Origin of the sequence: Pseudarthrobacter sp. NIBRBAC000502771 (assembly GCF_006517215.1) — a bacterium.
Lineage (GTDB): Bacteria > Actinomycetota > Actinomycetes > Actinomycetales > Micrococcaceae > Arthrobacter > Arthrobacter niigatensis.
This window is the reverse complement of the sequence record NZ_CP041187.1, coordinates 173,015-402,709: the sequence shown is the minus strand read 5'-3', so window position 1 is coordinate 402,709 and position 229,695 is coordinate 173,015. Positions and strand designations below refer to the sequence as shown.

Sequence of the window (229,695 nt, the reverse complement as noted above, 5' to 3'; positions counted from 1 at the left end):
ATCCACCCGGAGTACGCGGCGTCGCTGCTGGACCAGGTGGCCGCCGAGGACGCCATCTTCACCGCGGACACCGGCATGTGCAACGTCTGGACCGCGCGGTACATCAACCCGCTGGGCACCCGCCGGCTCATCGGGTCCTTCCTGCACGGCTCCATGGCCAACGCCCTGCCGCACGCCATCGGCGCCCAGTTGGCCTACCCTGGCCGCCAGGTCATCTCCGTCTCCGGCGACGGCGGGCTGTCCATGCTGCTGGGTGAGCTCATCACCGCCGCCGCCTACAAGCTGCCGGTCAATGTGGTGGTGTTCAACAACTCCACCCTGGGCATGGTCAAGCTGGAGATGCTGGTGGACGGGCTGCCCGACTTCGGCGTGGACGTCCCGGACGCCAACTATGCGGCCGTGGCAGAGGCACTGGGCTTCCATGCCGTCCGGGTGACCGATCCTGCGCAGATCGAGGCGGCGTACCGGGAGGCGTTCGCGCACCCCGGCCCGTCACTGGTGGAGCTCATCACCGATCCCAAGGCGCTGTCCATCCCGCCGAAGATCTCCGGCTCGCAGGTGCTGGGATTCGCCACGGCCATGTCCAAGGTGGTGCTGAACCGGGGAGCGGGCGAGGCCGTGAGCATGGCGCGCAGCAACCTGCGCAACATCCCGCGGCGCTAGCTGTACTGCCGAGTTCGCCGGAAACTGCCGGGTTCGCCGCAAAATCCCGGCGGTCTCGAGGGTTTCCGGCGAACCCGCGGGGAGATCGGTTCTACCGGGCGCCGCCCTGCCAGAGGGCGTCGAACGGGGCACCGGAGGCAACGCGGTTGCGGATGCCGGCGGTAACAAAATCCTTGGCGGTCCGGGCAGCATCCAACGGCGTGGCACCCTTTGCGAGCTCGGCGGTTACTGCGGCGGCCAACGAGCAGCCCGCACCGGAAACTGCCACCTCGCCCACCTTGGGAGCACTCAGGACTTCGAGCGTCTCACCGTCGTAGAAGACGTCGACGGCGTCCGGGCCTTCCAGGCGAACCCCGCCCTTGGCCAGGACTGCTGCGCCGCTGAGCTCGTGGATCCGGACCGCAGCGGCCTTCAGTGACTCCACGTCCGTGATGTCCAGGCCGGACAACGACTCCGCCTCGAAGTGGTTGGGCGTGACAAACGTGGCCAGCGGCAGGATCTGGGCTTTCAGGGCCTGGTCCGTGTCCAGCGCGTGGCCGGGCTCCTGGCCCTTGCAGATCAGCACCGGATCCAGCACCACGTTGGCGAAGCTGTTCTCCTGCAGGGCGCCGGCCACCGTGCTGATGGTGGCGGGGCTGCCCAGCATGCCGATCTTCACCGTATCCAAAGCCGAAGGTGCGCCAGACGCCGGACCATACGCCGCCGTCGTCGCCTCCAACTGGTCCGCGATCACCTGCTGGTCCACCGGCACGAACCGGTGGTTCCAGCTGTCCTTCGGGTCGAAGGACACGATGCACGTGAGGTTGGCGATGCCGAAGACACCGAGTTCCTGGAAGGTCTTCAGGTCGGCCTGCGCGCCGGCGCCACCGGTGGCTTCGGAGCCGGCGATAGTGAGGACGACGGCGGGACTTGCGGTGGGCAGCGTTGCGTCAGGGGTAGCGGAAGTCATGCATCCATCCTGCCACCCGGCGTCGGGCGCTTTCCATGTGTCACCGGACAGGGGGCCGGGACGCGGTATGGTCAGGGTTCCAGCGGTGGGCCGGGCTTCTGCGCAACCACGGGTTCCCGCGCGGGCGCGTCATGGACTGTGACGAGGCCGGACACGGCTGCCCGCCCCAGCGCCGCACAGAACCCCGTCCACAGGATCGTGCCCCACATTGCGGACCAGTGGCTGCCGGTGATGACCATGAGCGTGAGCACCCCCGTAACCAGCCCTGCCACGCCGACGGCCACGGCGTGGAGCAGCTGGTTGCGGACGGGCCGCATGCAGATCCCGGCAACCAGCGCCAGGGGCATTCCCAGGATTAGCGCGGAGAGCGTTCCGTAGAGGTAGCCGGGGAAACCCAGGGGGAACCCGAAGACCAGGACCGTGAGGCCCGCGCCGGGAAGGAACGCGCCTGGGCCGAAGGTGACGCGGAGCGGGCGGCTCATTCCCGGCCCTTGGCGATCTGCAGCAGTGCCCGGCCCAGCTCCGGCTGGCTGTAGACGAAGCCCGCGTCGAGGAGTTTCTGCGGCTGGACCCACCTGCTTTTGAGCACCAGCTCGGTTTCGGTGCGGATCAGGACGGCCCCTGCACGGAGGAGCCACGCAGGGGTGGGGAGCCCGAAGCGGGCGCCGTAGGCCCGCCGCACCAGGCGCATCATCTCCCGGTTGCTCACCACGTCCGGCGACGCCACATTAACGGGTCCGGTGACGTCGGTCCGCGCATGCAGGAAGCGGATGCTGCGGTACAGGTCCTCCACGTGGATCCAGCTGAACTTCTGCCCGCCGTCGCCCATGTGGCCGCCCAGGCCCAGCCGCGCCAGGTTGGCGAACGGCGCCAGCGCGCCGCCGCCGCGGCCCAGCACGATGGCGATCCGCAGCGGGATCTTCCGGGTGGCCGGCGTGGTGGCCGACGCGAGGGCGGCCTCCCACGCTTTGGCCACGTCCACGGAGAACCCGGAGCCAAGCTCGCCGTCGGTTTCAGGCTGGGGGTGGTCCCTGGCATCCCGGTAGATGGTGCCGGTGCTGGCATTGAGCCAGGTCGACGGCGGCTCCGGGCATTTTGCGATGGCCCGCCCCAGGGCCTGGGTGGTGGCCACGCGCGAGTCCATGATGAGCGCCTTGTTCCGCCGGTTGTAGCGGCAGGAGACGGACCGTCCGGCGAGGTTCACCACCAGCCCGGCGCCGTTGAGCACCCGGACCATGACGGCGTCGTCATCCCATCCGGCCGCGGCGCTGCCCGTTCCCTTGCGTCCAATGGTGCGCACGGTCCATCCGTCTTCCTGGAAGCGCCGGCGAAGGTATGTGCCGATGAAGCCGGAAGCCCCCGCCACCACCACGGTCTTTGTGCAGTCCATGTTTCCCCCAATATTTCTTCCCTAATCGCGGATGCTGCGGCTCAGGTCCAGGACGTCGTCCAGCACCTTGCTGACTCCCGGGATGCGGGCCAGTGCGAGACCGCGGGCAATGAGTGGGGCCGCACCGTCCACCAGCCTCCTGGTCCGCCGCTGGCCCTCCGAGGTGTCATAGACCCAGAAGAGGGTGATGCCCATGTAGCAAAGCCACAGCAGCTCCGGCAGGTCGGTCCGCAGCTTCTTCGGTACGGCAGGCCTGGCCCCGTCCACGGTGCGCCTGAAGATGTCCAGGGATGCCTCGCGCGCGGGCGTGGACCGTGCTGAGAAGGGGTTCACCGGTGATGTTGGCCGGATTGCGGTAGCAACGAAGTCCGCGCCGAACCGGTGGTAAGGGGCCATGACGTCAAGGCCGGCATGCAGCGTGGCCTTCAGGCGCTCAGCCAGGGAAGCGGTCCCGTCCAACGCTTGCGAGGCCCGTGCCGCATGCTCTGCCTGCACCTGGATGTACAGCTCGTGGACCAGGTCATCCTTGGACGCGAAGTAGTAATAGGCGTTGCCGACGGAGACGCCTGCCCCGCCGGCGATGGCGCGCATGGTGGTCTTCTCGAACCCGATATCTCGGAACATGCGCAGCGCCGTGTCCGCCAGCATTTGCCTGGTCTGTTCGCTCTTCGCTGCCATCGGCATCCCCATTCTTGAACATGTTCAAAAACAGTGTGCCACAGTAGTTGAACATGTTCAAAAACTGTTTCCGTGCTAACCAGCCCTTCTCCTGGGGGAGCTTTGCCGCAGGGCACGGTGCGAGAATGGCACGAGTGCTAATACAACCGGCCGCCCCGTACGGCAGGCCGGCCAACCACTCCTGAACGGATCCCTCAATGACCTCCGCCCCCGGCCACAGTGCCGTGCCCCAAACCGTCCAACCCACTGCCGCAGGTCCCGCCGCCAGATTCGCGGACATCGGATCGCCCTACTTCGGGATCATGCTGGCAGCCATGGCAGTAGTCCTTATCCTGTCCAACATTGGAGCGTCCAAGGGGGTGGCATTCGGCCCCATCGTCACCGACGGCGGCTTCTTCCTCTTCCCGCTGGCTTACATCCTCGGCGACGTGATCAGTGAGGTCTACGGCTTCAAGGTGGCCCGCAAAGCCATTTTCACCACATTTGCGCTGTCCGTATTCGCTTCCCTCTGCTACTGGGTTGTCATTGCGCTGCCCGGGTTCGACGACGAGTACGGTGCCGCCAAGCAGTCCGCCCTGGAAGGGTCACTCGGCCCCGTGCCACAAATCGTCCTGGCCTCCCTGCTGGCATTCCTGGCAGGGCAGACCATCAATTCCTGGATCCTGGTCCGGATGAAGGCCCGCACCGGGGAGAGGTCCCTATGGGCGCGGCTCATGGGATCCTCGGGCGCCGGGGAGTTTGTGGACACGCTGATCTTCTGCAGCATCGCCGCACCCGTCATCGGCATCGCCGACCCCGGCAGCTTCGTGAACTACGTGCTGGTGGGTTTCGTGTACAAGACCGTGGTGGAGTTCCTCTTCGTCCCCGTAACCTCGCTGGCCATCAACTGGGTCAAGCGTCGCGAGCCCAGTTACGGCGCCGCCGGCCACGCCGCGGAAGTGGTGACAAACGCCGCATAGCTGCCGCCCGGCGTCGTACGTTGCAACTGCTGATCGCGTGGGACCGCCGGAAAGCTGCCGGATCGCCGGAAATTACCGGCGACCTGGTCCCATTCCGGCGATTTGGCGCTCCGGTCGGGTGGCTAGGGCCGGAGCGCAGCAAGGACACGGGCCTTGAACTCGTGTTCGCGGAAGAGGTCGGCCCATTTCACGCGCACAAAGGTCCAGCCGTCCTCGGTGAGGGCGTTCTCCCGCTGCCGTTCCTGAAACAGCACCTCGGCCGTTGGCTTGTAGTCGAAGTACTTCGTTTTCCCGTCGAATTCGAGGGCAACCTTCTTTTCCTTCCAGGCGAAATCCAGCCGATACCGCCCGGCACGCGTCGCCACCGCGACCTGGGGCTCCGGCAGGGGAAGTTTCAGCCGCAGCAGGAGTTCGCGCGTGAGTGTCTCGCCGGCGGACTCCGACCGCGGATCTGCGTGGGCGAGCGCCAGCCGGAGGGTCCGGATTCCGCGGCGTCCCTGCAGGCCGTCAGCCATTCTCTCCATGAGGGCCTTGTCCGCACCTAGCCGGAGGGCGTGGTCCATCAAAACCAGTGACTGCCGGTAAGCCAGCATCATGGCGCAATCCACTACCGTCCGCTCCAGCGAGGTCACCCGGAGGTTGCCGAGGGTCACCACTTCCGGCCCGGTCCAGGGACGGGTGTGGCCACGGACATCCTTGCCGAGCCGCTCGCTGGAGGGGTTTCCCGGCAGTAAAAGGTGGATCAGGTCATCAACATCCCAAACATACAAATGGTGCAGCCGGGCGGCGGAGGTGTGGCTGTACACATAGCCGCCGGCTGAAGTGGTCAGCGTCCCGTGGGCATGGGCGTGGATCAGCTGCCTGCTGCGGACTGGCCCCGATTGCTTCTCCCACAGCTCGGCGCGGATGTAGCAGCCATGGCGGAGGCGGACCAGCTTCCCGTGGAGGGCCAGGGCCTTGATGGCCCGGGAATTGAGGCCGTGCCCGTGCAACTGTTCCGTCCGCCACAGGTTGCCGGTGCCTGGAAGAGCGGGAAGGCGTACTGTCTGCTTCGGTGTCATTCCGACAGGGTCCCGCCGCTGCGGCACCATCGGAAGGCGCCGCCGTCGTCATGTGGAAAACGTCCCGCGTCCCCAGCTCGCCGGAAAGGTGCCGGATCGACGGAACGTTCCGGCGGCCCGGCAGCTTTCCGGCGGCCCGGCAGCTTTCCGGCGGGTTCGACGGCGGCGGGCCGGCTTAGGCCTTCAGCGTCCCGTCCAGCAGGGCGCGCAGTTCCTGGAAGTGCCGCTCCGTGGCTTCTGGGTGGAACGCCGAGGTGTCCGCCATGGAGTAGCCGTGCGGTGCCCCGGCGTAGATCTCGTTGGATGCCTGCAGTCCCGCGGCGTGGAGCGCTTCGCCCAGACGGGCGACGGCGTCGGGGGCCATGCTCCGGTCGTGGTCCGCGTGGCCGAAGACGAACCGCGCCCGCGCGTTGCCAAGCCCCAGGTGCGGGCTGTCCGGATCCTCCGTTGCCAGGCCGCCGCCGTGGAAGCCGCCGCACGCTGCCACCACTTCGGGGTGCGAGGTGGCGGTCCGGACCGCGAGCCGGGCGCCCATGCAGTAGCCGGTGGTCCCGATGGGGCCCGGCGCCACGTCGTCGAGGGCTGCCAGCGCGGAAACCCAGGCATCGATGTCCGGCAGGGCCTTGTCCGGGGTCAGCCTGCCCACCCGCGGGAAGGCAGCCTTGCCGGCGGCTTCCCGGCCCTCCTGGGTGGACATGTCACCCTCGGGGGCAAGCTCGGCGACTGTTCCTTCACGGTAGAAAACGTTGGGCGCCAGCACCACGTAGCCCCAGTCGGCAATGCGCTGGGCCATCTCCTGGATGCGCGGGCGCAGGCCGAACGCGTCCATGTAGAAGATGACTCCCGGGAACGGGCCGGTTCCGGCGGAAGGGCGGGCGACGATGGCTTCGGCACGGCCTGCAGGGGCCTGGATCTCGATGAGCATCTGGTCAGGATAGCGGAGGCACCCGGGAGGCATGCTCAGGAGTAGTACCGGCCCAGGGTCTCTGCCTTGAAGTCGAAGAACGTGCCGGACTCAATGGCCAGCCGGGCGTCGTCCACCATCTTCACCACGAACCGCTCGTTGTGGATGGAAATCAGGGTGGCGGACACCATTTCCTTGGCCTTGAACAGGTGGTGGATGTACGCCCGCGAGTAGTTGGTGCAGGCGTAGCAGTCGCAGCCCTCCTGCAGTGGCCCGAAATCGCGCTTGTACTTGGCGCCGGAGAGGTTGAACCGCCCTTCCGGGGTGTAGAAGGCGGAGTTCCGGGCCACCCGCGTGGGGGAGACGCAGTCGAACGTGTCGGCGCCGTTTTCGATTGCAGTGAAGATGTCATCCGGTTCGGAGATGCCCAGCAGGTGCCGCGGCTTGTCCTCCGGCAGTTCCTCGTTGCACCAGCGAACGATCGTGCCCAGGTTTTCCTTCTCCAGCGCCCCGCCGATGCCGAAGCCGTCGAACGGCATGGCGCCAAGGTCGCGGCAGGCCTTCCGGCGCAGGTCCTCGTACTGGGCGCCCTGGATCACGCCGAACAGGGCCTGGTACGGCTTGCCCGCGCGGTCCTCCGTCAGACGGAAGTGTTCCGAGATGCACCGCTCCGCCCACAGCCGGGTGCGCTCCAGCGATTCCTCCTGGTACCGCCGGGAGTTCTGCAACGTGGTGAGCTCGTCGAACGCGAACATGATGTCCGCGCCGATCTGGTGCTGGACCCGCATGGAGATTTCGGGGGAGAACCGGTGGCGGTCGCCGTTCAGGTGGGACTTGAACCACACGCCGTCGTCATCGATGTGCGCCAGGCGCTCTTTGCCGGGGGCCACGGCGTCGTCAGGCCCGGAAGTATCCACAGACTTCATGTCGATGACCTTCTTGAACCCCGAACCGAGGCTCATCACCTGGAATCCACCGGAATCAGTGAAGGTGGGGCCGGGCCAGTTCATGAAGGCACCCAGCCCGCCGGCCTCGTCCAGGACGTCAGGGCCCGGCTGCAGGTACAGGTGGTAGGCGTTGGCCAGCAGGGCCTGCGCGCCCAGGTCCGCCATTGATTCAGGCAGTACGGCCTTCACCGTGGCTTTGGTCCCGACGGCGATGAACGCCGGGGTCTGGATCTCACCGTGCGGGGTGGTGATGGTCCCGGTGCGGCCCAGGAATGCCCCGCCGTTTTCAGCCTCCTGCGCATCCGATGGCGGGCAGGACTCCGCCAGGCGGGTGCCGACCTTGAAGGAGAACTGTGATCGGGTTTCCGGCAGGGCGAAGGCGGGGTTGGCTGGCACCGTACCAGTGTGCCAGCAATCCCCCCGCGGCCCGTAAACGCGGGCCCCGGTACGCTCAGCTGGCCGGTTCTGAGGCCGGGTAGTTCGAGGCCCGCCAGGAATCCCAGGATTGCCGGATGGCGTCGAAGGCGCCGGCGCCAAGATCGTAGGTCGAGGCGATGACGAACGAGCCATCACCCTCCTCGCGGACGTCCTTGATTGCGGGATGGTCTGCCACCACCAACAGCCCCTCGCCGTGCTCCGCATAGCTGTGCACCGTGAGCCCCACCTGGTGGCTGGTCCGGTACCAGACTTTGCCGCTGATCTCCTCACCGGTGCCGAGCGTCAGCTGGTACGGCTCACCCGGCGCCGGGAGGTCGGAGAGCCCCAGCTTGTCGATCGCGGGGCCGTTGCCCTCGGTCAGGTGCAGGAACAGGGTGTGCCGCTTGCCGTGCGGGTGGCGTTCCAGGGCGAACCGGAGCTGCTGCAGGAAGGTCAGCCAACCCTGCGTGATGTCCTCGTCCCATGCCGCCCATTCGGAGTTGTGGTCCACCGCGCCGCGGGTGACGCTGACCCGGGTACCGTCCGCAACCGGGTGGAGCTCGAACGTGTCCCCGCCGTGCACGGTCAGGCTGGTGTGGTCCGCGGATTCCTGTACATCGGAGAAGTAGATCTCCTTGATCTCGGACTCCAGGTCTTCGGCCTGCCAGCCGTGCCACTGGGCCACCCTGGACGGTTCCCGCAGCATGGTCCAGACCTGCGGGGCGTCGGCGTTGATCACTACGCTGAGATTGTTCGTCATAGCCCCGAATGTACAACTCCGGCTACCCCCGGGGTAGGGCTAATTTCCCTTGCTGGAAGTTACCGGCAACGTGGCCATGTGTTCAGGAGCGGACGGCCTCCAGCTCGTTGCTGATGCGCCGTTCAAGTTCGGACATGCCGATGGTTTCGGAGCCGCCGTGGGCCCGCAGGAACAGCAGGGATTCGAGCCGCAGCAGCCGCCATTCGCGCTCGGCGTCGTGGTTGGAGTTGTCGATCGAGCGGAAGATTTCCTTGTCGTACAGGTTGGGTTCATTAAGCGAGCGCTGCCGCACCTTGGCTGCCATCCGTGCCTTGAAGGCGTCCGTCTCCTGGTTTTCGGGCGTGCGGATCAGTTTCTCGTAGACCTCGGCCCGTTCGTCCTGGCCATCCTGCCGGCAGATGTAGCTGGCCAGCGCCAGGGCTGCCTCCACCGAGGTCCACCGGCCGGGGTTCCCGTCGTAGGGGAGCACGGTGATCAGGTCTGCCACCGACAGTGCGCCGTCCGCGTCCTTGAGCGTGATGAACAGTTCGTGCGCCAGGTCGCTGAGGTCCTTCAGGCAGCTGCCGGACTTGAAGTTGACCCCCTTCGAGAGCCGGTCCGCCAGGAGCAGGACGCCCTCGGCGTCTGGGTGGGCCTCCGCGGCTGCCTCCACCACGGATTCGGGGGTGCCGTCCGGGGCGGGGATGAGCGCCAGTTCCTCCTCGCCGGGCCCGGTCACCGCGGGTGGGGCCGGGGGAAGGGGAGGGACGACGACGGCGGTCGCCACGTTGAGGGGACCGGTCCCGGCGCCGGGCTGCTCCTGCGCGCCGTTCCGGGGCATCAGGGTTTCCGCGGGTGGTGCGGCCTCGGGAAGGTCCGCCGGCAGGGGGAGCTGGGTGACGTCGTCGTGCGCGCCGTCCACCACGGTGACCATGGTGCCGATGGCCACCCGCAGTGTGCCGCCGCCGGAGAGGCTGGCCAGGACCAGTGCGGGGGAGCCGAAGTCGTCGTGCTCAAGCTCCACCTGGTCGATTTCGGCAGTGCGCCGGCCGTCGGGGAGGAGGATGTGGCTGCCGGTGGTCAGAGATCCAGCCTGCTGTTCACGGTGGTGCCTGGCGGCTGGTGATTCGGTCATGGGAGTCCTTAAGTTCTCTTGCGGTCCGCCCTACAGTCTACAAAGGCGGGCACTCAAAACCGGGGACCCCCACGTCCCGGCGGGGTGGTCAGAAGCCCACGCCTGCAAACGCCAGGGCCTGCCGGATCAGGCCGCCGCGGCCGCCGGAGAACTCCATCTGCACGCCGGGGCTGAGGACTTCCTCCGGGGTCATCCAGGTCAGTTCGAGGGCGTCCTGGCGCGGCTCGCACTCGCCCGTCACCGGGATCACGTAGGCCAGCGACACGGCGTGTTGCCGCTCGTCCGTGAAGCCGGTCTGGGACGGCGCGGGGAAATATTCGGCCACGGTGAACGGCACGGGGCTCAGCGGCAGCTGCGGGAACGCCAGGGGGCCCAGGTCCTTTTCCATGTGCCGGAGCAGGGCGGCGCGGATGGTTTCGCGGTAGATCACACGGCCGGAAACCAGGGAGCGCACCATGGTCCCGTCCGCATCCGCCTGCAACAGCGTTCCCACCTCGTTGACGTATCCCAGCGGGTCCAGCCTGACCGGTACTGCCTCTACGTACACCATGGGCAGCCGCCCGCGCGCCTCAAAGAGGTCTTCTTCGGAGAGCCAGCCGGGATTCGGGTCAGGTGTGCGCACGTTCATGCTTAAGTTCTACCCCATGGGGCGGTGCTGGGAGACCCACACCGTGGCGGGCGCGTTGGGGCTGCCCGCGTCGGGATTGGCCACATGGAGGGTGCTGCCAAACGCCTCCTCCGTCAGGCTGGCGGAGAAGCCGGCCGCGGTGAGGCGCTCCCGCAGCTGCTCCAGGCCGCCGCCGTATTCAAAGCCAAGGCCCGAGCGGGAAGCTCCGGCTGCCGGCCGCACCAGGAGTACCCCGCCGTTCTTGGCCGTGAAGTCCGCGGTTTCGTCGTTGTCCGGCACGGGCCGTGGGCGGGCGCCGATGTGCAGCAGCGTGCGGACGGCACCTTCGGGGTCCTCGGTGTACCAGACCGCGGCGACGGCCAGGGCGGGATCGGCGTCGGCACACTGGGCAAAGTGGGCGGCCTTGTCCGCGAGGAAGCTGAACCCGTCCGGCGCACTGATACGGCAGGCGTCACCGTGGTCGGCGGTAACGGGCTCGGCCGGTCCGGTGCCTTCCGCCGCTCCCTCCTGTGGGGAGTCCTCCTTGGCTGAGGCGTTGGTGCGCCTGGCGAATTCGGCAACGTCGCCCACCTCCACGGCCAGCACCGTCCGGCCGTCCTGTCCGGAACCGGCCTCGGCGGGATGGACTGCCAGCCGCCCTGAGCCCGAATCGAAAACCGTCCACCCGCCGTCGTCCTCCGTGGGGACCATTCCCAGGGCGGTGAGGAGCTGTTTCCAGGACTCGGTGCGCGAGGTGAAATGGACGGGGCGGACTCGGAGCATGGCATTGTCCTCGGGGTTGCGGATGGGCCGGTAGGGCCATGATGCCACGTGTTGCCGTCCGGCACACGGGCCTTGTGGTACGGGATTCCACGGGCAGAATTAGGCCATGGCCAATGACCTTGAGGAACTGCTGGTGCCCGACGCTGCCGCCTGGCGTGCCTGGCTGGAAGAGAACCACGGCACCAGCCCGGGGGTGTGGCTGGTGCTGCACAAGAAGGGCGGGACGGTGACGGGCCTTGACTACGCGGCGGCCCTGGACGAAGCCCTTTGTTTTGGCTGGATCGATGGGCAAGGCAGGCGCCGGGACAGCGAAAGCGTGTTCCAGCGGATGACGCCGCGGCGCCCCCGGAGCATCTGGTCGGCCCGGAACGTGGGGCACATTGCCCGGCTGGAGGAGGCCGGGAAGATGACCGACGCCGGACGGGCCGCCGTGGCGGCGGCCAAGGCGGACGGCCGCTGGGACGAGGCCTACGGCGGGCAGGCCGACCTCGAGGTGCCGGAAGACCTGGCGGCCGCCATCGCAGCCAACCCGGCGGCGCAGGCCACCTTCGAGGTCCTGACAAAAACCAACCTGTTCGCCCTGGTGTTCAGGACCAATTCGGCGAAGCAGGCGGCCACCCGGGAACGCAGGATCGCCGGGTTCGTGGACATGCTGGCACGGGGAGAGACACCCTATCCGCAGAAGAAGCGGCCACCGGCACGCGACTGACTGCCGGTGTATGACGTCCCCGGATTGGGTTCCCGGGAAGAGGGCCGGTAAAATTGACGGTTCACTTGCGCTGGTGCCGTTCCCCTGTCCCGGGGGACGGCACTTGTGCGTTCAGCGACGGATCGACACCACCCATGCCCTTCCCACGTCCCGCGTCCATTCGTGCCGCCCTCCGGCGACCCCCCATTCTGTGGGCCCTGGCCGCCGTCGCCGTGCTGGCGCTGGCCGTTTCGCTGGTACTGGCCGGTACCGTCCAGCGGGGCCCCGGCACGCAGGAAAGCGGCCCACCAACCGCCGCGCGTCCAACGGAAGCCGCGCCGGAGGGAGATGACGTTTTCCGGCCGGCGTACCACCTCACGCCGGACGAACACTGGATGAACGATCCGCAGCGGCCCTTTTTCCTCGACGGCCTCTGGCATTACTACTACCTCTACAACGCCGACTACCCGGAAGGGAACGGCACCGAGTGGTTCCACGCCACCAGCACGGATCTGGTGCACTGGAAGAACGAAGGGGTGGCTATTCCCAAGTTCCGCAACGGCCTGGGCGACATTGAGACCGGCTCCGCCGTGGTGGACACGGAAGGGACGGCCGGATTTGGCAAGGGGGCCGTGATCGCGGTCCTCACCCAGCAGCACGACGGTGTCCAGCGCCAGTCCCTGTTCTACTCCACGGACAAGGGTTACAGCTTCCAGGGCTACGGACAGAACCCGGTGATGGAGAACCCCGGTGCCGAGCACTGGCGGGACCCGCGGATCATCCGGGACGAGGCCAACAACCAGTGGCTGATGCTCCTCGCGGAGGGCCACAAGATCGGCTTCTACACCTCCAGGGACCTCAAGCAGTGGGCCTACGTGTCCGGATTCGAGCAGGAAGGGCTGGGAATCCTGGAGTGCCCGGACTTCTTCCAGCTGGACCTCGACGGCGACCCCGCCAAGCGCACCTGGGTCCTGGCAGCGAGCGCCAACGGATCCGGGGAGGGGCGCACCACCGGCCTGGCCTACTGGACCGGCAGCTTCGACGGCAAGGCCTTCACAGCGGACGGCGGCCACCAGTGGCTCGACGGCGGACCGGACTTCTACGCGGCCGTCACCTGGGCTGGCCCGGGGCTTGACGACGCGCAGCCGATGGCGTCCCGGCACGCCATCGGCTGGATGAACAACTGGGCCTACGCCCGGAACCTTCCCACCAACGGCTGGTACGGGGCGGCCTCGGTGGTGCGGGACATCCGGCTGGCGTCCGACGGCGGCCGGCCGGCCCTGGTGTCCTCGCCTACGGCCGCGCTCCAGTCACTGGAGGGGGCGCCAGTGCAGGTGCCCGGCGGGAGCATTGATGGCGGCCTGGCACTCCCGGTCCCGGACAGCGGCGCCTTCAAGGCCGACGTCGAGCTGGCCAAGCCCGCGGACGGGACCGGGGAGGCGCGGCTGCTGCTGCAAAGCGGCGGCACCACCTATGCCACGGTGGGCTACGATTTCGCGGCCGGCCGGGCGTTCGTGGACCGCAACGGTGACGCGGCGGCCGGCGGGAGCGGCCTGGCAGACCGGGCGGACGCCCGCGGCGAATACCGGCAGGCGCGGTCGGTGGATGCGCAGCCCGCCGGGGACTCAGTCCGCCTCACCGTCTACGTGGACCGGTCCTCCCTGGAGGTCTTCGTGGCGGGACGGGCCCTGACGTCCCTGGCGTTTCCACCGGCCGGCACCAAGGAAGCCCGGCTGGTGGCGGAGGAACCGGTATCGCTCAAGGGCGGCACCGTCACGCCGCTGGCCGGCATCCGCTAGGCGCCGGCTGCGGCGGTGACGGCGGCCGCTGCCTCCAGCGCCATCCATGCCTGGAGCTGGGTGGAGAGTTCGACGGCGGCGCTCGGCGGATACGTCGCGGCCGCCGGTTTGGCTGCGTGCAGCGAAAAGATGCTCGTTCCTTGCCGCCGGGCATTTGCCTCGCCGGGGCCGACGGGGCGCCGGCCGGACCAGAGCGCTTCAGCGGTGTCCGTCACCAACCGTGCAGCCGTGGCGCGGGTAGCCGCGGGAAGCCGGCGGTCTGCCGCGGCTAGTGCCAGGTAACGGCAGAGAATCCCGGTGAAGAGGCCGCCGTCGCCCGTTCCTTCGCAGCGCAGCACCGAACCACCGGAGCCCGTGCCGGCTCCGTTGCTGCTGCACGGGACGGTCAGCAGCCGCTGCACGGCGTCCACCAGGACCGCGGCCCGGGCCAGGTTCGCCTCGCCGCCCAGCTCCAGGAGTGCTCCCAGCACCGGGCCCTGGTTGTAGGTGTATACCGCCCGCTCCAGCACCACCTCTCCGGAGGGATCCAGGCGTGCGCCGTCAAGGTAGAGGGCCTGGTCCGCGTCAAAGAGCGTGGCGTCGAGCCAGTCCAGCAGGGCCTGGGCCTTGGCGTGCTGGCCTGTGCGGGCATAGAACAGGGCCACCGGCGCGGTGGCCGGGGTGTTCTTGAAGTCGCGTTTCTTGCTCCAGAAAGTCCCGCCGCCCAGGTCATCGGTGCAGGCGGCGTCGAACTGCAGCGCCAGCGACGCCCGGACCACGGCGTTGCGGCGGCGGCCAGGACGACGGGTTTCCTCGGCCAGCCTGTCCAGGCGGAGCGTTGCCAGCGCCAGCCACGCCATGTCGTCGTAGTAGCTGTTCACGAAAGTCAGGGCGTTGCGGAGCCTGATCCCGGTGACCAGGCGCGAGGCCAAATGCCCGGCGCTGGGCCGGCCCGGGCCGTCGAACCGGGCCGCCGGGGTGGCTCCGCCGCCCAGTTCCCGCCGCCCGGCGTCCACCAGGCAGTCAACGTAGTGCGCCTGCCACCAGTAGTGCCAGGGGAGGGCCAGCGATGCGGCAGGCCGCATCCGGCGGAGTGCGGTACGCCATCGCGGCGCTGGCTGGGTGCCCGGCTCCTGCTCCTGCGTTGAGGGGGTGGGCGGTCCGGCCGGGTGCCTGCCCTGCAACAGCACTGCGCCCAGGTGGGTTCCGGGCAGGAACAGCAGTTTCCGGCCGAACAGGGCGGTCACGGACCGGGCCGCGTGGTTCGCCCTGTCCTGCCAGGCGGTCAAGGAGGTGCTGCTGGACGTCATGCCGTCCACCCTAACCGTGCCGCCGGCACCAGGGAGTGCAGGGCCTCCGGGGTGAGTGCGGCGGCGCGGGATTTCAGTTAACATTCATTAACTGTTGCTCGGGTCGCGCCGCGGCATGGGGACACACATCAAGGAGGATGGATGGACATCAAAGGCAGCGTCGCACTGGTGACAGGCGGGGCGTCCGGGCTGGGAGCAGCCACCGCGCAGAGATTGTTCGACGCCGGCGCATCCGTCGTGCTCGTTGACCTGCCGTCCTCGGGCGGACAGGCACTGGCGGACGAACTGAACGGCCGCGCCGCAGCCGGCCAGTCCGCCGTCTTTGCCCCCGCAGACGTGACCAGCGAGGCCGACGTACGGGCCGCCGTCGGGACCGCCGCGGGGCTGGGCCCACTCCGGATCGTGGTGAACTGCGCAGGGATCGCCACCCCCGGCAAGGTCCTGGGACGGGACGGTGTGCTGCCCCTGGAATCCTTCAGCAAGGTCATCCAGGTCAACCTGGTGGGGACCTTCAACGTCCTGCGCCTGGCCGCCGAAGCGATGGCGGCCACCGAGCCCGCCACCACCCCGCTGGGCGGCCCGGAACGCGGCGTCATCATCAACACCGCCTCCGTGGCGGCCTTCGACGGACAGATCGGCCAGCCCGCGTATGCCGCCTCCAAGGGCGCCGTGGCCGCCATGACGCTGCCGATCGCCAGGGAACTGGCGCGCTCGCTGGTCCGGGTGGTCACCATCGCCCCGGGCATCTTCGAGACCCCTATGATGGCCGGCCTGTCGCAGGAGGCGCAGGACTCGCTCGGCGCCCAGGTTCCGCACCCGTCCCGGCTGGGCAAGCCCGCGGAATACGCCAACCTGGTGGCACATATTGTGGACAACGCCATGCTGAACGGCGAAACCATCCGCCTGGACGGCGCTATCCGGATGGCGCCGAAATGAGCGCGCCGGACGTCCCGCAGCTGCCGGCGGCGGACTTCTTCGCCGTCGAAGCGATGCTGGACGAGGCTGAACGGAACAAGCTCGCCGAGCTGCGGGACTTCCTGGCGGCCGAGGTGGCGCCGTACGCGGGGGATTGGTGGAACAAGGCCGAGTTTCCCGCCCATATCCTCCCCAAGCTGGCCACGCTGGAGCTGAGCACACCGGTCCACCGCGGCTACAGCCATCTTTTTGCCGGGCTGGTCATCGCGGAGATCACCCGCGTGGATACCTCCCTGGCCACGTTCTTCCTGGTCCATCACGACCTCTTCGTGGAATCCCTGCACACCTTTGGCACGGAGGACCAGAAGCAGCGGCTGCTGGCCGACGCCTCGGAGCTGCGCACTACGGGTGCCTTCGCGCTGACCGAACCGCTGCACGGCTCGGATGTGGCGGGCGGCCTGGAGACCCGGGCCCGGCGGATCTCCTCCACCACGGGAGAAGCGGACGACGCCGGCGATACGTGGGTGCTCAACGGGGCCAAGCGCTGGATCGGCAACGGGACGTTCTGCGACTACATGCTGGTGTGGGCCCGGGATGAGGCGGACGGTTCGGTGCGCGGCTTCATTGTGGACGCAACGCTGCCGGGAGTCAGCCGGAGCAGGATCGAGAACAAGATCGCCCTGCGCACCGTCCAGAACGCGGACATCCGGTTCCGCGATGTCAGGGTTGCCGAGGCGGACCGCTTTGCCGGTATCAGCAGCTTCGAGGACACCAAGGAACTGCTCCGCAGCTCACGGATCATGGTGGCGTGGCAGGCGGTGGGCCAGCAACTCGCAGCCTTCGACGTGGCCCGGCAATACGCGGTGGAGCGGCAGCAGTTCGGCCGGCCGCTGGCCCACTTCCAGTTGATCCAGCAGCAGCTGGTGACCATGCTGGGGAACGCCGTGGCCAGCATGTCCATGATGGCCGGGCTCGCCCGGCTGCAGGAGCAGGGGGCAGCCAACATGCCGCAGGTGGCCCTGGCCAAGTCCTACCTCAGCGCCCGCATGCGCGAAACCGTGGCGCTGGGCCGCTCCATCCTGGGCGGCAACGGGATTGTTACCGACTACCGGATGGCCAAGATCTTCGCCGATGCCGAGGCCATCTACACCTACGAGGGCTCGTTCGAGGTCAACACCCTGATCGTGGGAAGGGCCATCACTGGAATCTCCGCCATCGGTGGTTGAGCAGGTCGAAACCCTTACCGGCCGGGGTACGGCTCTTTCTCGCCGGCTTCCACCCGGATGTCCAGGCTGTTGTTCTTCACGGGCATGGGGCAGGTGCCGTAAGGGGTGAAGGCGCTGGGGTAATTGATGGCCCGGTTGAAGTCCAGCACTACGGACCCGTCCGGCCGCGGCCTGGGGAGGGAGAGTTTCCGCCACTCGTCCGTGGTGTCGCCGTTGGTTTCGTCGTGGAACGTGACGGTCAGGGCGCCGAGCTTTTCTTCCTCCGCCTGGAGCCGGAACTCATGGCTGCTTCCCGGGAGGCGGAAGACCACCTCGCCTACGCTGCGGTGCACGCCGTCAACCAGCGGGTTCGCGGTGCCGATCGGCACATCCACCGGCGCCGGGTAGGGCTCAAACCTTCCGGTGACCTCCCAGCCGGGGTTGTACGGAAAGGTAGGCACGCCGTCGAATTCCGTGAAGGCCGGTGATGCAGCGTCCCGGGTGCGGATCGCATACCGGCCGCCGCGCATGGCCAGTTCCACCACTACCTGGTCCCCGTCCGGGCCGCCGAACTGCACCCACATCAGTGATTCCTCGTCCGCCAGGACGGCGGATACGGTGCCGTCCACCTTTTCCCCTGTCTCCACCAGCGTGAGCCCGTCCGCCGGAACCGCGGTGAGGAACGCCGTCGAGCCCGTGGCGTCAGTGGACCACAGGCCCGGGGCCGGCTCGATGGCGGAAGGTGAGTCTTCGAGCCACTGGAAGGAGGTGAGGGTAAGCCAGCCGTGCGGCGCTGCCAGGGCTTTGTTGCGGTTGGCGCGGAAGCGCTGCCAGCGCTCGGCCCTGGCGGCGTGGGTGGTGGCTGGGGTGGTGGTCATGGTTCCTTCCAGTTGCGTATGCCTTCGGCTACAACCGGATCGCGGACGTGTTCATTCCGCCGCTGAATCCTTTGTCCGGGGTTGAATGGAGTGGTGGACATCCTTGCGGGAGTGAATCGGGAGTGGCTTGCCGCGCTCCCCTGGCTGGCGGCCGTCCTTGCCGCCGCGGTCGTCCTGGCGTGGCGCCGGCGGCGGCCGGACCTCGCAGCACCTGCCGCCGTCGCCGTCTTCATGGCAGCCAACGTGGGCGCCGGCATCTACGTCCTGAACCACCTCGCGGACGGGCGCTGGGGCGGGGACGCGCAGCCGAAACTCGCCCCGCCCACACTCTCCGGAACCCCCGTGGTGGGCCAGTTCCTGCAGCCGCTCGACGGAGCCATGGCAGGCATGGCCGGCGGGGTCAACGATTTCATCGACTTCCGGGCCGCGCTGCCGGTGGCACTGGACTTCTTCGCGGCCGCCGGATGGGCGCTGGCACTCCTGGTGCCGCTGCTGCTCACGGCTGCCGTGGTCCAGGCCGGAAAGGTCCGGCGCCGCACGGCGGAGGCTGCCGCCTGGCAGGACGAGGTGCGGAACCTACGGGCTGAACTCGACGCCGTCAAACGGCATGTGGGGTACCGCGACATCTTGTGAGACGGATTCCACTGAGGCGAGGCACCGGGGGTAGCATCTCTAGCTAGTAACGTGGCTCACAGTATCCAGCGCAGTGTACGAGCCAAGTCCGAATCCCTCGAAAGATTGTTTCAATGGCTCACACTGCAACACCTCCCGAGACCGACCTTGCCTCCGAACTGCGCGCGGATGTCCGGCGCGTGTCCACCCTGCTGGGCGAATCGCTGGTCCGCCAGCACGGACCGGAACTCCTGGACCTCGTGGAGCAGGTCCGGCTCCTGACCAAGGAATCCAAGGAAGCAGCGCGCGGCGGTGCGCACGCCACCGGCCCCTGGAGCGCGCACGACGTCGTTGCCCAGGTCCGCGAACTCCTGGGTTCCCTGCCCATCGAGCAGGCAACCGACCTGGTGCGTGCCTTTGCCTTCTACTTCCACCTGGCCAACGCCGCCGAGCAGGTCCACCGCGTCCGCGGACTCCGGACCCGGGCCGAAAAGGACGGCTGGCTGGCCAAGACGGTGGCGGACATCGCGGCGCAGGCCGGCCCGGAGGTGCTGCAGGAAGTAGTCAACGGGCTGGACGTGCGGCCCATCTTCACCGCCCACCCCACCGAAGCGTCCCGCCGTTCCGTCCTGGACAAGATCCGGAAGCTTTCCGATGTCCTGTCCCAGTCCACAGCCGAAGGGTCCACCGGCCGGCGCCGGCAGGACCGGCAGCTGGCCGAGATCATCGACCAGATGTGGCAGACCGACGAGCTGCGCCAGGTCCGGCCCACCCCCGTGGATGAGGCCCGGAACGCCATCTACTACCTGGGCGGCATCCTCACCGACGCCATGCCGGAGATGCTGTCGGAGCTGTCCGAGCTGCTCGGGGAACATGGCGTCAGCCTCGCCTCCAAGGACGCCCCCATCAGGTTTGGCTCCTGGATCGGCGGTGACCGCGACGGCAACCCGAACGTGACCGCGGCCGTGACCCGCGAGATCCTCCAGATCCAGAACCAAAACGCCATCCGGATCAGCATCGGCATGATCGACGAGCTGATTTCCATCCTGTCCAACTCCACGGCGCTGGCGGGCGCTGACCAGGGGCTCCTCGAGTCCATTGATGAGGACCTGAAGAAGCTGCCGGGCCTGGACAAGCGGGTCCTGGAACTCAACGCCCAGGAGCCGTACCGGCTGAAGCTCACCTGCATCAAGGCCAAGCTCATCAACACCGGCAAGCGGGTGGCGGCAAACTCCAACCACGAGCACGGCCGCGACTACAACGCAACCGATGAACTCCTGGCTGACCTGAACCTGCTGGAGCTCTCGCTCCGCAACCACTCCGCGGCGCTGGCGGCGGACGGCTCCCTGGCCCGCGTCCGCCGTGCCATCGCCTCCTTCGGCCTGCACCTGGCCACCCTGGATATACGTGAACACGCGGACCACCACCACGACGCCGTCGGCCAGCTGATGGACCGGATCGGCGGACCGGGGCTCCGCTACGCCGAGCTGAGCCGGGAGGAACGATTCGAGGTGCTCGGCTCGGAGCTGGCTTCCCGCCGCCCGCTGTCCGGCCACCCGATCAAGCTGGACGGCGCCGCCGACGGCACCTACGACGTCTTCCGCGAGATCCGCCGGGCCTTGCGCATGTACGGTCCGGACGTCATCGAGACCTACATCATCTCCATGACCCGCGGCGCCGACGACGTCCTGGCCGCCGCCGTGCTGGCCCGCGAGGCCGGCCTGGTGAACCTCTTTGGCGACAAGCCCTACGCCAAGCTCGGGTTCGCGCCGCTGCTTGAGACGGTGGAGGAACTCCGGGCCTCTGCCGAGATCATCGACCAGCTGCTCTCCGACCCCTCCTACCGGGAGCTGGTGCGGCTGCGCGGGGACGTCCAGGAAGTGATGCTGGGCTACTCGGACTCCAACAAGGAATCCGGCGTGATGACCAGCCAGTGGGAGATCCATAAGACCCAGCGCAAGCTGCGCGACGTCGCGGCCAAGCACGGCGTGCGCGTCCGCCTGTTCCACGGCCGCGGCGGCTCGGTGGGACGCGGCGGCGGGCCCACCTACGACGCCATCCTGGCCCAGCCCAACGGTGTCCTGGAAGGCGAAATCAAGTTCACCGAACAAGGCGAAGTCATCTCGGACAAGTACTCCCTGCCTGAGCTTGCCCGCGAAAACCTGGAGCTGTCCCTGGCCGCCGTCCTGCAGGGGTCGGCCCTGCACCGGGACCCGAGGACCTCCGAGGACCAGCGCGAGCGCTACGGGCACGTCATGGAGGCCATCTCCGACGCCGCCTTTGACCGGTACCGGAAGCTGATCGACCATCCGGACCTGCCTGCCTACTTCATGGCCTCCACCCCGGTGGAGCAGCTGGGCTCCCTGAATATCGGTTCCCGCCCGTCGAAGCGGCCGGATTCCGGTGCCGGGCTGGGTGGCCTGCGTGCCATCCCGTGGGTGTTCGGCTGGACCCAGTCACGGCAGATCGTGCCCGGCTGGTTCGGTGTGGGGTCCGGGCTTAAGGCCGCCCGCGAGGCCGGCCACTCCGCGCAGTTGGTGGAAATGATGGACCACTGGCACTTCTTCCGTTCCGTGCTGTCCAACGTGGAAATGACGCTTGCCAAGACGGACATGGACATCGCCGGCTACTACGTGTCCACCCTCGTCCCGGAGGAACTCCACCATCTCTTCCGCACCATCCGGGAGGAATACGAACTCACCGTTGCCGAGGTCCGCAAGCTCACCGGTGAAAACCTGCTCCTGGATGCCCAGCCGACACTGAAGCGGTCCCTGGAGATCCGCGACCAGTACCTGGATCCGATCAGCTACCTCCAGGTGGAACTCCTGCGCCGCATCCGCACCGAGGGCGGGATCAGCGGGGCCGAGATCGACGAACGCCTCCAGCGGGCCATGCTCATCACCGTCAACGGCGTCGCCGCGGGCCTGCGCAACACCGGGTAACCCCCGCGGTTGCTCCATCACTTGGGGTCCCTAACAGGCGCTGTTAGGGACCCCAAGTGATAGGGCGTCTTCGGTGTTTGGATAGGGTTGGGAGCATGCCTTCCTTCCAGACCCGCCTCAAGATCACCGGGCTCCGGCCAGGGAATCCGCCGGAGTCCGTCATGGACGCGGCCGTGGAGGCGCTGGGCACCCGGCACCACGTGGAGGCACACCAGCTGCAGATCGCCGGCGGCGTGCCGCAGCTCAACCTGCGTTTTCTCGTGGAAGCCAGCGAGTACAGCGGTGAGAACCGCCAGGCGGTGGAATCTGCAGCCATGATGCGCGACGCCGTCGAACGCGTTGCGCTGACAGGTTCACTCAGCGTGCTGCGGCGCAGCCGCGGCAAGTGGCTGCCGGTCTAGCCTGCGTCGGGGAGGGGCCCGTCCTCCACCGGGGACCGGTCGCCGCGGCGCCGGGTGACGATGATGCCCACGACGGCGCCGATCACCAGGCCGACGGCCACGCCAATGAGGGAGCTGGCCCAGAACGGCAGCTTGGTGGTTGAGCCGGTGAAGTAGCCCAGGCCTACCAGCCAGCAGGCCCACAGGACGGCGCCCAGGCCCGCACACAGGCTGAAACCGCGCACCGAGACGTTTGCCACGCCGGAGGCTGCCGAGGTGGCAAGCCGGCCGCCGGGGATGAACCTGGCGCCGATGATGGTGCCATAGGTCGACGACCGCCCGGCCTTGGCCAGTGCCGCATGGATGCCGGCGTGCACTCGGCGGCCCCATTTCCAGCGATCCAGTACGTGGCTGAGCCGGCGGCGGAACAGGTGGAACACCACCATGTCGCCGATCCAGGACGCCAGGGCGGCGAGCAGCAGGACGAGGAACACGTTGGCCCGGCCGTCCGCGGACAATGCGCCGCCGGTAATCACCACCATCTCCGAGGGGATGGGCGGGAAAATGGCGTCGCCAACCACCAGCGGGATGACCCAGAAATAGAGGGCCGTCCCCCAGCTGTCAACGCTGCCGAAGTCCATTGCCACAAGGTACCGCACTTGGGAAACTGGCCGCATGCGGATCTCGGTCCTGCAAGGGGACATTACGCAGCGGCGGGTGGACGCGGTGGTGAACGCCGCGAATTCCTCGCTGCTCGGCGGCGGGGGCGTGGACGGTGCGCTGCACCGGGCCGCCGGGCCGGAACTGCTTGAGGCGTGCCGGGAACTTCGCGCGGCCCGGCTGCCGCACGGCCTGCAGACCGGCGCCGCCGTGGCAACGCCGGCCTTCCGGTTGCCGGCCCGCTGGGTGATCCACACGGTGGGACCCAACCGGCATGCGGGGCAGACGAACCCGGCACTCCTGGTGTCCTGCTTCAGTGAGAGCCTGCGTCTGGCTGAGACGTTGGATGTCCGGGAGCTGGCCTTCCCTGCTGTGGGAGCCGGGGCTTACGGGTGGAGCGCTGGGGCTGTTGCCGCGGCGGCGCAGGAAGCGCTAACCGGTTTCCGGGCCGCCCATCCGGCCGCCGGGCTGGAGCTGGTGGAGTTCGTGCTGCGCACCGCGGAAGTGGAGGCGGTGTTCAGGGACGTCCTCGGGGTTTAGGCCCGTGCCCGGACCGCTTCGCTGAGTTCCAGGCTGCTGCGGTATTCCACGGGCTTTCCGGAGACCGGGTCAACGAACCTGATGCCGCGGGCCAGGAGCTGGAGCGGCCTGGAGTAGTCGTCCGGCGCCTTGTCCAGCAGGTCGGGGTAGAAGGCGTCGTTCACGATCCCCAGCCCCAGCGAGGCCATGTGGACCCGCAGCTGGTGGGTCTTCCCGGTGTGCGGTTCCAGGCGGTACCTGGCCAGGCGCTGCCCTGCGCCGTCGGCACCTGCCGCAGGCCCGCCGTCGAACGTTTCCAGCCGCTCAATCCGGGTTTCCGCGTTCGGCTCACCGTCGATGACCTCCGCCAGCAGGTAGCTGCGGGACTTGGTCATCCGGTTGCGGACCACCACGGGGAAGTCGACGGCGGGGTGCCCCGGCGAAGGCTCGGCGGCGGACACGCATTCGTACTCCTTCTGCACCTGCCGCTTCTCGAAGAGCACCTGGTACTTGCCCCGGGTCTGCGGGTTGGTGGAGAAGAGCAGCACGCCGGCCGTCATGCGGTCCAGCCGGTGCATGGGGATCAGGTCCGGCAGATCCAGCTGGTTCCGGAGGCGCACCAGGGCGGATTCCTGGATGTAGGTGCCGCCCGGCGTGGTGGGCAGGAAGTGCGGCTTGTCCACCACCAGCAGGTGCTCGTCCCGGTAGAGGATGCCGATCTCCACCGGCAGCCGCGTTTCCGGCGGCAGGGTGCGGTAGTACCAAATGAAGGTGTGGTCCTCGAGCCTGGTGTGCCGGGTCAGCGGTACGCCGCCCTCGCCAACGATCTCGCCGGCGTCGAACCTGTCCTCGATGCCCTGCGGATCAATGTGGCCCCAACGGTGCATCATGTAGTCCATCGCGGTGTCCCACGGGCCCTCGTCCGGAAGGCGCAGGCGGGTGGCGTTGACGCCGTCGCGCACGGGGAGGGGGGATTGCATCACCGGTCCATTCTACCGGGGGCAGGTGGCCGTCGCGGGTGGGAGCCGACGACAAAAGAGTTCTTGACAAAAAAAGTTGTCGGTTGGCACACTGGTGGCATGCAGGACATTGCAGTTATCGAGGACCCCGCAGCCGCCGAGGCATCCCTGGACCCCATCCGCATGCGGATACTGAGGGAGCTGGTGCTGCCGGCGTCAGCCACGCAGCTGGCAGTGCGCGTCGGACTTCCCCGGCAAAAGGTGAATTACCACCTCAAGGCCCTGGAACGGCATGGCCTGGTGGAACTGGTGGAGGAGCGCCGCAAGGGCAACGTGACCGAGCGGGTCCTGCAGGCGGCGGCGGCCTCCTACCTGATCTCGCCGTCCGCGCTGGCCGCAGTGTCCCCGGACCCGGGCCGGTTCGCCGACCGCTTCTCGGCTTTCTGGCTGCTGGCGCTGGCGGGACGGATGGTGCAGGAAGTGGGCAAGCTCATCACCGGCGCCGCCGCGGCCCGGCAGAAGCTGGCCACCTTCGCGATCGACGGCGACATCACCTTCCGCACTGCCGCGGACAGGGCCGCGTTCGCCGAGGAGCTCGGTGTCGAGGTGACCCGGCTGGTGGACAAGTACCACGACGGCGGCGGGTCGCCCCGCGGGCGGCGGCACCGGCTCGTGGTGGCGCTGCATCCGGCACTCAAAGAAACCAATGCCTCCACGGCAACCAACGAAACAGCAGGCAAGGAGCAGGACAAATGAGCGACAAACGGGACTTCGAGATCGTCCAGGACACCGAACTGCCCGGCACCCCCGAGCGGGTGTGGGAAGCCGTTACCAACGGAACGCCGGCATGGATGTTCCCCACGGACCAATGGCCGGCAGTCAAGACCGTTGAGGAATACCCCCACCATCTTGTGTCCCGGATGGAGGGGCCGGATGGCTGGTTCAACCAGCTGGAGCACGTGCTGGAACCGCTGGACGGCGGCCGTGCCCGGCTCCACTATGTCCACAGCGGCATCTTCGCTGAAAACTGGGACCAGCAGTACGACGGCGCCAGCCGCCACACCGAGTTCTACCTGCACACGCTGGGCCAGTACCTGCAGTACTTCGACGGCCGCCCCGTGGTGTTCACCGACATCCAGGCCCCGGCGGCGTCCCAGACAGCGGACGGCTTCACCCGCCTCCGTGACGCACTGGGCGCCGGTTCCGCAGGGCCGGGCGCCACGGTTGATGTGGAGCTCGACGGCGTGGGGCGGCTGGCGGGCGAGGTGGACTTCGCGAATGAGCACTTCCTGGGCATCCGCACACCGGACGCCCTCTACCGGTTCTTTGGCCGCAACGCGTGGGGTGCCCCCGTGGGCATGACGGTGCACGATTTCAGCGGCTCCGGCGATTCCGGAACCACGGCCAAGGCGTGGAGCGGTTTCCTGGAGCGGGTGTACGCGTAGCTCCCGCTTCCCGTTCCACGCCCAGATCGCCGGAAAGCTGCGGGGTAGCCGTCTTTTTCCGGCGGTGACGCACCGTCCCGGCGATTCCGGCGATTCCGGCAGCGGCCGCTCAGGCGATGGCGACGGCGGGAGCCTGGGTGAGCGAACGCCGCAGCTGGGGTGCGGCGTCCAGCCGGTCCTGGGCCGCCCGGAGTGCCAGGACGGCCACCTCCAGTTTGTCCGGCGGCAGGGTGAAGGGCAGCCGCAGGTTGCGCTCGAAGGCGCCGCCGATTCCGAACCGGGGCCCGGCCGCCAGCCTGATGCCATGATCCGGGGCAAGGACTGTCAGCGCCGTACTGATGGGGGCGGGGAGCCGGCACCATACGGAGAGGCCGCCGGCAGGCGGTGCCGCCTGCCACGTTGGAAGGTGTTCCGCCAGGAGTTCCAGGAGGGCTGACCGGTTGCGGCGCAGCGTCTGCAGCAGGGCCGGCAGCGGTTCCTCCAGTGCCCGCACCAGGTGGGCTGCCGCGAGCTGCTCCATGACGGGGCCGCCCAGGTCCAGGGTGGTCCGGGCCGCCGCAAAGCGCTGGATCATGGACTCCGAGGCGCGGATCCAGCCCGTGCGCAGGCCGCCCCAGTGGGACTTGCTCAAGGATCCAATGGACACCACAGTGCTGCCGAAGCCGGCAAGGGGCGTGGTGGCGGTGCCGTCGAGGTTGAGGTCCCGGAGCGTTTCGTCTGCCACTAAAACGGTTCCGGCCGCCGCCGCCACGCGGACCAGTTGGCGGCGTTGGGCATCAGGCATGATCAGGCCTGTGGGGTTGTGGAAGTCCGGGACAAGGTAGGCAAGTTTTGGCTTTTGCTGCACCATGGCAGTTTCCATGGCCGGCAGGTCCCAGCGGGACCCGGCAAAGGCGACCGGGACGGGTCGGCACTTCGCGGAGCGGATGGCATCCAGCGCGTGGGGATAGCTGGGGTGTTCCACCAGGACCCGGTCCTGCCGGTCAGCCAGGGTGCGGATGATGATGGTCAGGGCGTGCTGGGCTCCGGAGGTCACCATGACCTGGCCCGGCTGGGTTGGCACTCCTGCCGCCGTGTAGCGGTCCGCGACCGCCTGCCGCAGCGGCAGCAGTCCCAGGGCGTCGTAGCCAAACCCGGGCAGCAGTGCCGGCAGCTCCGTCAGCGCTGCAGCGAAGGCCCGGTGCACCACCTCGCCGCTGGCAGGCAGCGCCGAATAGGCCAGATCCACCAGTCCCGCGGGTGCGGTGAGTCCGGGCGCGGTAAGCCCGGGTGCGGTGAGCCCGGGGGCCGGCAACGCCCCGGTGGATGGAGGCTGCGGACCGAAGAGGGCCGAACCAAAAGGGGTCAATTCCGGAATGCGTGTGCGCCCGCGGCTGCCCTGGCCGCTGCTGAGGAATCCCTGCTCCCGAAGGCTTGAATACGCCGCCGTTACCGTCGTCCTGCTGATATCGAGTGCGGCGCACAGCGCGCGCTCGCTGGGCAGCGCCGTATCCAGCGGGATCCTGCCGTCCAGGATGAGCAGCCGGATGACGTCGGCGAGTTCGCGGTATGCCGGCCCCGTCCTGGTGTTCCACGGGCCGAGGAGGCGCGACAGCGCGAGGGCGGTAAGGGCGGCAGGCATGTAGCCAGTATTTCAGACTGGATATGTAATTCAATGCCAGTTGGCTGTGATCATGGTTCCATGATGACCCGCAGACTCGTCCAGCTGTTCACCGGCCTCGCCATGTACGGCATCTCCCTGGCCATGTTTATCCGCGCCGGCCTGGGCCTGGATCCGTGGGACGTGTTCCATCAGGGTCTGGCCAACCGGACAGGGCTGAGCATCGGCGTGGTGGTAATCGCCGTGAGCTTCCTGGTGCTGCTGCTGTGGATTCCGCTGCGGCAGATGCCCGGCTTCGGGACGCTCTGCAATGCCATTCTGGTGGGCGTCTTCGCGGACATCGGGTTGGCACTGATCCCGACGGTCAGCTACCTGGCCGGCCAGATCGGCCTCCTCGCGGGCGCAGTGCTGGCCAATGCCGTGGCCTCTGCGTGCTACATCGGTGCCGGATTCGGGCCGGGTGCCCGCGATGGCCTCATGACGGGGCTTGCCCGGCGCACTGGATGGACGGTCAGGTTTTCCCGGACGCTGATTGAGGTGACGGTGCTGGCGGCCGGCTGGCTGCTGGGCGGATCGGTGGGTGTGGGCACCGTGGTTTACGCCCTGGCGATTGGTCCCCTGGTCCACCTCCTGCTGCCGCGCTTCGTGGTTGGCCCCGGCAAGGCCAGTGCCGCCAGGGAACCCACCACCGCGAACTGTTAAAGCGCCTGACTGTTAGGGCGCCTGGCTGTACGTCAGGCAGGCGGGGGCTGGCACCTCGGACAGAAGTAGATGTCCCGCTCCTCCTCGCCGTTTGGCTTGCCCAGGAGCCCCCGCTGGATGGGGGTGCCGCACTTGAGGCACGGCCGCCGTTCTCCGCCGTAGACCCAGTAGCCCGGCCTGCCCGCCATCCTGCCCACCGGCATGCCCCGGTTATTGAGGATGGTGACGCGGCGCCCCGCACCCAGGTTGACCTCCAGGAGCTGTTTGGCGTCGGTCATCATGGTCCGCACGTCTGCGACATCGGCAACCGGGGTGGCGGGATGCACCCCCGACAGGAAGCACGCCTCGCAACGGTAGATGTTTCCTATGCCGGCGAGGTTCCGCTGGTCCAGGAGTGCCACACCGATGGGAACCTCGGGGCGCGACCTGACGCGCCGTTCGGCCTCGTCCAGGTCCCAGTCAGGGCCCAGGAGGTCCGGGCCGAGAAAGCCCACAATCGAGTCTTCGTTGGCGGTGGCCACCACTTCCACGACGCCCAGCGAGAAGCCGACGGCGTCCGCCACGGCAGTGCGCAGAACGCACCGGGCGGTGTAACCCGGTTTCCGCCACCTCCCGCCGGGCGGGTAAACCTGCCAGGCGCCTTCCATCTTCAGGTGCGAGTGGATGGTCAGCCTCTTGTCCTCTGGGCTGACCACACGCATCAGCAGGTGCTTGCCCCTGGGGACCACTTCATCCACGGTCCAGCCGGAAAGGTCCAGGGTGGCGAACCGGGGCACGCGGAAGTCAGAGGCAATCAGTGTCTGTCCCGCCAGGGCCTCATGCAGCTGGTGCGCGGCCCGCCAGACAGAATCCCCCTCAGGCACGGATCCTCAGTCCTTTCGGCGTGGAGTAGGCTCCGGCGGCGCTGAGGGCAGCGGCAACAGGGGTATCGAGGATGCCGTGGCCGTTCACCTTCTCCATGATCAGCTTGTCCACCGCTCCACGGGTCACGACTCCCACCAGCGCCGCACCTGCCGCGGCGAGGACGGCGTCGTCGTCGCTGAAAGCCAGCAGCGTCTTTCCGCCGCGCTCCACGTAGAGAACCAGCGCACCGTCCACCAGCACCACCAGCGCCCCGGCTTTGCGGCCGGGTCGGTGGCCGGTTCCGGCGTTGTCCTGCGGGGCGGGCCAGGGGAGTGCGGCGCCGTAGGGGTTGGCCGGATCTGTGGCGGCGAGGGCAAGTGCCACGGGTTCAGCCTTGGCCAGCCCGGTGTCCTCCGAGTAGGAGCGAAGCCGGTCCACGGTGGCGGGCACTGCGAACTGGGCGGCGCCCAGGTGCTCGATAAAGTAGCCGCGGCGGCAGCGGCCGGCTTCCTCCAGCCGGGCCAGTACCTTGTACATGAGTCCGAAACCCCCCAGGATCTGCTCAGCCATGACCGAACCCCTGGTAACCACGCCGTAGCGGTCCAGCAGGAGTTCCGCGGTGGCACGGGCGTGGATGGTGGCATCGAGTTCAGGTTCGGGCAGCGCGGACCAGCGGCCAGCGGCAGTGGGCGGCGTCGCTGCGCCCTGGGATCCGTAGCGGCCGCCGGACAGTCCGGGGGACCCCATCAGGCCGGTGCCATGGGAACGGCCCAGCCGGCTCAGCCGTGGTGCCCTTGCCCGCGGTGCGCGGGCAACCTGGCGGTGGGCGGTGTGGCCCCCGGCGATCAGGGCCCGCACGGGGGCGAAGGTGTCTCCGGTGATCCGGCCGGCCCAGGCCAGGTCCCAGAGCGCTGCCACTACTTCCTGGTCGCTGAGGACGGCGTCCATGCCGCCGGCAACCTCGGACAGTTGCCGGAAGAAATACCCGCCGCCGTTGTTCCGCAGGTGATCAAGGAGCCGTTGGCCGGCGTCCCCTGGTTCGAACTCGGGGGACGGGTTCAGCGTCAGCTCCACCGAATCCGCCAGGTGGAGGCTGATCCAACCGTCGTTCCCGGGCAACGCCCCGGCCCCGGACCACAGGACCTCGCCGGCAGCCATCAACTCATCGAGCATGGCCGGCTGGTAGTTGGACACGCGGGTGGACAGCACCAGGGGTTCCCATGCCGAGGCGGGGACGGGTACTCCCGAGAGCTGGTCGATGGCAGTGATGATGCCGTCTAGTCCGCGCAGCGAGGGCTGTCCGCGGCCGCCGCCGGGGGTCCTGACATGTTGCCATGCGGGGAGGAAGCGTCCGTAGGCGGCGGCGTCCACCGGTTCCACTTCCGCGCGCAGGGCGGCCAGAGAGCGACGCCGGAGCTTGCGCAGCACTTCGGCGTCGCACCATTCGCTGGTGATGGTGTGCGGGGCGTCAGCGCCGGGGGCGTTGGCTGGCGGCGGTGCTGCTCCGTCAATTTGCGGCGCTGCGTCAGCTTCCTCTCGGGCCGGCGGGGTCACATGCGGCCTGAATTCCCCTTCCACCACGCGGCCGTCCGCCGCCAGGCGCTTCAGCGCGGTGCCCACCACGGCCACGCCCAGGCCCAGCCGGGCCGCAGCCTCCGCCGCGGTGAAGGGGCCGTGGGTGCGGGCATACCGGGAGACGAGGTCGCCCAGGGGATCGGCAACCGGTTCAATGAAGGCCAGCGGAACACCCATCGGCAGCGGCACGCCGATGGCATCGCGGAGGCGGCCGGCGTCCTCCACCGCAGCGAAGCGTTCCACGCCGCCGATGTTGACCTTGATGGCACGGTTGGCGCGCTGCAACGCCAGGAGGTGGGCGTTGGCGTCCGCCGCAGTGGCGGAAGGGGTTTCGGCGCGTGCAGCCTCCACGGGCTCACCCACCGGTTCGGCGGACTCATGGGCCGCGGGTTCGTTGGCCTCGACCGCAGGGGTTTCGGCAGGTTCCAGCCGCAAGGCGGCCTCTTCCGGATCGAGGGGCCCCAACAGCCGCAGCAGGTCCGCCACGCCTTCCATTCCGCGTGCACGGCGGTCCGGGGCGAGGCGCTGGAGCTCGCGTTCGGTGGCATCGATGACCTTTGCGTCCAGGAGTTCGCGCAGTTCCACCCTGCCCAGCAGCTCATTGAGCAGCGTGGAGTCCAGCGCCAGCGCGGCGGCGCGCCGCTCCGCGAGCGGGGAATCGCCCTCGTAGAGGAACTGGGCCACGTAGCCAAAGAGAAGGGACTTGGCGAACGGTGAGGGCTGCTGCGTGGTGGTCTGCAGGATCCGCAGTTCCCGCCGTTCCACGGATGCGGCGATGTCCTTCAGCGCGGGCAGGTCGTAGACGTCCTGCAAGCACTCGCGCACGGTCTCCAGCACGATCGGGAACGTGGGGTATTTCCGGGCCACATCCAGCAGCTGGGCGGACCGCTGGCGCTGCTGCCACAGGGGCTGGCGTTTGCCGGGGGTCTGCCGGGGCAGCAGGAGCGCCCGTGCCGCGCATTCCCGGAACCGGGAGGCGAAGAGGGCGCTGCCACCCACCTCGGCGGTGACAATCTGTTCGAGTTCCTCGGGATCGAAGAGGAACAGCTCGGCGCCCGGCGGCTCGTCCTCCATCATGGGCACCCGCAGCACAATGCCGTCGTCGGCCGCCATGGCGGAGCCATCCAGCCCGTAGCGCTGGTGCAGCCGCTGCCCCACAGCCAATGCCCAGGGCGCGTGCACCGGCATGCCGAACGGGCTGTGCAGGATCACGCGCCAGTCGCCCAATTCGTCGTGGAACCGCTCCACCACCAGCGTGGTGTCGCTGGGGACCACCTCGGTGGCCTGCTTCTGCTCCGTGAGGTACTGGATGAGGTTGTTGGCGGCGAAGTCGTCCAGTCCGCTGGCCTTGCAGCGCTCGGTGGCAGGGCCGGCATCGGACGCAGACAGCTCGCGGACAAACGCACCCAGGGCGCGGCCCAGGTCCACCGGCCGGCCCAGCGAATCACCCTTCCAGAAAGGCAGCTTTCCGGGCTGCCCGAATGCAGGGGAGACCAGGACGCGGTCGTGCGTAATGTCCTCGATCTTCCAGCTGGTGGCGCCCAGGGCAAAGACGTCGCCCACCCGGGACTCGTAGACCATTTCCTCGTCAAGCTCGCCTACGCGGCGGCCACCCTTGGGCGCGCGCGCCGGTTTGCCGTCCTCGGCGGGGGAGGCAGAGCCTTCCTGTTCAGTGCCGATGATGTAGACGCCGAACAGCCCGCGGTCCGGGATGGTGCCGCCGGACGTCACGGCCAGGCGCTGCGCTCCTGGCCGGCCCTCGATGGTACCGGCGTTGCGGTCCCAGATGATCCTGGGCCTGAGCTCGGCGAATTCGTCGGAGGGATACCGCCCGGCCAGCAGATCCAGGGTGGCTTCGAACGCGGATCGTGGGAGGGACGCAAAAGGCGCGGAGCGTCGCACGGTGCTGAACCATTCCTCCACGTCAATGCTGCCCAGTGCCGTGGCGGCCACGGTCTGCTGGGCCAGGATGTCCAACGGGTTGGCAGGGATGCTGAGCCGCTCGATCTTGCCGTCCAGCATGCGCTCCACCGTGATGGCGGTGTGGACCAGGTCAGCGCGGTGCTTCGGGAAGAGGACGCCCTGGGAGATCTCGCCCACCTGGTGCCCGGCGCGGCCCACCCGCTGCAGGCCACTGGCCACCGAGGGGGGCGATTCAACCTGTACGACCAGGTCCACGGCACCCATGTCGATGCCCAGCTCCAGCGAGGAGGTTGCCACCACGCACCGAAGCCGGCCGGACTTGAGGTCGTCCTCGATAAGCGCGCGCTGGTCCTTCGATACGGAACCGTGGTGGGCGCGGGCCAGGACCGGATCTGCCCCGGCGGAGCTTCCGGCCTGGGCCATCATGTGTGCCGGAGTGGCGGTTGACACGGGAATGCCGGACGCCGGTTCCCCCGCGGTGCCGGGCGGAGCCGCCTGCCCTTCCGGACCGGGCCCGTCCCAGCCGCCCCCGACGGCAACCAGTTGGCGTTCGGCGTAGATCTCGTTGAGCCTGGCCGTGAGACGCTCCGCGAGGCGCCGGGAATTGGCGAAGACGATGGTGGACTGGTTGGCCAGCACCAGGTCCACGATCTTTTCCTCCACGTGCGGCCAGATGGACGCCTGCGGCTGCAGCCCCGATGCCGGGCCGGAATCGAACGCACCGGCCGCGCCCTGCAGGTCTGACATGTCCTCCACCGGCACGGAAACCGTCAGGTCCCAGTTCTTCCGGGCCGGCGGAGCGACGATTTCCACCGGTGCCGAGCCCGCAAGGAACTGCGCCACGAGTTCCCGGGGTTCCACCGTGGCAGAAAGCCCGATGCGCTGTGCGGGTTTGGGCAGCAGCGCGTCCAGCCGTTCCAGTGATACGGCTAGGTGCGCTCCCCGCTTGGTGCCCGCCACGGCGTGGACCTCGTCGAGGATGATGGTGTCCACCTCGGTGAGCGTCTCCCGGGCCTTTGACGTGAGCATGAGGAACAGCGATTCGGGGGTGGTGATGAGGATGTCCGGCGGGTTGCTCAGGAGCCCGCGGCGCTCGGCTGCGGGCGTATCCCCGGACCGGACCCCCACGGTGATCAGCGGCGCGGGTAGCCCAAGCCGCTTTGCGGTCTGGGTAATGCCGATCAGCGGGGAGCGCAGGTTCCGCTCCACGTCCACGCCCAACGCCTTCAGCGGCGATATGTAGAGGACGCGGGTCTTGCGCTTGGGTGCCCGCGCGCGTTTGCCTTTGGCCGGCGGCTCCTCCGCGGCAGGCTCAGGGGCGTGCGAGACCAGGAGCCGGTCCAAGGCCCAGAGGAAGGCGGCGAGGGTCTTTCCGGAGCCGGTGGGGGCCACCACCAGGGCATGCGAGCCGGAGGAAATGGCGTTCCAGGCGCCGGCCTGCGCCGGAGTCGGCTCCGAAAATGCGCCCAGGAACCAATCCCGGGTGGGCCGGCTGAACTGGCCCATGGGCGTACCCGTACCGGAGGCACCGCCGCCGGCAGGACGCTGTTCCTGGTTCATGCCTCCATCATGCCCCACGGCACCGACACCCAACTCACGCAGGCCCGGCCTGGGGCAGGTCCTTGGTGGCAGGGCCCTCAAGCAGCTTGCCTTCGTTGGTGAAGCGCGAGCCGTGCAGGGGACAGTCCCACGTCTGTTCGTTGTCGTTCCAATGCAAAATGCCGCCCAAATGGGTGCAGACCGCAGACAACCTGCAGGTGTTTCCGCCAACGGTGGATACTGCCACCGGCCGGTTGCCGTCGCGGTAAACGCTGCCATGGCCTTCGGCCGGGGCTGTGGCAGTCGCGTGTTCGCCAGGGACGGGTGCGGGGCGCGCAGCGACAGGAGTGCTGCCCGCGCCCGGAGCAGGAGGCGCAGCAGGCCGGTCCTTGTCACGTGTGAACCCGTCAAACCTCCGGCCCTCCGCCGCCAGCTTCCCCCAGTCCGAGGCCAGCCTGGCCGCCACCCCGGCGTTCAGCGTGACGGCGGAAAACGCGCCGGCAGGTGCCGTGATGCGGTGGTGGATGGTGTCAGCCCAGGGCATCTTTCCGCCGAGGATGTCCGCTGAGATCCCCAGGGCGGCGGCCACCGCGTTGGTCATTCCCCATTTGTTGTAACCGGTGCCAAAGTAGATCCGGCCCTTACCCCGGGGAAGCTTGCCAAAGAATGGCATGAGGTTGGTGGGGTGGTAGTCCTGCGCGGACCACGTGTGGGTGGCAACAGCACCGGGATAGTGCTTGTCCGCCCAGGCCAGCAGGCCGGCCAGGTGCGCCTTCTCGGAATCGGTCCTGCCCACGTGGTGCCCGTGCCCGCCCACCAGCAGCAGGTTCCGCCCGTCCACCTCATAGTCCCGCAGCGAATGGGTGGGTTCTTCGACGGAGATGTACATTCCCGGCGGAGGTGCTTGCTCCTCCTGGAGTTCAAGCGCGGCCGCGTAGGAACGGGCGGGCTTCAGCTTGGCGAAGTACAGGCCGCGGTCCAGGACCGGGATGCCGGTGGCCAGCACTACTTTGTCCGCCCTGACGCTGCCCCGGTCGGTCCGGACAATGGAGGGCGCGTCACCGGTCACGTCGCGAAGCCGGACTCCGCCCACGATGCGGCCGCCCCGGCTCCGGATGTCCGCCACCAGGGCATCGAGGACATCCATCGGGTTGATCTGGGCCTGGCCGCGCAGGCGCACGGCGCCGTGGACGGGAAACGGAAGGCCGGCGTCGCGAACATAGTCCACGTCCAGCCCGGCAGTGCCGGCGGCGCTGAGCTCTTCCCTCAGTTTCTCAGTGCCTTGGGCCGACGCAGCGTATGTGTAGGCGGTGCGGCGCTGGAAGGGCACGTCTTGTTCCTCGAGGTAGCGCAACAGCCACGCCTGTCCCTCCCGGTTCCCGTCCACGTAAGCCTGCACCTGTTTCCGCGAATACTGGCGGGCGAGCCGGGACAGGAACGTGCCCTGCAGCAGTGAGACCTTGGCGGTGGAATTGCCGGTGGTGACGGCTCCCGGGTGGCGGGCCTCGAGCACCAGCACGCTTTGCCCGGACCGGGCCAGCAGCAGGGCGGTGACCAATCCGGTGAGCCCTGCACCCGCCACCACCGTGTCGTATTTGGAATCCGGTTGGAACGGATCTGCGGCGAAGGGAGCCCTGCGGTCCAGCCAAATCGACGTCATGCCAGTCCACCCTGCCTTCGGTCCACAACCCTCACAAGCCCGATTTGCGATGGGTCCGTTATGCACCCCTGCTACTCGCGGCATATTTGATAAGTGTACTTATGAAATCGGGTTTTTGGTCCGACGGCGGTCCAACATAAACGTGAGGGTGCCCCGGCTTGTCGGCCGGGGCACCCTTACGTCATTCGGGGGCTTCCGCGGGGCGTGAAGCCAAGCGGTCAGGCGGGCTGGAATGCTCCGATACTCAGCAGGGTGATGTCCGCGTTGCTGCAGGCCGTGGTGGGCTCCGGGATGAACAGGGAGTCGGTGTCCTCCGGCGGATAGATCCTGTACCCGGCGGCGTCGACGGCTGCGCAGCCCTGGTAGTTGCGGGCCTGTGTGTACCGGAGGACTGCGGTGCCGGTCTGCCCGGGGGCCAGGAGGACGTCAACGACGCCGGCGGAGTCATCCCGGGCCGCAGGTGCGCCGATGGGGGCGCCGGTGGCTTCCGCTACGAGGGAGACGCCGGGGTAGCCGCGAAGGATGCAGGGGTCGGAGCCCTTGTTGGTGAGGTTGAGCTTCATGTAGACACTGCCGGCGGCCCCGCCGCCGGATGCGTCGGTCGCGGCGGTAAGTCCGGTCGCCTTGCATAGCCCGGGCCCGCCGGCAGCGGATGTGGCTGGGGCGGGTGAAGCGGGCGTCGACGTTGCCGGTGCCGGGGACGACGGAGGCGGCGTGGACGCCGATGCCGTGGGGGACTGGCTGGCCTGCCCGGTGGCGGGCGTGGTCGTCGTTTGGGACGGTGGCTGGCTTGGCCCGCATGCGGTGAGCAGCAGCGCCGCAGCCGCGGCCGCCGTCGTCAAGGCAAACCCCTGGGAAATTTTCTGAGACCTCATGGCACCACCTTCGCGGTAGCCGTTGCCCGCGTCAACGATGCCACATGCGGTAGCGGCAATTTGATGCCCGGATCGTGATGATCCGGGCACTAAATGCGTCCCTCCTGCCCGCCGCCTGCGACGTGGGTGCCGGCGGCGGGGGTGATGGTGCCGGCCGCCAACGTGCCGGGCCCTGTGCCGGTGTGGAGGGGCGGCGCTAGACTGCCAGCGTACGTGTTGGCGATCGAAGGAGAAGTTCATGGACTACACCGGAAGCCAGTCGGAGAAGGTCATCCAGGCCGGTGAACTGGGCCGCAGCCACATTGGGCAGACCATCAGCTTCCAGCCGAACGAGTTCACGGTGGTCTTCGGAAAGCTCGCAGGCATCGCTCGGACCGAGGCCATGGTCTACCTTTCCCTGGCGGGAGTAGGAAACGGCACGCACCTGAAGGATGAATACGACCTGCCCGTCACGCATGAGGTCTACGTGCCGGTGGATGTCATTTCCAACGCGGAATCGACCATCAAGGACCTGTTCGGAAAGGTCCAGGAGAACCTGCGGGGCGGCGGCCATAAGGGCGGCGAGGACCGGACTGACGGGCTCTAGCCGCAACTGAACAGGGGAAGGCCGGCACGAACGTGCCGGCCTTCCCCTGTTCAGTTGCGGTGGGTGCTTCGCCGGCTACGCCGCGGGAACGAAACTCAGGGCCGAGTTCCACTGGAACTGGGGCAGCTGCTCATTGGCTGAGAGCAGGATGTTCAGGAAACCGGTCTGTTCCAGCTGCCGTGCGCGGCGGAGTGGCCCCACCACAATGGGGGTCAGGCCGGCAGCGGAAGCGAAAGCGGCGACGGCGGCGACTGCTGCCTCATCATCTCCGGCCACCAGGACGTCCAACTTCTGGCCGGCCACTTGGCCCTCGCCAAGGGTGGCGGCAAAAGTGGTGTTGAAAGCCTTCACAACTTTCGCTCCGGTGGCCTTCTGCAGTTCCTCGGCGGCGGAGCTGCCGGCCGGAACGGAGAGGCCTTCAAAGGTGGAGAAGTCCACGGGGTTGGTGATGTCGACGTAGACCTTGCCGTCGAGGCCGTCGCCGTAGCGGGCCACGATTTCCTTGGCGGCGTCGAAGTACACGGCCGGGATGACGATGGAACCGGTGACTGCGTCGCCCAGCACGCCGGTGCTTACCTGGCCGGTGAATTCCGCGGCCAGGGCGTCGGCCTTGGCCTTGTCCCCGTGGGCCAGGATCTGGACGCTGTTGCCTCCGGCGATGGCGCGGGCTGCGAGTCCGCGGGCCATGTTGCCGGTGCCGATGATGGTGATGTCGGTCATGATGTTCTTCTTTCCAAAGAGGCGGGATAGGAAATTCACTGCAGTCCTTCGTTGAAATGCCCTTACTTGAAGCTTCAACTAGTGTCTTTGTGAATCTATTCCCGGCCCAGGGAAACTGTTGTCCGCTTATCAGTACCGGAGTCAGGTGGCTGGGATCCTGAGGACTTCTGCCGCTGCCCGAAGGTAGGGGGCCGGGTCGGCGTCGGTTCCGGCGGCCCAATCCAGCCAGGCCTGGAAAGTGGCGGCGATGAAGGCGGCGCTCGCATACCCCGCGGTTCCTTGCGGCACCCCGGCCGCCGAGAGGTAGGCCAGAGCCTCCCGGCGCTGCGCCCCCAGCGCCTCGTGGCTGTGGCTGAGCAGTTCCGGGTGCTCTGCGATGAGCCGGAGGCGCGCCCGGGCCAGATCCGGATGAGGCAGTGCGGCCGCCCCGGCAGCCACCGCATCGGCGAGGACGCTGATCGGCGGCCCGGGCCGGGCAGGACTGCCGGCGGCAGTGGTTCCGGTGCCCAGGGCACGCAAGGATGCCTGGAGGGCCGGTTCCATGCCGCCCCACACCAGGTCCGCCTTGGTGGCGAAGTAGCGGTAAAGGCTCTTCCTCCCTATTCCCGCGGCCTGGGCGATGTCCGCCATGGAGGTCTTGCCGTATCCCTGGCGGGCAAACAGGTCCATTGCGATGCGTGCCACGGAGTCGGCGTCGATGGTCGCCGGCCTGCCCGCCGCGCGCGGTTTCACCGTCCACTGCTGCGCCTCCATCCATATCGCGTGCCATTGCTTCCCTTCCATAATGACACCGCGTGTCATAAAGGGTGGGCATTACGCTCCCACTCTGGAAGGACCATCATGGCCACCGACGCATCTTGGCAGGAATCCGTCACCCCGGGCCGGTTCGCCGGCAAGACCGTCATTGTCACCGGGGCTGGCTCAGGCATCGGACAGGCCACGGCACTGCGCGTGGCGCGCGAAGGTGGACGGGTGGTGGCGGCCGACATCAGCCAGGAGCGGCTGGATGAGCTGGTGGCGCACAACGCCGACCTCGACCTGGTTCCGGTGGCGGGGGACATCTCAACGGAAGAAACAGTGGCTGCCGTCGTTGGGGCCGCCGGCGGCAAGGTAGACGCACTGGCCAACGTTGCCGGCATCATGGACAACTTCGCCCCGATCCATGACGTGGATGACGACACCTGGGACCGGGTCTTCCGCATCAACGTCACTGCGTTAATGAGGCTGACACGCGCAGTGCTGCCGTTGATGCTGGAAGCCGGCACGGGCTCCGTGGTCAACGTGGCCTCCGAAGCAGGGCTGCGGGGTTCCGCGGCCGGTGCCGCCTACACCGCGTCCAAGCATGCGGTGGTGGGCCTCACGAAAAATTCAGCCGTCATGTACGGGCCAAAGGGGTTGCGCTTCAACGCGGTGGCCCCCGGCGCCACCATCACGAACATCGTGGCCAACTGGGGATCGCAGCTGGCTGTCGAACGCCTTGGCCCGCTGATGCAGGCCAACATACCGGCGCCGGCCACCGCCGCCCAGCTCGCCGCGTCCATCACCTTCCTGCTCAGCGATGACGGCACCAACATCAATGGCGCCGTCCTTGCTTCCGACGGCGGCTGGTCGGCACTGTAGCCGGCGGCGGCGCTGCTGACCGGCAGTTAAGGCAAGCGGGCGACGGCGGGAGGTCCCGCCGTCGCCCGCCTCACCTTGGGCCGTGGGCGCCAAAGCGCGCTGCAACTAGTACGCCTTGACGCGCTGCTCCACGATGAGGTGGATCAGGGCAAACACCCCGTCGCCGTCGATGGCCGCCAACGCGGCATCCAAGGCGGCCGGCACGTCCCGGTCCTCGGTTACGGTGATGCCAAACCCTCCGAAAGCCCTGGCCATCAGCGCAAAATCGGGGTTCTTCAACTGCGTGCCGGACACGCGCTGCGGGTAGTGCCGTTCCTGGTGCGTGCGGATGGTGCCGTACTCCTGGTTGTCCATGACCACCATCAGGGGCGTGGCGCCGTACTGGGCGGCGGTGGCCAGCTCCTGCCCATTCATGAGGAACTCGCCGTCCCCCGCGATGGTCACCACCCGCCGTCCTGGCTGGGCCAGCGACGCGGCGATCGCGGACGGCACCGAGTACCCCATGGAGCCGTTGCGGGCGCTGATCATGGACGCGTAGCGGCGGGTTGGGAAATACCGGTGGGCCCAGTTGGTGTGTTCCCCGGCCCCGAACGTCACCATCGCATCCCCGGGAAGTCGGGGCACAAGGTTGGCCATCAGGGTGTCCATCCTCGCCTTGCCCGGCGCCGGGGACGCAGAAGGGAGCGCCGCGAAGCTTTCCTGCTCTCCCCGCATCCTCGCCGTCCAGGCCTTCCACTCCTCCTTGACCGGCAGGTCGATGCACTCCAGGTCCCGGACGAACGCGTCCGGTTTGGCCAGGATCTGCCGTGACACGGGTCCGGACCGCCCCCGCAGCGAAGGGTCCGCTGTCACCAGGAAGTTCTTCTTGCTCCAGTCCTGGCGGCACACGAATCCGTCAGTGATCACATCTCCGGGCACCGTGCCCACGAACACCAGGAGGTCTGTCTCCTCCAGGAGGTCATATGTGGGCCTGGGCCGGCCGTACCCGATGGGCCCCACGTAGGACGGCGAATCAAAGGACACCGTGCCTTGGGTGCGCCACTCCGCGGCGGCCGGGATGTGATGGCGCTCCAGCCAGGAAGTGAGCTGCGTGGCCGCCTCCTGCGTCCAGTCGTTGCCGCCGGTGACGAAGAGCGGCTTGCTGGATTCGGCCAGGGCAGCCTTCAGCGCCGCGGAGTCCGTGCTGCTCAAGCCCCCTGCGGCTACGGGTATCGCGGGGTGGAGTTCCGGGCTGACCTGCTGGCGGATCACGTCCTCGGGCAGGCCAACAACCACGGGCCCGGGCCGTCCGCTCATCGCCGAAAACATGGCTTCGGCCACGATTTCGGAGGCCCGCTCCGGATGGTCCAGAACCATGACGCGCTTGGCGCCGGTATCGAACCAGGACTTGATGTCGAATTCTTGGAACGCTTCGCGGTCCCGGTGGGCAAACGGGATCAGGCCCACGAAGAGCAGCATGGGTGTGGAGTCCTGCCAGGCGGTGTGCAGGCCCACATGCGCATTCGCGGCGCCCGGTCCCCGGGTGACCATCGCGACACCCGGGCGTTGCTGCATCTTGCCGTCCGCCTCCGCCATGTAGGCGGCCCCGCCTTCATGCCGGCAGACGACGGTTTCAATGCTGGACTGGTGCAGGCCGTCCAGCACGTCGAGGAAGCTCTCGCCGGGAACCACGTAGGTGCGTTCCACGCCGTGGGCCACCAGCGAATCGACGATGACGTGTCCGGCGGATTTGAGGGCGGGCGCCACACGTTCCTGGTGGTGGACGACGGCGGCGGGCTGGGGACGGGAGGTGGTCAGGGTGGGCTGCGGCTCTGGTGTCATGGTCTTTCTTCAGCTCGGATGATTGCAGGCGTTGTGGTCAGGAAATGGGCGTCCGGTTGGCGATCACGGGTGCTTTCCCGGTGTAGCCGTCGCGGGTTTCGGCGATGTGGCGGATGCGGTGGCGGCAGGCGTACCAGCCGAGGACCATGAGGATGGAGGCGATGGCGGTGACGAGCATGGTCAGGGGTGAGTCGATGAAGACCATGGCCAGGACGCCGATGAGGAAGAGCAGGGAGAGGTAGCCGGTGTAGGGGGCGCCGAACATGCGGAAGGTGGGGCGTTCGACCCAGCCTTTGTCGGCCCAGCGTTTGAGTTGGATTTGGCAGAGCACGATGGTGGCCCAGGTCATGATGATGCCGACGGAGGCGATGTTGAGGACGATTTCGAAGGCTTCGGCGGGGACGAGGTAGTTCAGGGGGACGCCGAGGAGGGAGACGGTGGCGGTGATGGCGATGCCGCCGTAGGGGACGCCTGCTTTGTTCATGCGGGAGGCGAATTTGGGGGCGGAGCCGTTGACGGACATGGAGCGCAGGATCCGGCCGGTGGAGTAGAGTCCGGCGTTCAGGGAGGACAGGGCGGCGGTGAGGACCACGAGGTTCATGATGACGTCCACGCCCTGGACGCCGATGGAGCCGAAGAACGTCACGAAGGGGCTGACGCCTTTTTGGTAGGAGGTGAAGGGCAGCAGCAGGGCCAGGAGGATCACGGAGCCGACGTAGAACACGGCGATGCGGAAGACCACGGAGTTGATGGCTTTGGGCATGATTTTTTCGGGGTTTTCGGTTTCGCCGGCGGCGGTGCCGACGAGTTCGATGGAGGCGTAGGCGAACAGGACGCCCTGCATGAGGATGATCATGGGCAGCAGGCCGTTGGGGAAGATCCCGCCGTTGTCGGACAGGAGGCTGATGCCGACCTGTTGGCCGTCGACGGGGGTGCCGAAGATGACGAAGTAGGTGCCGATGATCAGGAACGCGACGAGGGCGGCGACTTTGATGAGGGCGAACCAGAATTCCATTTCGCCGAAGACTTTCACGGAGACCAGGTTCAGGGCCAGGACGACGACGAGGGCGGTCAGTGCCCAGGCCCACTGCGGGACGTCGGCCATCCAGGGGATGTAGTTGCCGAAGAAGTGCATGTAGAGGGCGGCGGCGGTGATGTCCACGATGGTGGTGGTGGCCCAGTTGATCCAGTAGAACCAGCCGGAGACGAACGCGGCTTTTTCGCCGAAGAATTCGCGGGCGTAGGAAACGAACGAGCCCGATGAGGGCCGGTGCAGGACCAGTTCGCCCAGGGCGCGGAGGATCAGGAACGCGAAGAACCCGCAGACCGCGTAGGCGATGACCAGGGACGGGCCGGCCGCGTTGAGCCGGCCGCCGGCGCCCAGGAACAGGCCGGTACCGATCGCACCGCCGATCGCGATCATCTGGATCTGCCGCGGCTTGAGGTTCTTGTGGTAACCCTTGTCCTCCGCGTGCAGGGAGGTCTCGGACGCATGCGCGTGACCACCATCAATCAGGTGGTCGAACTCAACCTCGTCATTGGGGTTGTTGGGCATGGGGATTCCTTTCGATCCGGAAAAGACCTTGGTGGATGGGGGAAACTTAGAAGACTGACCAGCCGGTGCGGTCGGAGAGATCGGCCAGGGCGGCGGTGCCGGCGAGGGAGTTGCCTTTGGCGTCCAGGCGCGGGCTCCAGACGCAGATGGCGCATTGTCCCGGGACGATCACCAGGATCCCGCCGCCTACTCCGCTTTTGCCGGGCAGGCCCACCCGGTACGCGAATTCGCCGGCGGCGTCATACATGCCGCAGGTCAGCATGATGGAGCCGATCCGCTTGGCCTCGCTCGGGGACAACACGGCTCCGGGGGCTCCCTGGCCGTCGCTGGCAAGGAACAGGCCTGCCTTGGCCAGCTGGACGCACGTCATCATGATGGAGCACTGGCGGACGTAGTTCTCCACCACTGCCGCCGCCGGCTGGGTGAGGTTGCCGAAGTCCTTGAGGAAGTGCGCCAGGGCCAGGTTGCGGCTGCTACCGGCGAGTTCACCGGCAGCAGCGGCCTCGTCGATGAACGGCGCCGGCCCTCCCTCCTGGCCTGTTTGTCCTCCGGTACCCGCTTGCCGGGTGAGGAACTGCAGGAGGTGCGCGGCGGCGTCGGGCGTCTCTTCCATCAGGTGGTCCGTGACCACCAGGGCGCCGGCGTTGATGAAGGGATTACGCGGAATACCGTGCTCGGCTTCGAGCTGGACCAGCGAGTTGAAAGCTGTTCCGGATGGTTCGCGCAGCACCCGTGACCACAGCAGGCCGGACCGGCCGCGCTGCAGCGCCATGGCCAGGGTGAACACCTTGGAGATGCTCTGGATGGAGAACGGGACGTCCGCGTCGCCGGAGCTGAAGACCTTGCCGGAGGTGGTGGCAACGGCGATGCCAAAATGGTTGAAGGGGACGGCCGCCAGGACCGGGATGTTGCCGGGTACGGCACCGGTTTCCTTTCGGGGCCGGTGTTCCCGGACGATCTCCTCGAGGAGGATGTCCAGGGGCGGTGCGCTGAGTGTGGTGCTCATTTCCTGCCTGAATTGTCGGTGGAGGCGGCCCACTCCTGGAGATGGAGCAGGGCCACCAGTGAGTCGCGCGGGTTGCCGAAATCCAGGCCGGTCACCCGGGCCGCCTTGGCAACGCGGTAGTAGACGGTGTTTTTGTGCAGGTTCATGTGTTTGGCGCATTCGGAGACGTCGAAGCAGGCGTCGAAATAGGCCTGCAGGGTTGCTGCGAGTTCGGTATCCTCCTGGAGCAACGCCGCCATGCTGCGGTGCCGGAAGGGTGAGCCGTGGAAGTTCCGGACCGCCTCGCGGTACAGGATTTCCGCCTCGAAATCATCAACGGTGGCCACCGTGCCCGGCGTGGCGTTCCGCACGCAGGCCAGCAGCGCTTCAGTGATGCCGGTGACCCCGTGGATGGACAGCAGGTCCGGCGCCAGCGGTCCGACGGCGGCGAAGGGAATGATGCCGAGGTGTTTGCGGGCATCCTTGACCACCGCTTCGGCAAGTGCCCTCAGCCCCGCCTCCGCCGTGCCGGACTGGAGGTCCGGCAGGATGATGGCCGTGTCACCGTTGAACTGGCCCACGACGGCGGACGCCTTGTATGCAGCGGCGTGAATGGAGGCCAGGTTGGCCAGTTCTCCGTGCTTGAGCGCGGCGTCGTCAGCCCGGGAGTCGGCGTCGGACATGCCGACCAGGAGAAGCGCCGCGGGACGCTCCGAGGGGATCTTTCCGCTGTGGGCGCTGGCGGCGGCCTCGGCGGGACCTGACAGGATCCGTGCCACCCGGTCCTCCCGCATGTGGACGGACTGCTGGTTGCGGTATCGGATCAGTTCGGCGGAAACCCTGGCTGCGGCTCCGGTGAGGACGTACTCCACGTCCGGGCCGAAGCCTTCTCCGGTCTCCTGGAGCCAGATGTAGCCCATGATCCGCTCCCCGGCGAAGAGCGCGATGGCCACCCGTTCACGCAGCCCGTCCTGGGGCCGGGCAGGCACGCGGACCGGCTGCCGGGTGCGGTGGAGTTCGCGGTACGCGCCCAGGTCCTTGAGCAGCAGCTCGTACTTCCGCGGGCCGCGGCGGGACAGGATGGACGCTTTGCGGAGCTCATCGATGTCGTTGGTGACGGTGGAGTACGCCAGGACCTTGTTGGCCGCGTCCTCGATCAGCACGTGGCTGGAGGTGAGCCTGGCCGTGGTCTGGGCGATGGCGAACAGGTCTTCCTCGAGCAGGGTGAGGACTTCGCTCTCGTAGCTGCGCGGCTGGATCCGGTCTTTTGCGATGGACAGCAGGCGGTCCCAGTCGGCGGCCGGATCAATCAACCAGCAGGAGGCCCGAGCCCGCTGCCTGCAGGAGTTCTTCCGCTTCGGAGAGGCCTTCGCGGTTGCCTTTGACGGCTACTACCGGGGGCGGGTCTTTCAGGAGCCGCCGGAGCGCCGGCAGGGCGGAGCGGCCGCGGACACCGATGAGCAGGACAAACGCGCCGGCAGCCTGGACGGACTCGTCGTCGGCGTCGACAATCAGGAACCGTTCGATGGCCGGCGCCGAGGGGGCGGGGCGGAGGATGAGGCTGGCGAAGCCAAGGGGAAGATCCGAGAGGATGTCGTCCACCGTAACCGCGGCCATGGGTTGTCCTTTTGCGTCGATCCCGCCGGACGGCTCTGTCCGGTGACCTCATGCTATCCAGCGGCCGCCGTCCTGATTATGTGCCGGGTCCCAAACTCGGGCACGGATTTTTGGTTTCCAGCCCGAGGCGCAGGTCCGCTGCCTGGGAGCCGCCCGGACAGCAACACCAAAGGCGGGCCAGCGTATGCTGACCCGCCTTTGGGGGTGTGGCGATGGCTTGCCTGGACTTTGGATCTACAGCTAGATCCAGGCGGGTGCCGGGGGCGCCGGGGTGACCGATCCGCCGTGGCCGCCTTCCGTTGCTGGACGCTGTGCCGTCGTGCCGTCCGTGCCGCGGCCGGTGGCCCACTGCGCGATGGCGGCCAGGGAGCCGGACACCACGGTGGGGGAAGCGGATGACGTGTCCCCGAAGACGAGCGCGGACGGCTGCCCGGTGACCTCGACCACGAGGTCCTTGTCCGTGCCGCGGGTGTGCCAGGCGCCGGTGATGTCCGTCAGGAGCCGTTCCAGGACGGGGGCGGGGATGTCCTTGAACGTGGCCCCGTTGTCCAGGTCCACGGCGTGCACCCACACTTCCCGGGTGCGCATCCACACGGTCTCTTCGGCCGGGACGGTCCTGCCCTGGACGGTTTTGACCTTGTGGTGCCAGTTGTCGGCGGGCAGGTCGCGCCATTCGACGTTCAGGTGCACGGCGGAGTGGTCGAACAGGTTGCGCAGGGCGATCGGGGACAGCGTCGCGCCGAAGTCGATCTCGTGGTTGCGGACCTCAACGGACGGGTACATCGGTGTTTCCACCCCGGTGGCTGCCCACTCGACCAGCCGGGCGACGGCCCGCGCGTTGTAGCCCACGTGGGCTACAACGTGGCGGCGGGTCCAGCCCGGCAGGAGCGAATCCCCGTCCAGTTCCGCGTCGCTGAGCTCGTTGAGCTTGCGGGCGAAGAACGCGGTGCCGCGCCGGGCCTGCAGGAGCCCGTCGAGCAGGACGGGATCGGTGGCCTGGTCGTGCCGGGCAACCATCAGGCTTCCTTGACCACGCGGTTGGTCAGCTGGCCCAGGCCCTCGATGGTGGTGACCAGGACCTGGCCTTCCTGCAGGTAGCGCTTGGGGTCCTGGGCGTGGCCCACGCCGCCGGGGGTGCCGGTGGCGATCACGTCGCCCGGGTTCAGGGTGATGATGGTGGAGATGTAGGCGACCAGGAACTCGGGGGTGAACACCAGGTCCGAGGTGGGGGTGGACTGCTGGACTTCACCGTCCACGGCGGAGGTCATCAGCGGGCCCGCGGTGAACTCGTCCTTGGTGACCAGGGCCGGTCCGAACGGGGTGGACTTTTCCCAGGTCTTGCCCTGCAGCCATTGGATGGTGCGGAACTGGTAGTCGCGCATGGAGACGTCGTTGAGCACGGAGTAACCGGCGATGTGCCCAGCGGCTTCGGCTTCGGGGATGCGGCGGCCGGCCTTGCCAATGACGACGGCGAGTTCGGCTTCCCAGTCCACGGTGTCCGATTCCTGCGGCAGGGCCAGGTCGTCGTTGGGACCGATCAGCGACTCGGCGTACTTGGCGAACAGGGTGGGGTACTCCGGAACTTCCCGGCCCATTTCCTTGATGTGGTTGCGGTAGTTGTGGCCCACGCAGATGATCTTGCCGGGGGAAGGCACGACGGCGGCGAGATCGGCGCCGGCCAGGGCGTGGGTTGCGCCCTTGGCTTCCTTGGCGGTGGTTTCCCAGGCGGGGTCCTGCAGCAGGGCCCCGACGTCGGAGAACCCCGGGATTTCGGTGAGGGTGCCGCCCTCCTGGCGGACCGCCGTCGTGCTCTTGCCGTTGCCGGTGCCGGCGGGGAGGCGGAGGGTGAGGAGTTTCATTACTTGGTGCGTCCTTCGATGTAGGTGCGGTTGAAGTTCAGGCGCTCAAAGATGGGGGCGTCGCTGAACCGGAACAAATCAAACTCGGATTCGGCCTGCAGTGACCAGGCGGTCCAGGACGGGACCACGAACAGGTCGCCCTTGGCCAGGACCCTGGTTTCGCCGTTGAGGGTCACGGTGCCGGTGCCTTCGAAGACCTGCCAGACACTGGAGCCCACCTCGCGGACGGTCTCGGTCCAGGCTCCGGCGCGCAGCCGGTGGAACTCGGCACGGATGGTGGGCATGACATCCCCGCCGGTGGTGGGGTTGGTGTAGCGGACCGCGGCGTGGCCCTGGGACACGGTGGCGGGGTGGCCTTCATCCTCGAGGAGGAGTTGTTCGCGTAGGGCGGCGTCGGTGTACTTCCACCGGTAGGCGGCGATGGGGGAGTTGGTGGTCTCATCCAGGCCGGAGAGCGGGCGCAGCCCCGGGTGGGCCCAGAGCCGCTCGGAGCGGGAGATGTCCGGGGTGGCCTCGTCCGTGACGCGCTCGGTACCGAACTCGAAGAACCCGGCATCGGCGTAGTGGACGAACGGGATGTCCAGCCCATCGATCCAGGCCATGGGCTCATCGGTGTCGTTGTGGTGGCCGTGGAAGTTCCAGCCCGGGGTGAGCAGGAAGTCGCCGCGGGACATCCGGACCGGGTCACCGTTCACCACGGTCCACACTCCCTCGCCTTCGACGACGAAGCGGAAGGCGTTCTGCGAGTGGCGGTGCTCGGGGGCGGTTTCGCGGCCGCCCAGGTACTGGATGGCGGCCCAGAGGGTGGGGGTGGCGTACGGGGTGCCGGCCAGGCCAGGATTGGCCAGCGCGATCGCCCGGCGCTCCCCGCCCCGGCCCACGGGCACCAGGTCCCCGGCGCGGGCGGCCAGCGGGTACAGGTCGTTCCACCGCCACACGTGCGGTACCGCCTTGGGGGACGGGACCATGGGCATCAGGTCCGCGATCTCCGTCCACAGCGGAATCAGGTTTTCCTTATCGAAATCCTTGTAGAGCTGCTCAAGCTGCGCAGCCTCCTCCGGGGTGGGCTCGGGAACGTGGTGTTCCTGCGCCACGGATTCGTGCGTTTGGTTTTCAGCGCTGATGGACACTGGCCTTCTCCTTGCGTGCGGACTGAGTGCGACGTGGATTCGACCCTAGGGAAGGGTGGCTGTGATCTCCAACATATTCTGTCTGCCAGAATTATTCTTGGGGCTTTTCGCGGAGGCCTCAGCTGCTTCCCGCTCCGTCCACCGGATTGGCTGCGATATCCAGCTCCAGCTGGCGGCGGGTTTCCATCATGACGCCCACCAGTCCGGCGTCGAACAGCGGCCGGAACCTGGCCACCGGAGTCGCCACGCTCAACGCGCCCACCACCATGCCCCTGCCGTTGTGCAGCGCCATCCCAAAGGCGCTGATGCCCTCCTCCGTGCCCTCGAAGTTGGCGGCGAAGCCGTTGGTGCGCACGGACTCAAGCTCACGCAGGAACGCCGGGTACTCGGCGTCGGAGATGTAGTCGCCGGCGAGCTCCGCGTTGGGCCCGCGGAACAGCTGCTCCACCATGGCGGGATCCAGTTCCGCCAGGATGGCCTTGCCGCCGGAGGCCTTATGGGCCGGAAGCAAGGTCCCCTGCCGGTCACCCACGCGCAGGATGTTCGAACTTTCCACGGTGTCCAGGAAGCGGACCTTGGTGCCCACCCGGATCATCAGGTTGACGGTCTCGTTGGTCCGCGCGCAAAGCACTTCCATATGGGGCCGGGAGATGTCGCGGAGCTGCCGGGTCCAGCTGAACCCGGCAGGCCCGGCGCCCATGGCCGGGCCCGGCACGTAGCGGCGCGTCTCATCCTGGACGGCAAACCCGCGGTACACCAGCATGGCCAGCAGGCGGTGGGCCGTGGACGGGGCCACGCCTAGTTCCGCCGCAGCGTCCTTGAGCCGCAGGCTGCCCACGTCCCGCAGGAGCTGCAGGAGTTGCAGGGCGTTGTCCACTGCCTCGATGGCGTAGGTAGGCTTCCGCCGGGCCGGAAGATTCTGCATGACAGAATCTTATGTGCGCGGCGGTATGACTGCCAGCACAGTGGTGGGATGAATCACACATCTTCCGCTGCAGCGCCGCAGCGCATGGCCGCCCCCGCCCCGGGCGCAGGCCTTTCCGGGTTTCCCCGGCGTTCCGTGCTCGCCGTCCTGGTGTGCTGGCTGCTGGTCGTTTTCGACGGCTATGACCTGATCGTCTATGGCACCGTCCAGGGCTCGCTCATCAGCGACACCGGCTGGGGCCTGACCAAGGCCACCGCCGGCACCATCGGCTCGATGGCCTTCATCGGCATGATGATCGGGGCGGTCTTCGCCGGCCGCATGTCCGATACCTGGGGCCGACGGCGCACCATCATCGGCTGCGCCGTCGTCTTCTCCCTCTTCACCATCCTCTGCGCTTTCGCGCCCAACGCCCCGGTCTTCGGCGGCCTGCGGCTCCTGGCAGGCATTGGCCTGGGCGGCCTGGTTCCCTCGGCCAACGCCCTGGTGGCAGAGCTGGTCCCCGAAAAGTGGCGGTCCACCATCGCCACCCTGATGATGTCCGGCGTTCCCATCGGCGGTTCCATCGCCGCCCTCGTCGGCATTCCGCTGATCCCGGCCTTCGGCTGGCCAGTCATGTTCCTGGTGGCCGTCGTCGCCCTGGTGGTGGTTATCCCGCTGGGCATCCGCTACCTGCCGGAGACGCTGGCGCCGGACCACAAGCGCGGAGCCCGGGGCGGTGCCGCCAAGGAAGCCGTCGGATTCGGGTCCCTGCTCCGCGCGCCCTACCTCGGCACCAGCCTGCTGTTCGCCGTCGGCACCCTGGTGACCCTCTTCGCCTGGTACGGGCTGGGCACCTGGCTGCCCAACCTCATGCAGCTGGCAGGCTACAACCTCGGGTCCGCCCTGACGTTCGCCCTGGCCCTCAACCTTGGCGCGGTGGCGGGTTCGGTGCTCACCGCCTGGGCGGGCACCCGGTTCGGCCCCATCCCCACCGCCATCGCGGCAGCGGCCGTGGCCGCCGTCGGATTGCTGGTCCTGGTCACCGGGCCGCCCGTCGCCGTCGTCTACCTCATGCTGGTGCTTGCCGGCGTGGGCACGCACGGCACCCAGTGCCTGATCATCGCCGCCGTGGCAAGCCACTACCCGGCACACCTGCGCGGCACCGCCCTTGGCTGGGCGCTTGGCGTGGGCCGGATCGGGGCCGTGGCAGCGCCCCAGGCCGGCGGGCTCCTGCTCGCAGCGGGCCTGGGCGTCAACTCGAACTTCCTGGCATTTGCCGGAGCAGCCGCAGCAGCAGCAGTCCTGCTCGCAGCCGTCGGTACCAAAATCAAGAAATCAACAGCAGTAGGAGTTTCCAATGTCTAACCTCAAAGCGTCCACCGACGTCCTGGTAGTTGGCGGCGGCATGGCCGGACTTGCCGGAGCGCTGGCGCTTCGCGAAAACGGTGCCGATGTCACCCTGGTTGAAGTGGCACCCGCCTTCGGTGAAGTCGGCGCCGGCCTGCAGATGGCGCCCAACGCCTCCCGCGTCCTCAAGCGCTGGGGCCTGCTGGAGAAGGCACTGGAAATCGGCGTCCAGCCCAAGCACCTGGTGTTCCGCGACGCCATCACCGGCGAGGAACTCACCCGCCAGACCCTGGGCGGCGAGTTCGAGGAACGCTACGGCGCCCCTTACGTGGTGATCCACCGCAGCGACCTGCACCGGATCCTGCTCGAAGCCTGCCAGGAAGCCGGCGTCACCCTGGTGAACGACGTCCTGGTGCAGAAGGTGGAGACCGACGGCGACCGGGCCCGCGCCTACACCGCCAAGGGCGAGGTGTTCGAGGCTGACGCCATCCTGGCAGCGGACGGGCTGAAGTCCACCCTGCGCGCCACCGTTGCCAGCGACGGCCCGGTCAACTCCGCCTACGTGGCGTACCGCGGCACCGTGCCCATCACCGAGGAAACCCCTGCGGCGGACCTGGAGGACGTCATCGTCTACCTTGGCCCGAACTGCCACCTGGTCCAGTACCCGCTCCGCAAGGGCCAGCTGCTCAACACCGTGGCAGTGTTCAAGTCCCCGTCGTTCGAGCGCGGCGAAGAGCAGTACGGCGGCGTGGACGAACTCCAGGCAGCCTACAAGGACTGCGTCCCCGCCGTGCAGGAAGCCCTGAAGAACCTGGCCACCGGCATCCGCTGGCCCATGTACGACCGCAACCCGATCGAGACCTGGGTTTCCGGGCGCATGGCACTGATCGGCGATGCCGCCCACCCGATGCTGCAGTACCTGGCCCAGGGCGCCTGCCAGGCGCTGGAGGACGCTGCAGTGCTGCAGGACGCCGCCAGCAACCGCGTCTTCACGGCCGAAGGCATCGACGCCGGTGCGTGGGAGGACGCCTTCCGCGAGTTCAACGAAACCCGCGCAGCCCGCACCGCCCGCGTCCAGCGCACCGCCCGTATCTGGGGCGAGTCCTGGCACGTGGACGGCGTGGCACGCGTCCTGCGGAACATGCTGTTCAAGAGCCGCGGCGACAACAACTTCCAGTTCAACGACTGGCTGTACGGCCGCAACGAGCCCGGTGCCCCGGCTGAGGTTCCGGCCGGAGCAAAGCTGGTGGAAGCCTAAGCACCGCCAGCCAAGGCGGGCGTACGACGGCGGGTGGCCCCCGGCGTCGTACGCCCGCCTTCTTGGATGGAAGGGAAGGTGCCGGAATAGATCCATACAGTTGAATGTTCAACCAATATGGACTTTGGCATTTTTACTTTTGGCGAACTGTCGCGCAACGGACAAACCGGGCTGGCCCAGTCGCCGCACCAGCGGCTGGAAGAGATCATTGGGCTGGCCAAGCTGGCCGACCAGGCGGGCATCAGCTTCCTGGGCCTGGGCGAGCACCACCGCAGCGACTTCGCCTTGTCCGCCCCCGAAATGGTGCTGGCCGCAGTTGCCCGCGAGACCACCAACCTGAGGCTGGGCACTGCCGTCACTGTGCTCTCCACCCAGGACCCGGTGCGGCTCTTCGAACAGTTCGCCACCCTGGACCTCATATCCGGCGGCCGCGCCGAGATCATCGCCGGGCGCGGAGCGTTCATCGAGTCGTACCCGCTGTTCGGCTACGACACCGCGGATTACGACGCCCTCTTCGACGAAAAGCTGCGCATGCTGCTGGAGCTGCGGGACAACGCCACCCTGGAGTGGCAGGGAACATTGACCCAAAGCATCCCCGGCATGGACATTGCCCCCCGGCCGCTGCAGGAAAAGCTTCCCGTCTGGGTGGGGGTGGGCGGGACGCCGGCGAGTTTCGCCCGTGCCGGACGCCTGGGCCTGCCGTTGTTTGTTGCACTGCTGTCCGGACCCGAGCGGTTCCGCCGCCTGGTGGAGCTGTACCGGCACACCGCGGCCGAGGCCGGGCATGACGCCTCCGCCCTTCAGGTGGGTGCCGGCGGCCACTTCTACGTGGCGCCCACCTCCCAGCAGGCACGCGATACCTTCTATCCCTATTACCGGGCCTATTTCGAACAGAACATGCCCCGGCCGGTGGACCACTTCCCGCGCTCAACCTTCGATGACTGGTCCGAACCCGGCGGCGGCCTGCTGGTGGGGAGCCCGCAGCAGGTGGTGGAGAAGATCCTGGCCATCCACGAGGCGCTGGGAACCAGCCGGTACATGGCCCAGATCGGACTGGGCGGGCTGCCGTTTGCCGAGACGGCGCGTTCCATCGAGCTGCTCGCCACCGAGATCATGCCCGCCGTCAACCGGGAAATCGGGGCCCCGGCCACTGCCTGACCCAAGCCATTTCCACCACCAACACCGAGGAAAAGATATGCACGCACCGTTCGCCGAACCCACCGTCGCCTGGCAGAGCCCCGACGATCCCAACCGCCCGCTCGTGGTGCTGCTGCACGGGCGCGGATCGGATGAATCAGGAATCATCGGGCTGGCCAACCACCTTCCCGCAGGCCCCTCCTACGCGGCCGTCCGGGCACCGATCCCGGCAGGGGGCGGGTTCGCCTGGTTCGCGAACCGGGGGACGGGGCGGCCCGTGGCCGAGTCCCTGGCCCAGACAATGGAATGGTTCAGGACGTGGCTGGAGCCGATCGCCCCGGAAGGCCGGCCGGTGATCCTGGTTGGCTTCAGTGGCGGTGCGGCGTTCGCGGGCGGGTTGCTGCTGGCTGATCCGCAGCGTTTTGCGGGCACGGCCATCCTTTACGGGACGCTGCCGTTCGACGCAGGCGTCCCGACGTCCCCGGACCGGCTTGCCGGCGCCCCGGTGTTCCTGGCCCACGGTGAAGCCGACACCGTCATCCCGGCCGACCTGCTGGGCCGCACCTGGGACTACCTCCTGGGGGCCTCCGGTGCGGACACCCACGCCCGCAAGGACCCGGGCGGGCACGCCCTCACCGCGGAAACTGCCGCCGGGCTTGGTGCGTGGATCTCCGAACGGGCCTAGCTTGCGCTGCCCTGGTCAGCCTTCGTCGCAGAGCAGGTGGTACCAGCTGTCCGCCAGCACTTCCAGGGCGTGCTCGCGGTTTGGCTCCATCTTGCGGCGGGTCCACAGCGTCGCCACGTAGTCCAGCTGCGTGAAGGCCAGGGTGCCGCGGATGTGGCGGGTTTCCCCGGCGAAGCGTCCGGCGAGCTGACCGCACCACCGAGGGGAACCCCTACCATCCGCACACCCGCGCGGTTCCGGTGGAGCCGGGGAGGATCGAGGAATACGTGGTCCGCCTCTACCCGTTCGCTAACACCTTCAACCCGGGGCACCGCCTGGTAGTGGAGCTGTCCAACGGCGAGCCGCTCGCCGACGAACACAACTCGCTGCTCCCGCCTGACGCCTTCCACCTCCCGGTGGGCAGGCCGGTCACACACAAGATCTACCGCGACGCGCACCACCAGTCCCGCCTGGTCCTGCCGTTTACCGTGGGCTGATCAGGCAGGCGCCGGACCCGTTGACTCCCTGACAGTCAGGTGGGTGGGCATGACGGCGAGCTGCCGGCTGGCACTTCCCGACAGCGGGTTGAGCTGTGCCAGCAGCATGGACACCGCCACCCTGCCCGCCTGCTCTATGGGGCTGGAAATGGTGGTCAGTGGGGGATTGCAGAAGTCCGCGCCGAAAATGTCATCGGACCCGACGATGCTTATGTCCTCCGGAACCCGAATGCCCCGTGCCTTGAACCGCTGGAGCATGCCAATGGCAAGCAGGTCATTAAAGACGATGCAGGCTGTTGCCCCCGTCCTGACTGCAGCATCAGCGGCAGCAGCCCCCGACGTCGTCTTCGGGGTGTAGGGGCCGATCCGGTGGATCTCCATGCCGCGCTTAGTGGCGTCCTCTTCGAAAACCTTCCACCGCATCTGGTTGGACCAGGAGGTGGGCGGTCCGGCCACATAGCAGACTTTGTGGTGGCCCAGCGAGGCCAGGTGCTCAAGGGCCTGGATGATGGCCGAGGGTGTATCGATCATCACCGTCGGTGCGCTGGTGGACGCGCGGTTGAACGTCACCAGGGGCTGCGACTGCGAGACCTCCGCAAGCTGGGCGTCCGTCAGGCGTGAGGCGGCAAGGATGAAGCCGTCCGCGGACTTGCGCATCTTGTGCAGGGCATCGAGTTCCATCTCGCTGGACTCCTCGGTGTCCACCAGGAGCTGGGTGACCCCGGCCGCCTTGAGCTGGTGCTGGGTGCCGCGGATGATGTCGAAATAGAACGGGTTGGTGATGTCGGGTACCAGGACGGCCACCGCATTGGTTCGTCCGGAACTGAGGCCGCGGGCCTGGGAGCTGGGCACGTAATTGAGCTCCGCGGCCGCTTCCTCGATCCGGGCCCGGGTCCGCGGGTTGACCCGGTCGGGCCGCGCGAGGGCCCGCGACACGGTGGAGGTGGCCACCCCGGCGAGTTCCGCCACGTCCCGGATGGTGGGTGGGCGGTCCCGCCGGGCGCCTGCGTCAAGGCTTGCCGGGACTGACGACGCCGTGGTTGCTGGGTCTGCCATCGCTGGGCCTTCCTCGCGGACCGGGATAAGACCGGCCATCTGGGGTTTCCAAGGCTACTCGTTCCCGGAATCCTGTTGAACTCAATCTGAGCATTTATGGCAACTTTTGGCAACCGCTTGCCAGTCGCGTTGCCATCTTCCTAGACTGACTCCCGAGTCGCCTGCAGTGATCTCCGCCACAGGACGGATGTGGCCATGCGGGTGTCCTAGAGGAGAAAAACAATGAGGTTTAAATCGACTACTGGGCTTGCGGCGATAGTCACAGCTGCAGCGCTCGCCTTGACCGGGTGTGGATCGAGCTCCGGCAACGGGGGCGGCTCAACCAGCTCGGACGGCAAAGTGGACGGCACCGGGAAGACGCTGAGCGTCCTGGTGAACGTTTCCAGCCAATACCCGGAACAGCAGAAGCAGTGGCAGTCCGATATTGCCGCGAAGTTCAAGGCCGAGACCGGCGCCGACGTGAAGTTCGAAACCTTCGCTTCGGCCAACGATGAACTCACGCGTATCCAAACGTCCGTGGTCTCGGGCCAGGGCCCGGACGTCTACAGCCTCGGAACCACGTTCACCCCCACGGCATATGCCACCAAGGCCTTCGTGACCCTCTCCGACGACGACTGGAAGAAGGTGGGCGGCAAGGACCGCTTCAACCCGGCAACCCTGGGAATTTCCGGACCGGACAAGGACCACCTTGCCGGCATCCCATTCGTCAGCCGGCCGTTCGTCATGGCGTACAACAAGGACCTGCTGGCTGCGGCGGGCATCGACAAACCTGCCACCAACTGGGATGACCTGGCTGCCCAGTCGAAGAAGATGACCAAGGACGGCACCTACGGCATCGCCACGGGATACAAGGACAGCTTTGACCCCTGGAAGTTCATCTGGGCCATGTCCGTCCAGGCCGGCAACCCGCTGGTGGACGGCAACAAGCTGAAAATGGACGACCCCACGGTCAAGAAGGCCTACGAAACGTACTTCGGCTGGCTCACCAACGACAAAGTGGTTGACCCCGCATCCATTGGCTGGAGCAACAGCAACGCCGTGGCCGCCTTTGCCAGCGGCAAGGCCGGGTACCTGATGATGACCACGTCCAGCTCGATTCCCACCCTCGACAAGTCAGCCGTCGCCGGCAAGTACGAGTACGCCCTGATGCCCACGATCGCTCCGGGCCAGACCCAGTCCAAGTCCGACGGCGACGCCGCCAGCATCCTCTCCGGCGACAACCTGGTGGTGGCCGACTACTCCAAGCAGAAGGACCTGGCCTTCGCCTACATCAAGCTGATCACCTCCAAGGACGAACAGCTGAACTACCAGAAGGTCTTCGGCGACCTCCCGGCCAACGCGGAGGCCCTCGCCACCCTGACCGATGCCAAGCTCAAGCCGCTGGCCGATGCCGCCGCCAAGTCCAAGGCCACCCCGTTCACGGGCGCCTGGGGTGACATCCAGCTGGGCCTGCTCAACGTCACTGTCCAGTCGATCCCGGACCTGGCCGCCGGCAAGGTGGACGAATCCGCGCTCGACTCCCGAATCAAAGATGCCCAAAACAAGGGCCAGGCTTCCCTGGACCGGGCCTCCAAAGGATAAGTTCTGATGTCAACCGACGCCTCCCATGAAGTACGGCCTGCGGTGGAATCCGCCGCAGGCCGGGCGCCCCGGACCGCCAACGACGCCGGGCAGCAGCCCGGCCCCAAAGACGGCCTGCGGCGCAAGGGCCTGAGCGAGCGGAACCGCCCGCTCTGGATGCTGATCCCCGGCGGGGTCCTGATGATCATCATCATCGTGGTACCGCTGCTGCTGGGCATTTACATGTCCATCCTCAACCTGGACCAGTACACGCTGCGGAAGTGGGTCAGTGCACCAATCATCGGAGCCGAAAACTTCGTTGAAGCCGTCACGAACTCGCCGCTGCTGCATGCCGTGTGGCTCAGCGTCAGCTACTCGCTGCTTGCCATGGTGGTGACCCTTCCGCTGGGCATTGCCGCTGCCGTGGCAACCCAGAACGCCTTCAAGGGCCGCGCCCTGATCCGTTCTGTGTTCCTCATCCCGTATGTCCTGCCGTCCTTCGTGGTGGCAACCGTCTGGCGGACCATGCTCCAGCCCGGCGGCATCGTGGACGAAGCCCTGGCCACCGTGGGAATCCACGTGGGACTCTGGCTCAACGGGCCGCAAACGTTCTGGACACTGGTACTGGTCCAGATCTGGGCTTCCTGGCCGTTCATCTACCTGCTGGCGTTGTCCGGCCTGCAGTCCGTGGACCACGAGGTGCACGAGGCCTCAGCCCTGGACGGGGCGTTGTGGTGGAACAAGCTCCGCTACGTGATCTTCCCGTACCTGAAGGGACCGCTGGCCTTGGCTTTCCTGATCGGAATGCTGCACCACATCAACAACTTCACCCTTCCGTTCGTGCTGTTCGGCGTCCCGGCTCCGTCGGACGTGGAAGTCCTCCCCATCCTGACCTACGTCACCAGCTTCCAGAGCTTCCGCTTTGGCCTGAGTGCTGCGATGGCCTTCATCTCCCTGGTGCTCATCGCCATCCCGCTGTTCGTCTACCTCCGCGCCGTGAAGCTTGACGACGCCGACACCCCAGGAGCGAAGAAATGAGCGCCACGACAGCTGCTCGGCAGGGTGCGCCAACAGCTGGAATCGACCGTCCGGGCTCGCACCGGCAGCACGAAGTGCTGAGGCTCCTTCCCAGCCCCCTGCTGGTCATCATCCTGATCTTCCTCGGCTCCCTGGTCCTGGTTCCGGTGCTCTACATCTTCCTGGCATCGGTGAACTCGGACATCGGGGTTGCCAACGGCGAGTTCTGGCCGTCGTCGGTGACGTTCGAGAACTACTCGAAGATCTGGACCAGCGTGGGCCTTGCCACCGGCCTGACCAACAGTGTCCTGGTGGCCGGATCAACCGCCGTGGTATCGGCGGCCTTGTCCGTGTCCACCGCGTTCGTCCTGGTCCGGTACAGCTTCCGTGGCAGGCTCAGCATCCTGCGCGGCCTGCTGGCACTGCAGTCCGTCCCGGGAACCCTGATGGTGCTGCCGGTGTTCGTGCTCTTTTCCTCGGCGGCAACCTACCTCGGCATCCAGGTGATCGGAACCCAGTGGGGCCTGTTCGTGACGTACCTGACCTTCGCCATGCCGTTCTCCACCTGGGTGATGGTCACCTACCTCCGCGGGCTCCCCAAGGAGCTGGAGGAAGCAGCCAAGATCGACGGCGCGTCCAACCTCGGCGTCCTCTTCCGCATCGTCCTGCCCCTGAGCTGGCCCGGCATCGTCGTCTCCGGCATCTTCGCTTTCCTGCTCGGCTGGAACGACGTGCTGTTCGCCTCGGTGATGACGCGCCCCGAAAGCCAGACCGCCGCCGTCGCCCTGCAAATCTTTGGGGCCTCGCAGGAAGGCGGCGCCATTCCCTACTACGGCCAGATGATGGCCGCAGCCCTGGTGTGTGCAGCACCGGTGGTCATTCTCTACCTGATTTTCCAGCGTTACCTAGTAGGCGGGCTGACCGCCGGAGGAGTTAAATAACCATGGTTTCGACCACCCAGGTCACGTGGCAGCTGTCAGGCTTCGGCGACGAAATCGACGACGACCCCGCAGTCCAGATAGCCGTGCTGCAGGCCCTCGGCGCCAACCACATCGAGGTCCGCAGCGCATGGGGAACCAACATCGTGGACCTCAGCGACGGGCAGCTGCAGGCACTTGCCGCCCTCCTGGCAGATAAAGGCATGAAGGTCTCGGCCATTGCCTCGCCCATTGGAAAGGTGGACGTCAGCCTCCCGGTGGAGCATGAGGTGGAGCGGCTGCGCCGGGCAGTCAATGCAGCCAGGGTGCTGGACGCGAAGTACATCCGCATCTTCTCCTTCTACTACGGCGAGTCAGTCCAGGTGGACAGCATCCGGGATGACGTCATGGAACGTATGCGGGCCCTGGCCGATGTCGCTGAGGAAGCCGGCGTGATCCTCCTGCACGAAAACGAAAAAGACATCTTTGGGGACGTCCCGGACCGTGTGCTGGACATCATCGAGACCGTGGACTCACCAGCCCTGAAAGTGGCCTGGGACGCCGCCAACTTCGTCCAGGTGGGCGTCAAGCCCTTCGACGAGGGATACGCAAAGCTGCGGCCGCACCTGGAATACCTCCAGGTCAAGGATGCCCTCTTCGCCAACGGCCACGTGGTGCCTGCCGGCGAAGGAGACGGGGACGTCCTGAAGACCGTGGAGGCGCTCAAAGCCGACGGCTACGAAGGCTTCGCTTCCCTTGAGCCGCACCTGGCAGGTGCCCACGGCCTGGGCGGATTCTCCGGCCCCACGGCCTTCGGCATCGCAGCACGCGCCTTCGCCAAAGTCACCGCAGAAGCAGGAGTCCAGACCGCATGAGCACCTTGAACGCAGCCATCACCGGGTGCGGCGTCATTGGCCGCACCCACGCCGTAGCCCTCCGCGAATTCCCGGAAGTCCGCATTGTCGCCCTCATCGATGCCATCCCGGCAGCCGCCGAAGCACTCGCAGACTTCATCGAACAGCAGGGCGGTACACGGCCGGCCCTGTACACCACCCAGGCCGAGGCCTTCGCCAATGAAGACATCCACCTCGTGGCACTGGCGACTCCCAGTGGCCTGCACATCCAGCAAAGCCTCGAGGTGCTGGCGGCAGGCAAGCACGTGGTCATCGAAAAGCCCCTCGACGTGGACCTCAGCCGGGCCCAGGAAATCGAGGCAGCCGCGAAGGAAGCAGCCGGCAAGGGCGTCGTTGCCTCGGTCATCAGCCAGCACCGGTTCGACCAGTCCAGCGTGGCGGTGTCCCAGGCCATCGCCGATGGGCGCTTCGGCAAACTGACGTCCGCCATCGCCTCGGTGGCGTGGTGGCGCAGCCAGGGCTACTACGACTCCGGCGACTGGCGCGGCACGTGGGCGATGGACGGCGGCGGCGCCCTCATGAACCAGGGCGTGCACACCGTGGACCTGCTCCTGTGGTTCATGGGACGGCCGGTGGAAATCTTCGCGCACACCGCCCGCCTCGCGCACGCACGCATCGAAGTGGAGGACACGGCAGTAGCCACCGTGACGTTCGAGAACGGCGGCCTGGCTGTCCTTCACGCCACCACTGCCGCCTACCCGGGATTGACCGTGCGCGTGCAGCTCATGGGCTCCGGGGGCTCGGCCGTGGTGGACAACGACCGACTGGAGTACTTCCACAGCAGGGCCGCAGGCGGTGCCTCGGCGGACATGGGACTCCAGGGCGGCGGCAACCAGGCGGAGGAAGAACTGGCCAAGTACCCCGAGGAAGACTACAAAGCAGCCGATCCCACCGTGTACCCGGCCGGCCACGTCCGTCAGTACCGGGACATCCTGGCCGCCATCGCCGGTGGGAAACAGCCCGGCGTCACCGTCAGCGACGCCGTCAATGCCCTGGCCGCGGTGCGTTCGGTGTACGTCTCGGCCACCCTCGGCCAGCCCGTCCTCTTCGAGGATGTCCTGGCAGGCAAGTACAACGACCTCGAAGTCCGCACCGGCACCGCGGCAGAAAGCGCCTGAGCCATGAAGTTTTCAGTATTTACCGCATCAACACCCGAGTGGACCCCCGAGGATGCCGTCCAGCAGCTGGCCGGCCAGGGCTGGGACGGCGTCGAATGGCGCATCACGGACCAGGGCGACGCCCCCGAGCCCGGCTTCTGGGCCGGGAACAAAGCCACCGTGCCGCTGGCCGGAATGGAAGACCACCTGGACCGGATCGCCGCCATTACCAGCGACGCCGGCCTGGAGTTCTCCGGCATCGGCGGGTACGCGCGGTGCGACAACCACCGTGATGTGGACCGCATGCTCGCCGCAACCGCCAAGCTCGGAGCCGGCCAGGTGCGGGTGACCACGCCGCCGCTCGGGACCGCAGCCTGGGGTAACGAACCGGCCAGCGGCACCCCGTACCCGGAACTCTTCGCCGCTGCCCGCCGCGATTTCGAATGGATTGCTGAGCGGGCGGCGCACCACGGGGTGAAGGCGCTCGTGGAGCTGCACCACCGCACCATCACCGCATCGGCATCATCGGCGCTGCGGCTCCTGGACGGCCTGGACCCCCGGCACGTCGGCGTCATCCATGACCTGGGCAACCTGCTGATCGAAGGGCAGGAGGACTACCTCCCCGCCTTCGAACTCCTGGGCGACTACCTGGCGCACGTACACGTGAAGAACGCGGTGTGGGTGGACAGCGGCGAGACCGACGAATCAGGGGCAGCCATTTTCAGGAACGAGTGGGCGCCCCTGCGCGCGGGCCAGGGCAGCGTCCTGCAGTACTTCAAGGCGCTCGCCGCCTTCGGGTACGACGGCTGGGTGACCGTTGAGGACTTTTCCACTGAGCTGCCGCTGGCCGAACGAACCGCCGGGAACCTCGAGTACCTCCGCGCCACGGCCGCCCTGGCTGGGCTCAATGTCGCAGCCGGGAGGCGTTGAGCCATGGCGCAGACCATAGCGGACCACCCGGACCGGCTCCTGCCCGCCGATCCCGGGGTCCGGGACATTGCCCGCGCGCTCTTCTCCCGGGTGGAAGGGCTCCCCATCATCTCCCCGCACGGGCACGTCGACGCCGCGGTCATCGAACAAAACACCCCGTTCCCGGACCCGGCCGCACTCCTGGTCACTCCGGACCACTACGTCACCCGCCTGATCCACGCCGGCGGGGTGACCATGGACCAGCTGGGCCTGGGCAACCAGCCGGCAGACTCGCGGCAGGTGTGGCGGCACTTCTGTGAAGCATGGCCCGCCTTCGAGGGAACCGCCTCCGGGTACTGGATCCGCCAGGAGTTCGCCCACGTCTTCGGCCTGGCCGAGGAACCGTCCGGCCAGAACGCGGACCAACTCTACGATGCCCTGCAAGCCAAATTGTCCGAGCCCGGTTTCCGGCCACGGGAACTGTTCAAGGAATTCAACATCGAGGTGCTCGCCACCACGGATGATCCACTGGACTCACTGGACAGCCACGCCGCCCTGCAGGCGGACCCCGCCTTTGCAGGCCGCGTGCTGCCCACCTTCCGGCCGGACCAGTACCTGAACATGGCACATCCGGCCTGGCAGGAGAACGTGGAACGCCTTCTCGGCGCTGCGGGGGAGGGTGCCACCGGCTACGCCGGGTACATCAAGGCACTTGAGTCGCGGCGGCGGCACTTCGTGGAGCGCGGCGCCGTCTCCGCCGACCACGGCGTCTTCACCCCTGCCACCCTGAAACTGGACGACGGCGAGGCGGAGCGGCTTTTCGAGCGGGGCCGGGCCGGCCAGGCCAGTACTGCGGACCGGGACGCCTTCGAAGCGCACATGATCTACCAAATGGCCCGGATGTCGGTGGAGGACGGCCTGGTGATGACCATCCACCCGGGCTCGTTCCGCAACCACCACGCACCCACATTCGAGGCTTTTGGCGCCGACACCGGCCATGACATTCCGGTGGCGGTCAATTACACGGAGGCGGTGCGGCCGCTGCTGCAGGACTTCGGGACCGCCAAGGACTTCCACCTGGTGCTGTTCACCCTTGACGAGACCGTCTTCTCCCGTGAACTCGCGCCGCTGGCCGGATTCTACCCATCGGTGTACCTCGGTGCGCCGTGGTGGTTCCTGGATGCCCCGGATGCGATGCTGCGGTTCCGCTCGGCGGTGACGGAGACGGCTGGCTTCTCGCGGTCCTCCGGGTTCATCGATGACACCCGCGCCTTCTGCTCCATTCCGGCCCGGCATGACACCGCCCGGCGAATCGAGGCGTCCTTCCTGGCCAGGCTGGTTGCTGAACACCGGGTCACCGAGGAACGGGCGCATGAACTGATCGTGGACATCGTGGACGCGTCACCCCGGCGGGTGTTCAAGCTGTGAACGCCGCGCCGCCGGCACTCAACCGCAGCCTGAAGCCGCTGCCCAAGCCTCCGGTGCGCATCGTGCACCTTGGGCTGGGGGCGTTCCACCGCTCCCACCAGGCTTGGTATACCCAGCACGCCCCGGACGCGGCGGAGTGGGGGATCGCGGCGTTCACGGGCCGCCGCCCCGACGCCGCGGCAGCGCTGTCCAGCCAGGACTGCCTCTACACGCTGGTGGAACGGTCGGCCGGCGGGGACAGCTTCGAAGTCATCGGCAGCATTGTGGAAGCGGTGGACGGCGCCAACACCGCACGGCTCTGCGAGCTTGTCGCGGCGAAGGAGACGGCGGTGGTCACGCTGACCATCACCGAGGCGGCCTACGGGCTGGCCGCGGATGGAACGTTCGACGCCGGCGCTCCAGGCGCGGCGGATGACCTCCGGGCGCTGTCGGCAGCAGCGTCCGGGGAGGCCGGAGTGCCCGGCACGCCGCTGGGGCGCCTGGTGTTGGCCCTTGCCAGGCGCCGGGACAGCGGCTCAGGACCCATCGCCGTCGTCAGCTGCGACAACCTGTCCGCAAACGGTGAAGTCGCCCGCCGGGCCGTCCTGGGACTGGCCTCCGGATGGGGTTCCGGGCTGGCCGGGTGGATCGAGGCGAACGTCAGCTTTGTCAGCACGTCCGTGGACAGGATTACGCCGCGGACCACCGAGGCGGACATCGCAGAGGTGGAAGAGCAATGCGGTTACAGCGACAATTCGCCGGTGGTGGCTGAACCTTTCCGGAACTGGGTACTCAGCGGGGACTTCCCGGCCGGGCGTCCCCGCTGGGAGGAGGCCGGCGCCGTCGTGGTCCGTGACATCGAGCCCTATGAGAACCGGAAGCTGTGGCTCCTCAACGGCTCGCATTCCATCCTTGCCTACGCTGGACAGCTCCGCGGGCATGCCACCGTGGCGGACGCCCTGGCGGACCCCCTCTGCCGGAAAGCGGTGGAGGACTTCTGGGACGAGGCAGCCCACCACCTGCGGGGGGAAGGGCTGGACATCCCGACGTACCGCCGGGCCCTGCTGGAACGCTTCGGAAACGCGCGCATCGCCCACCGGCTCGCACAGATCGCGGCCGATGCCACCACCAAGCTGCGCATGCGCGCGGTACCCGTGATGGCGGCGGAACGGGCCGACGGCCGCAGTGGCGCAGGCAGCGCTTTGATGCTTGCCGCCTGGATTGACTACGTCACCGCGGGAAACGACTTCCAGGATCCGCTCGCCGCCGAAATCCAGGTTGCTGTGGCACTTGACGGAACCAATCGGGTGCAGGGTTTGCTTCGCCTCGTCAGCGCTGCCCTCGCAGAGGACCCTGACGTCGTCGCCCTTGTTTCCCGGCTGCTCGGATCCTTCGCAACGACCCCGGCCGCCACCCCTGCAAGTATCTGAAACCCGCTTTTACTTCCGGAAGGAACAGTTAGTCCCATGAAAATCATTGCCGCCGATGTGTTCGTTACCAGCCCCACCCGAAACTTCGTGACCCTCCGGATCACCACGGACGACGGCGTGACGGGCATCGGCGACGCCACCCTGAACGGCCGCGAGCTCGCCGTCGCCGCCTACCTGAAGGAGCACGTCGCGCAGCTGCTCATCGGCAAGGACCCGCACCGGATCGAGGACACCTGGCAGTTCCTGTACCGGAGCGCCTACTGGCGCCGTGGCCCGGTCACCATGGCGGCCATCGCCGCCGTGGACATGGCGCTTTGGGATATCAAGGGCAAGGTTGCCGGGCTTCCCGTGTACCAGCTGCTGGGCGGGGCGTCCCGGAACGGGCTGCGCGCCTATGGCCACGCGTCCGGTTCGGACATCGAGTCGCTGTTCGATTCCGTACGGGAACACCTGGAACTCGGCTACAAATCCATCCGGATCCAGACCGCCATCCCGGGGATCAAAGCCGTCTACGGCGTGGCTGCCCAAGCGCAGGCGTCGGGGGAACGGTATGACTACGAGCCCGCCGGCAGGGGAGCGTTCCCGCAGGAAGAGGACTGGGACACCCGCGCCTACCTGCGGCACCTGCCCACGGTCTTCGAGGCTGTCCGTAACGAGTTCGGCCCCGAGATCCCGCTGCTGCATGACGGACACCACCGGATGACGCCCATCCAGGCCGCGAAACTGGGCAAGGCACTGGAGCCCTACGACCTGTTCTGGCTTGAGGACTGCACCCCGGCGGAGAACCAGGAAGGCCTGCGCCTGGTCCGCCAGCACACCACCACACCGCTGGCGATCGGTGAAATCTTCAACACCGTCTGGGACTACCAGACGCTGATCAAGGAACAGCTGATCGACTACGTCCGGGCCGCGTCCACGCACTTCGGCGGGATCAGCCCCCTGAAAAAGGTCATGGACTTCGCCGCGCAGTACCAGATCAAGTCCGGCTTCCACGGACCCACCGACATCTCCCCGGTGGGGTTCGCGGCGCAGCTGCACGTGGGCCTGGCGATCCACAACTACGGCATCCAGGAATACATGCAGCACTCGGACAAGACCAACGAAGTCTTCGAGCAGTCCATGACCTTCACTGACGGCTACCTGCACCCCGGCGACAAGCCCGGCATCGGCGTCGAATTCAACGAGGAAGCCGCCGCCGCCTATCCCTACCAGCAGGCGTACCTGCCCTACAACCGCCTGGTCGACGGCACGGTGCATGACTGGTGAGGCTGGCCGCGACTGGTAAGGAAAGCACCCGATGAGCAAGATCCGAATCATCGTCATGGGCGTCTCCGGCAGCGGCAAGACCACCATCGGCGATCTCGTGGCCCGCGAACTGGGCATCCCGTTCCTGGACGGCGATTCCCTGCATCCTGTGGAAAATGTCGCCAAGATGGCTGCCGGCACGCCCCTGACGGACGAGGACCGGTGGCCCTGGCTCGCAACCGTGGGTGCCGAGCTTGCCAAGGCAGGCGACGGCGGACTGGTCCTCGCCTGTTCGGCCCTTCGCCGCAGCTACCGCGACGCCATCAGGGAACAGGCTCCGGACACCATTTTCCTGCACCTGAATGGCAGCAAAGAGGTCTTGAAGGCCCGGACGGAAGGCCGCACCGGACACTTCATGCCTCCCGCGCTGCTGGACTCACAGCTGGCCACCCTGGAACCGCTGCAGGAGGATGAACGCGGGGTCGTTGTGGACATCGCCGCGCCGGTTCCGGACGTGGTGGCCCAGGCACTCAAGGGGATCTCCGCCGTCGTACCTTCACCCAAGGGAACCCATGGCACTGCTTCCCTGCAGTTCGACGTCGACCTTGCCGCCGCGCCGTTCAATCTCGACGCCGACGCCATCGCCTGGGTGGAGGCCACCCTGGGTGCCATGACGCTCGAGGAAAAGATCGGGCAGCTGTTCATCAACCACAACAACGATTACTCACCCGAGTACCTCGACGGCGTGCTGGACACGTACCACGTGGGCGGCATGCGGTACCGTCCGGGACCTTCCGCGGCCGTGCAGGAACACATCCGCTACGCCCAGACCAGGACCCGGATTCCGCTGCTGATCGCGTCCAACCCGGAGATGGGCGGAGCCGGCAGCTGCGACGACGGCACTTTCGTCTCGACGCACCTCCAGGCCGGCTCGCACCCGGACAAGAATATTGCCCGGCAAATGGGGCAGGTGGCCGGGGTGGAGACCGCGGCGTTGGGCTGTAACTGGGCTTTCGCGCCGATCGTGGACATCCACTACAACTGGCGGAACACCGTCATTTCCACGCGTTCTTTCGGCAATACCCCGGAAATCGTGGTGGAACGCGCCAAAGAATACTTCGACGGCATCAGCGAATCACCCACGGCCTGCGCCATGAAGCACTTCCCGGGCGACGGAATCGACGAGCGCGACCAGCACGTGGTCACCTCCTACAACACCCTCCCCTATGAGGAATGGGACCGGACCTACGGGCACGTGTACCGGGAAATGATCGCGCACGGAGTGCAGTCCATCATGGTGGGCCACATCGGGGCGCCGGAGGTTTCCCGGCGTTTCCGGCCGGAACTGTCCGATACGGAGATCCTGCCGGCCACGCTCTCACCCGAACTGCTGCAGGACCTGCTGCGCGGGGAACTAGGCTTCAACGGGCTGGTCCTCACGGATGCCTCGCAGATGGTGGGCCTCACGCAGGCGAAGAAACGCAGGGACCTGGTGCCTGCCACGATCGCCGCCGGCTGCGACATGTTCCTCTTCTTCCGGAACCCGGCCGAGGACTTCCAGTACATGCTGGACGGCTACAAGTCGGGCGTCATCACCGAGCAGCGGCTGCACGACGCCCTGCGGCGCATACTCGGCCTGAAGGCGTCGCTGGGCCTGCACCTCAAGCCTGTTGACCAGCTGGTGCCGCCGGCCGGGGCGCTTGCCGTCATTGGATCTGCTGCGCACCGTTCGGTGGCTGCGGAGATCGCGGACAAGACCGTGACCCTGGTCAAGGACACCGCGGGAAACCTGCCCATCACTCCGCAGACCCATCCCAGGATCCGCCTGTACGGAATCTCAGGCGGGTCCGATTTCACCCGCGCCGACCCGCTGGCCTACCTGGAGGTGGTCAAGGAGGAACTCGAGGTTGCCGGATTCGAGGTGTCCTTGTTCCGGACGGCTGAACAGCGCGAAGCGGCGGGGGAGACCGGGGTGAACTTCATGTCCATCATCTCCGAAGAGGCTACGGGGGATTACGCGGAGAAGTACGATGCTGCTTTTGTCTTTGCCAACGTCAAGGGCTTCGCGCAGGAGGCAGCCATCCGGATCAAGTGGTCATCGCCAATGGCGGCGGAAATTCCCTGGTACGTCACGGAGGTGCCCACCGTGTTCGTCTCCCTCAATCAGCCGAACCACCTGATCGACGTACCCATGGTCAAGACAGCCATCCACGCGCACGCCGGGACACGGGAAGCGATCCGGGCTGCCGTGGAGAAGATCCAGGGGAGGTCCGAGTTCCACGGGACGTTCAACGAGAACGTGTTCTGCGGGTCCTTCGACACCCGGCTGTAGGGGCTTTGGACTCTGGGGGCCTCGGGGTGTCGGTTTGTAGCCTCGAGGCATCCCTGGAACCAAGAGGAGGAGTGCCATGGGCGGCACAGTGGCGGGTCTCGGTGTCCGTTCCGGTCCACAATCCGGGCCTGGCCCCCAGCGACGCCGGCTTCGCGGTTTCCTTGCGGCCGCCGTCGCGACCGGTCTGTCCACGCATGGTCTCTTGCCGCGGGTCCTGCGGACATGGGGTGCCACCGGGCCTGAAAAGACTGCGCCGCTTCCGGGCGACGAACTGATTCCCGACGCCGACGACGTCTGGACCATGGCGGTTACCGTCGCCGCACGCCCTGGCCAGGTCTGGCCATGGCTCGTGCAGATGGGGGTGGACCGTGCGGGCCTGTACTCCTACACCTGGGTGGAGAACGGGTTGCTCCGCCTGGGCGTTAGCAATGCGGACCGGGTGCATCCCGAGTGGCAGGACCTGAAGGTGGGAGACATCATCGCCTTCACACCTGTTGGTTACCCGGGCGGGCGGCGCGGGCCGCGTGTAGTGGACCTGGCTCAGGACCGCCACCTCGTCCTGGATTCCAGCCCGGGTGCCCCGCCCGGAACAGTGACCGGTACGTGGCAGTTCGTGCTGCACGACGCCGGCCCTTCAGGTACCAGGCTGCTGCTTCGGACGCTGACGGGCCCCGGGCGGCCACTCGGTCTTCGCGTGACGGACTTCCTGCTCCGGCCCGGCTACCTTGTCATGGACCGTGCCATGCTGCTTGGCGTCAAAAAGCGCGCCGAGGGCGGGGCACTAAGGAATCCGTCCCCGTCGACACTGCTCTGACCTCAGCTGGCCCTCAAGGCTCAGCCTGCGTGGCCCTGCCTGGCATCCCGGTTGGGGCGGCCTGCTCCGATAGCCAATGCAATGCCTCGCTCCGGTCGGTGAAGTAGGCCGTGGGAGTCAGCGACCGCTGGGAAAACGCGGCCACCACTTTGCCCGTGGGTCCGTCCCCGACCAGGGCGACGGCGGAAAACCCGCGGTAGGCGTTCATGCCGGCCCTGGCCTCCGGCGTCAGCCCGGCAATTCCCGCGAGATCCACCAGAAGGGGCAGCATCAGGCCAACGCTGAGGCCTTCCAGGACCCGGGCAGCACGTACCGCAAGGTCGTACGTTATGTGGACGCCGGGGTTCCACTCCAACTGCAGCACGCCCCTATCGCAAGAGGCAGCAAAGTATTCGTTCATTCCCGTCCTGGATTCTCATTCAGCGCTTGTTTTCCAGACACCTGACTAGTTGGGCTTATTCTGCCTGATGGCTGCGACAATCGGTTGACCAGCGGTTATACCTGAGGTGTGTGCTGCACCGTCCGCTTCGCTGATGCGTAGTTTGGATCAGTGGACTTTTCTCTTGAAATCGCTGATGGTGTGGTCCTGCGTCCCGTCCGGGTCGGGGACGCGGGCGCACTGGCTGCGGCCTTCCGAGCCAACCGGTCCCACCTTGCACCCTGGGAGCCCGTCACATGGGAAGATGTCGGCCTGAGCCGCTCAAGCACGTGGGCGGCACGACGTCGATATGTGGAGGTCATGTGCGCGCGATTGTCTTGGATGAGATAGCTGGGCCGCTGGCCGTCCGGGAGGTTGGAGAACCTGAGGTGCCGGTGGGCGGCGTCGTCATCAGCGCCGTTGCCACGGGGCTTTGCCGCAGCGACTGGCATGCTTGGGCCGGTCACGACGACATAGCGCTGCCGCACGTCCCGGGACACGAGTTCGCCGGAGTCGTTGCCAGTGTCGGCCCGGGAGTGACGAAGTGGACGGCCGGCGACCGCGTCACCGCGCCATTCGTGGAAGGATGTGGCGCCTGCGAGTGGTGCCTCGCCGGCAACGCGCAGGTTTGCCCGCAGCAGCAACAGCCAGGCTTTACTCACTGGGGTTCCTTCGCCGAGCAGGTGGTAATCCACGCTGCCGACACCAACCTTGTGGCAGTTCCCGATGGGGTCAGCTTTGAGGCTGCCGCCAGCCTGGGCTGCCGGTTTGCCACCGCTTACCGGGCTCTGACCGGACGGGCCGGCCTCAACGCCGATGAATGGGTTACCGTCATCGGGGCAGGCGGCGTGGGGCTCAGCACCGTCATGATCGCCAAGGCCCTTGGCGGCAATGTGATCGCTGTTGACCGGAACCCGGCCGCCCTTGAGGTGGCTGCGCGCCTCGGCGCGGACCATGTCCTAACTGCAGCCGGTTCAGACATTCCAGCCCAGGTGCACGCACTCACGGGAGGGAGCCATGTCTCAGTCGACGCCGTCGGCAGCGAGCAGACGTGCGCCGACGCACTCCTGAGCCTGCGCCGCCGGGGCCGGCACGTCCAGATCGGGCTCCTGCCGCCGGTGGAAGGCCACCCCCGTGTGCCCATGGCGCGCGTGATCGCCTGGGAACTGGACGTCTTTGGAAGCCACGGGATGGCCGCCGCGGACTATCCCGGAATGCTCGCCTTGATTGAGTCCGGTGCACTTGAACCCCAGAAGTTGATCGAACGCGTCATTGGGATGGACGAAGCTGCCGAAATGCTGCCCCGGCTGGACACCGCGAAGCTCGCGGGCATGACGATGATCGATCCGACGCGCTGACGCGTTCGGCGCGGACCGGGCGGTAGTCCATGTCGCAGCGTCACCCGGAGCCCTTTTCCCCGGAATGAAGAAAGGCCCTGCTTCTCTTTTACAAGGGAAGCAGGGCCTTTCTACGTGGCGGTGACGGTGGGATTTGAACCCACGTTGGCTTTTACACCAAACAACATTTCGAGTGTTGCACCTTCGGCCGCTCGGACACGTCACCAACCTCAATAGGGTACCGGAGCAAGGCCTGCATCCCCAAAACGTGCGCACACCCAGCCAGTGCTCCGGCGCCCCGGTCTTGATTGTCGTACCCCCTTGTCATGATGGGTTTATGGGGCAATCGGCGGTGGTGAGGGCGTTTGGGGAGATCCGGGCTGCCTTGGCTGTGCTGAACGCCGAGGTCGATGGGTGCGGTGTGGAGCCGTTTTCTGCGGCTGATCCGTTGGCTGGTGTGGCGGCTGGGTGCCTGGACATTCTGGCCGGTGCCCGGGAGGTCGAGGCCGGGTTCGCTGCGTTGAAGGCCAGGGCTGCGGTGACGTATGCGGAGAGCGCCGACGTGGTTGCGGGGCCGGATGCGCCGGTGCGTGCGCAGGAGATGGCGGTCGCGGCGGAGATCGGGTGCGTGCTGGCCCTGGGGCCGCGGGCCGCGTCGTCGTTCCTGACGGCCTCGCACGCCGTTGTTGCCTCGTTGCCGCTGACCTTGTCGGCGTTGCAGGCCGGGGTGATTTCCTGGGGCCACGCGGTGGTGATGGCGGACGAGACGGCGTGCCTGGATGCTGCGGGGGCGGCGGCGTTGGAAGCCCATTTCCTGGACCCGGACGCCCCGGACCCGGCGCGGGGCTGCCCGGTGGGTGCGTTGCCGGCGCACCGGTTCAAGGCCAAGGCCCGGACCTGGCGGGAACGCCACCACGCCGAGAGCATCGAGACACGCCACGCCAAGGGGGTCGCGGAGCGGCGGGTGGAGTTCCGGGCGGACCAGGACGGGATGGCCTGGCTCTCCGCGTGCCTTCCCGCGGACCAGGCCCTGGCGGGGTGGAACCGGCTCACCGCGACCGCCCGTGGCCTGCAGGGCCCCGGCGAGGGCAGGACCCTGACCCAGCTCCGGGCCGACACCTTCGCCGACGCAATCCTCGGCAGCAGCACCGGCGCCAGCGACACCCGTGCAAGCGGCAGCGGCAGTTTGACCGAGGGCGCAAGCGGCAGCTCCAGCGACGGCGCGGGTGCGAGTGGAAGCTCCAGCGAACGTGAGGGTGCCGTCCGGGACCGTGTGCCGTCGCCGGTCCGGGCGCAGGTGCTGGTCACGGTTCCGGTGTTCTCGCTGCTCGGCCTGACGGACGAGCCGGCGGTACTGGACGGGTACGGGCCGATTCCGCCGTCCATGGCACGGGAACTTGTCGCAAACGGGGCGGGGTCGTTTTACCGGGTGTTGGTGGATCCGCGGGACGGGGCCCCGTTGGAGATCGGCCGGACGAGTTACCGGGTGACAGGTCCGATGCGGGCGTGGTTGCGGATGCGGGACGGGAAGTGTCCGTTTCCGGGGTGCAGCAACAACTCCCTGGACAACGATGCCGATCACATCCTCGCCTGGGCCAAGGGCGGCACCACCGGAATCAGCAACCTGGGACAACCCTGCCCGAAACACCACAAACTCCGACACACCACCGGTTGGAAACCCACCCCCGCAACCAAAAACGAACCACCCGGCTGGACCTCACCCACAGGCCGGCACTACGCCAGCGAACACCAAGACTGGGAACCACCACGATGGCCTCCGGGATGGTCCTCTGGATTTTTTAAAGGTGAAAGGTACCTGTCACGTGGGCAAAACATGACAGACGAAGAAATGGTGCCTAAAGAACTGCGCGTCGCCAGAGAGCGAAGCGTCCTCGAAGAAGCGCTCCTCAAGCACCTTGTCTCTTGACGCGATCAACCCGCCACGCGTCGTCGGACTTTCCCCGCCGACGCGCGTCCGGATAGATTCGTCAGCAAGATGACAAATTCACAGACTCCGATCCACGCCACCGCATACTGGACCACTGCAAAGGAGCATGGCGAGCTCAGGGCCGAGGACGTGCCCGCCCCGGGACCCGGTGAAGCGCTGGTCCGTGCCCTCTACTCCGGCATCAGCAAGGGCACCGAAATGGTGGTCCACGCCGGGGCAGTGCCGCCGCGGGTCGCGGAGGAAATGCGGGCCCCGCACCAGGAAGGCCAGTTTCCCGGGCCCGTGAAATTCGGCTACTTGTCGGTGGGAGTCGTGGAGGATGGGCCCGAAGGGTGGAAGGGCCAGCGTGTGTTTTGCCTGAACCCGCACCAGGACCTCTACGTTGTCCCGGTGGAGTCCCTGACCAGGATTCCCGACGACGTTCCCTCCCGGCGGGCAGTCCTCACGGGAACGGTGGAAACGGCGGTCAACGCCCTGTGGGAAGCCGGGCCAAGGCTGGGGGACAGGATCGCCGTCGTCGGTGCCGGGTTGGTGGGCGGAATGGTGGCCACGCTCCTGCGCACTTTCCCGCTGCAACGCCTGCAGCTTGTGGACCTGGACGCGGGGAGGAAGCAGCTCGCGGACGCCCTCGGGGTGGACTTCGCACACCCCGACGAAGCCCTGGCCGACTGCGACATCGTGTTCCACTGCTCAGCTTCGCAGGAGGGACTGGAACGCAGCCTGCAGCTGGTCGGCGATGAGGGTGACGTGATCGAAATGTCCTGGTACGCCAACCGGGAAGTCACTGTGCCTCTGGGGGAGGACTTCCACGCCCGGCGCCTGTCCATCAGGGCCAGCCAGGTTGGTGCCGTGGCACGCGCCCGGCGCCACCGCCGCACCAATGCCGACCGCCTGGACCTGGCAGTGTCGCTGCTCAAGGACCCCGTCTTCGACGCATTCCTGACAGGTTCGTCCCGGTTCGAAGACCTGCCCGGCGTCGTCCAAAGCCTGGCGGACGGCACCTTGGAAGCCTTGTGCCACGTCGTCGAATACCCCGCCACCAGCCCAGCTGCCCACGACTCCGAAACCTTGAGGTAACCCATGTTCAGCCTGACCGTCCGCCGCCACTTCATGATCGCCCACAGCCTTCCGCGTAAAGCGTTCGGACCTGCACAGGGACTCCATGGGGCCACTTTCGTGGCCGAGGTGACCTTCCGCCGCCGCGCCCTGAACGATGATGCGATCGTCCTGGATATCGGTGCCGCCGGAACCATCATCGAGGAAGTACTCGCCGACCTGAACTACAAAAACCTGGACGAGCATCCGGATTTCGACGGCAAGCTCAGCACCACGGAGGCGCTGGCCGAGTACATTGCCAATAAAGTCGCCACCCGGATCAAGGACAGCGACGACGGCCGCGAACTCGCAGGCCTCGACGTCACGCTGCGCGAGAATCCGGACGCGTGGGCCGCCTATTCCCTGGACTTCACCGCCTGACCGTGCGGCACATCCGGCTGCTGGTCCCCGGCAACATCCGCCACAGCTCGGGCGGCAACGTCTACAACGCGCGCCTGGTTGCCGGCCTCCAGGCCTTGGGTGCAGGGGTTGAGGTCATTGCCGTGGAGGGCACCTGGCCGGATGCCGGCGCACACGATCGACGCCGGTTGGGCGTCCTCCTCGGGGCGTGGGACCAGGAAACACATCCCGGGCTGCCTGTGGCGATCGTGGATGGACTGGTGGCCGTCGGCGCTCCGGACGAACTGGAATTCGCTGCGAAGGCCGGCCGGCAAACGTGGGTCCTGGTGCATATGCCTGTGCCGGAAGATGCAGGCGGCCGGGCCCTTGTACGTGAGGCCAGGGCTTTGCGCGCCGCAGCCGGCGTCATCTGCACCAGCACGTCTGCGGCAAACGAGCTCCGCAAACGGGGGCTCCCGCAAGCGCGGGTTGTCCTGCCCGGAGTTGTCCCAGCAGCCCAGGCCTGCGGTTCAACGCCCCCGCACCTGGCCCTGGTGGCCGCCTTGCTGCCCAACAAGGACCAGCTGCTGGCCGTGGAAGCACTCGCCCAAATCCAGGACCTGCCATGGACTGCGTCCCTGGTGGGATCCGACCGCGCCGACCAAGCCTACGCGCAGGAAATCCGGGGCGCCGTCCTCGCCCACGGATTGCAGGAACGGGTCCGGCTCACCGGCGAGCTGACCGGTGAAACACTGGAAAATGAATGGGCGAAGACCGACCTCAGCCTGTTGCTGTCCCGGGCGGAGGCATTCGGAATGGTGGTCACCGAGTCCCTGGCCCACGGCATCCCCGTCGTTGTCCGGGAAGGGACAGGGGCAGTGGAGGCCCTGGGCCTGACAGAATTAACAGCGGCCGACGGCGGCCCCCGCCTTCCCGGGGCAGTGCTGCGGCTGCCGGCCGGGGGACAGGAAAGTCCCGGACTGCTGGCAGGGTTCCTGCGGCGGTGGCTTGGGGACGCGGCTCTCCGCGAAAGCTGGCGCGCAGCAGCGCTGGAGGGGCGGATGAGGCTACCGGGCTGGAGCAGTACCGCCCGTGAAGTGCTGGCCCTGCTGGGGGCCCGGGACTGACAGCGGGACTGGAGACCGGGCCGACTGCGGACCAGGGCTGTGGACTAGGGCTGCTGGCTGATACTCCGGTGTCCCGCGAAAAACTCCCGCAACAGTAGGGCGCACTCTTCCTCGCGGACGCCCGGGTACACTTCAACCCAATGGTTGAGCCGCCGTTCGCGGAGGATGTCGAACACCGAACCTGCAGCGCCGGCCTTTTCGTCCCAGGCACCGAACACCACCCGCGGGATCCGGGCCAGGACGATCGCGCCGGCGCACATGGCGCAGGGTTCCAGCGTGACCACCAGCGTGCAATCAGACAACCGCCAGCCGTCGCCGCTGCCGCCGCCGAGCCTTGCCCGTTCCTGCAGTCGGGCCGCCGCTTCCCGGATGGCCACCACCTCGGCGTGGGCCGTGGGGTCGCCCAGTTCCTCCCGCTGGTTCCGGCCGGAACCCAGGACCCCGCCGTCGGGCCCCAGCACCACGGCGCCGATGGGAACATCCTCCGTGGCGAGTGCCCGGCGCGCTTCCGCCAACGCAAGGCCCATCCAGGCATGATGTTTCTTTTCGGGCAACGGCATGGCTCAATGATAGTTTCGGGGATACTCAGGTTACTTACCGACGCCGGGAGGCACCATGGACACTCTTCGGGATCGCCTAGGTCTTTGGTTCAAGCCCTATGCGGCGCTGGTCCTCACCATCCTCGTGGGCGGTGCGATCATCGTATCCCTGGCCTTGCTTGGCGCCGAGGTGTACGACAATGTGGTGGATTCCGCGGGCCTGGCCAACCTGGACAAGCCGGCCCTGGCCCTGTCGGAGAGCTTGCGCAGCCCCGGACTCGATGCGTTCGTTACCGGCTTCACCAATATCGGCGGCGGAATCGGAATGCCCATCCTCGCCAGCATCCTCACCGCCTGGCTGACCTTCCTCAGCCGGAACTGGCGGCCCCTCATCCTGGTTGGCGGCGCAGCGGCCGTCTCCATCATGGCCACGACGTTCGGCAAGAAACTGGTGGGCCGCACCCGCCCGGACCACGCGGACGCGGTGCCCCCATACGAGGATTCACCGTCATTCCCCAGTGGCCACACCCTGAATACCACCGTGGTGATCAGCCTGGTGGTGTACCTGATCTGCCTCCAGTTCCAGGCCACGGTGGTTCGCGTCTCGGCCATCACGGGCGGCACGCTGTTCATCATCGCCATGGGGCTGAGCCGCGTCTTCCTTGGCCACCACTGGCTGACCGATGTCATGGCCGGGTGGCTGCTCGGCCTGACGTGGGTGGGCGTGGTCATTCTGGCGCACAGGTTGTTCCACCTGGTCCGCAGGCGGGAGCACGCCGGTGCGGCGCCGTCGTTCGACCGTCCAATCGTCCGCGACGTGGTGGCCGAGGAAGCGCACCTTGGGGGCGACGGCGGCAGTGAGCACGCCCACGGAGGCCACAACAAGGACACCGCCGGATGATAGTTTTGGGGGATGCGTACTCTCGTTGTTGACCACCCCCTGGTCGCCCACAAGCTCACCGTCCTGCGGGACAAGAACACGCCGTCGCCTGTCTTCCGGCAGCTGACGGAAGAGCTGGTGACGCTGCTGGCCTACGAAGCCACGCGGGAGGTCCGCACCGAGCCCGTCACCATCGAAACGCCTGTCAGCACCACCATCGGTACGGCGTTCACCAAGCCCACACCGCTGGTGGTCCCCATCCTCCGGGCGGGCCTGGGCATGCTGGAGGGCATGACCAAACTGGTCCCCACCGCCGAGGTGGGCTTCCTGGGCATGGCCCGGGACGAGGAAACGCTGGACATCATCACCTACGCCGAGCGCCTCCCCGAGGACCTGACCGGCCGCCAGGTGTTCGTCCTGGACCCCATGCTGGCCACCGGCGGCACCCTGCGCGAGGCCATCAAGTTCCTGTTCAAGCGGGGCGCTTCGGACGTCACCTGCATCTGCCTGCTGGCGGCTCCGGAGGGCCTGGCCAAGCTGGAGGAGGAACTGGGCGACGCAAACGTGCACATCGTCCTGGCCTCCATCGATGAGAAGCTCAACGAGAAGTCCTACATCGTTCCCGGGCTGGGCGATGCCGGCGACCGCCTCTACGGCATCGCCGGGTAGCCACCTGCCTCCGGACGGGACCTGTCGGGGAGGGACTTCTTAGACGGCTTTCTTTTTGCGCTGGGCCTTTTCGGACCGGTGCCCCGCCGCTAGCCTGTGCGGATGGACTGGAAACTCGAACTTGTCTTTGTCCCTGTCTCCGACGTTGACCGCGCCAAGGACTTCTACGTCAACAAGGTGGGCTTCAACGCCGACTACGATGAGCGGCCCTCGGACGACCTCCGTTTCGTGCAGCTGACGCCGCCAGGTTCGGCCTGCTCCATCTGCATTGGCGAGGGGCTGACGGACGCACCTCCCGGCACCGGGTCAAACCTGCAACTGGTGGTCAGCGACATCACCGCGGCGCATGACTTCCTGAAAACCAACGGTGTGGACGTCAGTGACGTGGACGTCCAGGACTGGGGACACTTCGTGTACTTCGCCGATCCGGACGGCAACAAGTGGTCTGTCCAGTGCATACCGTGGCGGAACGCGGGGGCAGGCGCGGCGCCAAGCTCTGCACCTTAAACCAGTGAGGGCCGCATCCCCGGGGATGCGGCCCTCACTGCGCGGTAGTTCCCTGCCGGGCCCCACTCCAGGGCGAACGACGGCGGGGCCAGGGACGCGTCGTCGGGCGGCCGTCAATGCTGGAAAGGCTCAGCTGAAGGTGCCGCTTCGTCGCGCCGCGGCAGGGAAATGGTGCCTAGTACCAGTTGTGCGCCAGGTGGAAGTTCAGTGCACCGCAGGGGGACTGGTAGCTCTTCTTGATGTAATCCAGGCCCCAGTTGATCTGGGTGCGGTAGTTGGTGAGGTAGTCCGCACCTGAGCTGGCCATCTTCTCGGCGGGGAGGGACTGGACGATTCCGTACGCCCCGCTGCTGGGATTGGTAGCTGTGGTGGTCCAGTCGGATTCCTTGGTCCACAGGGTCTGCAGGCACTGCATCTGGTCAGGTCCCCAGCCGAATGTGGCCAGCTGGCCGGCGGCGTATGCCTGGGCTCCGGCGGGATCGTTGACTGCGACGGCGGGTGCAGGCTCGGGTGCAGGCTCGGGGGCCGGTGCGGGTGCCGGGGCAGGGGCCGGTGCGGGTGCCGGGGCAGGGGCCGGTGCGGGAGCCGCGGGCGCTGCTGCCGGAGCCGGTTCAGCCGCCTGCGGTGCAACGCTGATGGCTGCGGGAGCGGGGCTCTCCACCGGGTTGGAGCGGATTTCGCTCTTCTCGATGCTCATTTGGGCGTCGGCTGCTGCCGTGTTTGACTGGGTGGACGACGCCGGGGTCATGCTGCTGGTGGCCTGTCCGGCCGCGCCTACCCCCACCAGTACCGCGCACGATGCCGCAAGGACGGCGGCGCGCTGGCCCAGGGTGGTCTTCTTGGCCTGCGGTTTGGCCCTGTGTTTAGCCTGCAGGCATGATTCTGCCGTGTTTTTGGACATGATTGATCGCCTCTCACACCTGCGGAGTTAGCTGTCGGGTTCGGATGAGGGCATCCGGCCGTACGGAATGAAAATCACGTACTGGCTTAACCCCAAGGGCAGTCATTGCCCGGGACGGTGGGTCCCCCGCCTCTGCCGTTGCTCAATCGGAATCCGGGGAAGCGGCAGAGCTTGGCGTCAACCCGGGATATGCGGCCCGAACGGAAACCGCACCCAATCGACGGTACAGGAAGATTAAGCAGAAGTCACATTTAGGTAACGGAAGTCGCGGATTCCGCGCGTCGGTTTGCGGCCGCACGCGCTGAGGACCGGCTAAACGGAAGCAGTCCAGCCCGCCGGGGACTTCCGGTCCGGGCCGGACTGCCTCGCTACTGGCCTGCCAGGGCGTACACCGTGGTGCCACCGATGCTCTGCGACTGGAAGTTGGCGGCCACCCACTCAGCGATCTGCGTTGCTGCATCCGAGCCGCTGGTGGAGCGCATGGTCCCGCCCGCGATGAAGAAATGGATCTTTCCCTGGGACACCAGCTCCTGGAACTGCGCCAGCGTGGGGGAGGGATCGGTGCCGTTGAAGCCGCCCACCGCCATGACTGGAAGTTCGGTTGCCAGCTGGTAACCGGCGGCGTTGTTCGAACCCACCACGGCCGCGGCCCAGGTGTAGCTTGAGGCCCCCGCCCGGAGCGCGGTGACCAGCCCGGCCGACGGCGTGGGGGCACCCAAGAGGCCGCCCATCCCTCCGCTGCGGCCTCCGGCAAACCCTGTGCCGCCTTGGGTACCTGGCTGCCGGAAGCCCTGTCCCTGCGTGCCTTGTCCTCGAGTGCCTTGTCCCTGCGTGCCTTGGGCTGTGCTGCCTGTGCCACTGGGGCCGAATCCGTTCCCGTTGCCCCCAGTGCCGCCGGGGGCTCCGCCCGGGCCCGTACCGAACCCTGACGTGGGGCCTGCGCTGACGATTGCCCCGCTGTGCGCCGCCGATGCCGTGGAGACGGAGTAGGCCAGCGGCCCGGCGAGCGACGCAGCAACGGCCAGCACCGCCGTCGTCCGCTGGAGGGAGCGGCGGCCCAGGAACCGGTTGAGGCCCACTCCGGCGGAAGCGGCCAGCCCTGCCGCCAGCACCAGCCAGCGCAGCCACGGACCGTAGGCCGAGGTGGTGCCCAGCAGGGAGAACGCCGTCAGGGCTGCCGCTGCCACCGCCGCCGCGAGCGGGATTGCAGCGGCCAGCTGCTGCCTGTGCTGCCACAGGAGAACAGCGCCCAGGCCGGTAAGTGCCGCAATGCCCGGCGCCAGCGCCACCGCGTAGTAGGGGTGGATGATGCCGGCCATGAAGCTGAACACCAGGCCCGTCACCAGGACCCACGAGCCCCAGGCCACCACCGACGCACGCACCGGATCCGTCCGCGGCGCCCGTCGGCCCACCCACAGCAGGCCCGCCGCGAGGATCAGGGCGGAGGGCAGCAGCCACGCTATTTGGCCTCCGAACTCGCTGTTGAACATCCGGAACAGGCCGGGGACGCCCCAACCGTTGCCCCCGCCCACGCTGCCCGTTTCGTCGCCCGTCAGCCGCCCCAATCCGTTGTAGCCAAGGGTGAGTTCCAGGATGGAGTTGTCCTGCGACCCGCCAATGTAGGGCCGCATGCTGGCAGGTGTCAGCTCGACACCCGCGAGCCACCAGCCGGCGGAAACCACCATCGCCGCCCCTGCCGCGGCGAGCCGCAGGAGGCGCCGGCGCAGCCTGCCCGGCCCCGCAACCATGTAGGCCAGGGCGAACCCGGGAACCACCAGCAGGACCTGAAGTTGCTTGGCCAGGAAGCCGAAGCCCAGGAACACGCCGGCCAGCAGGAGCCAGCGCGGCCGGTCCTCCTGGATTGCACGGAGGATCCCATACCCGGCGGCAGTCATGAGCAGCACCAGCAGGGCGTCAGGGTTGTTGAACCGGAACATCAGCGTGGCAACCGGCGTGAGGGCGAGGACGGCAGCGCCCAGCAAGCCGGCCCGGTGGGCGACGGTGTCGTCACCCGTGGCCTGCACCGCGGCACGGCGCACCGCAAGGTGGAGCAGCCAGGCGGCCCCGACCCCCATCAGCGCTTGCGGGACCAGGATGCTCCACGGGTTCAATCCGAAGATCCGGACGGACAGTCCCATGATCCACAACGAGGCCGGCGGCTTGTCCACCGTGATGGAGTTGGCAGCGTCCGAGGAACCGAAGAACCAGGCAGTCCAGTCCTGCGATCCCGCCTGGGCCGCGGCGGAATAGAACGCGTTCGCCCAGCCTGATGCGCCGAGGTTCCACAGGTACAACACGGCCGTTCCGGCCAGTACTGCCGCCAGTTCCAGATGCCGCCGGAGGGCCTGGGGATTCCGCGGAGGCCGGACGGACTTTGTCCCGCTGTCCCCGGCGGACGTTGTTCCCCCGTCGTCGGCAGCCCGGGCCCTTACGGCCCGGGGTCCGGTTGCACGTGCCCCGGAGGGACGCCCAACGCCGGTCGCGGTGCTTGAGAACGGCGGGGTCGGGTAGTGACTGGCCATGGCGTGCTACTCCGCCAGGCGGTAGACGGTGGAGTTGCCCACGGTCTGCGCCTGGAAGTTCGCCTGTACCCAGGCGGCCACCTCGGAGTTGCCGCCGCGGCCGCCCATGCCGCCTCCGCCCATGCCGCCACCCTGGATGTAGTACCCGATCTCGCCCTTGGACACCATGTCCTGAAACTCGGCGAGCGTGGGGTACGGATCCCCGCCGTTCCAGCCGCCCAGCGCGATGACGTTGGTGTTGGTGGCCAGTTCCAGGCTGGCTGCCTGGCTGGCGCCCGAGACGATGGCGGACCATTTGGTGGTGGTGGAGGAGAGCAGCGCGGTCACGGCGGCGTCGGTGGTCCCTTCACCGCCGGGGCCACCGCCCGGACCACCATTTCCAGTAGTGGGGTCAAAGCCGTTCGCCGGGTCGAACCCGTTACTGCCGGAGGCTGCCCCGTCAGTTCCGGCGCCTGCGTCCGTGCGGTCGCCGCGGGCGCCAGCGGCCCGGTTCCCAAAGCCGCCTGCCGACGAACCCGCGGGCCCCGACGTCGGAATGGAGCCCGAGTGCGCGGAAGCGGCGGTGGCCAGGGTCCAGGCAGTTGTGCCGAGTCCGCCGGCCAGCAGGGACACGACGACGACGGCGGCCGTACCTGCACGCCGGAACCGTCCGCCCGCCCCCAGTGCGTCGAGGCGCAGGAGGATCCCGGCAGCTGCCAGGACGCCAAGGACGATCGCGGCGATGCGCAGCCAGGGGAGCCACTCGGCATCCCGGCCCAGGAGTACGGCGGACCAGATGGAGGTGCCCAGGACCGTCACGGCCAGCACAATCCGGGCCGTCCAGTAGGCACGGCCGCGCCAAAGTTCCACGGCGCCGATGCCGATCAGGGCGGCGATCGCCGGGGCGAGCGCCACGGAGTAGTAGGGGTGGACGATGCCGCTCATGAAGCTGAAGACTCCGGCGGTGACCAGGAGCCAACCGCCCCACAGGATGAGCGCTGCGCGGCCCGGTGAAGTGCGCACTTCACGCCGCGTGAACCACAGGCCTGCCACCAGCAGGACCAGCGCCGCGGGCAACAGCCACGACACCTCGCCGCCAAAGCTGGTCCCGAACATCCGGAGCAGGCCGGCGGCACCGCCGAATCCTCCGTTCCCTCCGCCGAAGCCGCGCCCTGGTCCGCCGGCTGCGCCTCCTGCGGCTCCGCCGGGCATCCCCTCACCCGAACCGGTGATGCGGGCCAGCCCGTTGTAGCCGAAAGTCAGTTCGAGGAAGCTGTTTGTAGTGGAACCGGCCATGTATGGCCGGGCAGAGGCGGGCGTCAGCTGGAACAAGGCAACGTAGCTGCCGGCCACCACAACGATGCCGCCGAGTGCGCCCAGCAGGTGCACCACCCGGCGTCCCACCGGGGCCGGTGCCGCCCACAGGTAAGCCAGCGCCAGCGCCGGTACCACCAGGAATCCCTGCAGCATTTTGGTGAGGAACGCCAGGCCAATCACCGCGCCCGCCGCCACCAGCCATTTCCAGCCCGCACGCTCGATGGCCCGGGTGGTGAAGTAAGCCGCCAGCACCAGGCACAAGGTGAGCATGGCGTCCGGGTTGTTGAACTTGAACATGAGCGCAGCCACGGGCGTCAGCGCCAGGGCCCCACCTGCCAGCAGGCCTGCCGCAGGCCCGGAAACCCTCTTGACCGCAAGGTAGAGGAAGCCGACGGCGGCCACGCCCATGAGCGCTTCGGGCACCAGCATGCTGAGGGACGAGAATCCGAAGATACGGCCCACGAGGGCCGGGATCCATAGCGCCGCGGGTGGTTTATCAACGGTGATGGCGTTGCCGGCGTCGAGCGAGCCGAAGAGGAAGGCGGTCCAGTCCTTGGTGCCGGCCTGGATGGCTGCGGCGTAAAACGAGTTTCCGTAGCCGCTTGCTGCGAGGTTCCACAGGTACAGGACGGCAGTGCCCAGCAGTAGCGCGGCTGCGGAAGGCCGCACCCAGCGTGCTTGGTTCCCGAAGGCGTAGCGCTGCCAGCGGGGCGTGGTCCCGCCGGATGCCCGCTGGAGGTCCGGGGCGGGGGAAGGGGCCGGCGTGCCGGCAGCGTGGCCGGTGGGAGAAATAGTGGAGGTCATGATGCTGCCGTTTCTGTGGAGGGGGCTTGGGTGCCGGCTTCGGTGTTTTCGACGGGCTGTTGTGCCGCAATGGAGGTGCCGCCCGTGTGCGTCCGCGGCGTCCGTTCCCGGAACACCCAGAGCCGGAACAGCAGGAACCGCACAGCCGTGGCCGCAAGGTTCGCCGCCACGACGGTGAGGACTTCCGCCCACCGGTCAGGCGTCGTCGTCCGGTGCACCAGGGCAAGCGCCCCGGAGGTGAGCACCAGGCCGATGCCGAACACGATCAGCCCCTCGAAATGGTGCCGGACCGGGTTGCCGCCCTGGATGCCGAACGTGAAGCGCCGGTTGGCTCCGGTGTTGGCCACGGCGGTGACCAGCAGCGCCAGGAAGTTTGCCAGCTGCGGATCCATGAAGCCCCGGCAGAACAGGAAGATCAGCAGGTAGGCAAGCGTTGAGGCGGCACCGATGGCGGCGAAACGGACCAGCTGGCCGAAGAGGCTGCCGCGGCGGGTCTGTTCGTCGGCCCGCGACGACGCGGGCAGCGGCCCCCGCGCCAGGGCTGCGCGCAGTTCCGGGACCGGGATCCGGCCGTAGACCAGGTCGCGGGTGAGCCGTGCCATCCCACGGATGTCGGCCAGCGCCGTGCGGACCACGTCAACGCTCGAATCCGGGTCGTCAATCCAGTCCACGGGGACTTCATGGACGCGCAGGCCGCAACGTTCTGCCAGGACCAGCAACTCGGTGTCGAAGAACCACGAGTTGTCCACCGTGTAGGGGAGGATCTGCTGGGCGACGTCGGCCCGGATGGCCTTGAACCCGCACTGGGCATCACTGAACCGGGCAGCCATCAGTGAATGGAGCATCAGGTTGTAGCCGCGCGAGATGAACTCCCGCTTTGGCCCGCGGACAACGCGGGAGTTGCGGGTCAGGCGGCTGCCGATTGCCAGGTCCGAGTGTCCGGAAATCAGGGGTGCCAGCAAGGGGGGCAGCGCTGCAAGGTCGGTGGAAAGGTCCACGTCCATGTAGGCCAGGACCGGGGATGGGGAAGCCAGCCACACTTTCCGCAGTGCATTCCCGCGGCCCTTCTCATCCAGGTGGACCACCGTGACCTCCGGGAACTCGCGGGCCAGCCGTTCGGCGATCTTCAGGGTTCCGTCCGTGCTGGCGTTGTCCGCCACGGTGATCCGGAAAGTGTGCGGGAAGGTATCCAGCAGGTGCCCGTGGAGCCTGCGGAGGCATTCCTCAAGGTCACGCTCCTCGTTGAAGACGGGGATGGTGACATCAAGGACGGGGACGGCGGTGCGCGTGTCAACGGGGGCGCGCCGTACGGCACGTCCCCCGGAAGGAAGGCCCGGCGGCGCTACCGCGGCGTCCTGCAGGGTTCCTGAAGTGGAGTCGGTGAGCGTCATGCATCAACAGTGGCGCCGCCTTATTTGTGGGCTTTAGGCGCAACCTGTGACGTGCCTGTGTAAGTCAGCCCGAGGTGGGACGCCGGTCAGGATGCGGCGGAACCGGCGGCCGGAAGACGGACGGCGAACTCGGTCCTACCCGGCCGCGAAACCAGTTCCACGGTGCCGCCGTGGGCCATGACGATGGATTCGACAATGGACAGGCCCAGGCCGGAGGAACCCTCGGAGCCGGAGCGGGCGGCGTCCGCCCGGGTGAAGCGCGAGAAGATGCTGCCCTGGAATTCGGCCGGGATGCCGGGCCCGTCGTCGGTGACGGTGACCACCACACTGCCATCGGCCGAGCGCATCACGCCGGTGGTCACGGTGGTCCCGGCCGGCGTGTGCTTCCGGGCGTTGGAGAGCAAATTCGCCAGCACCTGGTGCAGCTGGGTGGTGTCCCCGCGGACCGTGACCGGCTCGTCCGGCAACGTCAGCTGCCAGGTATGGTCCGGAGCCATGACCTTCTCGTCGCTGACGGTCTCGACCACCAGCTGGGTCAGGTCCACGTCCGTGGTTTCGGTGGCCTTGCCCTCATCCAGCCTGGCCAGCAGCAGCAGGTCCTCCACCAGCGCGGTCATGCGCTCCGACTGGCTCTGCACCCGGCCCAGCGACTTCCGGCCGTCTTCGGTCAGCTGCTCGGTCATGCGCATCAGTTCGGTGTAGCCGCGGATGGCGGTCAGCGGGGTTCGAAGTTCGTGGGAGGCGTCGGCCACAAACTGGCGCACCTTCATCTCGCTGCGCTGCCGGGCTTCCAGCGCGCTGGAGACGTTGTCCAGCATCAGGTTCAGGGCGTGGCCCACGCTGCCCACCTCGGTGGTGGGGTGCGCCGCGGACGCCGGCACGCGAACCGCCAGGGCCACCTCACCGGCGTCGAGCGGCAGCTTGGAGACCTTGGTGGCGACGTCGGAGAGCTGCTCCAGCGGCCGCATGGTCCGGCGGATCAACGCCGTGCCGGCCAGCCCGATGAGGACCAGGCCACCCAGCGAAACCAGCACCATCGTCAGGACCAGTGACGCTTCGGTGCTCTGTTTCGTGGCCAGCGGCAGGCCTGTGATCACCACATCGCCGTAAGGGGTTGCAGTAGCCATGAGGCGGTAGTCGCCATTGGACAGCTCCCGGTTGACCGGGACGCCGTTGTGGGGGAGGGCCTGCAGCGTGGCGACGTCGCGGGAGGTCAGCGCGGTGCGGGTGGCATCCGAGGAGAGGAAGCCCGCTTCCCGGCTGACCTGTCCGTTCACCACCCGGGCGTTGAGCGTGCCTACGCTTTGCCCGCGCGCGTCCAGGGGGTCGGGGCGGCCGGAAGGGTTGCCTTCCGGTGGACGCCCGCGGGAGGCCAGCATCAGCTGCGCATCCAGCTGGTTGGTGAGGACTACGTCCATCGACGCGTAGCTGACCACCCCGATGGCACCGGAGATGGCCACCAGGAGGGCCATGGACAACAGGATCAGCCGGGTACGGAGGTGCCAGGTGGAGGGGTTGAACCAGGACCGGCCGGCGGGCCGGGGGACTCCGGAAAGAGACACGCGTTTCCTTTGGCTAGTCTGCAGGCTTGATGACATAGCCCGCGCCGCGCACGGTGTGGATCATCGGCGGGTGGCTCGCTTCGATCTTCTTGCGCAGGTAGGAGATGTACAGTTCCACGATGTTGGCCTGCCCGCCGAAATCGTAATCCCACACATGGTCCAGGATCTGGGCCTTGCTGACCACGCGCTTCGGGTTTTCCATCAGGTAGCGGAGGAGCTCGAACTGGGTGGCCGTCAACTGGATGTCGTCCCCGGCGCGGGTGACTTCCCGGGTGTCCACGTTGAGGACAAGATCGCCCACCACCAGCTCGGCGGTGTCCATCGCGGCCACCCCGGAACGCTGTACCAGCCGGTGCAGGCGGAGCAGGACCTCCTCCATGCTGAAGGGTTTGGTGACGTAGTCGTCCCCGCCGGCGGCCAGCCCCACGATGCGGTCCTGGACATCATCCTTGGCTGTCAGGAACAGCGCCGGCACCTCCGGCGCGAAGGCGCGGATCCTGCCCAGCAGCTCCACGCCGTCGAACCCCGGCAGCATCACATCGAGCACAAGCACGTCCGGGTGGAAGTCCTTGGCGAGCTTGACGGCCGTGGGTCCGTCAGCGGCGACGGCCACCGACCAGCCGGCCATTCGCAGGCCCATGCTCATCAGTTCGGACAGGCTGGGCTCGTCATCGACCACCAGGGCGCGGATGGGGGAACCATCCGGATGGGTGAGCTGGGGAAGGTTGTTGGTCATGGGGTGCGGGGATGCCATGGGACAACTCTCCGATCTGTCGGTTTGCCGATGCTTTGCCAATGCTGTGTCTCGGCTGTGAACTCCAGCCTAGCCACCTGTCCCTTGGGTGGGTGGCGCCTTCCCGCGCGGCCCGGCCAGGTCACAGCAAGGCTTGGCTTGCAGCACAGCCCCCGCACAGCTAAGCGGCAGAGCCTGTTGGGACAACAGCATCACGACCAACAGCTACGACCTCCTGGAGGAAGCCATGGATCAGCAAGACAACGCCCACCCGGGGGCAACAGGCCGCAACGGCCAGGGCCGCCCCGCCGATGACGGCCGGGAGCAGGCGGACAAGCCGGCGCCCGTTTGGGAAGGTTCGGCGGATGGCGACGGCCGCGGTGGCGGGGCCCGCGAATGGGAAACCCAGGGACATGCCGCCGCGCAGGAGCCGGCGGGCCGGGACCAGCCACACTGGGACCAGGCCCCGCAGGGGAAGCCCGCCCAGGGTTGGGGTGCCCCCGCTTCCGGTTCGGCTTCCCCGGGGTGGGGTACGACGACGGCAGCGGGCCGGGTGCCCGGCCCCGGCACGGGGTGGGGCGCACCGCAGCAGTACGCACCCGGTACGCCGGCCCGGGCCGCCAAGGGGAACTGGACCGCGAAGAAGGGTGCGCTGGTGGGCGGCATTGCGGTGGTTGTGGCCGCCGCAGCCGGTGCCGGCGCCTATGCTGCCGGGAACGGAACGGCTGCGGCGAACGGCGCCCAGGGAATGGGTGCCGCGGGGCAGTTCGGCCCGGGCAGCCAGGGCGGCATGACAGGTCCGGATGGCCAAAGCGGCGTGGACGGCGGCGGAATGGCCGGCGGCATGGGGATGGACGGTGGGCCCGGCGGGCTGGGCATGGGTGCCGCGGGGCTCAACGCGGCCGTCCATTCTGAATATGTCGTCCTCGAAGGCTCCAGCTACGTCACCATGGCTGGCCAGACCGGCACAGTGACCGGGATTTCGGGAACGTCCCTGACCGTGAAGAGTGAGGACGGGTTTTCCCGTACCTACACCGTGGGCTCCGACGTCCAGGTCACCCAGGGAGTGCGGCAGCGCGGCGGCAATTCCACCGGCAGTACGCTCAGCCTCTCAAATGTGGCCGCAGGGGCCAGGGTGCGCGTCACGGCCCTCAAGGAGTCGGACACGTACACCGCGAAGACCATCCAGCTGGCCACATCCACGACCGCCACGACCCCCAACTCCGGAACCAGCAGCAACTGACGCGGCATTAAACACCGGCGGACCGTCCTGCCTTCGTAGCCGCGCACCCGGTCGCGGGCAAAAAACCGACCGAAGGCGGGGCGCTGGCTGGACACGGCTATGGCGATTCCACGTCAAACGGTTGAATTTCGGACGTATTCGGTAAACCTGACGTTAGTCGAATTTTATTCTGGAAAAGCTGGAAAAGCAGGGCGATGCCGGGATAACCATTCAAATTCTTCCCTGCTTCCGAAATAGTGACATGCAGCACAATTTCGCGTTTTGTCTCACAATGCGGACTATCCGGTCCATTGTTACTTGCAAGTTGGCATTGTTACGCGGCACACTTCCAATGTGAACAAGAACTCAACAGCACCTGCAGCCGCAGAATATTGGCCCAGCACATCCGCTGCTGCCGACATGCGCTGTTGTCGAATGCACGCCTGACCTTCCCACCCACCGAAGTTCTTAGGCATTCGCCCCCAAGCCCAGCGTCGGGCGCCCCTCCCCGGTCCGCGTGACGGGGAAGCCAGCATTCGAGCCGCGGAGACGGCCATTTCACATTGAGGTAAGCATTTCATGTCAGTTGCATCCGGATACGTCCACATCTCTGTCCGTAACGCCGCCAAGGCAGGCCAGCCTTCCGGCCTCCGTCCCGGTTTCGGCCCGCGCCCCTCGCTTGCTCCCTCCACTTCCGGAAGCGGCTTCCCGGCCCAGGGCTTCGCCCCACAGGGATACAACCCGAACTCCTACGGCCAGCTCCGTGCTGTGCACCCCGCCGAGTCCGCTCCCATTACCGCGCCCACTCCTGTGGTGCCCGGCGCTAACCAAGTCCGTCCGGTAGCCAATGACAACGTGGCCCGCGGCTTCGTCCTGTACATGGGCATCGACGAGGAAACCGCGGCAGCAGCCGGCACCTCCATCGCCAAGCTCGCCCAGGAAATCCGCGCCTACGCCCAGTCCCTGGTCTCCGGTGCCGAGAGCTACGCAGCCGTGGCGGTAGCCCCCGCAGGCACCCCCGGTTCCGCGCTCGACGTCGTCCGTTCCACCTTTGGCGACCCGACGGTCAACTCCCGCCAGCGCACCGAAACGCCCCGTCCCGCCCAGGCGCAGGAACCGCGTCCCTCCGGCGTGCTCATCGACCTCGCCCGCCGCGAAGTCCACCTTGACGGCGAATCCCTGAACCTGACGTTCAAGGAGTTTGAGCTGCTCAACTACCTCGTCGAAAACGGCACACGTACCGTGGGCCGCGACGAGCTCCTCGAGGGGCTGTGGCGCAACGCCGAAGAAGTGCCCAACGAGCGCACCATCGACGTCCACATCCGCCGCCTCCGCTCCAAGCTCGGCCGCCTCGCCAACACGGTCCGCACCGTCCGCGGCCAGGGCTACCGGTTCTACGAGCACCCTGAGGTTGTTGTCTGGGCCGCTCCGGAATACTCGATCTAAGTTTCTTTCGCGCGAAGGCGACCTGTCCTGTCGGGCTGGTCGCCTCCGCTTTCGCGAGGCGTCCTTCGGGCGACCGCGCTCGTTCCTCCCCACCGGCGCTAGGCTTGGGCCATGAGTTCGCACCATGTCCGACGCCTTGTGATCATGCGCCATGCCAAGGCGGATTGGCCCGGAGGCGTGGCGGACCACGAGAGGCCCCTTGAGGAACGCGGACACCGCGAAGCCCCGCTGGCCGGGCGCTGGCTGCTCAAGCACAACATCCTGCCGGACTTCATCTTGTGCTCCAGCGCCCTGCGTACCCGGCAAACGTGCACCTGGGTCTGCGCCGAACTCGGCGACAAGGCGCCCACGCCCAAACTCGAAGACGGCCTGTACGCGGCATCGGCCCTGCGGATGCTGGCGGTGGTCAACCACGTGCCGGACACTGTGACCACGCTGATGCTCATCGCGCACCTGCCGGGCGTGCAGGACCTGGCCATGCACCTGGCCTCACGGGATTCGGACCATGATGCCTACATGGACGCCGCCACCCGCTTCCCCACCAATGCGCTCACCGTCCTGGAGACAGAGAAGCCCTGGGCGGAACTGGACGGTCAGGACGCCCGGATTACCAGGTTCAAGGTTCCCCGGGCCCATTAGCGGCAACCCCGCTGCCGGCAATCTCGCGCAGCAGCGCCGCTACGTGCCTGATGCCCGGGCTGGCCGTCATGGTTCTGCGGTGGACAAGCCCCACCTGCCGGGCCTGGACCGGTTTCACTACCTGGACGGCCGCCACGTCCGGAGGCAGCGCCGGCCGGCCAAGGCGGGGTACCAGAGCGACAGCCACTCCCTGCTCCACCAAAGCGATATGCGTGGCGAAATCGGGGTCGTAGATCCTGATGTCCGGGACCCGCCCCAAGTCGGCGAAAATCCGCAGGAGGGCCTCATTGCAGATGGCCCCGTCGGGTGTGCTGATCCAGCGCTCATCCACCAGTTCCGCGGGTTCCACCGAGGATTGTTTCGCGAGCGGGTGGCTGCGGTGCACCAGGACATCCGCCACGTCCTCGCAGAGCCATTCAAGCGCCAGGTGCTCCGGGATCACCAGCGGAACCGAGTTCCAGTTGTGCACCAGGCCCAGGTCGGCTTCGCCGTTGGCAACCCGGGCCACGGCCTCGCGCGGAACCTCCGCCAGGACGGAAACCTCGAGTGGGGCCTCCGACTGCCCAATCCGCGCGAGCATGGGTCCCACCAAACCCCGGCAGGCGGTGGAGAAGGACACGAGGCGGAGGCTGCCGCTGGGCTTGGCCGGATCCGCCAGCAGGGTTGACTCGAGTTCCTCCAGCTCGGCCAGGATGCGCCGGCCATAGGCGGCCAGGGCCAGCCCTCGTTCGGTCAGCAGGACCCCGCGGCCGCGGCGTTCCAGGACCGCGAACCCGCCCTCCTTCTCCAGCTTCTTCACCTGCTGGGATACGGCCGACGGGCTGAACCCCATCGCTTCCGCGGCGGCAATGACTGTACCGTGCTGCTCGATGGCCGCGAGGGCGCGCAGGGACCCGATGTCGATCATGAAGCAAAGGTACATGATTTAGTGTCGAATTAGGCGCTGGTGCTTCATTCGGGGCTCTGCCAGAGTGGGAGGGTGAACCTGCGCGATTCCCTCCTTGCCGTCGTCGTTGCCCTGCTGTGGGGCCTGAACTTCGTGGCCATTGACGTCGGGCTGCACGCGGGCGGCCAGGAGTTCCCGCCGCTGCTGTTCGTGGCCATGCGCTTCGTCCTGGTGGTCTTCCCGTGGATCTTCTTTGTCCGGAAGCCGGAGGTCTCCTGGAAGGCCATTGTCGGGGTCGGGCTCTTTATGAGCGCCGGCCAGTTCGGCCTTCTCTACCTCGCCATGGCGCTGGGCATGCCCGCGGGCCTTGCATCGCTGGTCCTGCAGGCGCAGGTGCTGCTGACCGTCCTGCTCGCTGCGGCCTTCCTGGGCGAGCGGCCCAGCCCGCGCCAGCTGTCGGGGGTGGCGCTCGGCGTCGCCGGGCTCGCCCTCGTGGCCGTGGGACGCAGCGCCGTGGCACCGCTGCTCCCGCTGGTCATTGTCCTGGCCGCTGCGCTCTCCTGGGCGGCCGGAAACGTCATCGCCCGGAAAGCCAAAGCAGCCTCGGGTTTGGGGCTGGTGGTGTGGTCAGGCGCAGTGGTCCCGCTTCCGTTGGCAGCGCTTTCACTGCTGGTGGACGGGCCCGGCACCGTCTGGCAGTCGCTGGCCACCCTTCAGGCACCCACCATGCTCAGCGCCCTGTACACCGCTGTTTTCGCCTCGCTGGTGGGCTACGGAATCTGGAACCGGCTCCTTGCCGGCCACCCGTCGTCGGCCGTTGTTCCGTTTACGTTGCTGGTGCCGGCGGTGGGCATGAGCGCTGCGTGGCTGGTCCTCGCGGAGGTGCCTTCGCCGACGGAGCTGGCAGGCGGCATGCTCCTCCTGGGCGGCGTGGCGACGGCGGTGCTCACCGGTAAAGGCAGGCAGCGTCAGCGGCGGGGGACGGAGCCGCTGCCGGACCTGGGTGCCGGCCTCGGCGCGGGTGGAGCGGACGACGGCGGTCGCTTGGCTGCGGTGGACACCCCGCGGGCGGCGGACCGGGGCGCCGACGTCCGCTGAGCGGCAGATCCCTGTGCGCCGGCTTTTTGACCGCCCGTCCTGGGTGCGGGGGGTGCGGGGGCCCGGGGGCTGCGTGCCGTCATTGCACCGGTCCGTGGTGATGGGCCGCGCTGGGAGGAAGGACGCTGTGCCGCTGGCCGTGCCGCCGGCCTGCGGACAGTTGCCGGACGCCGCCTTCCCGGCAACAGTGCGCCGAGGAAGAGGACTCCGAAGGTGGACACCAGGGCGCAGGCGGCCCCAAAGAAGTAGTTGTCGGGATCATTCGTGGGCAGCGGGGTGCCCAGGAAGGAGGACTGGCCGTCGAATGCCAGCTCCCAGGTGCTGAGGAACGCCAGGGAAAAGCCGAGGGCCAGCGCGGTGCCGGCGCCGGCGGCCAGCAGCGCAGCATGCCGCCGCCGGACCAGGACCTCGGCGACTGCTGCCAGGTACGCCAGCCCCAGGACACCCGCAAACGCAACGAACACCGGCTCGGCCAGGGTCATCGCCGTGAGCACCAGCAGCCCCGCAGCAACGATGCCGCAGATCACCGCGAACTTTCCGCTCTTCCCCGTATGGCGCATGTGCTCCATCATCCCCGAGGAGCTGGCCCCTTCAGGACGTAGCCGCGCATGATCGCCATGATTGCTGCAACGCTTTGGTCACGGGTGCGCTCGGGGTTGTAGGTCTGCCGGTCAAGGCCCACCACGAAGCATGCGCCAAAGATGGCCGTTTCCAGGCTGCCCCTGGACACCGAATCGTCCACTGGGTACGCCTCGGCCACCTTTTCCACGGCCTGGCCGATGACGTCCAGGAGCTCCCCGCGCAGCACGGAGAACGTGCCCTGCCATTCGCTGGGTATCCGCCAGTTTTCGCTGACCCAGAGGCGCGCGAAGGAGGGGTACTCTGCCATGAAGTCCATGGCCTGGCCGATCATCGCTTCCATGGCGAGCAACGGGTCGCGGCCGGTCGCTCCGGCGTCGGCGGCCTCGAGCAGCCGCGCCTTGAGGATGTCCACGCCGTGCCGCAGGAGCTGTGCGATCAGCTCCGACTTGCTGCCAAAGTTGTAGTAGACGGTGCCCTTGGAGACTCCGGCCGCTGCCGCGATCTCATCCACGGTGACGCTGGCGGCCCCGCGCTCGCCGATCAGTTCCATGGAGGCGTCGAAGAGCTTCTGGCGGGTGGCGTTGGTCCTGGCGGGCCGCAGCCCCTTGCCGGCGGGTGTCAGTTCAGTGGTCATACCGCGATCTCCGGCTTCAGGGTCTTGAGCGTCCAGTACTTGTTCTTCCGCACCGCGAGGGTGGACATGGCCGCGCCCAGCAAAGTGTAGCCCAGCAGTCCCAGGAAGGTAGGGGCAATCATGGACAGGTCCCCGCCGTAGATCAAATGCCGCATTCCGGTCACCACATATCCCATCGGCAGGACCTGGTGCACCACATGCAGTGGCTCCGGCGTGGTCTGCCACGGGAACGTGCCGCCGGATGACACCAGCTGGAGGACCAGGAGGATGAGGACCACCAGCTTGCCGGGGGAGCCCAGCAGCGCCACGATGCCCTGGATGAGCGCGCTGAATGCCATGGCAGCGGCCAGCATCAACAGCCACATCAGGACCGGATGGGAGGGGTTGAGCCCCAGCGCGGCGTCCGCCACCAAGGTCAACAGCGATGCCTGCACCACCGAAACCACGAAGAAGGGCAGCCAGCCGCCCAAGGCGATCTTCCACGACGGCGCATTGGATGCCAGTGCACGCTGCGTTATGGGGCGCATGGCCTGGACCAGCATGAAGATCCCGATCCACATGGCCAGCGTGAGGAAGAACGGCGCCAGCCCGGCACCGTAGGACCCGGCCTTGGCCTGGGAGACGTTGCTGACCGCCACAGGATCTGCCATTACCTGGGACAGGTTGCTCTTCTGTGCGTCGTCAGGGTTGGGGACCTGCCCGGCGCCCTTGCCGATCTCGTCCGACAGGGTACGGGAGCCGGTGGCGGCCTGGCCCGCGCCGTCCGCAAGCTGGGCGGCACCGGCGTCGACCTTCCGTGCGCCGTCGGCAAGGCTGGCGGCTCCGTCGACGGCGGACTGCTCACCGGCTGCCAGCGCCGCGGCACCCGTATGCAGCTGGTCAGCCCCCGCCGAGGCCTGCGAGATGGCGTCCCTGAGTGCCGGCATCCCGGCCGCCAGCCGGGCGGCGCCGACGCTGACCGCTTCGGAGCCGTTGGCCAACTGCTGGACCTGGGCCGCATCCGCCTGGATCTTGCCCTTGGCGGCTGCCACCGGGCTGGACGTGCCGGCGGCATCGAAGTCCGCCAGGACTTTGTCCGCCTGGTCCTGGGTCAGGACGCCGGACGCGACCAGCCTGCTGTTGGATTCGACCACACGGCTGCGCAGGCCCTGGTCCGCCGCCTCCAGTTGGGCTGCCATGTCCTGGACCTTGGCGTTGAGCTGGGCGTTTCCCGCGGCCACCTGGGCGGCGCCGGAAGCCAGGGTCTGGGTATCGGTGGGCAGGGTGGCTGTCTTGTCCTTGAGGACCGCCAGGCCGCTGCTGAGCTGCCCGGCGCCGTCTGTCAGCTGGTTGGCGCCGTCGCGCAGCTTCAGCTGGCCCGCGTACAGCTGGTCCGCGCCGCTGCTCAGGGCTGAGGTCCCCTCGTGGAGGGTGACCGCACCGTCCCTGAGCGTGGCCACGCCGTCGGCCAGCTGGGAGGCGCCGTCCGCCGCCTGGACCATCTTGGAGTGGATGGTGCCAAATCCTGTGAGCAGCTGGTTGGCGGTTTCCTCGCCCACTTCCTTGGCCACCGTGGTGTGCACGGCCGTGGTCAGCTTGTCCACGATGGTGCTCAGGAGGTAGTTGTTCGCATCATTCGTAGTCACGTTCAGCATGGCCTGGCTCGCGGAATCAAAGCTGCCCGGCGAGACCAGGTTGGCGGAGAAATCCTTGGGGATCTTCAGCGCGAACGCGTACTGGCCGCTGCTGACGCCGGCATCCGCTTCCGCCGAGCTTTCCACCGGCACCCAGTGGAACACGTTGCCCTCCACCAGGCTGTCCGCCACCTTTGTCCCGGCCTCGAGGCGCGTGCCGTCGGCATTGGTGGCACCGGAGTCCTCCACCACCAGGGCGGCATCCAGGTTGTTCAGGTGGCCGTAGGGGTCCCAGTTCGCGTACAGGTAGACGGCGCCGTAGAGCAGCGGGACCATGGTCAGCGCCAGGATGGTCAGCTTGGGCAGCAGCCCACCGGTCATGCGCTTGAGTTCGGAGCGGGCCAGCCGCAGGACAGTCACTTGGCAACCTCGGTTTCGAGTTCGGTTTCCTGGTCTTCGGGGGCGGTCTCCGCCCCGGCGGAGTGCTTGCCGGCGGTGGTCCCAGGTTCGGGTTCGGGCGCCGCGTTGCCGATCGCGGCCACCGGTCCGTCCCACGAGGCGGGGACGGCGCTGACCGCCGCTACGACGGCGAGGGGCCGCCCGGCGTCGTACGCCAGCTCCCGGAGGCGTGGCAGCCACGTGAGGTCGTCGGCGCTGTGCCGGTCCGGTGAGTCAACCACCAGCAGGTCCGTGCGGGGATTGGCCAGGGCCAGCGCGGTGAGCAGTTCAAGCCGCCGCTCCGGATCCAGCTGCTCCGTCCACAGGCCGGCGATATCTTCGAAGCGGTTGACCTTCAGCCACGGGCCGCTGAGCAGAGCACCCCGGTACCGGCGGGGCACCAGGGCGAGGTCCTCGGTCACCAGGTCCCGGACGCTGAGGTGTTCCTCGGGTTCGTTGACGCCGGGGGAGTCCACCAGGGCAGCGGACAGGCGCAGCTGCCTGGTCCGGGAACTGCCGTCCCAGCTGAGCTGCCCTTCCGTTGCTTTCATCCGGCCGCTGAGCAGGAGGGACAACGCCGTGCGCTGGTCCTGCCTGTCCCCGGTGACGAGCAGCAGTTCGCCGCGCGCCACCGTCACCGAAGTGGGGGGAAGCAGCGGATCCCGGCGCCCTTTGGCCTGGAGCTGATGTGCAGAGAGCAACGATCACCTTTCGCAGAAGAAGTCTGCATCAAGGCTAACCGAACTGACCGGTCAGTTCAAATAAAGCCTAGAGGCCGTACTTCTCCAGGAGACGGAGCCATACCTCGCTGATGGTGGGGTAGGAAGGGACTGCATGCCAGAGCCGGTCCAGCGGCACCTCGCCCACCACGGCGATCGTTGCCGCGTGCAGCAGCTCGGCTACGTCGGGGCCGGCGAAGGTTGCGCCAAGGAGGACCTTGCGGTCCTCGTCGACCACCAGCTGCGCCCACCCTTCGTAGTTCTCCGAGTGCAGTGAGGAGCCGGCAACCTCGATGGGCAGCTCCACGGACGAGGCGTTGTATCCGTCCTTCCTGGCCGCCTTCAGCGTGCGTCCCACGCTGGCCAGCTCGGGGTCCGTGAAGACGACGCTGGGCACCGCATGCTGGTTGGCCGTCTGGGCGTAGCGGGTCCAGTCGCCGGGTGTTCCGTCCAGCGCGCCTCTTGCCCGCGCGGCGATGGCATCGCCGGTGGCGCGGGCCTCGTACTTGCCCTGGTGGGTGAAGAGGTTCTTGCCGGCGGCGTCGCCCACGGCGTAGAGCCACTGTTCGTCCCCGGGCGTTTCCCGGACCAGGCCCGAGGCGTCGGCGGACAGGGACAGGTGGCCTGATTCATCGGGCTCGAAACCAATGCTTTCCAGGCCCAGGCCCTCCAGTGCCGGGTGGCGGCCGGTGGAGACCAGGACCTTCTCCGAAGTGACAGTGGTTCCGTCCCCAAGGCTTACGGTGAGGGTGCCGTCGTCGTTGGCGCTGATCCGGTCCGTGGCGGTATGCAGCCGGAGTTCGACGCCGTCCGCCCTCAATCCCGCGGCGACCAGCGCCGAGGCTTCTTCCGGAAAGGTGCCGAGCAGTCCGCTGCGTGCCACCAGGGTGACGCTTGAACCAAGGCGGGCGAAGGCCTGGGCCAGTTCGGCGCCGGCCACTCCGCCGCCCAATACCGTCAGCCGCTCCGGGACCTCGCCGGCGGATGTCGCTTCACGCGTTCCCCAGACCTGGACATCCTGCAGCCCTTCGATGGGCGGTGTGTTGGGGGTGGACCCCGTGGCAAGCACCACGGCATGCCGCGCACGCAGCAAGTGCTGCGTGCCGTCCAGGCCGGCCACCTCGACGGCCTTGGGGCCGGTCAGCCAGGCATGGCCACGCACCAGTTCGATGCCGGTGTCCTTGACCCACGAAGCCTGGCTGTCATCCTGCCAGTTGGAGGTGAAGTAGTTGCGCCGCTCCAGGACGGCGGCGGCGTCCAGGGTGCGGGTGACCGCTTCCTTTGCCCCTGGCGTGGTCTGCGCCCCGTGGAGCGCCGTACCAGGGCGAAGGAGTGCCTTCGATGGCATGCACGCCCAGTAAGAGCATTCCCCGCCCACCAGTTCCGCCTCGACGAGCACGGCCGTCAGGCCGCCCTGGACCACGCGGTCGGCCACGTTTTCCCCTACGGCGCCAGCGCCGATAACAACAACATCAAATTCGCGCCCAGCGGCCTCGGGATTCATGAGCAAAGCCTAGCCGGGGGAAGGTGTCCTGGCAGCACAAAAAAGGTCCGCACCGGCGAACCGGTGCGGACCTTGTTGGTGCGCCCAAAGGGATTCGAACCCCTGACCTTCTGTTCCGTAGACAGACGCTCTATCCAGCTGAGCTATGGGCGCATTCCGTGTCCCGGGAGGAGAACCGCTCTCCCCGAACCTCGAATTACTTTACGCGAGGCGCCGCCCGATGCCAAATCGAAGCAGCTGTAATCTAGGCGACTAGACCGGTCTAGGTGACCTTTGTCACTTAATTGGCGTTTTCGCGGCAATAATTCCTTGATTTCCCGCGGAATTCAGTTTCGGTGACTGGAGATGTCAGTCAAGCTCCCAAAAAACTCCACTGGTCCGGACCATAGCATTTAGGACACACCGATGAACCCGAGGAAGGGAACTGCAATGGGCGATCTGGCGCAGAAGCCGCTGCTTGAGAAAGCACCCACCACACATGCCGGCCTGCTGGCGTGGGTCGAAGAGGTTGCTGAGCTTACGCAGCCGGACCGCATCTACTGGGTTGACGGCTCCGAAGAGGAAAACACCCGCCTCACGGACGAACTCGTTGCTGCCGGCACCCTGACCAGGCTCAACCCGGACCTGTTCCCGAATTCCTTCGCCGCGTTCTCCGATCCCGCTGACGTTGCCCGCGTCGAGGAGCAGACGTTCATCTGCTCCGAAAACGAGCGCGACGCCGGCTTCACCAACAACTGGATGGATCCGCGGGAGATGAAGGACAAGCTGCGGGGCCTGTTCGCCGGCTCCATGCGGGGCCGCACCATGTACGTCATCCCGTTCGTCATGGGCCACCTCGACGCCGAGGACCCCAAGTTCGGCGTCGAAATCACCGACAGCGCCTACGTTGTTGCCTCCATGCGCATCATGGCCAATATCGGTACCGCGGTGCTGGACAAGATCACCGAGACCAACGCCTTCTTCGTTCCGGCACTGCACTCCCTGGGCGCACCGCTCGAGAGCGGCCAGGACGATGTCGCGTGGCCCTGCAACCCGGACAAATGGATCGTGCACTTCCCCGAGGAGCGCTCCATCTGGTCCTTCGGCTCCGGCTACGGCGGGAACGCCCTGCTGGGAAAGAAGTGCTACGCCCTGCGTATCGCCTCCGTGATGGCGCGCGACGAGGGCTGGCTGGCCGAGCACATGCTCATCCTCAAGCTGACCTCGCCGGAAAAGAAGAACTACTACGTTTCCGCCGCCTTCCCCTCCGCCTGCGGCAAGACCAACCTCGCACTGCTCGATCCCACCATCGAAGGCTGGGAAGTGGAGACCCTGGGCGATGACATCACCTGGATGCGGATCGGCAAGGAAGGCGAACTCCGCGCCACCAACCCGGAAGCGGGCCTCTTCGGCGTTGCGCCCGGTACCGGCTGGGGCACCAACCCCAACGCCATGCGCGCCATCGCCAAGGGCCACAGCATCTTCACCAACGTCGCCCTGACCGACGACGGCGGTGTGTGGTGGGAAGGGATGACCGACGAGGTTCCGGCCCACCTGACCGACTGGGAGGGCAACTCGTGGACTCCTGATTCGGACAAGCCGGCAGCCCACCCGAACTCCCGCTTCTGCACGCCGATCTCGCAGATCGACATGCTGGCCGAGGAATACTACAGCCCCGATGGCGTTGAACTGTCGGCCATCCTGTTCGGCGGCCGCCGCAAGACGACCGTTCCGCTGGTCACCCAGGCCCGCAGCTGGACCAACGGCATCTTCATGGGCTCGACGCTGTCCTCCGAGACCACTGCCGCGGCCGCCGGCCAGGTAGGCGTGCTCCGCCGCGATCCCATGGCCATGCTGCCGTTCATCGGCTACGACGCAGGCGACTACCTGAAGCACTGGATCAGCGTCTCCGGCAAGGCAAACCCGGAACGCCTGCCCCACATCTTCCTGGTGAACTGGTTCCGCCGCACGGCTGACGGCGGCTTCGCCTGGCCTGGCTTCGGGGACAACGCCCGCGTCCTCAAGTGGGCCATCGAGCGCATCGAGGGCAAGGCCGACGCCGTGGAGACCCCCATCGGATACGTTCCGGCCGGGCACTCGCTGGACCTCACCGGCCTGGACCTGACCCACGCCCACGTGGAGGACGCTGTCCGCGTGGACCGCGAGGAATGGGACGCGGAGCTGGCCTCCATCGAGGAGTGGTACGCCAAGTTCGGGGATTCACTCCCGGATGCCCTGCGTGCCGAGCTCGATTCGCTCAAGGAACGGATGGCCAAGCACTAGCAGCCGCCCCACCCTCCCTCACGACGACGGCCCCGCACCTTTTCGAAAAGGTGCGGGGCCGTCGTCGTCCTCCAACCGGGGCCTCCGCCGCCGAGGGTTCCCTGGCTGAGCGGAGCGAAGTCAGGGAGGCGGTGGGGACTCAGCTGGCGAGCCAGATGTCCGGGCCGAAGACCTCGTAGTGGATCCGGGTGGCGGGGATGCCAGCGTTGATGGCCTCGTTGCGGATGTTCTTCATGAACGGCAGCGGGCCGCAGAGGTACAGCGACGCGTCGGCGGGGAGGTCCACCTCGCGCAGGGACATGAAGCCTTCCCTGGCGCCGCTGACCGGCTTCTCCAGCCAGAGCTGCAGTTCGGCACCGTCCAGGCGTTCGACGTCGTCCGTCATCTGGCTGCGCAGGGCCCAGCTGTCCAGGGTGCTTTCGGCATGCAGCACCAGGACCTGGCGGTCGGAGCCGGACTCGGCGAGGGAACGCAGGATGGAGGCGGTGGGCGTGCAGCCGATGCCTGCGGACGCGAGGACCACGGGGCCGTCGCCCTCCTTGAGGGTGATCTCGCCGTAAGGATTGGAAATTTCGACGACGTCGCCCACCTGCACCGTGTGGTGCAGCACGGGGGAGACCTCGCCGCCGTCGTCCAGCTTGGTGGTAAAGGTACGGCTGGTGCCGGCGTCGCCGGAGAGGGAGTACTGGCGCACCTGGCGCAGGCCGTCCGCAACGGCCACCTTGACGCTGACGTACTGGCCGGGAAGGGCAGGGGTGACGGGCGTGTCATCCGCGGGCTCAAGGGTGAAGGTCATGGACCCGGTTCCCGCCGGCGCCTTGGCCGCAACCCGCCAGGGCGTCCACATTTTGTCGTTGGCCTGCGCGGCGTAGAGGCCCTTTTCGAGCTTGATCAGGGCGTCCGCCATGAGCCAGTACACCTCGGTCCAGGCTTCGGCGATCTCGGGAGTGATCACCTCGGCCAGGTCTTCGGCGATTGCGGCGAACAGGTGCTCGTAGACCACCTGGTACTGCGGTTCGGTGATGCCCAGGGAAGCGTGCCGGTGGGCGATGCGGGAAAGGACCGTTTCCGGCAGCGTGCCGGGGTTTTTCACCAGGTGGGTGGCGAAGGCGGCGATGCTGCCGGCGAGGGCCTGCTGCTGGTTGCCGGAGCGCTGGTTGGAGCGGCTGAACAAGCCATCCATCAGTTCGGGGTGCGCCGCGAAGAGGCGGGCGTAGAAGTTGGGGGTGATGGATCCGATCCGGGAGCCGACCAGCGGCAGGGTGGCCTCAATGACGGGGCGGGACTTGTCCGAGAGCATCTGTACTCCTGAGGTTATGGCCGGGGCCTTCGTCCGGCCGGATGAAAACTCGTATCTGAAATGCGAGTATTTCTGCATCATTTCTACACCTTGTAGAAGTTCGGAATCAAACTGGGAGCGGGCACCCGGTTAGGGGTCCTCAGAGGCCGGGACGGAGGCCAATCATCTGGAAAACCGGAGCCATCTGCCGGGCCTGGGGGAGCTCCCCGATTACCACCGAATCAAGCTCGGCGTAGAAGGCCTCGCGGGCGCGGGCCAGGGCGCCGCGGAGCCTGCATTCATTGATGAGGGGGCAGTTCCCGCCCGGGGACACGCAGTCCGCGGGATCCGTGCGGGTATCAAGCTGCCGCAGGATCTGGCCTACCGTGGCGATGCGTCCCGCATGGCTGAGCCGCGAACCGCCGGACCGGCCGCGCACCACCTCGATCAGGCCCATGGTCCGCAGCCTGGCCATGGCCTTGCTTACGTGGTTGTACGGTGTCCCCACCGAGTCCGCGATGCCCTGGGTGGTGAGCAGCGTGCCGTCCGGAACGGCTGCGAGCACCATGAGTGCCCGCAGGCTCACGTCAGCGAAGGCGTTGATTTTCATGGCGACAACTCTGGTCTAGTCCACCCAGATTACGGGCTCGCTGGCGTCGGCGCCGAGCTCGCCGTATTCCCAGGACTGGGTGGTGGCGTTGGCCGAGTAGGGAAGCACGGCGGCGAAGAGCGAACCATCCTGGTGTTCAGCCGCCACGTGGATGGCATCCGAATCCTCTTCCACCAGCAGGATGTCGCAGACCACTGCGGCGGCGCAGAAGTCGCCGCGGTTCTGGCGGAGGAGGGCCTGCAGATCGTGGATCATGGCGTCGGCGTCAAACTCCCCGTCACTGCCCTCTCCGGCGTCCGCCGGGGAGACGGCAACCAGCCGCACCTCGCCGTCGTTCTGGACGGTCAGGGCGAAGGGCAGGAAACCGCCGGCGCGCTGGAGCTGCTCCTGGGCCGCGCTGACGCCCGTGCCCAGGAGGTTCTCCAGGTCTGTTGCCGTCGCTTCGGGGACGGAATCACGCCAGCTCTCCTGCCCGCTGTGCCCGTCCGCTGCCGGCCCTTTGTGGTGGGTCATCCGGTGCTAGGCCCGCACCAGGGCCAGGACGCGGTCGCGGACGCGTTCCATGGTGGCGCGGTCCGTGGCTTCGGCGTTGAGCCGCAGGAACGGTTCAGTGTTGGACGGGCGAAGGTTGAACCAGTAGCTGCCGTCATTGGCCGTGAACGTGCTGCCGTCCAGGTTGTCGATGGTGAGGTCCTCGTCCGCGAACGCCTGGCGCACGCGCTCCACGGCAGCCGGCTTGTCCTCCACCTCCGAGTTGATTTCGCCGGAGCTGACATAAGGCTCGTATTCGCGGGCAAGGTCGGAGAGCGGGCCGTCCTGTTCACCCAGGGCCGCCAGGACGTGCATGGCAGCCAGCATGCCGGTGTCAGCGTTCCAGAAGTCGCGGAAATAGAAGTGCGCGGAGTGCTCGCCGCCGAATACTGCGCCTTCCGTGGCCATGACTGCCTTGATGAAGGAGTGGCCCACGCGCGTACGGACGGCGCGGCCGCCGTCGTGCTCCACCAGTTCGGCGACGGCGCGGGAGGTCAGGAGGTTGTGGATGATGGCGGGCTTTTCCTCGCCCTGGGCCTTGGCCCGGGCGATCTCGCGGCGCGCCACCATGCCGGTGATGGCTGACGGCGACACGGGCTCGCCCTTTTCGTCAATGACGAAGCACCGGTCGGCATCGCCGTCGAAGGCCAGGCCGATGTCCGCGCCGTGTTCGATCACTGCGGCCTGCAGATCGCGGAGGTTTTCCGGTTCCAGCGGGTTGGCCGGGTGGTTGGGGAAGGAACCGTCCAGTTCGAAGTACAGCGGAACGATGTCGAAGGACAGCTTGGGCAACAGCGCGTCACCCAGGACGGCCGGGGTGGTCAGGCCGGCCATGCCGTTGCCGGCGTCCACCACCACCTTCAGCGGACGGGACGAGGAGAGGTCAACCAGCTTGCGGAGGTACTCGGAGTAGTCCTTTAGCACGTCGCGGACGCTGATCAGGCCGCGGGTGCCGGCCGCGGGAATGGAACCGGAGTTCAGGTACTGCTCCGAGAGGGCCTGGATGTCCTTGAGGCCGGTTTCGGAGGAGATGGGAACGGCGCCTGCCTTGGCCATCTTGATGCCGTTGTATTCGGCGGGGTTGTGGCTGGCGGTGAAGGTGGCTCCGGCGCGGTTGAGGAAGCCGCAGGCGAAGTACAGCTCATCGGTGGAGATCAGGTCCAGGAGTTCCACGTTGGCACCCCGGGTTGCCGCCCCGTTGGCGAAGGCCTTGGTGAACTCGGGGGAGGAAGGGCGCATGTCCCCGCCCACCACGATGGTCTGGCCTTCGAGCTGCAGGACATCCACGAACGCGGCCCCCACGGCTTCGACGATTTCGGCGGTGATCGACTCCCCGACGATCCCACGGACGTCGTAGGCCTTGAAGGATGCCGAGAGATCAAATGTCGTTGTCTGTTCGCTAGTCACGGGCTTTATCTTACGTGTGCGGCGCATGTGGCCAACGGGTTTGGGGAGAACCTGCGTCACAGCAGTGGCTTTGCAGCGCGTACCTGGCAGGTTTCCACATAGCGGCGCCATCGCTGTGCGGGGTGTCGGAGGGTGCTGGGATACTGAACCAATGGCCAATAACCAGTACGCGTCCACAGTTTCCGCTACCGCAGTTGCAGATACGGCAGGCCCGGACGGCCCGGGGACCGCCACGCACGCCGAGGCGCTGGAGGTCCTTCGCGGCCTGGTGGGGAACCCGGGCGCCGTTTTCCACGACGGCCAGTTTGAAGCCATTGAGGCATTGGTCGACGGCGGGCGGCGGGCCCTGGTGGTCCAGCGCACCGGCTGGGGCAAGTCCGCGGTGTACTTCGTGGCATCCCTGCTGCTGCGCCGCCGGGGGGCCGGGCCCACGCTGATTGTCTCGCCCCTGCTGGCGCTGATGCGGGACCAGGTGGCTGCCGCCGCCCGGGCAGGGGTCCGGGCCGTGGCCATCAACTCGGCCAACCAGCTGGAATGGGACACCGTCCGTGAGCAGCTGGCCGCGGACGAGGTGGACGTCCTGCTGGTGTCCCCGGAGCGGCTCACCAACCCGGCGTTCCGGGAGACCCAGCTGCCCGAACTCCTCCGCCGGACAGGGCTGCTGGTCATCGACGAAGCCCACTGCATTTCCGACTGGGGCCACGACTTCCGCCCCGACTACCGCCGGATCGCGGACCTCATCACCCGGCTGCCGGACACGGTGCCGGTCCTGGCCACCACGGCCACGGCCAACTCACGGGTGGTGCATGACATCGAAGAACAGCTCGGCGCGGGCGTGCTGACCATCCGCGGCTCCCTGGGCAGGGACTCGCTGCGGCTGGGTGTCCTGTCGCTGCCCAATTCCAAGGAGCGGCTGGGATGGCTGCTGACCCATCTGGCCGACCTTCCCGGCAGCGGCATCATCTACACCCTGACCGTTTCCGCGGCGGAGGACACTGCCCGGCTCCTGTCCGAGGCGGGACACAACGTGCTGGCCTATACCGGGCGGACCGATCCGGCGGACCGGGAGCGGGCAGAGCAGCTGCTGAAGGACAACCAGGTCAAGGCGCTGGTGGCCACCTCTGCGCTCGGAATGGGCTTCGACAAGCCCGATCTTGGCTTCGTTGTCCACCTCGGTGCGCCGTCGTCGCCGGTGGCGTACTACCAGCAGGTGGGCCGCGCCGGCCGTGGCGCCGCGAACGCCGATGTCCTGCTGCTGCCCGGGTCCGAGGACCGGGAAATCTGGCAGTACTTCGCCACCGCGTCCATGCCATCGGAAGAGAAGGCAGCGGCCGTGCTGACTGCGCTGGCCGAGGCCGGCGCCGCGCTGTCAACGGTTGCCCTGGAGGCCAGGGTGGACCTTCGCCGCACTCCGCTTGAGCTGCTGCTGAAGGTCCTGTCCGTGGACGGAGCGGTGGAGCGGGTCGGCGGCGGCTGGCGTTCCACCGGCCAGCCCTGGGTTTACGACGCCGAGCGCTACAGCCGCATTGCGGAAGCCCGGGTGGACGAGCAGGACTCCATGGTTATCTACCAGGACACGGCTGGTTGCCGGATGGAGTACATCACTTCGGTCCTGGATGACGAGACGGCCCGGCCGTGCGGCCGGTGCGACAACTGCGCCGGCCAGTGGTTCCCGGCGGACGTGGCAGCCGACGCCACGGCTGCAGCCAGCCAGACCCTCAGCAGGGCGGGCGGCGTCCTGGAGCCGCGTCTTCAATGGCCAAGCGGCATGGACCGTCTTGGGGTGCCCGTGAAGGGGAAACTCAAGCCGGGCGAGGGCCTCTCGGACGGGCGCGTCCTGGCCCGCCTGACGGACCTCGGCTGGGGCGGGGCCCTGCGGGAGCTGTTCGCTGCCGGCGCGGAGGACCGGCCGGTGGATCCCGGACTGCTCCAGGCCTGCGTGCAGGTACTGCGCGAGTGGGGAACCGGGGACGCCCGGAACCCGGGATGGAGCGGGGCGGGCAGGCCGGCCGCCATCGTGAACGTCCCATCCCGCGGCAAGCCCCAGCTCGTGGGCTCGCTGGCACGGGGCATCTCCGAGATCGGGCGCATTCCCTACCTCGGGGAGCTGCAGCTGGCGCACGGCGGTCCCACCGGCGGGCGCGGTGGCAACAGCGCCTACCGGCTGGCGGGCGTTTGGGACCGGTTGGTGGTGGGCTCTGAGCTCGAAGCCGCCCTGCAGTCCGTCCAGGGGCAGCCGGTGATGCTCATCGACGACCTTACCGACAGCCGGTGGACCCTCACCGTCGCGGGGCGCGCCCTTCGGTTGGCCGGGGCGGGAGCGGTGCTGCCGCTGGTGCTGGCGCAGGCCGGCTGACTGCGGCCCCCGCATGCCGGGGGAGCAGGATGCTGTCCACGGTGCTTGCCAGCATCAGGACGGCCATCGCCAGGAATGCGCCGCGGAAAGGGCCGGCCGGATCCTGGGCCGCGGAGGTGAGGCCCTCGAAAGTCCGGATCAGCAGGGCCGCGATGGCGATGCCGGAGCCTGTGCCGAGCTGCACCAGCGTGGCGGACACGGTGTTGGCGGAGGTTAGCTGGGCCGGAGGAATGTCCGCGTACTGGACCGAGGCGTAGGCCGAAAAGCCGATGGAGCGGAAGGCGCCGCTGCATACCAGCAGTACGGCCATCAAAGCCGCCGGGGTTTCCGGTGTCAGGAAGGCACAGAGGGCGAACGTCACGGCTGATGCCAGGGAGGCAAACACCAGCACCGCCTTGAAGCCGAACTTACGGATCAAAGGTGTGGTGGCCGGTTTGATCCCGATGTTGCCAATGAACACGGCTGCCACCAAGGCGCCGGCGTGCAGCGGCGACCAGCCGAAGCCTGCCTGGAACATCAGCGGCAGCAGGAACGGGACGGAGCTTATGGTGACCCGGTAGACAAAGCCGCCCGTGGCCATGGCCCGGAACGTCCGGGTGCGGAAGACCTGCAGGTTGAACAGCGGGTGGGGAGCCCTGCGCATCCACAGGACGGCCCCGGTCAGTGCAGCGGCTCCGGCAGCGGCACTGATTCCGGCCCAGGGAAGTCCCGGGTGGCTGCTGGCAAGTTCCAGCCCGGTCACCAGGGCACCGACGCCAACTGTTGTCAGGAGCATTCCCGGCCAGTCGAGCCGCCGGCCGGGATCGCCGGGCACCGTCGGAACCAGCCGAAGCGATGCCGCAAAGGCGGCCACGCCGAGCGGCAGGTTCACCAGGAAGATCCAGTGCCATGACAGGTACGTGGTGAGCGCGCCGCCCACCAGTGGCGCGAGGACTGGCGCCAGGAGCCCGGGCCATACCAGGAACGCGGTGGCGCGCAGCAGGTCCGACTTCGGTGTTCCACGCAGCACCACCAGCGTTCCCACCGGGACCATCATGGCGCCGCCGGTACCCTGGGCAATGCGGCTCATGGTCAGTGTGGCCAGGTCCTGGCTGAGCGCACAGGCCAACGATGAGAGGGTGAACAGCGCGATGGCTGTACAGAAGATCCGCCTGGCCCCAAAGCGTTCAGCGAGCCAGCCGCTGAGGGGAATGCCGATGGCCACCGTCAGCAGGTAGGCGGTCATGGTGATGTTGACGTTGGCGGCGGGGACGGCAAAGTCGGCTGAGATGCTGGGAATGGCAGTGGTGAGGACCGTGCCGTCCAGGAATTCCATGAAGAACGCTGCCGCTACCAGGAGGGCGAGGCGCGGATTCCATCCCGTCCGGGCATCGTCGTGGTGGTCTGGGTTGCTGGGTGCCGCCATGGGCCAATCCTGCCACTGCGGCACCGGCGGCGCCCGCGGCGTCCGTTGGCCGGACAGCGCGTTCCACGAGCCGCCGGAAACGCAAAAGGCCCCGGTCCAGGGGACCGGGGCCAAACGCGGAGACGGGGGGATTTGAACCCCCGGTCGAGTTTAACCCCGACCCTTCATTAGCAGTGAAGTCCATTCGGCCGCTCTGGCACGTCTCCAGTTGCTATTACTAGCCCACCAAGGATACGCAGATCCGGCCATGCAGTGCAAAACGGTGCCCGCCACAGGCTCCGCCCCCGGTCAACAGGGTTCAAGTGCTCCGCGGCCGGCCCTGCGCCGGGCGGACCATCCGGATCTCCGGGAGGTCCTCCCACGCAGGCAGGACGTCCTCTTCGCCGTCCGGTGCAAAGCCGAAGCGGCGGTAGAAACCGATGGCCCGGCTGTTGGCGGCTGCCACCCAAAGGCTCGCTGCCCTCGAGCCGATGGCAGCGTCCAGCAAAAGGCCGCCCAAGCCAAGGCCCTGGTGCGAGGCCAGCAGGTACAGCCCCCACAGCTCCAGGTCTCCCGAGGCGGGCGGCGGGTGCCCTTCCGGGGAGCCGGGGGCAGGCAGCCGGCGGGAACCGGCAAACCCCACCACCGTCCCGCCGTCGCACGCCACCCACGCTTCGGCAGGATCCGCGCGGTCCAGCAAATGCTGCCAGAGCCGCAGCCGGTCCGCCGGGTCCACGGCGGCGAGGAAGGCATCGGACAGCATGCCCCGGTAGGTCTCCTGCCAGCAGCGGACGTGCACCTGGGCCAGCCGCTCTATGTCCGCGGCAACAGCCCGCCGAACGGCCAGGCGGGCTGCCATGGCCGTCAGCCCGCCAGCGCTTTCCACAGGAAGTGCTGGCTTCGCGCCTGCAGGGCAGCTGCCTGCCGGTTGTCGGAGGCGCCGGCGTGGCCACCCTCCAGGGCCTCGTGGAACCACACGTTCGGGATGCCCATGGCCAGCATCCGGGCGGCCATCTTCCGTGCCTGCACCGGGCCCACCCGGTCGTCCGAGGTCGCGGTCCAGATGAACGTCTCCGGGTACTCCACCGCGTCCTTGAGCAGGTGGTAGGGGGAGAACGTCCTGATGTATTCCCACTGTTCGGGGTCGTCGGGGTCGCCGTACTCGGCAATCCACGAGTGCCCGGCGGAGAGCTTGGTGTAGCGGCGCATGTCCAGCAGGGGCACACCGCAGGAAACGGCCCGGAACAGTTCCGGATACCGGGTGAGCATGTTCCCCACCAGGAGTCCACCATTGGACCCGCCCACGCACCCCAGCCGCCGCGGCGAAGTGACACCGCGGGAAATCAGGTCCCGCGCCACTGCTGCGAAGTCCTCGTAGGCGCGGTGGCGGTTTTCTTTCAACGCGGCACGGTGCCAGGCCGGCCCGTACTCGCCGCCGCCGCGGATGTTCGCCACCACATACACCCCGCCGCGCGAGTGCGGCGCCTTCCCGTCGCTGCCGTCCGAAACCGTGGTCCGCCGCTCCAGCCACGCCCGGCCAACGGCGCCGCTGTAGGCAGGCGTGCGTGACACCTCGAACCCGCCGTAGCCGGACAGCTGGGTGGGGTTCTGCCCGTCCAACGCCAGCCCGCGCGGCGCCACCTGGAAGTACGGGACCCGGGTGCCGTCGTCGGACACGGCGAAGTGCTGCTCCACCTCATAGTCATCGTCGGCAAAGAACGACGGCGAGGTCTTGACCACCGCGTGCCGGCTCACCACGCCGGACGTCCCGGCGCTCCCGGGTTCCAGGTTGCCGGGTTCCAGGGTGCCGCGCATCAGGGTGGTGGGAGTGGTGAAGCCGGTGGCGATGAGCCAGAAGTCATCACCGGCCCCGCCGTCGGCCGGTGCCTCGTCCTCGTCGTCCACCGCGTAGGCGTTCACGTCATGCAGCGGCGGGCAGGCGTCGAGGAGGGTTGCCGCCCAGCCGCCGTCCGTGTTGCCGGAAGGCCGGGACGGGTCGAGCACCCGGATTTCGGAGGAGACGTCCTTGAGCAGGTTGAGCAGGAGGAAGTTCCGGGTCCAGCTCCAGGACTGCAGGGAAGTGTGGGCATCGGGGGTGAACAGGACGGTGAGGTCCCGGCTGCCGGCGAGGTAGTCCTCGAAATTGGCGGCAAGCAGCGCGCCGGAAGGGTAAGTGGTGCCGTCCAGGGCCCAGTCCTGCTGCGGGCGGAAGAGCAGCCAGTCCCGGTGTGCGCTGACGTTGACGTCGGTGGGCACGTCGATCTGCACCCAGCTTCCGTCCCGCAGCACGAAGTTGGTGCGGTTGAAGAAGTCGATGTAGTCCACCGCGAAGGTCCGCTCAAAGCCGGGCGTGGAGTCATGGGCCGCCATGGCCATCATGTGGTCTTCGGGCACCTCGAAGAGGCGTGGAGCCGAGGCCAGGGACTCTCCGCGCTTAAGCGTCACTGCCGTCCGGGCGTAGGAGGAGGCCGTCTTGGGCAGCCCGTCCGCGGTGGAGGCAACCAGGAGGGTGTCGGCGTCGAGCCAGGAGACGTTGCCTTTCGCCGTGGGGAGGTCGAACCCGCCACGGGCGTGGTCCACGAAGCCGCGCGCCTCGACGTCGAACTCGCGGTACCGGTTGGCGTCGCCGCCGTCGGGGGAGAGGGCAAGCAGCGCCAGCCGGTAGGGCTCCCCGGCCGCGGGGCGCAGGAACGTGGCACCGTGGAACACCCACTCGTCGCCTTCGGCGCGGGACAGCTCGTCAACATCCAGCAGGACATCCCATTCCGGGGAGTCGGTGCAGTAGCTCTCCCAGGTGGTCCGCCGCCACAGGCCTTTGGGGTTCTGCTGGTCGCGCCAGAAGTTGTAGTACCAGTCTCCGCGCTTGCCCACCATGGCGATCCGGTCCGTGGAGTCAAGGACCTCCAGGATGCCGGCCTCCAGTTCGTCGTAGCCGCTGCCCTCCAGCAGGTCCTCGGTGCGGGAGTTTTGCTCCTTGACCCAGGCCAGCTGTTCCTCGCCGTAGATGTCCTCCAGCCACACATTTTCGTCGACGGGTTCCGGCGCGGTTTGGCGGGAGTTGGTGCCGGTGGTGTCCCTGCCGGGGCCGGGAACGGACGCTTGATCAGCTGCTGTGGTGGTCATGCGCCCCATCCAAACAACATCCCCCATGGCTGGCAAGTCAAGCGTCCGGCGCACACTCCGCTTCCAGCCCGTACGCTGTATGGCGTGGAAATATCGCAGAGCAACCGCGCCGTCATCATCGGTGGCGGCCCCCGCGGCACCAGCGTGCTGGAGCGGCTGCTCGCCCACACCGCCGTCGCCCGGAGCCCGAAAGCGCCCCTGCACATCGACGTCGTGGATCCTTACCCGGCAGGCCCGGGACATGTGTGGCAGCCGGGACAATCCCGGCTGTTCCTCATGAATACCCAATCGTTCTATCCCACCCTGGTTCCCGAGGATCCGGCGCTTCCCGCACCTGTTGCCGGCACCACCTTCGACCAGTGGCGGGCCCGGCAGCAGCGGGATCCGCTGCCGTCCCTCACCGCGGAGGAACGGGCGGAGCTGGCGGTGTTGGGATCGAATGATTTTCCCAGCCGTGCCCTCTACGGCCGCTACCTCCGCTGTACCGTGGAGGAGCTCCTGGGCAAGGCATCCGACGGCGTCACGGTTGAATTCCACGAAACGACCGCAACGTCGGTGCGTCCGGCCGGGGACGGAACGTTCGACGTCGGCCTGGCCACCGGAGCGGCCATCCGCGCCCGTTCCGTGGTGCTCGCCCTGGGGCATGTGCCGTCCCGGCTGAACCCCGAACAGCGGGAGCTGCAGGCGGCCGCCGGGCAATTGGGCCTGCAGTACTTTCCCCCGGCCGTTCCCGCGGATGTGGACTGGTCCCAAATCCCCGCCGGGGAACCGGTCCTGGTCCGCGGCATGGGCCTGAACTTCTTTGACACCATGGGCCAGCTCACCGAGGGACGCGGCGGCAAGTTCGTGCCCAACGGCAGCGGCCTGGTGTATGAACCGTCCGGCCAGGAACCCCGGATCATTGCGGCCTCGCGGCGCGGGACCCCGTACCGTGCCAAGGCGACGCTGGACGGCTACTACGCCTCCTCCATAACGCTCCGGTACCTCACCGAGGCCGCCATCGAGAGGCTGGCGAAGGCTGGGATCCGCCCTTCGTTCGACCATGACCTGTGGCCGCTCCTGCACCGGGATGCCCTGTGGGCCTACTACTCAACGCTGGTGCGCTCGCAGCCCGGCGCGGTGCCCGACGCGCCTGCCTTCCTCGCTGCCCTGGAGGAAGCCCTGCAGCCGCACGCGCACAGCGCCGCGAACTGGGAGGACAGTGTTGAGAGCGTCCTGGCCGTCCACGTCGGCCCCCGCCACCGCCTGGACCTGCCGGGACTCGCGGCCCCGCTGGCGGGGCGTTCCTTCGAGTCCCGCAGCGCGCATGATGCTGCCGTCGTGGAGTTCCTGCTTGACGATGCGCGCCGCTCAGCGCTGGGCGAGGACGACCCCGTCAAGATGGCCATCGGCGCGCTGCACCACGGGCGTGCCGTCCTGAAGACGGCGGTGGCCGACGGCGGCATCACCGATGCGTCATGGGTCGCCGGCCTGCGGGGCTGGTTTGAATCGTTTGTGGAGGGCCTGGCCAGCGGACCGCCCGCACTGCGGTCCGAGCAGCTCGCGGCCCTGGCACGGGCCGGGGTGGTCAGCTTCGTGGGTCCGGACCCGAAATTCGGCGTGGACCGGAGATCGGCGCTGTTCACCGCTTCCTCGCCGTGGGTGGCGGGGCCGCCGGCCGGGGCCCGGACCCTGGTGGAGGCCCTGGCCCCCGGCAACCGGGTCTTGGCCAACGATTCACCGCTCCTGGCGCAGCTGCTGGCCGACGGGCTGGCGCGGCCCAAGCTCATGATGACTGCCGAAGGTGCCCCCATCGAGTCCACCGGCCTGGACGTGGAGCCGCACCCGTACCGCCCGGTGGCGGCCAACGGGTCGGTCACCGAGGGCCTCTTCGTGCTGGGGCTGCAGCTCTCCTCGGCCCAGTGGGGCACCGCCATCGCCGCAGAGGCTGTCCAGCCCGGCGGGCCTGCGTACCGCAGTGGACAGCGCACGCTCCGTGACGCGGACGAGATTGCTGCCGCCATCCTTCGCAGGGCGTAATTCCAAGATCTTAAATGGCGATGCGCCATCACTTATGGCCGCTAAACCGTCGGAATAGGGACCATAAGTGATGGCGCATCCAGGGTGTTAGCCCCGCAGGCAGGCGCGGTACGCGGCCATGGCCTGTCCGTAGTTCGCCTGGCCCTTAAGGTCCGCGGGCCGGGTCGGCTTAGCCGGCGGGACACAGACCGGCTGCGCCGGTGTGTCGGCCCCCACCAGCACTGCCACCTTCACCACGGTGCCGGATTCGACGGCGGTGAGCACCAGGGTTGCCGCGCCCTCCGCCGCCCCGGCCGGGACAGCCAGGTCAACCGGGGCCGCACCGGCGGCCACCGGTACCGTACCCAGCGGGGTGACCTTTCCGGCGGCGTCGGTGAACGAAGCTTCCAGGGCCGTGTTCACCGGGCTGCCCAGGGAGGTCAGGTCAAGCTTGGAGACCGTCAACGTGATGGGCTCTCCCGGCTTGACCCCGTCGGCAGTTGTGTTGGTGACAGCCACCGAACGCCGGGCGAAGTCGGGGGACACCGGGCTGCTCTTCTGGAGGTACCCGATCCACGCATCCCGGTCCACCAGCCCGGAATCGCGGGTGTTGGTGCCCGCGGTGAAGATCCGGAAGTTGTCGCCACCGGTGGCCAGGAAGCTGAACGTGCCCACCCGGTAGGACTTGGCTGGGTCCAGCAGGTCGCCGTTCACCCGCACTGACGTGATCCGGTCACCGGCCGGGCGGGCGGCGTCGTAGGTGTAGTTGACGTTCTTTGACAGGCCCAGCTGCAGGTAGGCCCGGCTGGGAACCGTGCCGTCGGCGTTGGTTTGCCACTGCTGTTCGAGCAGCGTCTTGAACTGCGCACCGGTCAGGGACGTGGTCCACAGGTTGTTCACGAACGGCAGGACCGCATTGGCCTCGGCGTAGGTGATGGTGCCGTCGGGTGCGTAGTACAGCTCGTTGCGCAGGCCGCCGGGATTGACGACGCCGATCTCCGCACCGCCAAGCTCGGCCGGCTGCAGGGAAGAGAGCAGGGAGTCGGCCACCAGGTTGCCCAGGGTGGATTCGCTGCCGCGGTCATCGCGCTTGGCACCACCGGTGGCGTCGGTGGTGAACGCCGTGGTGATGTCCTTGGTGACCGAGCCGATGGGCTGGTTGCCAACCACGGACGCGTCCGCAAGGGCCTTCTTGACGATGGCGTCGACGGCGGCCACGCGCGGGTAGGCAGCGACCAGGCCGGCGGCGGCGTCGGTGGTGCGCTTGACGTTCCCGGCCTTGTACCCGGTCACCTGCTTGGTGGCCGTGTCCACGGTCAGCTGGATCTGGCCCACGTTCTCACCGTAGTTGCCGGTCTGCACGATCGGCCGGGTCTTGCCCGCGACGCCCGGCACCGGGGCGTCCCAGGCGTACTCCTTGTGGGTGTGGCCCGTGAAGATCGCATCCACCTCGGGGGAGGTTTCGGTGACCAGTTTGGCGAAAGGCCCGCCGGCTGCCACTTCCTGCTCCAGGGTGGCGCCTTCCACCACCCCCGACCCGGCGCCGTCGTGGTCCTCAACGATGATGACGTCGGCAGCCTTCTCCGCCGTGATCCTGGCGGCCACCCGGTTGATGGCGTCCACCGGGTCCCCGAAGTCGAGGTCGGCGATGCCGGCGGGAGTCACCAGGGCGGGGACTTCCTGGGTGACGGTGCCGATTACTGCCACCTTGATGCCGTTCAGGTCCAGCACCGTGTACTCCGGCAGGACCGGTTCGGTGGTGCCCTTCTTGTAGACGTTCGCACCCAGGTAGGGGAACTTGGCGTTGGTGCCGCCGGCAATGACGCGGTCGCGCAGGTCCGCCCAGCCGCCGTCGAACTCGTGATTGCCCACGGCGGACGCTTTCAGCTCCAAGGCGTTCAAGACGTCGATGGTGGGTTGGTCCTTGGCGACCGCAGACGCGAAGAGCGAGGCGCCGATGTTGTCCCCGGTCGACAGGAAGGCCGTGGCACCCGGAGCGGCTGCGGCGCGGAGCTTCTCGATGGTCCCGGCGACCTGCACGGTGTTGGAATCGATCCTGCCGTGGAAATCGTTGATGTTCAGGAGGTTCAGGTCAACGGTGGCAGGGACTGCCGGGAGGTCCAGGCCCACCAGCACGGGGTCGTGGTCGCTGGCGCGGAACTGGTTCGGTGCGTAGTAGTCGGTGACGTTGTTGTTGTAGCGGCTGTACTCCAGCGCCACGGATTCCACCGAGTTGATGTTCCAGATGTCCGCACCGGTGACCACCGCGTTGGCCGCCGGCGAGGCGAGGATGTGGTCCAGCGAGCCCACCAGTCCGCCGAAGAGGTACGAGTGCTTGGCCGTGCCGTCGGCATTCCTGGCCTTGTCGTCCTGGTTGACATACCCCGCGCCGGTGAGGACGTTGATGGGGTCTTCCTTGCCGTACGAGTTGAAATCGCCGATCAGGAACACCTTGTCGGTGCCCTTGTCCTGCTGCAGGGAGTTGGAGAAAGCCAGCAGGGACTGCGCCTGGGCGGTGCGGGCGAGGTTTGAATTGCCCTGGCCCTTGTCGGTGTCGTCCGGAGTGGCAGCCGAGCCCTTGGATTTGAAGTGGTTCGCAATGGCGATGAACTTCTTGTCGTCAGGGGCGCCGACGGGCTTGAAAACCTGGGCCAGCGGCTTGCGGGCGCTGGCGAAGGCGACAGTGTCGTTGTGGATGATGGATTCGCCCACCGGCTCGGCGGCGGCCTTCTTGTAGATGAACGCTGTGCGGATCATGTCCTCGTCGGCCAGCGGTGGTGCATTCGCGGGGGTGCGGACGTAGTCCCAGATGCCCGGGGTGGGGATGTTAAGGGCCTCCACGAGCTTGGCCAGCGCGTCGTCCCGGTTCTTGCCGAACTGGGCGGAGTTCTCCACCTCCATCAGGGTGACGACGTCGGCGCCGGACTTGGAGATGGCGGCGACGATTTTGTCCTGCTGGCGTTTGAAGTTCCCGGCATTGGCGGCGCCGCGGACGTTGCAGCCGCCGCTGACGGTGATGGGGTTGCCTGCGCGGTCGGTGTAGAACTTGCAGCCGGCGACCTGGTCACCGGTGGTGGGGAAGTAGTTCAGCACGTTGAAGGACGCGAGCTTCAGGTTGCCGCCCACGGCAGCGGGGGCCTCGGTGCGGGTGGCGCCGAAGCGGGCCGGCTGGACGGTGGCCTTGTTGGCCTCCGTCAGGTGGGTCAGCGGCTGGAACTTCCAGGAGTTGTTGGCGTAGCCCAGCACCACGTTGGTGGTGAAGCTGACGGGTGAGCCCACCCGGACCGAATCCGCGGTGGTGAGGTAGGGCAGCACTTCGGCCTTGGTGGTGGCGTCCTTGAGGAAGTTGGTGCTGGACCCGTCGTCGAGCTTGATGCCGCGGGCAGCGTTGTCCGCCACGACGGCGGCGTATTCTGCCGAGCCGTAGGGTGCCACGGCGGTTGGCTGTTCCAGCGCGGTGGTGCCGCCGGCCAGGCCGATCTCGCCGTACTGGTTCAGGCTGTAGTTGTCGCTGACGGTCATGGGGCCCTGGGGTGCCAGCAGCATGCCTTCCAGGGACTCGCGGAAGGCCTCGCCGGCCGGAAGCGTGAAGATGGTGGGCTTGACCTCGGGTGCGGCCTCAGACAGTTTGGTAAGGCCCGTAGCCGCCGTGACGTTCAGCTGGGTCATTCTGTAGTACTCGGCAACCGTGCCCGTGACCTGGACGTAGTCTCCGGCCTGCACCGATCCGACCGTGGCGGGCGAGTAGACGAAGATGCCGTCGGACGCGGAGTGGTTGGTGGCCGTGAGGTCACCGCCCGTGCCGGGGGTCTGGATGTAGTAGCCGTTCAATCCGCCCGTGGGAAAGGCCGCGGTGACCTTGCCCTTGGTGGTGACGGCGGCTCCGGCCAGCGGGCTTTCGGCGCCGGTGCCCTGGACTTCGGCAATGGCTTTGTCGACCGGGTCGGGGGCAGGTGCGGGGACCGGTGTGGGGTCCGGCGCGGTACCGCCGGAGGACGTCGGGGTGATGGCGGCGCTAAGCGTGAAGTCAGCGGCATTGCTGTTGCTGTCCGCGCCGCCGGTCCGGTTCAGGCTCTTCACATCTGAGTTGGAAGCGGGTGCCGCGGCGGCCTTGGCCTCAAACGTGTTGGAGCTGCCGTAGCCCAGGAGATCGGCCACGCCCACGGGCTCCACCACAGACCCGGTGGGAAGTCCGACGGCGGTGGGCTGCTTGGCGAGCACAATGGTGCCTCCGCTGCCGCCGAAGTTGAGCGCCCCGGCCACGAGGTCCGGTGCGGGCAGGTCTGCGCCATTGGTGCCGTTGCTCCCGCCCTGCACCAGGTAGTAACCCTTGGCGGGAATGGACCCGGACAATGCGGCGACTCCGCTGGGAGCGGCCGTTCCGGTGGCGGAGCGGTACTGTACCGACCAGCCGTCCAGGGACACGGGCGCGTCCGAGCTGTTGTACAGTTCCACGAATTTGTTCTTGTACGCGGCGCCGCTGCTGCCGCCGCTCAGGTAGGCCTCGTTGATGACAACGGGGGATGTGCCGGCCGCGGCTGAGACCTCCGCGGCCGCCGGAACAGCAGCCAGCGGGGCTGCGATGAGCCCCGCTGACAATGCTGCGCCGAGCGCTGACTTCCAAGGTGTTTGATGCATCCGCTCTTACTTTCATTGAGGAGTACCGGGTGGGTGGTCCGGTGGGTGCGTCCATGGTTCATGGATCGGACTGGGCAGGATCGTGCCTGGCCTGGTGGTTGTCCAGGCACATGACAACAGCACTGAATGAACGCAAGGTTGCTGGCGCGTGCATTCGGTGGGGCGTTCCCCAGCGGAGCGCCCCACCGTCCGGTCCGGGCTTTTCCCCAAGCCCGTTCCGGAGATGCTGGTGGCGGGAGTGATGCCCGCCGACAACCCGGGGGTGTGCCGGCAGTCACAAACGATACCCGCCAGTAGCATCCGAATCCTGGTCCGGCAGGGGTTTGTCCAAAGAATTTACGTGCAGGCAACACGGCCGGGCCGCGGATCTTAAAGCAAAAACCCCTGGCGGCCGGTGCCGGCTGCCAGGGGTTCCCTTGCGGAAGGTAAGAGATTCGAACTCTTGGTACGGGGTTACCGCACACTGGTTTTCAAGACCAGCTCCTTCGGCCGCTCGGACAACCTTCCTCAGCTAGTAGTGTTTCATAGGCACTTGCCTGCAACAAAACAGGCCCGGGGAAGCCCCCGGTGCACACTGGATGCAGCCAGGATTTGAGTCAGGAACGGGAGAGGTCCATGAAAGCCGTCTATATATCTGAACCGGGCGGCCCGGAAGTGCTGGAAGTTCGGGACGTGGACGCCCCGGTTCCCGGCCAGGGCGAAGTGCTGATCGACGTGGTGGCAGCGGGGCTGAACCGGGCCGACGTCCAGCAACGCCGGGGGTTCTACCCGCCCCCGCCCGGCGCCTCCGAGGTCCCGGGGCTGGAAGTGTCAGGCCGGATCGCCGGCTTTGGACCCGGCGTCAGCAAGCCGTTCTCGCTGGGGGACAAGGTAGTGGCCCTGCTGGCAGGGGGTGGTTACGCGCAGCAGGTGGCAGTACCGGCCGAGCAGGTGCTGCGCGTCCCCGAGGGTGTTGACCTTGTTACGGCCGCGTCGCTGCCGGAAGTGGCGGCAACGGTCTACTCGAACCTCATTATGACGGCGCAGCTGCAGCCGGGCGAGACAGTCCTGATCCACGGGGCCACGGGCGGGATCGGCACCATGGCCATCCAGCTGGCCAAGGCGTTCGGGGCCAAGGTGGCCACCACGGCCGGAACTGATGAGAAAGTCAGCACCGCCAAAGCCTTCCTGGGCGCGGACATTGCCATCAACTACAAAGAGGAAGACTTTCCGGAGAGCCTTCGGCGGCAGAACGGCGGCAAGGGGGCGGACGTCATCCTCGACGTGGTGGGAGCAAAATACCTCGCGCAGAACGTGGATGCCCTGGCCGACTATGGGCGCCTGGTGGTGATCGGCCTGCAAGGTGGCACGAAGGGCGAGCTGGACCTTGGGCTGCTGTTGAAGAAGCGGGCGGCCGTGGTGGCCACCGCGCTTCGGCCCAGGCCCGTGGCGGAAAAGGGTGCCATCATGACCGCCGTCCGCGACGCCGTGTGGCCGCTGGTGGCCGATGGCAGGATCCGCCCTTTGGTTGCCAAGACTTTCCCGCTGGACCAGGTCGGTGCCGCCCACCGCTACTTCGACAGCGGCGACCATGTGGGCAAGGTCCTCCTGGTCCTCTAAGGAATACATACCCGGTATTGCGCGAGAGGGTGATCCGGCTTAGGGTTGGTATACGCGGTATGCACGGGTCTTGGGGGCCTGTGCATGCCGGCAATGACTAAGCCCGGGGGAGCACCATGTCGATACGCCACAGCCTCCTCGCCCTGCTGCAGGACCAGCCGCGTTACGGCTACCAGCTGCGGGTCGAGTTCGAGAACCGCACCGGAGCCACGTGGCCCCTGAACATCGGGCAGGTGTACACCACCCTGGACCGGCTGGAACGCGATGCCCTGGTGGCCAAGGAGGGCGACGACGGTGAGGGCCATGTGGTGTACAGCATCACCCCTGCCGGCAAGGCGGAGGTGCGGAGCTGGTTCGCCGCCCCCGTGGAGCGGAACAACCCGCCCCGCAACGAGCTCGCCATCAAGCTGGCGCTCGCCGTCACCCTGCCCGGGGTTGATGTTCAGGCCATCATCCAGGCCCAGCGCGTAGCGTCCATCAGGGCCCTGCAGGACTACACCAAGGCCCGGCGCGACACCGCAGCGAACCAGAAGGCTACGGATACCGCCTGGCTCCTGGTGCTGGACTCGCTGATCTTCCAGACCGAAGCGGAAGTCCGCTGGCTGGACCTCTGCGAAGCCAGGATGGTCCAGCAGGCGCAGGCCGCCGCTGCGGGACCGGCCCGGAAGACGTCCAACGGGGCCACGGAAGATGCCCCGCTCAGCGCGGACAGCCGCCGGTGAGCGTGCCGGGGCCGCAGCAGGTCCTTGAACTCGCCAAGGTCGGCAGGACCTTCGGGGAAGGGGCGACGGCGGTCGCAGCCCTCCGCGGCGTGGACCTCACCATCTGCGCGGGGGAGTTCGTCGCGGTCATGGGTCCGTCCGGCTCAGGAAAGTCCTCCCTGCTTGCCGTTGCCGGCGGACTGGACCGGCCGACGTCGGGCGCTGTCTTCGTCGAGTCCACGCCCCTGGCCGGGCTGAACCTGAACGAACTGGCCCGCCTGCGCCGCCGGGCCGTTGGCTACGTGTTCCAGGACTTCAACCTGGTCCCCACGCTGACTGCCGCGGAAAACGTGGCGCTGCCTCTGGAACTGGACGGAACATCTGGCCGCAAGGCGCACCGGCAGGCAGCCGATGCGCTCCGGCAGGTAGGTATCCCGGAGCTTGCGGACCGCTTCATGGACCAGATGTCCGGCGGCCAGCAGCAGCGTGTGGCCATCGCCCGTGCGATCGTGGGCAAGCGGCGGCTGATCCTGGCCGACGAGCCCACCGGTGCGCTGGATTCGACAACGGGCCAGGGGGTCATGGAGGTGCTGCGTGCCAGGGCAGACGCCGGAGCCGCCGTCATGCTCGTCACCCACGAGCCCAGGCACGCCGCCTGGGCGGACCGGGTGGTTTTCCTGCGCGACGGACGCATCATTGACCAGGCGGCAGCCATGCACGACCCCACGATGCTCCTTACCCAGGCCGGACTCTGATGCCGCTTGACCTGGCTCCCGCGCCGCAGGGGCGCCGGAGCGGCCGCCGGGTTGCGTTGCGGCTGGCCCGCCGCGACATCGCCCGCCATAAGGGGCGCTCGCTCCTGATCGTCCTGCTGATCATGCTGCCGGTGGCCGGCATGACCGGCGCCGCCACCCTCTACCAGAGCTCACAGCGCACGCCCGGGGAGATTGTCCGGTACGAACTGGGCAACTCCCAGGCCAGGTTCAGTGTCCTGGCGGTTCCCAGCGCGGACTCCCTGCAGGATCCGCTCAATGATGGTGTCATCGCTTCCAGCTCCGGCCGCTACGACCCGGATTTCGAGCGGACAGACCCGGCCGACGCCCTCCCGGCGGGCTACGAAGTCCTTCCGCAGCGGACGCTCACGCTGACCACCGGCGTGGGCGCGGCCCTTGTTTCCTTGCAGGGCCGCGAGGTTGACGCGCTGAATCCGGCGTTTGACGGCAAGTACAGCCTGCTGGCCGGCCGCGCACCGCGGGACGGGACGGAGGTGCTGGCTTCGCCGGGGTTGATGTCGCGGTTCCACCTCGCCTTCGGCCAGGAATTTACGACGTCGGCAGGAACCTTCGTCCCGGTGGGCACCATCCGTGACGCTTCCGTCGCGGACAGCAACAGCATCCTGTACCTCAAGGCGGGCCAGGCGCCCGGGGACCTTGCGGCGGGCCCCTCGACCCGCCAGTCTGTGTCCTACTACCTGGTGGGCCCCGAACCGGTCACCTGGCAACAGGTCAGGGAGGCCAACAGCGAAGGCGTGGGCGTGCTGTCCCGCAGCGTGGTGCTGGACCCGCCGTCCGCCGACCAGCGCACGGTTCCAGGTTCCCTGCTGCACGACAACTCCCCGGTGCTGGTGACCGTCTATGCCACTTTCGGCCTGGTCGGTGCGCTCGCACTGCTCGAGGTGGGCCTGCTGGCCGGAGCCGCGTTCGCTGTCGGCGCCAAGCGCCAGGTACGTGAGCTGGCACTGCTGGCATCCGCCGGAGCGGACACTTCCACCATCGGAGCCGTCGTCACTGCCGGCGGACTGTGGCTTGGCAGCCTGGCCGTGGCCGGCGGCGCCGCAGTGGGGCTGGGGGCCGCTGCCGTCGTCGTCCACGTGGTCCGTTCCACCGGTTCCGCCCGGCTGGCCGGCCTGCACCCGGACCCCCTCCTGACCGCCCTGGCCATGGCGATGGGCTTGGGCGCCTGCGTCCTGGCTGCATTGGTCCCGGCGCGCCAGGTGTCAAGGCAGGCCGTGCTGGGTGCGCTCAAATCCGGGCGGGCGCCGGCGCCGACGGGGCGCCGCACCACCGTGGCCGGCGTCGTCGCGCTGGCAGTTGCCGCAGGGCTGCTTGGGGCCGGCTGGCTTCTCAGCGGTTCCACGACCGATCCCGACCAGCGGGCGGAGCAACTGCCGGTGGTGGCCACCCTGCTGATCGCCGGGGCAGTGGCCGCAGTTGCGGGCCTGGTAATGCTGACCGGATGGCTGATCCTCCGGCTGACGTCCCGTACGCGCTGGCTTTCCCTCTCCCTCCGGATGGCGGCGCGGGACTCTGCGCGGAACCGTGGCCGGAGCGTCCCCGCCGTCGCCGCCGTACTCGCGGCGGCCACCCTGGCAAGCGCCGCCCTGGTGCTGTCAGCCAGCCAGCAGGCCGGGCTGCGGGACACGCATTACTGGGGCGCCCTGGAGAACCAGGCGTACCTTCCTCTTACGGTGGACCAGCCCCTCGCAGCCGATGGCAGCATGCGGCCACCCATGCACATTGACGCCGGCGCACTCTCCGCCGCGGTGGATGGTGCCATCGGGACTGTCCAATCGACCCGGCTCATCACCGCCCCCGCAAGCCTCCGGAACTGCCCCGAGGGCCCCGCAGATCCAGGCCTGCCGGCACTGACGGACACCTCGAATTGCCTGGTGTTTTCGCTTGCCAGGCCGCAGGCCAATACGTGCCCGACCACACCCATGGGACGGGTAGTGGACCCGGGGGACTGGCGGTGCCGCGGGTCCATGGTCAACGAACAGCCCTCCAGCCGGGCCATCCTGGTCGGCGGGGTGGACGACGTCCGGGCAGCACTGGGCCGCGATCCATCCGCGGAGTCCCTGGCGGTGCTGGACGCCGGTGGAATGATAGTGACCAACCCCGTCTTCGTCCGTGACGGAACAGTCCTGCTGGAGGGGAAAGATGTACGGACCCACGGTCCGGCGCCGTCCGGGCCCGGCACGGTGCCCTCGACGGTGAGGAGCACTTCCCTGGCCGCAACGGTGCTCGAGCCTTCTGTCCCGGTCCCATACTTCGGTGTTGTCTCGCCGGAAACCGCCGCACGCCTGGAGCTCCACGCTGAACCCGCCGGGCTCCTGGTTCAGCTGGCGAAGTATCCGTCGGAGGCGGAGGCTGATGCAGCCTCCGCTGCCATCGCGGCCGTCTACCGGCAGCCCGGCATGGACTTCCGGGCCGAGCCTGGCATTTCCCAGGGCAGCCAGTGGATGACGTGGTCCATTGTGGCCGCCGCCGCGCTCATCACGTTCAGCGCAGCGGGCATCACCACCGGTCTCTCCCTGGCCGATGCCCGCACCGACCACGCCACGCTTGCCGGCGTGGGAGCCTCGCCGCGGCTGCGCAAGGCCCTGGCAGGATCGCAGGCCCTTTTCACCAGCGGCGTGGGCGCCCTGCTGGGGGTACTGGCAGGGGTGGTGCCTGCCTTCCTGCTTGTCCTGTCGTCGGACATGCGGACAGCAGTCGACGTTCCCTGGCTGCACCTCCTGGCCCTCGTAATGGCCGTGCCGGTGACGGGCGCAGTGCTTGCCTGGACTTTTACCCCTTCCGGGCTGCCCTTGTCCCGGCGCAGCGCGGCCTAGCCTGGAGCTTTCGACCCTCATTCGTCGCCGCGGCGCCGCCGCTCACCGCACAGCCGGGCGCCGCGCCGCCGTCGGCCGCGGAAGCGGGGACCCGCGTTGGTAGGGTGCCCAGTAGGAAAAGTGGGATAACTCTCAAGGAGGAGACATGGCCGGAGCGCCTGACCAACGGAACAACGGATCCCGGGCGGAGGGCGGACTGGCTACGGACCCGGATCTTCCCCCGCCCGCCGTCGACCAGGCACGGCTCGACGCCGAGGACCGGAAATGGACCCCGGCGAAGATCGCGCTCTGGGCCGCGATTGCCCTGCTGGGCGGCGTTGCCTGGTTCATGCTGGCCATCGTGCGCGGCGAGACCGTCAACGCCATCTGGTTCGTCTTCGCCTCCGTGTGCACCTACCTGATCGGCTACCGCTTCTACTCCAAGGTGATCGAACGCTACATCACCAAGCCTGACGACCGGCGTGCCACCCCGGCCGAGTACAAGGCCGACGGCAAGGACTATGTCCGCACCGACCGGAACGTGCTCTTCGGCCACCACTTCGCCGCCATCGCAGGCGCCGGCCCGCTGGTGGGCCCGGTCATCGCCGCCCAGATGGGCTACCTTCCCGGCACCATCTGGATCATCGTGGGCGTGGTCCTCGCCGGCGCCGTCCAGGACTACCTGGTGATGTTCTTCTCCATGCGCCGCGGCGGCCGCTCCCTGGGCCAGATGGCCCGTGAGGAACTCGGCGTGATCGGTGGCACGGCAGCGCTCATTGCCACTTTGCTCATCATGGTGATCATCGTGGCCATCCTGGCCCTCGTCGTCGTCAACGCCCTGGGTGAAAGCCCGTGGGGCGTGTTCTCGGTGGGCATGACCATCCCCATCGCCCTCTTCATGGGCGTCTACCTCCGCTACCTGCGGCCCGGCAAAGTCATGGAAGTCTCCATCATCGGCTTCGTCCTGCTGATGGCCGCCATCATCGGCGGCGGCCTGGTGGCCCAGACCGGATGGGGCGCAGCCGTGTTCCACCTGGACAAGGTGACCATCGCCTGGGGCCTGATCATCTACGGTTTCATCGCCGCCATCCTGCCGGTGTGGCTGCTGCTCGCCCCGCGCGACTACCTCTCCACGTTCATGAAGATCGGCGTGATCGTGATGCTGGCGCTGGCCATCATCGTGGTCCGGCCCGAGGTCACCGTTCCCGCGTTCAGCGAATTCGCCAGCCGGGAAAACGGCCCCGTATTCTCCGGCGCCCTGTTCCCCTTCCTGTTCGTCACCATCGCCTGCGGCGCACTCTCCGGCTTCCACGCCCTCATCTCATCCGGTACCACCCCCAAACTGGTGGAGAAGGAACGGCAGACCCGGTACATCGGCTACGGCGGCATGCTGATGGAATCCTTCGTGGCCATCATGGCCCTGGTGGCCGCCATCTCGATCGACCGCGGACTCTACTTCGCCATGAACGCTCCCGCCGCACTGACCGGCGGCACCGTCGAAACCGCAGCCACCTGGGTCAACAGCCTTGGCCTGGCCGGAGTGAACATCAGCCCGGACCTGCTGTCCGAGACGGCGCGGAACGTTGGCGAACAAAGCATCGTGTCCCGTACCGGCGGCGCTCCCACCCTGGCGGTGGGCCTGGCGCACATCATGCACCAGTTCGTGGGCGGGACCGCCCTCATGGGCTTCTGGTACCACTTCGCCATCATGTTCGAGGCGCTCTTCATCCTCACTGCCGTCGATGCCGGCACCCGTGTTGCCCGCTTCATGCTGCAGGACTCCATCGGCAACTTCGTCCCCAAGTTCAAGGAGGCCTCCTGGCGTCCCGGAGCCTGGCTCTGCACCGCCATCATGGTGGCAGCCTGGGGCGCAGTGCTGCTCATGGGTGTCACCGACCCGCTGGGCGGCATCAACACCCTGTTCCCGCTGTTCGGAATCGCCAACCAGTTGCTCGCCGCCATCGCGCTGGCCGTGGTCCTGGCAATCGTTGCCAAACGGGGAACCTTTAAGTACCTGTGGATCGTGGCCCTGCCGCTGGCGTTCGCAGCCGTGGTGACCATCACCGCGAGCTACCAGAAGATCTTCTCCTCCACCCCTGCCGTGGGCTACTTCGCCAACAACGCGGCCTTCAGCAAGGCGCTGGCCGACGGCAAGAAGGAATTCGGCACCGCGAAGACGGTGGCCGCGATGGAAGCCGTGGTCCGCAACACGGCCATCCAGGGCTGGCTGTCCGTGATCTTCGTGGTGCTCAGCATCATCGTGATCGCCACCGCGCTCCTCGCCACGGCCAAGGCGTTCCGGGACCGGTCGGCAGGAGCGGCCATCACCGACAACGAGGACCCGGCTGTTCCGTCGCGCGTCTTTGCGCCGGCCGGGCTGGTACCAACCACGGCCGAACGTGAACTGGCTGCCGAATGGGAGAAGGTGCCCGCCGAGGCCCGGCTCGAACGGACCGGGCACTGATGAGCGCCGGGATCGCCCTGGTCGCCAACGGGTTCCGCGGGTTTGCCCGCTACCTGGGCGGCGTCATGGGCGCGGACGCCTACGCCAAGTACCTGGAACACCACCGGGCCGCCGGGCATGCCGAAGCGCCCCTGACAGAGCGGGAGTTCTGGCGGGACCGCACAGACCGCCAGGACAGCAACCCCCAAGGCCGGTGCTGCTGATTGAGCCCGCAGCGGACAAGCGCGCCACAGGCCTTCACAGGTGGACCGTGGCCGGACGGGCCGTGAGAGTATGAACGCATGAGCGATCCCAATGACACTCAGGCAGCTGAGGACCTTCCGGTAGAGGGTACTCCCGTGGACGACACGGAGGACCCCGTTCAGGTTCCCTCCGGGACGGACGGAAGGCCCAGGGGGAGCAGCCTGCAGGATCTGGTGGACGAGCCTGCCAAGGTGATGCGGATCGGCACCATGATCCGGCAGCTGCTTGAAGAGGTGAAGTCTGCCCCACTGGACGATGCTGCGCGCGGCAGGCTGGCTGCCATCCACGCCCGCTCCATCAAGGAGCTGGAGGACGGCCTTGCGCCCGAGCTCGTGGCAGAACTGGACAGGATCAACCTGCCCTTCTCCGGTGACGCCACACCATCGGACGCGGAGCTTCGGATTGCCCAGGCCCAGCTGGTGGGCTGGCTTGAGGGCCTGTTCCATGGGATCCAAACGGCCATCGCCGCCCAGAACGCGGCCCGGGAACACGCAGCCGCGCAGCTGCAGCTGCGCCAACTGCCGCCGGGCACCATGATTGCGCCCGGCGTGGTGATCGGTGAAAACGGCGAGCCCCAGCGTGCCCCGGCCGGCGCCCGGCCCGGGCAACAGGGCCGGCCTGGTCAGCGTGAGGACCCGGACCACGGCCCGGGCCAGTACTTGTAGGATCCGCTTGGGCTTTTTCAGCGCCGCCAGGCAGGGGCGCAAGGACGACGTGGAGCTGGGAAAGGGTTTGTGGCGCCGCGCGCACGACCGTTTCCACCGGGGACTGGACCGCTTCCACCAGGTGCTCGAGGGCGTGGAGGATGACCAGCTGTACGGCGAGCTGCTGGAGATCGCCAACCAGCTGGCTGCTTTGCTGCCTCGCGTCCGGGCAGTCTGCATGGAAGCGCAGCGGCGCGCCCCAAGCGACGGCCTGGACATTCCCGCAGCACTGTCGAATGTGCACAGGTCCCTGTCCAAGGCAGGAAATTCACTGGCAACCACGGCGGAGGCTGCAGCAATGCTGCGGCTCGCCGTGGGGCCGGTGCCGGTTGGCGCCGCGTCCGTCCACCGCCGCGCCGAGGCCGTCTTCCAGCAGGTGGACGACGCCGAGAGGCAGCTTCACTCGGAATAGGCCGGGCGGGTGCGCAGGAATATTCCCGATTTGGAAGCCTACTTTCCAGTTAAGCGCCTGGCTGACAGACCCGGATTCCGCCGCGTTGGGCTCCCCGGGTTTGGCAGGATAAAACCATGACTCTTTCACCTACCTTGACTTTCAACGACGGCAACACGATCCCCCAGCTCGGCTACGGTGTGTGGCAGGTTGAGGACGACGTGGCTGAAAAGGTTGTCCGGCAGGCGTTCGAAGCCGGCTTCCGCCACATCGACACCGCCAAGATCTACGGGAACGAGGCCGGCGTGGGCCGTGCCATCGCCAGCTCCGGACTCTCGCCCGAGCAGATCTTCATCACCACCAAGCTGTGGAACGCAGACCAGGGCTACGAGTCGACGCTCGCCGCGTTCGAGGAATCCATGGACCGGCTTGGCCTGGAAACGCTGGACCTCTACCTCATCCACTGGATGCAGCCCAAGCAGGACAAGTACGTTGACACCTGGAAAGCCCTGATTGAGCTGCAGAAGCGCGGACGGGTCAAGTCCATCGGCGTCTCAAACTTCACGGTCGAGGGCCTGCAGCGCATTATCGACGAAACGGGCGTGGTTCCGGCCATCCACCAGATTGAGCTGCACCCCTACTTCAGCCAGCTCGAACTGCGTGAGTTTGGTGCTTCCAAGGGCATCCTGACCCAGGCATGGTCCCCGCTGGGGCAGGGCGGCGAGCTGCTCAAGGACCAGGCCATCGCGTCCATCGCTGCCAAGCACCAGGCAACCCCTGCCCAGGTGGTCATCGCCTGGCACCTCGCGATCGGCAACGTGGTGATTCCCAAGTCCGTGACCGAGTCGCGCATCAAGGAGAACTTCGCAGCACTGGAGGTCTCCCTGGACGCCGAGGACATTGAAGCCATCAACAACCTTGACCGGACCGCGCGCGGCGAAGGCCGCATCGGAGCCGACCCGGCGGTTTCCGACTTCGCGTAGTCCCCAAGGCAGCGGTTCCCGGCACCAGTTGCCGGTGGCCGGCCACGAAACCAGCGTCAGCCCGTGCTGCCGGCAACCCCCGGCAGCACGGGCTGACGCCGTTAACCGGGCCAATGCCCGGGTCGAGCCAAGCGCGGACCGGTCAGGCGGCGATCTGGACGCGTTCCACGGTCACGGCGTCCACCACGGCCCAGCTGTCCTCTCCGTGGCAGTGCCGGCAGGCGAAGCGCTCGGCGTCTTCCAGGGTGTCGAAGACCTCGGAGCGGGCCCGGCCGCAGTCGGCGTCGAAGTACGTAACGTGAAATTCCTGTACTGCTTGGTTTTCCATAAATCCAGTCTGCAACCGGGGTCTGACATTCTTAGGAACCGACTCAGCGTGTTGTTGAGGACGCGAGGCGTACGGACCGGGAAATTGCCGGCTATCAGTGCCCGGGATGAGCCATCGCCGGTTGGCTCCCGTCTCCGGTTGTCTCTTTCAGGTGCGCTTCGAGGACATCGCGGACCGAGGTCCACTCGTGCCGGCCATAGCGGTCGTTGTTGACATGCTGGAGCTCCGCCTCCCCGCTGAACATGCTGACGAAGTACTGCATGCCCTGCCATGCGGGAAAGGCCTGGTCTTTGTCCTTCGACAGTAGCCGCCCAACCCTGCTCATGGCAGCCAACATACCGGTGGTCCCGGCCCATTGCAGGGAGAAAGGCGTCTCTGTGAGTTCGGTCATCGTCCGGGCAATACTGCGCGCCGTGACGCGGTCGCCGGCTATCTCGACCACGCGGGGTGCCTCCTCATCCAGGGCGGCAAGTGCGACGACGCGTGCGACGTCGTCCTTGGTGGTGAAGTCGAGAACCTGGTCCGGTGAGGACCAGAACAGGACCCGGTGGCGGTTAAACAGGATCATCGGCGCTTGGCCGGTGAGCATGTCGGCGAAGGCCCCGTTCAGCACAGAAGTTACGCGTATGGGTGCGGCGTCGAGTTCGGCGGCGAACTCGCGGCGGAGCTCGAAGTTGCGGTTGCTGCCGGGGGTGACCCGGCGGTAATCCGCGGAGTAGTCCGACGGGATGAACCGTGCCACACCTGCGTCGACGGCGGCCGCGAGGAGCGCCCGCTGCGCGTCGACGATGACAGGACGCGCACCGCTGACGGCGGAAATGACGGTATCCACGCCGGACAATGCGGAGGCGAGGCCGGCCCGATCTGTGTAGGCAGCCTCGTGGATCTCCACACGATCCTCCCCGCCGTGGATGCCATGGGCCGTTCCGCTCCCGGGGCGTGTCAGGACCCGGACCTCGGCGTCGCGGCGGAGGAGTTCGCGTACGATGCGTTGGCCGAGGTCACCGGTGGCTCCGGCGACGAGGACGGTGATGGTAGTGATGATTTGCTCTTCTCGGTAGGTGTCGGTGCGGCGCCGGCGGGAGAATCGATGCGAGGGCCACGGGCTCGGATTTGGCCCCAATGCAGAAATAGTACTTGGCGGCGCAGCTGGGGCTGGCTGTGAAGCAGTCAGCGATTGCCCAGACGGAGCACGCGTTCCTGTGCCAGCACGGTGGCCCGGCGGGCCTTGTCTGCCGCCCGCGCGGCCTGTTTTGCCTCGGCAGTGGTGGTGGCCAGCCGCTTGCGGGAGCGGTCCAGGCGTTCTTCGGTGGCTTGAAGCCGGCTCCTGAGTTCAGCTGTTTCCTGCTGCAGTTCCGCGATTTCCGCCCGCGCCTGCCCTTCCTGCTCCTGCAGCCCACCGGCCAGTTGCAAGGCTGCTTCCTGGGCCTCCTGGGCCTCCGCGAGGGCGGCCCTGGCCCGTTCAAGCGCTGGCGGCGAGGCAGGCCGGGGCGTCTGCCGGACTGCCTCAAGCCGGGGCCTGGCCGGCTTTGGCCCGGTGCCCTGCGGCGTCGTCGTTGGCGTCTTCGATGCCGCCGCGTTCGCCGCTGGCGTCTTCCTGGCTGGCGGCTTCACCCCTGTGGTCTTTGCACCGTCCAGCCGCGGCGCGGACTGGGGAGTACCGGCGGGACGGCTGGGCGGTGCGGCCGGGAGCAGGCCGGGGAGGGCTACCGCACCGTCCAGGTCCACGTCGTTAACGCCATCTGCGGAGAGGACTTTCAGCAGCCGCCCACTGGCAACGGCGTTGGCCGCCCCCGCGTCTGCCGTCATGGCCCGGAGGGTTTCCTCGACGTCGGAAGCCATCGCGTCGCTGATGGACCGGCCCTGCGCCCGGGCCACGGACCGGACGGTGTCGACGGCGTCTGCGAGCATGGTGCGCCGCTCACGGCCCAGCTCGCGGAGGGCAGCGGCGTCCAGCGAGTCCTGGGCTGCCCGCATCCGCGCCCCCAGCTCATCCAGCCGGGCAGGCACCTCCGGCCGGTGGCGGGCAAGCATATTGAGCGCCCACGCAGCGACGGAAGGTTTCGGCAGGCCCCGGACCGCTGCCGCCAGGCCCTTGTCCCGGCCCGATGCTTCCTTGGCCGCGGCGGCGCGGGCTGCAGTGAAGTCCTCCAGCGTTCCCGCATAAAGGCGGTCGGCGATGTCCGCCAGGGCTTCGTCATCCATGCCGCCATCTTAGGTGTCCTGGCTGCCTCGACAGATGCGGGGCAAAATGGCGCGGCGCAGCGGAGGTTGCGGGAAAGCACCCTGTTGCTCGCCCGCCGGGAGGGGTAAGTTTCACGAATGGACGATTCATATCAGGTCATCGTGGTTGGCGGCGGATTTGCCGGGAAGGCAGCGGCTGAGGAGTTGGGCCACAAGGGCGTCCGCGTGCTGCTGCTTGACGCCAACAGCTACCAACAGTTCCAGCCGCTCCTCTACCAGGTGGCTGCATCGCAAATTGGCGTGTCCACGGTGACGCGGCCGCTGAGGGCGGAGTTCCGCGGAATCAACAGCGTCCGGGTCCTGACGGCGACGGTGACTGCCATCGACGCACCGAACCGGACCGTCACCACGGCCGACGGGTCCACATACCGGGCCCAGGCCCTGGTCATCGCCACTGGAGCAGTGCCGAACTTCTTCAACACCCCCGGCGCAGATGAGCATGCCTACCCGCTGTACTCCGTCGCGGACGCCACCAGGCTCAGCGCGGCCATCACCGCCGTCCTGGACCAGGCCGACCGTGAGCCGGGAGCAGGCGCTGACGTCATTGTGGTGGGCGGTGGCCCCACTGGCGTCGAGACGGCCGGCGCGCTCGCTGAGAACGTCAAGTACCTGGTGCCAAAGTACTTCTCGCCGGAACTGGCCGATCGGTGCCACATCCACCTTGTGGATATGGTTCCAAACGTCCTCGCCGCGTTTTCGGAGAAGTCGCAGACCTACGCGCGGGACCGCCTGACGAAGCTCGGCGTGCAGCTGCATATGGGCCAGCCCGTGGCCGAAGTCCGGCCGGACGGTGTGACCCTCAAGGGCGGGACGGTCATTCCTGCCCGGATCGTGGTCTGGGCCGGTGGCCTGCAGGCCGGAAAAATCATCACCGAATCCGGCCTGGGGCAGGGGAGGGGCGGCCGGATTGACGTCCAGCCTGATCTGACCGCGCCGGGCGTCGAGGGCGTCTATGTCCTGGGTGACGCCGCCAACATCACGGACGCCGGCGGGAACAAGCTGCCGCAGTTGGGGTCGGTAGCCCAGCAATCGGGCAAGTGGGCGGCGCGCAATATCTACGCGGACCTCACCGGCGGCGTGCGCGAGCCTTTCCGATATTGGGACAAGGGGTACATGGCCATGGTGGGCCGCGGAGCGGCGGTGGCTGAGCTGGGCCGCCAACGGCTGCACTTGCAGGGGCCGTTGGCCTTCGTTTCGTGGCTGGCGGTGCACCTGGCCCTGTTGCCCGGCTTCCAGCAGAAAGTCAGGGCGCTGTTTTCCTGGGCTAATGGCTACGTGACCCACAGCCCGTCCCAGGTGGTGGTCGGCAGGCCGGACTAGACCCCGTTACGCAGGCGTGGCCGACCCATGGCGATGGCGCCCATCCGCCGTCTCAGTTCTTCCCGAAACTGACGAGCCGGCCCGCGGCCGTCCAGCCGGATGATTCGTAGCGGACGGCTGCCTCCGGTTCCACCACCATGTGCAGGTACTCGGCGCCGTGCAGGAACGCCTCCTCCGCCATGGCGGCGAACAGGCCCTGTTCGAAGGTCTCCTGCTCCGGCCCCTGCGGCAGTTCGGTGACCGCCACCGCCGCGAAATCGTCCCGGATTTGGATGCGTCCCTTGGCGACAGGGTGGTCAAATACGGTTATTTCGACGGCGTCAAAAGTCTCCATCGGTGCCAAGGCCACCTGGGAGTTCTCCGGCAGCACCACCGGTCCGTTAAGCTCGGCCGTCGGTGCCATGAGCAGCACCCGTTCGGCCACGGGTGCCAGGCCCCGTGGTGCATGGTCCCTTGCGGCAGCGGCAGCGGCAGCGGCGTCGGCGCAGAGCAGGGTGAGGCGCACTCCGGCCTTGGCTGCGGCGTTGCTTGCAAGCTCCTCGGTGCCCGGTCCGGGCCAGCCGGCAACGTACTCCTGGCTTTCCGGGTCCTGCCCGGTGCCCGCCCTGAGGACGAATCCTGAATCAACGGGGCCTGCACTGCGTTCCTGCAGGTCCGCCCACGCAGGGACCCATCCGATGGTGGGCAGTTCGTGGTGGTCCGGCATGGGATTCTTCCTAACGTCCAGCACCGGTCTGCAGTGTCCGGTGCGGCTGGGCTGGGGCTTTTCTGTCAACGTATCCGATCGGCACGCGGGCCGCCAGCGGGGCCGGAGGGGCTTGGTCCCGGCCTGGCCGCAGCGGACGGCCTAAGGCAGGTGAGCGAAGGACATCCCTGCCGAGAGCAGCTTGTCCAAGGCCTGCTTGACGCCTTCTGCCGTTCCCCCATTGGGGTGGTTGCCGTGGCAGATGACCACGTCCCCCGCCCGCGCCCTTCCCACCTCCCTGGCAACGACTGCGGCGGGAAAGGTCGCGCCGCCGTCGCCATTGATGCTGAAGCCCACCGGCTTCACGCCCAACGCACCCAGGATGTCCGTGGCGACGTCGTCCAGGTAGGCGGTGCCAGGGCGGAAGTACTTGGGCCGCTTGCCGGTGATGTTCGCCAGGGCCTCATCGTTTGGCATGACCTCGTCGTAAACCTCCCCCGCGTTCCTGGTGCCCGGAATGCCGTAGGCCGTGTTGCCGTTGGTGGACAGCGGCTTGTGGGACGTTCCGTGGTTGGCGATCTCGAAGAGCGGGTCTGCTGCCAACTGCCGGGTGGTGGCGGGGTTGGCTGCGATCCACCGCGAGTTCAGGAAGAGCGTGGCCGGGATGTGGCGCTGGCGCAACGTGTCAAGAAGGGCCTGGTCGCAGCCGCTGCCGCCGGGGCCACCGCAAAAGTCCAAGGTCAGTGCGATGCCCTGCCCTGGTGGCATCCGGGTCAGGACGCCGGGAGCCTCCAGGCCCCAGTACCGGGCCTGGTGCTTTCCGAAGGTATCGACAACCTGGGCACGTGACAACACGGGAGCGGCCGACCGGTTGGGCGCCGGTTCGTCACCGTCCGGACCAGAGTGCAGGACCGTCGAGCTGGGGTTCCCTGCGCCGTCGTCGGGCGCGGGCAGGTCGGAGGAGGTTGCCTTCTGCTTCTGGTCGGGCTGCAGGCTGGGCGCCGCGGCGGACATCGTCAGTACCGCCGCCAGTAAAACGGCCCTGCGGCCGGGACCTTTTCCGTCCTGGCTCAGGTGCCGCGGGACATGTGGTTCCACTTCTAGTTCCTGTTCCCTGGCTGTCCTGCGGGCCTGGTCCGGTCCCGCCGGCCCGGACATGCGGACGTGGCAGGTGCGGCGTGACTGCAGCCTGCGGGGATGGCAGCGTCGAAGGCCGTGGCGCGCGCAACAGCAGCCTGGGAGCGGGGGGTCATACCGGGAGGATACCTTGCCTGGCTTGCTGTTTCCTGAACTCCGCACGGCGTCGGAGCGGCGGCTGGCCGAAATGGCGCTTAACCAGCGAAAAACCCCGGAAACCCCTAAAAGAAGGGGCTGTCCGGGGTTTATCCCGAGCTTCCTATCAGAATCGAACTGATGACCTTTTCATTACGAGTGAAACGCTCTACCGACTGAGCTAAGGAAGCACCGCATGAAAATCCCCGGCGGAACCGGGCGCTTCATGCAAGAGTCAACTGTAATAGAGTCCCCTCGCCCCGGTCAAAATGGGGCGGACGGAAGCTGCGGGAGCAGTCAGCAGACCGTGTTGTCGGCCGGCAGCTTGCCGCCCACCAGATAATTGTCCACCGAGTCCTCAAGGCAGCTGTTGGCCCGGCCGTAGGCGGTGTGCCCTTCACCGCGCCAGGTCAGCAGCGAGGCGTTCCCCAACTGCTTGCGCAATGACGCGGCCCAGCCGACGGGGGTGGCGGGATCGCCGGTGGTTCCGATGACCACGATGGGGGAGTCGCCGCTGTATTCCACCGGCGCAGGCGTACGGACGTTCTTGTAGGGCCAGTCGGCGCAGGTGGTGCCGCCGTAGGCAAAGAAGTAGCCCATGGTGGGGGAGTCCTGTTCGAGCCGCTTCTCCTCCGCCCGCATGCCCGCGGCATCCGAAACCATGGGGTAGTCGAGGCAGTTGATTGCGTTGAAGGCGAAGGTGGAATTGGACGTGTACGAACCGTCGGAGGCACGGTCGGCGCCGAGGTCGGCAAGCCGGAGCATGAGGCTTACATCGCCGGACATGGCCGCCTCAAGGGCTTGGGTGAGCGCGGGCCAGCTTTGGTCGTTGTACAGCGGGGTGATCAGGCCGCTGACGAATGTGGTTGCATTGACCAGCCGCCCGTCCTTCGCCGTTCGTGGCGTCTCCTGGATGGAGTTGATGAGGTCCCGGATCTGCTTCACGCCGGAGTCGGCGTCGCCGCTGAGCGGGCACTTCCCTTGCTTCTGGCAGCTCGCAACGTAGGTGTGGAGCGCCTTTTCGAAAGCCTGGGCCTGGCCGCTGGTGAGCTCTTCGTTGCTGATGGAGGGGTCAAGGGCTCCATCAAGGACCATGCGGCCCACGTTGTCCGGGAACAGGGAGGCGTAGGTGGATCCCAGGAACGTGCCGTAGGAGTACCCCAGGTAGTTCAGCTTGGTGTCGTTTACGACGGCCCGCAGGACGTCCATGTCCTTCGCGGCGCTGACGGTGTCGATATGGGCCATGACGGGGCCCGTTTGCGCCGCACACTGCGAGGCGATTGCCTTGTTGTCCGCAAGGGCCGCCTGCAGCCCGGAATCGGTGTCAAGGGTGTAGATCTTGGCCCGGTAGGCGTCGCGTTCGGCGTCCGACATGCAGGTGACCGGGGCCGAGCGCTTCACGCCGCGCGGATCGAAGCCGACAAGGTCGTAGGAGTTTCGGACTGCGGCCGAAAAATGCGTTCCGGCGGCGTCCTTGACGAAGTCGTAGCCGGACGCGCCCGGGCCGCCCGGGTTGACCAGCAGGCTGCCGGTCTTCTTGCCCGTGCTCGGCGCCCGCAAAGCGGCCAACTGGATGGTCTCGCTGCCAGGATTGGCGTAATCCACGGGCACGGCCACTTTGGCGCACTGGAACTCCCCTTCGCACGGTTGCCAAACGACTTCCTGCGAGTAGAACTTCTCCAGCCCGGCCGGAGCGGACGCCACGATGGACGGATCAGCCTTGGCGGTGGCCGCCTCCTGCGGGTTCCGGTCGCCGCCGTTGAGGAGGCTGCACGAGGCCAGGACCATGGCCAGGACCATGGCACCCGCAGCGCGGACGGCGACCGCCAGGGACCTGTGGCGTGCGGGCAGGGAGCGGGCAGTCATCGGGTCTCCTTGGAAGGCTGGATCAGGCTGGCCGCCATGGACTCTATGGTCAGCAGCGGGGCAACATTGGTAGTGGTGATGCGTTCGCGGGCTTTGTTGATGGCGTCCATGCGGGCCAGCGTGGCTTCCGGGGTGGTGTGGGCTGCGAACTCCTCCAGCTCACCCCTCAGCTCAACGTTGACCAGTTCCACGGCGTTCCCCAGCTGGATGACCAGCACATCCCGGTAAAAGGACAGCAGGTCGGTGAGCGTACGGTCCAGGGAGTCGGTGATGGACCTCTTGGCGCGGCGTTTCTGGTCGTCTTCGAGCTGCTTCACCTGGCTGCGCATTGCTGGCGGCAGGGTGCCGGACTCCGGTGCTCCAAGCGTAGCAAGGAGGCTGGCCTTCTCCGCGGCGTCGCGCTCCTCATTGGAGCTGTTTGCCTCTGCCGTGGCGATTTTGACCAGCTTGTCCGCCATCATGACGGCGGCCGTTACGCCGCGCAGTCCCAGCGGAAAACGGACGGTTTCCAGGCGGCGTTCCCTTGCGGCAGGATCCCTGGCCAGCCGGCGGGCGATGCCCACGTGGCTTTGCGCCGTGCGGGCTGCCTGTTCCGCGAGGGCCGGGTCTACGCCGTCCCGCCGGACCAGCAGCGCTGCCACGTCCGAGGCCGGCGGCAAGCGGAGGGCCACGCTGCGGCAGCGGGAGCGGATGGTGACCAGGACGTCGGCAGGCGACGGCGCACACAGCATCCACACGGTGCGCGGCGTCGGCTCCTCGATGGCCTTGAGCAGCACATTGGTGGTCCGTTCGGCCATCCGGTCGGCATCCTCCACGACGATGATCCGCCAGCGGCCCGACGACGGCCGGTTGCCCGCCGTCGCTACGAGCTCACGGGCCTCGTCTATGGTGATGGTGACTTTTTCAGTGCGCACAAAGGTCACATCGGAATGGGTTTCGCCCAAAATCGTGTGGCATGCCTGGCACTGTCCGCACCCTCGAAGGCCCACGTCTTCCTGGTCGCAGTTCAACGCGGCAGCGAACGCCTTGGCGGCGTTGGAACGGCCGGACCCCGGCGGCCCGGTGAACAGCCAGGCGTGGGTCAGGCCTTCGCCGCCCGCGGCCTGGCGCAGTTGTTCGACGACGGCGGGCTGGCCCTGGAGGTCATCCCAAACGGTCACGAGCCACCACCGCCGGAGGGTGTTCCCGGCGCCGGCACAGGCACCGCCTCCTCCGCCGCCGGCCCCTGCACTGCATCCAGCAGGGTGTCCACCCGGGCGAGGATCCGCCCGGCCAACTCGTCAACGGGGAGGCGGGCCGGGAGGACCAGGTAGGACCCGGGCCGGACGGCTGCCAGATCGAGGAATGCGTCCCGGATGCGGGTGTGGAACTCGTCGGCTTCGGATTCCAGCCGGTCCTCGGTTGCCTGGCCCGCGGTCCGCCGGCGGCGCCCCAGGTCCGGGTCGACGTCCAGCAGGACAGTCAGGTGCGGCTGGAGGCCAGAGGTGGCCCACTCGTTAAGGGTACGCACGGCGTCCTGGCCCAGGTTTCGGCCTGCCCCCTGGTAGGCCACGGAAGAGTCGATGTAGCGGTCGGTCAGCACCATCTCGCCGCGCGCAAGGGCAGGGCGGATCACCTGGGTGGCGTGCGCGGCACGGGAAGCCGCAAAGATCAGGGCCTCTGTATGGGCGTCGATCTCGCCGTTTCCGTGGTCCAGCACCAGTGACCGGAGCTTTTCGCCGACCGGGGTGCCCCCGGGTTCGCGGGTACGGAGCACGGTATAACCGCGGGCTTCCAGTGCCTCCGCCAGCCGGGCCGCCTGGGTGGACTTGCCGGCACCATCGCCACCTTCGAATGCGATGAATACGCCGGCCCTCTGTTTGTTCACTACTCAAGCCTACCGAGGCGTGGCGACAATCCCGGCTTCCGGAGACCTCCTGTGCAGGAGCAGTGGACGGACCGGCGTCCACAAAACGACACTGCTTTCCGGCCCGATTGGCTGGAACAGTACCCTTTGACCATGAGTCTTTCCGAGCACCAGGCCGCGTTCCTTACACCCGAGACCGTGGTGGTGGCGGCCGGACGTCCGCCGAGGGAAAGGGACCAGCCGGTCAACCCTCCCATCACCCTTTCGTCCACCTACTTTGGGACCGGTCCGCTCGGTGATGGCGACCGGGGCTACGGCCGGTACTCCAACCCCACCTGGGACCCCTTCGAGGAGGCACTCGGCCAGCTTGAGGGAGCGGCGCTTCCCGGACTGCTTTACGCATCCGGACTTGCCGCGGTCAGCTCTGCGCTGTCCCTGATTCCGGCCGGCGGGGTGCTGGTCATGCCCAACCACAGCTACTCGGGCTCGCTGGTGATGGCCTCCGAACTCGCCCAAAAGGGCTTCATTGAACTCCGGACCGTGGACATTGCCGATACCGGCGCGGTCCAGGACGCCCTTGCGCCCCAGGGTCCGGCTGCCAAAGCCGCTTCCATGCTGTGGCTGGAGAGCCCCACCAACCCCATGCTCGGCATCGCGGACATGGCCGCCGTCGCTGAAGCCGCCCACGCCGCCGGGGCGATCGTCGTCACCGATAACACCTTCTCTACGCCCCTGGTGCAACAGCCACTGCTGCTCGGATCCGACGTCGTCCTCCATTCGGTGACCAAATACCTCGCCGGACACTCCGACGTCGTCCTTGGCGCGCTGGTCACGTCCAACCCGGACATCCGCGCTGAACTGCTGCACCACCGCATCATCCACGGCGGCATCGCCGGACCCTTCGAGGCGTGGCTCGCACTCCGCGGCCTGCGGACGCTCGCGCTGCGCGTGCAGCGGTCGCAGGAATCAGCCATGGTCCTCGCGGGCCGCCTCGCAGGGCACCCTGCCGTCGAGTCCATCCGGTTCCCCGGGCTCGACACCGATCCGGGGCACATCCGCGCGAAGGCGCAAATGAAGGGGTTTGGGTCCATTATCTGCATCCAGGTGGCCCCCGCGGCGGGCCTCAGCGGCGCCGACGCCGCGGACAAACTCGTGCGGGCCCTTGGCCTCTGGCTGCCCGCCACGTCCCTGGGCGGCGTCGAGTCCCTCATTGAACGCCGGCGCCGGCACTCGGCTGAACCCGCCAGCGTCCCGGAGAACCTGGTGCGGCTGAGCGTCGGGGTGGAGGGCGTCGAGGACCTCTGGGCCGACCTGAAGCAGGCGCTGGACACGCTGGGCGGCTAGGCTGGGTCTGTGGACGGTCGACTAATAATCAGTTACGTAGAGCAGGCAGTGTTCTTCATCCTTGGCCTGGTGGCTTTGGGTCTTGAGCTGTGGGCGTTCGTGGACTGTGCCCGGCACCGGCCCAACGCCTTCGAAGCCACTGGAAAACGGACCAAGACCTTTTGGCTGGCCTTGACCGGCGGCTCGGCCCTGATCGGCGTGATTTCGTTGTTCGGTTCCGGCGGGGGCCTCTTCAGCACGCTGGGCCTGTTCGGCCTGGCCGCGGTGGTCGCCGCCTCCGTCTACCTCGCGGATGTCCGCCCGGCCGTGAAGGACGCCGGCCGCGGCGGCAGCCGCAACATGGGCCCCTACGGCCCGTGGTGACCAGGCGCCACAGCGTCCCAGTCCACCGTTAGTTCCCCCAGGCGCCACCTGCCGGGACCGTCCTGGACCGGCCACCCGGCGTCGCGCAAACCTCGGCACATGCCCACCCAGCGCTGCCTGTTGCCAAATGAAGCAAGCGGCGCACTTCCAAACCATGCCTTGTCCATGGCCTGCATGAAGGCGTGAACACGTTCACCGGGGACATTACGGTGGATCAGCGCCTTGGGCAGCCGCTCACTCACGTCCGAGGGCAGCCCGAAACTGCCGAAACGTACCGAAATGCCAAGGGACAGGGGGCGCTCCCGGTCCAGCGCCACCCACGTGACGCGACGTCCGATCTCGTCGCACGTGCCGTCCACGAACAAGCCGCCGGGGGACAACCGGTCCTGCACCAGCCGCCAAATGCCCGGTACATCTGCCTCCTCGTATTGCCGCAGGACATTGAAGGCGCGGACCAGCACGGGGCGCCCCGCGACGGGCAGTTCGAAGCCGCCCACCTGGAATGTCAGGCCGGGACGCTGCAGCGGAAGCGCCGCCCGGACGCGGTCGGGCTCAATTTCGATCCCGCAGACCCGCACGTCCGGCCTGATAACGGCGAGCCGTTCGTAAAGTTCGACGGCGGTGGCCGGCGTTGCGCCATACCCCAGGTCGACCACCAGCGGGTCCGCCGCGGACCGGAGGCGCCAGGCCTGCGGTCCCGTCAGCCACCGGTCAACCCGGCGCATCCGGTTCGGGTTGGTGGTGCCGCGGGTCACGTTGCCCACGGGGCGGCCCTTCGCGGCCGCGGACGTCCGTCCGGAAAGTTGCGGGGCGTCCACCCGCTCAGCCTTTTGAACCACCGCCCAACCCTATCGCCCGGCGCCGGTGTCCCGCCCATCCCGGGCCCGCGGGATCCTTGTAACGCTGGGCGGGGGGCAACACCGCTCAGCTAGGATGAAAATCATGACTTACAAGCTGATCCTGCTGCGCCACGGCCACAGCGAATGGAACGCCAAGAACCTGTTCACCGGCTGGGTGGACGTTGACCTGAACGACCAGGGCCGCGCGGAAGCAGCTCGCGGCGGCGAACTGCTGGTGGAAAACAACATCCTCCCGGATGTGCTCTACACCTCCCTGCTGAAGCGGGCCATCAACACCGCAAACATCGCCCTGGACAAGGCCGACCGCGGCTGGATTCCGGTCAAGCGCGACTGGCGGCTGAACGAACGCCACTACGGTGCGCTGCAGGGCAAGGACAAGGCCCAGACCCTCGCCGAGTTCGGCGAAGAGCAGTTCATGGAGTGGCGCCGCTCCTACGACACCCCGCCGCCGCCCCTGGACGACAACAGCGAATTCAGCCAGGCCCACGACCCCCGCTACGCGGACCTTGGCGACGCCCTGCCGCGCACCGAGTGCCTGAAGGACGTCCTGGTACGTCTCCTGCCCTACTGGGAATCGGACATCAAGGAAGACCTCAAGGCCGGCAAGACCGTCCTGGTCACGGCCCACGGCAACTCGCTCCGCGCGCTGGTCAAGCACCTGGACGGCATCAGCGATGAAGCCATCGCCGGCCTGAACATCCCGACGGGCATCCCGCTGGTCTACGAACTGGATGAGAACTTCCAGCCGATCAAGCCCGGCGGCACCTACCTTGACCCCGAGGCCGCAGAGCAGGCAATCCTTGCCGTGGCCAACCAGGGCAAGAAATAGGGCATTAGCCGCGAACGACGGCGGGCTGGCCACCTGGGTGGCCAGCCCGCCGTCGTTTTATCCGAAGTGGGATCAGCTGTGCTCGGTGGCGTTCGGCTGCCACGCGCCGGTCACGAGGTACGTGACCTTCTGGGCCACGGAAACGCCGTGGTCCGCGAACCGCTCGAAATAGCGGCTGGCGAGCGCAACGTCCACCGTGGTGGCGGGTGACTCGGTCCACTCGGGGGAGGCGATGGCTTTGAAGACGCTCAGGTGCAGGTCGTTAATGGCAGTGTTCGCCTTGAGGATGTCCCGGGCCACCTCAAGGTCGCGGCTCTCCAGCAGGACCGTCAGCTTGTCGGCAATCTCCTGGTCCAGTTTGGCCATCCGGTTGAAGGTCTCCGTCATGGACGCGGGAATCACGGTGGAGGGGTACCGGAGGCGGGCCAGCTGGGCGATATGCCGTGCCAGGTCACCCATCCGCTCCAGGGATGCGCTCATCCGGAGGGACCCTACGATCATGCGCAGGTCGCTGGCGACGGGACCCTGCAGCGCCAGGATGTCGATCGCGCGCTCATCCAGGCTGTTCTGGAGGAAGTCAATGCGCGCGTCCGCAGCGATGACGTCCTGGGCGAGGTCCACGTCCGCTACCTGGAATGAGGTAGTGGCCTTTTCGATTGCTTCGCTGACCAGGCGGGAGATCTCCACCAGCTGGTCACCAACCTGGGTGAGTTCTTCCTGAAAAACCTTACGCACGTGGGCGTCCTTTCCTTGGAACTCCCGCCGGCCGCTGCAGGGCAGCAGGAATCGTATCGCCATTGGGCGCTCTGACCTCTAACTTTGTCATCGCCCGGTAAACGATTATGCCCACACAGGTGAACGTTAGTTGAACCTACGCCGTAACTGGCCGGAGTCGGCAGGAGGCGACAGGCAAGAGCATAAAGTGGACCTGTGGATCCTATGCTCATTGGTCTGGTTGCCGGCCTTATCGGCCTGGCGCTTGGCACGTTCGGCGTGCTTGCCTACCGGGTCAGCGAGAAACAGCGTGAACTGCTGGATGTCGATGCCGGGGAGCTCGCCTTGCCGGCCGGCGCCGCGGAGGTGCTCGCCGTCGTCGGCCGCGCTTTTGTAGTGCTCGACGACGTCGACGGCGTGGTCCGTGCCAGCCCCGCAGCCTACGCGTACGGCCTGGTCCGCGGGCACACCGTAGTGCACAAGGAACTCCTGGACATGACTGCAGGGGTCCGGCGGGACGGCGTCATCCTGGAAAAGCAGCTCGAGCTTCCGCGCGGGCCGCTGGGGCAGGGAACCATTATCGTCCAGGTGCGGGCGGCCATGCTGGGTGAGGAATACATCCTGCTCCTTGCCGATGACCGGACTGAAATCACGCGGACCGAAGAGATCCGCAACGACTTCGTTGCCAACGTCTCGCACGAACTGAAAACCCCGGTGGGCGCCATCTCCCTGCTGGCTGAGGCGCTGGAGTCCTCCGCCGATGACGAAGAAGCCGTGCGCCGCTTCGCCAAGCGCATGCACAAGGAGTCAGCCCGCCTGGCCGCGCTGGTCCAGGACATCATTGAACTTTCCCGCCTCCAGGGTGCCAGCGTGACACAGCAGGGCGGTCCCGTCGACATCAACGCGGCGATCGCGGAGGCCGTGGACCGCTCGCAGCTTCCCGCCGAAAGCAAGAACATCAGCATCGTGGTCGGCGGCCGGACGGAGGGGAAGGTGTTTGGGGACCAGGACCTCCTGGTCACGGCGCTGCGGAACCTCATCGACAATGCCATCCGCTATTCCCCGCCCAACACCCGTGTTGGCATCGGCGTTCGCTCCAGGGACGGCCTGGTGTCCATTTCCGTCACCGACCAGGGGGACGGGTTGTCGCCGGAGGACCAGGAGCGCGTCTTCGAGCGCTTCTACCGGGTTGACGCCGCCCGCTCCCGACAGACGGGCGGTACCGGGCTTGGCCTGAGCATCGTCAAGCACGTGGCGTCGAACCACGGCGGCGAAGTGACGCTGTGGTCCCAGCCAGGCCAGGGGTCGACCTTCACCCTTCGGCTGCCCGAGATGGAAGGGCAGGACGGCGACGCCGGGCCGTCCAGTTCCGTCCAGCCGGCACTGCCGCCCGCCCAGGGGACGCCCGGGGCCACTCTTACCCAAGTACCACGCGCCGCCGGCGCAACAGAACGAGGAGCTAGCGCTTGAGCAGGATTTTGATTGTTGAGGACGAGGAATCGTTCAGCGATCCCTTGTCCTATTTGCTGGGCAAAGAGGGATTCGAGGTTGAGGTGGTGGACAGCGGGCTGGACGCCATCACCGAATTCGACCGCAACGGCGCCGACCTGGTGCTGCTGGACCTGCAGCTCCCCGGGCTTTCCGGTACGGAGGTCTGCCGCCAGCTCCGGCAGCGCTCCACCGTTCCCGTGATCATGCTGACCGCCAAGGACTCGGAAATCGACAAAGTGGTTGGCCTGGAGCTTGGCGCGGACGACTACGTCACCAAGCCCTACTCCTCCCGGGAGCTGGTGGCACGTGTCCGGGCCGTCCTGCGTCGCCAGGGCGAGCCGGAAGAACTGATCTCCGCCACGGTCCAGGCCGGGCCTGTCCGGATGGACATCGAGCGGCACGTGGTGAGCGTGGACGGCGAACAGGTCCTGCTTCCGTTGAAGGAGTTCGAACTGCTTGAGATGCTCCTCCGCAACTCCGGCCGGGTGCTCACCCGCGGCCAGCTGATCGACCGGGTGTGGGGCTCCGACTACGTTGGCGACACCAAGACCCTGGACGTCCACGTGAAGCGCCTCCGTGGGAAGATCGAACCGGATCCTTCCGCACCGCGCTACCTGGTGACCGTCCGCGGCCTCGGGTACAAGTTCGAGCCGTAGGCCCGAAGACACCGCAAAAAAGGGAGGAGCCCCTTGGGGCTCCTCCCTTTTTGTGTTTGTTTGTTCGAGCGTTCGCCTTAGCGGCTGGTGGCAGTCGCCGTTGCCGAGGTGCTGGAGGTCGCGGAGGCGGAGGAAGTTGCGCCCGCGCTGGCCGACGAAGAGGACGACGGCGTGGACGTCGCCGACGGGCTGGGGGTGGGGACGTAGTCCTTGTACTCCTGCAGGGTGGCGTCCAGGACCGGAACCTTGACCGTGCTGCTGACGTTGGTGCCGTTCTCGCTGATCTTGACGTCCACCAGGGAACCCGGTTTGCCGCCGGTGGTGCTGAGGATGGCCTCATCCGACTTTTCGTTCAGCAGGGTGTAGGAGTTGGCCTTCACCGGAACCTCGGTCTGTGAGCCCTTTGCGCCGTTGACGGTGAGCTTCACATCCTTGGAGGAGGAGTTGTAAACGGCACCGATCAGGCGGCCGGGCTCGTCCTCGCCGGTGGAAACAATAAGGATGTTCCGCAGCTGCAGCGGACCGAGGTCCGCGCGGATGCCGTCCGAGGCGGAGTACTGATGGCTGGTCTGCTGGGGCGTGATGTAACCGCAGCCCGCGGTCAGCAGGCTGGCGCCAAGGGCAGCAGCCGTCAGTGCCAGTTTGCCGCGCTGGGCCCGGTTCATCGCAGTGGAACGCACGTCACGTACTCCTCGAGAAATTTGAAGTCTTTTTCAGCCATAGCCTATCCGCAAAGAGGGGCAAACGAGGATTCGGCGGTGTCACATCCCCCGCGTGAGCGCTCACCGCATGCACTAATCTGCGCATCCGTCAAGGGGGTGAAGGGGTTCGATTGGGCCGTTTTCCCGCGTATTTTCGCGGTTGGGAGCCCTTTCTCCGGCCGGTCATATGCCTGAATCGTGATAAACTGGTCTGCGGGAAAGGGGAAATGTCCACATGGTATTTGAGGTCGGCGAGACAGTAGTTTACCCTCACCACGGTGCTGCGAAGATTGAAGAAATCAAGATGCGCACCATCAAGGGCGAAGAGAAGATGTATCTCAAGCTCAAGGTGGCTCAGGGTGATCTGACCATTGAAGTTCCAGCAGAGAACGTTGACCTTGTTGGGGTCCGGGACGTAGTGGGCAAGGAAGGCCTGGAGCACGTGTTCGATGTGCTCCGTGCCGAGTTCACGGAGGAACCCACCAACTGGTCACGCAGGTACAAGGCAAATCTGGAGAAGCTTGCTTCCGGTGACGTCATCAAGGTGGCAGAGGTTGTTCGCGACCTGTGGCGCCGGGATCACGACCGGGGCCTTTCCGCAGGCGAGAAGCGAATGCTGGCCAAGGCCCGCCAGATTCTGATTTCAGAATTGGCGCTGGCTGAGAAGACCGACGAGGAGAAGGCGGCAAGCGTTCTCGACGAGGTCCTGGCTTCCTAAAGAATTTAGCCCCGGCTGCACGCGCGTGCCGCCGGGGCTTTTTTGGGCCCACCCCGCGGTGTCCCAAGCATCCAAGCCATGGTGCGGCGTCGTAGGCTAGTCCGCATGAGTGAATCACCCACGCGCCTGGTCACAGCAGTCATCGTGGTTGCCGCAGGTTCCGGGCAACGCCTTGGCTACGGCATGCCCAAGGCGGCAGTGCCGCTCGGCGGAGAGCCGATCCTGATGCATGCCCTGCGCGGCATTGTTGCTTCGGGCGTGGCCAGCCAAGTGTGCGTGGCATTGCCTCCCGGCGACGAAGGACTGCGCCGGCTGTGCGACGACTTCCGCGAGGAACTTGCCGACGGCGGCCCCCTCCTGACGGTCGTTGACGGCGGATCCACCAGGGCTGAGTCCGTCCGCGCCGGAATTGCAGCGCTGATGGAAGGCATCGAGGCCGTCCTCGTCCACGACGCCGCCCGTGCCCTGACACCCGAATCCGTTTTCCACCGCGTCTGCGATTCCCTGGTCGCCGGCGCCGCGGCAGTTATTCCCGTGGTCCCGGTCGTGGACACGGTCAAGACGGTGGCGGCTACCACCGGCGGCGACGCCGCGGTTGCCCCCGAGCTTGTCACCGGGACTGCCCGCCGCGAGGAACTGCGGGCGGTGCAGACCCCGCAAGGCTTCACCCTCAGCACGCTGCTGCGGGCGCACGAAGCCGCCCAGGCCCTGGACCAGCAGCAGGCAGCGGTCGTCACCGACGACGCCATGCTCGTGGAAATGCTGGGCACTGCGGTGCACGCCGTCCGCGGGTCGACGCAATCCCTGAAAATCACCACACCCCTTGACCTCATCTTCGCCGAAGGCCTCCTCGAGGGTCCGCTCGGTGCCCGGTGGGTGGAGGGATGAGCCCGGACACCGTCCTGCCCCGCACCGGTGTGGGTATCGACGTCCACGCGTATGCCCCCGAGGATTCTCCGCGCCCGCTGTGGCTCGGTGGCCTGCTCTGGCCCGGCGAACGCGGCCTCGCCGGGCATTCTGACGGCGACGCAGTGGCCCACGCAGCAGCGGACGCCCTGTTTTCGGCTGCCGGCATCGGCGACCTTGGTACCCACTTCGGGACGGACCGCCCGGAATTCGCCGGTGCGTCCGGTGCCACGCTCCTCGCCGAGGCCGCACGGATCGTCCGGGCTGCCGGATTCGAGATCGGCAACGTCGCCGTGCAGTTCGTAGCCAACCGGCCCAAATTCGGCCCGCGGCGGGAAGAGTCGCAAAGGGTCCTGAGCGAGGCGGCAGGCGCCCATGTAGGCGTCACGGCAACCACCAGTGACGGCCTGGGATTCACCGGGCGCGGCGAGGGCGTCTCCGCCGTAGCCACCGCCCTGGTGTACCCGCAGCCCGCTGCGCCCATCAGCTAGTCTGGAGCGGTGACCCTGCGCTTCTATGACACCGCCTCCGCCGACGTCCGGAATTTCGTCCCCCTCGTCGAGGGCAAGGTCAGCCTCTACTACTGCGGTGCGACTGTCCAGGGGATGCCGCACGTGGGCCACATCCGTTCCGCCATCGCTTTCGACCAGCTCACCCGCTGGCTGCAGTACCGGGGCCTGCGCGTCACGGTTGTCCGCAACGTGACGGACATCGACGACAAGATCCTCGCCAAGTCCGAGGCCTCCTTTGACCCGGACTTCAGCCCCGAGCCGGGCGAGGTGTCCCGTGAGGAATGGTGGGCCCTGGCCTACCGCTACGAGCAGGAATTCCTGAAGGCCTACGACGCTCTGGGAGTCTCCCGCCCCACGTACGAGCCCCGCGCCACCGGACATATTCCCGAGATGCATGCCCTCATCCAGCAGCTCATCGACCGCGGCCACGCCTACCCCGCGTTGGACGACTCAGGCGACGTGTACTTCGATGTCCGCTCCTGGGACAAGTACGGCGCCCTGACCCGGCAGAACATCGACGACATGCAGGCAGCGCCCGACGCCGATCCCCGCGGCAAGAAGGACCCGCGCGACTTTGCGCTGTGGAAGGGTTCCAAAGAAGGGGAGCCCGCTACCGCCAGCTGGTCCTCGCCCTGGGGTGCCGGACGGCCGGGCTGGCACCTCGAGTGCTCCGCCATGGTGACCAAGTACCTCGGTGCCGCCTTCGACATCCACGGCGGGGGACTGGACCTCCGTTTCCCGCACCACGAAAACGAAATGGCGCAGTCGCAGGCAGCCGGACACCCGTTCGCCAACTTCTGGATGCACAACGGCATGGTGACGTACCAGGGCGAAAAGATGTCCAAGTCCATCGGCAACACCATCAGCCCGGCCGAAATGCTCGAACTCGCCCCACCGCGGGTGGTGCGCTACTACCTTGGCCAGGCGCACTACCGGTCCATCCTCGACTACCGTCCTACGTCCCTCCAGGAGGCAGCGGCCGCCGTCGAACGCATCGACGGATTCCTGGCCAAGGCTGCGGCCCGCTTCGGCGGGAATGCGGGCCCTATCGACGACGGCAGCCACGGCTCCTCATCGGCGAATGTCCAGGCATTCCAGGAGGCCATGGATGATGACCTCAACGTCCCGCGCGCCTTGGCCGCACTGCACGAGACGGTCAGGGCGGGCAACACTGCACTCGCCGACGGGGATGATGACGGCGCCCGGAGCGCCCTGCACGCCGTCGTCTTGATGACCGATGTCCTGGGGCTCAACGCCGTCGCAGGCTCTGAAAAGGCGAGCACGCGTGAGGCCGAAGCGCTCGACGTCCTGGTCGAGGCGCAGCTCTCGGCCCGGGCGGCTGCCCGCGCGAACAAGGACTGGGCGAAGTCCGACGCCATCCGGGACACCCTCAACCAGGCAGGCGTCCTGGTGGAGGACGGCCCGGACGGTGCCACCTGGAGCCTCAAGCGGGACTGAACAGGGCCGCTGTCCCCGATTTTTTTCGGGTCAGTAGACTGGTATGCAGATTCAGTCAGCACAATCAAGGGTGGGACATCATGGCCAACAATGGTCGCCGATCGGTTAAAGCGAAGAAGGGCCCAACCGTCGGAACCGGTGGCCATGGCCGCAAGGCCCTCGAGGGCAAGGGCCCCACGCCCAAGGCCGAGGACCGCGTGTACCACAAAGCGCACAAGGCCCGGCAGCTTGCCGAACGGTCTGCAGCGAAGCGGGGGACCGGTGCCCGCAGCGCCGGCGCTGCCAAGTCCGGCCCCAAGGGACGTGCCACCGAGGAAGTGGTTACCGGACGCAACTCCGTAGTCGAGGCGCTCCGTGCCGGAATTCCGGCGAAGGCCCTCCACGTTGCCATTCGCATCGAGATGGACGACCGGGTCAAGGAGTCCCTGAAGCTCGCGGCCGAACGCGGCATCCCGCTGCTGGAAACCGGCAAACCTGAACTGGACCGGATGACGGACGACGCCGTCCACCAGGGCCTGGTCCTGCAGATCCCGCCCTACGAGTACCTGGACGCCTACGAGCTCGCCGAGGAAACCGTGGACAAGTGGAAGAAGGGGCACATCTCCAACGCGCCGCTCTTCGTTGCCCTTGACGGCATTACCGACCCCCGGAACCTGGGTGCGATCATCCGCTCCGTCTCCGCCTTCAGCGGCCATGGCGTCGTGGTGCCCGAGCGCCGCTCCGTGGGCGTGACCGCCTCGGCATGGAAGACCAGTGCCGGTGCCGCCGTCCGCGTGCCCGTGGCCCGCGCCTCCAACCTGAACAACGCGCTGAAGCAGTTCAAGAACATGGGCATCTATGTCCTGGGGCTCGACGGCGACGGCGACGTTTCGCTGCCTGACCTCACGCTGGCGACCGAACCCGTGTGCATCGTGGTGGGCTCCGAAGGAAAGGGTTTGAGCCGGCTGGTCCGGGAAAACTGCGACCAGATCGTCTCCATTCCCATCGATTCCGCCATGGAGTCCCTGAACGCCTCAATGGCCGTGGGCATCTCGCTGTACGAGGTCTCCCGCCAGCGCTCCGCAGGATAGCTCCGCCTGCCCGTAACCTGCGGACGGATTCCCCGCGCCGCAGGGGCATACGGGCAGGCCAAGTGCCGCTGGCCGCTACTATTTAGGTGATGGTCATGCCGCTTTTCGACACTGCTTCCACCATGGACGCCTCCTCGGCTGTTCCCCTCGGTGTCAGCGTCCCGCGCGCTGATTCCGGCGGTACCCGGCACCACGCCGGCGGACGCGCCAACGTTGCCTGCTTCGCCCCCGGCGTCGCCAGCCTGGACATCGCCTACTGCCCTCCCGGCGGCCAGTGGCGGACCCAGACCCTGCCCAACGTCACCAAGGGAGTCCACCACGGTATCGTGGAGGACCTGCCGTACGGATCGCGCTACGGCTTCCGCCCGACGTCGGACGGCCAGCCTCTGCCCCCGGAGCTTCCGGCAGACAATAGTTCCGCCCGCCAGCCCCTGCTGCTGGACCCGTACGGCAGGGGAGTGGACCAGGGCGAGGGCTTCCTCACCAGCGTCCGCACCGCTCTCGACTTCGACTGGGAATCTGACGAACGGCTGCGTCTTCCCTGGCGCAACACCATCGTCTACGAGGCGCATGTCCGCGGCCAGAGCATGCTCCATCCTGACGTACCCGAAGAGCTGCGGGGGACCTATGCGGGCCTGGCCCACCCCGCCGTCGTAGAGCACCTCACCGGCCTGGGCGTTACGTCCGTCCAGCTCCTGCCCGTCCACTTCCACATCGATGAGCCACACCTGCAGGACCTGGGGCTCAGCAACTACTGGGGGTACAACACCGCCGCCTTCTTCGCCCCGCACCCCGGCTACGCCACCCGAGCCGCGCAGGAAGCGGGCCCGCAGGCGGTCCAGGACGAGTTCAAGGCCATGGTGAAGGCACTTCACGCCGCCGGGCTGGAAGTCATCCTCGATGTCGTCTACAACCACACAGCCGAGGGCACGGCGGACGGCCCCGTCCTGAGCTTCCGCGGCCTCGGTGAAGACACGTACTACCGCGTGGACGGCAGCGGCAAGTACATTGACACCACCGGCTGCGGCAACACCCTCAACTTCGGGGACCAGCATGTAGTCCAGCTGGTGCTTGACTCCCTCCGCTACTGGGTGGACGAATTCCACATCGACGGCTTCCGGTTCGACCTCGCAGTCACGCTCTGCCGCAACGCCGCAAACGAATTCGACCCCCACCACCCCTTCCTCACGGCCGTTGCCGCCGATCCCGTCCTGGCCGAGGTCAAGCTGATCGCCGAACCCTGGGACATTGGCTACGGCGGCTGGCAGACCGGCCGGTTCCCGCGCGGCTGGGTGGACTGGAATGACCACTTCCGCGACGCCGTCCGGACGTTCTGGCTGGCCGACCGGGCAGCCATCGATTCCGGCGGGCACGGCGGGACGATGGCAAAGCTTGCCGACGCCCTGTCCGGTTCCGCGGGCCTCTTCCAGGCCTCCGGCCGTTCGCGCCTGGCGTCGGTCAATTTCGTCACCGCCCATGACGGCTTCACCATGAACGACCTCGTGTCCTTCGACCGGAAGCACAACGAGGCCAACGGTGAAGAAAACCGGGACGGGCACGGGGATAACCGCAGCTACAACCACGGCGTTGAGGGCCCCACAGAGAACAGCGCAATCCTGGCACAGCGCGCCCAGTCGCGGCGCAACCTGATGGCGTCGCTGATGGTCTCGCTCGGCGTCCCAATGATCACTGCCGGGGATGAGCTGGCACGGACCCAGCACGGCAACAACAACGCCTACTGCCAGGACAACGCCATCACCTGGCTCGACTGGACGCTGACGCCGGAGGCACACGAGATGCTGCGCAGCACCAAACGGTACATCCGGCTGCGCAAGGAGTTCCTTGCCGCCCAGCCCCACGACTTTCCCGTCCGCGACGAACAGTCCTACCTCTACTGGTTCGACCAGCACGGCCAGCCCATGTCCGCCGAGCGCTGGAACAATCCGCAACACCGCGTCCTGCAGCTACTGCTCCGCGACGACGGCGGCGACCTTGCCGGACTGGTAGTGGTCAACGGAGGCGCCCATGACGTCGAGGTCACCCTGCCGGATGCCGGGAAGCCGGCGCCGGGCCTGTTCGAGCTGCGGCTCACCACCTCGCCCCGCCACAAGGAGCGGCAGGGTATCCAGGTGGCAGCGGGGGAGATCGACCTTGCCGAGGCCAACTCCATCAGCATCTACCGCACGTAGACTCCTCCATCCCCCCGTCAGGCAGACCCGCATGCGCAACCGCTCCATCCTCCCGCTGATCCTCACCACCCTGGTGGTGCTGGCCGTCGTGGCGTTCGGCGGCGCCGGGCTGCTGGGCCGGCAGACGGACGGTACGACGCCGGGAGCCGCCTCCAGCGCAGCGGGCACCCAGCGCGGGACGGCCACGTCCCCGGCCGCGAAGCAGTCGGCGTCCCACCGAGGAGCGAACCCATCCAGCCTGCCGGAGATCCGGGAATCCGCCTTGCCGGTGGAGGGCCGTCGGGTGCTGGCGCTGATCCGGGCGGGCGGCCCGTTCCAGTACGGCCAGGACGACCAGGTATTCGGCAACTTCGAACGCGTCCTGCCCGCCCGGGACCGCGGTTATTACCGCGAGTACACCGTTCCCACGCCTGGTGAACCGGACAGGGGTGCCAGGCGCATCGTGGCCGGCAACGACGGCGAGAAGTATTACACCGGGGACCACTACGCAACGTTCAAGTACATAGCGGAAGGCAGCTAGCACAACCATGAGAATCTTCTCCGGCGACACCTGGACCCTCGAAGAGCTGCAGGAACAGGTGGCCGACGCCGGGCGCCGCAGCGTGGTGGTCCCTCCGGCGGACAGCAAACGCACCGTCCTGGAGACCTTTGGCGAGGTGCTGGACTTTCCCGAGCATTATGGCGTGAACCTCGATGCGCTGAACGACTCGCTTCACGACTTCGCGGACAGCATCAGTGGGAACGGCAACCCTCCCGTCACGCTGCTGTGGCAGGTGGCGGCGCCGTTCCGCGCTGACCGGTCGTTCGGGATCATCTGCGAGATCCTGCAGGACGCAGAACGGTACGCGGGCAAGGACCTGGCCGTCACCGCAGTGCTTCTTTAAGTGACCGCCGTGCTTCCTTGAACGGAGCGGCAGGCCTGCCAGGAAGCAGGCCTGCCGGTCCCTGTCCGCAACGGGCTAAGCGTTCACGATCAGCCCAAGCTCGGCCTTCGAGGCCAAGGCGTCATGCCGGGGCAGGACGCGGACGGTGTACCCGAACGGCCCGGAGCGGTCGATCACCAAGGAACTGCTGAACAGGTGGCGCCCGTTGCCCAGGTCCTCCTTCACCTGCAGCTCCATCATGGTGATGTCGGCCAGGGTGTCGTTCTCCTCGGCCCGGCCGTAGGCCACCTCCACGCAGACATCCTCCGGTGTGAGGGCGTTCAGGGCCACGTAGGCGTTGACCTGGAGCGTGTCGCCGATCTGCGGGTCCTCGGACACGCCCACCGAATCCACGTGCTCAACGTGGACCTGCGGCCAGGCGCCGCGCACCTTGGCTGACCACGAAGCCAATGCACGGGCCTGGGCGTACGAGTTGGCGGTGGCGCTGCGGCCCGCTTCCGCTGCCGGGCGGTACAGGATGTTCACGTAGTCGCGGAGCATGCGTTCAGCGGAGACCGCCGGACCCAGGTGCGAGAGGGTGTGCTTGATCATGGACACCCAGTGCGTTGGCACCTTCTCCCTCGGCGTGGTCGAGGGACCGGCAGCGCCTGCAGCCTCGGACACCGTGCTGCCGTAGAAGCGCGGTGCCACCTGCGTTTCCAGCAGCTCATACAGCGCCGCCGCCTCAATGTCGTCCCGCTCCTCGGGGGAAGCGTCGTTGTTGGCCGTGGGAATCGCCCAACCGTTCTCGCCGTCGTACATCTCATCCCACCAGCCGTCCAGGACGGAAAGGTTCAGGGAACCGTTCAAGGCCGCCTTCATGCCCGACGTGCCGCAGGCCTCCAACGGACGCAGCGGGTTGTTCAGCCAGACGTCGCAGCCCGGGAACAGGGTCCGGGCCATGGCGATGTCGTAGTTGGGCAGGAACGCGATGCGGTGCCGGACCTCGGGGTCATCCGTGAACCGCACCAGGTCCTGGATCATTTTCTTCCCGGCGTCGTCGGCCGGATGCGACTTTCCGGCGATCACCAACTGGATGGCGTGGTCCTTGTGCAGGAGCAGCGCCTTCAACCGCGCTGGTTCGCGCAGCATCAGGGTCAGCCGCTTGTAGGTGGGCACGCGGCGGGCAAAACCAATGGTGAGGATGTCCGGGTCCAGGACGTTGTCCGTCCAGCCCAGCTCTGCGTCGGCCGCGCCGCGCTTCTTCCAGGCCGCCCGCAGCCTGCGGCGGACGTCCTCCACCAGGGCAGCGCGCATCTCGCGGCGGAGCGCCCAGACGTCGGCATCGCTGACGTTGTAGGCCAGGTCCCATTTGCCCAGCGCTTCGGCCTCGCTGCCAAACTGGTCGCGGGCGAGCTTGGAGATGCGGCTGTCCACCCAGGTGGGCACGTGCACGCCGTTGGTGACCGAGGTGATGGGCACCTCGGAGTGGTCGAAGCCCGGCCAGAGGGCGGAGAACATGCCGCGGGACACCTCGCCGTGGAGCTTGGCCACGCCGTTGGCGCGCTGGGCCAGGCGCAGGCCCATGACCGCCATGTTGAAGACGGCCGGGTTACCGTCCGCGTAGTTCTCCCGTCCCAATTCCAGGACGCGGTCCACGGGCACGTCCGGAGCCAGTCCGGCCTGGAAGAAATGGCTGATCTGATTGATCTCGAACCTGTCGATGCCGGCCGGGACCGGGGTGTGGGTGGTAAACACGGTGGAGGCGCGGCCCGCGGCAAGGGCTTCGTCGAAAGTCAGGGCCTCTTCCCCGGACATCAGTTCCTGGATGCGTTCGATCCCCAGGAACCCCGCGTGCCCTTCGTTGGTGTGGAACACCTCCGGCGCGGCGCAGCCCGTCAGCTTCTGGAAGGCGCGCAGGGCCTTGACCCCGCCCATGCCCAGCAGGAGTTCCTGCTGGAGCCGGTGGTCGCCACCGCCGCCGTACAACCGGTCGGTGATGCTGCGGGCGGCGTCGTCGTTGCCCGGCACGTTGGAGTCCAGGAGGAGCAGGGGAACACGGCCGACGTCGGCCCGCCAGATGTGTGCCAGGAGCCGGCGCCCGTTGGGAAGGGGCAGGGATACCTCAAGGGCCTTGCCGTTGCCGTCCGGAGACGGCTCCCGAAGCAGTGTCAGCGGCAGGCCGTCCGGATCCAGGACGGGGTAGGTCTCCTGCTGCCACGCATCGCGGGACAGTGACTGCTTGAAGTAGCCGGCCTGGTACAGCAGGCCCACCCCGACGAGGGGAACGCCGAGGTCCGAGGCTGCCTTCAGGTGGTCGCCGGCGAGGATGCCCAGGCCGCCCGAGTACTGGGGGAGGACCTCGGTGATGCCGAACTCGGGGGAGAAGTAGGCAATGGAAGCGGGTGCATCCGGGCCCAGGCCCTGGTACCAGCGCGGCTCCTGGAGGTACCGGTCAAGGTCCTGCTCGGCGGCGCGCACCCTCTCCACTACGGACTGGTCCGCAGCGAGTTGCTGGAATTCCTCGCGGCTGACCATGCCCAGGAAGCCGATGGGGTCCTGCCCGCTTTCCTCCCAGAGGCGCGGGTTCAGCCCCGCGAAAAGTTCCCGGGTGGGGCGGTGCCAGGACCACCGCAAATTGCTGGCCAGCCTGGCCAGGGGCCGAATGGGTTCGGGGAGGACTGTACGGACCGTAAACCTGCGGATTGCCTTCACCTGCGTCACACTAACCGACAACATGCGCGGCTGGAACCAGCTTTCGGTTTCTTTTGGGTAAATGACAGGGGCGTGAAGAAATTCGGCCGCGGCACACCGTTTTTAGTGAGCAGGCTTAGCAATCCGGGGCATTTCTCGCTAACGTCGAGCCTGTGACGACTAACTCAGGAACCAGTGCAGCATCCACCAAAATGCCCCAGCGCAGTATCACCGAGGGCCTGCGGTTCGGGCGTTTTCCGATTACCGCCGTGCAGCCCGTCGTCGAGGGCGGCAAGTTTCCGGCCAAGGCCCTGCCCGGCGAAGCCATCGTGGTGGGCGCCACCTGCTTCCGCGAGGGGCATGACCAGCTCGGCGTCAGCGCAGTGCTCCTGGACCCCTCCGGTGCCGAGCGCCAGCGCGTGCGCCTCGCGCCGCCCCGCGGGGAACGGGGTATGGGCACGGACCGTTGGGAAGGCGTGCTCACGCCGTCGGAAACGGGGAACTGGTCCTTTGCCATCGAAGCCTGGCACGACCGGTACGGCACCTGGCACCACAACGCCGAGGTGAAGATCGACGCCGGGGTCGACGTCGAACTCATGCTCGCCGAAGGTGCCAAACTGCTGGGCGAAGCATCCGCCGAGGACTTCCGGGACGACGTGGACCGGGCTGCCCTGCGGCACGCCTCTGAGGTCCTGGGTGACCAGTCCCGCAGCACGGAGGAACGGCTTGGTGCCGGGTTCAGCCAGGAAATCGCCGACGTCGTTGCCCGCCAGCCCATCCGGGAACTCGTCACCGTCTCCGAGAAGTACCCCCTGCTGGTGGAGCGGGACCGGGCCGGGCGGGGCGCCTGGTACGAGTTCTTCCCCCGGTCGGAAGGCGCCGTCAAGGACCACAACACCGGTGCCTGGACCTCGGGTAACTTCCGGACCGCGGCCAAGCGGCTGGACGCCGTCGCTGCCATGGGGTTCGACGTCCTCTACATGCCGCCGATCCACCCCATCGGCCTGCAGTTCCGGAAGGGGCCCAACAACACGCTTGTCGCCGGCCCCCACGATCCGGGTTCACCGTGGGCCATCGGAGCCAAGGAAGGCGGGCACGACGCCATCCACCCCGACCTCGGATCCTTCGAAGACTTCGACGCGTTCGTGGCCCGTGCCAACGAACTGGGACTGGAAGTGGCCCTGGACCTGGCGCTCCAGGCTGCCCCTGACCACCCCTGGGTGCAGTCCCATCCGGAATGGTTCACCACCAGGGTGGACGGCAGCATTGCCTACGCGGAAAACCCGCCCAAGAAGTACCAGGACATTTACCCGCTGAATTTCGATAACGATCCCGAAGGCCTTTCGCGGGAAATCCTGCGGATAGTGCTGCTGTGGGTCAGCCATGGCGTCAAGATATTCCGCGTCGACAACCCGCACACCAAGCCAGTGTGGTTCTGGGAATGGCTCATCGCGGAAGTGGACAAAGCGGTGCCCGGCGTGGTTTTCCTTGCGGAGGCCTTTACCCGCCCAGCCATGATGCACGCACTGGGCAGGGCGGGCTTCCAGCAGTCCTACACCTACTTCACGTGGCGGAACACCAAGAAGGAAATCGAGACCTACTTCGAAGAAGTAAGCCACGAGTCCCCGGCGTTCTTCCGCCCCAATTTCTTCGTCAATACCCCGGACATCCTCACGGAATACCTGCAGTACGGCGGGCCGGCCGCGTTCCGCGTCAGGGCGGTACTTGCCTCCACGGGCAGCCCGCTCTGGGGCGTGTACGCAGGCTACGAACTGTACGAGCACGTGGCCCGGCCCGGTGCCGAGGAATACATCGACAACGAGAAGTTCGAGTACAAGGCGCGCGACTGGGACGCGGCCGCCGAGTCCGGACGCTCTCTGGCCCCGTACATCACGCGGCTGAACCACATCCGGCGGGACCACCCCGCGCTGCTTGACCTCCAGAACCTGACGGTCCACAACAGCACCGACGACTCAACGGTGGTCTACTCCAAGCACAAGACCCTTCCCGACGGATCCAAGGACACCATCATCGTGGTGGTCAACGTGGACCCGCACGTGACCAAGGAATGCAGCGTGGCCCTGGACCTGGCAGCCCTGGAACTGGACCCGCAGGACATCACGCCCGGCGGCGGCTTCTACGTGGACGACCTCCTCTCCGGCCAAAGCTGGGAGTGGGGCGAGTTCAACTACGTGCGGCTTGATCCGCACGTGGAGCCCGCCCACATCCTGAGCGTGAGGAGAACGCATCAGTGACCTTCAATCCGCAAAGTTCCGGCCACTTCACCCCTAAGAGCACGTTCGAGCTAAATGCGCCCGGCCTTCAGCATGACCCCCTGTGGTACCGCAAGGCAGTGTTCTATGAAGTGCTTGTCAGGGCCTTTTCGGATGCCAACGGCGATGGGTCCGGGGATTTCTCCGGCCTCATCGACCGGCTGGACTACCTGCAGTGGCTCGGCGTTGACTGCCTCTGGCTGCCCCCGTTTTTCCAGTCGCCGCTGCGTGACGGCGGTTATGACATCTCGGATTACAACTCGGTCCTGGACGAGTTTGGCACCATCAGCGACTTCAAAAGGCTGGTGGCGGAGGCCCACGCCCGCGGCGTCCGGGTAATCATCGACCTTCCGCTGAACCACACCTCCGACCAGCACCCCTGGTTCCAGGAGTCCCGGAAGGACCCGGACGGGCCGTTCGGGGACTTCTACGTCTGGAGCGACACCGACGAAAAATACCAGGATGCCCGCATCATCTTCGTCGACACGGAGGAATCGAACTGGACGTTCGATCCCATCCGCCGCCAGTTCTTCTGGCACCGGTTCTTCAGCCACCAGCCGGACCTGAACTTCGAAAACCCAAAAGTGATCGACGCCGTCTTCGACGTGGTCCGGTTCTGGCTGGACCAGGGAATTGACGGTTTCCGGGCGGACGCCATCCCATACCTGTTCGAGGAGGAGGGCACCAACTGCGAAAACCTGCCCGCCACCCACGAGTTCCTCCGCCGGCTCCGGGAAATGGTGGATGAAAGCTACCCCGGCCGCGTCATCATCGCCGAAGCGAACCAGCCGCCCAATGAAGTGGTTGAGTACTTCGGCACCGTTGAAGAACCCGAATGCCACATGGCGTTCCACTTTCCCATCATGCCCCGCCTCTACTACGCGCTCCGCGACCAGAAGGCCGCACCCATCATCGAGACCATGCGCGACACCCCGGACATCCCTGAGGGCGCACAATGGGGCACATTCCTCCGCAACCACGATGAACTGACCCTGGAGATGGTCACCGCCGACGAGCGCGCCGCCATGCTGGGCTGGTACGCGCCGGACCCGCGCATGCGGGCCAACATCGGCATCCGCCGCCGGCTGGCGCCGCTGCTCGACAACTCCCGGGCCGAGATCGAGCTGATCAACGCGCTCCTGCTCTCACTTCCGGGGAGCCCGTTCCTCTACTACGGCGACGAGATCGGGATGGGAGACAACATCTGGCTCGAGGACCGCGACGCAGTCCGTACGCCCATGCAGTGGAACCCGGACCGGAACGCAGGCTTCTCCCATGCGGACCCCGGCAAGCTGTACCTCCCGCCCATCCAGTCGCTGGTGTACAACTACGCCATGGCCAATGTGGAGGCTGAGGCGGCGCATTCCGGATCGCTGCTCCGCTGGACGCGACAGATCCTGAGCGTCCGCAAGAACCACCCGGCGTTCGGGCTGGGCGGCTTCAAGCACGTGGACGCAGACCACGACGCCGTCCTGGCGTACCTGCGCGAACTCCCGGACAACAACCCCGCGGGGGCCGACTCCGAGACCATCCTGTGCGCCTTCAACCTGTCCCAGCATCCGGTCGCTGCCACGCTGCGGATTCCCGAGTACGCCGGCAGGGGCCTCCGCGATGTGTTTGGCGGTCAGGTCTTTCCTGGTATCGGCGACGACGGCACACTCACCCTGACCATCGGAAGCCACGATTTCTTCTGGCTCCGGATGCGGTCGGCGGGGTCAAGTCCCTCGTCGCCCTACACCCAGGCCATGCCCATCCTGTCGATAGAGAACTGAGATGAACCAGCCAATCCTCACTCCCGCCCTCACCGCGCTGCTCAAGGAATGGCTGCCGCAGCAGCGTTGGTTCCCGGTCAAAACCCCCGATTTCTCCATCTCCCAGGCCGGCAGCCTGGGCCTGGCGGATGCCAGCGGCCACGCGGCCCTGGCCGTGTTCCTGCTCAACGTCACCACCCAGGGGCCCGACGGCGGTCAGCGCACCTCAGTGGTGCAGGTTCCCCTGAGCTTCCGGCCGGCGCCGGCCGGGGGCATGGAGCGGGCACTGGTAGGGGAAGCAGCCGGAATGGATCCCACCCGCCCCTGGGTTTACGACGCCGTCCACGACCCCGACTTCGTGGGCGCCTTCCTGGAGCTCATCCGGCAGGAAGGGAAAGCGGACAGCGGAACCGCGACCGGTTTCCGCGTGGAAGGTTCCTACCGCCTGCCCACGGCCAAGGGCGTCGTGAAGGTTCTCTCCGGCGAGCAGTCCAACAGTTCCGTCATCGTGGACGACGGCGAGTCCGCGGCCATGGTGAAATTCTTCCGGGTCCTTTCGGATGGGACCAACCCGGAAATCGAAGTGGGGGCCGCCCTGACGAAGGCCGGAACCTCGGAAGTCCCTGCCACGCTTGGCTGGGTCAGGGGGGAGTGGCTGGGGAACGGCACCCACGCCACCGGACGTACCGGCCATGGAACCCGGTACGTGCAGGGCGAGCTCGCGGTGGCCCACGAATTCCTCGCCGGCGGGCGTGATGCCTGGCGCCTGGCCGTCGACGCGGCCCGCTCCGGCACTGACTTCACCGCCGAGGCCAGGGCCCTTGGCGCCGCAACGGCCACCGTGCACAAGCGCCTGGCGGAGGCCCTGGGGCAGTCCACCGGGCCGGGCGCCGGAACGGGGGCAGTATCTGCTGTTGCACAGCGTGTCCGGACCGCCTGGGCTGAAGCGCGTGCCGCAGTCGGACCTTACGACGACGCCCTTGACGCCCTGCTGGCGAACCTGGACAAGACCCCCACCGGGCCACTGCAGCGCATCCACGGCGACCTCCACCTGGGCCAGATCCTGCAGGTCACCGGCGCATCGGGGGACGGGAGCCGCTGGGCGATCCTGGACTTCGAGGGGGAACCCCTGCGGCCCATCGCCGAACGCAATGTCCCGGATGTGCCGCTGCGCGACGTCGTCGGGATGCTGCGGTCTTTCGACTACGCGGCCGGGGCAGCCCAGCGGGAGCAGGAGGGTGCACAGGTACCGGACCGCTGGGTGGACGACTGCGCCGACGCCTTCCTGGCCGGGTATGCCGCCGTCATTCCCGGAACGGTGGACCGGACCTCACCGCTGTTTGTGGCATTGTGGCTGGACAAGGCGCTGTACGAAGTTGTTTATGAAATGCGTAACAGGCCCGACTGGGTGGCGATTCCAGTAAACGCCTCCAGGCGGCTCCTGGGCAGTAACGGTGCCGGCGACTCCGCCGGCGCAGCATCGGAAGGTAACGAAATGACAGGCTCAGCACGAACTGACCGCCCGGGGGTGCCCCTGCACGTGGATGAAGGCACCCTGGGCCGGATCGCGAACGGTGAACACCACGCCCCCCACTCCGTCCTGGGCGCGCACCTGGACGACTTTGGGTATGTCACCATCCGGACCGTGAAGCACCTGGCCGAAGCAGTGACCGTGGTCACGCAGGCCGGCGAAATCCCCATGGAACACGAAGCCCATGGTGTATGGGTTGCCGTCCTGGAACCACTGGAACAGGGGCATGTTCCCGACTACCGGCTCTCGGTCACCTACCCGGGCAAGGACCCACTGACCGTCGATGAGCCCTACCGCTACCTGCCCACCGTGGGCGAAGTGGACCTGCACCTCATCGGGGAGGGCCGGCACGAAAAACTGTGGCAGGTGCTTGGCGCCCATGTCCGCCACTATAAGTCCGGGCTGGGGGCCGTCAACGGAGTCTCCTTCGCCGTATGGGCCCCCAACGCGCAGGCCGTCCGCGTCAAGGGCGACTTCAACGCCTGGGACGGACGTGAGCACTCCATGCGCTCCCTGGGTTCCTCCGGCGTCTGGGAAGTGTTCATCCCCGGCGTCGCAGCAGGGGCCTGCTACAAGTACGAAATCCTGACGCGGGGCGGTTACTGGGTTGAAAAGGCCGATCCGCTCGCCTTTGGCACCGAGGTGCCCCCGTTGACTGCATCCAGGGTGGTGGAGCCGTCCTACGCTTTCAAGGACGGCGAGTGGATGGAAGCACGGGCCAAGCGCGACCCGCATAACTCCGCCATGAGCGTGTACGAGGTCCACCTCGGGTCCTGGCGCCTGGGCCTTGGCTACCGCGAACTCGCCCAGGAACTGGTGGAGTACGTCAAATGGCTCGGGTTCACGCACGTGGAGTTCATGCCGGTCGCGGAGCACCCGTTCGGCGGTTCCTGGGGCTACCAGGTCACGTCCTACTACGCGCCCACCTCCCGCTTTGGCCACCCTGACGAGTTCCGCTACCTGGTGGATTCCCTTCACCAGGCCGGGATCGGCGTCCTGCTGGACTGGGTTCCCGCGCACTTCCCGAAGGACGCCTGGGCGCTGGCCCGGTTCGACGGCGAGCCCCTCTACGAGCACTCCGACCCGGCCCTCGGAGAACACCCGGACTGGGGTACCTTGATTTTCGACTTCGGCCGCACCGAGGTCCGCAACTTCCTGGTGGCCAACGCGCTCTACTGGCTGGAGGAGTTCCACATCGACGGCCTGCGCGTGGACGCGGTAGCTTCGATGCTGTACCTCGACTATTCACGCCAGGAAGGCCAGTGGCGGCCCAACCGCTTCGGCGGCAGGGAGAACCTTGAGGCCATCTCCTTCCTGCAGGAAGTCAACGCCACGGTCTACAAGACCCACCCGGGCGCCGTCATGATTGCCGAGGAATCCACGGCGTTCCCGGGCGTCACCGCCCCCACCAGCCACGGCGGCCTGGGCTTCGGCCTCAAGTGGAACATGGGCTGGATGCACGATTCACTCAAGTACATCTCCGAGGACCCCTACAACCGCAGATGGCACCACGGCACGGTGACGTTCTCCCTGGTGTACGCGTTCACCGAGAACTTCCTGCTGCCCATCAGCCACGATGAGGTTGTCCACGGCAAGGGCTCCATGCTCCGCAAGATGCCCGGTGACCGCTGGCAACAGCTGGCGAACCTCCGCGCCTTCTTTGCCTACCAGTGGGCGCATCCGGGCAAGCAACTCATTTTCATGGGCACCGAGTTCGGCCAGGAAGCGGAGTGGTCCGAGCAGCACGGCCTTGACTGGTGGCTTGCGGACATCCCCGCCCACCGCGGACTGCAGCTGCTGACCAAAGACCTCAACGAGCTCTACGCAGCCACACCTGCCCTGTACACCCAGGACAACGTTCCGGCCGGCTTCCAGTGGATCAACGGGGGAGACTCGGACCGCAACGTCCTGTCCTTCATCAGGTGGGACGCCGACGGCAACCCCCTGGTCTGTGCCATCAACTTCTCCGGCGCACCGCATGTCGGCTACACCCTCGGAGTTCCGACGCCCGGGGCCTGGACAGAGGTGCTCAACACCGACCACAGCACGTACGGCGGATCCGGCGTGCTGAACGACGGGGAGCTCAAAGCAACGGATGACGGACAGGATGGCCAGCCGGCCACCCTGACCGTTACGCTTCCCCCGCTGGGTGCGGCGTACTTCAAGCCGGGAACATCAACGGCTGGCTGACCCGTCCGGCCGGTGAACTACGAAAGGCCCGGAATCCGCGTGATTCCGGGCCTTTCGGCTGCCTGTGGCGACCCCAAATGGGGCCGACTGGCGAACCGGGAAGAGTGGTGGTACAGTTTATTTCCGCGCTGCTCCACGGAGTCAGACGGAAAACCGATCCCCCAAGCATACGCTTTGGATGATCGCGGACGCCGGTTTGACACGCGGAACGTCAGCGGGTAAGTTTGAAAAGTTGCTCCGGAGCGATCCTGAATGTTTGGTTTGGGTGGTGCCGGGTGTGTCTGTTGTTTGAGAACTCAATAGTGTGCCAAGTTTGTTGATGCCGATTATGTATGTGATTGGTTGAATTTGCCGAATCGTGCCGCCCCTGTGGTGTGGTTTGGTGTTTTTGGCTGGTTTCAAATTTTGTGCAGCCTTTGGCGCCGTTATTTCCGGTGGTTTTGGTTGTGTCTGTTTTTCTTCAACGGAGAGTTTGATCCTGGCTCAGGATGAACGCTGGCGGCGTGCTTAACACATGCAAGTCGAACGATGATGCCCACTTGTGGGTGGATTAGTGGCGAACGGGTGAGTAACACGTGAGTAACCTGCCCTTGACTCTGGGATAAGCCTGGGAAACTGGGTCTAATACCGGATATGACCTTCCATCGCATGGTGGTTGGTGGAAAGCTTTTGTGGTTTTGGATGGACTCGCGGCCTATCAGCTTGTTGGTGGGGTAATGGCCTACCAAGGCGACGACGGGTAGCCGGCCTGAGAGGGTGACCGGCCACACTGGGACTGAGACACGGCCCAGACTCCTACGGGAGGCAGCAGTGGGGAATATTGCACAATGGGCGCAAGCCTGATGCAGCGACGCCGCGTGAGGGATGACGGCCTTCGGGTTGTAAACCTCTTTCAGTAGGGAAGAAGCCGCAAGGTGACGGTACCTGCAGAAGAAGCGCCGGCTAACTACGTGCCAGCAGCCGCGGTAATACGTAGGGCGCAAGCGTTATCCGGAATTATTGGGCGTAAAGAGCTCGTAGGCGGTTTGTCGCGTCTGCCGTGAAAGTCCGGGGCTCAACTCCGGATCTGCGGTGGGTACGGGCAGACTAGAGTGATGTAGGGGAGACTGGAATTCCTGGTGTAGCGGTGAAATGCGCAGATATCAGGAGGAACACCGATGGCGAAGGCAGGTCTCTGGGCATTAACTGACGCTGAGGAGCGAAAGCATGGGGAGCGAACAGGATTAGATACCCTGGTAGTCCATGCCGTAAACGTTGGGCACTAGGTGTGGGGGACATTCCACGTTTTCCGCGCCGTAGCTAACGCATTAAGTGCCCCGCCTGGGGAGTACGGCCGCAAGGCTAAAACTCAAAGGAATTGACGGGGGCCCGCACAAGCGGCGGAGCATGCGGATTAATTCGATGCAACGCGAAGAACCTTACCAAGGCTTGACATGAACCGGAAAGATCTGGAAACAGGTCCCCCACTTGTGGTCGGTTTACAGGTGGTGCATGGTTGTCGTCAGCTCGTGTCGTGAGATGTTGGGTTAAGTCCCGCAACGAGCGCAACCCTCGTTCTATGTTGCCAGCACGTGATGGTGGGGACTCATAGGAGACTGCCGGGGTCAACTCGGAGGAAGGTGGGGACGACGTCAAATCATCATGCCCCTTATGTCTTGGGCTTCACGCATGCTACAATGGCCGGTACAAAGGGTTGCGATACTGTGAGGTGGAGCTAATCCCAAAAAGCCGGTCTCAGTTCGGATTGGGGTCTGCAACTCGACCCCATGAAGTCGGAGTCGCTAGTAATCGCAGATCAGCAACGCTGCGGTGAATACGTTCCCGGGCCTTGTACACACCGCCCGTCAAGTCACGAAAGTTGGTAACACCCGAAGCCGGTGGCCTAACCCCTTGTGGGAGGGAGCTGTCGAAGGTGGGACTGGCGATTGGGACTAAGTCGTAACAAGGTAGCCGTACCGGAAGGTGCGGCTGGATCACCTCCTTTCTAAGGAGCGCCTACAACAACCGGTCACCAGCGCATGTTGGTGGTGTGGTGTTGTCAGGAAGCAAGCCCGTAGCACGGACGATTGTTCCGTGGCGGGTGCTCATGGGTGGAATATCAACAAATAGCGGCCGCGTGTTTGTGTGTCTTGTCTAGTACGAGCCAGTGATGGTTCTGGAACGGTGGGCGTGGGGATGCGTGGTTTTGTGTTTGGCACACTGTTGGGTCCTGAGGCAACAGGGCCACGGGTTCGCTGTCTTCGCCTTTTGGGGTGTGGGTGGTGTTCTGGTGGGTTTGTTTGTTTCTGGTTTCCCTGCCATGACGTCTCTGCGCACTTGGTGTGTGTGGGGTGTGTGGTGTGGGGTTGTTGTTTGAGAACTACATAGTGGACGCGAGCATCTTGTATAAGAAGCAATTTCCAAGAATATGAACCTGGATCTGGTTCGTGCGCCTGTGGGTGTGCGGGGCAGTTTCTGTGGTTCTCTCGAGTGTTTTTTGTTTTTGATCTTTGTGGTCAAGTTTTTAAGAGCACACGGTGGATGCCTTGGCATTAGGAGCCGAAGAAGGACGTAGGAATCTGCGATAAGCCTGGGGGAGTCGATAACCGGACTGTGATCCCAGGGTGTCCGAATGGGGAAACCCCGCCAAGCGCGCGAGTGACTTGGTGACCCGTACCTGAACACATAGGGTGCGTGGGGGGAACGCGGGGAAGTGAAACATCTCAGTACCCGCAGGAAGAGAAAACAATAGTGATTCCGTTAGTAGTGGCGAGCGAACGCGGATCAGGCTAAACCGTTCCATGTGTGATAGCCGGCGGGCGTTGCATGGTCGGGGTTGTGGGACTTTCCGTACCAGTTCTGCCGGGCTGGTGGGGTGTGATGTGCGCGCATAGGTGAACGGTTTTGAAAGGCCGGCCAGAGAGGGTGTTAGTCCCGTAACCGTAATGTGTTTGTACCGCCTGTGAGAGTATCCCAAGTAGTACGGGGCCCGAGAAATCCCGTGCGAATCTGTCAGGACCACCTGATAAGCCTAAATACTCCCTAATGACCGATAGCGGACCAGTACCGTGAGGGAAAGGTGAAAAGTACCCCGGGAGGGGAGTGAAACAGTACCTGAAACCGTGTGCTTACAATCCGTCGGAGCCGGCTCTGTTCTGGTGACGGCGTGCCTTTTGAAGAATGAGCCTGCGAGTTAGTGTTACGTCGCGAGGTTAACCCGTGTGGGGCAGCCGTAGCGAAAGCGAGTCTGAATAGGGCGTGTGAGTGGCGTGATCTAGACCCGAAGCGAAGTGATCTACCCATGGCCAGGTTGAAGCGACGGTAAGACGTCGTGGAGGACCGAACCCACTTCAGTTGAAAATGGAGGGGATGAGCTGTGGGTAGGGGTGAAAGGCCAATCAAACTTCGTGATAGCTGGTTCTCCCCGAAATGCATTTAGGTGCAGCGTTGCGTGTTTCTTGCTGGAGGTAGAGCTACTGGATGGCTAATGGGCCCTACAAGGTTACTGACGTCAGCCAAACTCCGAATGCCGGTAAGTGAGAGCGCAGCAGTGAGACTGTGGGGGATAAGCTTCATAGTCGAGAGGGAAACAGCCCAGACCACCAACTAAGGCCCCTAAGCGTGTGCTAAGTGGGAAAGGATGTGGAGTTGCCCAGACAACCAGGAGGTTGGCTTAGAAGCAGCCACCCTTAAAAGAGTGCGTAATAGCTCACTGGTCAAGTGATTCCGCGCCGACAATGTAGCGGGGCTCAAGTACACCGCCGAAGTTGTGGCATTCACATATTTTCCAAGCCTTTGTGGTTCAGGAGTGTGGATGGGTAGGGGAGCGTCGTGTGGGCGGTGAAGCTGCGGTGTAAACCAGTGGTGGAGCCTACACGAGTGAGAATGCAGGCATGAGTAGCGAAAGACGGGTGAGAAACCCGTCCGCCGAATGATCAAGGGTTCCAGGGTCAAGCTAATCTGCCCTGGGTAAGTCGGGACCTAAGGCGAGGCCGACAGGCGTAGTCGATGGACAACGGGTTGATATTCCCGTACCGGCGAAAAACCGTCCATGTTGAACAGGGGATACTAACCGCCCGAGACCTGCCCGACACCCCTTGTGGGTGAAGGGTTTTGGTGGAGCGCGGGACCTGATCCTGGGAGGCAAGCGTATTAACAGGTGTGACGCAGGAAGGTAGCCGAGCCGGGCGATGGTTGTCCCGGTCTAAGGATGTAGGGCGAGTGGTAGGCAAATCCGCCACTCATGGTGCCTGAGATCTGATGGGACCCCCGTTTGGGGGGATTTGGTGATCCTATGCTGCCGAGAAAAGCATCGACGCGAGGTTTTAGCCGCCCGTACCCCAAACCGACACAGGTGATCAGGTAGAGAATACTAAGGCGATCGAGAGAATTATGGTTAAGGAACTCGGCAAAATGCCCCCGTAACTTCGGGAGAAGGGGGGCCCCAACCTTGATACACCTTCGCGGTGTGGAGGGGATCGGGGCCGCAGAGACCAGGGGGAAGCGACTGTTTACTAAAAACACAGGTCCGTGCGAAGTCGCAAGACGATGTATACGGACTGACTCCTGCCCGGTGCTGGAAGGTTAAGAGGACCGGTTAGCCGCAAGGCGAAGCTGAGAATTTAAGCCCCAGTAAACGGCGGTGGTAACTATAACCATCCTAAGGTAGCGAAATTCCTTGTCGGGTAAGTTCCGACCTGCACGAATGGAGTAACGACTTCCCCGCTGTCTCAACCATAAACTCGGCGAAATTGCAGTACGAGTAAAGATGCTCGTTACGCGCAGCAGGACGGAAAGACCCCGAGACCTTTACTATAGTTTGGTATTGGTGTTCGGAGTGGCTTGTGTAGGATAGGTGGGAGACGTTGAAGCCCGGACGCCAGTTCGGGTGGAGTCATCGTTGAAATACCACTCTGGTCACTTTGGACATCTAACTTCGGCCCGTAATCCGGGTCAGGGACAGTGCCTGATGGGTAGTTTAACTGGGGCGGTTGCCTCCTAAAAAGTAACGGAGGCGCCCAAAGGTTCCCTCAGCCTGGTTGGCAATCAGGTGTCGAGTGTAAGTGCACAAGGGAGCTTGACTGTGAGAGAGACATCTCGAGCAGGGACGAAAGTCGGGACTAGTGATCCGGCGGTACATTGTGGAATGGCCGTCGCTCAACGGATAAAAGGTACCTCGGGGATAACAGGCTGATCTTGCCCAAGAGTCCATATCGACGGCATGGTTTGGCACCTCGATGTCGGCTCGTCGCATCCTGGGGCTGGAGTAGGTCCCAAGGGTTGGGCTGTTCGCCCATTAAAGCGGTACGCGAGCTGGGTTTAGAACGTCGTGAGACAGTTCGGTCCCTATCCGCTGCGCGCGCAGGAAATTTGAGAAGGGCTGTCCTTAGTACGAGAGGACCGGGACGGACGAACCTCTGGTGTGTCAGTTGTACTGCCAAGTGCACCGCTGATTAGCTACGTTCGGATGGGATAACCGCTGAAAGCATCTAAGCGGGAAGCTCGCTTCAAGATGAGATTTCCATACACTTTATGTGTGAGAGGCCCCCAGCCAGACCACTGGGTTGATAGGCCGGATGTGGAAGCGAGGACTAACGACTCGTGAAGCTGACCGGTACTAATAGGCCAACAACTTACACCACACAGATACATACAAAACTCTGCTTGCGTCCACTATGTGGTTCCCAACCAACAACCCCCCAACACGGGTTGTCACGGCACGGAACCACCACAACTAAATAACAACACCACACAGCTGTCCCAGGACAGCGGATGTTGTAACCACAAGACTTCCCACCAACCCCCCAGGGGTTTGGCCGGGTACAAGGGTTACGGCGGTCATAGCGTGGGGGAAACGCCCGGTCCCATTCCGAACCCGGAAGCTAAGACCCACAGCGCCGATGGTACTGCACCCGGGAGGGTGTGGGAGAGTAGGTCACCGCCGGACATACATTACGAAGGGCCCTGACAAGGAATGTCAGGGCCCTTCGACTTTAACCACAAGACCGATGCCGACGGAGGGCCAAACGACCGCCGGTAGGATTGACCCTCATGAGCAGCATCTTCAGCCACGCCCACGACCCCTCCCAAGACGACGGCCGGCAGGCTTCGGATCCCTTGGAGCCGGTGGTGAACACGGTCCGGGTTCCGGGCCCCGTCTCCCGGGCCTTCGCAGGCTTCACCGACCATACGCACTTGTGGTGGCCCCTGGAAAAGCACGGCGTTTACGGGGCCGGCTCCTACGTGGAGTTCGAGGAGAACCTCATCCTTGAGACGGCTGACGATGGCCGCACCAGCATCTGGGGTACCCTCGACGACTGGCAGCCGCCACTGTCCTTCCATGCCTCCTGGCACCCCGGAAGCACGGCGCTCTGGTCCACCGAGCTCCTGGTGGTGTTCCGTGCTGTTGGGCCGGAGACGGAGGTCCGTGTATTCCATGAGGGGTGGGAAGGGGCCGAGGATCCCGTTGCCGCCCGCGAAACGTATATGGAGGCGTGGCCCCTGATCCTGGAAAGGTTCGCACGGTTCATGGGTGCCGGCGACTCAACGGATGCGGTCCCTTCCGAAGACCTGTCCTAGGCTGTCCGCGTGGCCGGTCCCGGTGCTACGGCGGTGCTGTGCCGGATCACGAATTCCGTGGGGTATTCCTGGTCTTGTGCTGACGTAGCCGCTGTACCGCCGTCGGAATCTCCGCCGGCGCCTTCCAGCAAGGCCAAAGCCGTGGCTGCCGCAAGCCTTCCCTGGCCGCATGGATCCTGGCTGACGGTGGTCAGCCCGAAGGTTTCCGCGAGCTCGTGCCCGTCAATTCCCACCACGGAAAGATCTTCCGGGACCCGAAGCCCAAAGTCGCGCGCGGCAAGCATGATGCCCACCGCCATCTCGTCGGACGCGGCAAAGACGGCCGTAGGACGCTCGGTGGAGGTCCCCAGCAGCCGGCGGCCAGCTGCGTACGCGCCCTGGATGGTGAAGTCGGCAGTGACATGCCACTCCGGCCGGAACTCCAGTCCTGCTCCTGCCAGGGCCGCGCTGAAGCCCTTCTGCCGCAGCTGGGGCAACTTGAAATCCCGGTTCAGCCCCGCGTCGCCGGTGATGTGGGCAATCCGGGTATGACCCAGGCCAATCAGGTGGCGGGTGGCCATCATGGCCAGTCCTTCGTCATCGATCCGGATGGTAGAGGCTCCGCGCAGGGCACCTCCGATGCCCACAATAGGACGGTGCACGGCCAGCAGCTGGCCGATTTCCTCTTCGCTGAGCACCAGTGCCACCGTGATCACCGCATCCAGGCGCTTGCGCAGCAGGAAGTCAGTCAGGATGCTGTTTCGCCGCTCCGGCTGCTCACCCACGTTGTACAGCGTCAGGTCGTAGCCGGCGTCGAGCAGGGTTTCGGAGACGCCTTCGAGTACCGACGAGAAGTACCAGCGCTGGACGTTGGGCACCACCAGCCCGATGTTGTGGTTCCGCCCGGACGCGAGGCTCGACGCATGGTATGAGGGGACGAATCCGAGTTCCCGGGCGGCTTCCTGGGCCAGCCGGCGGCTCTTGGAAGAGACGTTGGACTTGCCGCTCAACGCCCGAGAGACCGTGGCAACGGACAGGCCTGCCCGGCTGGCAACTTCTTTGATGCCTGCCATCGTCAGAAAGCTGCTGCGGCGTCCGGTCCAAGCTGTATCCACGCGGTCTCACCGGAGGCAAGGGCGTGGCCCGCGCCTGCGGGCAGGCTGCGGATCAGGACGTTGCCGGCGGGCATTTCCAGCGGCTCGTGGTTCAGGTTCATAAGCACCAGCGTAGTGCCGTTCACGTAGCCCAGGGAGGAGCCGGTGCACCAGTCCTCGGCCCATGACAAGGACCCCCGGCCCAGGTCCAGTTCACGACGGCAGGCCAGGGCCTGGCGGTACAGGGAGAGGTGCGACGCCGGTGATTCCGCCTGCAGGTCCCTTGCCAGTGCTTTGAAGGAGTCAGGGATTGGCAGCCAAGGATCGCTTCCCGAACCGAATCCCAGATGCGGGTCCTCGCCGCGCCACGGCAGGGGAACCCGGCAGCCGTCGCGGCCAAGCCGCTGCCCGCCGGTGCGGGCGAACGTGGGGTCCTGGCGGAGGTGGTCCGGAATCTCAATCCCGTCAGGCAGTCCCAGTTCCTCGCCCTGGTACAGGTAGGCGGCCCCGGGCAGCCCCAGCATGAACATCGAAGCAGCGGCCGCGCGGCGGCGGCCAAGGTCATGGTCCGGCTGGGGGTCTGCGAAGCCGATGCCGTCCCCGTCCCGCGGACCCAGCCCGTTGTAGCCAAACCGGCTGGCGTGGCGGACCACGTCATGGTTGGAAAGTACCCAGGTGCTGGGGGCTCCGACGCCGTCAAGGACGGTCAATGAGTCGGTGATGACGGAGCGGAGCCGGTAAATGTCCAGGCCAGCGTGGAGATAGGGGAAATTGAAAGCCTGGTGCATCTCATCCGGCCGGACCCAGTGGGCAAGCCGGTGGAGGTCCACGCTGGCCTCGGCGCAGAGAATGCGGTCGGGGCCGTATTCGTCCAGGAGCATCCGCCACTTCCGGTAGATGTCGTGGACGCCGGGTTGACCGAACATGGGTGCCTCGTGGCCGGGATAGCCGTCGCTGCTGCCGCCGTCCGCGCGTCCGCCCCAGGCCGGCAGTCCCGGAGCCTTGACCAGGGCGTGGGCCACGTCCACGCGGAAGCCGGAAACGCCGCGGTCCAGCCAGAACCGGAGCACCCGCTCGAACTCTGCGTGGACGGCCGGGTTGTCCCAGTTGAAATCCGGCTGCGAGGAGTCGAAGAGGTGCAGGTACCACTGGCCGGGCCGTCCACCCTGCCCTTCCACCTGGGTCCATGCAGGGCCGCCGAAGTGGGACTGCCAGTTGTTCGGCGGTTCCTGCCCGTCGGGACCGGTCCCGTCACGGAATATGAACATGTCCCGTTCCGGGCTTCCAACCGGCGCTGCAAGGGCCGCCTGGAACGCGGGATGCTGGGCAGAGCAGTGGTTGGGGACCAGGTCCACGATCACCCGCAGGCCCAGGCGGTGGGATTCGGCCATCATGACGTCGAAGTCGCCAAGCGTGCCGAAGATGGGATCCACGTCGCAGTAGTCGCTGACGTCGTAGCCGGCATCCCGCTGCGGGGACTTGAAAAAGGGAGACAGCCACACGGCGTCGACGCCCAGGTCCGCCAGATGCGGCAGTTCCTCGGTGATCCCGGCGAGATCGCCAATGCCGTCGCCGTTCAGGTCACGGAATGACCGGGGATACACCTGGTAGATCACCGCGGAGCGCCACCAGCCCGGGACGGTGTCAGCAGTGTGGATGAGCGTCAGGGGCCCGGCGGAGGCGGTAGTGTCCTGGGTCACAGTTTCGACAGACATGCAAGCCAGCATAACGGCGAAGGACCAAATAACTGAAAACGCTTCCATAAATGTGTCCGGCCGCCTATTCCTGGATGCGGCCCAGCGGCAGGGACGGAACTGGAAGCGATTACAGCAGGGAAAGCTTCAAGGCTTCGCATGCTGCGCACCTAGACTGGGTAGGTATGTCCGACGACGGATGGAGGCTTTGTGGGAAGCATCGTTGACGAGCTGGAAGCCATCCTGGCACCTGGCCAGGTGGACACGGGCGAAGTCCCGCTCCTCCGATACGCCGTGGACCAGGCGCCCGTGATCGATTTCCAGCTTCCGCTGGCCGTGGTGTTCCCCGAGTCGGTGGCCGATGTGCAGTCGGTAGTGAAGGCCTGCGCGGACAGCGGCGTGGCCATCGTGCCCCGGGGAGCCGGCACGGGCGTATCCGGGGGCGCCCATGCCACCGCCAACTGCATCATCCTCTCCCTGGAGCGGATGGACCGGATCCTCGCCCTGAGCCCGGATGACGAAACAGCTGTGGTGGAGCCTGGCGTCGTGAACGCCGTGCTCAACGAAGCCGCCGCGGAGCACGGCCTCATGTACGCGCCGGACCCTGCCAGTTTCCGGAGCTCTACGATCGGCGGCAACGTGGCCACCAACGCCGGCGGCCTGCGGTGTGCCAAGTACGGCGTCACCAGGGACTCTGTCCTGGCGCTGGACGTCGTCCTGGCGGACGGCTCCCTCATCCACACCGGCCACCAAACCTTCAAAGGCGTGGCCGGCTACGATCTCACGGGCCTCTTCGTGGGGTCGGAAGGCACGCTGGGGATCGTCGTCGGGATCACGGTGCGGCTGAAGTACCTGCCCCGGGAAGTGCATACCGTCGCCGCGTTCTACCCGGACTTCAGGCTTGCCGCTGCCGGCGTCCTGGCGGTGGGACGGGCCCGCGTCCAGCCCGCCATCATGGAACTGCTCGACGGCGGTACGCTGGCGCAGCTCGACGACATCCATGGGTCCGACCTCACCGCCCGCGGGAAATCCTTGCTGCTGGTCCAGACCGACGGGTTTGGGGCTGCGGCCGAGGCGGAGGTGGTGCGGCGGGTCCTGCGCGACGGCGGGGCCACGGTCACCACCGAGGCTAGCGCCGAGGCGGAGCGGCTGGTGGAGCTGCGGCGGCACAGCCGCGGTACGGAGGTGGACGACGAGTACCGGGTGGGCGAAGACGTCGCTGTTCCGCGCTCCCGCCTGGTGGACTACGTTGCAGCGCTTGAAGCTATGGCCGCCGAGCAGCAGGTGCACCTCAAGGTGGTGGCACACGCCGGGGACGGAAACCTGCACCCCACATTCTGGATCGACAGGCAGGGCCCGGACGTGGAACCCGGTGCAATGGATCGGCTCCAGGTGGCCCTGGACGAGTCCATCACCGCGGCCCTGGCCATGGGCGGGACCATCACGGGGGAGCACGGCATAGGCCAGTACAAGCTGCGCTGGCTGGGCCAGGAGCAACCGGAGCCCGTCCGGGAACTCCAGCGCAGGATCAAGGATTTGTTCGACCCTGCCGGAGTCCTCAACCCCGGGAAGGCCATCTAGGAGTCAGTCGTCCGAATCCGGGTATTCGTCATCGGATTCATCGGCACCATAGCGGGACTCCTCGTTTTCCACTTCGAGGATCTTTAGCAATTCGGTGTCCGGGTTGAGCATGATCGCTGCTTCGTCGCGCCGGTGCCGCAGGATCGAGTCGATGTAGGACTGCACGGCTTCTGCCAGCGGGATGTGGCGCTCCTGCTTCTCCGACATGTACCACCGGTGCTCCAGAACCTCGTGGACCACCTCGGCGTGCTCGAGCTTGCCGGAGAGGTCCCGGGGGATGGAGCGCACGATCGGCTCGAAGATCTGGCTGACCCACAGGTGGGCGCTGTATTCCTCGTCCATCTCCGGGTTGTTGTCCGCCCGGAACGAGTCCATGTCATTGAGGAGGCGGCGGGCCTGGTTCTCCTGCGCGTCCAGGCCGGTCAGCCGGAGCAGCCGCCGCTGGTGGTGCCCCGCGTCCACCACCTTGGGCTGCAATTGGATGGTGGAGCCGTTTTGGGTGGTCTTGATGGCATATTCCTCGACGTCGAAGCCGAGTTCGTTCAGGCGCCGGATGCGGGCGCCCACCCGCCAGCGTTCGCCCAGCTCAAAGGATTCCTTCTCCGTCAGTTCAGCCCACAGCCGCCGGTAACTGTCCATGATCAGCTCACTGGTGGCTACGGGGTCCACCTTCTCCTCGATCAGGCCGCCGTCCAGCAGGTCCATCAGCTCCCCGGCGATGTTGACCCGCGCGATTTCGAGGTCGTATTCGCGCTGGCCCGTGGACAGGTCCGGGTACAGCTCGCCCGTTTCGGCGTCCACCAGGTAGGCGGCAAAGGCTCCGGCGTCGCGGCGGAAGAGGGTATTGGACAGCGACACGTCTCCCCAGTAAAAACCGATCAGGTGCAGCCGCACCAGCAGCAGGGCCTGCGCGTCGATGAGGCGCGTCAGGGTGTCCTTGCGCAGCATTTGGGAGAACAGCGCGCGGTAGGGCATGGAGAACTTCAGGTGCCGGGTTACCAGGACCGGGTTGAGCGGACGCCCGTCGGGGGTGGTCCGTCCGGTGATCACGGCCACGGGCTCCACGCAGGGCACATCGAAGCGGGCGAGCTTGCGGAGCATGTGGTATTCGTGGCGGGCCACATGCTCGGACGTTTCCTTAATGGCGATGACAGAGCCGCCCAGGTGGGCAAAGCGCACGATGTGCCGCGAGATGCCTCGGGGGAGGGCCGCCAGGTATTGCGCCGGCCACTCCTCCAGGGCGATATGCCAGGGCAGGTCCAGCAGTTCCGGATCCGCTGCCGCGGCAGTGATGTTCAGCGACGAGGCTACCGAGGCCGCCTTGTTGTCATCTGCACTGGCCGCCACGAACCGCGGCAGCTTCCCGATCTGCGCGTAGTCGGTGGGTTCGTCGTGCCACTGGGCGCTGTATTCCTCGGTCATGGCTCAATTCTTCCGTACTTGGGGGTACCGCGCCTAAAATTTGCCGCTTAAAAACCGACGGCGGCCCTCCCGGAGGAGGACCGCCGTCGGTCTCTAAGCTGGAACGTCAGTCGCCGAGGCGCAGGCCGGTCTTGGTGTCGAACAGGTGCACGTGGCCCGACTGCGGGCGGACGTAGATGACCTCACCCTTCATCGGAGGGCGGCGGCCGTCGACGCGGGCCACGATGTCGTGGTCCTTGCCGTCGAGGGTGGTGTGGCCGTAGACGTAGGCGTCGGCGCCGAGTTCCTCGACAACGTCCACCTCCACCTTCAGGCCTTCACCCTGCGGAGCGGTTTCCAGGTCCTCCGGGCGGCTGCCCAGCGTGACCGTGGAGCCGTGTGCCTCTTCGAGGACGTCGCGCGGCACGGGGTAGACGGTGCCGCCGAACTGCACGCCGCCGTCGACCACGGGAAGCTCCAGCAGGTTCATGGCGGGGGAGCCGATGAAGCCGGCAACGAAGACGTTCTTCGGGCGGTCGTAAAGGTTGCGCGGGGTGTCCACCTGCTGCAGCAGGCCGTCCTTCAGCACAGCCACGCGGTCACCCATGGTCATGGCTTCAACCTGGTCGTGCGTCACGTAGACGGTGGTGACGCCGAGGCGGCGGGTCAGGGACGCGATCTGGGTGCGGGTCTGGACGCGGAGCTTGGCGTCCAGGTTGGACAGCGGCTCATCCATGAGGAAGACCTGGGGGTTACGGACGATGGCGCGGCCCATGGCAACGCGCTGGCGCTGGCCGCCGGAGAGTGCCTTTGGCTTGCGGTCCAGGTACTGCTCAAGGTCAAGGAGCTTGGCGGCTTCGCGGACGCGCTCGGCGCGCTCTTCCTTGGAGACACCGGCGATCTTCAGGGCAAAGCCCATGTTGTCGGCCACAGTCATGTGCGGGTACAGCGCGTAGTTCTGGAAAACCATGGCGATGTCGCGGTCCTTCGGCGGAACATCGGTAACGTCACGGTCACCGATCAGGATGCGGCCGGCGTTGACGTCCTCAAGGCCTGCGAGCATGCGCAGGGAGGTGGACTTGCCGCAACCGGAGGGTCCCACGAGGACCAGGAATTCGCCATCGGCGATGTCGATGTTGAGCTTATCGACGGCGGGCTTATCTGTGCCCGGGTACAGACGCGTAGCGTTATCAAAAGTAACTGTAGCCACAGTTATCAATCCCTTCACCGGCAGGTACGTGCCGGACGATCCGTTGTGAATGGTTCATGTTTATTCAGTTTTGTTCCTGCAAAGCGCTCCGAGCCTGGGCCCGGAGCGCAGAATGACGCCGCACGGTGCTTGTGCGCCACATCACACCTAGAGTATGCCAGAGGTTGCGCTTCCTCGCCGAAATGTTACGGACGTCACATGTGCCGCCGGCCACGTCCTAACCGGACGCGGCCTGCGGATCCTCTTCGGCAACAGCAATGCTCCGCTCCTGAAGCAGGGCCTCCAGCAGTTCCGCAATGTGGACGGGAGCCTCCACCCGATACTGGGCCTGGGTGAAATCAAGGCCCACCTTGACCCCCACGTCGCCCGGTTCGAGCCGGCCAAAAGCGTCCTCGTCCGTGACGTCGTCGCCCGCGAACAGCACGGCAGTGGCCCCGGTGGCCTGCCGCAGGAAGGCGACACCTTCGCCCTTGGAGGCATTGACAACCGAAGTCTCCAGGACGCGTTTGCCTTCCTTCAGGAAGACTCCCTTGCGGTCCCGGAGCACCGACCGTGCTGCCGCTACTGCGTCTTCTGCCACGTCGTCCTCAGCCTGGCGGGTATGCAGGACGACGCCGGCAGGCTTGTCCTCAAGGGAGGTGCCGGGCGCCTCGGCAACGATGCCGGCCAACTCGGCGCGGACCTCTTCAAGGAGTGCCTTCTGGTCCTCTTCAAGAGCCAGTTCGGTGGAACCGGGCCCCAGCCATGCCTCGGCGCCGTGGCTGCCGATCAGGAGCGTGTCGACCGGCGGGGAAGCGACCTCCCGCAGGCTGGCGAGGGCGCGTCCGGAGATGAGGGCCGTCGTCGTCCGTGGAAGGACGGCGAGGCCTGCGAAAGCGGTGGCCGACCGGGGAAGCGGCCGTGCGTCCTGCGCCCGCCCGACGATGGGTGCCATGGTGCCATCGAAATCCATGGCCACGAGCAGGTGCTCCGTGCCGGCGATCCGGCGCAGGGCTTCGCGGAGCTCGGGGGTGAGCGCCAATGGCGCATTACCGGGGCGCTCAGGAGTCATCGCGGACCACTTTCTCGTTCAGGGCGCGCAGGAAGTCCGCTGACCAGTGGTCTACGTCGTGGTCCAGAATCTGCTTGCGCATGGCCCGCATGCGGCGTGAGGCCTCCCTCGGGGTGAGTTCTACGGCAGCCATGATGGTGTTCTTGAGGCCGGCGATATCGTGCGGATTGATCAGCAGCGCCTGCTTCAGCTGGTCGGCCGCCCCGGCGAATTCGCTGAGGACCAGCGCGCCGTCGTTGTTGTTGCGGGCGGTGACATATTCCTTGGCCACCAGGTTCATTCCGTCGCGCAGCGCGGTGACCAGCATGACGTCCGCGGCCAGGTACAGCGCCACCATCTCCTCCACGGGGTAGCTGTGGTGCAGGTAGCGGACGGCGGTGTTCTCCAAGGTGTCGTAGGTGCCGTTGATGTGGCCCACGGTGCCTTCAACTTCCTCGCGCAGGAGCCGGTACTGTTCCACGCGCTCCCGGCTGGGGGAAGCAACCTGGATGAGGGTTGCATCGCCCACCGTGAGCCGGCCGTCCGCAAGGAGTTCCTCGAAGGCCTTCAGCCGGTGGCGGATGCCCTTGGTGTAATCCAGGCGGTCCACTCCGAGCAGGATGGTCTTGGGGTTGCCAAGGTCCTGGCGTATCTGGCGGGCGCGTTCGATGATGTCCGGCCGGGCGGCGAGTTCGGTGATCTGCTTGACGTCGATGGAGATGGGGAAGGCCTGGGCCCGGGCGATGTGGGTCAGCTGGCCGTTGTGGTCCTTGACGTGAACCTGCTGCTGCTTGACGCTGGCGCCGAGGAAGCGGCGGGCGGAGCGCATGAAGTTTCCCGCGTCGCTGGGCCGCTGGAAGCCCACCAGGTCCGCGCCCAGCAGCCCGTCGATGATGGCCTGGCGCCAGGGAAGCTGGGCGAAGATCTCCGGCGGCGGGAACGGGATGTGGTTGAAGAAACCGATCCGCAGGTCCGGCCGTGCTTCACGGAGCAACCGGGGGACCAGCTGGAGCTGGTAGTCCTGCACCCACACCGTGGCGCCCTGGTCCGCGTGGCGCACCACGGCGTCGGCGAACCTGCGGTTAACCCTGCGGTAGGCGTCCCACCAGGTGCGGTGGAACTCCGGCGGGGCGATGACGTCGTGGTACAGCGGCCAAAGGCTGGCGTTGGAGAACCCTTCGTAGTACAGCTCCACGTCATCGGTGCTGAGCTGGACCGGGACAAGGTCCATGCCTCCGTGGCTGAACGGCTCGACCGTTTCGTCAGGGGCGCCGTGCCAGCCCACCCAGGCGCCGTCCGTCTTGGTCATCATCGGCGCCAGTGCAGTCACCAGGCCGCCGGGCGACCGGCGCCAGCCGGAGCCGTCGTCGCTGTCGTCCCCTGGTGCCACCCGGTCCACGGGCAGCCTGTTGGAGACCACCATGAAGTCGTATTTGGTATGGCCGGCGTGGCCGGAACCGGAACTGCCGGCCGTAGCTGTTCCGGCTGGTTTTTCCTGGACGGGTGTTTGCATTGCGGCCCCCTGGGGTTGCTTGTGCCTCTAAGCCACCCTAGCCGGACGGAATCATCGGGGCTATTCGTCCGTTGGTCAAGCCGGAAGAATGGTTGAAACCGCAAGCTCTCAGCTTTCTCCCCTAAAATGTTTGGGGCACCACCAAGTGGTCCCCCTACGTCGACCGACCCAAGGAACTCATGAGCCCCGCAAACGAAGTACGTAAGTCCAAGGCTGAGCGAACCGCGGAGGCGCGCGAAAAGGCGCGCCTGATCCGCGAAGCGCAGGTAAAGAAGGACAAGCGCAACAAGCTCCTCATTGGCTGGGGCATCGTGGCGGCGGTTGTGGCCATCCTTGTGGTGGTGGCCCTGGTTGTCACCAACAGCCTCAAGCAGAACGCGCCGATAGCCGACCAGGGGCCGGTCCCCGCCAACGCCAACGCCCACGGGGGCGTGACCCTGCTGGCCAACACGGACGTGGCCAAGACGGGACCGGCTACCGTCGACGCAGCCTCCCTGGGGGACGCCCCCAAGACCCCGCCGGCCGAGGTAGTGGCCCCGGGCGCCGAAGCTGAGGCGGGCAAGCCGGTGAAGGTTGTCCTCTACATCGACTTCATCTGCCCCGTCTGCAAGAATTTCGAGGCCCAGTACAACGACCAGCTCACCTCGCTGCGCAATGACGGCAAGATCACCGTGGAATACCGGCCGCTGGGCTTCCTGGACAGCCGGTCCACCACCAACTACTCATCGCGGGCGGCCAATGCGGCGGCCTGCGTTGCCAACACGGCTCCGCAGAAGTACGCCGACTACTTCAATGCCTTGTACGCCCAGCAACCGGCTGAAGGAAGTGCCGGCCTCTCGGACAACGACCTGAAGAAGATGGCCTCCGACATGGGCGTGGATATCGGTTCCTGCGTGGATGACAAGACGTACCGCCCGTTCGTGAAGTTCACCACCAAGGAAGCGGCGGCCATCGGCGTGACCGGTACGCCCACCGTGTTCGTGGACGGCAAGCAGTGGGGCAAGGGGGACAGCGCCCAGACGCCGTTCCCGGACTTCCTGCAGGCAGCCATCGCGGCCAAGGGCTGACGGGAAACAGCCCGTGCAGGGGCCCGCTCCGGATTCGCTCCGGGGTGGGCCCTTGCGCATTCACCGCCGGTTCCGCGGGCGTTTTTACCCCCGGCAGGAGTTGGGCTAACCTTATCTAGCGCCTGCGGGCGCACGCCTTCCGGGGCACGCCTCCTTAGCTCAGTTGGCCAGAGCACCGCTCTTGTAAAGCGGGGGTCGTCGGTTCGAATCCGACAGGGGGCTCCATATCACCTCCGGGTCTAAGCTGGATCCATCCGAATAATCAGCCTGCTGACTAAAGGAGGATGGGTGCCATGCCCAAGACCGGCAAGAACGACCATGCCCGCAAGGACGAACTGCCGTCCACGCTGCAGCGTTCCGACCAAAAGGCCCAGGACACGTTCGCGAAGACGTATGACTCCGCCCTCGAGTCCTACGACAACGACGAAGAGCGCGCTGCCCGTGCAGCCTACGCCTCACTGAAGCACATCTATGAGAAGGTGGGCGACCATTGGGAGCCCAAGGAAAAGCGCGGCCCGTCTGACAAACGCGCGGAGCAGGGCGTCCGGTCATCCGAGCCCACCGCCGGCGGCGTCGACGCCAATGCGTCCAAGGAGCACCTCTACAAGCTGGCCAGGGAACTGGACGTCAAGGGCCGCTCAAAGATGGACAAGGACCAACTGGTCCACGCCCTCCAGAAGGCCAACGACGCCGCCACCCGCAAAGCCCGCAGCAAATAGCCTGGGCACTTGCCGTCCCGCCGTCCCAAGGTGTCGAATCAGAGGACACGTCCCGTCCGGTCGGCAACGATGCCAGGAGGTTCCAATGTCGGTGAAGAGCACCAAGGAGTCCGCGCGGGGTGCCGGCGGCAGGAACGGGCCTGACGCAAAGCGGGCAGACCAGGCCACCGGGATCGCGGCGGAGGACCCGGCCCGGATCCGGAACGTGGCGCTGGTGGGGCACTCCGGCGCCGGGAAGACCTTGCTGATCGAGGCACTGCTCGCAGCCACCGGGGTGATCACCCGCAAGGGATCCATTGCTGACGGCTCCACGGTCAGCGACTCGGATCCGGCCGCGGTGCACCAGCAACGCTCGGTCACGCTGTCATTGGTTCCGTTGCTGGTGGGCGACGTCAAAGTGAACCTCCTGGATACCCCCGGCTACCCGGATTTCATCGGGGAACTCCGGGCCGGACTGAGGGCTTCGGACGCCGCCCTGTTCGTGGTCTCGGCCGTGGACGGCATCGACGCCACCACTACGGCGCTGTGGGGCGAGTGCGCGCACATGGGGCTGCCACGCGCCGTCGTCATCACCAGGGTGGACCATCCGCGGGCGGATTACGACGGCGCCCTGGCCGCCTGCCGGAAAGCGTTCGGCGACGGGGTCCTCCCGCTGTACGTCCCGGTGCCCGCCGAGGGTGGCGCGGCCGGCCTCCTGGGCCTGCTGTCCCAGGAGGTAACGGACTACTCGTCCGGCGATCCGTCACCGGATGTCCGTCCGGCCGCACCGCAGGAACTCGCTGCCGCCGGGACCGCCAGGGGCGCCCTGATCGAGGGCATCATCGCCGAGAGCGAAGACGAAACCCTGATGGACCGCTACCTGGACGGGGAGGACATCGATACCGCGGTGCTGGCAGACGACCTGGAAACCGCCGTCGCCCGGGGCTCGTTCTTTCCCGTCCTGCCAACGTCTGCTGTTACGGGACTCGGCACGGCAGAGCTGCTCGAGGTCCTGGTGCGCGCCTTCCCGGCCCCGTTGGAAGGCAGACTGCCGGACATGACCGACCTCGCGGGGGAACCGGGTGGAAGGCTGTCCTGCGATCCTGATGGCCCGCTCGCCGCTGAAGTGGTGCGGACCTCCAACGATCCCTTCCTGGGCCGCATCTGCCTGGTGCGGGTTTTCTCCGGGACGCTGCGGGAAGATACTCCCGTCCACGTGGGCGGACACGGCCTGGCTGACCGCGGGCACCAGGACCACGACACCGATGAACGGGTCACCCACATCTACTCCCCGCTGGGCGCCAGCCTGCGGCCTGTCCCCTTCTCCGTGGCAGGGGACATGTGCGCCCTGGCGAAGCTGGGCAGCGCTGAAACCGGGGACACCATTTCCGGCCGGGAAAGCCCGCTGCTGCTTGCCACGTGGGAGATGCCCGAACCGCTGCTGCCGGTTGCCGTGGAAGCGGATTCCCGCAGCGACGAGGATGCGCTGGCCCGCAGCCTCGGCCGGATCGCCGCCGGGGATCCCACCCTGCGGGTGTACCGGAACGCGGAGACCCACCAACTGGTGCTGTGGTGCATGGGGGAGGCACACGCCGAGGTGGTCCTGGACCGGCTGCGCGAGCAGGGCGTGAAACTGCATACCGTTGACGTGGTGACACCGCTGCGGGAAACCTTCGCTGCCCCCGCCTCCGGCCACGGACGCCACGTCAAGCAGTCCGGCGGCCATGGCCAGTACGCCGTGTGCGATATCGAGGTGGAACCGCTGGAGCGCGGCGGGGGATTCGAGTTCGTGGACAAGACGGTGGGCGGCGTCATCCCGGGAACGTTCATTCCGTCCATCGAAAAAGGGGTCCGGGCGCAAATGGAGCGGGGGGTGTCGGCAGGTTTTCCCGTCGTGGACCTGCGGGTGACCCTTACCGGCGGCAAGGCCCACAGCGTGGATTCGTCGGATGCGGCGTTCCAGGCGGCAGGGGCCTTGGCGCTGCGCGAAGCTGCGGCCGCCGGGAAGGTCCAGTTGCTGGAACCGGTGTCCTCCGTGACCATCACCGTTGCCGACGAACACGTGGGTACCGTAATGAGCGATTTGTCGGGCCGCAGGGGGCGCCTCACGGGCACCACATCATCAGGCGAAGGACTGACGGAGATCAGCGCTGAAGTCCCCGACCAGGAGCTCCTGCGCTACGCGGTGGAACTGCGGGCCCTCACGGCAGGCACCGGCCGGTTCCGGCGGCAGTACCTGCGCCACGACCCCGTCCCGCCAAATTTCAGCCCGTCCTGATCCAGCCCCGAAACAGTCCAAAGGAACGGCCGCCGGTGAACGCCGCAGCACGAAAGATCCAGAACGTCTACCTGACGCTGACGTTGGGAAACACGCTTGCGGCGTCCTTCATCTGGGGAATCAACACGCTCTTCCTGCTCGACGCGGGGCTCACCAACCTCGAGGCCTTCGCCGCGAACGCCTTCTTCACCGCAGGGATGGTTCTCTTCGAGGTGCCCACCGGGGTGGTGGCGGACAGCTGGGGACGCCGCGCATCCTTCCTGCTGGGCACCGTGACCCTGGCGGCGTCTACCTACCTGTACTACCTGCTCTGGCAGCTGTCGGCCCCGTTCTGGTGGTGGGCGGCCGTGTCTGCGCTGCTTGGCCTTGGCTTCACCTTCTTCTCCGGAGCCGTGGAAGCCTGGCTGGTGGATGCGCTCCACTTCTCCGGCTACGACGGCGGCCTGGAAGCCGTCCTGGGGCGGGGCCAGATGGTGTCCGGAATCGCAATGCTGGCCGGATCCGTGGCAGGCGGTGTCATTGCCCAGGCCACGAACCTTGGCGTCCCTTTCCTGCTGCGGGTGGGAGTGCTGGTGGCGATGTTCGCCGTTGCGTTCCTCCTCATGCACGACGTCGGCTTCACCCCCGAGCGGTCGGCCCACCCGGTGCAGGCCACGCGGGCAGTCCTGCGCGCCTCGTTGGAGGGCGGACTGAAGAACCCTCCGGTGCGGTTCATGATGCTGGCGGCCCCGTTCACCGAGGGGGTGGGGTTCTACGTCTTCTACGCCCTCCAGCCGTACCTGCTGCAGCTCTTTGGCGACCCCAAGGCCTATGCCATCGCAGGACTGGCAGCTGCGATCGTTGCCGGCGCGGACATCGTTGGTGGTTGGCTTGCGCCGCTGGTCCGCAAACTGGTGGGCCGCCGCACCACGGTCTTGATCGGCTCCACGATTGCCAGCTCAGTGGTCCTGGTGGTGCTCCTGGCCACCCACTCCTTCTGGCTTGCCCTGGTCCTGCTGTCGCTGTGGGCCGTGGTTGCCTCCGCCGGCACCCCTGTCCGCCAGGCGTACCTGAACGACATGATCGCCTCGAAGCAGCGGGCCACGGTCCTGAGCTTCGCGTCGCTCATGGGTTCGAGCGGGGGAGTGGTGGTGCAGCCGGTGCTGGGCAGGACCGCGGACCTTTACGGCTACCCGGCGTCCCTGGCCCTGGGCGGCGCGGTGCAGCTGCTGGCGGCGCCCTTTATTGTGCTCAGCCGGCGCCGGCGCTCGCCGGCTGATGTTGCCACCGGCCTGGCTGCCCCTTAAAGAGCTGCCTGGGCGTTTGCTTCCCGGCGCCGGACGCAGGAAGGCCCCCGTTGCCGGGACTTCGTCCGGGCAACGGGGGCCGGCAGGTGCGCGTGACCCGCCTACTTCACGCCTGCCTCCACCGTTTCGCTGGCGGCCGGCGCCGGCTTTTCCCGGGCCGGCGGAGGGCTGGTCTTGAGCTTGAAGCGCTTGCCAATCTCCCCTCCGCCGCCGCTGCGGTTCTTGTTGAAGATGTCAAAACCGACGGCGACCAGGAGTACCAGGCCCTTGATGAGCTGCTGGTAGTCGGTGCCCAGTCCCAGGATGGACATGCCGTTGTTCAGTACGCCCATGATGAGGCCACCGATCATGGCTCCGGCTACTGTTCCGATACCGCCGGTGACAGCTGCTCCACCGATGAATGCTGCCGCGATGGAATCGAGCTCGAAGCCGGTTCCGCCGGCGGGCTGGGCGGAGTTGAGCCGGGCGGTGAACACCAGGCCCGCCAGCGCGGAGAGGACGCCCATGTTCACGAAGAGCCGGAACGTGACGGCCTTGGTCTTGATGCCTGACAGTTCGGCGGCGTGGAGGTTGCCGCCGATAGCGTAAGTGTGGCGGCCGAAGACGCTGTTGTTCATGAGGGCGGTGTAAGCGATCACCAGGGCAGCAAGGACCACCAGGACGATCGGAGTGCCCCGGTAGGACGCCAGCAGGAACGTGATGACCAGCATGAGCAGCGCGGTGAAGGTGGTCTTGATGACAAACCAGACCAGGGGTTCGCTTTCGAGGTCGAACTTGCGGCGGATCCTGCGCTCCTTGAAGGCCTGGATCAGCAGGGCCGCCGTGGCGCCGAGGCCCAGGATGACGGTGAGCCATTCCAGCACGGAAGTGCCGCCGGAAATGTCCGGAAGGAAGCCGCCGCCCAAGGCCCGCAGTTCCGCGGGGAACGGGGTGATCTGCTGGTTCTTGAGCGTGATGAGCGTCAGCCCGCGGAAGATCAACATGCCGGCGAGCGTGACGATGAAGGCGGGAATCCCCACGTAGGCGATCCAGTAGCCCTGCCACGCGCCGACCAGGGCTCCGACCAGGAGGCAGGCCGGGATGGCTGCCCACCACGGCCAGCCCCAGTGCACGATCATGACCCCGGCCACGGCGCCGATGAACCCTGCCACCGATCCAACGGAAAGGTCGATGTGCCCGGCGATGATGACCATCACCATGCCGATGGCCAGGATGAGGATGTAGCTGTTCTGGACCACCAGGTTGGTGACGTTCTGCGGTTCCAGCAGGATTCCGCCGGTCAGTCCCTGGAACAGCAGGACGATCAGGATCAGGGCAACGAAGATGCCAACCTGGCGGAGGCGGCTGGTGAGGAATCCAAGCGATTCTCGTAAGGCGGACATGTCGCTATTCCTTCTCTTTGGTCATGTAGTGCATCAGGGTTTCCTGGGTGGCGTCGGCGATGGGCACTTCGCCTGTGATGTGCCCGGCAGCGAGGGTGTAGATGCGGTCGCAGATTCCCAGGAGCTCGGGTAGCTCCGAGGAAATGACAATGACGGCTTTTCCTTCGGCGGCGAGCTTGGCGATGATTGTGTAGATCTCGTACTTGGCGCCGACGTCGATGCCGCGGGTGGGTTCATCAAGGATGAGCACGTCGGGATCGGAGAACATCCATTTGCTGAGAACCACCTTCTGCTGGTTTCCACCGGACAGCTTCCCGGTAACGGCAGCCACCGACGGGGCTTTGATGTTCATGCTCTTGCGGTAGCCGTTGGCCACCACCGTCTCCTGGTTCTTGTCCACGAAGCCGCGTTTTGCCAGCTTGCGCAGGGATGCCAGGGAAATGTTCCGCTTGATGTCCTCGATAAGGTTCAGGCCGTAGTGCTTGCGGTCTTCGGTGGCATAGGCAATGCCGTGCCTGATGGCGTCAGACACCGTGGCGGTGTTGATTTCCTCGCCGTACTTGTAGACCTTCCCGGAGGTGGCGGTGCCGTAGGTCCGGCCGAAGACGCTCATGGCAAGCTCGGTGCGCCCGGCGCCCATGAGGCCGGCCAGCCCTACCACCTCGCCTTTCCTGACGTGCAGGTTGGCATTGTTGACCACCATGCGGCTGTGGTCCTGGGGGTGGCGCACGGACCAGTCCTCGATCCGCAGCACTTCCTCGCCGATGTTCGGTTGGCGGTCCGGATACAGGCTTTCAAGGTCGCGGCCCACCATGCCGCGGATGATCCGCTCCTGGGTGATCTGGCCTTCGTCGAGCCGCAGGGTCTCGATGGTCTTGCCGTCCCGGATGATGGTGACGGCGTCCGCCACCCTTCGGATCTCATTGAGTTTGTGGCTGATGATGATGCTGGTGACGCCCTGTCCCTTCAGGTGGAGGATCAGGTCCAGGAGGTGGCCGGAGTCCTCGTCATTGAGGGCGGCCGTGGGTTCGTCCAGGATCAGCAGCTTCACCTCCTTGGACAGGGCCTTGGCGATCTCCACCAGCTGTTGCTTGCCCACGCTGATGTGCTGCACCGGTGTGACGGGATTTTCGTCGAGGCCTACGCGGGCCAGCAGCTTCGCGGCCTCCAGGTTGGTCTTGCGCCAGTCCACCCATCCGTTGGTGGCCTGTTCGTTGCCCAGGTAGATGTTCTCGGCGATGGAGAGGTACGGGCTCAGGGCCAGTTCCTGGTGGATGATGACGATTCCGCGCTTCTCGCTGTCCGAGATGCTGGAGAAGTTGCACGGTTCGTTTTCGAAGAGGATCTCCCCGTCAAAGGAGTTGTGTGGATAGACGCCGGACAACACTTTCATGAGCGTTGATTTGCCGGCACCGTTTTCGCCGCAGATGGCGTGGACCTCGCCGCGGTTTACGTCCAGGGTGACGTCCTGGAGGGCCTTCACGCCCGGGAACGTCTTGGTGATTCCTCGCATCTGAAGAATGGGTGTGTTCATCGGTCAATTCCCACTGACTGGTCGGAGCTGGGCCGTCCTGCTGCTGCAGGAGGCGGCGGGAGGGGCTGTGGCCGGATGGAGGTCCGGCCACAGCCTCCGGACGCTGACTACTTGACGTCGGAGTCCTTGTAGTAACCCGAGTCGATCAGTTCCTTCTTGTAGTTGTCCTTGGTGATGATCAGGGACTTCAGCAGGAAGGCCGGGACAACCTTGACCTTGTTGTTGTAGGTCTTGGTGTCGTTGGTCTCCGGTTCCTGGCCCTTCAGCACTGCATCGACCATCTTGACGGCCTGCGCGCCGAGCTGGCGGGTGTCCTTGAAGATGGTGGAGTACTGCTCGCCGGCGATGATGGACTTGACAGAGCCCTTTTCGGCATCCTGGCCGGTAACAACCGGGAGGCTGCCCTTGGCGTAGCCGCCGGTGCTGGTGAGGGCCGAGATGATGCCGATGGACAGGCCGTCATACGGGGACAGGACGCCGTTCAGCTTGGTGCCTGAGCTGTAGGCGGAGGTGATGATGTCCTCCATGCGCTTCTGGGCCACGGGGGCCTGCCAGCGAAGAATGGCGGCCTGTTCGAACTTGGTCTGGCCGCTGGGGACCTTCAGGGTGCCGGCGTCCATGTACGGCTTGAGGGTGTCCATGGCGCCGGTCCAGAAGAAGTTGGCGTTGTTGTCGTCGGGGCTGCCGGCGAAGAGCTCAATGTTGAACGGGCCCTTGCCGTCGACCTTCTTGCCGCTGGCATCAACGAGGCCGAGGCCGGTCAACAGCGAAGTGGCCTGCTGGACGCCCACAGTGTAGTTGTCGAACGTGGTGTAGTAGTCGACGTTCGGCGTGCCGTTGATGAGGCGGTCGTATGCGATCACTTTGACGTTCTGCTCCTTGGCCTTGGCCAGGACGTCGGTCAGGGTGGTGCCGTCAATGGCGGCAATGATCAGGGCCTTGGCGCCCTTGGTCAGCATGTTCTCGATCTGCGAGACCTGGGTGGGGATGTCGTCATTGGCGAACTGGAGGTCTGTCTTGTAGCCGAGGTCCTTCAGGGACTTTTCCACGTTGGCGCCGTCGGCGATCCACCGTTCGGAAGTCTGCGTCGGCATCGAGATGCCTACCAGTGAATCGCTGGGCTTCGCGGCACCGCTGGATTCGCTGGCCCCGCCGCGGGAGCCACAACCGGTGGCGCCCACCGTCAGGGCGACGACGAGGGCCACCGCGCCCATCAGTTTCTTGATTCTCACCATTTTCTCCTTCCGCGGCAGCACTGCCACGAAGCGTTGGTGGACCAGGCAGCACCTATGCTCCCTGGTCCTGGCCACATTGTTGATGTGTCGGTTCAATATAGACTGATTTGTGAACGCTAACAAGAGTGTCCAGCCGGAATCCCCGAAAACTTTCCAGCTCATTGACTTCCAGTTTGTTAGCGTTCACACTAGCTGCAGCACGTAGCTCCACCCTGACCCCTACAAACCCGGTAATGAGGCCCATGCCTCCCGGACGGAGGCAACCCCCATGCCAGATGCGCTGACCACGTCCAGCTCCGAGCCCAGCCATGACCACTGCGTCATCGGCGTGGATTACGGAACCCTTTCAGGCCGCGCCGTGGTGGTGCGTGTCCGCGACGGGAAGGAGCTCGGCAGCGCGGTCCATGCGTATCCGCATGCCGTGGTCACCGACGTCCTGCCCCGGGATACAGCGGGCGACGACGGGGCCCGGCTTCCTGGGGAGTGGGCGCTTCAGGTGCCCAATGACTACCGGGAGGTTCTTCGCACTGCCGTCCCGGCAGCGGTGGCCGACGCCGGGATCGACCCGGCGGCCGTCGTCGGTATTGCCACGGATTTCACTGCCTGCACCATGGTTCCGGTTAAGTCGGACGGCACGCCCCTCAACGAACTGCCCGGCTTCGCGAACCGTCCGCACGCCTATGTAAAGCTCTGGCGCCACCATGCTGCGCAGGGCCAGGCCGACCGGATCAACCGGCTCGCCGCCGAACGCGGCGAAGACTGGCTTCCCCGCTACGGAGGACTGATCTCCTCCGAATGGGAGTTCGCCAAGGGACTGCAGCTGCTGGAGGAGGATCCGGAGGCCTACGCCGCCATGGACCACTGGGTGGAGGCGGCGGACTGGATCGTCTGGCAGCTCTGCGGCCGGTATGTCCGCAACGCCTGCACTGCCGGTTATAAGGGCATCTACCAGGACGGCCGGTATCCGTCTGAAGAGTTCCTGGCCGCCCTCAACCCTGACTTCAAGGATTTTGTCAGCTCCAAGCTGGAGCACACCATCGGCCGGCTGGGTGATGCCGCCGGCACCCTGACGGCGGAGGCCGCCGCCTGGACCGGGTTGCCGGAGGGCATCGCGGTGGCCGTGGGAAACGTTGACGCCCACGTCACCGCCCCGGCCGCGAAGGCCGTGGAGCCCGGCCAGCTGGTGGCGATCATGGGCACCTCCACCTGCCACGTCATGAACGGCAGCGAACTGCGGGAAGTGCCGGGCATGTGCGGCGCCGTGGACGGTGGAATCGTTCCGGGCCTGTGGGGCTACGAGGCAGGACAGTCAGGGGTGGGGGACATCTTTGGCTGGTTCACCAGGCACGGCGTCCCGCCCGAATACCACCAGGCCGCCAAGGACGCCGGGCTGGGGATCCACGAGTACCTGACCGAACTGGCTTCCCGCCAGGCCATCGGGGAGCACGGCCTGATCGCGCTCGACTGGCATTCGGGAAACCGCTCGGTCCTGGTGGATCACGAGCTATCCGGCATGGTGGTGGGCCAAACCCTGGCCACCAGGCCCGAGGACACCTACCGCGCCCTCCTGGAAGCCACGGCCTTTGGAACCCGCACCATCGTGGACGCCTTCCGCGACGCCGGAGTCCCGGTCAAGGAATTCATCGTTGCCGGCGGGCTGCTGAAGAACCGGCTCCTGATGCAGATCTACGCCGATGCCACCGGCCTGCCTCTGTCCACCATCGGCTCGGAACAGGGACCGGCACTGGGTTCTGCTATCCACGCCGCCGTCGCAGCGGGAGCATACGCGGACATCCGCGAAGCCGCCGCGGCCATGGGCGCCGAGCCCGGCGAGGTCTACACCCCAATCCCGGAAAACGCGGCCGCCTACGACGAGCTGTTCCAGGAGTACCGCACCCTGCACGACTACTTCGGCCGGGGCAGCAACGATGTCATGCACCGGCTCAAGGCCATCCAGCGCAAGGCCGCCCAGGCGGCCCGGCCCGGAGCAGGCGTCGCCGCCAAAGCAACCGTGGGGGTGTCCGCATGACCGCCGGAACAGGCGCCGGAACCGGCCTCCTGGAAACCATCGCCCGGATCCGGACGGAGGTGTGCGCCCTGCACGCCGAGCTGACCCGCTACGAACTGGTGGTGTGGACCGCAGGCAACGTTTCCGCCCGGGTGCCGGGCACCGACCTCATGGTCATCAAGCCCTCCGGGGTCGCCTACCAGGACCTGACCCCGGAACAGATGATCGTGACGGACCTGTACGGCACCCCGGTCAGGGGCACCAATGTTGGCGGCAGCGGCACGGTGGACTGGGGCAATCCCGCGCTGTCGCCCTCGTCGGACACCGCCGCGCACGCGTACGTGTACCGGCACATGCCGGAGGTGGGCGGGGTGGTGCATACGCACTCAACGTACGCCACCGCCTGGGCTGCCCGGGGCGAGGCCATCCCCTGCGTGCTCACCATGATGGGGGACGAGTTCGGCGGTTCCATCCCGGTGGGACCCTTCGCCCTGATCGGTGACGACTCGATTGGCCACGGGATCGTGGAGACCCTGAAGAATTCCACGTCCCCGGCCGTCCTGATGCAGAACCACGGCCCCTTCACCATCGGCAAGGATGCCCGCGCCGCCGTCAAGGCCGCCGTCATGTGCGAGGAAGTGGCGCGCACCGTGCACATTTCCCGGCAGCTGGGCGAGCCGCTTCCCATCGACCAGGCCCACATCGACTCCCTTTATGCCCGCTACCAGAACGTCTACGGCCAATAACACGCACCGGCCACCAACCGGCCAGAAAATCTTTCCAGGAGAATCATGAGTACCGCTGCAACCACTTCCCTCGACGGCTACGAAGTCTGGTTCCTCACCGGCAGCCAGCACCTCTACGGCGAGGAAGTCCTCAAGCAGGTGGCCGCGCAGTCGCAGGAGATCGCCAACCAGCTCAACGCCTCCTCCGCGGTGCCCGTGCGGATCGTCTGGAAGCCGGTGCTCACCGACTCGGATGCCATCCGCCGCACCGCGCTGGAGGCGAACGCCGATGACTCGGTTATCGGCGTGACGGCCTGGATGCACACCTTCAGCCCCGCCAAGATGTGGATCCAGGGCCTGGACCTCCTGCGGAAGCCCCTGCTGCACCTGCACACCCAGGCCAACCGGGACCTGCCCTGGGCGGACATCGACTTCGACTTCATGAACCTGAACCAGGCAGCACACGGTGACCGCGAGTTCGGGTACATCCAGTCCCGCCTGGGCATTGCCCGGAAGACCGTTGTCGGGCATGTCTCCAACCCCGAGGTCGCCCGCCAGGTGGGATCCTGGCAGCGCGCCGCCGCTGGCTGGGCAGCCGTCCGCACCCTGAAGCTCACCCGCTTTGGCGACAACATGCGCAACGTCGCCGTCACCGAAGGCGACAAGACCGAGGCCGAGCTGCGGTTCGGCGTTGCGGTGAACACCTGGTCCGTCAACGAACTCGCGGACGCCGTCCACGGCGCGGCGGAGGCCGACGTCGACGCCCTGGTGGCCGAGTATGAGGACCTTTACGATGTGGTGCCGGAGCTCCGCGCAGGCGCGGCCCGGCACGAATCGCTGCGGTACGGCGCCCGGATCGAACTGGGCCTGCGCAGCTTCCTCGAAGCCAATGGTTCGGCCGCGTTCACCACGTCCTTCGAGGACCTCGGTGCCCTCCGCCAGCTGCCCGGGCTCGCCGTGCAACGGCTCATGGCCGCCGGTTACGGGTTCGGCGCCGAAGGCGACTGGAAGACCGCCATCCTGGTGCGCGCCGCGAAGGTGATGGGCGCGGGCCTGCCCGGCGGCGCGTCCCTCATGGAGGACTACACGTACCACCTGGAGCCCGGGTCCGAGAAGATCCTGGGCGCCCACATGCTGGAAGTTTGCCCTTCCCTGACGGCAGCAAAGCCGCGCCTGGAAATCCACCCGCTGGGCATCGGCGGCAAGGAAGACCCGGTCCGCCTGGTGTTCGACGCCGACGCCTCCGCGGGCGTCGTCGTCGCCCTGTCCGACATGCGGGACCGGTTCCGCCTGGTGGCCAACGCCGTCGACGTCGTCCCGCTCGACCAGCCGCTGCCCAACCTCCCCGTGGCCCGCGCTCTCTGGCAGCCGAAGCCCGACTTCGCTACCTCCGCCGCCGCCTGGCTCACGGCCGGCGCAGCCCACCACACCGTGCTCTCCACCCAGGTGGGCATGGACGTTTTCGAGGACTTCGCCGAGATCGCCAAGACCGAACTCCTTACTATCGACGAAGGCACCACCATCCGCCAGTTCAAGAAGGACCTGAACTGGAACGCCGCCTACTACAAACTGGCCGGCGGGATCTGATCCGGTGGCAAAGGTCCCGGCGGCGGCCAGGGACGGGAACCCCGTGACGGACAGCGTCCCGCGGCGGCTGCCCAGGCTCGAGGATGTGGCGGCACGTGCCGGGGTATCGCACCAGACCGTCTCACGGGTGGTCAACAACCACCCCAACGTGAGTCCCGGCACCCGCCGGAAGGTGGAAGTTGCGATCGCGGAACTCGGCTACCGCCGCAACTCTGCCGCCCGAAGCCTGGTCACCCGGCGCTCGCAGGTCATCGGCGTCCTGGGCAGCGAGCTTTCGCAGTACGGCCCGGCCAATACCCTGCTCGGGGTGGAACGGGCTGCGCGGGATGCCGGCTACTTCGTCAGCGTCGCGGCGCTGCGCGAGGTCACCCGGGACGCGATCCTGGACGCCGTCCGGCACTTCCTGGACCAGTCGGTGGACGGAATCGTGGTCATCGTCCCGCACCTGGAAACGCTGGCTGCCCTGGCGGAACTGCCCATCGGAGTGCCGGTGGTGGCCGTGGGACCTGACGGCAATGACACCGTGGGCGGGGTCAAGGTGGACCAGCGGCGCGGCGCCGAACTGGCGGTGGAACATCTCATCGCCCAGGGGCACGTCCGGATTGGACACGTTGCGGGGCCGCAGGACTGGATCGACGCCGTAGCCCGCGCCGAGGGCTGGCGGGCAGCCCTCTGCTCCGCCGGGCTCGCGGCAGACCTGGTCACCGAGGGTGACTGGAGCGCGGGCAGCGGATACGAGATCGGCCGGCGGCTGGCCGCCGGCCGCCGCGCCACTGCCCTTTTCGTCGGCAACGACCAGATGGCCCTTGGGGTCCTGCGTGCCCTGGACGAGGCGGGCATCAGGGTGCCGCAGGATGTCTCAGTGGTGGGCTTCGACGACCAGCCGGAGGCCGGCTACTTCAGTCCGCCTCTGACGGTGGTCCGCCAGGACTTCGAAGAACTGGGCCGGCGGTGCATGGACATGATGCTCACCGCTTTCCACGGCGGGGACGGGCCGCGGACCCTGGTGGTGGAGCCTGAGCTCATCGTGCGCAGAAGTACGGCGCCGCCCGCCCCGTAGCGTGGCCGGCGCCGAATTAATCAGCGGGAGACCCGCGCGAAACGTGGCCACAACAATAGCTGCGTAGTTTTCAGGCATGACCGCTACCTTGCTCATCCGCCTCCGCGACTGGCTGCTGGACTCCGTCACCTTCGACTCCGAAACGGACGCTGCCGGTGCCATGGCCGACGCCACCCGCTGGGGCTGGCTGCCGGCCTTGAGCGGGGTGTCCATCGGAGCCGGCCACGCCCGCTCGGAGCACGCAGGAACAACGGCAGAAACCGGCCCAGTGTCTGGTTAAGCACACTATTGCGCCGGTAGCGGGATCATGCCCTAAACTGCTTCACTGAGGTGCCTGAAATGGCGCTGCGCAGCAACGAAAGTGAACATGCTATGGCTACCGATTACGATGCTCCACGCAAGCAGGAAGAAGAGTCGCCGGCTGACTCCCTCGAGGCCCTCCAGGCATCACGGAGCGGCAACGCGCAGACCGCGGTTATCGATGTCGACGAGAATGACACCGCTGAAGGTATCGACCTGCCCGGCGCAGACCTGTCCAATGAGGAACTGACGGTCATTGTGGTTCCCGAACAGTCGGACGAGTTCACCTGCTCGTCGTGCTTCCTGGTCCGCCACCGCTCGCAGGTCGCCCGCGAAAAGGACGGCCTGAAGTACTGCCGCGACTGCGAAGGCTAGAATCCCATCCTGGTTTTCCCGGCGCCGGCCACCTCACCCGAGGTGGCCGGCGCTTCTTTGTCCCCGGACGCCGTCGTTATCAAAATGGACCTCGTTTCCGCCCGCCAACGCTCCTACGCTGGAAGCATCCAATAGCCCTTATTTTGGGTGGCACCACAATGAAAAAGTTCTCCATCTGGCTCGCGGCCATCCTGCTGGCGGTCGGGCTGGGAATCGTCGTCGAGGGGCCCGCCTCCGCGGCTCCCTACTGCGGACTCACATGGGGTTCGCTGATCAAGTCGGACGGCGCCATGGGCCGCGTGCCCGTGACGAACGTCCGGACCGGGCAGCACTATTGCTTTGACCGGCTGGTGGTTGACCTGGGCGGCGCGCCGGCCCCCGGCTACACCGTGCGCTACGTCCCGCAGGTCATCCAGGACGGCTCGGGCGCAATCGTGCCCACCCGGGGCGGCGCCCGGCTGCAGGTCGTCGTCAAAGCGCCTGCCTACGACGCCAACGGCCAGCCCACCTACACACCTGCCGACAAGGCCGGGCTCTCCGACGTTTCCGGATACCAGACCTTCCGCCAGGTGGTCTGGGCCGGAAGCTTCGAGGGCCAGGCCACCATCGGCGTGGGCGTTCGTGCCCGCCTCCCGTTCCGGGTGTTCGCCCTTGACGGTCCGGGCGCCGGCTCCCGCCTGGTCATCGACGTGGCGCACTACTGGTGAGCCGTCCGTCGCCGCCACACCGAAAAGGTGCCGGGCCCCGGTGGGGGCGCGGCACCTTTTGGGTTGGAAGTTATTCCGGAACCACCAGCGCGGGGGTGTCCTGCTTGAGGGTTTCGCCGCGGAAGAAGCCCGGGTGCGTACGGGACATGACCAGCATGACCACGGCGCCCAGGGCCAGGATGCCGACGCCCAGGATGAATACCAGGCCTATGCCAAACACCTCTGAACCGCTGCCAAACTCAGGTGCCAGGCTGTCCATGGCGGTCTGGACGAATACTACGAACAGCCCCACGCCGCCCATCACCGGGCACACCAGCCGCAGCACGAAGTGCCGCATGCTGTTGAACAGGCTGTGGCGGAAGTACCACGTGCAGGCCAGGGCGGTGAGGCCGTAATAGAAGCAGATCATCAGGCCCAGGGCCAGGATGGTGTCGTTCAGGACGTTCTCGCTGACCACATGCATGACTGCGTAGAACCCAGCAGACATGACGCCGGCGGCGATGGTGGCGAAGCCCGGCGTGGAAAACCTGCTGCTGATGCGGCTGAAGGGTGCCGGCAGCGCGCCGTAGTGTGCCATGGCCAGCAGGCTGCGCGAGGGCGACATGAAGGTTGACTGCAGGGACGCGGCGGAGCTGGACAGCACGGCCAGGGACATCAGGATGGCGAACGGGCCCATGATGGGGGAGGCCAGCGCCGTGAAGATGTTCTCGTGGTTCTCGGCGTTGTTCAGCCCGTTCCCGGTATCGCCGACGCCGGCGAACATCATGGTGGCGATGCTGACCAGCAGGTAGATGGCAAGGACGATGACGGCGGTCAAGGTACCGGCCACGCCGGCGGTCTTCTTGCCGTTGGCTGTTTCCTCGTTGACCGTCAGGCAGACATCCCAGCCCCAGTACACGAAAATCGAGAGGGAGATGCCGGCGGCGATCTGTCCGAACGTCTCGATCTTGGTGACGTCGAACCAGTCCCAGCTGAACGGGATTGCTGTTTCCGAGGTGGACCAGTTGGCGAAGGCCATGGCCACGAACAGGCCCAGCACCAGCAGCTGGAAGCCCACCAGGCTGTATTGCACCAGCTTGGTGGTGTGCAGGCCGCGGTAGCTGACCCAGACGGCCAGCGCCACGAAGACAAAGCAGGTGATGACGTTCAACGCCTTGTTGTCCGCGAGGTCCGCCAGTTCGGGGGAGCCGGTGAGCTGGGAGAGGAAGAGGTAGAAGAAGTCGACGGCGACGCCGGCCAGGTTGGACAGCACGATGATGTTGGCGGCGAGCAGGCCCCACCCGCCCATCCAGCCGATCCACGGACCGAATGCCTTGGTCACCCAGGTGAAAGTGGTGCCGCTGTCCGGGGAGTCGGCGTTGAGCTCCCGGTAGGCGAGCGAGACCAGGATCATGGGGATGAACCCAATGAGGAAAATGACGGGCAGCTGCAGGCCGGCTTCATTGACGGTGGGCCCCAGTGCGCTGGTGAGGGTGTAGGCGGGGGCAATGGTGGAAATGCCCAGGACGACGACGGCCAGGAGCCCGAGCTGGCCGCCCTTGAGTCCCTTGGCGCTGACGCCGTCCGCGGAGGGCGCGTGCGCGTGCGGGCCGGGTTTGGCAGTACTGGTGCGGATTGTCTCTGTCATGGCACCACTTTCTGGAAGGCTGTGAGACGGAGGTCACTATATGAATGGCGTTCATTTAGTATGGGGGTGCCCCGCCTGTGATGCAAGACGCAATATGAATCACATTCGTTTATGACTGGTTTCCGAAATTAGTAAGCTCACTGAGAAATTGCCTTTAGCCCTGCCGCCGCGCCGTTCGGGGCTGGTAGCGTCTGCCGTACTGGACCAATTGAGGAGGATGCATGAAAGCTTCACCGACACTGACCAACAACCTGCAGGCCGTCCTGGCGGACCTGATCGAGCTCCACGTTCAGGGCAAGCAGGCGCACTGGAACATCGTGGGCACCAACTTCCGCGACCTTCACCTGCAGCTTGACGAGATTGTGGACGCTGCCCGCCAGTTCGCCGACGACACCGCCGAGCGCATGCGCGCCCTGCACGCGCTTCCCGACGGCCGCAGCGCCACCGTTGCCGAGACCACCAGCCTGGCCCAGTTCCCGGAAGGGCTGATCAGCACCGCGGATGCCATCGAGCGGATCGTCGCTGCCATGGAAGCGGCCGTGGGCACCATGCGCAAGGTCCATGACGAAGTGGATGAGGAAGACCCCACCTCCGCGGACCTCCTGCACGAGTTCATCGCCCGGCTGGAGCAGTTCGCCTGGATGGTGCAGGCGGAAAACATGAAGCCCACCGCCAAGGTCACCGCGGCCGACTCCAAGTAGCGGGCAGTCCACACGGGCGTCCGGCGCCGGCGGATCCCGCCGCGCCGGACGCCTGGCTGTTGTCCGGGCAATACTGCGGATGTTCCGCTAAGCCGCTTTGGGCACTTTCCGGAGGACGACGGCGGCGAGCACTGCCGCCGTCGCCATGAGGACCAGCCCAATTGCCGCCGTAACGTGCACGCCGGAATCGAAGGCGGCCGCCGCAGCGTCCTTGAGGGCTCCGGCGAGCGGTGCCGGCACCAGGTTGGCTGCGTCCACCGCACCGGCCAGCGTTTCCCTGGCGTTGTGCAGCGAGGTTCCGGGCAGCATGGCCTCCAGCCCCGCCGGCAGCCGGAGGTTCTGCTGGTAGGACGCGGTCAGGATGGAGCCCAGCACCGCGGTCCCCAGCAGCGATCCCACCTCGTAGCCCGTCTCGGAAATCGCTGCCGCAGCGCCGGATTTCGCCGGCGGGGCCGAGCCGAGGATGAGGTCGTTCGAGATGGTTTCCGCCGTGCCTACGCCCAGCGCCAGGACCAGCAATGCTGCCAGCAGCAGGGGCGGGCCCCCGCCGTCGTTACCGAAGGCCACCATGCTGTAGCCGACGGCACTGAAGGACAGGCCCGCGGCCACGACGTACCCCGGACGCACCTTCCGGACCAGCGGGACCACCACCAGCCCTGCCGTCACTGTGGCTGCCAGGGCCGGGAGCATGGCAATGCCCGCCGCCGACGGTGTCATCCCCTCCAGGAGTTGGAGGTGCTGGGCAAGGAAAAGGATGAACCCGTTGAAGGAAAACAGGGCCAAAACGTTGGCGCTGATGGCCATGCTGAACACCCTGTTGCGGAATAGTGACATGTCCAGCAGCGGGTGCTCCAGCCGGTGCTGGCGCCGCACGAACACAATGCCCATGGCCAGGCCGAAGGCTATGCTTCCCAGCCCGGCCGGCCCCGGACCTTCGGTGGCTACTGACTTTACGCCGTAGACGGCGGGCACCATGACCAGCATGGATAGCAGGACGCTGGGAATGTCCGCTCTTCCCGGCGCGGGATCCCTGGACTCCGGAATGAAGGCCGGCCCCAGCGCCAGCAGGGGCAGCATGAGTGGCACGGCCACCAGGAACACGGCACCCCACCAGAAGTGCTCCACCAGCCATCCACCGAGGATGGGGCCCAGGGCGGCGCCGCCGGAGAATCCGGCAGCCCAGATGGCAATGGCCATCCGCCGGCGGTTGGGCTCCGGGAAAATGTTCCGGATCAGCGACAAGGTGGACGGCATCAGCATGGCGCCGAAGAACCCGAGCGCCGCGCGGCCGGCGATCAGCCACTCCGGGGTGGGCGCGAATGCCGTGGCGGCGGACAGCCCTGCGAAGCCCAGGCTGCCGACGACCAGCAGCCGCCGCCGCCCAATCCGGTCGCCGAGGCTTCCCATTGATACCAGCAGCCCTGCCAGGACCAGTGGATAGGCGTCCACGATCCACAGCAGCTGCAGGCCCGTCGGTTCCAGGGCGCGGGCGATGGCGGGCAGGGCGAAGGTCAGGGCGGTATTGTCCACTGCCACCAGCAGCACGGGAAACATCAGCAGCCCCAACGCGAGCCAATCCCGCCACGGTGGCCGCATGGCGGAGCTGTCCCTTTGTAAGGAGGCCGGGCGAATGGAGATCGTCATGTAATAACTGTACCGTCTGGACGGTATAGTTTGAAACCGAAGCATTCCTTCTTCCCTGCCGGTGGAGGGCATGATGGAAGGCATGCCCCGAAAGCCTGTAGCCCGTGATGCGGTCCTTGACGCCTTCGAGTCCCTGCTGATCGAAGTGGGGGAGCGCGCTGCAACCCTCGACGCCGTAGCCCGTAAGGCCGGGGTGTCCAAAGGTGGCCTCCTCTACCACTTTCCCAACAAGGAAGCGCTCATCGCCGTGCTGCTGGACCGCCTTGAGGGGTTGGCCAAGGCGGATGCCGACGCGATGGCTTCGGCCAGCGAAGGTGCCGCCGCGTATTTCATCCGTTCCTCTGTCTGGGCGGATACTCCTCTGGACCGGGTCATTGTGGCCGCCACGCGGCTTGCCGAGGTGGCGCATGAGGAGACCCGCCGCCGGTTCGCCGCCATCCAGCAGCGGTGGCTGGACGAGATTGCTGCGGATGTGGGGCCCGGCCTGGCCAGGGCTGTCCTGTATATGGGTGACGGTTTGTACTTCAATGCCATGCTTTCCGTGGGCCCTGCGCCGGAAGGCGGAGCAGCCGCTGACGTGGAGGAACTCCTGGCCGCGTTGGAACGGCTCCGCAGGTAGTTTTCCATTTGCCGGAGGGCTTCTGGCGTAGGACAATGGAGAGTTGTGAGGGCTGTCACCGGCCGTCATGATCCAACAAATGAATAGCCTTTGATCTGCGGCGGGAGAGTTCTGCCGGAAGTACAGGCAGGCGCCGTAGGAGCAAATCCTCCCCAGGAATCTCGCAGGCCCCTGTACCGCCGCGGCGAGGCACCTCTGGAAAGCAGCAGGCAGTTGTCCGGCCTCCCTTGGGGGAAGCGGAACGGCTGTTGTGCTCACCGACGGTGCAAGCGGTTCCTGCGCAGGCAGGCGACGCGGAAACTCTCAGGTCCAATACAGAGCGGGGAGGGACCCGAATAGCTGTGGCGTACCCTGCGCCGCCTGAATAAATGGAGTTCCTTCGTGTCGGTTACCCCAACCTCCACCACCTTCGTAGACCGCCACATTGGCGCACGCCGCCAGGACGACGCCGACACCATGCTCAAAGCCGTGGGCTACGGCACGGTCGATTCCCTGGTGGACACCGCCGTGCCCAAGGTCATCCGCCAGGACACGGCCCTCCGCCTGCAGGATGCCCTCAGTGAGGTTGAGGTGCTTGCTGAATTGCGCCGGCTGGCCGCCAAGAACAAGACCGCGGTCCAGATGATTGGCCAGGGCTACTACGACACCATCACCCCTGCCGTGATCCGCCGGAACATCCTCGAGGCCCCGGCCTGGTACACCGCCTACACCCCGTACCAGCCCGAAATTTCCCAGGGCCGGCTTGAGGCACTCCTGAACTTCCAGACCATGGTCCAGGACCTGGTGGGCCTGCCCATCGCCAACGCCTCCCTGCTGGATGAAGCCACCGCCGTGGCCGAAGCGGTGCTGCTCATGCGCCGCGCCAACAAGACCAAAGACGCCCACGACGGCAAGACCGTCCTGGACATTGACGTGCTGCCGCAGACCATTGCCATCGTCAAGGGCCGCGCCGAGGCGCTCGGCTTCGAGGTTGAGGTTGCCGACCTGTCCAAGGGCCTCCCTGAAGGTGCGATCAACGGGATCGTGCTCCAGCAGCCCGGCGCCTCAGGCCGGGTCTGGGATCAGTCCGCCACCATTGCGGCGGCGAAGGACCGCGGTGCGCTGGTTACCGTGGCCGCCGACCTGCTGGCCCTGACCCTGATAACGCCTCCCGGCGAGCAGGGCGCCGACATCGCCGTCGGCTCCACGCAGCGTTTCGGGGTGCCGCTGTTCTTCGGCGGGCCGCACGCCGCCTACATGGCCGTCCGCAAGGGCCTGGAGCGTTCCATGCCCGGCCGCCTGGTGGGCGTGTCCAAGGACGACGCAGGGATGCCCGCGTACCGCCTCGCGCTGCAGACGCGCGAGCAGCACATCCGCCGCGAAAAGGCCACGTCCAACATCTGCACCGCGCAGGCCCTCCTGGCCATCGTCTCCTCCATGTACGCCGTCTACCACGGCCCCGACGGGCTGAAGGCGATCGCGGAAACCGCCCACGGCCATGCACGAACACTGGCGGCCTCGCTGGCGGGTGCCGGTGTGGAGGTGCTGCACACGAGCTTTTTCGACACCCTGACGGTCCGGGTCCCGGGACGCGCTGCCGCGATTGTCGCCGCCGCCGAAGCACGCGGGATCAACCTGCGTCCCGTCGACGCCGACACCGTGGGCATTTCCCTGGATGAAACCACGACGCCGGCCATCGTCGCCGAGGTTGCCGACGTCTTTGGCGCCACCGTTGCCGGGATCCGCGGCGAGGGCCAGGGCTTTGTGCTGGAGGCCGCCGTGGAGCGTTCCTCCGACTACCTGCAGCACCCGGTCTTCAACACGTACCGGTCCGAAACCCAGCTCCTGCGCTACATCCGGAAGCTGTCGGACCGGGACCTCGCGCTGGACCGCACCATGATCCCGCTGGGCTCGTGCACCATGAAGCTGAACGCCACCGCCGAGATGGAAGCCATCTCCTGGCCGGAGTTTGCCTCCATCCACCCCTTCGCCCCGGACTCCCAGACCGAAGGCTGGCGCGAACTCATCGCGGACCTGGAAGCGGACCTGACCACGATCACCGGGTATGACCAGGTGTCCATCCAGCCCAACGCGGGCTCCCAGGGCGAACTGGCCGGGCTGCTGGCTATCCGCGGGTACCACCACTCCCGCGGCGAGCAGCAGCGCAACGTCTGCCTGATCCCGGCCTCGGCCCATGGCACCAACGCTGCCTCCGCCGTCCTGGCCGGCATGAAGGTCGTAGTGGTTGCCACCGCCGCGGACGGCACCATCAATCACGATGACCTGACGGCCAAGATCGAGGCGAACAAGGACGTCCTCTCGGCGATCATGATCACCTACCCGTCCACCCACGGCGTCTACGATGCGGACGTGACCGAGATCTGCGAGGCCGTCCATGCTGCCGGTGGCCAGGTCTACGTCGACGGCGCCAACCTGAACGCCCTGGTGGGCCTGGCCCAGCCGGGCAAGTTCGGCGGGGATGTGTCCCACCTGAACCTGCACAAGACCTTCTGCATCCCGCACGGCGGCGGGGGACCCGGCGTCGGGCCGGTCGCGGCGAAGGCCCACCTGGCACCGTTCATGCCCGGCGACGCGAACAAGGCAGCGCATGAGGAAGGCCACGGGGTAGCCATCTCGGCGTCCCGGTTCGGTTCGGCGGGTGTGCTGCCGATCTCCTGGGCCTACGTGAAGCTCATGGGCGGGGAAGGCCTGACTCAGGCCACCAAGTCCGCGCTGCTGGCGGCCAACTACGTCGCTGCCAGGCTGAACGACTACTTCCCGGTCCTCTACACCGGCGAAGGTGGCCTCGTGGCGCATGAATGCATCCTGGACCTGCGCGAACTCACAGCCAGGACCGGCGTCACCGCCGAGGATGTGGCCAAGCGGCTGATCGACTTCGGTTTCCACGCCCCCACCCTTTCGTTCCCCGTAGCGGGCACCCTGATGGTGGAGCCCACCGAGTCCGAGGACCTGGCCGAGATCGACCGCTTCATCGAGGCCATGATCACCATCCGCAGGGAGATCGACCAGGTGGCCAATGGCGACTTTGCCGTGGCGGATTCACCCTTGCGGCGCGCACCCCACACGGCAGCCGCCGTCGTCAGCTCCGACTGGGACCGTGCCTACCCGCGCGAGCAGGCCGCGTTCCCTGCCCACCACAAGCAGGACAAGTACTTCCCGCCGGTGGGCCGGATCGATGGCGCCGCCGGAGACCGGAACCTCATCTGCTCCTGCCCGCCGCTCGAAGAGTTCGAAAACTGAAGGACCGGCACCGTGACTGAGAAATACACCGCCCTTTACGACGAACACAAGAAGCTGGGCGCTTCCTTCACCGACTTCGGCGGCTGGCAGATGCCGCTCAAGTACAGCTCCGAACTGGCCGAGCACCACGCCGTCCGCAAAGCTGCGGGCCTGTTCGATCTCTCCCACATGGGCGAAGTCTGGGTCACCGGGCGGCAGGCTGCCGCCTTCCTCGACTTTGCCCTGGTGGGAAAGATCTCCGCCATGGCCGTGGGCAAGGCCAAGTACTCGCTGATCTGCAACGAGGACGGCGGCATCATCGACGACCTCATCACCTACCGCCGTCCCGCCGCTGAAGACGGCACCGACGTCTTCCTGGTGGTGCCCAACGCGGGTAACGCCGCAGTGGTGGCGGCAGCCCTTCAGGAACGCGCCGCAGGGTTTGACGTGCTGGTGGAGGACGCCTCGGCCCGTACATCGCTGATCGCGGTGCAGGGCCCCAAGGCCCAGGAACTCCTGTTGCGCCTGGTCCCGGCCGCACAACACTCCCTGGTGGTGGACCTGAAGTACTACGCCGCCGTGGAGGTTCCGTTCCTGGTGGGCGGGGCCGGCAAGGAACTCCTGCTCGCGCGCACCGGGTACACCGGTGAGGACGGGTTCGAGATCTTCGTGGCCAACGATGACGCCCCGGCACTGTGGCAGGCACTGGCCGCCATCGCCGACGACGGGGAACTGACCCCCGCCGGCCTCGCCTCCCGCGACTCCCTCCGCCTGGAAGCGGGGATGCCGCTGTACGGCAACGAACTGTCGCTGCAGGGTGACCCGTTCGCTGCCGGCCTGGGCCCCGTCGTCGCACTCTCCAAGGAGGGCGACTTCGTTGGCAAGGCCGCGCTGGCAGCAAAGAAGGAAGCCGGCGCCGGCAGCACCTCCGGCCGCCGCCTCGTGGGCCTCAAAGGCAAGGGCCGCCGCGCAGGCCGGGCCCACTACCCCGTACTCAAGGACGGGGACACAGTCGGTGAAGTCACCTCCGGCCAGCCATCGCCCACCCTCGGCTACCCGATCGCCATGGCCTACGTCCACGTCGATTACTCGGCACCCGGCACGGCCTTGGACATCGATCTCCGCGGCAAGGCAGAACCGTTCGAAGTGGTCGACCTCCCGTTCTATCGCCGCGCCAAGTAGCTTTTGGTGCCCCTCCGTGGTCACCTTCGCGACGGCGGACCGGACATTTTCACGCCTGCTGCTCCTTCGTCGCTTTGACGCAGGCTTTCGAAAAGTCCGGGTCCGCCGGCCCTTGTGCGCACCCCGCCTTGGTGACGTGCTTGCGGAGTGGGCGGGGCATCCGGCAGCGTGCGTCTAAGGGAGCGTCACGTCCGCTTAGCGGGCGTCTTCGCGACCGAGCACGCAGAGGATGTCCTGCTCCCTTCCCACCCAACCAAACACCTGCTTAGTTAGGAACCAATCGCATGGCCGTTGGAGTCTTTGATCTTTTTTCGATCGGGATTGGCCCGTCGTCTTCGCATACTGTGGGGCCGATGCGGGCTGCTGCTGTGTTCGCTGAGGAGTTGAAGGCCTCGGGGAAGCTGGCTGGGGTGGCGGGGTTGCGGGTGGATTTGTATGGGTCGTTGGCAGCGACGGGGCACGGGCATGGGACGATGACGGCGGTCCTGTTGGGCTTGGAGGGGTTCCATCCGGAGTTGATCCTGCCTGATGAGGTTGAGGAGCGGCTGGCCTCGATCGCGGAGACCGGGGTCCTGAACCTGGCCGGGTCGGTGGCGCTGCCGTATGGGGTGAAGGACATGGTGTTGCGGCCGTTGACGGTGCTGCCGCGGCACACGAACGGGATGACGTTCACGGTCACCGACGCGCAGGGTTCGGTGGTGCACGCGGCGACGTTCTTCTCGGTCGGTGGCGGGTTCATCGTCCGGGAGGGGGAGGAGGACGCGGCGCAGCAGGAACTGGACGCGTCCAAGGACGGGCTGCCGTTGCCGTTCCGGACCGCGGCGGAGTTATTGGCGCACTGCGCGGTGACCGGGCTGGGCATCGCCGACGTGATGTCTACGAACGAGTTGGCCTCCCGCTCGGGGGAGGAGATCCGTGCCGGGCTGCTGCACATCTGGTCCGTGATGGAGAACTGCGTGCAGACCTCGCTCAAACGCGAAGGGGTGCTGCCGGGCGGGTTGAAGGTCCGCCGCCGCGCCCCTGACTGGTACGAGCGGTTGAAGAAGGAAACCGCCCGCCCTGAAGACACCGGCCAGGACGGGCGGGACCACTACGACCCGCGGTATTGGCAGGAGTGGGTTAACTTGGTGGCGTTGGCCGTGAACGAGGAAAACGCCTCCGGCGGCCGGGTGGTCACCGCGCCCACGAACGGGGCGGCCGGGATCATCCCCGCGGTGTTGTTCTATGCCCTGCATTTCGCCCCGGGCATGGACCAGGCAACGCAGGCGGACCGGGATGATGTGGTGGTGCGGTTCCTGCTCGCTGCCGGCGCCGTGGGGGTGCTTTACAAGGAACAGGCCTCGATCTCCGGGGCCGAGGTCGGCTGCCAGGGCGAGGTCGGCTCCGCGTCCTCGATGGCCGCCGCGGGCCTGGCCGAAGTTATGGGCGGCACGCCCGCCCAGGTGGAGAACGCCGCGGAAATCGCGATGGAACACAACCTGGGCCTGACCTGTGACCCGATCGGGGGGCTGGTCCAGGTCCCCTGCATCGAACGGAACGCGATCGCCGCCGCGAAAGCCATCAACGCCGCGAAAATGGCGCTCTGGGGCGACGGCACCCACCGCGTCTCCCTCGACGAAGTCATCATCACCATGCGCGAAACCGGCAAGGACATGAGCGACAAATACAAGGAAACCGCCATGGGCGGCCTCGCCGTCAACGTCGTCGAATGCTGACCCAAGGTGCCTAGTTGTGGACGGCCGCCCACCAGTTGAGGCTGGCCGCGAACACCAGCCATGAGATGTAGGGCAGCAGGAGTAACCCTGCCATCCGGTTGATGGGACCGAAATGCAGCACCGTCACCGTAACGGCAGCAATCAGGGCCAGGATGATGGCCAGGCCCAGCCACAGCGCTGCCGTGCCAAGGGCAGGATAGAGGGCGAAGAACGCCGGGGTCCAGGCCAGGTTGAGGGCCAGTTGGATGCCGTAAACCACCATGGCCTGCCGTGTCCCATCGGCACGTTGGCGCCATACCAGCCACGCTGCAACGGCCATCGCCGCATAGAGGATGGTCCATACGGGGCCGAACACACCATTGGGCGGGGACCAGGGGGCCTTGTCCGCGGCGGCGTACCAGCCCGTGACGTTTGCCGCCGAGGCGAGTCCGCCCAGCGCCGCCACGAGAAGTGAGGCCAGCAGGAAACCGGCAAGCCCAGCCGTCTGCACGGCTGCGCTGTACGCCCGGCTTCCGCCTCCCGCGGCAGCCATGCCTTGTTCCCCATCCAGCTTCATACCCCAACCCTTGTTGACCCTGCTGAGCTCCGTCAAGGTGGCTCGCCACAACGGGGTGGTGTCGCTCCAGGGATGCTGAAGAAAAGCCGGAGCCGCCCGAGGCTTTAGACTTGAGGCTGCATGTCCGCACGCATCCAGAAGTACCGAAACCGCGCACAAACCCGATTGGACACGGCCCCCTTGCGAGAATTCACCGCACGTTTTGCCACAGCCGAGGAAATTGAGAACTGGGACAAGCACGTCACGGCCAACCCGAACGGCGGCAACATGCTGCAATCGGCCGCCTACGCATCGGTCAAGAACGGAAGTGGCTGGAAAGTCCGGTTCCTGGTGCTGGAAGGCGGAGGGAGCTCCAGCTACAACCTGGTCCTGGAAAAGAGCTTTCCCGTCCTAGGCCGGCTCTGGTACCTCATTAAGGGCCCTGACCTGGCAGGGGAAGCGGACCTGGGACCTGCCCTCGAAGCGTGCGCCCGGTTGGTCCGCGGCAGGAGGCTGAACGTCTTCACCATCAAGGTGGAACCGGACATCATCGACTCCGACGACGCGCGGCGGGAACTCGCAGCGGCCAACCTGGCCAAGGCCCCCAACATCCAGTCCAACGACTCCACCGCCCTGCTGGACATCTCCGGCACGGAAGAGGAAGTGTTCAAGGCCGTCTCCTCCCGCGCCCGGAACGCCATCCGGCGTGCAGAGCGTGAGGGCTGCCAGGTGGTCCGGCAGGAGCATGGGCCGGAAACCTACCGGACGTTGTACGACCTGATGGCCAATACCGTCAGCGCAAAGGGATCCATGCCGCTCCGCAGCTACGACTACTACGCCCGGTTCTGGGACGAGTTCTGCAACCGCGGCCAGGGCAACTTCTTCTTCACCTACGAGGACGGAAAACCCAGCGTCGGCGCCTTCGTGATCAACTACGGTGCCAAGGCTACCTACAAGGATGGCGGCTCCATCCAGAACCGCAAGCAATACGGGGATTCGCACCTGGTGCAGTGGACTGCCATTAAACGGATGCAGGAACTCGGCTGCACGGAATACGACTTCTGTGGAACCCCGCCGGCTGCGCGCATCAAGGACAAGACCCACAACCTCTACGGCATGGGGATGTTCAAGACCAGCTTCACCAAGACCGTCACCGACTTTGTGGGCTGCCACGACTACGTCCTGTCCCCACTCCGGCACCGGCTGTGGGTCAACGGAGGAGAAAAGGTGTTCCGCCGGATCGAAACCGCACGCACCGGCCAGCAGTTCTACTGACCAGCCCCCACCACGCGCCAACACCCAGGCACCCGCCGGGCCGCACCCCTGTGCAGCCTGCCCCGAATACCGTCCGCCCCGTGAGCCCCCCGGGCCGCGAAGAGTCGAGAAGAAGGTCACCCCTTGAACACAGTTTCCGCCGCTACCGGGCTTCAGTACGCCAACCTCAGCGACGCCGACTTCGAGGCCTTCACCCTGAAGCACCCGCAGAACAGTTTCCTGCAGTCCATCGACTTTGCCCGCTTCCAGCGCGCCCGTGGACAGCAGGTGGAACTCTTCGGAGTCCGGCGCGACGGCGAACTTGTCGCCGCCGGAAAGCTCAACTTCACCACCACCCGGCTGGGATACACCGTCTGCGAATGCGCCAAGGGCCCCCTCATGGACTACACGGACCGCGAACTGGTGGGCGCCGTCGTCGGGCTCCTCCGCAAGCATGCGGCCGGCCGCAAAGCCGCTGAGCTGCGGATCTCTCCCAACATCCGGTACATCGCCCGGGACGCCGACGGCGCGGAGCAGCCGGACGTCGAAGACAACCGGCCGCTGGTGGCAGACCTGGAGCGACTGGGCTTCCAGCACCAGGGCCTGGACATGAACTTCGTCAACGTCAACTGGATGTTCATCAAGAACCTGGTAGGGATCCAGGACGCCGAAGAACTGATCATGGGCACCAGCTACCGGACGCGGAAAGCCATCCGCAAGGCGGAGAAGAACGGCGTCTTCCTCGAACAGGCCACCCTGGAAACCCTCGAAGATTTCTACGGCGCACTGAGCCGCGCCGGCGACGAAAAGGGCTTCGTGTACCGCGAACGCGCCTACTACGAGAACCTGCTCCGCACCACCTCCGCGGAATTCACCAAGCTGATGATGGCCAAGATCGACATCCCGGCCTACCGCAAGTCCATTACCGAACGCCTGGCCGCGGAGTCAGCCACGGCAGCCGAACTCCGCCGCGAGGTTGAGGAGACAGGCAGCAAGAAGAAGGCCAACCGGCTCAAGGTGGTCCAGGACCTGGTGGACAGCTACGAGCGGAGCCTGAAGGACATCGAGCGGTTCCCCGACTCGGTCGGAACGGCAACCGTGGCAGCCATCCATTTTGTTTGCTACGGCGACGAGGTGGTGTGCGTCATCGGAGGCACCGTCCAGGACTACATCTACTTCAACGGCGCAACCTCCCTCTACTGGGGAATGATGCTGCACGCCCTGGAGAAGGGCTACCCGCGCTACAACTTCTATGGCACGTTCGGCATCTCCGGGCAGGACGAGGAAGGCCACGGCGGCTACGAGTTCAAGAAGGGCTTCGGCGGTGAGGTGGTCCAGCTGGTGGGCGACTTCGTCCTGCCGGTGCGTCCGGCCATCTTCCATGCCAACAAGCTCGCCAGGTCCGCCGCGGCGGCCGCCCGCACACTGCTGGGCAAACTGCCGCTGAAGCGCGCATCCTGACAGTCCATCAACCGCGCACAGGGAGGAACCGGGCATGACCAACCGGCCCGAACGGCCCGGGTCCAGGCCGACAACTGACGGCCTGCCCAAGACTGAACCGCTGACCCCTGCGCAGCTCCGGCAGGATGCTGCGGCCAAACGGATGCTGCGCCGCCTGGTCCAGGGCGAGAACCCTCCCACGGCTCCGTTAAGCATTGTGGACCGGCTGGCGGGCAGCCCGTACGCCAACCCCACCATCCAGGTGGGCGGCGTGGACACCTCAGCGCGCAAGACCTTGGACTTTGCCTTGCACCTGGCGGAAACCATGTTCCGTTACGGCGCCGGAGCCCTCGAAGTCGAAACCAGCATCATCGCGGTCACGGCCGCCCTGGGGCTGAAGAATATCGAGGTTGACATCACCAACCAGTCCGTCGGCATCAACTACGCGCCCAAGGACCAGACACCCATCGCCCTGCTGCGCGTGGTGAGGTCATGGACCAACAACTACGCGGGCCTGGCAAAGGTGCACCAGCTGGTCACCGACATCGTCGCCGGCGGCGTGGGCCGTGACGAGGCGATCCGCAGGCTCAACGAGGCCATCACCAGTCCCAAGCCGTACCCCCGGTGGATGGTTACCGTGGCGTTCGGCATCTTCGCGGCGGTGTTCGTGGGAGTGCTGGGCGGCGGCCCGGTGTCATCGGCGATCGCGTTCGCGGCAAATATCGGAATCAGCCTGCTGGCCCGGCAGTTGGGACGCTGGCGGGTCCCGGACTTCTTCATCACCGCCAGCTGCTCCTTTGTGGTCACCATCCTGGCGCTGCTGTTGTGGCAGCTGGGGCTCACCACGTCACCGTCAATTGTGGTGGTGGGCGGCATCCTGCTGCTCCTGCCCACCGGCCGCCTGGTGTCCTCCGTGCAGGACGCCATCAACGGCTTCCCCGTAACCGCGGCGGGCCGGTTCCTGTCCACCCTCCTGACCTTCGGCGCCATCGTGGCAGGAATCGCCGTTGCCTTCGTCGTGGGGGAGCTCACCGGCCTGCAGCGCATCGACGTCACCCAGACCTTCCCGCCCGCCTACGACCTCTGGGTCCTCATTCTCTTCGTGGCTGCAGCGGTGATGGCCATCGGCATCACGGAACAGACCACCTGGAAGCTGCTGCTGCCCACGGCGGCCGTTGGCGTCGCCGGTTACCTGGTGCTGCTCGGCTGCGGAGTGTTGGGTATCGGCGACCGGTTCTCACCTGCCATCGCCGCCGTCGTCATTGGCCTGCTCGCCCGGGTGGTGGCACTGCGCATGGGGGCACCGCAGCTGGTAGTGGCGGTGCCCGCGGCACTGATCCTGCTGCCTGGCCTCACAATATTTCGGTCAATGTACGTGCTCACCGTTGAGGAATCCGAGGTCCTGGCGGGCGCCGGCGGGATGCTCAGTGCCGGTGCCATCGTGCTGGGCACGGCAGGGGGCATCGTCCTGGGCGACGTGCTGGCCCGCCCCCTGACCCGCAGCCTTGCCAGCAACGAGCGGCGCCGGGCGCGCCGCCGCTAGCAAAACCTAGATCTGGCCGACCGGAAGTTTCTTTTCAGCCTGGAACACGTCCTCCACCCGGCCCTGCGCCCAGTAACCGGAGAGGGACACCTGGCCGCGTTCGAGGCCGCGCTGCTTGAACAGGACCTCCCGCAGCGCCTTCATGTAGCCGCGTTCGCCGTGCGCAAAGACGTCCACCATGCCGCTGGGCCATTCGGCGTCCGCCACGGCCTTGACCAGCAGGTCGCTGGAACCGGCCGGGGTGCCGTTGCGGGGCAGCCAGGTCACCTGCAGACCCGCAGGCGCCGAAAGGGGCTGGATGTCGGCTTCGGAGCCCACCTCCAGGAAGGCAAGGCCGGTTGCCCCTGCCGGGAGGGCCTCGATGCTGGCGGCGATGGCGGGCAGGGCCGCTTCGTCACCGGCAAAGAGATACCAGTCGGCCCCGGGATTGGGATTGTACGCACCGCCCGGGCCGGTGAACGTCAGGGTCTCGCCCGGCTGGGCCTTGGCCGCCCAAGGACCGGCGAGCCCTTCGTCGCCGTGGACCACGAAGTCGATGGCCAGTTCCCGGGTTTCCGGGTCCACCCAGCGGACCGTATAGGTGCGGGTGAAGGGCCACTGGTCGCGCGGCATGGTTTCCCGGACAACCTCCAGGTCCAACGGGGAGGGGTACTGCACGTCCGGCTGCGGGAAAATGATCTTCACGTACCGGTCAACGAACCCGTTGTTGATGAAGTCGCCGAAACCCTCTCCGCCGGCCACGATCCGGACCATGTGCGGGGACAGCTGCTCCTTGCGCAGTACGGTGAGGTTGACCTGCGGACGGCTCTTCTTGGTTGCGCTGGTGGCGGCGGGGACAGTGCTCATAGGGCAAGCCTAGCTAGGGCAGCGGCGGGAGTTCCCAGGTTACGCCAGATGCCCCTTGTTCCCGGAGCAGTTGGTTCACCCGGCTGAACGGCCTCGAGCCAAAAAACCCGCGGGATGCGGACAGGGGACTGGGGTGGGCGCTGGCGACGGCCGGGGCGCCGGCAAGCAGCGGCCGGACCCCCTCAGCTTCCTTGCCCCACAAGAGGGCCACCAAGGGCAACCCCGTCCCGTCCGGGGCTTTCCGTGCGGCCAGCGCCGTGACTGCCGCCGTCGTAATTTCCTCCCAGCCCTTCCCGCGGTGGGAGCCGGCCGCACCGGCCCTGACGGTCAGGACCCGGTTCAGGAGCAGCACGCCCTGCTGCGTCCACGCCGAAAGGTCGCCATGGACGCGCGGGGGAATGCCCAGATCCGATTCCAGCTCCCGGTAGATGTTTACCAGGCTGCGGGGGAGGGGGCGGGGGCGGGAGTCGACGGAAAATGACAGGCCGACGGCGTGTCCAGGCGTGGGGTAGGGGTCCTGGCCCACGATGAGGACCTTCACGCCGGCCAGCGGCTGGCGGAAAGCGCGCAGGACGTTCGACGGCGGCGGCAGCAGTTGGTGCCCGGCCGCCTCCTCGCCTGCCAGGAAGGCCAGCACCTTCCGCAGCTGGGCTTCCACGCCCTGCAGTGCCGCGGCCCAGTCCGGGGCCATGAGCTCTGCCAGCGGCAGCTCGGCCAGGCTGGCGAAGCTGAGCGTGTCCGCCGGGTCCTGCTGGAGCTCAAACAGCGCATCCGATTCAACCATCGTTCCATTGTCGCAGGGACCCTGTGGAGACCAGGCACCGTGCGGCGGCAGCCCGGGCCGCCGAATGACACTGCTGTTATTCGGCGGCTAGCATAGGGGTAAGACATTGACCGTAACCAGCGAAGGAGTGCGCCGTGGCGGAACCGGCCCGGGAACACCTGCCGGAGCAGGATCCGCAGAAGTCCCTCCTGGCGGATTTCATCCTCCGCGAGTCCTCCCTGTCGGAGCGCGAACAACAGATGCTGGCGCTGGAACGGCAGTGGTGGAAGTACGCGGGAGCCAAGGAACAGGCCATTCGCGAGCTCTTTGACCTCTCCGCAACCCACTACTACCAGCTCCTCAACGCACTGATCGACCGCGAGGACGCCGTGGCCCACGATCCCATGCTGGTCAAGAGATTGCGTAGACTACGTACGTCGCGCCACCGTGCACGTACTGCCCGGCGCCTGGGATCCGACGCTTAGAGACGCCCCAGGCCGGGACAACAGCCGCAATCAACAAGGATGTCCTTCCACCATGACCAGATACGCCCGCGATGAATTCGACAAGGTCCCCGAGGCCGCGTCGCGACAAGGTGTCCACCGGACGGCTTCGGCCCCGTCCCGGGTACGGCTTTGGCCCATCCTGGCGGTGGGAATGGCAGCCCTTGCCATTGGGCTGGTGTCCTTCCTGATCCTTCCCAAACTCGGCTTCAACGCCAACGCGAGCCAGGCATCGGCAAGCGTGGAGTCAGCTCCGCTCGCCGGCACCGGATCCACGCCCACGGCCACGCAGGCTGCCGGCTCCGCCGGCACGGGGACACCGACGCCGTCCCCCTCTGCCGGGCCAACCCAGGTCAGCGAGCCAGCGCCCACGTCGTCGGCCACCCAGCAGGCCGTGGTCGACAGGACGCAGGCAGTGGCTGTCTACAACGCCGCCGGCACGGCCGGGCTGGCCAGCCGGGTGGGCGGCACGGTCCAGGCCGACGGCTGGCGGCTCGGCCCGGTGGGCAACTGGTCCGGCGCCCCGCAAAAGTCCTCCGTGATTTTCTATGCCGGCCCCCAGCAACTGGCCAGTGCCCAGGAACTCGCCGGGCTGTTGAATATCCCCACCGTTGTGAGCAGTACCGAGTTCCAGGTACCACTCGTCGTGGTCCTTGGCCCGGGTTACCGGTAGCCGCACCCCGTCCAGTTACGCCGGTCTGGTCTCCACCCGGCCCCCGATGGAAAGAGTTGTTGATCATGGCACTGGGAACCGTCAAATGGTTCAACGCTGAAAAGGGCTACGGCTTCATCACCGTTGACGGTTCCGGTGATGACATTTTTGTCCACTGGTCCGCCATCCAGGGGGAGGGGTACCGCGCCCTGGCCGAAGGCCAGCGGGTCCAGCTCGATGTCGGCGAGGGCGAAAAAGGTCCGCAGGCGGAAAACGTCCGGCACGCGCAGTGATGCCCGCATTGCGTCCCGGAGCCCGAGCCATGCCGGTACTCGCGCTGTCACTGGGAGCCGTCCTTTCGCTGGGTGCATGCGCCGGCACCGGCGGCAACGCCAGGGTGGAACCGGCCGAGGCTTCCGGCGACGGTGTGCTCCGGGTGGGCGTCATCCTGGACAACTCCGGTGACAACGCCTTCCTCAACGCCCCGCAACTGGCTGCCGCCAGGCTTGCCATCCAGGACATCAACGCCGCCGGCGGACATAAAGGCCGGCCAGTGGAGCTCCTTCCGGTGCACCCGGACCAGGACACGGCGAAGCAGGCAAGCGACGCAGCGGCGGCCAAAGCGGACGTGGTGATCGGGCCCACCGACTCCAGCCACGCCCCGGCAGCAGCGGACATCCTGTCCCGCGCACACATCCCCCTGATCTCGCCGGCCAATACCGCTGCCGGTCTTACCGGGCTGGCGAGCGGAGGCTACTACTTCAGGACCGCAGCAGCCGACGTCGCGCAAGGACCCGTGCTGGCCAAACTTGCCAAGGACGCCGGCGCCGCCACGATCAGCGTGCTGTACCAGGAAGGCTCCTACGGCAAGGACCTCTCCGGAGCAGTCTCGGAGGCAGCCAAAGGGGCCGGACTCACGGTCCTGCCGGGCGCCCGTTTCAAAGCCGGTGCTGCCGCCGAGGCCGCCCGCTCCGCGTCCAAGGCCAAGCCGGACGCCGTCGTCGTGATTGCCCGCGAGGGTGCACGGGACGCCCTGGTGGAGCTGAACAGTGCAGGCGTTGCCGGCTCCCGGATCATCCTCAGCGACGGCGCGTTTGCCCGCTACGGGTCCGGGCTCGCACCCGGGACACTCGAAGGTGCCCGCGCCGTCGTGCCCGGGCAGCTGCCCGGCGCTGCGTTCCAGGCGAAACTGCTGGCCGTTGACCCGGCACTCAAGGATGTCTCCTTCGCCGCTGAAACTTACGACGCCGTCACACTGGCGGCCCTGGCCGCGGCCCGTGCACAGGATGACGCCGGCCGCTCCATTGCCGCGAACCTGGTCCCGGTCTCCGGGGGAACGGCTTCCTCCGGTGCCGGCGCGCCGGCCGCCCCCTGCCTGAGCTACAAGGAGTGCCTCGGTGGTCTCGCAGGCAGCCCGGACATCAATTACGACGGCGAATCGGGCCCGGTTGCCTTCGATTCCAATGGGGACATCACCTCGGCCGCTTTCTCCGTGTACACCTTCGGGGCCGACAACAACCCCTCTCTGTCCGGCCGGGAGACGGCGGGCCACTCCGGCTGATCGCCCTGGGCGAAGCGGACCCTGCCTGCGGGGCGTTACGCGTCTTTTCGCTTGCACTCTCACCTGGGGAGTGCTAATTATTGACTTAGCACTCTGACGTACCGACTGCTAAAGCAACGCCTGGTTCCGGCCGGCAGCGCACGGCACCGGTCGACGAGCGAAAGAAACACCTCACTTCAGTGAGATCCCCGCCCGGAGGCATACAGAGGCCCCCGGCAAAGGATCGTCCGTCGCGGGCACTGCAGCGAAGGTTCATTCTTAACGACTGTCCCGAAAGGACTATTGCCGTTATGGCCAAGATCATTGCATTTGATGAAGAGGCACGCCGCGGCCTTGAGCGTGGCCTGAACACCCTCGCCGACGCCGTTAAGGTCACCCTCGGCCCGCGTGGACGCAACGTCGTCCTCGAAAAGAAGTGGGGCGCCCCCACGATCACCAACGATGGTGTCTCCATCGCCAAGGAGATCGAGCTGGACGATCCTTACGAGAAGATCGGCGCCGAGCTGGTCAAGGAAGTTGCCAAGAAGACCGACGACGTTGCCGGTGACGGCACCACCACGGCAACCGTCCTGGCCCAGGCCCTGGTTAAGGAAGGCCTGCGCAACGTTGCTGCCGGCGCCGACCCGCTGTCCCTCAAGCGCGGCATCGAGAAGGCCGTTGACGCCGTCACCGCCGAACTGCTGAACTCCGCCAAGGAAATCGAAACCAAGGAAGAGATCGCGGCCACCGCCTCCATCTCCGCCGGTGACGACGAGATCGGTGCCCTCATCGCCGAAGCCCTGGACAAGGTGGGCAAGGAAGGCGTCATCACGGTCGAGGAATCCAACACCTTCGGCCTGGAGCTGGAACTCACCGAAGGCATGCGCTTCGACAAGGGCTACATCTCCGCCTACTTCGTCACCGACGCTGAGCGCCAGGAAACGGTCCTCGAGGATCCGTACATCCTGATCGTCAACTCCAAGATCTCCAACGTCAAGGAACTGGTTGCTGTCCTGGAGAAGGTCATGCAGTCCAACAAGCCGCTGCTGATCATTGCCGAGGACATCGAGGGCGAGGCCCTGGCCACCCTGATCGTGAACAAGATCCGCGGCACCTTCAAGTCCGTCGCCGTCAAGGCTCCGGGCTTCGGCGACCGCCGCAAGGCCCAGCTCGCCGACATCGCCGTCCTCACCGGCGGCCAGGTCATCTCCGAGGAAGTTGGCCTCAAGCTGGAGACTGCCGGCCTGGAGCTCCTGGGCCAGGCCCGTAAGGTAGTTGTCACCAAGGACGAGACCACCATCGTCGAAGGTGCCGGCGACGCCGACCAGATCGCCGGCCGCGTTTCCCAGATCCGCGCCGAGATCGAGAACTCCGACTCCGACTACGACCGCGAGAAGCTGCAGGAGCGCCTGGCCAAGCTGGCCGGCGGCGTTGCAGTCATCAAGGCCGGAGCCGCAACCGAGGTTGAGCTCAAGGAGCGCAAGCACCGCATCGAAGACGCAGTGCGCAACGCCAAGGCTGCCGTTGAGGAAGGTATCGTCGCCGGTGGCGGCGTGGCCCTGATCCAGGCCGGCGCCAAGGCATTCGCCAACCTGCAGCTCTCCGGCGACGAAGCAACCGGCGCCAACATCGTCCGCGTTGCCATCGACGCGCCGCTGAAGCAGATCGCCTTCAACGCCGGCCTCGAGCCGGGCGTTGTGGTCGACAAGGTCCGCGGCCTGCCCGCCGGCCACGGCCTGAACGCAGCAACCGGCGAGTACGTCGACCTGCTGGCTGCCGGCGTCAATGACCCCGTCAAGGTGACCCGCTCTGCCCTGCAGAACGCGGCCTCCATTGCCGGCCTGTTCCTCACCACCGAAGCAGTGGTTGCTGACAAGCCGGAGAAGGCTGCAGCACCCGCCGGTGGCGACGACATGGGCGGCATGGGCGGCATGGGCGGCTTCTAAGCCTCCCGGCCGGGACCTGCCCGCCAAACCGCAAAGTGCGGCCCCCTCTTCGGAGGGGGCCGCACTTTCCGTTATGGCGGGGATCCTGTTGCGGCCGGAACCGCATCCGGTGGACACCCCGCTGCGGAGGCAGGGCCGGGTGTCGGCCGCTTCTGGCAGGATGGACCAGTGACGATTACTGCAGCGGCTGATGGTTCGGCCTTGGGAAACCCCGGCCCGGCCGGCTGGGCCTGGTATGTGAATGACGATTGCTGGCGTGCCGGCGGCTGGCCCCACGGGACCAACAACCAGGGGGAGCTGATGGCTGTCCTTGACCTCCTGCGCGCTACCGCGCACCTGCCGGGGGAAGACCTCCGCATCCTCTGCGACAGCCAGTACGTGATCAATTCCATTACCAAGTGGATGCCGGGATGGAAGCGCAAAGGATGGCGCAAAGCCGATGGCAAACCCGTCCTCAATGTGGAACTGCTGAAGGAACTCGACCGCGAACTGGCCGGACGCACCTACACGTTCGAATGGGTCAAGGGCCACGCCGGGCACGACCTCAATGAAGCTGCCGATGAACGGGCCAGGGCCGCGGCCACGGCGTACCAGCAGGGAGTGGCGGCACGGTCCGGCCCCGGGTTCCCCGGCGGCCATCACCCGGGGGCCTCCGAGCGCCCGGCGGCGGCCCAGGCGGCGCGAGGCGCAGGCTCCCCGCCGGCAACGCTGGATATCCCGGCCGCGGCGCCGGCCCGTTCCACGGCGCCGGTGTCTTCCTACGAGGAACCCGACCTGTTCAGTGAACTGGACAATGAAGCCCTCGAAGTGGCCGAAGCAACCCAACAGGCGGGCTCCATACCGCCGGAAGCGCTGGTGGAGGAGCTCGAACGTGAGCTTCTGGGCCCGCTGGTGCGCGGGGACATCGGGCGGACCGCCGTCCTCCTACACCCGGACTTCATGGAAATCGGCAGTTCGGGAAGGGTGTGGACCCGGGATGCCATGATGATGGCACTGGAAGAGGACCCGGGGGAACGGACCGACATTGAAATCCTGGGTGCTGACTGTATCGGCACCAGCGCGGTCCTGCTGACGTACCGAAACTTTGCGCGTACCGGCACGACGCTCCGCAGCTCACTGTGGGTCCTGGACGGGGAACGGTGGCGGCTGCGGTTCCACCAGGGAACCCCGGAGGCCTGACCGGCAGGTCAGCTGAACCGCTGGGCGTTTCCCTGTTCGGCCTGGGCATAGGTGGCAGCGGCAGAGGAAAGAGCGGCGTTGATGGATGCCAGCGAGGCCTCCACCCGGCCCTGGGTGATGGTCCACTCAGTGACGAGCGCCTGGAAGTTTGTGGCTGCGGAACCCCGCCATGAACCCTGCAGCTCGTCCAGGCCGCGCTTCATGGCGTGGACGTCGGCGCTGATCCGGTCCACGGTGGCCTGCACGTTGGCGGACTTTAGCTGCAGCAGGTCTGTGTCGACGGAAATGATGCTCATGGCTGTGCCTCTCGGATACAGCGGGGCTGCCCCCGCGCCCGGCGGTTCCGGGCTGCTGGGACGAGCCTATGGAGCCGTGGCAGGCGTGGGCCACGGCCGGCAGGCTATATGTGGATAACCGATCCGTCGCCGCCCCTGGAAGCGGGAATGCTGCCATCCGCTTCTTCCCGGCCGTCTCCTCCGGCATCGCGGGGTGCGTCTTCGCGCCGCGGCAGGCTGACCACCAGGGTGGCGCCGCCGCCGTCGGTCTTTTCCACCCGCACCGTCCCCCCGTGGGAGCCCACGATTGCCGCCACGATGGCGAGGCCCAGGCCGCTGCCGCCGGTCTCCCGGGTGCGGGACGTGTCAGCCCGGTAGAAGCGTTCGAAGACCTTGGCTGCGTCCTCTTCCGAAATACCGGGCCCATGGTCACGTACTTCAATCACGGACCGTTCGCCGCCGCCTGTTCCCCGGACACCGACGGCAAGCTCGATCGGAGTGCCCTCAGGGGTGTAGCGCAGCGCGTTGCCCACGAGGTTTCCCACCACCTGGCGCAGCTTGGCCTCATCACCCAGGACGGGGGCCGGTCCCGCCGGCCCGCCGTCGAGCCCGGTCAGCGAGATCACCCTGGAGCGGTCGCTTGCCTGGGTGTCCACTACGGCATCGTGCGCAATCAGTTGCAGGTCCACCGGCTTTTGCTGCAGCGGGCGCTGCTCGTCGAGCCGGGCCAGCAGGAGCAGGTCCTCCACCATGGACCCCATGCGCTTGGCTTCGCTTTCGATCCGGCCCATGGCGGTGGCCACGTCCTCGTCCGTGGCCAGGGCGCCGTGGCGGTACAGCTCGGAGAACCCACGGATGGTCACCAGCGGGGTACGCAGCTCGTGGGACGCGTCCGCGGCGAAGCGGCGCATCCGTGCCTCCGAGGCAGTCCGGGCCGCGAACGCGGTTTCAATATGCGCAAGCATGGCGTTCAGTGAGCTGCTCAGGCGGCCCAGTTCGGTGGTGGGGTTTTCCACTTCCACGCGCCGGGAGAGGTCCCCGGCGGCAATGGCGGCCGCCGTCTTCTCCACCCTGGCCAGCGGCCGGAAGGACCGGGACACAGTCCAGCTGGCAATGAGCGAGGCCAGCAGCAACGTCAGCAGGCCCACTCCGGTGACCACCAGGGTGGCATGCTTGAGGACGTCGTCAACACTCTCCAGGGGCAGGCCGATGACCACCACGGCCATGGTCTGGCCGTTCTGGACCGTCACCGCCACTACGCGCCAATTTTCCCCGTCCGTCCCGCGGACCTGGAAGGGAGTCTGCCCGCGCGCCTGGGCCTGCTCCACCGTGAACGCATTGATGTCCGGGTGGTAGTCAGGATCCCCCCCGAAGGTGTACGGCTGCTCGCCCGGGGCGAAGAGCATCAGCGAGTAGTCGGTGGGTATGGAGCTGGGTGCCTGCAGCTGGGTGAAGGAGCGCTGTTTCCGGGCGGAGTCCACGGCGGCGTTCAGTTTGTCATCCACCTGGCCCTGGAGGTAGCTGTGCAACAGCGTCAGGGTGACCGCACCGGTCACCGTCAGGGCCACGATCAGCAGGGCCATGATCATGGCCACCAGCTGCGACCTGAGGGAGGCCGACTTCCACCGCTTCAGCAAGGTCAGCGCTTTTCAGCCGTCCGCAGGACGTAGCCCACGCCGCGCTTGGTCTGGATCAGGGCGGGCGCCTCCGGGTCGATGTCCACTTTCCGCCGCAGGTAGGAGATGTAGGACTCCACGATGGACGCGTCGCCGTTGAAGTTGTACTCCCAGACGTGGTCCAGGATCTGCGACTTGGACAGGACCCGGTTGGGGTTGAGCATGAGGTAGCGCAGCAGCTTGAACTCGGTGGGGGACAGTTCGATGACCGTTCCGCCGCGCCGCACCTCGTGGGCGTCGTCGTCGAGCTCCAGGTCGTCCACCCGGATCACGGCGTCGTCGTCCAGCAGGGGCTGGGTGCGGCGGAGCACGGCCCGGATCCTGGCCACCACTTCGTCCAGGCTGAAGGGTTTGGTGACGTAGTCGTCACCGCCAACGGTCAGGCCGGTGACCTTGTCCTCGGTGTCGTCCTTGGCGGTCAGGAAGAGAACAGGGAAGTGCTTGCCGGAGGCGCGGAGCCGGCGGGTCACGGTGAAGCCGTCCATGTCGGGGAGCATGACATCCAGCACGGCCAGGTCAGGGGCGTGGGTATCGGCAGCGGCGAGGGCATCGCGGCCGTTGGCGGCGGAGACCACTTCAAAACCGGCAAACCGCAGCGACGTGGAGAGGAGCTCGCGGATGTTGGGTTCATCATCAACGACGAGCAGCCGGGCTTCTGGACCGTTCTTGTTCATGTTCCCATCATGCTCTCAGTCTCTGGGAGTTGTCTGGATATTCGTTGTGAGCATGGTGATGGTGGGCTTGCGGTTACCAGTCCATGGTCCCCGGTTCGCCCTTGAATGGGCCCACCACCTTGCTGGTGATCCAGCCGCCGTAGAAGCGGCCCGGTTGCGCCTGGACCCGCTCCCCATCCACCTCGCAGTAATCCATCCGGCCGGGGTAGACGGCCACCCGGTCGGCGAGGGCCTCGAAACCGGACGCCGGCTCAGGGTAGGACCAGGCGGCGCTCTCCGCTTCCTTTCCGCCGCCGCGCACGGTGAGGTACTTTGCCGAGCCCTTGAACTCGCAGAAGCTGCTGCCCGACGCGGGCTCCAGCGCGCCCTCGGCGAATGCTGACCTGGGAACGTAGTACACCGGCGGGTGGCTGGTCTCAAGGACCCGCAGGGAATCGGTGGTGTCCAGGATCAGCTCCCCGCCCAGGACGATGCGTACCCGTTCGCTGCTGCGTTCGATCCGGGGCGGGCGGGGGTAGTCCCACACCGACTCCTGCCCGGGCCCGGGGACGGCCGGAACGATTCTCGTTGTCATGGTTCCAGTGTGCATCCGCGTGCGGCGTTCCGCATCCGGGAACCCAATCGGCGTCGAGAACGTTCCGGTTCCCGCATCTTCCCCAGCCCCTGGTGCGGGAATACAGTGATCCTTGCCGGACGGTCAAGCCCGGCACCAGCGCTCCACAGGACCACCGGCAGCTGCTCCCTGCCGCCCCGGTGGCTCATGCCAATAGAGATAGTTATCCGATAGCTCCTGGCCCATCGAAGGGGATTGACCATCATGACTGATCTGAGTGCCACTGAAAAGCCCGCTGCCAGCGAACGCAGCATTCGGGACTGGGCGGACCTTGCCGAGGAGATGTGGTCCTATCTCACCGGCAAAGGCGCGGCCATCAATTACCAGTTCGTTGACATGACCGTTGAAGTTCCGCGTGACATCGGACCGGACGCACCGCGCGCCACCTGGAAACTCAACGGAAGCCTGCGCGTCACCACCAGCGACCGGGACGCGGCAGGATCGGACTCGAACCGCGGTTGACGGAGATGACGGAGAACCGCCTGGACATCGATCTGGACTTCTCGTACACGGATGAGTCCGGGGCGGTCACCAATGGGCGTGCCACGGCTGCCGGTACGGAAGTTACCGTGTCCCTGGACCGCCTGGCGCCACTTGCCGGTGCCGGACTGCCGCCCCTGGAGGAGATCAGGCCGCTGGCGGACCTGCTGGCCCGCAAGGGGGTCAGCGTCACGGTGGCAGGTCCAGACGGAAACATTGTCAGCCTGGGCAAGGTGGATGCACCGGCATCACAGCGGTTGGTGACGCGCTCGCCGCATATCAAGCTGGGCAACCTCGGCTCCCTGCTTCCGCTGCTCCGGCAGGGCAGGCGGCGGCCCAGGGGCGTGCCCCTGCTGCCCCCGTCCACGCCGTTGCCGTTGGTCCCCACTGTCCAGCGGAAGATCATCCGGCGCATCACTACCACCCACTACGCCAGGGGCGGCGGCCGGCCACGGCTGATCTTTGTCCAGGATGCCGCCACCTGGACCGGCCAGATCCCCCGGGAAGTTGCCCTCCCGGAGGACGTCACCACGATTGGCAGCGGGCCAGGATCAGATATCCAGCTGGAGGGCCTGGAAGCACTCCACGCCGAGATCAGGCACGACGGGCAGGATGAATACGTCCTGGTGCCGCACGGACCGGTCAGCGGCAGTGTGTCCAGGACCGGACCCTCGGTGCTGCGGACCGGAGCGAGGATCCAGATGGGGCAGTGGTGCCTGGCTTTCTTCCGGGAGGAATTTGCCGATCACGGCCGCCCCTACGGTGGCAGGAGCGGCGGTGAGCTGGCATACGAACGTCCGCAGCTCGATCCCCGGACGGGAACCATGGAACGGGACAGCTCCGAGGGCGTGCGGTGATTGGGGGGTGCACGTTGCGGACTACTCCGCGGCGTGCACGTCCTTGGCATCCATGATCCGGTAGGCGTAACCCTGCTCGGCAAGGAACCGTTGGCGCTTGGCAGCAAACTCCTGGTCCAGGGTGTCCCGGGCCACCAGGGAGTAGAAGCGGGCGGCGCGGCCGTCCTTCTTGGGCCGCAGCAGCCGGCCCAGCCGCTGTGCTTCCTCCTGCCGGGAACCGAAGGAGCCGGAAACCTGGATGGCCACGGAGGCCTCCGGCAGGTCGATGGAGAAGTTAGCCACCTTGGACACCACCAGGGTCTGCAGTTCCCCGGAGCGGAACGCGTCAAAGAGCTTCTGCCGGACCTTCACCGGGGTATCGCCCTTGATGACGGGTGCCTCCAGGCGCTCGCCGAGCTCGTCAAGCTGGTCGATGTATTGGCCGATGACCAGCAACTGCTCTCCGGCGTGCCGCGCCACCAGCTGTTCCACCACCAGCGTTTTGGACTCGGACGTGGCGCAGAGCCGGTACTTGTCCGCGTCGTCGGCCATTGCATAGGCAACCCGCTCATCCTTGGGCAGGTCCACACGGACCTCCACGCAGTCTGCCGGTGCGATATAGCCCTGCGACTCGATGTCCTTCCACGGCGCGTCGTAGCGCTTGGGCCCGATGAGGCTGAAGACCTCGCCCTCGCGCCCATCCTCCCGGACCAGCGTCGCGGTGAGCCCAAGGCGCCGCCGGGCCTGCAGGTCTGCGGTCATCCGGAAGATCGGCGCCGGCAGGAGGTGGACCTCGTCGTAGATGATCAGTCCCCAGTCGTGTCCGTCGACGAGTTCCAGGTGCGGGTAGATGCCGCCCCGCTTGGTGGTGAGCACCTGGTAGGTGGCGATGGTCACCGGCCGCACTTCCTTGAGCGCGCCCGAGTATTCACCCACCTCCTCCTCGGTGAGGGAGGTGCGCCGGAGCAGTTCGTCCTTCCACTGCCGGGCCGCCACGGTGTTGGTGACCAGGATCAGCGTGGTGGTGGATCCGGTGGCCATCGCAGCGGCTCCCACCAGGGTCTTGCCCGCGCCGCAGGGAAGTACCACCACGCCGCTGCCGCCTGCCCAGAAGTTCTCGCTGGCCAGGCGCTGGTAGGGGCGGAGCTCCCAACCGTCCTGGTTGAGGGAAATAAGGTGCGGGGTGCCATCCACGTAGCCGGCAAGGTCTTCCGCAGGCCAGCCGATCTTCAGCAGCAGCTGCTTGAGCTGGCCGCGCTGGGAGGCGTGCACCACCACCGTCTCACCGTCGATCCTGGGCCCCAGCAGCGGTGCGATTTTCTTGGCACGGATTACTTCCTCCAGGACCGGGTAGTCATCCGTCCGCATGACCAGGCCGTGGCGGGGATCCTTTTCGAGGCGCAGCCGGCCGTACCGGGACATGGTTTCCTCGACGTCGATCAGCAGGGAATGCGGGACCGGGAAGCGTGAATACTTCAGGAGGGCGTCCAGCACCTTTTCCGCGTCCAGCCCGGCGGCGCGCGCGTTCCAGAGCCCCAACGGGGTCAGCCGGTAGCTGTGCATGTGCTCGGGTGCCCGTTCCAGCTCGGCGAAAGGCGCGATGGCATGCCGGGCCTCGGTGGCCAGTTCGTGGTCCACCTCGAGGAGGATGGTCTTGTCGCTTTGGACGATCAGGGGTCCGTCGGTCACGCGGGAATCCTTTACTGGCGCAGTTCCTCTGCGGCCTCAATGTCGATGATGCGGTGCACGGACAGGACCCGCTCTGTGTCCTTCACGGGATCGAACACCCGGACCCTGCCCCCGCTCACAGAGAGCGGAACAACGATTTCCAAGCTGGCATTCCCCAGGCTGTCCACCACGTTCATGTGGATCCGCTGCTTCAACCGGATGGCCCTCTGCAACGCCTCAAGCCCCAGCTGGGTGGCCGCCTCGCTGCCGGCAGCGGTGCCGGAAAGATGTCCGACGCCGGGGCCCGCCTTCCGCAGGACCGCCAGTTGGGCTTCAACGTCCTCCGCCGGGGGCGCCATCCGGGGTGCGGTATAGACCGGGCGCGCGCTTTCCTGCCCCGGGGCGGCACGGCGCGGGTGGGCGGCTTCGGCGCCGTCAACGGACGGGGACAGGCCCAGGCTCCGGAGGGCGGCGGCGAGTTCGCGCGGCGGCGACGACGACGTCAGGACGGTCGGCGACAGCCTGGCCAGGCCCAGCTGGGCGGCCTTGGGTCCGGCCAGCAGCTCGCGCAGGGCTGCTTCGTCATCGCTTTGGATGAAGCTGGCAGCCTGGCCCACGCGGAGCCTGCCGTGCCGGGAGGCCGTATCCTCCACGAGGTACTCCAGGGGCTGGGGTACCGCCGTCGCGGAGTGCTCGCGCAGGAAGCGCAGCAGGCCTGCGGCGTCGTATCCGTGGTCCAGAGCCCGTTTGACGGAGGCCGCGGAAAACCGGTAGATCGTGGCCGGGCCCTGCCCCTCGGCGTCGGCCATGGCCAGGAGTTTTTCGGCCAGCGCGGGAGTGAGGTAGCCGGGCGCAACCGCCGTGAGGTCAGCCTGCAGGAGCACATGGTTGAGGGCCGCCGGCAGGTGTTCACCAAGGATGGCGAGGGCGGCATCCGGGTTGTCTTCGGCGAAAGCGCTCCCCAACTGGCTCAGCGCCCCGGAACCCACCAGGCCCAGCAGCTCCGCTTCGGCCAGCACGCCGCGGATCAGCGAGCTGAAACGCCTGGCCATCCGCGGCTGCGACCACTCCGCGCGCTGCAGGACAGCGGCGGCGTCCAGCACCGGCGCGGTACCGTCGGACGCGGACACCTCCTGGGTGAGCTCATGCAGGATCTCCAGGATCCGCTTGCGGACCACCGGAGCGTCAGGCCGCTGCGCTCCGGCGGCCAGTGCGGCGATGGTGGTTCCGGCCGCGGACCGGCCGGCCGCTGCGCCAGGGGCTGAGTTCACGGGCTGGCCCACCATGGACGGCACGCGTTCGCTGGCCAGCCAGGCGTTCACCAGCCACAGCCATTGTTCCTGCCGGGGAAGGACCAGCCATTCCAGTTCCGGCGGCTGCACCCACGATGAGGAGTCGACGTCGAGGCGGATCAGGCCGGCCAGCCCGCACAGCTCCAGGAGCAGGCCGGCCGCGCTTTGGTCTGTCCGCAGGTGTTCGGCCACGCGGCGCACTTCACGGACGCCCACGCCGCCACTGCGCAGTGTGGCAAGCGGCTGTTCCCGGACGGCATGCAGCAGCTCGGAGACCAGCCGCAGGGTTTCGGAGATGGCGCTCAGGGCCGCGTTCCTGCGCAGCGCCGCCGTGGTCCGGCCAAGCTCCGGGACCGGCGGCGACAGAGTGAAGTCATTGATGATTGCCCCGCCGCGCAAAGCCAGTCCTACGCTGTGGGGCAGTTCCACATGGGCGGCGTCCAGCGGAACCAGCAGCCCGCGGGCAAGGAGCCAGTCAACAGGCCCGACGTCGGCCCCCTCCGTCGTGACCGACGCTTTCCGCTGTGCCTGGGGGACGGCACCCATGGCCCAGTTCCGGAACCTGGCGAGCAGCGCCGTCGTCCGTTCCGGTGCGCCGGCGAGGATGTCCTGCAGGGCCTCCGGTGAGGACGTCCAGTGCTGAAGGGCCAGGGCTGCTTCCATGGGCGTGGTGGCATCGTGGATCGCGAAGCCGCTGCGGTGCAGTTCTGAGACCAGTTGCACCGCCCGCTGGGCGAAGGCCGGTTGCAGGCGAACCAGTTCGGTATAGCTGCGCCCCAGGCCGGCGGGATAAATTCCCACCACATCCTTGAGCGAGCCCACGGGGAGGTAGTACGGCTGGCTGGCCGCAGGGGGCGGCGTGCCGTGCGGGGGAGCGGCGGGGTGCACCAGGCCGAGCTCCTGCAGGCCGGCCAAAATTTCGTCGACAGTGGCCAGTGTGGAACCGTGGATCAGTTTGTGCACGGCCTCCCCTGAGGCGCTGTGCCCGGTATCGGTGTTGGTGCACAGGTGCAGGGTCTCCAGTACCTGCATGTGAGGCCGGTTGAGCCGCTCCAGGGCGCGCTGGACGCTGACCCGGGAACTTGCGCGGGCAGCCAGCGCGGCGAAGTCAGGAACCGAAGGGGTGATGAGGTCCGGCCGCGCGGCGAACAACGCCCGCAACGAATCGTCGCTGCGTGCCTCCAGGTCCTTGCCAAGCGCGCGAATGAGGGACATCAGTCCAACGTTACCGCTGCTGGGGCCTTCCCGCCCGCCGCCGGGCGGCAACTCCGTCCAGGACCAGCAGGAGCATCAGGATGAAGGCTGCTGGCAGGCCGTACAGCGCGGTGTAGGTGATCCAGGCGGGAGCTACCGAGCCGGCGAAGGCCAGGGCCATGACAGCTGCCACGGCTATCAGGGACAGCACGGCAACAACTGCGGCGAGGACCATCAGGGGCCGCCGGTAACGCGAGGGAGTCATGGACGCAACGCTACCGCGCCTGGCGCGGTGCGGGTAAAGCGGGGCCTTGCGCCTGCGGCGGAACAGTGCCGCCCAAAGCGTCGATAGGCCATGCGGCAGGATAACCTTGAAGCATACAGACCAACACGGTCCCGGTTCGCCATACCCTGAACCCGCACAACCATGCGGATGCGGTGGTGGCCGGCCGTGTCTCATGACAGCAGAACGAAGAAGGTTGATTACGTGCCTACCGGCAAGGTCAAGTGGTATGACAAGGACAAGGGCTTTGGGTTCCTCGCGGGCGAGGACGGCCAGGAGGTCTTCCTGCCCAAGTCGTCGCTGCCCGACGGCGTCAGCGAGCTCAAAGCCGGCACCCGCGTGGAGTTCGGCGTAGCGGACGGTCGCAAGGGCGCCCAGGCGCTGGGCCTGCGCGTCCTGGACAAGACTCCCTCGATTGCCAAGGCCAAGCGGCCGAGCGCCAAGGACCTTGCCCCGCTGGTCCAGGACCTGGTGACGGTACTGGACAACCTGTCCGGGACCTTGTCCAAGGGCAAGTACCCGGACGGCAACAAGGGCAAGGCCATTGCTGCCGCCCTCCGCAAGGTCGCCGACGAGCTCGACGTTTAGCGCCGATGACTCCCGATTCCGAACAGCCGGGCACGCCGGTGCAGGAGCAGGCTGCCAGGACGCCGCCCAAGCGCAAGGCAGGCGTGCCCGTGTGGCGCACGGGCAAGCCGGACGCTTTCCTGGCCGCCGCCGTGGACACTGCCCGGACCGTCGTGGAGGGCATCACGCCTGCGGCCACCATCGGGCCGCACCTGGCGGCCAAGAGCGAGGGCGACCGGCTGGTCACCCACCTGTTTGAGTCCCGGCTGCCCGGATACGCGGGGTGGCAGTGGTACGCGGTGCTGACGCGCAACTCCCGCTCAAAAGTGGTCACGGTCAATGAGCTGGGCCTCCTGCCGTCGGAAGATTCGATCCTGGCCCCGGAGTGGGTGCCCTGGGCCGAACGTGTCCGCCCCGAGGACCAGCAGCAGGAGTCCGAAGCGGACAGCCAGGTAACGGCCGCCGCGGAAACTGAAGGCCACGCAACAGCGGCTGACGATCCAACTGACGACGCCGGCACGCAAGCGGAAGCCTGACCGCACCTCGCCACCGGGAGCCCGGCCACCCCGGAAGGGGACAACGAAATCGGCGCCGTCCGGGATGAACCGGGCGGCGCCGTCGTATGTTGTCCTGACTGTTCTCCGCGCCTACTTCCGCAGCTCGCCCACCACGTAGTCGATGCTGGACAGCAGGGCTGAGACATCGCTGGGCTCGATAGCCACGAAGGTGGCGATCCGCAGCTGGTTGCGGCCCAGCTTCCGGTAGGGCTCAGTGTCAACGATGCCGTTGGCGCGCAGGACCTTGGCCACGGCCGCGGCATCAACTGATTCGTCGAAGTCGATGGTGGCGATGACATTGGAGCGTTCCTCCGCGTTGGCCACAAACGGGGTGGCAAACTCGGAGGCCTCGGCCCAGCTGTAGATGCGTCCGGCGGAGTCTGCGGTGCGTGCGGCGGCGAAATCCAGGCCGCCGTTGGAGTTCAGCCACTGGACCTGGGTGTCCAGCGTGACCAGCGTGGACAGCGACGGCGTGTTGTACGTCTGGTTCAGGCGGGAGTTGTCGATGGCGGTCTGGAGGTCCAGGAAGTCCGGGATCCAGCGGTTGCCTGCCTTGATCCGCGCGGCGCGCTCGAGGGCGGCCGGGGAGAACAGGCCCAGCCAGAGGCCGCCGTCGGAAGCGAAGTTCTTCTGCGGGGCGAAGTAGTAGACGTCGCTTTGGGCAACGTCCACGTCCAGGCCGCCGGCCGCGGAGGTGGCGTCCACCAGGACCAGCGATCCCTCGTCGGCTCCGGAAACGCGCGTGACAGGGGCAGCAACACCGGTGGAGGTCTCATTCTGGGGCCAGGCATAGACATCAACGCCTGCCTCGGCCTGGGCCGCCGGCCGCGTGCCTGGCTCGGACTTGATGATCGAGGAAGCCTCCAGGAAGGGCGCCTTGTTGGTGGCGGCCGCAAACTTGGACCCGAACTCGCCGAAGGACAGGTGCTGGGCCTTCTTCTCCACGAGGCCGAAGCTCGCGACGTCCCAGAATGCCGTGGAGCCGCCCACGCCGAGGACCACTTCATAGCCCTCCGGGGCGCGGAAGAACTGGCTCAGCCCTTCGCGGACGGATCCCACCAGGTTCTTGACCGGCGCCTGCCGGTGCGAAGTGCCGAGGATGGTCTTGGACGCTGCTGCCAGCGCATCGATCTGTTCCTGGCGGACCTTTGACGGGCCGGCGCCGAACCGCCCATCCTTCGGCAGGAGGTCGGCGGGGATCGTGATGCTGGTGTCGCTCACAGGTGCTCCAATTCGGCGGGGACGAAAGTTTGGTCCGGACGGGCGGGTCATGGCCCGGCCGGCAGCAGGCGATGGCTGCGCAGCGGGCCTTCACCATTCTGCCTGAATGGCAGGGGCGGCGGGAGCCGGCGGGCCCAAAGTCCAGACAATGAGACGCGCCGTCCGGGCGACGCCGCCCGACGCTCGGCTATTCGGACAAACTCAAAATAGGCTAAGCTGGCCCCCGGACTACCTCGCGGGAAGAGGCGATACGGTGGGACAACGCAAGGTACTGCGCTCGAGGAGCTGAGCTGGATGACGGATCTGATCGACACTACGGAGATGTACCTCAGGACCATCCTGGAGCTTGAGGAAGAAAACATCGTTGCCCTCCGGGCCCGTATTGCCGAGCGCCTGCGCCACTCCGGCCCTACCGTGTCCCAGACCATCGGAAGGATGGAGCGCGACGGGCTCGTGGTGGTCTCCGGTGACCGGCATCTGGAACTCACTGACACCGGCCGCAAGCGGGCAACCGAGGTCATGCGCAAGCACCGGCTGGCCGAACGCCTGCTGGCCGACGTGATCGGCCTGGACTGGGCCTACGTGCATGACGAAGCCTGCCGCTGGGAACATGTCATGAGCGAGCGGGTTGAGCGGCGCATTTACGAGATGCTGGACCACCCTACCGAATCGCCCTATGGCAACCCCATCCCCGGGCTCGCCGCCCTGGGTGGACAGCCTGCCACC

General features: G+C 66.8%; 190 protein-coding genes, 6 tRNA genes, 3 rRNA genes, 2 pseudogenes and 2 riboswitches (2 of these 203 only partly in view). Of the genes and pseudogenes, 109 read left to right on the top strand and 92 right to left on the bottom strand.

What is annotated here, in order from left to right; all coding sequences use genetic code 11:
• On the top strand, positions 1-663 hold the 3' portion of the coding sequence (locus tag NIBR502771_RS01785; protein WP_141158201.1) for a pyruvate dehydrogenase. Its footprint begins 1,086 nt before the window's first position; 663 of the gene's 1,749 nt are visible here — the last part of the coding sequence; the start codon falls outside the window, past its left edge; its stop codon occupies positions 661-663.
• Positions 664-754: 91 nt separating this feature from the next.
• On the opposite strand, the gene NIBR502771_RS01780 is transcribed toward NIBR502771_RS01785, so the two are convergent.
• The 4 genes from NIBR502771_RS01780 to NIBR502771_RS01765 all read right to left on the bottom strand — a co-directional run bounded on the left by NIBR502771_RS01780 (position 755) and on the right by NIBR502771_RS01765 (position 3,680).
• Entirely contained in the window at positions 755-1,612 is an 858-nt protein-coding gene (locus NIBR502771_RS01780) for a hydroxymethylpyrimidine/phosphomethylpyrimidine kinase (protein ID WP_141158200.1), read from the bottom strand.
• A gap of 71 nt (positions 1,613-1,683) precedes the next feature.
• Complete coding sequence (locus tag NIBR502771_RS01775; RefSeq protein WP_141158199.1) at positions 1,684-2,094, bottom strand: hypothetical protein; 411 nt, start codon at positions 2,092-2,094, stop codon at positions 1,684-1,686.
• Positions 2,091-3,002 (bottom strand): TIGR01777 family oxidoreductase, encoded by a 912-nt coding sequence (locus tag NIBR502771_RS01770; protein ID WP_141158198.1) that lies wholly within the window; start codon positions 3,000-3,002, stop codon positions 2,091-2,093. The genes NIBR502771_RS01775 and NIBR502771_RS01770 overlap by 4 nt, the downstream gene beginning before the upstream one ends.
• 21 nt (positions 3,003-3,023) lie before the next feature.
• Positions 3,024-3,680 (bottom strand): TetR/AcrR family transcriptional regulator, encoded by a 657-nt coding sequence (locus NIBR502771_RS01765; RefSeq protein ID WP_141158197.1) that lies wholly within the window; start codon positions 3,678-3,680, stop codon positions 3,024-3,026.
• 197 nt (positions 3,681-3,877) lie between these two features.
• Here NIBR502771_RS01765 and NIBR502771_RS01760 point away from each other — a divergent pair, with 197 nt between their 5' ends.
• Complete coding sequence (locus NIBR502771_RS01760; protein ID WP_141158196.1) at positions 3,878-4,639, top strand: queuosine precursor transporter; 762 nt, start codon at positions 3,878-3,880, stop codon at positions 4,637-4,639.
• A gap of 122 nt (positions 4,640-4,761) precedes the next feature.
• Here the strand turns inward: NIBR502771_RS01760 and NIBR502771_RS01755 are convergent, their stop codons facing one another.
• The 7 genes from NIBR502771_RS01755 to NIBR502771_RS01725 form a co-directional block, all read right to left on the bottom strand.
• Positions 4,762-5,700, bottom strand: a complete 939-nt coding sequence (locus NIBR502771_RS01755; RefSeq protein ID WP_141158195.1) for a type IV toxin-antitoxin system AbiEi family antitoxin domain-containing protein — start codon at positions 5,698-5,700, stop codon at positions 4,762-4,764.
• Positions 5,701-5,875: 175 nt separating this feature from the next.
• Entirely contained in the window at positions 5,876-6,625 is a 750-nt protein-coding gene (locus NIBR502771_RS01750; RefSeq protein WP_141158194.1) for a dienelactone hydrolase family protein, read from the bottom strand.
• Between the two features lie 35 nt (positions 6,626-6,660).
• Positions 6,661-7,947, bottom strand: coding sequence for a tRNA guanosine(34) transglycosylase Tgt (gene tgt / locus NIBR502771_RS01745; protein WP_141158193.1), 1,287 nt, complete (start codon positions 7,945-7,947; stop codon positions 6,661-6,663).
• A gap of 55 nt (positions 7,948-8,002) precedes the next feature.
• Positions 8,003-8,728, bottom strand: coding sequence for an SRPBCC domain-containing protein (locus tag NIBR502771_RS01740; RefSeq protein ID WP_141158192.1), 726 nt, complete (start codon positions 8,726-8,728; stop codon positions 8,003-8,005).
• Between the two features lie 82 nt (positions 8,729-8,810).
• On the bottom strand, positions 8,811-9,842 hold the full coding sequence (locus NIBR502771_RS01735) for a DUF6707 family protein (protein WP_141158191.1): 1,032 nt from the start codon (positions 9,840-9,842) through the stop codon (positions 8,811-8,813).
• Between the two features lie 88 nt (positions 9,843-9,930).
• Positions 9,931-10,470: an NUDIX hydrolase family protein gene (locus NIBR502771_RS01730; protein WP_141158190.1), complete on the bottom strand. Its 540-nt coding sequence runs from the start codon at positions 10,468-10,470 to the stop codon at positions 9,931-9,933.
• 9 nt (positions 10,471-10,479) lie between these two features.
• Positions 10,480-11,232: a VOC family protein gene (locus NIBR502771_RS01725; protein WP_141158189.1), complete on the bottom strand. Its 753-nt coding sequence runs from the start codon at positions 11,230-11,232 to the stop codon at positions 10,480-10,482.
• A 106-nt stretch (positions 11,233-11,338) separates the two neighbouring features.
• Here NIBR502771_RS01725 and NIBR502771_RS01720 point away from each other — a divergent pair, with 106 nt between their 5' ends.
• Positions 11,339-11,941 (top strand): YdeI family protein, encoded by a 603-nt coding sequence (locus tag NIBR502771_RS01720; RefSeq protein WP_141158188.1) that lies wholly within the window; start codon positions 11,339-11,341, stop codon positions 11,939-11,941.
• 134 nt (positions 11,942-12,075) lie between these two features.
• Positions 12,076-13,719, top strand: a complete 1,644-nt coding sequence (locus NIBR502771_RS01715; RefSeq protein WP_141158187.1) for a glycoside hydrolase family 32 protein — start codon at positions 12,076-12,078, stop codon at positions 13,717-13,719.
• Here the strand turns inward: NIBR502771_RS01715 and NIBR502771_RS01710 are convergent.
• Positions 13,716-15,008 (bottom strand): glycoside hydrolase family 76 protein, encoded by a 1,293-nt coding sequence (locus tag NIBR502771_RS01710; protein ID WP_141158186.1) that lies wholly within the window; start codon positions 15,006-15,008, stop codon positions 13,716-13,718. The genes NIBR502771_RS01715 and NIBR502771_RS01710 overlap by 4 nt on opposite strands.
• Positions 15,009-15,149: 141 nt before the next feature.
• On the opposite strand from NIBR502771_RS01710, the gene NIBR502771_RS01705 reads away from it, so the two are divergent.
• Together NIBR502771_RS01705 and NIBR502771_RS01700 are read left to right on the top strand one after the other, a co-directional pair.
• Entirely contained in the window at positions 15,150-15,944 is a 795-nt protein-coding gene (locus NIBR502771_RS01705; RefSeq protein ID WP_141158185.1) for a 3-hydroxyacyl-CoA dehydrogenase, read from the top strand.
• Positions 15,941-17,149 (top strand): acyl-CoA dehydrogenase family protein, encoded by a 1,209-nt coding sequence (locus NIBR502771_RS01700; protein WP_141158184.1) that lies wholly within the window; start codon positions 15,941-15,943, stop codon positions 17,147-17,149. Before NIBR502771_RS01705 ends, NIBR502771_RS01700 begins: the two co-directional genes overlap by 4 nt.
• A 14-nt stretch (positions 17,150-17,163) precedes the next feature.
• On the opposite strand, the gene NIBR502771_RS01695 is transcribed toward NIBR502771_RS01700, so the two are convergent.
• Positions 17,164-18,006, bottom strand: coding sequence for a DUF1684 domain-containing protein (locus NIBR502771_RS01695; RefSeq protein WP_141158183.1), 843 nt, complete (start codon positions 18,004-18,006; stop codon positions 17,164-17,166).
• 93 nt (positions 18,007-18,099) lie between these two features.
• On the opposite strand from NIBR502771_RS01695, the gene NIBR502771_RS01690 reads away from it, so the two are divergent.
• The 3 genes from NIBR502771_RS01690 to NIBR502771_RS01680 all read left to right on the top strand — a co-directional run bounded on the left by NIBR502771_RS01690 (position 18,100) and on the right by NIBR502771_RS01680 (position 21,961).
• On the top strand, positions 18,100-18,639 hold the full coding sequence (locus NIBR502771_RS01690) for a hypothetical protein (RefSeq protein ID WP_141158182.1): 540 nt from the start codon (positions 18,100-18,102) through the stop codon (positions 18,637-18,639).
• Between the two features lie 113 nt (positions 18,640-18,752).
• On the top strand, positions 18,753-21,560 hold the full coding sequence (ppc, locus tag NIBR502771_RS01685; RefSeq protein WP_141158181.1) for a phosphoenolpyruvate carboxylase: 2,808 nt from the start codon (positions 18,753-18,755) through the stop codon (positions 21,558-21,560).
• A gap of 95 nt (positions 21,561-21,655) precedes the next feature.
• Positions 21,656-21,961 (top strand): hypothetical protein, encoded by a 306-nt coding sequence (locus NIBR502771_RS01680; RefSeq protein ID WP_141158180.1) that lies wholly within the window; start codon positions 21,656-21,658, stop codon positions 21,959-21,961.
• Here the strand turns inward: NIBR502771_RS01680 and NIBR502771_RS01675 are convergent.
• Positions 21,958-22,581 carry a DedA family protein gene (locus NIBR502771_RS01675; protein WP_141158179.1) on the bottom strand — a complete coding sequence of 208 codons (624 nt, stop codon included), beginning with the start codon at positions 22,579-22,581 and terminating at the stop codon, positions 21,958-21,960. The two genes, NIBR502771_RS01680 and NIBR502771_RS01675, sit on opposite strands and share 4 nt — an antisense overlap.
• Before the next feature lie 34 nt (positions 22,582-22,615).
• Between NIBR502771_RS01675 and NIBR502771_RS01670 the strand changes: the two genes are divergently transcribed.
• Positions 22,616-23,140 (top strand): O-acetyl-ADP-ribose deacetylase, encoded by a 525-nt coding sequence (locus NIBR502771_RS01670; protein WP_141158178.1) that lies wholly within the window; start codon positions 22,616-22,618, stop codon positions 23,138-23,140.
• On the opposite strand, the gene NIBR502771_RS01665 is transcribed toward NIBR502771_RS01670, so the two are convergent.
• On the bottom strand, positions 23,137-24,099 hold the full coding sequence (locus NIBR502771_RS01665) for an RluA family pseudouridine synthase (RefSeq protein ID WP_141161370.1): 963 nt from the start codon (positions 24,097-24,099) through the stop codon (positions 23,137-23,139). The genes NIBR502771_RS01670 and NIBR502771_RS01665 overlap by 4 nt on opposite strands.
• Before the next feature lie 99 nt (positions 24,100-24,198).
• Here NIBR502771_RS01665 and NIBR502771_RS01660 point away from each other — a divergent pair, with 99 nt between their 5' ends.
• Together NIBR502771_RS01660 and NIBR502771_RS01655 are read left to right on the top strand one after the other, a co-directional pair.
• Positions 24,199-24,834 (top strand): helix-turn-helix domain-containing protein, encoded by a 636-nt coding sequence (locus NIBR502771_RS01660; protein ID WP_141158177.1) that lies wholly within the window; start codon positions 24,199-24,201, stop codon positions 24,832-24,834.
• A complete protein-coding gene (locus tag NIBR502771_RS01655) occupies positions 24,831-25,523 on the top strand; it encodes an SRPBCC domain-containing protein (RefSeq protein ID WP_141158176.1) in 693 nt (230 codons plus the stop codon). The genes NIBR502771_RS01660 and NIBR502771_RS01655 overlap by 4 nt, the downstream gene beginning before the upstream one ends.
• 109 nt (positions 25,524-25,632) lie before the next feature.
• Here NIBR502771_RS01655 and NIBR502771_RS01650 read toward each other — a convergent pair whose 3' ends face one another.
• Positions 25,633-27,144, bottom strand: coding sequence for a PLP-dependent aminotransferase family protein (locus tag NIBR502771_RS01650; protein ID WP_141158175.1), 1,512 nt, complete (start codon positions 27,142-27,144; stop codon positions 25,633-25,635).
• A 60-nt stretch (positions 27,145-27,204) separates the two neighbouring features.
• Here NIBR502771_RS01650 and NIBR502771_RS01645 point away from each other — a divergent pair, with 60 nt between their 5' ends.
• Positions 27,205-27,825: a YitT family protein gene (locus NIBR502771_RS01645; RefSeq protein ID WP_141158174.1), complete on the top strand. Its 621-nt coding sequence runs from the start codon at positions 27,205-27,207 to the stop codon at positions 27,823-27,825.
• 32 nt (positions 27,826-27,857) lie between these two features.
• Here the strand turns inward: NIBR502771_RS01645 and NIBR502771_RS01640 are convergent, their stop codons facing one another.
• From NIBR502771_RS01640 to NIBR502771_RS21175, 4 genes and pseudogenes are all read right to left on the bottom strand, one after another.
• The gene (locus NIBR502771_RS01640; protein ID WP_141158173.1) at positions 27,858-28,688 is read right to left on the bottom strand and encodes an Fpg/Nei family DNA glycosylase; all 831 of its coding nucleotides are present in this window, start codon (positions 28,686-28,688) and stop codon (positions 27,858-27,860) included.
• Positions 28,681-33,726, bottom strand: coding sequence for a DEAD/DEAH box helicase (locus NIBR502771_RS01635; protein ID WP_141158172.1), 5,046 nt, complete (start codon positions 33,724-33,726; stop codon positions 28,681-28,683). Before NIBR502771_RS01635 ends, NIBR502771_RS01640 begins: the two co-directional genes overlap by 8 nt.
• A gap of 34 nt (positions 33,727-33,760) precedes the next feature.
• The gene (locus tag NIBR502771_RS01630) at positions 33,761-35,365 is read right to left on the bottom strand and encodes an FAD-dependent oxidoreductase (RefSeq protein WP_141158171.1); all 1,605 of its coding nucleotides are present in this window, start codon (positions 35,363-35,365) and stop codon (positions 33,761-33,763) included.
• A gap of 218 nt (positions 35,366-35,583) precedes the next feature.
• A pseudogene (locus NIBR502771_RS21175) lies at positions 35,584-35,934 on the bottom strand (DUF4232 domain-containing protein); the annotation flags it as partial.
• A gap of 55 nt (positions 35,935-35,989) precedes the next feature.
• Between NIBR502771_RS21175 and NIBR502771_RS21170 the strand changes: the two are divergent.
• Together NIBR502771_RS21170 and NIBR502771_RS01620 are read left to right on the top strand one after the other, a co-directional pair.
• Entirely contained in the window at positions 35,990-36,232 is a 243-nt protein-coding gene (locus NIBR502771_RS21170; RefSeq protein WP_371706647.1) for a hypothetical protein, read from the top strand.
• Between the two features lie 246 nt (positions 36,233-36,478).
• Complete coding sequence (locus NIBR502771_RS01620; RefSeq protein WP_141158169.1) at positions 36,479-36,826, top strand: hypothetical protein; 348 nt, start codon at positions 36,479-36,481, stop codon at positions 36,824-36,826.
• Positions 36,827-36,901: 75 nt separating this feature from the next.
• On the opposite strand, the gene NIBR502771_RS01615 is transcribed toward NIBR502771_RS01620, so the two are convergent.
• Both NIBR502771_RS01615 and NIBR502771_RS01610 read right to left on the bottom strand, forming a co-directional pair.
• Positions 36,902-37,546, bottom strand: a complete 645-nt coding sequence (locus tag NIBR502771_RS01615; protein WP_141158168.1) for an NADPH-dependent F420 reductase — start codon at positions 37,544-37,546, stop codon at positions 36,902-36,904.
• A gap of 141 nt (positions 37,547-37,687) precedes the next feature.
• Positions 37,688-38,278, bottom strand: a complete 591-nt coding sequence (locus tag NIBR502771_RS01610) for a TetR family transcriptional regulator (protein ID WP_246839781.1) — start codon at positions 38,276-38,278, stop codon at positions 37,688-37,690.
• Positions 38,279-38,386: 108 nt separating this feature from the next.
• Here NIBR502771_RS01610 and NIBR502771_RS01605 point away from each other — a divergent pair, with 108 nt between their 5' ends.
• Positions 38,387-39,166: an SDR family NAD(P)-dependent oxidoreductase gene (locus NIBR502771_RS01605; protein ID WP_141158166.1), complete on the top strand. Its 780-nt coding sequence runs from the start codon at positions 38,387-38,389 to the stop codon at positions 39,164-39,166.
• Positions 39,167-39,271: 105 nt separating this feature from the next.
• Here the strand turns inward: NIBR502771_RS01605 and NIBR502771_RS01600 are convergent, their stop codons facing one another.
• The 9 genes from NIBR502771_RS01600 to NIBR502771_RS01565 all read right to left on the bottom strand — a co-directional run bounded on the left by NIBR502771_RS01600 (position 39,272) and on the right by NIBR502771_RS01565 (position 49,058).
• A complete protein-coding gene (locus NIBR502771_RS01600; RefSeq protein WP_141158165.1) occupies positions 39,272-40,987 on the bottom strand; it encodes a thiamine pyrophosphate-dependent enzyme in 1,716 nt (571 codons plus the stop codon).
• A 37-nt stretch (positions 40,988-41,024) separates the two neighbouring features.
• A complete protein-coding gene (locus NIBR502771_RS01595) occupies positions 41,025-42,542 on the bottom strand; it encodes an amino acid permease (protein WP_141158164.1) in 1,518 nt (505 codons plus the stop codon).
• Between the two features lie 46 nt (positions 42,543-42,588).
• Positions 42,589-43,548 carry a glutaminase gene (locus NIBR502771_RS01590; protein WP_141158163.1) on the bottom strand — a complete coding sequence of 320 codons (960 nt, stop codon included), beginning with the start codon at positions 43,546-43,548 and terminating at the stop codon, positions 42,589-42,591.
• Positions 43,545-44,840 carry a CdaR family transcriptional regulator gene (locus tag NIBR502771_RS01585; protein WP_246839780.1) on the bottom strand — a complete coding sequence of 432 codons (1,296 nt, stop codon included), beginning with the start codon at positions 44,838-44,840 and terminating at the stop codon, positions 43,545-43,547. Before NIBR502771_RS01585 ends, NIBR502771_RS01590 begins: the two co-directional genes overlap by 4 nt.
• Positions 44,833-45,144 carry a hypothetical protein gene (locus NIBR502771_RS20890; protein WP_246839779.1) on the bottom strand — a complete coding sequence of 104 codons (312 nt, stop codon included), beginning with the start codon at positions 45,142-45,144 and terminating at the stop codon, positions 44,833-44,835. Before NIBR502771_RS20890 ends, NIBR502771_RS01585 begins: the two co-directional genes overlap by 8 nt.
• Positions 45,145-45,384: 240 nt before the next feature.
• Positions 45,385-46,161: a maleylpyruvate isomerase family mycothiol-dependent enzyme gene (locus NIBR502771_RS01580; protein WP_141158162.1), complete on the bottom strand. Its 777-nt coding sequence runs from the start codon at positions 46,159-46,161 to the stop codon at positions 45,385-45,387.
• The gene (locus NIBR502771_RS01575) at positions 46,161-47,003 is read right to left on the bottom strand and encodes a fumarylacetoacetate hydrolase family protein (protein ID WP_141158161.1); all 843 of its coding nucleotides are present in this window, start codon (positions 47,001-47,003) and stop codon (positions 46,161-46,163) included. Before NIBR502771_RS01575 ends, NIBR502771_RS01580 begins: the two co-directional genes overlap by 1 nt.
• Complete coding sequence (locus tag NIBR502771_RS01570; protein WP_141158160.1) at positions 47,003-48,133, bottom strand: cupin domain-containing protein; 1,131 nt, start codon at positions 48,131-48,133, stop codon at positions 47,003-47,005. Before NIBR502771_RS01570 ends, NIBR502771_RS01575 begins: the two co-directional genes overlap by 1 nt.
• Positions 48,134-48,251: 118 nt before the next feature.
• On the bottom strand, positions 48,252-49,058 hold the full coding sequence (locus tag NIBR502771_RS01565; RefSeq protein WP_141158159.1) for an IclR family transcriptional regulator: 807 nt from the start codon (positions 49,056-49,058) through the stop codon (positions 48,252-48,254).
• Positions 49,059-49,106: 48 nt separating this feature from the next.
• Here NIBR502771_RS01565 and NIBR502771_RS01560 point away from each other — a divergent pair, with 48 nt between their 5' ends.
• The 5 genes and pseudogenes from NIBR502771_RS01560 to NIBR502771_RS01535 all read left to right on the top strand — a co-directional run.
• Complete coding sequence (locus NIBR502771_RS01560) at positions 49,107-50,402, top strand: aromatic acid/H+ symport family MFS transporter (protein WP_210411297.1); 1,296 nt, start codon at positions 49,107-49,109, stop codon at positions 50,400-50,402.
• The gene (locus NIBR502771_RS01555; protein WP_141158158.1) at positions 50,395-51,642 is read left to right on the top strand and encodes an FAD-dependent oxidoreductase; all 1,248 of its coding nucleotides are present in this window, start codon (positions 50,395-50,397) and stop codon (positions 51,640-51,642) included. The genes NIBR502771_RS01560 and NIBR502771_RS01555 overlap by 8 nt, the downstream gene beginning before the upstream one ends.
• 117 nt (positions 51,643-51,759) lie before the next feature.
• Positions 51,760-52,800, top strand: a complete 1,041-nt coding sequence (locus tag NIBR502771_RS01550) for an LLM class flavin-dependent oxidoreductase (protein WP_141158157.1) — start codon at positions 51,760-51,762, stop codon at positions 52,798-52,800.
• Between the two features lie 37 nt (positions 52,801-52,837).
• Positions 52,838-53,464, top strand: a complete 627-nt coding sequence (locus NIBR502771_RS01545) for an alpha/beta hydrolase (RefSeq protein WP_141158156.1) — start codon at positions 52,838-52,840, stop codon at positions 53,462-53,464.
• Between the two features lie 233 nt (positions 53,465-53,697).
• Positions 53,698-53,940 (top strand): annotated as a pseudogene (locus tag NIBR502771_RS01535) (CocE/NonD family hydrolase C-terminal non-catalytic domain-containing protein); the annotation flags it as partial.
• Here the strand turns inward: NIBR502771_RS01535 and NIBR502771_RS01530 are convergent.
• Complete coding sequence (locus NIBR502771_RS01530; protein WP_246839777.1) at positions 53,941-54,996, bottom strand: LacI family DNA-binding transcriptional regulator; 1,056 nt, start codon at positions 54,994-54,996, stop codon at positions 53,941-53,943.
• A gap of 222 nt (positions 54,997-55,218) precedes the next feature.
• On the opposite strand from NIBR502771_RS01530, the gene NIBR502771_RS01525 reads away from it, so the two are divergent.
• The 11 genes from NIBR502771_RS01525 (at position 55,219) to NIBR502771_RS01475 (ending at position 68,638) form a co-directional block, all read left to right on the top strand.
• Entirely contained in the window at positions 55,219-56,577 is a 1,359-nt protein-coding gene (locus tag NIBR502771_RS01525; RefSeq protein WP_210411296.1) for an ABC transporter substrate-binding protein, read from the top strand.
• 6 nt (positions 56,578-56,583) lie between these two features.
• The gene (locus NIBR502771_RS01520) at positions 56,584-57,594 is read left to right on the top strand and encodes a carbohydrate ABC transporter permease (RefSeq protein ID WP_141158155.1); all 1,011 of its coding nucleotides are present in this window, start codon (positions 56,584-56,586) and stop codon (positions 57,592-57,594) included.
• Positions 57,591-58,514, top strand: a complete 924-nt coding sequence (locus NIBR502771_RS01515) for a carbohydrate ABC transporter permease (RefSeq protein ID WP_141158154.1) — start codon at positions 57,591-57,593, stop codon at positions 58,512-58,514. Before NIBR502771_RS01520 ends, NIBR502771_RS01515 begins: the two co-directional genes overlap by 4 nt.
• Positions 58,515-58,516: 2 nt before the next feature.
• Positions 58,517-59,365, top strand: coding sequence for a sugar phosphate isomerase/epimerase (locus NIBR502771_RS01510; RefSeq protein WP_141158153.1), 849 nt, complete (start codon positions 58,517-58,519; stop codon positions 59,363-59,365).
• On the top strand, positions 59,362-60,522 hold the full coding sequence (locus tag NIBR502771_RS01505) for a Gfo/Idh/MocA family protein (protein ID WP_141158152.1): 1,161 nt from the start codon (positions 59,362-59,364) through the stop codon (positions 60,520-60,522). Before NIBR502771_RS01510 ends, NIBR502771_RS01505 begins: the two co-directional genes overlap by 4 nt.
• Before the next feature lie 3 nt (positions 60,523-60,525).
• Positions 60,526-61,431 carry a sugar phosphate isomerase/epimerase gene (locus NIBR502771_RS01500; RefSeq protein WP_141158151.1) on the top strand — a complete coding sequence of 302 codons (906 nt, stop codon included), beginning with the start codon at positions 60,526-60,528 and terminating at the stop codon, positions 61,429-61,431.
• A gap of 3 nt (positions 61,432-61,434) precedes the next feature.
• Positions 61,435-62,838 (top strand): glucuronate isomerase, encoded by a 1,404-nt coding sequence (uxaC, locus tag NIBR502771_RS01495; protein ID WP_141158150.1) that lies wholly within the window; start codon positions 61,435-61,437, stop codon positions 62,836-62,838.
• Positions 62,835-64,247, top strand: coding sequence for a mannitol dehydrogenase family protein (locus NIBR502771_RS01490; protein WP_141158149.1), 1,413 nt, complete (start codon positions 62,835-62,837; stop codon positions 64,245-64,247). Before uxaC ends, NIBR502771_RS01490 begins: the two co-directional genes overlap by 4 nt.
• A 36-nt stretch (positions 64,248-64,283) precedes the next feature.
• A complete protein-coding gene (gene manD, locus NIBR502771_RS01485) occupies positions 64,284-65,513 on the top strand; it encodes a D-mannonate dehydratase ManD (protein ID WP_141158148.1) in 1,230 nt (409 codons plus the stop codon).
• A gap of 31 nt (positions 65,514-65,544) precedes the next feature.
• Positions 65,545-67,824: a gluconokinase, GntK/IdnK-type gene (locus tag NIBR502771_RS01480; protein WP_141158147.1), complete on the top strand. Its 2,280-nt coding sequence runs from the start codon at positions 65,545-65,547 to the stop codon at positions 67,822-67,824.
• Positions 67,825-67,900: 76 nt separating this feature from the next.
• A complete protein-coding gene (locus NIBR502771_RS01475; protein WP_141158146.1) occupies positions 67,901-68,638 on the top strand; it encodes a hypothetical protein in 738 nt (245 codons plus the stop codon).
• 13 nt (positions 68,639-68,651) lie between these two features.
• Here the strand turns inward: NIBR502771_RS01475 and NIBR502771_RS01470 are convergent, their stop codons facing one another.
• On the bottom strand, positions 68,652-69,002 hold the full coding sequence (locus NIBR502771_RS01470; protein ID WP_141158145.1) for an STAS/SEC14 domain-containing protein: 351 nt from the start codon (positions 69,000-69,002) through the stop codon (positions 68,652-68,654).
• A gap of 377 nt (positions 69,003-69,379) precedes the next feature.
• On the opposite strand from NIBR502771_RS01470, the gene NIBR502771_RS01460 reads away from it, so the two are divergent.
• Positions 69,380-70,414 carry a zinc-dependent alcohol dehydrogenase family protein gene (locus NIBR502771_RS01460; protein WP_141158144.1) on the top strand — a complete coding sequence of 345 codons (1,035 nt, stop codon included), beginning with the start codon at positions 69,380-69,382 and terminating at the stop codon, positions 70,412-70,414.
• 115 nt (positions 70,415-70,529) lie between these two features.
• On the opposite strand, the gene NIBR502771_RS01455 is transcribed toward NIBR502771_RS01460, so the two are convergent.
• Positions 70,530-70,619 (bottom strand) — tRNA-Ser (locus NIBR502771_RS01455).
• A gap of 111 nt (positions 70,620-70,730) precedes the next feature.
• Between NIBR502771_RS01455 and NIBR502771_RS01450 the strand changes: the two genes are divergently transcribed.
• From NIBR502771_RS01450 to NIBR502771_RS01435, 4 genes are all read left to right on the top strand, one after another.
• The gene (locus NIBR502771_RS01450; protein ID WP_141158143.1) at positions 70,731-72,320 is read left to right on the top strand and encodes an HNH endonuclease signature motif containing protein; all 1,590 of its coding nucleotides are present in this window, start codon (positions 70,731-70,733) and stop codon (positions 72,318-72,320) included.
• A 69-nt stretch (positions 72,321-72,389) separates the two neighbouring features.
• On the top strand, positions 72,390-73,418 hold the full coding sequence (locus NIBR502771_RS01445) for a zinc-binding alcohol dehydrogenase (protein ID WP_141158142.1): 1,029 nt from the start codon (positions 72,390-72,392) through the stop codon (positions 73,416-73,418).
• 3 nt (positions 73,419-73,421) lie between these two features.
• Entirely contained in the window at positions 73,422-73,817 is a 396-nt protein-coding gene (locus NIBR502771_RS01440; protein ID WP_141158141.1) for a 6-carboxytetrahydropterin synthase, read from the top strand.
• Positions 73,784-74,902: a glycosyltransferase family 4 protein gene (locus NIBR502771_RS01435; RefSeq protein ID WP_246839776.1), complete on the top strand. Its 1,119-nt coding sequence runs from the start codon at positions 73,784-73,786 to the stop codon at positions 74,900-74,902. Before NIBR502771_RS01440 ends, NIBR502771_RS01435 begins: the two co-directional genes overlap by 34 nt.
• Positions 74,903-74,946: 44 nt before the next feature.
• On the opposite strand, the gene NIBR502771_RS01430 is transcribed toward NIBR502771_RS01435, so the two are convergent.
• On the bottom strand, positions 74,947-75,462 hold the full coding sequence (locus NIBR502771_RS01430; RefSeq protein ID WP_141158140.1) for a nucleoside deaminase: 516 nt from the start codon (positions 75,460-75,462) through the stop codon (positions 74,947-74,949).
• Between the two features lie 55 nt (positions 75,463-75,517).
• Here NIBR502771_RS01430 and NIBR502771_RS01425 point away from each other — a divergent pair, with 55 nt between their 5' ends.
• The 3 genes from NIBR502771_RS01425 to NIBR502771_RS01415 all read left to right on the top strand — a co-directional run bounded on the left by NIBR502771_RS01425 (position 75,518) and on the right by NIBR502771_RS01415 (position 77,497).
• The gene (locus tag NIBR502771_RS01425) at positions 75,518-76,342 is read left to right on the top strand and encodes a phosphatase PAP2 family protein (protein ID WP_246839775.1); all 825 of its coding nucleotides are present in this window, start codon (positions 75,518-75,520) and stop codon (positions 76,340-76,342) included.
• Between the two features lie 12 nt (positions 76,343-76,354).
• The gene (upp, locus tag NIBR502771_RS01420) at positions 76,355-76,990 is read left to right on the top strand and encodes a uracil phosphoribosyltransferase (protein WP_141158139.1); all 636 of its coding nucleotides are present in this window, start codon (positions 76,355-76,357) and stop codon (positions 76,988-76,990) included.
• Between the two features lie 102 nt (positions 76,991-77,092).
• Positions 77,093-77,497, top strand: coding sequence for a VOC family protein (locus NIBR502771_RS01415; RefSeq protein WP_141158138.1), 405 nt, complete (start codon positions 77,093-77,095; stop codon positions 77,495-77,497).
• Positions 77,498-77,672: 175 nt separating this feature from the next.
• On the opposite strand, the gene NIBR502771_RS01410 is transcribed toward NIBR502771_RS01415, so the two are convergent.
• The 6 genes from NIBR502771_RS01410 to NIBR502771_RS01385 all read right to left on the bottom strand — a co-directional run bounded on the left by NIBR502771_RS01410 (position 77,673) and on the right by NIBR502771_RS01385 (position 86,727).
• Positions 77,673-78,398, bottom strand: coding sequence for a hypothetical protein (locus NIBR502771_RS01410; protein ID WP_141158137.1), 726 nt, complete (start codon positions 78,396-78,398; stop codon positions 77,673-77,675).
• 5 nt (positions 78,399-78,403) lie between these two features.
• Positions 78,404-78,567: riboswitch (cyclic di-AMP (ydaO/yuaA leader) on the bottom strand.
• Between the two features lie 199 nt (positions 78,568-78,766).
• On the bottom strand, positions 78,767-80,920 hold the full coding sequence (locus NIBR502771_RS01405) for a glycosyltransferase family 39 protein (protein ID WP_141158136.1): 2,154 nt from the start codon (positions 80,918-80,920) through the stop codon (positions 78,767-78,769).
• 6 nt (positions 80,921-80,926) lie between these two features.
• Positions 80,927-83,020: a glycosyltransferase family 39 protein gene (locus NIBR502771_RS01400; RefSeq protein ID WP_141158135.1), complete on the bottom strand. Its 2,094-nt coding sequence runs from the start codon at positions 83,018-83,020 to the stop codon at positions 80,927-80,929.
• The gene (locus NIBR502771_RS01395) at positions 83,017-84,411 is read right to left on the bottom strand and encodes a bifunctional glycosyltransferase family 2/GtrA family protein (RefSeq protein ID WP_246839774.1); all 1,395 of its coding nucleotides are present in this window, start codon (positions 84,409-84,411) and stop codon (positions 83,017-83,019) included. The genes NIBR502771_RS01400 and NIBR502771_RS01395 overlap by 4 nt, the downstream gene beginning before the upstream one ends.
• A gap of 86 nt (positions 84,412-84,497) precedes the next feature.
• A complete protein-coding gene (locus NIBR502771_RS01390; RefSeq protein ID WP_370871452.1) occupies positions 84,498-86,009 on the bottom strand; it encodes an ATP-binding protein in 1,512 nt (503 codons plus the stop codon).
• Positions 85,987-86,727, bottom strand: a complete 741-nt coding sequence (locus tag NIBR502771_RS01385; protein WP_141158133.1) for a response regulator transcription factor — start codon at positions 86,725-86,727, stop codon at positions 85,987-85,989. The genes NIBR502771_RS01390 and NIBR502771_RS01385 overlap by 23 nt, the downstream gene beginning before the upstream one ends.
• A gap of 226 nt (positions 86,728-86,953) precedes the next feature.
• Here NIBR502771_RS01385 and NIBR502771_RS01380 point away from each other — a divergent pair, with 226 nt between their 5' ends.
• The 3 genes from NIBR502771_RS01380 to NIBR502771_RS01370 all read left to right on the top strand — a co-directional run bounded on the left by NIBR502771_RS01380 (position 86,954) and on the right by NIBR502771_RS01370 (position 90,013).
• Positions 86,954-87,949 carry a hypothetical protein gene (locus NIBR502771_RS01380; RefSeq protein ID WP_246839773.1) on the top strand — a complete coding sequence of 332 codons (996 nt, stop codon included), beginning with the start codon at positions 86,954-86,956 and terminating at the stop codon, positions 87,947-87,949.
• 558 nt (positions 87,950-88,507) lie between these two features.
• The gene (locus NIBR502771_RS01375; RefSeq protein WP_141158132.1) at positions 88,508-89,374 is read left to right on the top strand and encodes a winged helix-turn-helix domain-containing protein; all 867 of its coding nucleotides are present in this window, start codon (positions 88,508-88,510) and stop codon (positions 89,372-89,374) included.
• Between the two features lie 111 nt (positions 89,375-89,485).
• Positions 89,486-90,013, top strand: coding sequence for a histidine phosphatase family protein (locus NIBR502771_RS01370; protein ID WP_141158131.1), 528 nt, complete (start codon positions 89,486-89,488; stop codon positions 90,011-90,013).
• Here NIBR502771_RS01370 and NIBR502771_RS01365 read toward each other — a convergent pair.
• Entirely contained in the window at positions 89,991-90,920 is a 930-nt protein-coding gene (locus tag NIBR502771_RS01365) for a LysR family transcriptional regulator (protein ID WP_141158130.1), read from the bottom strand. The genes NIBR502771_RS01370 and NIBR502771_RS01365 overlap by 23 nt on opposite strands.
• Positions 90,921-90,992: 72 nt before the next feature.
• Between NIBR502771_RS01365 and NIBR502771_RS01360 the strand changes: the two genes are divergently transcribed.
• A complete protein-coding gene (locus NIBR502771_RS01360; protein WP_141158129.1) occupies positions 90,993-91,997 on the top strand; it encodes an EamA family transporter in 1,005 nt (334 codons plus the stop codon).
• Between the two features lie 568 nt (positions 91,998-92,565).
• Here NIBR502771_RS01360 and NIBR502771_RS01355 read toward each other — a convergent pair.
• The 5 genes from NIBR502771_RS01355 to NIBR502771_RS01335 form a co-directional block, all read right to left on the bottom strand.
• Positions 92,566-93,213 carry a TetR/AcrR family transcriptional regulator gene (locus tag NIBR502771_RS01355; RefSeq protein WP_141158128.1) on the bottom strand — a complete coding sequence of 216 codons (648 nt, stop codon included), beginning with the start codon at positions 93,211-93,213 and terminating at the stop codon, positions 92,566-92,568.
• Positions 93,210-95,246, bottom strand: a complete 2,037-nt coding sequence (locus NIBR502771_RS01350) for a YhgE/Pip domain-containing protein (protein ID WP_141158127.1) — start codon at positions 95,244-95,246, stop codon at positions 93,210-93,212. Before NIBR502771_RS01350 ends, NIBR502771_RS01355 begins: the two co-directional genes overlap by 4 nt.
• Positions 95,243-95,965: an ABC transporter ATP-binding protein gene (locus tag NIBR502771_RS01345; protein ID WP_141158126.1), complete on the bottom strand. Its 723-nt coding sequence runs from the start codon at positions 95,963-95,965 to the stop codon at positions 95,243-95,245. Before NIBR502771_RS01345 ends, NIBR502771_RS01350 begins: the two co-directional genes overlap by 4 nt.
• Before the next feature lie 67 nt (positions 95,966-96,032).
• Entirely contained in the window at positions 96,033-97,487 is a 1,455-nt protein-coding gene (locus tag NIBR502771_RS01340) for an NAD(P)/FAD-dependent oxidoreductase (protein ID WP_141158125.1), read from the bottom strand.
• Between the two features lie 76 nt (positions 97,488-97,563).
• Positions 97,564-97,640 (bottom strand) — tRNA-Arg (locus NIBR502771_RS01335).
• Between the two features lie 276 nt (positions 97,641-97,916).
• On the opposite strand from NIBR502771_RS01335, the gene NIBR502771_RS01330 reads away from it, so the two are divergent.
• The gene (locus NIBR502771_RS01330; protein ID WP_141158124.1) at positions 97,917-99,749 is read left to right on the top strand and encodes a phosphoenolpyruvate carboxykinase (GTP); all 1,833 of its coding nucleotides are present in this window, start codon (positions 97,917-97,919) and stop codon (positions 99,747-99,749) included.
• Between the two features lie 139 nt (positions 99,750-99,888).
• Here the strand turns inward: NIBR502771_RS01330 and NIBR502771_RS01325 are convergent, their stop codons facing one another.
• The 4 genes from NIBR502771_RS01325 to NIBR502771_RS01310 form a co-directional block, all read right to left on the bottom strand.
• On the bottom strand, positions 99,889-101,049 hold the full coding sequence (locus tag NIBR502771_RS01325) for a globin domain-containing protein (protein WP_141158123.1): 1,161 nt from the start codon (positions 101,047-101,049) through the stop codon (positions 99,889-99,891).
• Between the two features lie 139 nt (positions 101,050-101,188).
• Positions 101,189-101,638, bottom strand: coding sequence for an Rrf2 family transcriptional regulator (locus tag NIBR502771_RS01320; RefSeq protein WP_141158122.1), 450 nt, complete (start codon positions 101,636-101,638; stop codon positions 101,189-101,191).
• 15 nt (positions 101,639-101,653) lie between these two features.
• Positions 101,654-102,151 (bottom strand): hypothetical protein, encoded by a 498-nt coding sequence (locus NIBR502771_RS01315; protein ID WP_141158121.1) that lies wholly within the window; start codon positions 102,149-102,151, stop codon positions 101,654-101,656.
• Positions 102,152-102,157: 6 nt separating this feature from the next.
• Positions 102,158-103,576, bottom strand: coding sequence for a phosphomannomutase/phosphoglucomutase (locus NIBR502771_RS01310; protein ID WP_141158120.1), 1,419 nt, complete (start codon positions 103,574-103,576; stop codon positions 102,158-102,160).
• 151 nt (positions 103,577-103,727) lie between these two features.
• Between NIBR502771_RS01310 and NIBR502771_RS01305 the strand changes: the two genes are divergently transcribed.
• Entirely contained in the window at positions 103,728-105,932 is a 2,205-nt protein-coding gene (locus tag NIBR502771_RS01305; RefSeq protein WP_141158119.1) for an ATP-dependent DNA helicase RecQ, read from the top strand.
• On the opposite strand, the gene NIBR502771_RS01300 is transcribed toward NIBR502771_RS01305, so the two are convergent.
• The 4 genes from NIBR502771_RS01300 to NIBR502771_RS01285 form a co-directional block, all read right to left on the bottom strand.
• Positions 105,856-107,337, bottom strand: a complete 1,482-nt coding sequence (locus NIBR502771_RS01300) for an MFS transporter (protein WP_141158118.1) — start codon at positions 107,335-107,337, stop codon at positions 105,856-105,858. The genes NIBR502771_RS01305 and NIBR502771_RS01300 overlap by 77 nt on opposite strands.
• Positions 107,338-107,454: 117 nt before the next feature.
• A tRNA-Ser gene (locus NIBR502771_RS01295) sits at positions 107,455-107,543 on the bottom strand.
• A 92-nt stretch (positions 107,544-107,635) separates the two neighbouring features.
• Positions 107,636-108,175 carry a GNAT family N-acetyltransferase gene (locus tag NIBR502771_RS01290; RefSeq protein ID WP_141158117.1) on the bottom strand — a complete coding sequence of 180 codons (540 nt, stop codon included), beginning with the start codon at positions 108,173-108,175 and terminating at the stop codon, positions 107,636-107,638.
• A gap of 5 nt (positions 108,176-108,180) precedes the next feature.
• Positions 108,181-110,439, bottom strand: coding sequence for a prolyl oligopeptidase family protein (locus NIBR502771_RS01285; protein ID WP_141158116.1), 2,259 nt, complete (start codon positions 110,437-110,439; stop codon positions 108,181-108,183).
• An 84-nt stretch (positions 110,440-110,523) separates the two neighbouring features.
• Here NIBR502771_RS01285 and NIBR502771_RS01280 point away from each other — a divergent pair, with 84 nt between their 5' ends.
• The gene (locus NIBR502771_RS01280; RefSeq protein ID WP_141158115.1) at positions 110,524-112,458 is read left to right on the top strand and encodes an FAD/NAD(P)-binding domain-containing protein; all 1,935 of its coding nucleotides are present in this window, start codon (positions 110,524-110,526) and stop codon (positions 112,456-112,458) included.
• Positions 112,459-112,545: 87 nt separating this feature from the next.
• Here NIBR502771_RS01280 and NIBR502771_RS01275 read toward each other — a convergent pair whose 3' ends face one another.
• Positions 112,546-117,075, bottom strand: coding sequence for an ExeM/NucH family extracellular endonuclease (locus tag NIBR502771_RS01275; protein WP_141158114.1), 4,530 nt, complete (start codon positions 117,073-117,075; stop codon positions 112,546-112,548).
• A gap of 419 nt (positions 117,076-117,494) precedes the next feature.
• Positions 117,495-117,582: transfer RNA gene (locus NIBR502771_RS01270), tRNA-Ser, on the bottom strand.
• Positions 117,583-117,690: 108 nt separating this feature from the next.
• On the opposite strand from NIBR502771_RS01270, the gene NIBR502771_RS01265 reads away from it, so the two are divergent.
• From NIBR502771_RS01265 to NIBR502771_RS01225, 9 genes are all read left to right on the top strand, one after another.
• Positions 117,691-118,674, top strand: a complete 984-nt coding sequence (locus NIBR502771_RS01265) for an NAD(P)H-quinone oxidoreductase (protein WP_141158113.1) — start codon at positions 117,691-117,693, stop codon at positions 118,672-118,674.
• Between the two features lie 116 nt (positions 118,675-118,790).
• A complete protein-coding gene (locus NIBR502771_RS01260) occupies positions 118,791-119,396 on the top strand; it encodes a PadR family transcriptional regulator (protein ID WP_141158112.1) in 606 nt (201 codons plus the stop codon).
• Positions 119,393-120,130 (top strand): ABC transporter ATP-binding protein, encoded by a 738-nt coding sequence (locus NIBR502771_RS01255; RefSeq protein ID WP_141158111.1) that lies wholly within the window; start codon positions 119,393-119,395, stop codon positions 120,128-120,130. Before NIBR502771_RS01260 ends, NIBR502771_RS01255 begins: the two co-directional genes overlap by 4 nt.
• Positions 120,130-122,985 (top strand): FtsX-like permease family protein, encoded by a 2,856-nt coding sequence (locus tag NIBR502771_RS01250; protein ID WP_141158110.1) that lies wholly within the window; start codon positions 120,130-120,132, stop codon positions 122,983-122,985. The genes NIBR502771_RS01255 and NIBR502771_RS01250 overlap by 1 nt, the downstream gene beginning before the upstream one ends.
• Before the next feature lie 145 nt (positions 122,986-123,130).
• Positions 123,131-125,428, top strand: a complete 2,298-nt coding sequence (locus tag NIBR502771_RS01245) for a carbon starvation CstA family protein (RefSeq protein ID WP_141158109.1) — start codon at positions 123,131-123,133, stop codon at positions 125,426-125,428.
• Complete coding sequence (locus NIBR502771_RS01240) at positions 125,428-125,631, top strand: YbdD/YjiX family protein (protein ID WP_141158108.1); 204 nt, start codon at positions 125,428-125,430, stop codon at positions 125,629-125,631. The genes NIBR502771_RS01245 and NIBR502771_RS01240 overlap by 1 nt, the downstream gene beginning before the upstream one ends.
• Before the next feature lie 78 nt (positions 125,632-125,709).
• Positions 125,710-126,336, top strand: coding sequence for a bacterial proteasome activator family protein (locus NIBR502771_RS01235; protein ID WP_141158107.1), 627 nt, complete (start codon positions 125,710-125,712; stop codon positions 126,334-126,336).
• Between the two features lie 7 nt (positions 126,337-126,343).
• Positions 126,344-126,787 (top strand): hypothetical protein, encoded by a 444-nt coding sequence (locus NIBR502771_RS01230; protein WP_141158106.1) that lies wholly within the window; start codon positions 126,344-126,346, stop codon positions 126,785-126,787.
• A 116-nt stretch (positions 126,788-126,903) separates the two neighbouring features.
• Positions 126,904-127,749, top strand: a complete 846-nt coding sequence (locus NIBR502771_RS01225; RefSeq protein WP_141158105.1) for an aldo/keto reductase — start codon at positions 126,904-126,906, stop codon at positions 127,747-127,749.
• 142 nt (positions 127,750-127,891) lie between these two features.
• Here NIBR502771_RS01225 and NIBR502771_RS01220 read toward each other — a convergent pair whose 3' ends face one another.
• From NIBR502771_RS01220 to NIBR502771_RS01210, 3 genes are all read right to left on the bottom strand, one after another.
• Positions 127,892-128,077: a hypothetical protein gene (locus NIBR502771_RS01220; RefSeq protein WP_141158104.1), complete on the bottom strand. Its 186-nt coding sequence runs from the start codon at positions 128,075-128,077 to the stop codon at positions 127,892-127,894.
• 94 nt (positions 128,078-128,171) lie between these two features.
• A complete protein-coding gene (locus tag NIBR502771_RS01215) occupies positions 128,172-129,122 on the bottom strand; it encodes an NmrA family NAD(P)-binding protein (protein WP_168225772.1) in 951 nt (316 codons plus the stop codon).
• A gap of 125 nt (positions 129,123-129,247) precedes the next feature.
• Complete coding sequence (locus NIBR502771_RS01210) at positions 129,248-130,282, bottom strand: hypothetical protein (protein ID WP_141158102.1); 1,035 nt, start codon at positions 130,280-130,282, stop codon at positions 129,248-129,250.
• Between the two features lie 117 nt (positions 130,283-130,399).
• Between NIBR502771_RS01210 and NIBR502771_RS01205 the strand changes: the two genes are divergently transcribed.
• Positions 130,400-131,641 carry an NAD(P)/FAD-dependent oxidoreductase gene (locus tag NIBR502771_RS01205; RefSeq protein ID WP_141158101.1) on the top strand — a complete coding sequence of 414 codons (1,242 nt, stop codon included), beginning with the start codon at positions 130,400-130,402 and terminating at the stop codon, positions 131,639-131,641.
• 52 nt (positions 131,642-131,693) lie between these two features.
• Here the strand turns inward: NIBR502771_RS01205 and NIBR502771_RS01200 are convergent, their stop codons facing one another.
• The 6 genes from NIBR502771_RS01200 to tmk all read right to left on the bottom strand — a co-directional run bounded on the left by NIBR502771_RS01200 (position 131,694) and on the right by tmk (position 137,331).
• Positions 131,694-132,347: a hypothetical protein gene (locus tag NIBR502771_RS01200; RefSeq protein WP_141158100.1), complete on the bottom strand. Its 654-nt coding sequence runs from the start codon at positions 132,345-132,347 to the stop codon at positions 131,694-131,696.
• Positions 132,348-132,488: 141 nt separating this feature from the next.
• A complete protein-coding gene (locus NIBR502771_RS01195) occupies positions 132,489-133,424 on the bottom strand; it encodes a polysaccharide deacetylase family protein (RefSeq protein ID WP_246839772.1) in 936 nt (311 codons plus the stop codon).
• Between the two features lie 292 nt (positions 133,425-133,716).
• A tRNA-Thr gene (locus NIBR502771_RS01190) sits at positions 133,717-133,789 on the bottom strand.
• Positions 133,790-133,895: 106 nt separating this feature from the next.
• The gene (locus NIBR502771_RS01185; protein WP_141158099.1) at positions 133,896-135,464 is read right to left on the bottom strand and encodes an alpha/beta hydrolase; all 1,569 of its coding nucleotides are present in this window, start codon (positions 135,462-135,464) and stop codon (positions 133,896-133,898) included.
• Positions 135,461-136,624, bottom strand: a complete 1,164-nt coding sequence (locus NIBR502771_RS01180; RefSeq protein WP_141158098.1) for a DNA polymerase III subunit delta' — start codon at positions 136,622-136,624, stop codon at positions 135,461-135,463. Before NIBR502771_RS01180 ends, NIBR502771_RS01185 begins: the two co-directional genes overlap by 4 nt.
• Positions 136,621-137,331, bottom strand: a complete 711-nt coding sequence (gene tmk, locus NIBR502771_RS01175; protein ID WP_246839771.1) for a dTMP kinase — start codon at positions 137,329-137,331, stop codon at positions 136,621-136,623. Before tmk ends, NIBR502771_RS01180 begins: the two co-directional genes overlap by 4 nt.
• Positions 137,332-137,463: 132 nt before the next feature.
• On the opposite strand from tmk, the gene NIBR502771_RS01170 reads away from it, so the two are divergent.
• Positions 137,464-138,654, top strand: a complete 1,191-nt coding sequence (locus NIBR502771_RS01170) for a PLP-dependent aspartate aminotransferase family protein (protein ID WP_141158097.1) — start codon at positions 137,464-137,466, stop codon at positions 138,652-138,654.
• Positions 138,655-138,663: 9 nt separating this feature from the next.
• Positions 138,664-139,017 (top strand): DUF2516 family protein, encoded by a 354-nt coding sequence (locus tag NIBR502771_RS01165; RefSeq protein WP_141158096.1) that lies wholly within the window; start codon positions 138,664-138,666, stop codon positions 139,015-139,017.
• On the opposite strand, the gene NIBR502771_RS01160 is transcribed toward NIBR502771_RS01165, so the two are convergent.
• Entirely contained in the window at positions 139,002-139,856 is an 855-nt protein-coding gene (locus NIBR502771_RS01160) for a class I SAM-dependent methyltransferase (protein ID WP_141158095.1), read from the bottom strand. The two genes, NIBR502771_RS01165 and NIBR502771_RS01160, sit on opposite strands and share 16 nt — an antisense overlap.
• Before the next feature lie 103 nt (positions 139,857-139,959).
• Here NIBR502771_RS01160 and NIBR502771_RS01155 point away from each other — a divergent pair, with 103 nt between their 5' ends.
• A complete protein-coding gene (locus NIBR502771_RS01155; protein ID WP_141158094.1) occupies positions 139,960-140,706 on the top strand; it encodes a phosphoglyceromutase in 747 nt (248 codons plus the stop codon).
• 72 nt (positions 140,707-140,778) lie between these two features.
• Here NIBR502771_RS01155 and phoU read toward each other — a convergent pair whose 3' ends face one another.
• The gene (gene phoU, locus NIBR502771_RS01150; protein ID WP_141158093.1) at positions 140,779-141,441 is read right to left on the bottom strand and encodes a phosphate signaling complex protein PhoU; all 663 of its coding nucleotides are present in this window, start codon (positions 141,439-141,441) and stop codon (positions 140,779-140,781) included.
• Positions 141,442-141,645: 204 nt separating this feature from the next.
• Between phoU and NIBR502771_RS01145 the strand changes: the two genes are divergently transcribed.
• Positions 141,646-142,890 (top strand): cell wall metabolism sensor histidine kinase WalK, encoded by a 1,245-nt coding sequence (locus tag NIBR502771_RS01145; protein ID WP_141161363.1) that lies wholly within the window; start codon positions 141,646-141,648, stop codon positions 142,888-142,890.
• Entirely contained in the window at positions 142,887-143,567 is a 681-nt protein-coding gene (locus tag NIBR502771_RS01140; protein ID WP_141158092.1) for a response regulator transcription factor, read from the top strand. Before NIBR502771_RS01145 ends, NIBR502771_RS01140 begins: the two co-directional genes overlap by 4 nt.
• A 77-nt stretch (positions 143,568-143,644) precedes the next feature.
• Here NIBR502771_RS01140 and NIBR502771_RS01135 read toward each other — a convergent pair whose 3' ends face one another.
• The gene (locus NIBR502771_RS01135; protein ID WP_141161362.1) at positions 143,645-144,232 is read right to left on the bottom strand and encodes a hypothetical protein; all 588 of its coding nucleotides are present in this window, start codon (positions 144,230-144,232) and stop codon (positions 143,645-143,647) included.
• 271 nt (positions 144,233-144,503) lie between these two features.
• On the opposite strand from NIBR502771_RS01135, the gene NIBR502771_RS01130 reads away from it, so the two are divergent.
• The 8 genes from NIBR502771_RS01130 (at position 144,504) to NIBR502771_RS01095 (ending at position 152,005) form a co-directional block, all read left to right on the top strand.
• On the top strand, positions 144,504-144,986 hold the full coding sequence (locus tag NIBR502771_RS01130; protein ID WP_011690592.1) for a CarD family transcriptional regulator: 483 nt from the start codon (positions 144,504-144,506) through the stop codon (positions 144,984-144,986).
• A gap of 105 nt (positions 144,987-145,091) precedes the next feature.
• Positions 145,092-145,874 carry a 2-C-methyl-D-erythritol 4-phosphate cytidylyltransferase gene (gene ispD, locus NIBR502771_RS01125; protein WP_141158091.1) on the top strand — a complete coding sequence of 261 codons (783 nt, stop codon included), beginning with the start codon at positions 145,092-145,094 and terminating at the stop codon, positions 145,872-145,874.
• Positions 145,871-146,383, top strand: coding sequence for a 2-C-methyl-D-erythritol 2,4-cyclodiphosphate synthase (gene ispF / locus NIBR502771_RS01120; RefSeq protein WP_141158090.1), 513 nt, complete (start codon positions 145,871-145,873; stop codon positions 146,381-146,383). The genes ispD and ispF overlap by 4 nt, the downstream gene beginning before the upstream one ends.
• 9 nt (positions 146,384-146,392) lie before the next feature.
• A complete protein-coding gene (gene cysS / locus NIBR502771_RS01115) occupies positions 146,393-147,862 on the top strand; it encodes a cysteine--tRNA ligase (RefSeq protein WP_141158089.1) in 1,470 nt (489 codons plus the stop codon).
• Positions 147,863-147,942: 80 nt separating this feature from the next.
• A complete protein-coding gene (gene rlmB, locus NIBR502771_RS01110) occupies positions 147,943-148,932 on the top strand; it encodes a 23S rRNA (guanosine(2251)-2'-O)-methyltransferase RlmB (protein WP_141158088.1) in 990 nt (329 codons plus the stop codon).
• Between the two features lie 89 nt (positions 148,933-149,021).
• The gene (gene glgX / locus NIBR502771_RS01105; RefSeq protein WP_141158087.1) at positions 149,022-151,121 is read left to right on the top strand and encodes a glycogen debranching protein GlgX; all 2,100 of its coding nucleotides are present in this window, start codon (positions 149,022-149,024) and stop codon (positions 151,119-151,121) included.
• A 31-nt stretch (positions 151,122-151,152) separates the two neighbouring features.
• Positions 151,153-151,641, top strand: coding sequence for a ribonuclease domain-containing protein (locus tag NIBR502771_RS01100; protein ID WP_141158086.1), 489 nt, complete (start codon positions 151,153-151,155; stop codon positions 151,639-151,641).
• Between the two features lie 7 nt (positions 151,642-151,648).
• On the top strand, positions 151,649-152,005 hold the full coding sequence (locus NIBR502771_RS01095) for a barstar family protein (protein ID WP_141158085.1): 357 nt from the start codon (positions 151,649-151,651) through the stop codon (positions 152,003-152,005).
• A 75-nt stretch (positions 152,006-152,080) separates the two neighbouring features.
• Here NIBR502771_RS01095 and glgP read toward each other — a convergent pair whose 3' ends face one another.
• Positions 152,081-154,699: an alpha-glucan family phosphorylase gene (gene glgP, locus NIBR502771_RS01090; RefSeq protein ID WP_210411295.1), complete on the bottom strand. Its 2,619-nt coding sequence runs from the start codon at positions 154,697-154,699 to the stop codon at positions 152,081-152,083.
• Positions 154,700-154,890: 191 nt separating this feature from the next.
• Here glgP and NIBR502771_RS01085 point away from each other — a divergent pair, with 191 nt between their 5' ends.
• From NIBR502771_RS01085 to NIBR502771_RS01055, 7 genes are all read left to right on the top strand, one after another.
• On the top strand, positions 154,891-156,933 hold the full coding sequence (locus NIBR502771_RS01085) for an alpha-1,4-glucan--maltose-1-phosphate maltosyltransferase (RefSeq protein ID WP_141158083.1): 2,043 nt from the start codon (positions 154,891-154,893) through the stop codon (positions 156,931-156,933).
• Positions 156,930-158,723 carry a maltose alpha-D-glucosyltransferase gene (treS, locus tag NIBR502771_RS01080; RefSeq protein WP_141158082.1) on the top strand — a complete coding sequence of 598 codons (1,794 nt, stop codon included), beginning with the start codon at positions 156,930-156,932 and terminating at the stop codon, positions 158,721-158,723. The genes NIBR502771_RS01085 and treS overlap by 4 nt, the downstream gene beginning before the upstream one ends.
• A gap of 1 nt (position 158,724) precedes the next feature.
• Entirely contained in the window at positions 158,725-162,423 is a 3,699-nt protein-coding gene (locus tag NIBR502771_RS01075; RefSeq protein ID WP_141158081.1) for a 1,4-alpha-glucan branching enzyme, read from the top strand.
• Positions 162,424-162,883: 460 nt separating this feature from the next.
• Positions 162,884-164,407, top strand: a 16S ribosomal RNA gene (locus NIBR502771_RS01070).
• 509 nt (positions 164,408-164,916) lie between these two features.
• Positions 164,917-168,044, top strand: a 23S ribosomal RNA gene (locus NIBR502771_RS01065).
• A 188-nt stretch (positions 168,045-168,232) separates the two neighbouring features.
• A 5S ribosomal RNA gene (rrf, locus tag NIBR502771_RS01060) occupies positions 168,233-168,349 on the top strand.
• The 16S, 23S and 5S rRNA genes sit together here, the layout of an rRNA operon.
• Before the next feature lie 104 nt (positions 168,350-168,453).
• The gene (locus NIBR502771_RS01055) at positions 168,454-168,981 is read left to right on the top strand and encodes a hypothetical protein (protein WP_141158080.1); all 528 of its coding nucleotides are present in this window, start codon (positions 168,454-168,456) and stop codon (positions 168,979-168,981) included.
• On the opposite strand, the gene NIBR502771_RS01050 is transcribed toward NIBR502771_RS01055, so the two are convergent.
• Positions 168,978-170,033, bottom strand: a complete 1,056-nt coding sequence (locus NIBR502771_RS01050; protein WP_141158079.1) for a LacI family DNA-binding transcriptional regulator — start codon at positions 170,031-170,033, stop codon at positions 168,978-168,980. The genes NIBR502771_RS01055 and NIBR502771_RS01050 overlap by 4 nt on opposite strands.
• 2 nt (positions 170,034-170,035) lie before the next feature.
• A complete protein-coding gene (locus NIBR502771_RS01045; protein WP_141161361.1) occupies positions 170,036-171,781 on the bottom strand; it encodes a glycoside hydrolase family 13 protein in 1,746 nt (581 codons plus the stop codon).
• Positions 171,782-171,958: 177 nt separating this feature from the next.
• On the opposite strand from NIBR502771_RS01045, the gene NIBR502771_RS01040 reads away from it, so the two are divergent.
• Positions 171,959-173,329, top strand: a complete 1,371-nt coding sequence (locus NIBR502771_RS01040) for an FAD-binding oxidoreductase (RefSeq protein WP_141158078.1) — start codon at positions 171,959-171,961, stop codon at positions 173,327-173,329.
• 3 nt (positions 173,330-173,332) lie between these two features.
• Here the strand turns inward: NIBR502771_RS01040 and NIBR502771_RS01035 are convergent, their stop codons facing one another.
• The 4 genes from NIBR502771_RS01035 to NIBR502771_RS01020 all read right to left on the bottom strand — a co-directional run bounded on the left by NIBR502771_RS01035 (position 173,333) and on the right by NIBR502771_RS01020 (position 178,483).
• Positions 173,333-174,751, bottom strand: a complete 1,419-nt coding sequence (locus NIBR502771_RS01035; RefSeq protein WP_141158077.1) for a DUF4032 domain-containing protein — start codon at positions 174,749-174,751, stop codon at positions 173,333-173,335.
• A gap of 106 nt (positions 174,752-174,857) precedes the next feature.
• Positions 174,858-175,940: an ABC transporter ATP-binding protein gene (locus NIBR502771_RS01030; protein WP_018762103.1), complete on the bottom strand. Its 1,083-nt coding sequence runs from the start codon at positions 175,938-175,940 to the stop codon at positions 174,858-174,860.
• A gap of 217 nt (positions 175,941-176,157) precedes the next feature.
• Positions 176,158-176,991, bottom strand: a complete 834-nt coding sequence (gene otsB, locus NIBR502771_RS01025) for a trehalose-phosphatase (protein ID WP_141158076.1) — start codon at positions 176,989-176,991, stop codon at positions 176,158-176,160.
• Positions 176,981-178,483 carry a trehalose-6-phosphate synthase gene (locus NIBR502771_RS01020; protein ID WP_141158075.1) on the bottom strand — a complete coding sequence of 501 codons (1,503 nt, stop codon included), beginning with the start codon at positions 178,481-178,483 and terminating at the stop codon, positions 176,981-176,983. The genes otsB and NIBR502771_RS01020 overlap by 11 nt, the downstream gene beginning before the upstream one ends.
• Positions 178,484-178,662: 179 nt before the next feature.
• Between NIBR502771_RS01020 and NIBR502771_RS01015 the strand changes: the two genes are divergently transcribed.
• The 5 genes from NIBR502771_RS01015 (at position 178,663) to NIBR502771_RS00995 (ending at position 183,812) form a co-directional block, all read left to right on the top strand.
• A complete protein-coding gene (locus NIBR502771_RS01015) occupies positions 178,663-179,550 on the top strand; it encodes a thioredoxin domain-containing protein (RefSeq protein ID WP_141158074.1) in 888 nt (295 codons plus the stop codon).
• A 148-nt stretch (positions 179,551-179,698) separates the two neighbouring features.
• Positions 179,699-179,775: transfer RNA gene (locus NIBR502771_RS01010), tRNA-Thr, on the top strand.
• A gap of 68 nt (positions 179,776-179,843) precedes the next feature.
• A complete protein-coding gene (locus NIBR502771_RS01005) occupies positions 179,844-180,269 on the top strand; it encodes a ChaB family protein (RefSeq protein WP_141158073.1) in 426 nt (141 codons plus the stop codon).
• Between the two features lie 85 nt (positions 180,270-180,354).
• Entirely contained in the window at positions 180,355-182,526 is a 2,172-nt protein-coding gene (locus tag NIBR502771_RS01000; protein ID WP_141158072.1) for an elongation factor G-like protein EF-G2, read from the top strand.
• Between the two features lie 35 nt (positions 182,527-182,561).
• Positions 182,562-183,812: an MFS transporter gene (locus tag NIBR502771_RS00995; protein WP_141158071.1), complete on the top strand. Its 1,251-nt coding sequence runs from the start codon at positions 182,562-182,564 to the stop codon at positions 183,810-183,812.
• A 101-nt stretch (positions 183,813-183,913) separates the two neighbouring features.
• On the opposite strand, the gene mmsB is transcribed toward NIBR502771_RS00995, so the two are convergent.
• The 3 genes from mmsB to chvE form a co-directional block, all read right to left on the bottom strand.
• Complete coding sequence (gene mmsB, locus NIBR502771_RS00990) at positions 183,914-185,194, bottom strand: multiple monosaccharide ABC transporter permease (protein ID WP_141158070.1); 1,281 nt, start codon at positions 185,192-185,194, stop codon at positions 183,914-183,916.
• Between the two features lie 4 nt (positions 185,195-185,198).
• Positions 185,199-186,728, bottom strand: coding sequence for a multiple monosaccharide ABC transporter ATP-binding protein (gene mmsA, locus NIBR502771_RS00985; RefSeq protein ID WP_141158069.1), 1,530 nt, complete (start codon positions 186,726-186,728; stop codon positions 185,199-185,201).
• Positions 186,729-186,835: 107 nt separating this feature from the next.
• Complete coding sequence (gene chvE, locus NIBR502771_RS00980; RefSeq protein ID WP_210411293.1) at positions 186,836-187,963, bottom strand: multiple monosaccharide ABC transporter substrate-binding protein; 1,128 nt, start codon at positions 187,961-187,963, stop codon at positions 186,836-186,838.
• Positions 187,964-188,231: 268 nt separating this feature from the next.
• Between chvE and araB the strand changes: the two genes are divergently transcribed.
• The 7 genes from araB to NIBR502771_RS00945 all read left to right on the top strand — a co-directional run bounded on the left by araB (position 188,232) and on the right by NIBR502771_RS00945 (position 194,725).
• Positions 188,232-189,992: a ribulokinase gene (gene araB, locus NIBR502771_RS00975; protein ID WP_141158068.1), complete on the top strand. Its 1,761-nt coding sequence runs from the start codon at positions 188,232-188,234 to the stop codon at positions 189,990-189,992.
• Positions 189,989-190,717, top strand: a complete 729-nt coding sequence (locus NIBR502771_RS00970; protein WP_141158067.1) for an L-ribulose-5-phosphate 4-epimerase — start codon at positions 189,989-189,991, stop codon at positions 190,715-190,717. The genes araB and NIBR502771_RS00970 overlap by 4 nt, the downstream gene beginning before the upstream one ends.
• Before the next feature lie 45 nt (positions 190,718-190,762).
• Positions 190,763-192,283 (top strand): L-arabinose isomerase, encoded by a 1,521-nt coding sequence (gene araA, locus NIBR502771_RS00965; protein ID WP_141158066.1) that lies wholly within the window; start codon positions 190,763-190,765, stop codon positions 192,281-192,283.
• Positions 192,284-192,326: 43 nt separating this feature from the next.
• A complete protein-coding gene (locus NIBR502771_RS00960; protein WP_141161359.1) occupies positions 192,327-193,343 on the top strand; it encodes a LacI family DNA-binding transcriptional regulator in 1,017 nt (338 codons plus the stop codon).
• 76 nt (positions 193,344-193,419) lie between these two features.
• A complete protein-coding gene (locus tag NIBR502771_RS00955) occupies positions 193,420-193,623 on the top strand; it encodes a hypothetical protein (protein ID WP_141158065.1) in 204 nt (67 codons plus the stop codon).
• 92 nt (positions 193,624-193,715) lie between these two features.
• On the top strand, positions 193,716-194,018 hold the full coding sequence (locus NIBR502771_RS00950; protein WP_018762118.1) for a DUF4193 domain-containing protein: 303 nt from the start codon (positions 193,716-193,718) through the stop codon (positions 194,016-194,018).
• 158 nt (positions 194,019-194,176) lie between these two features.
• Positions 194,177-194,725 (top strand): hypothetical protein, encoded by a 549-nt coding sequence (locus tag NIBR502771_RS00945; RefSeq protein WP_141158064.1) that lies wholly within the window; start codon positions 194,177-194,179, stop codon positions 194,723-194,725.
• Between the two features lie 70 nt (positions 194,726-194,795).
• On the opposite strand, the gene NIBR502771_RS00940 is transcribed toward NIBR502771_RS00945, so the two are convergent.
• Positions 194,796-196,352: an APC family permease gene (locus NIBR502771_RS00940; protein WP_141158063.1), complete on the bottom strand. Its 1,557-nt coding sequence runs from the start codon at positions 196,350-196,352 to the stop codon at positions 194,796-194,798.
• 221 nt (positions 196,353-196,573) lie between these two features.
• Between NIBR502771_RS00940 and NIBR502771_RS00935 the strand changes: the two genes are divergently transcribed.
• Entirely contained in the window at positions 196,574-197,053 is a 480-nt protein-coding gene (locus tag NIBR502771_RS00935; RefSeq protein WP_141158062.1) for a Dps family protein, read from the top strand.
• An 87-nt stretch (positions 197,054-197,140) separates the two neighbouring features.
• Here NIBR502771_RS00935 and NIBR502771_RS00930 read toward each other — a convergent pair whose 3' ends face one another.
• Positions 197,141-198,697 (bottom strand): MFS transporter, encoded by a 1,557-nt coding sequence (locus NIBR502771_RS00930; RefSeq protein WP_141158061.1) that lies wholly within the window; start codon positions 198,695-198,697, stop codon positions 197,141-197,143.
• Between the two features lie 82 nt (positions 198,698-198,779).
• On the opposite strand from NIBR502771_RS00930, the gene NIBR502771_RS00925 reads away from it, so the two are divergent.
• From NIBR502771_RS00925 to NIBR502771_RS00910, 4 genes are all read left to right on the top strand, one after another.
• Positions 198,780-199,316, top strand: coding sequence for a TetR/AcrR family transcriptional regulator (locus NIBR502771_RS00925; RefSeq protein ID WP_141158060.1), 537 nt, complete (start codon positions 198,780-198,782; stop codon positions 199,314-199,316).
• A 91-nt stretch (positions 199,317-199,407) separates the two neighbouring features.
• A riboswitch (glycine riboswitch) is annotated at positions 199,408-199,505 on the top strand.
• A 192-nt stretch (positions 199,506-199,697) separates the two neighbouring features.
• Complete coding sequence (gene gcvP, locus NIBR502771_RS00920; protein WP_141158059.1) at positions 199,698-202,556, top strand: aminomethyl-transferring glycine dehydrogenase; 2,859 nt, start codon at positions 199,698-199,700, stop codon at positions 202,554-202,556.
• A 12-nt stretch (positions 202,557-202,568) separates the two neighbouring features.
• Positions 202,569-203,717 carry a glycine cleavage system aminomethyltransferase GcvT gene (gcvT, locus tag NIBR502771_RS00915; RefSeq protein WP_141158058.1) on the top strand — a complete coding sequence of 383 codons (1,149 nt, stop codon included), beginning with the start codon at positions 202,569-202,571 and terminating at the stop codon, positions 203,715-203,717.
• A 284-nt stretch (positions 203,718-204,001) separates the two neighbouring features.
• Entirely contained in the window at positions 204,002-205,432 is a 1,431-nt protein-coding gene (locus tag NIBR502771_RS00910; RefSeq protein ID WP_141158057.1) for an L-serine ammonia-lyase, read from the top strand.
• A 10-nt stretch (positions 205,433-205,442) separates the two neighbouring features.
• Here the strand turns inward: NIBR502771_RS00910 and NIBR502771_RS00905 are convergent, their stop codons facing one another.
• Positions 205,443-205,988 carry a TspO/MBR family protein gene (locus NIBR502771_RS00905; protein WP_141158056.1) on the bottom strand — a complete coding sequence of 182 codons (546 nt, stop codon included), beginning with the start codon at positions 205,986-205,988 and terminating at the stop codon, positions 205,443-205,445.
• Between the two features lie 120 nt (positions 205,989-206,108).
• Here NIBR502771_RS00905 and NIBR502771_RS00900 point away from each other — a divergent pair, with 120 nt between their 5' ends.
• From NIBR502771_RS00900 to NIBR502771_RS00890, 3 genes are all read left to right on the top strand, one after another.
• On the top strand, positions 206,109-207,242 hold the full coding sequence (locus NIBR502771_RS00900; protein WP_141158055.1) for a peptidoglycan bridge formation glycyltransferase FemA/FemB family protein: 1,134 nt from the start codon (positions 206,109-206,111) through the stop codon (positions 207,240-207,242).
• A gap of 123 nt (positions 207,243-207,365) precedes the next feature.
• On the top strand, positions 207,366-208,682 hold the full coding sequence (locus tag NIBR502771_RS00895) for a peptidoglycan bridge formation glycyltransferase FemA/FemB family protein (protein WP_141158054.1): 1,317 nt from the start codon (positions 207,366-207,368) through the stop codon (positions 208,680-208,682).
• A 34-nt stretch (positions 208,683-208,716) separates the two neighbouring features.
• Positions 208,717-210,204: a threonine/serine exporter ThrE family protein gene (locus tag NIBR502771_RS00890; protein ID WP_141158053.1), complete on the top strand. Its 1,488-nt coding sequence runs from the start codon at positions 208,717-208,719 to the stop codon at positions 210,202-210,204.
• Between the two features lie 6 nt (positions 210,205-210,210).
• Here NIBR502771_RS00890 and NIBR502771_RS00885 read toward each other — a convergent pair whose 3' ends face one another.
• Entirely contained in the window at positions 210,211-211,050 is an 840-nt protein-coding gene (locus NIBR502771_RS00885; RefSeq protein ID WP_141158052.1) for a siderophore-interacting protein, read from the bottom strand.
• Positions 211,051-211,063: 13 nt separating this feature from the next.
• A complete protein-coding gene (locus NIBR502771_RS00880) occupies positions 211,064-211,834 on the bottom strand; it encodes a uracil-DNA glycosylase (protein ID WP_141158051.1) in 771 nt (256 codons plus the stop codon).
• Between the two features lie 134 nt (positions 211,835-211,968).
• On the opposite strand from NIBR502771_RS00880, the gene NIBR502771_RS00875 reads away from it, so the two are divergent.
• From NIBR502771_RS00875 to NIBR502771_RS00850, 6 genes are all read left to right on the top strand, one after another.
• Positions 211,969-212,298, top strand: coding sequence for a DUF3263 domain-containing protein (locus NIBR502771_RS00875; protein WP_141158050.1), 330 nt, complete (start codon positions 211,969-211,971; stop codon positions 212,296-212,298).
• Positions 212,299-212,350: 52 nt separating this feature from the next.
• Positions 212,351-212,989, top strand: a complete 639-nt coding sequence (locus NIBR502771_RS00870; protein WP_141158049.1) for a LytR C-terminal domain-containing protein — start codon at positions 212,351-212,353, stop codon at positions 212,987-212,989.
• 65 nt (positions 212,990-213,054) lie between these two features.
• Complete coding sequence (locus tag NIBR502771_RS00865; protein ID WP_141158048.1) at positions 213,055-213,261, top strand: cold-shock protein; 207 nt, start codon at positions 213,055-213,057, stop codon at positions 213,259-213,261.
• A gap of 29 nt (positions 213,262-213,290) precedes the next feature.
• Entirely contained in the window at positions 213,291-214,529 is a 1,239-nt protein-coding gene (locus NIBR502771_RS00860; protein WP_246839769.1) for an ABC transporter substrate-binding protein, read from the top strand.
• Positions 214,530-214,819: 290 nt separating this feature from the next.
• Positions 214,820-216,454 carry a chaperonin GroEL gene (gene groL, locus NIBR502771_RS00855; RefSeq protein ID WP_141158046.1) on the top strand — a complete coding sequence of 545 codons (1,635 nt, stop codon included), beginning with the start codon at positions 214,820-214,822 and terminating at the stop codon, positions 216,452-216,454.
• 168 nt (positions 216,455-216,622) lie between these two features.
• Positions 216,623-217,633: a ribonuclease HI family protein gene (locus NIBR502771_RS00850; protein ID WP_141158045.1), complete on the top strand. Its 1,011-nt coding sequence runs from the start codon at positions 216,623-216,625 to the stop codon at positions 217,631-217,633.
• Between the two features lie 8 nt (positions 217,634-217,641).
• Here the strand turns inward: NIBR502771_RS00850 and NIBR502771_RS00845 are convergent, their stop codons facing one another.
• The 4 genes from NIBR502771_RS00845 to NIBR502771_RS00830 form a co-directional block, all read right to left on the bottom strand.
• Complete coding sequence (locus NIBR502771_RS00845; protein WP_141158044.1) at positions 217,642-217,929, bottom strand: WXG100 family type VII secretion target; 288 nt, start codon at positions 217,927-217,929, stop codon at positions 217,642-217,644.
• A 104-nt stretch (positions 217,930-218,033) separates the two neighbouring features.
• Positions 218,034-219,545, bottom strand: a complete 1,512-nt coding sequence (locus tag NIBR502771_RS00840) for a cell wall metabolism sensor histidine kinase WalK (RefSeq protein ID WP_141158043.1) — start codon at positions 219,543-219,545, stop codon at positions 218,034-218,036.
• A gap of 2 nt (positions 219,546-219,547) precedes the next feature.
• Positions 219,548-220,258 (bottom strand): response regulator transcription factor, encoded by a 711-nt coding sequence (locus tag NIBR502771_RS00835; RefSeq protein WP_056331118.1) that lies wholly within the window; start codon positions 220,256-220,258, stop codon positions 219,548-219,550.
• 73 nt (positions 220,259-220,331) lie between these two features.
• On the bottom strand, positions 220,332-220,832 hold the full coding sequence (locus NIBR502771_RS00830) for a DUF427 domain-containing protein (RefSeq protein ID WP_141158042.1): 501 nt from the start codon (positions 220,830-220,832) through the stop codon (positions 220,332-220,334).
• Between the two features lie 243 nt (positions 220,833-221,075).
• On the opposite strand from NIBR502771_RS00830, the gene NIBR502771_RS00825 reads away from it, so the two are divergent.
• Positions 221,076-221,333 carry a hypothetical protein gene (locus tag NIBR502771_RS00825; protein WP_141158041.1) on the top strand — a complete coding sequence of 86 codons (258 nt, stop codon included), beginning with the start codon at positions 221,076-221,078 and terminating at the stop codon, positions 221,331-221,333.
• A 5-nt stretch (positions 221,334-221,338) separates the two neighbouring features.
• Complete coding sequence (locus NIBR502771_RS00820; RefSeq protein WP_141158040.1) at positions 221,339-222,208, top strand: FHA domain-containing protein; 870 nt, start codon at positions 221,339-221,341, stop codon at positions 222,206-222,208.
• 21 nt (positions 222,209-222,229) lie between these two features.
• Here NIBR502771_RS00820 and NIBR502771_RS00815 read toward each other — a convergent pair whose 3' ends face one another.
• From NIBR502771_RS00815 to NIBR502771_RS00805, 3 genes are read right to left on the bottom strand one after another with little or no spacing between them, the layout of a single operon-like run.
• On the bottom strand, positions 222,230-223,876 hold the full coding sequence (locus NIBR502771_RS00815) for a DNA repair helicase XPB (protein ID WP_141158039.1): 1,647 nt from the start codon (positions 223,874-223,876) through the stop codon (positions 222,230-222,232).
• 11 nt (positions 223,877-223,887) lie between these two features.
• Positions 223,888-226,362, bottom strand: a complete 2,475-nt coding sequence (locus tag NIBR502771_RS00810; protein WP_141158038.1) for a helicase-associated domain-containing protein — start codon at positions 226,360-226,362, stop codon at positions 223,888-223,890.
• A gap of 10 nt (positions 226,363-226,372) precedes the next feature.
• Positions 226,373-226,606 (bottom strand): hypothetical protein, encoded by a 234-nt coding sequence (locus NIBR502771_RS00805; protein WP_141158037.1) that lies wholly within the window; start codon positions 226,604-226,606, stop codon positions 226,373-226,375.
• 222 nt (positions 226,607-226,828) lie between these two features.
• On the opposite strand from NIBR502771_RS00805, the gene NIBR502771_RS00800 reads away from it, so the two are divergent.
• Both NIBR502771_RS00800 and NIBR502771_RS00795 read left to right on the top strand, forming a co-directional pair.
• The gene (locus NIBR502771_RS00800) at positions 226,829-227,212 is read left to right on the top strand and encodes a cold-shock protein (protein ID WP_141158036.1); all 384 of its coding nucleotides are present in this window, start codon (positions 226,829-226,831) and stop codon (positions 227,210-227,212) included.
• 5 nt (positions 227,213-227,217) lie between these two features.
• The gene (locus tag NIBR502771_RS00795) at positions 227,218-227,727 is read left to right on the top strand and encodes a DUF3027 domain-containing protein (RefSeq protein ID WP_246839768.1); all 510 of its coding nucleotides are present in this window, start codon (positions 227,218-227,220) and stop codon (positions 227,725-227,727) included.
• A gap of 111 nt (positions 227,728-227,838) precedes the next feature.
• On the opposite strand, the gene serC is transcribed toward NIBR502771_RS00795, so the two are convergent.
• A complete protein-coding gene (serC, locus tag NIBR502771_RS00790; RefSeq protein ID WP_141158035.1) occupies positions 227,839-228,969 on the bottom strand; it encodes a phosphoserine transaminase in 1,131 nt (376 codons plus the stop codon).
• Positions 228,970-229,263: 294 nt separating this feature from the next.
• On the opposite strand from serC, the gene NIBR502771_RS00785 reads away from it, so the two are divergent.
• Positions 229,264-229,695: the 5' portion of a metal-dependent transcriptional regulator gene (locus NIBR502771_RS00785; protein ID WP_141158034.1), read on the top strand. 270 nt of this gene lie beyond the right edge of the window; 432 of the gene's 702 nt are visible here — the first part of the coding sequence; it begins with the start codon at positions 229,264-229,266; its stop codon lies beyond the right edge, outside the window.

Coding starts and splice junctions, on each gene's coding strand:
- NIBR502771_RS01780 (WP_141158200.1), bottom strand. CDS start 1,612: ATGACTTCCGCTACCCCTGACGCAACGCTGCCCACCGCAAGTCCCGCC.
- NIBR502771_RS01775 (WP_141158199.1), bottom strand. CDS start 2,094: ATGAGCCGCCCGCTCCGCGTCACCTTCGGCCCAGGCGCGTTCCTTCCC.
- NIBR502771_RS01770 (WP_141158198.1), bottom strand. CDS start 3,002: ATGGACTGCACAAAGACCGTGGTGGTGGCGGGGGCTTCCGGCTTCATC.
- NIBR502771_RS01765 (WP_141158197.1), bottom strand. CDS start 3,680: ATGGCAGCGAAGAGCGAACAGACCAGGCAAATGCTGGCGGACACGGCG.
- NIBR502771_RS01760 (WP_141158196.1), top strand. CDS start 3,878: ATGACCTCCGCCCCCGGCCACAGTGCCGTGCCCCAAACCGTCCAACCC.
- NIBR502771_RS01755 (WP_141158195.1), bottom strand. CDS start 5,700: ATGACACCGAAGCAGACAGTACGCCTTCCCGCTCTTCCAGGCACCGGC.
- NIBR502771_RS01750 (WP_141158194.1), bottom strand. CDS start 6,625: ATGCTCATCGAGATCCAGGCCCCTGCAGGCCGTGCCGAAGCCATCGTC.
- NIBR502771_RS01740 (WP_141158192.1), bottom strand. CDS start 8,728: ATGACGAACAATCTCAGCGTAGTGATCAACGCCGACGCCCCGCAGGTC.
- NIBR502771_RS01735 (WP_141158191.1), bottom strand. CDS start 9,842: ATGACCGAATCACCAGCCGCCAGGCACCACCGTGAACAGCAGGCTGGA.
- NIBR502771_RS01730 (WP_141158190.1), bottom strand. CDS start 10,470: ATGAACGTGCGCACACCTGACCCGAATCCCGGCTGGCTCTCCGAAGAA.
- NIBR502771_RS01725 (WP_141158189.1), bottom strand. CDS start 11,232: ATGCTCCGAGTCCGCCCCGTCCATTTCACCTCGCGCACCGAGTCCTGG.
- NIBR502771_RS01720 (WP_141158188.1), top strand. CDS start 11,339: ATGGCCAATGACCTTGAGGAACTGCTGGTGCCCGACGCTGCCGCCTGG.
- NIBR502771_RS01715 (WP_141158187.1), top strand. CDS start 12,076: ATGCCCTTCCCACGTCCCGCGTCCATTCGTGCCGCCCTCCGGCGACCC.
- NIBR502771_RS01710 (WP_141158186.1), bottom strand. CDS start 15,008: ATGACGTCCAGCAGCACCTCCTTGACCGCCTGGCAGGACAGGGCGAAC.
- NIBR502771_RS01705 (WP_141158185.1), top strand. CDS start 15,150: ATGGACATCAAAGGCAGCGTCGCACTGGTGACAGGCGGGGCGTCCGGG.
- NIBR502771_RS01700 (WP_141158184.1), top strand. CDS start 15,941: ATGAGCGCGCCGGACGTCCCGCAGCTGCCGGCGGCGGACTTCTTCGCC.
- NIBR502771_RS01695 (WP_141158183.1), bottom strand. CDS start 18,006: ATGACCACCACCCCAGCCACCACCCACGCCGCCAGGGCCGAGCGCTGG.
- ppc (WP_141158181.1), top strand. CDS start 18,753: ATGGCTCACACTGCAACACCTCCCGAGACCGACCTTGCCTCCGAACTG.
- NIBR502771_RS01680 (WP_141158180.1), top strand. CDS start 21,656: ATGCCTTCCTTCCAGACCCGCCTCAAGATCACCGGGCTCCGGCCAGGG.
- NIBR502771_RS01675 (WP_141158179.1), bottom strand. CDS start 22,581: ATGGACTTCGGCAGCGTTGACAGCTGGGGGACGGCCCTCTATTTCTGG.
- NIBR502771_RS01670 (WP_141158178.1), top strand. CDS start 22,616: ATGCGGATCTCGGTCCTGCAAGGGGACATTACGCAGCGGCGGGTGGAC.
- NIBR502771_RS01665 (WP_141161370.1), bottom strand. CDS start 24,099: ATGCAATCCCCCCTCCCCGTGCGCGACGGCGTCAACGCCACCCGCCTG.
- NIBR502771_RS01660 (WP_141158177.1), top strand. CDS start 24,199: ATGCAGGACATTGCAGTTATCGAGGACCCCGCAGCCGCCGAGGCATCC.
- NIBR502771_RS01655 (WP_141158176.1), top strand. CDS start 24,831: ATGAGCGACAAACGGGACTTCGAGATCGTCCAGGACACCGAACTGCCC.
- NIBR502771_RS01650 (WP_141158175.1), bottom strand. CDS start 27,144: ATGCCTGCCGCCCTTACCGCCCTCGCGCTGTCGCGCCTCCTCGGCCCG.
- NIBR502771_RS01645 (WP_141158174.1), top strand. CDS start 27,205: ATGATGACCCGCAGACTCGTCCAGCTGTTCACCGGCCTCGCCATGTAC.
- NIBR502771_RS01635 (WP_141158172.1), bottom strand. CDS start 33,726: ATGAACCAGGAACAGCGTCCTGCCGGCGGCGGTGCCTCCGGTACGGGT.
- NIBR502771_RS01630 (WP_141158171.1), bottom strand. CDS start 35,365: ATGACGTCGATTTGGCTGGACCGCAGGGCTCCCTTCGCCGCAGATCCG.
- NIBR502771_RS01620 (WP_141158169.1), top strand. CDS start 36,479: ATGGACTACACCGGAAGCCAGTCGGAGAAGGTCATCCAGGCCGGTGAA.
- NIBR502771_RS01615 (WP_141158168.1), bottom strand. CDS start 37,546: ATGACCGACATCACCATCATCGGCACCGGCAACATGGCCCGCGGACTC.
- NIBR502771_RS01605 (WP_141158166.1), top strand. CDS start 38,387: ATGGCCACCGACGCATCTTGGCAGGAATCCGTCACCCCGGGCCGGTTC.
- NIBR502771_RS01600 (WP_141158165.1), bottom strand. CDS start 40,987: ATGACACCAGAGCCGCAGCCCACCCTGACCACCTCCCGTCCCCAGCCC.
- NIBR502771_RS01595 (WP_141158164.1), bottom strand. CDS start 42,542: ATGCCCAACAACCCCAATGACGAGGTTGAGTTCGACCACCTGATTGAT.
- NIBR502771_RS01590 (WP_141158163.1), bottom strand. CDS start 43,548: ATGAGCACCACACTCAGCGCACCGCCCCTGGACATCCTCCTCGAGGAG.
- NIBR502771_RS20890 (WP_246839779.1), bottom strand. CDS start 45,144: ATGGCCGCGGTTACGGTGGACGACATCCTCTCGGATCTTCCCCTTGGC.
- NIBR502771_RS01580 (WP_141158162.1), bottom strand. CDS start 46,161: ATGGTTGCCCGGCACGACCAGGCCACCGATCCCGTCCTGCTCGACGGG.
- NIBR502771_RS01575 (WP_141158161.1), bottom strand. CDS start 47,003: ATGAAACTCCTCACCCTCCGCCTCCCCGCCGGCACCGGCAACGGCAAG.
- NIBR502771_RS01565 (WP_141158159.1), bottom strand. CDS start 49,058: ATGCAGAATCTTCCGGCCCGGCGGAAGCCTACCTACGCCATCGAGGCA.
- NIBR502771_RS01560 (WP_210411297.1), top strand. CDS start 49,107: ATGAATCACACATCTTCCGCTGCAGCGCCGCAGCGCATGGCCGCCCCC.
- NIBR502771_RS01555 (WP_141158158.1), top strand. CDS start 50,395: ATGTCTAACCTCAAAGCGTCCACCGACGTCCTGGTAGTTGGCGGCGGC.
- NIBR502771_RS01550 (WP_141158157.1), top strand. CDS start 51,760: ATGGACTTTGGCATTTTTACTTTTGGCGAACTGTCGCGCAACGGACAA.
- NIBR502771_RS01545 (WP_141158156.1), top strand. CDS start 52,838: ATGCACGCACCGTTCGCCGAACCCACCGTCGCCTGGCAGAGCCCCGAC.
- NIBR502771_RS01530 (WP_246839777.1), bottom strand. CDS start 54,996: ATGGCAGACCCAGCAACCACGGCGTCGTCAGTCCCGGCAAGCCTTGAC.
- NIBR502771_RS01525 (WP_210411296.1), top strand. CDS start 55,219: ATGAGGTTTAAATCGACTACTGGGCTTGCGGCGATAGTCACAGCTGCA.
- NIBR502771_RS01520 (WP_141158155.1), top strand. CDS start 56,584: ATGTCAACCGACGCCTCCCATGAAGTACGGCCTGCGGTGGAATCCGCC.
- NIBR502771_RS01515 (WP_141158154.1), top strand. CDS start 57,591: ATGAGCGCCACGACAGCTGCTCGGCAGGGTGCGCCAACAGCTGGAATC.
- NIBR502771_RS01510 (WP_141158153.1), top strand. CDS start 58,517: ATGGTTTCGACCACCCAGGTCACGTGGCAGCTGTCAGGCTTCGGCGAC.
- NIBR502771_RS01505 (WP_141158152.1), top strand. CDS start 59,362: ATGAGCACCTTGAACGCAGCCATCACCGGGTGCGGCGTCATTGGCCGC.
- NIBR502771_RS01500 (WP_141158151.1), top strand. CDS start 60,526: ATGAAGTTTTCAGTATTTACCGCATCAACACCCGAGTGGACCCCCGAG.
- uxaC (WP_141158150.1), top strand. CDS start 61,435: ATGGCGCAGACCATAGCGGACCACCCGGACCGGCTCCTGCCCGCCGAT.
- manD (WP_141158148.1), top strand. CDS start 64,284: ATGAAAATCATTGCCGCCGATGTGTTCGTTACCAGCCCCACCCGAAAC.
- NIBR502771_RS01480 (WP_141158147.1), top strand. CDS start 65,545: ATGAGCAAGATCCGAATCATCGTCATGGGCGTCTCCGGCAGCGGCAAG.
- NIBR502771_RS01475 (WP_141158146.1), top strand. CDS start 67,901: ATGGGCGGCACAGTGGCGGGTCTCGGTGTCCGTTCCGGTCCACAATCC.
- NIBR502771_RS01450 (WP_141158143.1), top strand. CDS start 70,731: ATGGGGCAATCGGCGGTGGTGAGGGCGTTTGGGGAGATCCGGGCTGCC.
- NIBR502771_RS01445 (WP_141158142.1), top strand. CDS start 72,390: ATGACAAATTCACAGACTCCGATCCACGCCACCGCATACTGGACCACT.
- NIBR502771_RS01440 (WP_141158141.1), top strand. CDS start 73,422: ATGTTCAGCCTGACCGTCCGCCGCCACTTCATGATCGCCCACAGCCTT.
- NIBR502771_RS01430 (WP_141158140.1), bottom strand. CDS start 75,462: ATGCCGTTGCCCGAAAAGAAACATCATGCCTGGATGGGCCTTGCGTTG.
- NIBR502771_RS01425 (WP_246839775.1), top strand. CDS start 75,518: ATGGACACTCTTCGGGATCGCCTAGGTCTTTGGTTCAAGCCCTATGCG.
- upp (WP_141158139.1), top strand. CDS start 76,355: ATGCGTACTCTCGTTGTTGACCACCCCCTGGTCGCCCACAAGCTCACC.
- NIBR502771_RS01415 (WP_141158138.1), top strand. CDS start 77,093: ATGGACTGGAAACTCGAACTTGTCTTTGTCCCTGTCTCCGACGTTGAC.
- NIBR502771_RS01410 (WP_141158137.1), bottom strand. CDS start 78,398: ATGTCCAAAAACACGGCAGAATCATGCCTGCAGGCTAAACACAGGGCC.
- NIBR502771_RS01405 (WP_141158136.1), bottom strand. CDS start 80,920: ATGGCCAGTCACTACCCGACCCCGCCGTTCTCAAGCACCGCGACCGGC.
- NIBR502771_RS01400 (WP_141158135.1), bottom strand. CDS start 83,020: ATGACCTCCACTATTTCTCCCACCGGCCACGCTGCCGGCACGCCGGCC.
- NIBR502771_RS01395 (WP_246839774.1), bottom strand. CDS start 84,411: ATGACGCTCACCGACTCCACTTCAGGAACCCTGCAGGACGCCGCGGTA.
- NIBR502771_RS01390 (WP_370871452.1), bottom strand. CDS start 86,009: ATGTCATCAAGCCTGCAGACTAGCCAAAGGAAACGCGTGTCTCTTTCC.
- NIBR502771_RS01385 (WP_141158133.1), bottom strand. CDS start 86,727: ATGGCATCCCCGCACCCCATGACCAACAACCTTCCCCAGCTCACCCAT.
- NIBR502771_RS01380 (WP_246839773.1), top strand. CDS start 86,954: ATGGATCAGCAAGACAACGCCCACCCGGGGGCAACAGGCCGCAACGGC.
- NIBR502771_RS01375 (WP_141158132.1), top strand. CDS start 88,508: ATGTCAGTTGCATCCGGATACGTCCACATCTCTGTCCGTAACGCCGCC.
- NIBR502771_RS01370 (WP_141158131.1), top strand. CDS start 89,486: ATGAGTTCGCACCATGTCCGACGCCTTGTGATCATGCGCCATGCCAAG.
- NIBR502771_RS01365 (WP_141158130.1), bottom strand. CDS start 90,920: ATGATCGACATCGGGTCCCTGCGCGCCCTCGCGGCCATCGAGCAGCAC.
- NIBR502771_RS01355 (WP_141158128.1), bottom strand. CDS start 93,213: ATGACCACTGAACTGACACCCGCCGGCAAGGGGCTGCGGCCCGCCAGG.
- NIBR502771_RS01340 (WP_141158125.1), bottom strand. CDS start 97,487: ATGAATCCCGAGGCCGCTGGGCGCGAATTTGATGTTGTTGTTATCGGC.
- NIBR502771_RS01330 (WP_141158124.1), top strand. CDS start 97,917: ATGGGCGATCTGGCGCAGAAGCCGCTGCTTGAGAAAGCACCCACCACA.
- NIBR502771_RS01325 (WP_141158123.1), bottom strand. CDS start 101,049: ATGCTCTCGGACAAGTCCCGCCCCGTCATTGAGGCCACCCTGCCGCTG.
- NIBR502771_RS01320 (WP_141158122.1), bottom strand. CDS start 101,638: ATGAAAATCAACGCCTTCGCTGACGTGAGCCTGCGGGCACTCATGGTG.
- NIBR502771_RS01315 (WP_141158121.1), bottom strand. CDS start 102,151: ATGACCCACCACAAAGGGCCGGCAGCGGACGGGCACAGCGGGCAGGAG.
- NIBR502771_RS01305 (WP_141158119.1), top strand. CDS start 103,728: ATGGCCAATAACCAGTACGCGTCCACAGTTTCCGCTACCGCAGTTGCA.
- NIBR502771_RS01300 (WP_141158118.1), bottom strand. CDS start 107,337: ATGGCGGCACCCAGCAACCCAGACCACCACGACGATGCCCGGACGGGA.
- NIBR502771_RS01290 (WP_141158117.1), bottom strand. CDS start 108,175: ATGGCAGCCCGCCTGGCCGTTCGGCGGGCTGTTGCCGCGGACATAGAG.
- NIBR502771_RS01285 (WP_141158116.1), bottom strand. CDS start 110,439: ATGACCACCACAGCAGCTGATCAAGCGTCCGTTCCCGGCCCCGGCAGG.
- NIBR502771_RS01275 (WP_141158114.1), bottom strand. CDS start 117,075: ATGCATCAAACACCTTGGAAGTCAGCGCTCGGCGCAGCATTGTCAGCG.
- NIBR502771_RS01265 (WP_141158113.1), top strand. CDS start 117,691: ATGAAAGCCGTCTATATATCTGAACCGGGCGGCCCGGAAGTGCTGGAA.
- NIBR502771_RS01260 (WP_141158112.1), top strand. CDS start 118,791: ATGTCGATACGCCACAGCCTCCTCGCCCTGCTGCAGGACCAGCCGCGT.
- NIBR502771_RS01250 (WP_141158110.1), top strand. CDS start 120,130: ATGCCGCTTGACCTGGCTCCCGCGCCGCAGGGGCGCCGGAGCGGCCGC.
- NIBR502771_RS01245 (WP_141158109.1), top strand. CDS start 123,131: ATGGCCGGAGCGCCTGACCAACGGAACAACGGATCCCGGGCGGAGGGC.
- NIBR502771_RS01240 (WP_141158108.1), top strand. CDS start 125,428: ATGAGCGCCGGGATCGCCCTGGTCGCCAACGGGTTCCGCGGGTTTGCC.
- NIBR502771_RS01235 (WP_141158107.1), top strand. CDS start 125,710: ATGAGCGATCCCAATGACACTCAGGCAGCTGAGGACCTTCCGGTAGAG.
- NIBR502771_RS01225 (WP_141158105.1), top strand. CDS start 126,904: ATGACTCTTTCACCTACCTTGACTTTCAACGACGGCAACACGATCCCC.
- NIBR502771_RS01220 (WP_141158104.1), bottom strand. CDS start 128,077: ATGGAAAACCAAGCAGTACAGGAATTTCACGTTACGTACTTCGACGCC.
- NIBR502771_RS01210 (WP_141158102.1), bottom strand. CDS start 130,282: ATGGATGACGAAGCCCTGGCGGACATCGCCGACCGCCTTTATGCGGGA.
- NIBR502771_RS01205 (WP_141158101.1), top strand. CDS start 130,400: ATGGACGATTCATATCAGGTCATCGTGGTTGGCGGCGGATTTGCCGGG.
- NIBR502771_RS01200 (WP_141158100.1), bottom strand. CDS start 132,347: ATGCCGGACCACCACGAACTGCCCACCATCGGATGGGTCCCTGCGTGG.
- NIBR502771_RS01185 (WP_141158099.1), bottom strand. CDS start 135,464: ATGACTGCCCGCTCCCTGCCCGCACGCCACAGGTCCCTGGCGGTCGCC.
- NIBR502771_RS01170 (WP_141158097.1), top strand. CDS start 137,464: ATGAGTCTTTCCGAGCACCAGGCCGCGTTCCTTACACCCGAGACCGTG.
- NIBR502771_RS01155 (WP_141158094.1), top strand. CDS start 139,960: ATGACTTACAAGCTGATCCTGCTGCGCCACGGCCACAGCGAATGGAAC.
- NIBR502771_RS01145 (WP_141161363.1), top strand. CDS start 141,646: ATGCTCATTGGTCTGGTTGCCGGCCTTATCGGCCTGGCGCTTGGCACG.
- NIBR502771_RS01135 (WP_141161362.1), bottom strand. CDS start 144,232: ATGAACCGGGCCCAGCGCGGCAAACTGGCACTGACGGCTGCTGCCCTT.
- NIBR502771_RS01130 (WP_011690592.1), top strand. CDS start 144,504: ATGGTATTTGAGGTCGGCGAGACAGTAGTTTACCCTCACCACGGTGCT.
- ispD (WP_141158091.1), top strand. CDS start 145,092: ATGAGTGAATCACCCACGCGCCTGGTCACAGCAGTCATCGTGGTTGCC.
- ispF (WP_141158090.1), top strand. CDS start 145,871: ATGAGCCCGGACACCGTCCTGCCCCGCACCGGTGTGGGTATCGACGTC.
- rlmB (WP_141158088.1), top strand. CDS start 147,943: ATGGCCAACAATGGTCGCCGATCGGTTAAAGCGAAGAAGGGCCCAACC.
- glgX (WP_141158087.1), top strand. CDS start 149,022: ATGGTCATGCCGCTTTTCGACACTGCTTCCACCATGGACGCCTCCTCG.
- NIBR502771_RS01100 (WP_141158086.1), top strand. CDS start 151,153: ATGCGCAACCGCTCCATCCTCCCGCTGATCCTCACCACCCTGGTGGTG.
- NIBR502771_RS01095 (WP_141158085.1), top strand. CDS start 151,649: ATGAGAATCTTCTCCGGCGACACCTGGACCCTCGAAGAGCTGCAGGAA.
- NIBR502771_RS01085 (WP_141158083.1), top strand. CDS start 154,891: ATGCCCCAGCGCAGTATCACCGAGGGCCTGCGGTTCGGGCGTTTTCCG.
- NIBR502771_RS01075 (WP_141158081.1), top strand. CDS start 158,725: ATGAACCAGCCAATCCTCACTCCCGCCCTCACCGCGCTGCTCAAGGAA.
- NIBR502771_RS01055 (WP_141158080.1), top strand. CDS start 168,454: ATGAGCAGCATCTTCAGCCACGCCCACGACCCCTCCCAAGACGACGGC.
- NIBR502771_RS01050 (WP_141158079.1), bottom strand. CDS start 170,033: ATGGCAGGCATCAAAGAAGTTGCCAGCCGGGCAGGCCTGTCCGTTGCC.
- NIBR502771_RS01045 (WP_141161361.1), bottom strand. CDS start 171,781: ATGCTGGCTTGCATGTCTGTCGAAACTGTGACCCAGGACACTACCGCC.
- NIBR502771_RS01035 (WP_141158077.1), bottom strand. CDS start 174,751: ATGACCGAGGAATACAGCGCCCAGTGGCACGACGAACCCACCGACTAC.
- otsB (WP_141158076.1), bottom strand. CDS start 176,991: ATGACTCCTGAGCGCCCCGGTAATGCGCCATTGGCGCTCACCCCCGAG.
- NIBR502771_RS01020 (WP_141158075.1), bottom strand. CDS start 178,483: ATGCAAACACCCGTCCAGGAAAAACCAGCCGGAACAGCTACGGCCGGC.
- NIBR502771_RS01015 (WP_141158074.1), top strand. CDS start 178,663: ATGAGCCCCGCAAACGAAGTACGTAAGTCCAAGGCTGAGCGAACCGCG.
- NIBR502771_RS01005 (WP_141158073.1), top strand. CDS start 179,844: ATGCCCAAGACCGGCAAGAACGACCATGCCCGCAAGGACGAACTGCCG.
- NIBR502771_RS01000 (WP_141158072.1), top strand. CDS start 180,355: ATGTCGGTGAAGAGCACCAAGGAGTCCGCGCGGGGTGCCGGCGGCAGG.
- mmsB (WP_141158070.1), bottom strand. CDS start 185,194: ATGTCCGCCTTACGAGAATCGCTTGGATTCCTCACCAGCCGCCTCCGC.
- mmsA (WP_141158069.1), bottom strand. CDS start 186,728: ATGAACACACCCATTCTTCAGATGCGAGGAATCACCAAGACGTTCCCG.
- chvE (WP_210411293.1), bottom strand. CDS start 187,963: ATGGTGAGAATCAAGAAACTGATGGGCGCGGTGGCCCTCGTCGTCGCC.
- araB (WP_141158068.1), top strand. CDS start 188,232: ATGCCAGATGCGCTGACCACGTCCAGCTCCGAGCCCAGCCATGACCAC.
- NIBR502771_RS00970 (WP_141158067.1), top strand. CDS start 189,989: ATGACCGCCGGAACAGGCGCCGGAACCGGCCTCCTGGAAACCATCGCC.
- araA (WP_141158066.1), top strand. CDS start 190,763: ATGAGTACCGCTGCAACCACTTCCCTCGACGGCTACGAAGTCTGGTTC.
- NIBR502771_RS00955 (WP_141158065.1), top strand. CDS start 193,420: ATGACCGCTACCTTGCTCATCCGCCTCCGCGACTGGCTGCTGGACTCC.
- NIBR502771_RS00950 (WP_018762118.1), top strand. CDS start 193,716: ATGGCTACCGATTACGATGCTCCACGCAAGCAGGAAGAAGAGTCGCCG.
- NIBR502771_RS00945 (WP_141158064.1), top strand. CDS start 194,177: ATGAAAAAGTTCTCCATCTGGCTCGCGGCCATCCTGCTGGCGGTCGGG.
- NIBR502771_RS00940 (WP_141158063.1), bottom strand. CDS start 196,352: ATGACAGAGACAATCCGCACCAGTACTGCCAAACCCGGCCCGCACGCG.
- NIBR502771_RS00935 (WP_141158062.1), top strand. CDS start 196,574: ATGAAAGCTTCACCGACACTGACCAACAACCTGCAGGCCGTCCTGGCG.
- NIBR502771_RS00930 (WP_141158061.1), bottom strand. CDS start 198,697: ATGACGATCTCCATTCGCCCGGCCTCCTTACAAAGGGACAGCTCCGCC.
- NIBR502771_RS00925 (WP_141158060.1), top strand. CDS start 198,780: ATGCCCCGAAAGCCTGTAGCCCGTGATGCGGTCCTTGACGCCTTCGAG.
- NIBR502771_RS00910 (WP_141158057.1), top strand. CDS start 204,002: ATGGCCGTTGGAGTCTTTGATCTTTTTTCGATCGGGATTGGCCCGTCG.
- NIBR502771_RS00905 (WP_141158056.1), bottom strand. CDS start 205,988: ATGAAGCTGGATGGGGAACAAGGCATGGCTGCCGCGGGAGGCGGAAGC.
- NIBR502771_RS00900 (WP_141158055.1), top strand. CDS start 206,109: ATGTCCGCACGCATCCAGAAGTACCGAAACCGCGCACAAACCCGATTG.
- NIBR502771_RS00890 (WP_141158053.1), top strand. CDS start 208,717: ATGACCAACCGGCCCGAACGGCCCGGGTCCAGGCCGACAACTGACGGC.
- NIBR502771_RS00885 (WP_141158052.1), bottom strand. CDS start 211,050: ATGAGCACTGTCCCCGCCGCCACCAGCGCAACCAAGAAGAGCCGTCCG.
- NIBR502771_RS00880 (WP_141158051.1), bottom strand. CDS start 211,834: ATGGTTGAATCGGATGCGCTGTTTGAGCTCCAGCAGGACCCGGCGGAC.
- NIBR502771_RS00870 (WP_141158049.1), top strand. CDS start 212,351: ATGACCAGATACGCCCGCGATGAATTCGACAAGGTCCCCGAGGCCGCG.
- NIBR502771_RS00865 (WP_141158048.1), top strand. CDS start 213,055: ATGGCACTGGGAACCGTCAAATGGTTCAACGCTGAAAAGGGCTACGGC.
- NIBR502771_RS00860 (WP_246839769.1), top strand. CDS start 213,291: ATGCCGGTACTCGCGCTGTCACTGGGAGCCGTCCTTTCGCTGGGTGCA.
- groL (WP_141158046.1), top strand. CDS start 214,820: ATGGCCAAGATCATTGCATTTGATGAAGAGGCACGCCGCGGCCTTGAG.
- NIBR502771_RS00845 (WP_141158044.1), bottom strand. CDS start 217,929: ATGAGCATCATTTCCGTCGACACAGACCTGCTGCAGCTAAAGTCCGCC.
- NIBR502771_RS00835 (WP_056331118.1), bottom strand. CDS start 220,258: ATGAACAAGAACGGTCCAGAAGCCCGGCTGCTCGTCGTTGATGATGAA.
- NIBR502771_RS00830 (WP_141158042.1), bottom strand. CDS start 220,832: ATGACAACGAGAATCGTTCCGGCCGTCCCCGGGCCCGGGCAGGAGTCG.
- NIBR502771_RS00825 (WP_141158041.1), top strand. CDS start 221,076: ATGACTGATCTGAGTGCCACTGAAAAGCCCGCTGCCAGCGAACGCAGC.
- NIBR502771_RS00820 (WP_141158040.1), top strand. CDS start 221,339: ATGACGGAGAACCGCCTGGACATCGATCTGGACTTCTCGTACACGGAT.
- NIBR502771_RS00810 (WP_141158038.1), bottom strand. CDS start 226,362: ATGTCCCTCATTCGCGCGCTTGGCAAGGACCTGGAGGCACGCAGCGAC.
- NIBR502771_RS00805 (WP_141158037.1), bottom strand. CDS start 226,606: ATGACTCCCTCGCGTTACCGGCGGCCCCTGATGGTCCTCGCCGCAGTT.
- NIBR502771_RS00795 (WP_246839768.1), top strand. CDS start 227,218: ATGACTCCCGATTCCGAACAGCCGGGCACGCCGGTGCAGGAGCAGGCT.